This is a genomic window from Allorhodopirellula solitaria, assembly GCF_007859855.1.
In the GTDB taxonomy this organism is placed as follows: Bacteria; Planctomycetota; Planctomycetia; order Pirellulales; family Pirellulaceae; genus Rhodopirellula; species Rhodopirellula solitaria.
The window spans coordinates 1-230,686 of the sequence record NZ_SJPK01000002.1; the positions used below are offsets into that span (position 1 = coordinate 1).

Annotated in this window: 139 protein-coding genes, 2 tRNA genes and 2 pseudogenes (1 of these 143 cut by a window edge); 70 read left to right on the forward strand and 73 right to left on the reverse strand. The window is 57.8% G+C overall.

Features of this window, described 5'->3' with window-relative positions:
* Positions 1–449: 449 nt before the first annotated feature.
* From CA85_RS03540 to rpmB, 10 genes are all read right to left on the reverse strand, one after another.
* Positions 450–1,142, reverse strand: a complete 693-nt coding sequence (locus CA85_RS03540; protein ID WP_146389953.1) for a HipA domain-containing protein — start codon at positions 1,140–1,142, stop codon at positions 450–452.
* On the reverse strand, positions 1,139–1,852 hold the full coding sequence (locus CA85_RS03545) for an Nmad2 family putative nucleotide modification protein (protein ID WP_146389954.1): 714 nt from the start codon (positions 1,850–1,852) through the stop codon (positions 1,139–1,141). Before CA85_RS03545 ends, CA85_RS03540 begins: the two co-directional genes overlap by 4 nt.
* A gap of 30 nt (positions 1,853–1,882) precedes the next feature.
* On the reverse strand, positions 1,883–2,008 hold the full coding sequence (locus CA85_RS25940) for a hypothetical protein (protein WP_261344702.1): 126 nt from the start codon (positions 2,006–2,008) through the stop codon (positions 1,883–1,885).
* On the reverse strand, positions 2,005–3,408 hold the full coding sequence (locus tag CA85_RS25355) for a restriction endonuclease subunit S (protein WP_222435398.1): 1,404 nt from the start codon (positions 3,406–3,408) through the stop codon (positions 2,005–2,007). The genes CA85_RS25940 and CA85_RS25355 overlap by 4 nt, the downstream gene beginning before the upstream one ends.
* Positions 3,401–5,080 carry a class I SAM-dependent DNA methyltransferase gene (locus tag CA85_RS03555; protein ID WP_146389955.1) on the reverse strand — a complete coding sequence of 560 codons (1,680 nt, stop codon included), beginning with the start codon at positions 5,078–5,080 and terminating at the stop codon, positions 3,401–3,403. The genes CA85_RS25355 and CA85_RS03555 overlap by 8 nt, the downstream gene beginning before the upstream one ends.
* Before the next feature lie 321 nt (positions 5,081–5,401).
* Positions 5,402–5,487 (reverse strand) — tRNA-Leu (locus tag CA85_RS03560).
* A gap of 387 nt (positions 5,488–5,874) precedes the next feature.
* Positions 5,875–28,791, reverse strand: coding sequence for a tandem-95 repeat protein (locus CA85_RS03565; protein WP_146389956.1), 22,917 nt, complete (start codon positions 28,789–28,791; stop codon positions 5,875–5,877).
* A 106-nt stretch (positions 28,792–28,897) separates the two neighbouring features.
* Positions 28,898–48,613, reverse strand: a complete 19,716-nt coding sequence (locus CA85_RS03570) for a GEVED domain-containing protein (RefSeq protein WP_246112471.1) — start codon at positions 48,611–48,613, stop codon at positions 28,898–28,900.
* A 917-nt stretch (positions 48,614–49,530) separates the two neighbouring features.
* Positions 49,531–49,839 carry an Asp-tRNA(Asn)/Glu-tRNA(Gln) amidotransferase subunit GatC gene (gatC, locus tag CA85_RS03575; RefSeq protein ID WP_146389957.1) on the reverse strand — a complete coding sequence of 103 codons (309 nt, stop codon included), beginning with the start codon at positions 49,837–49,839 and terminating at the stop codon, positions 49,531–49,533.
* Complete coding sequence (gene rpmB, locus CA85_RS03580; RefSeq protein ID WP_146389958.1) at positions 49,839–50,108, reverse strand: 50S ribosomal protein L28; 270 nt, start codon at positions 50,106–50,108, stop codon at positions 49,839–49,841. Before rpmB ends, gatC begins: the two co-directional genes overlap by 1 nt.
* Positions 50,109–50,530: 422 nt before the next feature.
* Here rpmB and CA85_RS03585 point away from each other — a divergent pair, with 422 nt between their 5' ends.
* The 8 genes from CA85_RS03585 to CA85_RS26080 all read left to right on the forward strand — a co-directional run bounded on the left by CA85_RS03585 (position 50,531) and on the right by CA85_RS26080 (position 57,208).
* Positions 50,531–50,899: an STAS domain-containing protein gene (locus CA85_RS03585; RefSeq protein ID WP_246112472.1), complete on the forward strand. Its 369-nt coding sequence runs from the start codon at positions 50,531–50,533 to the stop codon at positions 50,897–50,899.
* Positions 50,900–50,946: 47 nt separating this feature from the next.
* Positions 50,947–51,708: a sensor histidine kinase gene (locus tag CA85_RS03590; protein ID WP_186774727.1), complete on the forward strand. Its 762-nt coding sequence runs from the start codon at positions 50,947–50,949 to the stop codon at positions 51,706–51,708.
* A complete protein-coding gene (locus CA85_RS03595; protein WP_146389960.1) occupies positions 51,705–52,700 on the forward strand; it encodes an AAA family ATPase in 996 nt (331 codons plus the stop codon). Before CA85_RS03590 ends, CA85_RS03595 begins: the two co-directional genes overlap by 4 nt.
* Before the next feature lie 118 nt (positions 52,701–52,818).
* Entirely contained in the window at positions 52,819–53,439 is a 621-nt protein-coding gene (locus CA85_RS03600) for a MaoC/PaaZ C-terminal domain-containing protein (RefSeq protein ID WP_246112473.1), read from the forward strand.
* The gene (gene lpxK, locus CA85_RS03605) at positions 53,393–54,526 is read left to right on the forward strand and encodes a tetraacyldisaccharide 4'-kinase (RefSeq protein ID WP_146389962.1); all 1,134 of its coding nucleotides are present in this window, start codon (positions 53,393–53,395) and stop codon (positions 54,524–54,526) included. The genes CA85_RS03600 and lpxK overlap by 47 nt, the downstream gene beginning before the upstream one ends.
* Positions 54,527–54,567: 41 nt before the next feature.
* Positions 54,568–55,305, forward strand: coding sequence for a phosphatase PAP2 family protein (locus tag CA85_RS03610; protein ID WP_146389963.1), 738 nt, complete (start codon positions 54,568–54,570; stop codon positions 55,303–55,305).
* Positions 55,302–56,204 carry a diacylglycerol/lipid kinase family protein gene (locus tag CA85_RS03615; protein WP_146389964.1) on the forward strand — a complete coding sequence of 301 codons (903 nt, stop codon included), beginning with the start codon at positions 55,302–55,304 and terminating at the stop codon, positions 56,202–56,204. Before CA85_RS03610 ends, CA85_RS03615 begins: the two co-directional genes overlap by 4 nt.
* A gap of 680 nt (positions 56,205–56,884) precedes the next feature.
* Positions 56,885–57,208, forward strand: a complete 324-nt coding sequence (locus CA85_RS26080; protein WP_146389965.1) for a DUF805 domain-containing protein — start codon at positions 56,885–56,887, stop codon at positions 57,206–57,208.
* A gap of 74 nt (positions 57,209–57,282) precedes the next feature.
* Here the strand turns inward: CA85_RS26080 and CA85_RS24715 are convergent, their stop codons facing one another.
* The 3 genes from CA85_RS24715 to CA85_RS03630 are packed head-to-tail and all read right to left on the reverse strand — an operon-like array spanning position 57,283 to position 59,545.
* A complete protein-coding gene (locus CA85_RS24715; protein WP_186774728.1) occupies positions 57,283–57,423 on the reverse strand; it encodes a hypothetical protein in 141 nt (46 codons plus the stop codon).
* Complete coding sequence (gene pncA / locus CA85_RS03625; RefSeq protein WP_146389966.1) at positions 57,420–58,055, reverse strand: bifunctional nicotinamidase/pyrazinamidase; 636 nt, start codon at positions 58,053–58,055, stop codon at positions 57,420–57,422. Before pncA ends, CA85_RS24715 begins: the two co-directional genes overlap by 4 nt.
* Complete coding sequence (locus CA85_RS03630) at positions 58,052–59,545, reverse strand: nicotinate phosphoribosyltransferase (RefSeq protein WP_146389967.1); 1,494 nt, start codon at positions 59,543–59,545, stop codon at positions 58,052–58,054. Before CA85_RS03630 ends, pncA begins: the two co-directional genes overlap by 4 nt.
* Before the next feature lie 350 nt (positions 59,546–59,895).
* Between CA85_RS03630 and CA85_RS03635 the strand changes: the two genes are divergently transcribed.
* Both CA85_RS03635 and CA85_RS03640 read left to right on the forward strand, forming a co-directional pair.
* Entirely contained in the window at positions 59,896–61,269 is a 1,374-nt protein-coding gene (locus CA85_RS03635) for a sigma-54-dependent transcriptional regulator (RefSeq protein ID WP_146389968.1), read from the forward strand.
* Entirely contained in the window at positions 61,269–62,624 is a 1,356-nt protein-coding gene (locus tag CA85_RS03640; protein ID WP_146389969.1) for a two-component system sensor histidine kinase NtrB, read from the forward strand. Before CA85_RS03635 ends, CA85_RS03640 begins: the two co-directional genes overlap by 1 nt.
* Before the next feature lie 511 nt (positions 62,625–63,135).
* Here the strand turns inward: CA85_RS03640 and CA85_RS03645 are convergent.
* The 5 genes from CA85_RS03645 to CA85_RS03660 all read right to left on the reverse strand — a co-directional run bounded on the left by CA85_RS03645 (position 63,136) and on the right by CA85_RS03660 (position 67,815).
* Positions 63,136–64,092: an ABC transporter ATP-binding protein gene (locus CA85_RS03645; protein ID WP_146389970.1), complete on the reverse strand. Its 957-nt coding sequence runs from the start codon at positions 64,090–64,092 to the stop codon at positions 63,136–63,138.
* A gap of 5 nt (positions 64,093–64,097) precedes the next feature.
* Positions 64,098–65,204, reverse strand: a complete 1,107-nt coding sequence (locus CA85_RS03650) for a protoheme IX farnesyltransferase (RefSeq protein WP_246112475.1) — start codon at positions 65,202–65,204, stop codon at positions 64,098–64,100.
* Positions 65,205–65,279: 75 nt separating this feature from the next.
* A complete protein-coding gene (locus CA85_RS03655) occupies positions 65,280–66,374 on the reverse strand; it encodes a COX15/CtaA family protein (RefSeq protein WP_146389971.1) in 1,095 nt (364 codons plus the stop codon).
* Complete coding sequence (locus CA85_RS24720) at positions 66,371–66,547, reverse strand: hypothetical protein (protein WP_186774729.1); 177 nt, start codon at positions 66,545–66,547, stop codon at positions 66,371–66,373. The genes CA85_RS03655 and CA85_RS24720 overlap by 4 nt, the downstream gene beginning before the upstream one ends.
* Positions 66,548–66,588: 41 nt before the next feature.
* Entirely contained in the window at positions 66,589–67,815 is a 1,227-nt protein-coding gene (locus CA85_RS03660; RefSeq protein WP_246112547.1) for a cytochrome c, read from the reverse strand.
* A 389-nt stretch (positions 67,816–68,204) separates the two neighbouring features.
* On the opposite strand from CA85_RS03660, the gene carB reads away from it, so the two are divergent.
* Positions 68,205–71,462 (forward strand): carbamoyl-phosphate synthase large subunit, encoded by a 3,258-nt coding sequence (gene carB, locus CA85_RS03665; protein ID WP_146389973.1) that lies wholly within the window; start codon positions 68,205–68,207, stop codon positions 71,460–71,462.
* Between the two features lie 47 nt (positions 71,463–71,509).
* On the opposite strand, the gene CA85_RS03670 is transcribed toward carB, so the two are convergent.
* The 3 genes from CA85_RS03670 to CA85_RS03680 all read right to left on the reverse strand — a co-directional run bounded on the left by CA85_RS03670 (position 71,510) and on the right by CA85_RS03680 (position 78,553).
* Positions 71,510–73,393 (reverse strand): TolC family protein, encoded by a 1,884-nt coding sequence (locus CA85_RS03670; RefSeq protein ID WP_186774730.1) that lies wholly within the window; start codon positions 73,391–73,393, stop codon positions 71,510–71,512.
* A 399-nt stretch (positions 73,394–73,792) separates the two neighbouring features.
* Positions 73,793–77,257: an efflux RND transporter permease subunit gene (locus CA85_RS03675; protein WP_146389974.1), complete on the reverse strand. Its 3,465-nt coding sequence runs from the start codon at positions 77,255–77,257 to the stop codon at positions 73,793–73,795.
* Positions 77,258–77,350: 93 nt separating this feature from the next.
* Positions 77,351–78,553: an efflux RND transporter periplasmic adaptor subunit gene (locus CA85_RS03680; RefSeq protein WP_146389975.1), complete on the reverse strand. Its 1,203-nt coding sequence runs from the start codon at positions 78,551–78,553 to the stop codon at positions 77,351–77,353.
* 690 nt (positions 78,554–79,243) lie between these two features.
* On the opposite strand from CA85_RS03680, the gene CA85_RS03685 reads away from it, so the two are divergent.
* Positions 79,244–80,380, forward strand: a complete 1,137-nt coding sequence (locus tag CA85_RS03685; RefSeq protein WP_146389976.1) for a cellulase family glycosylhydrolase — start codon at positions 79,244–79,246, stop codon at positions 80,378–80,380.
* Here CA85_RS03685 and msrA read toward each other — a convergent pair.
* The gene (gene msrA, locus CA85_RS03690; RefSeq protein ID WP_146390400.1) at positions 80,343–80,840 is read right to left on the reverse strand and encodes a peptide-methionine (S)-S-oxide reductase MsrA; all 498 of its coding nucleotides are present in this window, start codon (positions 80,838–80,840) and stop codon (positions 80,343–80,345) included. The two genes, CA85_RS03685 and msrA, sit on opposite strands and share 38 nt — an antisense overlap.
* A 184-nt stretch (positions 80,841–81,024) precedes the next feature.
* Between msrA and CA85_RS03695 the strand changes: the two genes are divergently transcribed.
* Positions 81,025–81,999 (forward strand): alpha/beta hydrolase, encoded by a 975-nt coding sequence (locus tag CA85_RS03695; protein ID WP_246112476.1) that lies wholly within the window; start codon positions 81,025–81,027, stop codon positions 81,997–81,999.
* On the opposite strand, the gene CA85_RS03700 is transcribed toward CA85_RS03695, so the two are convergent.
* Positions 81,996–82,445, reverse strand: coding sequence for a hypothetical protein (locus tag CA85_RS03700; RefSeq protein ID WP_146389977.1), 450 nt, complete (start codon positions 82,443–82,445; stop codon positions 81,996–81,998). The two genes, CA85_RS03695 and CA85_RS03700, sit on opposite strands and share 4 nt — an antisense overlap.
* A 23-nt stretch (positions 82,446–82,468) precedes the next feature.
* Positions 82,469–83,554: a flotillin-like protein FloA gene (floA, locus tag CA85_RS03705; RefSeq protein WP_246112477.1), complete on the reverse strand. Its 1,086-nt coding sequence runs from the start codon at positions 83,552–83,554 to the stop codon at positions 82,469–82,471.
* Between the two features lie 227 nt (positions 83,555–83,781).
* Between floA and CA85_RS03710 the strand changes: the two genes are divergently transcribed.
* The 26 genes from CA85_RS03710 (at position 83,782) to CA85_RS03835 (ending at position 101,029) form a co-directional block, all read left to right on the forward strand.
* Complete coding sequence (locus CA85_RS03710) at positions 83,782–84,957, forward strand: Gfo/Idh/MocA family protein (protein ID WP_146389978.1); 1,176 nt, start codon at positions 83,782–83,784, stop codon at positions 84,955–84,957.
* A gap of 249 nt (positions 84,958–85,206) precedes the next feature.
* A complete protein-coding gene (locus CA85_RS03715) occupies positions 85,207–85,965 on the forward strand; it encodes a (Fe-S)-binding protein (RefSeq protein ID WP_146389979.1) in 759 nt (252 codons plus the stop codon).
* 44 nt (positions 85,966–86,009) lie between these two features.
* Positions 86,010–87,410, forward strand: a complete 1,401-nt coding sequence (locus tag CA85_RS03720) for a lactate utilization protein B (RefSeq protein WP_146389980.1) — start codon at positions 86,010–86,012, stop codon at positions 87,408–87,410.
* Entirely contained in the window at positions 87,407–88,030 is a 624-nt protein-coding gene (locus CA85_RS03725) for a LutC/YkgG family protein (protein ID WP_146389981.1), read from the forward strand. Before CA85_RS03720 ends, CA85_RS03725 begins: the two co-directional genes overlap by 4 nt.
* Positions 88,031–88,414: 384 nt before the next feature.
* A complete protein-coding gene (gene rpsJ, locus CA85_RS03730) occupies positions 88,415–88,741 on the forward strand; it encodes a 30S ribosomal protein S10 (protein WP_146389982.1) in 327 nt (108 codons plus the stop codon).
* Between the two features lie 348 nt (positions 88,742–89,089).
* Positions 89,090–89,773: a 50S ribosomal protein L3 gene (gene rplC, locus CA85_RS03735; RefSeq protein ID WP_146389983.1), complete on the forward strand. Its 684-nt coding sequence runs from the start codon at positions 89,090–89,092 to the stop codon at positions 89,771–89,773.
* A gap of 11 nt (positions 89,774–89,784) precedes the next feature.
* Positions 89,785–90,456, forward strand: coding sequence for a 50S ribosomal protein L4 (rplD, locus tag CA85_RS03740; RefSeq protein ID WP_146389984.1), 672 nt, complete (start codon positions 89,785–89,787; stop codon positions 90,454–90,456).
* Positions 90,457–90,513: 57 nt separating this feature from the next.
* Positions 90,514–90,837: a 50S ribosomal protein L23 gene (rplW, locus tag CA85_RS03745; protein WP_146389985.1), complete on the forward strand. Its 324-nt coding sequence runs from the start codon at positions 90,514–90,516 to the stop codon at positions 90,835–90,837.
* A gap of 111 nt (positions 90,838–90,948) precedes the next feature.
* Positions 90,949–91,809 carry a 50S ribosomal protein L2 gene (gene rplB / locus CA85_RS03750; protein WP_146389986.1) on the forward strand — a complete coding sequence of 287 codons (861 nt, stop codon included), beginning with the start codon at positions 90,949–90,951 and terminating at the stop codon, positions 91,807–91,809.
* A 29-nt stretch (positions 91,810–91,838) separates the two neighbouring features.
* The gene (gene rpsS, locus CA85_RS03755; protein WP_146389987.1) at positions 91,839–92,108 is read left to right on the forward strand and encodes a 30S ribosomal protein S19; all 270 of its coding nucleotides are present in this window, start codon (positions 91,839–91,841) and stop codon (positions 92,106–92,108) included.
* Between the two features lie 18 nt (positions 92,109–92,126).
* Positions 92,127–92,486 carry a 50S ribosomal protein L22 gene (rplV, locus tag CA85_RS03760; protein ID WP_146389988.1) on the forward strand — a complete coding sequence of 120 codons (360 nt, stop codon included), beginning with the start codon at positions 92,127–92,129 and terminating at the stop codon, positions 92,484–92,486.
* An 11-nt stretch (positions 92,487–92,497) separates the two neighbouring features.
* Positions 92,498–93,208: a 30S ribosomal protein S3 gene (gene rpsC, locus CA85_RS03765; RefSeq protein ID WP_146389989.1), complete on the forward strand. Its 711-nt coding sequence runs from the start codon at positions 92,498–92,500 to the stop codon at positions 93,206–93,208.
* The gene (gene rplP / locus CA85_RS03770) at positions 93,156–93,563 is read left to right on the forward strand and encodes a 50S ribosomal protein L16 (RefSeq protein WP_261344703.1); all 408 of its coding nucleotides are present in this window, start codon (positions 93,156–93,158) and stop codon (positions 93,561–93,563) included. The genes rpsC and rplP overlap by 53 nt, the downstream gene beginning before the upstream one ends.
* Before the next feature lie 64 nt (positions 93,564–93,627).
* Entirely contained in the window at positions 93,628–93,834 is a 207-nt protein-coding gene (gene rpmC / locus CA85_RS03775) for a 50S ribosomal protein L29 (protein ID WP_146389991.1), read from the forward strand.
* Positions 93,835–93,921: 87 nt separating this feature from the next.
* Positions 93,922–94,278 carry a 30S ribosomal protein S17 gene (gene rpsQ, locus CA85_RS03780; RefSeq protein WP_146389992.1) on the forward strand — a complete coding sequence of 119 codons (357 nt, stop codon included), beginning with the start codon at positions 93,922–93,924 and terminating at the stop codon, positions 94,276–94,278.
* A gap of 48 nt (positions 94,279–94,326) precedes the next feature.
* A complete protein-coding gene (rplN, locus tag CA85_RS03785) occupies positions 94,327–94,695 on the forward strand; it encodes a 50S ribosomal protein L14 (RefSeq protein ID WP_146389993.1) in 369 nt (122 codons plus the stop codon).
* A gap of 58 nt (positions 94,696–94,753) precedes the next feature.
* Positions 94,754–95,101, forward strand: a complete 348-nt coding sequence (rplX, locus tag CA85_RS03790; RefSeq protein WP_146389994.1) for a 50S ribosomal protein L24 — start codon at positions 94,754–94,756, stop codon at positions 95,099–95,101.
* Between the two features lie 80 nt (positions 95,102–95,181).
* Positions 95,182–95,757: a 50S ribosomal protein L5 gene (gene rplE, locus CA85_RS03795; RefSeq protein ID WP_146389995.1), complete on the forward strand. Its 576-nt coding sequence runs from the start codon at positions 95,182–95,184 to the stop codon at positions 95,755–95,757.
* 93 nt (positions 95,758–95,850) lie between these two features.
* Entirely contained in the window at positions 95,851–96,036 is a 186-nt protein-coding gene (locus CA85_RS03800) for a type Z 30S ribosomal protein S14 (RefSeq protein WP_146389996.1), read from the forward strand.
* Between the two features lie 31 nt (positions 96,037–96,067).
* On the forward strand, positions 96,068–96,463 hold the full coding sequence (gene rpsH, locus CA85_RS03805; protein ID WP_146389997.1) for a 30S ribosomal protein S8: 396 nt from the start codon (positions 96,068–96,070) through the stop codon (positions 96,461–96,463).
* A gap of 81 nt (positions 96,464–96,544) precedes the next feature.
* Complete coding sequence (rplF, locus tag CA85_RS03810) at positions 96,545–97,090, forward strand: 50S ribosomal protein L6 (protein ID WP_146389998.1); 546 nt, start codon at positions 96,545–96,547, stop codon at positions 97,088–97,090.
* 22 nt (positions 97,091–97,112) lie between these two features.
* A complete protein-coding gene (gene rplR, locus CA85_RS03815; protein ID WP_146389999.1) occupies positions 97,113–97,481 on the forward strand; it encodes a 50S ribosomal protein L18 in 369 nt (122 codons plus the stop codon).
* Positions 97,482–97,564: 83 nt separating this feature from the next.
* On the forward strand, positions 97,565–98,095 hold the full coding sequence (gene rpsE / locus CA85_RS03820; protein WP_146390000.1) for a 30S ribosomal protein S5: 531 nt from the start codon (positions 97,565–97,567) through the stop codon (positions 98,093–98,095).
* A gap of 114 nt (positions 98,096–98,209) precedes the next feature.
* Entirely contained in the window at positions 98,210–98,707 is a 498-nt protein-coding gene (gene rplO / locus CA85_RS03825; RefSeq protein WP_146390001.1) for a 50S ribosomal protein L15, read from the forward strand.
* Between the two features lie 350 nt (positions 98,708–99,057).
* Positions 99,058–100,452, forward strand: a complete 1,395-nt coding sequence (gene secY / locus CA85_RS03830; RefSeq protein WP_146390002.1) for a preprotein translocase subunit SecY — start codon at positions 99,058–99,060, stop codon at positions 100,450–100,452.
* A gap of 31 nt (positions 100,453–100,483) precedes the next feature.
* Positions 100,484–101,029 (forward strand): adenylate kinase, encoded by a 546-nt coding sequence (locus CA85_RS03835; protein ID WP_246112550.1) that lies wholly within the window; start codon positions 100,484–100,486, stop codon positions 101,027–101,029.
* Between the two features lie 675 nt (positions 101,030–101,704).
* Here CA85_RS03835 and CA85_RS03840 read toward each other — a convergent pair.
* The 8 genes from CA85_RS03840 to rpoB form a co-directional block, all read right to left on the reverse strand.
* On the reverse strand, positions 101,705–102,937 hold the full coding sequence (locus tag CA85_RS03840; protein ID WP_146390004.1) for a formylglycine-generating enzyme family protein: 1,233 nt from the start codon (positions 102,935–102,937) through the stop codon (positions 101,705–101,707).
* A gap of 358 nt (positions 102,938–103,295) precedes the next feature.
* Complete coding sequence (locus CA85_RS03845; protein WP_146390005.1) at positions 103,296–103,838, reverse strand: hypothetical protein; 543 nt, start codon at positions 103,836–103,838, stop codon at positions 103,296–103,298.
* Positions 103,835–104,884 carry a methyltransferase gene (locus CA85_RS03850; protein ID WP_146390006.1) on the reverse strand — a complete coding sequence of 350 codons (1,050 nt, stop codon included), beginning with the start codon at positions 104,882–104,884 and terminating at the stop codon, positions 103,835–103,837. Before CA85_RS03850 ends, CA85_RS03845 begins: the two co-directional genes overlap by 4 nt.
* A gap of 58 nt (positions 104,885–104,942) precedes the next feature.
* Positions 104,943–106,043, reverse strand: a complete 1,101-nt coding sequence (locus CA85_RS03855) for a CobW-like GTP-binding protein (protein ID WP_246112478.1) — start codon at positions 106,041–106,043, stop codon at positions 104,943–104,945.
* Between the two features lie 134 nt (positions 106,044–106,177).
* Positions 106,178–108,202 (reverse strand): biosynthetic arginine decarboxylase, encoded by a 2,025-nt coding sequence (speA, locus tag CA85_RS03860; protein WP_246112551.1) that lies wholly within the window; start codon positions 108,200–108,202, stop codon positions 106,178–106,180.
* 285 nt (positions 108,203–108,487) lie between these two features.
* Positions 108,488–108,682 (reverse strand): hypothetical protein, encoded by a 195-nt coding sequence (locus tag CA85_RS03865; RefSeq protein ID WP_146390008.1) that lies wholly within the window; start codon positions 108,680–108,682, stop codon positions 108,488–108,490.
* 192 nt (positions 108,683–108,874) lie between these two features.
* Positions 108,875–113,161 carry a DNA-directed RNA polymerase subunit beta' gene (rpoC, locus tag CA85_RS03870; protein WP_146390009.1) on the reverse strand — a complete coding sequence of 1,429 codons (4,287 nt, stop codon included), beginning with the start codon at positions 113,159–113,161 and terminating at the stop codon, positions 108,875–108,877.
* 234 nt (positions 113,162–113,395) lie between these two features.
* Positions 113,396–117,115: a DNA-directed RNA polymerase subunit beta gene (gene rpoB, locus CA85_RS03875; protein WP_146390010.1), complete on the reverse strand. Its 3,720-nt coding sequence runs from the start codon at positions 117,113–117,115 to the stop codon at positions 113,396–113,398.
* Between the two features lie 633 nt (positions 117,116–117,748).
* Here rpoB and malQ point away from each other — a divergent pair.
* Positions 117,749–119,278: a 4-alpha-glucanotransferase gene (malQ, locus tag CA85_RS03880; protein WP_146390011.1), complete on the forward strand. Its 1,530-nt coding sequence runs from the start codon at positions 117,749–117,751 to the stop codon at positions 119,276–119,278.
* Positions 119,279–119,725: 447 nt separating this feature from the next.
* On the opposite strand, the gene CA85_RS03885 is transcribed toward malQ, so the two are convergent.
* The gene (locus CA85_RS03885; protein WP_146390012.1) at positions 119,726–120,196 is read right to left on the reverse strand and encodes a hypothetical protein; all 471 of its coding nucleotides are present in this window, start codon (positions 120,194–120,196) and stop codon (positions 119,726–119,728) included.
* Between the two features lie 344 nt (positions 120,197–120,540).
* On the opposite strand from CA85_RS03885, the gene CA85_RS03890 reads away from it, so the two are divergent.
* Positions 120,541–121,461 (forward strand): DUF1571 domain-containing protein, encoded by a 921-nt coding sequence (locus CA85_RS03890; protein ID WP_146390013.1) that lies wholly within the window; start codon positions 120,541–120,543, stop codon positions 121,459–121,461.
* An 874-nt stretch (positions 121,462–122,335) separates the two neighbouring features.
* On the opposite strand, the gene CA85_RS03895 is transcribed toward CA85_RS03890, so the two are convergent.
* A complete protein-coding gene (locus CA85_RS03895; RefSeq protein WP_146390014.1) occupies positions 122,336–123,670 on the reverse strand; it encodes a hypothetical protein in 1,335 nt (444 codons plus the stop codon).
* A 395-nt stretch (positions 123,671–124,065) separates the two neighbouring features.
* On the opposite strand from CA85_RS03895, the gene CA85_RS03900 reads away from it, so the two are divergent.
* Positions 124,066–125,256 carry a trans-sulfuration enzyme family protein gene (locus tag CA85_RS03900; protein WP_146390015.1) on the forward strand — a complete coding sequence of 397 codons (1,191 nt, stop codon included), beginning with the start codon at positions 124,066–124,068 and terminating at the stop codon, positions 125,254–125,256.
* A gap of 112 nt (positions 125,257–125,368) precedes the next feature.
* Positions 125,369–126,592, forward strand: coding sequence for a trans-sulfuration enzyme family protein (locus tag CA85_RS03905; protein ID WP_146390016.1), 1,224 nt, complete (start codon positions 125,369–125,371; stop codon positions 126,590–126,592).
* Between the two features lie 163 nt (positions 126,593–126,755).
* Here the strand turns inward: CA85_RS03905 and CA85_RS03910 are convergent, their stop codons facing one another.
* From CA85_RS03910 to CA85_RS03920, 3 genes are all read right to left on the reverse strand, one after another.
* The gene (locus CA85_RS03910) at positions 126,756–127,664 is read right to left on the reverse strand and encodes a hypothetical protein (protein WP_146390017.1); all 909 of its coding nucleotides are present in this window, start codon (positions 127,662–127,664) and stop codon (positions 126,756–126,758) included.
* A complete protein-coding gene (locus CA85_RS03915) occupies positions 127,661–128,443 on the reverse strand; it encodes a serine/threonine-protein kinase (protein ID WP_146390018.1) in 783 nt (260 codons plus the stop codon). The genes CA85_RS03910 and CA85_RS03915 overlap by 4 nt, the downstream gene beginning before the upstream one ends.
* Before the next feature lie 127 nt (positions 128,444–128,570).
* A complete protein-coding gene (locus tag CA85_RS03920) occupies positions 128,571–129,320 on the reverse strand; it encodes an ankyrin repeat domain-containing protein (protein WP_146390019.1) in 750 nt (249 codons plus the stop codon).
* A 197-nt stretch (positions 129,321–129,517) separates the two neighbouring features.
* Here CA85_RS03920 and trhO point away from each other — a divergent pair, with 197 nt between their 5' ends.
* The 3 genes from trhO (at position 129,518) to CA85_RS03935 (ending at position 134,888) form a co-directional block, all read left to right on the forward strand.
* The gene (gene trhO, locus CA85_RS03925; protein ID WP_246112479.1) at positions 129,518–130,519 is read left to right on the forward strand and encodes an oxygen-dependent tRNA uridine(34) hydroxylase TrhO; all 1,002 of its coding nucleotides are present in this window, start codon (positions 129,518–129,520) and stop codon (positions 130,517–130,519) included.
* Positions 130,486–132,756, forward strand: coding sequence for an amino acid permease (locus CA85_RS03930; protein ID WP_246112480.1), 2,271 nt, complete (start codon positions 130,486–130,488; stop codon positions 132,754–132,756). The genes trhO and CA85_RS03930 overlap by 34 nt, the downstream gene beginning before the upstream one ends.
* A 266-nt stretch (positions 132,757–133,022) precedes the next feature.
* A complete protein-coding gene (locus CA85_RS03935; protein ID WP_246112481.1) occupies positions 133,023–134,888 on the forward strand; it encodes a hypothetical protein in 1,866 nt (621 codons plus the stop codon).
* 247 nt (positions 134,889–135,135) lie between these two features.
* Here CA85_RS03935 and CA85_RS03940 read toward each other — a convergent pair whose 3' ends face one another.
* Complete coding sequence (locus CA85_RS03940; RefSeq protein ID WP_146390021.1) at positions 135,136–136,560, reverse strand: amidase; 1,425 nt, start codon at positions 136,558–136,560, stop codon at positions 135,136–135,138.
* 491 nt (positions 136,561–137,051) lie between these two features.
* Here CA85_RS03940 and CA85_RS03945 point away from each other — a divergent pair, with 491 nt between their 5' ends.
* The 3 genes from CA85_RS03945 to CA85_RS03955 are packed head-to-tail and all read left to right on the forward strand — an operon-like array spanning position 137,052 to position 140,699.
* A complete protein-coding gene (locus tag CA85_RS03945) occupies positions 137,052–138,968 on the forward strand; it encodes a cation:proton antiporter (protein WP_146390022.1) in 1,917 nt (638 codons plus the stop codon).
* The gene (locus tag CA85_RS03950; protein WP_146390023.1) at positions 138,961–139,620 is read left to right on the forward strand and encodes a hypothetical protein; all 660 of its coding nucleotides are present in this window, start codon (positions 138,961–138,963) and stop codon (positions 139,618–139,620) included. The genes CA85_RS03945 and CA85_RS03950 overlap by 8 nt, the downstream gene beginning before the upstream one ends.
* Positions 139,605–140,699: a lysylphosphatidylglycerol synthase transmembrane domain-containing protein gene (locus tag CA85_RS03955; protein WP_246112482.1), complete on the forward strand. Its 1,095-nt coding sequence runs from the start codon at positions 139,605–139,607 to the stop codon at positions 140,697–140,699. Before CA85_RS03950 ends, CA85_RS03955 begins: the two co-directional genes overlap by 16 nt.
* 272 nt (positions 140,700–140,971) lie before the next feature.
* Here the strand turns inward: CA85_RS03955 and CA85_RS03960 are convergent, their stop codons facing one another.
* From CA85_RS03960 to glgC, 4 genes are all read right to left on the reverse strand, one after another.
* On the reverse strand, positions 140,972–142,927 hold the full coding sequence (locus tag CA85_RS03960) for a WD40/YVTN/BNR-like repeat-containing protein (RefSeq protein WP_146390024.1): 1,956 nt from the start codon (positions 142,925–142,927) through the stop codon (positions 140,972–140,974).
* A 429-nt stretch (positions 142,928–143,356) separates the two neighbouring features.
* Positions 143,357–144,349, reverse strand: coding sequence for a DHH family phosphoesterase (locus tag CA85_RS03965; protein WP_146390025.1), 993 nt, complete (start codon positions 144,347–144,349; stop codon positions 143,357–143,359).
* 50 nt (positions 144,350–144,399) lie between these two features.
* On the reverse strand, positions 144,400–146,106 hold the full coding sequence (locus tag CA85_RS03970; RefSeq protein ID WP_146390026.1) for a bifunctional riboflavin kinase/FAD synthetase: 1,707 nt from the start codon (positions 146,104–146,106) through the stop codon (positions 144,400–144,402).
* Between the two features lie 32 nt (positions 146,107–146,138).
* Positions 146,139–147,395, reverse strand: a complete 1,257-nt coding sequence (gene glgC / locus CA85_RS03975; RefSeq protein WP_246112483.1) for a glucose-1-phosphate adenylyltransferase — start codon at positions 147,393–147,395, stop codon at positions 146,139–146,141.
* A 404-nt stretch (positions 147,396–147,799) separates the two neighbouring features.
* Here glgC and CA85_RS03980 point away from each other — a divergent pair, with 404 nt between their 5' ends.
* A complete protein-coding gene (locus CA85_RS03980) occupies positions 147,800–149,293 on the forward strand; it encodes a Do family serine endopeptidase (RefSeq protein WP_146390028.1) in 1,494 nt (497 codons plus the stop codon).
* Positions 149,294–149,620: 327 nt separating this feature from the next.
* Here the strand turns inward: CA85_RS03980 and CA85_RS03985 are convergent, their stop codons facing one another.
* Entirely contained in the window at positions 149,621–150,181 is a 561-nt protein-coding gene (locus CA85_RS03985; RefSeq protein WP_146390029.1) for a hypothetical protein, read from the reverse strand.
* A 246-nt stretch (positions 150,182–150,427) separates the two neighbouring features.
* Entirely contained in the window at positions 150,428–152,680 is a 2,253-nt protein-coding gene (recG, locus tag CA85_RS03990; protein WP_146390030.1) for an ATP-dependent DNA helicase RecG, read from the reverse strand.
* Positions 152,681–152,838: 158 nt separating this feature from the next.
* Here recG and CA85_RS03995 point away from each other — a divergent pair.
* The 3 genes from CA85_RS03995 to CA85_RS04005 all read left to right on the forward strand — a co-directional run bounded on the left by CA85_RS03995 (position 152,839) and on the right by CA85_RS04005 (position 158,118).
* A tRNA-Leu gene (locus CA85_RS03995) sits at positions 152,839–152,923 on the forward strand.
* A 177-nt stretch (positions 152,924–153,100) separates the two neighbouring features.
* The gene (locus CA85_RS04000) at positions 153,101–153,778 is read left to right on the forward strand and encodes an ion transporter (RefSeq protein ID WP_146390031.1); all 678 of its coding nucleotides are present in this window, start codon (positions 153,101–153,103) and stop codon (positions 153,776–153,778) included.
* 98 nt (positions 153,779–153,876) lie between these two features.
* Entirely contained in the window at positions 153,877–158,118 is a 4,242-nt protein-coding gene (locus CA85_RS04005; protein ID WP_146390032.1) for a DEAD/DEAH box helicase, read from the forward strand.
* Positions 158,119–158,503: 385 nt separating this feature from the next.
* Here CA85_RS04005 and CA85_RS04010 read toward each other — a convergent pair whose 3' ends face one another.
* The 10 genes from CA85_RS04010 to CA85_RS25365 form a co-directional block, all read right to left on the reverse strand.
* On the reverse strand, positions 158,504–159,052 hold the full coding sequence (locus CA85_RS04010) for a cysteine hydrolase family protein (RefSeq protein ID WP_146390033.1): 549 nt from the start codon (positions 159,050–159,052) through the stop codon (positions 158,504–158,506).
* A 339-nt stretch (positions 159,053–159,391) separates the two neighbouring features.
* A complete protein-coding gene (locus CA85_RS04015) occupies positions 159,392–160,891 on the reverse strand; it encodes a sulfatase family protein (RefSeq protein WP_146390034.1) in 1,500 nt (499 codons plus the stop codon).
* A gap of 149 nt (positions 160,892–161,040) precedes the next feature.
* Positions 161,041–162,432, reverse strand: a complete 1,392-nt coding sequence (locus CA85_RS04020) for a DUF2314 domain-containing protein (RefSeq protein ID WP_146390035.1) — start codon at positions 162,430–162,432, stop codon at positions 161,041–161,043.
* A gap of 153 nt (positions 162,433–162,585) precedes the next feature.
* Positions 162,586–163,473 (reverse strand): DUF58 domain-containing protein, encoded by an 888-nt coding sequence (locus CA85_RS04025; RefSeq protein ID WP_146390036.1) that lies wholly within the window; start codon positions 163,471–163,473, stop codon positions 162,586–162,588.
* A gap of 346 nt (positions 163,474–163,819) precedes the next feature.
* Positions 163,820–164,497 (reverse strand): ABC transporter ATP-binding protein, encoded by a 678-nt coding sequence (locus CA85_RS04030; RefSeq protein ID WP_146390037.1) that lies wholly within the window; start codon positions 164,495–164,497, stop codon positions 163,820–163,822.
* Between the two features lie 613 nt (positions 164,498–165,110).
* The gene (locus CA85_RS04035; RefSeq protein ID WP_146390038.1) at positions 165,111–166,631 is read right to left on the reverse strand and encodes a phytoene desaturase; all 1,521 of its coding nucleotides are present in this window, start codon (positions 166,629–166,631) and stop codon (positions 165,111–165,113) included.
* Between the two features lie 204 nt (positions 166,632–166,835).
* Positions 166,836–168,869 (reverse strand): S46 family peptidase, encoded by a 2,034-nt coding sequence (locus tag CA85_RS04040; protein ID WP_391564841.1) that lies wholly within the window; start codon positions 168,867–168,869, stop codon positions 166,836–166,838.
* 138 nt (positions 168,870–169,007) lie between these two features.
* A complete protein-coding gene (locus CA85_RS04045) occupies positions 169,008–171,440 on the reverse strand; it encodes a BamA/TamA family outer membrane protein (protein ID WP_146390039.1) in 2,433 nt (810 codons plus the stop codon).
* Between the two features lie 186 nt (positions 171,441–171,626).
* Positions 171,627–171,848 (reverse strand): hypothetical protein, encoded by a 222-nt coding sequence (locus tag CA85_RS25360; protein ID WP_222435400.1) that lies wholly within the window; start codon positions 171,846–171,848, stop codon positions 171,627–171,629.
* Positions 171,849–171,908: 60 nt separating this feature from the next.
* Positions 171,909–172,289, reverse strand: coding sequence for a DUF1016 N-terminal domain-containing protein (locus CA85_RS25365; protein ID WP_222435401.1), 381 nt, complete (start codon positions 172,287–172,289; stop codon positions 171,909–171,911).
* 326 nt (positions 172,290–172,615) lie between these two features.
* Here CA85_RS25365 and dnaE point away from each other — a divergent pair, with 326 nt between their 5' ends.
* Positions 172,616–176,212: a DNA polymerase III subunit alpha gene (gene dnaE / locus CA85_RS04055; RefSeq protein ID WP_146390040.1), complete on the forward strand. Its 3,597-nt coding sequence runs from the start codon at positions 172,616–172,618 to the stop codon at positions 176,210–176,212.
* Positions 176,213–176,505: 293 nt separating this feature from the next.
* A complete protein-coding gene (locus CA85_RS26005; protein WP_315852697.1) occupies positions 176,506–177,501 on the forward strand; it encodes a hypothetical protein in 996 nt (331 codons plus the stop codon).
* 129 nt (positions 177,502–177,630) lie between these two features.
* Here CA85_RS26005 and CA85_RS26010 read toward each other — a convergent pair.
* The 8 genes and pseudogenes from CA85_RS26010 to CA85_RS04105 form a co-directional block, all read right to left on the reverse strand.
* Positions 177,631–178,032 (reverse strand): annotated as a pseudogene (locus CA85_RS26010) (transposase); the annotation flags it as partial.
* 14 nt (positions 178,033–178,046) lie between these two features.
* A pseudogene (locus CA85_RS25585) lies at positions 178,047–179,492 on the reverse strand (ISL3 family transposase).
* Between the two features lie 53 nt (positions 179,493–179,545).
* Positions 179,546–180,457 carry a PDZ domain-containing protein gene (locus tag CA85_RS04080; RefSeq protein ID WP_146390044.1) on the reverse strand — a complete coding sequence of 304 codons (912 nt, stop codon included), beginning with the start codon at positions 180,455–180,457 and terminating at the stop codon, positions 179,546–179,548.
* A complete protein-coding gene (locus tag CA85_RS04085) occupies positions 180,441–182,420 on the reverse strand; it encodes a patatin-like phospholipase family protein (RefSeq protein WP_146390045.1) in 1,980 nt (659 codons plus the stop codon). Before CA85_RS04085 ends, CA85_RS04080 begins: the two co-directional genes overlap by 17 nt.
* Positions 182,421–183,229: 809 nt before the next feature.
* Positions 183,230–184,327, reverse strand: coding sequence for a tRNA dihydrouridine synthase (locus tag CA85_RS04090; protein WP_146390046.1), 1,098 nt, complete (start codon positions 184,325–184,327; stop codon positions 183,230–183,232).
* Complete coding sequence (locus CA85_RS04095) at positions 184,324–187,368, reverse strand: FG-GAP-like repeat-containing protein (RefSeq protein ID WP_222435402.1); 3,045 nt, start codon at positions 187,366–187,368, stop codon at positions 184,324–184,326. The genes CA85_RS04090 and CA85_RS04095 overlap by 4 nt, the downstream gene beginning before the upstream one ends.
* A complete protein-coding gene (locus CA85_RS04100; RefSeq protein ID WP_186774733.1) occupies positions 187,355–190,387 on the reverse strand; it encodes an FG-GAP-like repeat-containing protein in 3,033 nt (1,010 codons plus the stop codon). Before CA85_RS04100 ends, CA85_RS04095 begins: the two co-directional genes overlap by 14 nt.
* 117 nt (positions 190,388–190,504) lie before the next feature.
* Complete coding sequence (locus tag CA85_RS04105; RefSeq protein ID WP_146390049.1) at positions 190,505–191,062, reverse strand: DUF4416 family protein; 558 nt, start codon at positions 191,060–191,062, stop codon at positions 190,505–190,507.
* A gap of 178 nt (positions 191,063–191,240) precedes the next feature.
* Between CA85_RS04105 and rlmN the strand changes: the two genes are divergently transcribed.
* Entirely contained in the window at positions 191,241–192,350 is a 1,110-nt protein-coding gene (gene rlmN / locus CA85_RS04110) for a 23S rRNA (adenine(2503)-C(2))-methyltransferase RlmN (protein ID WP_146390050.1), read from the forward strand.
* A gap of 84 nt (positions 192,351–192,434) precedes the next feature.
* Here rlmN and CA85_RS04115 read toward each other — a convergent pair whose 3' ends face one another.
* A complete protein-coding gene (locus CA85_RS04115; RefSeq protein WP_246112485.1) occupies positions 192,435–193,400 on the reverse strand; it encodes an endonuclease/exonuclease/phosphatase family protein in 966 nt (321 codons plus the stop codon).
* 152 nt (positions 193,401–193,552) lie between these two features.
* Between CA85_RS04115 and CA85_RS04120 the strand changes: the two genes are divergently transcribed.
* The 3 genes from CA85_RS04120 to CA85_RS04130 all read left to right on the forward strand — a co-directional run bounded on the left by CA85_RS04120 (position 193,553) and on the right by CA85_RS04130 (position 199,099).
* Positions 193,553–193,945 (forward strand): hypothetical protein, encoded by a 393-nt coding sequence (locus CA85_RS04120; protein WP_222435403.1) that lies wholly within the window; start codon positions 193,553–193,555, stop codon positions 193,943–193,945.
* A gap of 344 nt (positions 193,946–194,289) precedes the next feature.
* On the forward strand, positions 194,290–197,214 hold the full coding sequence (locus tag CA85_RS04125; RefSeq protein WP_146390053.1) for a multiheme c-type cytochrome: 2,925 nt from the start codon (positions 194,290–194,292) through the stop codon (positions 197,212–197,214).
* Positions 197,204–199,099, forward strand: coding sequence for a CRTAC1 family protein (locus CA85_RS04130; RefSeq protein ID WP_146390054.1), 1,896 nt, complete (start codon positions 197,204–197,206; stop codon positions 199,097–199,099). The genes CA85_RS04125 and CA85_RS04130 overlap by 11 nt, the downstream gene beginning before the upstream one ends.
* A gap of 24 nt (positions 199,100–199,123) precedes the next feature.
* On the opposite strand, the gene CA85_RS04135 is transcribed toward CA85_RS04130, so the two are convergent.
* Positions 199,124–200,455 (reverse strand): DUF1552 domain-containing protein, encoded by a 1,332-nt coding sequence (locus CA85_RS04135; RefSeq protein ID WP_146390055.1) that lies wholly within the window; start codon positions 200,453–200,455, stop codon positions 199,124–199,126.
* Between the two features lie 44 nt (positions 200,456–200,499).
* Positions 200,500–202,902 carry a DUF1588 domain-containing protein gene (locus tag CA85_RS04140; RefSeq protein WP_146390056.1) on the reverse strand — a complete coding sequence of 801 codons (2,403 nt, stop codon included), beginning with the start codon at positions 202,900–202,902 and terminating at the stop codon, positions 200,500–200,502.
* A 287-nt stretch (positions 202,903–203,189) separates the two neighbouring features.
* On the opposite strand from CA85_RS04140, the gene CA85_RS04145 reads away from it, so the two are divergent.
* The 8 genes from CA85_RS04145 to CA85_RS04180 all read left to right on the forward strand — a co-directional run bounded on the left by CA85_RS04145 (position 203,190) and on the right by CA85_RS04180 (position 215,666).
* Positions 203,190–203,726 (forward strand): RNA polymerase sigma factor, encoded by a 537-nt coding sequence (locus CA85_RS04145; protein WP_186774735.1) that lies wholly within the window; start codon positions 203,190–203,192, stop codon positions 203,724–203,726.
* Positions 203,727–203,848: 122 nt separating this feature from the next.
* On the forward strand, positions 203,849–205,969 hold the full coding sequence (locus CA85_RS04150) for a serine/threonine-protein kinase (protein ID WP_146390058.1): 2,121 nt from the start codon (positions 203,849–203,851) through the stop codon (positions 205,967–205,969).
* Positions 205,970–206,016: 47 nt separating this feature from the next.
* Complete coding sequence (locus tag CA85_RS04155; RefSeq protein WP_146390059.1) at positions 206,017–207,408, forward strand: hypothetical protein; 1,392 nt, start codon at positions 206,017–206,019, stop codon at positions 207,406–207,408.
* Positions 207,409–207,574: 166 nt separating this feature from the next.
* Entirely contained in the window at positions 207,575–208,795 is a 1,221-nt protein-coding gene (locus tag CA85_RS04160; protein WP_146390060.1) for a hypothetical protein, read from the forward strand.
* A 177-nt stretch (positions 208,796–208,972) separates the two neighbouring features.
* Complete coding sequence (locus CA85_RS04165; protein ID WP_186774736.1) at positions 208,973–210,058, forward strand: hypothetical protein; 1,086 nt, start codon at positions 208,973–208,975, stop codon at positions 210,056–210,058.
* 82 nt (positions 210,059–210,140) lie between these two features.
* Positions 210,141–211,700 (forward strand): AAA family ATPase, encoded by a 1,560-nt coding sequence (locus tag CA85_RS04170; protein WP_186774737.1) that lies wholly within the window; start codon positions 210,141–210,143, stop codon positions 211,698–211,700.
* Positions 211,700–212,725 carry a hypothetical protein gene (locus tag CA85_RS04175; protein WP_146390062.1) on the forward strand — a complete coding sequence of 342 codons (1,026 nt, stop codon included), beginning with the start codon at positions 211,700–211,702 and terminating at the stop codon, positions 212,723–212,725. The genes CA85_RS04170 and CA85_RS04175 overlap by 1 nt, the downstream gene beginning before the upstream one ends.
* Before the next feature lie 1,288 nt (positions 212,726–214,013).
* A complete protein-coding gene (locus CA85_RS04180; protein ID WP_146390063.1) occupies positions 214,014–215,666 on the forward strand; it encodes a hypothetical protein in 1,653 nt (550 codons plus the stop codon).
* A gap of 133 nt (positions 215,667–215,799) precedes the next feature.
* Here the strand turns inward: CA85_RS04180 and CA85_RS04185 are convergent, their stop codons facing one another.
* Together CA85_RS04185 and CA85_RS04190 are read right to left on the reverse strand one after the other, a co-directional pair.
* Positions 215,800–216,258 (reverse strand): hypothetical protein, encoded by a 459-nt coding sequence (locus CA85_RS04185; protein ID WP_146390064.1) that lies wholly within the window; start codon positions 216,256–216,258, stop codon positions 215,800–215,802.
* Positions 216,258–217,160, reverse strand: coding sequence for a DUF1559 domain-containing protein (locus CA85_RS04190; protein ID WP_146390065.1), 903 nt, complete (start codon positions 217,158–217,160; stop codon positions 216,258–216,260). The genes CA85_RS04185 and CA85_RS04190 overlap by 1 nt, the downstream gene beginning before the upstream one ends.
* A 427-nt stretch (positions 217,161–217,587) precedes the next feature.
* Here CA85_RS04190 and CA85_RS04195 point away from each other — a divergent pair, with 427 nt between their 5' ends.
* Positions 217,588–218,676, forward strand: coding sequence for a Gfo/Idh/MocA family protein (locus CA85_RS04195; RefSeq protein ID WP_246112487.1), 1,089 nt, complete (start codon positions 217,588–217,590; stop codon positions 218,674–218,676).
* A gap of 95 nt (positions 218,677–218,771) precedes the next feature.
* On the opposite strand, the gene CA85_RS04200 is transcribed toward CA85_RS04195, so the two are convergent.
* The 5 genes from CA85_RS04200 to CA85_RS04220 all read right to left on the reverse strand — a co-directional run bounded on the left by CA85_RS04200 (position 218,772) and on the right by CA85_RS04220 (position 225,800).
* A complete protein-coding gene (locus CA85_RS04200) occupies positions 218,772–219,977 on the reverse strand; it encodes a VWA domain-containing protein (RefSeq protein ID WP_146390066.1) in 1,206 nt (401 codons plus the stop codon).
* Between the two features lie 126 nt (positions 219,978–220,103).
* Positions 220,104–221,633, reverse strand: a complete 1,530-nt coding sequence (locus CA85_RS04205) for a hypothetical protein (RefSeq protein WP_146390067.1) — start codon at positions 221,631–221,633, stop codon at positions 220,104–220,106.
* Positions 221,630–223,768 (reverse strand): hypothetical protein, encoded by a 2,139-nt coding sequence (locus tag CA85_RS04210; RefSeq protein WP_146390068.1) that lies wholly within the window; start codon positions 223,766–223,768, stop codon positions 221,630–221,632. Before CA85_RS04210 ends, CA85_RS04205 begins: the two co-directional genes overlap by 4 nt.
* A gap of 146 nt (positions 223,769–223,914) precedes the next feature.
* A complete protein-coding gene (locus tag CA85_RS04215) occupies positions 223,915–224,892 on the reverse strand; it encodes a triphosphoribosyl-dephospho-CoA synthase (RefSeq protein ID WP_246112488.1) in 978 nt (325 codons plus the stop codon).
* Positions 224,889–225,800, reverse strand: a complete 912-nt coding sequence (locus CA85_RS04220; RefSeq protein WP_146390412.1) for an alpha/beta fold hydrolase — start codon at positions 225,798–225,800, stop codon at positions 224,889–224,891. Before CA85_RS04220 ends, CA85_RS04215 begins: the two co-directional genes overlap by 4 nt.
* A 169-nt stretch (positions 225,801–225,969) precedes the next feature.
* Between CA85_RS04220 and CA85_RS04225 the strand changes: the two genes are divergently transcribed.
* Positions 225,970–226,518, forward strand: a complete 549-nt coding sequence (locus CA85_RS04225; RefSeq protein ID WP_246112490.1) for a hypothetical protein — start codon at positions 225,970–225,972, stop codon at positions 226,516–226,518.
* A 123-nt stretch (positions 226,519–226,641) separates the two neighbouring features.
* Positions 226,642–229,107, forward strand: coding sequence for a sodium-translocating pyrophosphatase (locus CA85_RS04230; RefSeq protein ID WP_146390069.1), 2,466 nt, complete (start codon positions 226,642–226,644; stop codon positions 229,105–229,107).
* An 8-nt stretch (positions 229,108–229,115) separates the two neighbouring features.
* On the opposite strand, the gene CA85_RS04235 is transcribed toward CA85_RS04230, so the two are convergent.
* Positions 229,116–230,686 carry the end of a hypothetical protein gene (locus tag CA85_RS04235; protein ID WP_146390070.1) on the reverse strand. The gene runs 1,993 nt beyond the window's last position, so 1,571 of the gene's 3,564 nt are visible here — the last part of the coding sequence; the start codon falls outside the window, past its right edge; the stop codon is at positions 229,116–229,118.

The window sequence follows — 230,686 nt, forward strand, 5'->3', positions numbered from 1 at the left end:
ACTTGGATCTGCGTTTGGCGCAGTCGACCGAAACGACACCAAAGTGAGAGGGACCGACCGCCTCGACTCGCTGCTGAATCACCCCAGCTGGCTTGCCGATGTAACGGGCCTGATTGGATTTTGACGATTTTGACGAACGTTTCTTGGTGGCGATTGCCATATCGGAGTTCCTTGATTGAAGGGAAAGTGAATTCCTTCAATGAAAGCACTCAGAATGCGCCCCTGGTAGTTTTTTAGGCTAACTTGGGGACATACCAGGCATGGCTCTCGTATCCAATGATCGTTCAAAAATGCGTCCCTGATGAACAAACGCTCGCCAGGGAGCGACAACACCATTGGCGTACCGCTTTTGCAGGGAAACGCTGGCGACCGAGATATCCCTTGCCAAGCCAGCACCTCGGCAGAGCTCGGCTACGTTTCTCCCGGCAGTGCCAGTCTAACATTGATAATCACATCCCACAAATAAATCCTTCGATACGGGAGCCATGCCTTGAAAACCTCGGGCGCACGCTTCCGTCGGATGAGCAAAAAAACTTGCGACCACCCTCGCGAATCGCAGCCCAGTTTTGGTGATGGCGATCTTGATTGGCAATCAACGCATCCAACATTGTGTAGCCAAGGAACACATCTTCCGCAGTCTGAATGCTCTCGGGCAGATTCTCGCAGAAGGCGTCCGGCGGCCTCTGGAGGCTTGCCAGCGTTTCAAGGACCGCGTCGACCGTATGCTCTCGCACCCCGTACTTCAGTTCGTTGTCCGATGGATAGGCCGGGTCTCGCTCCAGCATCAATTGATTTCCGAGAACCAAAATCTGTCGACCGGCCACGATGTTCTGGCAGATCACACCCGGGATTCCCGTGCCTTTTTCAACGGCCATTTCGTATCGGACGTGTGGAATATCCAGAAGGACACAAATCTCGCTCGCAATCTTTTCAGACCAATCTTCGCCAACGCCACCTACGCCCTGTGTTTCGCCAGCCTGTGCACCCGCAAGCCGTTCGTCTGCCTTGAACAACCAACTCGCGTCACCATCGTCTCGGTGGAACCAGTACTTTCGTTTCGCCCTCAATTCTCCCATGCCCTGAGCAAATCCAGGATCCACCTCGATGATCGGAAACGGGGTGTCGCTTTCGGTGTATGTCATCGTGTCACCTGCTCACAACCTGCTTCGGTCACCCTGAACAATTCGTCTTCGTCATAAGAGGCTGAATGACAGACTTTCTTGCACCACCCATGGGCCGGGGTGCCAAGCTTTCTTGTTGAGTGTGCTCGCCAAACTTCGTCCTTCAGGTCGAGCAACTCGTCTCGAAGTTTGGGGCCGTGGTTGACGCGGTGTCCTTGTCCCATGTTTTCAACCAAAGCGGCAACACCGCCGAAATCACGTTTCCAGTCGTTGTTCCCTGTGTCATCGAAATAGCGGAAATCAGAACTCAGAAGGACGCAGGCGTTGGCATACTCTGGATGTTGACCCACGTCTCGCACACGGGCATCCGTGAAATTGTGGTACTTGGCACCGTCACGAAGCACCAAACGATGGTTCCCGGCCCAGTCGTAAATGCAGTCTGGGCGTTTTGCGTACTTGGCATCGTAATAGTAGTCACCATCAACGAGTCTTTCGGTGACCTCGGCGATGTAGACCAAGCGGTTACGCGGGGAGTCAGCGTTTCCGCTGAACCCGAAAATCAGATCACCGGCGTTTGCCGTGCGACGGATGGCCGGTTTGCAGATCGCCAATGACAGGACGTTTCGATACACGCACGGAGCACCACCGTTGTCGACGACCACCTTGTAGACGTAGCATCGACCGGAAAGGGAATCATTTGATGTTTGGTAGTTAGCACTCAATCCGCTCATCGAAATCTTTCGGTAAGTCGTGAAAGGACATCACTTGCTGGCGAGTCGGGCACGTGGCGACACCATCACCTTCCCCGTCCAATTGATGATTTCGGCAGTCAGCACGCCGCTGGCGGCGCCATCAGCAAGAAAAATGCGGATTGTCTTTCCCTTCATGCCTCGGCCCCCGCAGGTTCACCAGCCGGCGATAACATCGCGTCATCGACTTGTTTCATCGCATCGCCGACGCGGAGTTCTCCTGAGAGCAGTTTGGGCAGGAGCATGTCGCGGAGTGATGCTAGGATTGCCGACAACCTGTCGTTCGCGTGAATGCGGTTCCATATCGGTTCAGTGAGATCCTCAAACCTTGATACAAGTTCCTTCGATGGCCAAAGCAATGGGTAGTTGGGAAACTCAGAAAGCGGTACACGGTTTACTGTCGCGCCGTGAATTGCGTGCGCGTCGAGATAAACAAGGAACGGATCACTCGTGAATGAGTGAAACACGAAGTGACGAAGCCGTGTTTCAGGCTTCGGTCGGATTAGGGCTAGTCGGCGTCCCAGGCAGCAACGAAGGTTTGGTGGAATAATTGCAAAATACCCGAGTGTCGCCTCGTAAGTAAAAACGATGTCGCCATGCTTCGGTTCGATCCGCTTAGTCCAACGCGGCCAGTCTTCCTCGCTGATATGTCTGATCTCAGAAAGATCGACCTTTGTGCCCGTCAAATTCTTAATGCCAAGAAATACTGGCCCCGCATCCGACTTTTCTGGCGTTGCGTGGGGCCCGTCGTACAGTCCTTCGGAAATATCGCTAACCGTGATTTTTCGCCATCCGCTCGGCACCAACAGCCCATCCACGTCCTCAAACGAATCGGGAAACAGTGACGCGGTGTCAGCGTCCATGCCGGTGGGCTGGCGACCGTCCATCTTCGCCCGGACCGGGTCGAAATCGACGAACCAACTCTTGAAGATCGCCCGAGCCATCGACTCCAAGGTCTCATTCATCCGACGGTTCAACTCGATCTTCGCGTCCAGCGTGCCCAGGATGTGGGCGATGGCTTTCTGCTCGTTCATCGGAGGCAGGGCAAACGGAATCGCTCGCATGATGCCAGTGTTCAAGTTTGGCATAGTCGCACCGACTGCATGCTGGACGATCCACTCTCGCACTTGTGGATGATCCAGGTAAAACGAAGCGAATTTAGGATTCGCGACTCCACTACCGAGTCGAACCTTCATGCAACCGGTACCGCACAACCATCCACGTTGCTCTTCGCGAACGAGTGCACGACGTTCAACATCGCCACGCCGGCTATAGATGATGTCGCCCGGTACAACGCGATGCTTGCTCAAGCGTTCCGCATCTTCTTCTGTAATTCGCTTTATGTCGTCCTCGACGAGACGATTTTTTCCGATATTAACAGGCATGATCGACGGAATGCCCACCGGAACATAGTCCGATGCGTGCAACTGGCTTCCAAATGGCCCTGTCTGAATGTTGCCCCCACCCCGGTCGCAGATTTCACCGAGCGTTGTTGCCTCCCAGTGATCGGGGAATTCTCCAAGTACGGGATTAGGCATACCCCAGTCCCTCCAGATTTGACCGGATCGCGGATTCCAACTTCGCCGACTCTGCGAACTGCTCGTTCAACTCCCTAACCAGTCGTGACATCTTGTCATCAAACGGCTCGTCGTCTTCCTCAACTGCTTCGGCGCCGACGTAGCGTCCTGGTGTCAGCACGTAGCCGTGCTCGGCAATCTCGTCCTTCGTCGCCGATTTGCAGAATCCAGCAATATCCTCGTAGGCTTCCAGCTTGGAGTTCGGATTGCAGAACTCCAGGTCGCCACGCCAAGCGTGATAGGTGTCGGCCAACCGCCGGACTTCTTCGTCGGTCAATTCCCGGTGGACTCGGTCGATCAGCTTGCCCTGCTTGCGAGCGTCGATGAACAGCGTTTCGCCGCGGCGGTCTCGGAAGGTTGGCCCCTCACCCCCAGCCCCTCTCCCCGAAGCGGGGCGAGGGGAGCCAGATTTGTTGCGTGACAGGAACCACAGGCACACCGGAATTTGAGTGCTGTAGAACAACTGCCCCGGCAACGCGACCATGCAGTCGACCAGATCCGCTTCCACGATCGCCTTGCGGATGTCACCCTCGCCCGACTGATTCGATGACATGCTGCCGTTGGCCAGCACAAACCCGGCAAAGCCGCCCGGTGGAGGTGACACTGTGTCACTTCGTTTGCGTCCGCGTTTCTTCCCCGCGTCCGCGCCGGGTGCCAAATGGTGGATGAAGTGCTGGACCCAAGCAAAGTTGGCGTTGCCTTTCGGCGGAATGCCAAACTTCCAACGCACGTCGTCTTCCTTGCGGTACCAGTCCGAATCGTTGAACGGTGGATTGGCGATCACGAAATCGGCTTTCAGGTCTGGATGCAGATCGCGACGAAAGGTATCGGCGTGCTCTTTGCCGACATCGCCATCGATGCCACGGATGGCCAGGTTCATCATCGCCAATCGCCGCGTGGTCGGATTGGATTCCTGGCCATAGATCGCGATGTCACCGATCCGGCCGCCGTGATGCTCTACGAACTTCTCGCTCTGCACGAACATCCCGCCGGACCCACAAGCCGGGTCATAGATTCGGCCCTGGAAGGGTGCCAGCATCTCGACCAGCGTCCGCACCACGCAGCTGGGCGTGTAGAACTGACCGCCTTTCTTGCCTTCGGCACTGGCGAATTGCGACAGGAAGTACTCGTAGACGCGACCCAAGATGTCCTTGCTGCGGTTCTCGGCGTCGCCGAGGCCGATCGTGCCGACAAGATCGATCAGCTCACCCAGCCGCTGTTTGTCGAGAGCCGGCCGAGCGTAGTTTTTGGTCAGCATCCCCTTGAGCTTGGGATTGTCCCGTTCGATCGCGTCCATCGCGTCGTCGACGAGCTTGCCGATCGTGGGCTGCTTGGCGTTGTCCTGGATGTGCTGCCAGCGGGCTTCCGGAGGCACCCAAAACACGTTCTCGGCGCGGTACTCGTCCGCGTCTTCCGGATCCGCCCCTTCGTACTCGCCTTCACCGGCCAGCAGCTTTTGATGCAATTCCTCAAACGCGTCGGAGATGTATTTCAGAAAGATCAGCCCCAGCACGGTGTGTTTGTACTCGGACGCATCCATGTTCGAGCGCAGCTTGTCTGCCGCCAGCCACAACTTGGCTTCAAACCCAAGGTTAGCGGCCTGCTTTGAACCCGTTTTCGCTTTCTTTGCCATCCGTTTCGGTCCTCTCGATTGCGTCTTGCCCGAAAGAGCGGTGATTCAATCCCGTGATTTCGCCCGTCAGAGCGTGGAAGGAGTATGGCCTAGGTATCACCGCACCACCAGACAGCTGCGGGCGCAGGTCGATCCGGCTGACATGGCAAGTGCGTTTTACACTGACCCTACCACCTCAAGGGCAGTCTGGTGCGGGCCCCAGAAAACCCACGAAACGCGACGAACAGCAATTCCAGGGGCCCGGAAAGAAGGTTGGAGGGACTCTCGACTTCCCTGTGCCACTCCCCTTCACCATGCGACATGGTGCGAGACCATGCCCAATACCCAGAGCGGGACTCGAACCCGCAAGGACGTAACCGTCCGGGGGATTTTAAATCCCCTGTGTCTGCCAATTCCACCACCTGGGCTGGCACCGTCAAGCACGGTGTTTTCGTGGCATTCGGGCCCCAATGGCAAGGGCCAAAACGATTCGCGGTGACAAATTCGGCAATATCTCTGCGCGACGCCAAACAACCACGAACCGGTAAGATAGCCTGTCAGAATGACTCGAAACAGTGGACGAGGTTCAGACGATTCTCTTCCCACCAGAGTTTCTGCGGTCTGGGAATGCGTTGGGACAAAAATACTGCCGTCAGCAGTTCTTAGCGAAGCTGCGTTCTGCAGATGGGTTGTGAGATTGCAGGGTTGACCGGCGGGCTCGACCGTTGTGAGGGTTGGATTTGCTCTCACAGCTCAGACGGGCGGAGCCGTCTGGCTACTTTGTTGACGGGCGGAGGTGGCTGGCTACTTCGAACCTACAAAAGCCGTGACATGGCGATGTCGATAGCGGATGACTGATCCTTCTCTTCATCCTCATCGTCGTCAGTCTGCTGGGCAGCGACAAGCCGATCGAGGACGTCTGTCTCGACTTGCGTCGATGCCGTCGAATCGACCCATTCGTCTTCGCTATCGAAGACTTCGACCGCTACCGTGGCGACAGCGTCTGCCGCCGAGGACTCGGACACAACAGGTGCTGGGACGTTACCAACCGGTGCGGCGGATGCTGCGGCCGGTATCGGTTCGGCCGAACCACCCGTCGTGTCACGGCGGTTGAGCTCATTGATGATCTGCAGAACATCGAGCTCCGAGATAACCCGATTGCCGGACACATCGAAGTAACCCGCACCGTATTCGTGCCCATCGGAGGACAGGTAGGAATCCGGTGGCACGGGGTCATCGATTTCGACTACCAAATTCTCCGCTGGCGGAATCGTGGCTCCCAACGCGACGGCGTCGGAATTGCGATTCAGGAAGTTGATAATCAGTAGTGCATCGAGTGCCGAAACCGCCCCATCATCGTTGACGTCGTATCGCGTATCTGGGTTCTGCAGACGGCTGGCGACGACCTGGATGCTAACCGTTGCCAGACCACTGCGTCGGCCGCGGGTGTCGGCGACCGAGTAGTCGAACGAATCGCGACCGGTGAAGCCAACTGTCGGCGTATACCGCACGGTTCCGTCGGGCAGCGTGGTGACGGTACCAGCAGACGGTCCCGATTCAATCTGCACGCTCGCCAAATCAAAATCATCGTCTGGATCGGTATCCTGGTCGTTGTCGAGAATCCGGATAATGATCGACTCACCGGTGTAGGCGACCCCGGTATCGTCTCGGACGATCGGAGCGGTGTTGGGGCTGATCTCAACCCGCCCCTCTTCGCTAATCGCACCGAAGTCATCTTCGACGGTGTATCGGAATTCATCCTTGCCCGGGAATCCGGTGAACGGCGTGTAGACAATCGCTCCGGTATCGGGATTGACAGTCACGCTACCGAACGCCGGTTGGCTGGTGATGGTGACGGTGCTCGGATCAATCGTACCGTCAATATCTTCATCATTGGCGAGGACGTCGATGGTGGTCGGCCCGGATGGGCTGAGCGTCGGCGTATCATCCTCCACGATGGGTGCATCATTGACACCCGAGACGTTCACAGTCACCAACACGCTGTTGCTGACCCGGTTAGGTGTGACGCTGCGTCCTTCGATATCGGTGACGGCGTAGCTGAACGAATCCGCAAGAGCCGGTGAGTCCGGACGGAGGGCTTGCAGTTCGCGAGACTCCGACGGGTCGTAGGTAACGATACCGGTCGCGGGATCGAATCGGACAATCGCCCCACGCAGACTGCGTTGGACCAATGGCATGGACAGCTGTAGTTCATCGGGCGGGGTATCGCCGAGGTCGGGGTCGACATCGTTGGCGAGCAATTGCGATGCGGGGATCGTCAGCACCGCGTCTTCGGTCGTCGGGTCGAGTTGGTCACCAACAGGAACCGGGAAGTCGTTGACAGGCAGTACAACGATATCGAGCGTTACTGCGGCACTTTGAGCACCCTCGGAATCCGTTGCCACCACTCGGACCTGCGCTGTGCCGTTGGCATTGGGTGCAGGCGTGAAGGCGAGGACTCCTGAACTGGAGATCTGCGGCTGACCGTTACTGCTGAACAACGCCGCGTCGCTCGCTGAAACGGGCGTCACGCTGAAGGACACCCCTTGGCTACTCTCGTCGGCGGGGCCTGGCGAAATACTCGTGGCCCAGGTCGATGAATACGGACCGCGATCTTCGAACACGGTGACCTCGCCACCGGGTACGAACGCAGGCGCGTCGTTGACGGGGGTGACGTTGACGGTGAACGTTCGAACATCCGATTCGTTAATGTCTCCGTTACCGAGGTTGTCGGGGCCACCATCGAAGAGCTGGACCGTGAACGTCGCCGCCCCGTTTGCATTGGGAGCGAGCGTATAGTTCAACGATGCCGTCCCGCCATCTTCGATGATGGCATGGGGTGCGACGGTGAACAGATCCTCGTCCCCACCGATGGCCAGGATTTCGAAATCCAGTGGCTGGCCGGGAGGGCCGATTTCATCGTCGGCACCGGGAGGGCCGGCTTGCACGTTGGTCGCCCAGTTCTCGATCGTCACGACGCCACGACCGGCTCCCGAATTGGCGTCTTCATTGCTCGTCACATCACCGGCACCACTGAACTGCGGTGCGTCGTTGACGGGCAAGACATTGAACGTGACGGTACCCGTCGCGATCTGAGGATCGCTGTTGGCAACTCCGCCGGTACCCAAGGGGACCGTGACGCCGTCATCGGTGACGGTGTAGTTGAAGTTGTCGGGACCGACGTAGTTGTCGCGAGGTGTATAGCGGAAGTACGGGCTGCCCGTCGCTGGGGTCACCAACTCGAGCGTACCGCCCTGCGCCGTCGTGACGGGAATAGGCTGGGTCAAGGACAGCGATTGGTTGCCACCGGGAACAATATCGGCGGCTTCGTTATCGGGTCCGACCACGAACACGTCGAGCAGTCCAGGCGAAGTCCCGTCCCCATTGACGAGAACGTTCATCGAACCGCCCTCGGAGATATCGAAGCTCAGCGGGTTGGTAGCCGGAGTATCGAACTCCGGTGCAATCGCAGGTCGATCGTTGACCGGCCGGACATCGATCGTCAACGTCGCAGGAATCGATGTATTCAGATCGCCACGGCTGGCATCATCGCTGCCGTCGTCCTGAAGCAAGATCGAAAATTCGAACGTACCATAGACATCCGCAGCCGGTTTGTAACGCAGTTGCCCCTGCAAATCGACGGTCGGCATTTGATCGAAGTATTCAGCGGCATCGGCATCGTCGAAGGACAGGCTCGAGATGCTGAAGCTCAGATCCTGGCCACTGCCAGAATTGATCTCATCAAACGCTGACTGTGCAGGACCTGCTGAAATTCCGAACGCGAATCCATTGATAACCTGTTCAGGACCGTCTTCAGCAACCTCGTATTGCAGGTCGAGCGTGGAGAACTCGGGTCGGTCGTTGACCGGATTGAGGTTCAGTTCGACGACCGAGGTCGACGTGAGCCGGTCTTGGATCAGCGATTCGGTTTCCAACGAGTAGGTCTCACCACCGCTAGGATTGTCATCGCGAACGGTGTACTCGAAGGAATCCACTGAACCGTTGAAGTTATTGAAATCGGTTGGAGGTGTGTACAGCAAACCGATCAACAGTGGATTGCCGCTCGCGTCCACTTCGGTGGTCGAGAACTGGCGAGCCAATGTGCCGCCTAACTTCGTTGTGTCAGGGAAATCGAACAGCTCGAGCACCTGAGGTCCACCGGTCGGCTGGTCGTCGGTACCATCGACCGTTTCGTTTGCAGGTCCCACGTTATACACGTCGAGCAAACCAAGGCGGGTGTAGTCACCCACGGTGACCGTTCCCGAGACATCACTTGGCAGGGCAATATTCTTGTCCACGGGGATGAAGTAACTGCCCGTTAAAACCTCACCAGGCTGGCTGGGGTCAGGCCGGGTGTTGTCTTCCCTCAGGGTGTACCGAATGGTTGCCTGATCATTGAACCCGTCGTTGTCTGTATCACTTCCCGTGGTGACGCTGTAGGCCTCATCAGCGTTGGCAGAATCGGTTGTCCCAGCGATGGTCGGATCGATACGTGGCCGATCGTTGACTGGCCGGACATTGATCGTGACCAGCTGCGGCTCGGAGAGTGACGTCGGATCATCGACCTCAAAAGCGACAATCCTGTAGACCAGCTCTCCGACTTGATCCGGTGCGGGGAAGACGGTCAGCGATCCCTCGGTCGATCCTGGGGTGTAGTTGATAACCGGCATGGCGTCCATCACCGACGGGTCGCCCGAGACCAGTTCGGGATCGAGGAAATCAACCTCCTGCGTCTGAACCTCATCAAAAGCATCATCGGGACCCGCAAAGATCTGCGAGACAAAGTCCGGGATGGTGGTGGAGGAGAGGTCGTCTCGTTCGAGCACGTTGACAAACATCTGACCGTCGAACGTCGGCACGTCGTTGGCCGCGGCCACGGTGATCGTCAGTGTGCCTGACTCAGAAACTTCCGGCGGAAGGTTCTGCACGCTCGCCGGACTTGGGATCGTCGTCAGTCCATCGTCGATGATCTTATACGTCAGCAGTTCATTCGGAGCGAATGGCAACTGTTCGTTGTAGTTCAACGGCGGTGTGTAGTAGATATTGCTGAAGTATCGCAGGGTCTCGCCATTGACAACCTCGGTGGAGATTTCGAAGCGGAAGATACCGCCTGAATCGCTTTCGAGACCGGCTTCATTGGGACCGAGCGGCGTGAGCGTACCGATCAAGTTTGGGTCCGCCGAGACGAGATTCGTATCGGTTTGCAGATTGAGCGTACCGGCAGCCGTTCCCACCTCGATGATTCGCAGGCCAGGGGTCTGCTCGCTCTCGTTGAACGGGGCGGGCAATCGGGAATCAAAATCGCCCGGTGCGTCAGGCAACTCGCCCACACCAGCCTGATTGATCACCTGGAGCGAAACCCGAGTGAAATCAGCGGGGACGCCAAACGCTCCCACGTCTGCAATCGCTCCCAATCCGACCAGACGAAGCTGTTCTTGCAGTGCCACCGCGACTTCGGATGCGGAGCTTGCAGAGGAAAACGCCACCGCGAGGTCTGCACCGATCGAGGGCGTCCCGCTGGTGTTGAATTCGACGATCGTAGCGTTCCCGGACGCGTCGGCAATCTCGATCCGTTGGCCGTCGATCAACTCCGTTCCGGCAGGCACCAGCACGTTGGAACCGTCGATTTGGATGCCGCTAGCGGTTTCGTCGAGCGAGATCGTCGTGACATCGGTGAGCGTGACTTCCCACAACTCCATCGTGACCACATTGGCGGAAACCGCAGCCGGGTTGGGTGCGTCGGTCGCGTTGATCGCATCCGCGAGCCGGGCCGACAAGTCGACAGCGGTGTCACTGGTTTGGAAGGGTACGAAGACGTAGGCCGAATCGCTCGCGTCGCTACCGAGCCCGAATTCGACGATCGTCATGTCACCAGCAGCATTCTCGATCTCGAGAAGCTCGCCGTTCTGCAGCATCGATCCGGCTGGCATGATCACATCGCTGCCGATCACACGGATCGCCGATGTGGCCGCTTGTGGATCAATCGACGCAGCGTCATCGAAATGCACCCGAACCTGGGTCTGCGCCGTTGCGGCGGCCACAGCGGTCAGGCCTTCGGTGGTCATCGCCGCTGCCAGTGCCTCGGCAATTTGCTCGGACGTATCGGCCACGGTGATCGCAACAGGGACCGCATCAGCGTCGACATTGCCCGTCGTAGTGAATTCGAAGAGATAGGTATCCCCATTGAGATCAACCACCTCGACTTGCTCGCCATCGCCGAGATCCGCACCCGATGGGATCGCGATCGCTTGCCGCGCCGAATCGACAGTCAGACTGTTCGTCCGCGGGACTTCGGTGATGATATTCGCGTCGCTGAAATCAACTTGGTCGCCCGCGGCGGTGCCACCGAATCCGATCGCTCGCATCGCCTGCTCAAGACTGGTGGCCAAGTCGGCCGCCACATCGCTCGGCGAGTACCGGACCACGCGATCGACTCCCGCAGGAACGACTCCGGTCGTGTTCAACGCGATCGCCGCCCGCCGTCCATTGGCGGCGGTGAAGACCAATGTCTCACCATCGAATAGCTCGTCAGCGTCGGGCAGAATGACTGCGTTGGACGTGACAACGATATTGGAATCCACGCTCGTGGAAGCTGGCAAGTTCGCCGTAATCAGATCATCCGCATCGATCGAGATCGAGGTCGGATTATCGGTCGTCGATTCGGTCATCCGCGCCAAGCGGTCGTAGGCGACTGGTGCATCGTTAACCGGAGCCACGAAAATGGTGGACGTGATGGTCGACGTGCGACCATTGACGTCCCGCGTGCCGCGATCATTGGCATCGAAGACATCGTCCACATCGAGACCTTCATCGATTCCACTGTCCATGACCGTGTACGTGAAGGTGATCTCGCCGTAGATATCGTCCGCAGGCGTGAACGTGATCATGCCCGTGTCGGGATCGAGCGAGATGGAACCACGGCTGAGCGTGTTCGCATTGGCATCATCCAATCCGACCGCGACCACACGAATGTCTCCATCGTTGCCATTCAACGGATCGGTTTCATCGACGGCGCCCGCTGGGCCCGCTGCGTCGTTGTCGAGCAGGTAGGCGGCCGAGAACACCAACGTGGTGTCCTCAGTCGGAGTCGGCCGGGTCGCCGGATCGCTAAAGAAGTTCAAGTAGCGATCATTAGGAGCTCCCGTCGCGTCGGTCAGCCCGACGTAATCGGCAACTGGAACCGGCGCGTCATTGCGTGGGACGACGCGGATGGTCACTGTGGCCGTGGCCTCGCTGGCGGTGACAGCCTTGCGGAGGAACTGATCTCGCTCACCACCGTCGATGTAATACGGGTCTGCACTGAGGTCATCGCTACCGAGCAAACCGTCCGCTTCGAGATCGGCTAGGTTCGTCTCCAGGTCAGAGGGCAGCTGTGAGATGCCGTCGTCGAAGAGCGTGAAGGTGAATTCATCGAGCAGCAGGTCACCGACCGCACCGACATCGCTATTGAAATCATCGGCGGGAGTGTACAGCAATCGCGTGATCCACTGCGGGTTGGCTGCATCGTTGAACTCGGCAACCAACGTGCCGCCCTGTGGCGTCATGATCGTATCGCCACTGCCGCCCGCGGTGATCGAACCGCTCGCGGTCGTGACCGAACGAACCAAGATGGTTTGGTTGGACTCATCCAGCGGAGCGTTGGATTGATTGGGGTCGTAATCCGGAATCGCCGAAGCGACCAAATCATCCGCCGTGATCACCAGTGTCGCGTCGCCGCCGTCACGGGTCGGTTCGAAAGTAACAAAGGTCTCGTCGCTGGCTCCTGGATCGTCGTTATCCGGGAGAACATTGATCGTCACCGTTTCAAAGGTGATCCCGTCCAGGTTTTGGCTGTCCGCATTCTGTTGAGTTGACAAGCGATATCGGAACGTATCGACACCGTTGAAATCCTCCGGTGGCGTGTAGAGGAACGATCCCGTCAGGTCATCGCCTGGGGTGGATCCCTGCATCGTTCGATTGACTTCCAGGATACCACCAGCGGGCGTTTGGTAGACCAGAACGTCGTCACCGGGATAACTGGTTTGGTCCGGTTCAACGAAGATCCGCGGCAGATCCACGAAGTAACGAACCGGCAGAATCTGCGATGCGAAATTATCGTTCGTGAACAGTGTTTTCGCGTTGATATCCAACGGCGGATCGGCTGCCGAAAGCGACGAATCGATACGCAGAGGCGTGTCTTCGACAGCGATGAATTGATCCCCGTCTCCCGATGGCACCGGCAGCGGCACACTTCGCACGCTGACCTGGTAGTCCTCGACTTCGCCACCGATCGTCACGCCGGTAGGACGCGTGTTCCCGGAATCGCTCAAGCGGATTCTCAGCCACGTGTCTTTGTCCGTCACGGTGCTCGGCGTGACAATGCTGAGCGTGTTGATGCCATCAACCACCGGCGTATTCTTGAGCACCTGTTCGGATCCGTCTTCGTCGAAGACGCCGTTGCCGTTGAAGTCGATCCAGGCATCGACCAACCCGCCGCCGGTCACGTAGACCTCGACATTGGTACCGGCCGGGTCGGCAGGGTTGAGGAACCCGAAGACCTGATCGGCCTGCGATGCGTCGAACGTCGCACCGTTATCGGCATAACGTCCGAAGAAGTACGCTGGTGCGACCCCGCCACCTTGATTGAACGTGACGACGGATACACCGTCCTCATCGTCAATAGCCGTCAACAGCACCGATGATCCGTCGGATTCATCGATATCGGCCAGAATACTGCCGCCGAGTGTGCTCAGGTTGGGACGGATCGTGGCCAGCAACGCTTCGGCAACCTGTTCCGTCGTGAATGCCCCCGTGATGAGCACGGGAATACTGCCCGGTCGTGGGTTCGAAGTCGGATTGACGAACTCATAAGTGAGAGTTTGGTCGTCGGTACGCAGATCAATCAGCTGCCCCGGCGACGGCACATCGGTGAACGTGACCGAGAGCGAATGAGGATCGGAATCGTCAACGGTGAACGCTGGCGAGAAGAGACTCGATTGCGAACCAACCATCAGCTCAGGCCCCGGTGCACCACCGGCCGTGGAATCAATCTCGATCTGTTCTGGGTGATCAGGGTCGATGGTCGCCGTGACTCCAGTCACGTTGGCGTTCAATGCAGCCAACAGCGTTGCCGCGACGTCACTGGTTCGATCGCCTGCAGCAATCGGAATCGTGATCCGAGGGGGAACTGCCGTCGTGCCGTCGGAGATGAACTGGAACGCGTAATCCGTTCCCCCCACCGACAAGGTGAGTAGATCGCCCGATCGAGGCACGCGTGTGATGGTGATGCGAGCCAAATTCGGTGTGATCAGATCAGCAGCTGTCGCGGCGGCGCCAACCGACTGAAGCTGATCATCGGAGACACCGACACCGCTATCGACAGGTTGCCCGTCGCTTTCAGTATCGACTTGGAAACCGAGCCGACTGCCTTCGGTGCCACCGGTGATCGCGTGTCGTGCCCCGTTTCCAGGAACGTAGTTCGGATCGGTCGGTTGCAGGTTGGGTGTCGGTGATTGCAGGAAGGTCCCATAGGACGCGGGGGCATCACCGAAGTCGAAACGCACATCCGGCATGATGATCGTGAAGCGTGTTTCATTGTTAGGCCGTGTGGGACTGACGGGGTTCCCCGCGAGGTCGGACACGGCTGCGATCGTTGGAGCGACCGTGCCTGCATCATCAACACCACCTCGGCTCACCACGTTCTGTGTTCCTGCGAACAACAACACACCACCGCCAGGCGAGAACACGTCGACGTTGACACCCGCATCATCGATTGCTTGTTGTAACTTCGTCGCCACGGAGACGGCTGGGAAGGAATCGCTCGGGGTATACTCCACAGCGAACGCACCGCCACTGACACCATCGATCACCAATGCGTCTGCAGCCACCACGGCGGGACCGTCGACCACATCGACAGTCGTGAAGTCCGTCGCGGTTTCACCGAGCGTGATCACTGAGCCATCACGTGTGACATTCTGCAGTGTGCTGCCCAATGCCAATTCGATCGCGGACTCGAGCGCCGTGGCGATCGCCGTCGGATCGGCGTCCGCAGCGACGACGACCGTCACATTGGCCGACGTGAGCTGCGGATCCGTCGTGAACTCGAATGTCTCCGAGGTGCCCGCGACATCGATCGTCACAGTGGAACCATCGATACTCGTGCCGGTTTCCGTGTCAGGAATCGTGATCTGGAGACCACCCGTCACGCCGGGGTTCCCGGTCAGTGAGAGGCTAGAATCATCCAGTTCAACAGTATCGCCGACGAGCCCGCCGACCGAGACCAAACCGTCGCCAATCGCTACCGCGTCACTCAGGTTCAGATTCGAATCACGCAGAGCCGTCGCAATGGAACTGGCGATTTCGTCGGGCGTATCAGTACGGTCAAAACCGACTCGGCGTAGCGTCTGGGTTTGATCGGCCGGATCGAACGATCCATCTGAATCCAGTTCGAAGGTGACCGTTTGAGCCCCCCGCGTGTAAGTGAACTGCTGGCCATCGACAACCGACTCGATCGCGCCGCTTTCAGTCAGACCTGAGGATACGTTGCTGATATCGACGTCGTGCCCGGGCAGAGTCCCGAGTTGGATGGAATCGTTCCCAACGGCTACCGGTGCCAAGCCGAGCAGGTCAGCGTAGTCCACCGCACTGGCAGGACTGCCAGCGAACTGAGTGGGATCGAGGACTCGCAGAATCGCATCACGTATCTCAGTGACCGTTCCAGTCGCCGCGAGCGGAATCGCTACATTGGCACTGGCAACCGCGCCCGTCGTATTGATCTCGAAGGTAACGCTCTGCGAACCGTCCACCGATGTAATCGTGAACGTATCGGTATCTCGGAAACCGGCCTTCGTATCGGTGACCACTAAGGTTTCATTTTGCGGCACACCGAGCGTGTAGCCACTGTCAAACTCGAATACGCTCTCGCGTCCGGTATCATCCGTCACAACCACTTGGTCGCCGTCAGCGATCGAACCGCCCGAAGGCAATTCAACGACGCGGCGCACCTGGTTATTCAGCGTGACTTCATACACGGAGTCTTGGTTCCATACCCCAGCGAGCGGTGTCAGCCGAATCGTGCGACTGTTCTCGCTGTATCCGAATGTGAAGTCCCGACCAGGCAGAAGCTGACGTCCATTCTCAGTGAGCAGAACGGTGTCGGCAGTGATCGTTGACGCATCCAGCCCCGTGCCCGCTTCATCAATCAACTGAATTTCAAAGAAGTTGACGAATTGATCCGAGTTCACCAGACGAACGAATGATTGTTCCGGGTCGGTATCGCCGACGGTGTTTGGATCGGTCGGCGAACCGGCAGCGTCCAGGTTGGGTGCATCGAATGGATTATTGAGCACAGCGTTAGGACGACGAACATCCGCACGGTCGACCGCACCGCGGTCAATGAACACGTTCGAACCGGTACCGCCACCAGGCGTGCCGGCAATTCCATCGACACGACGTTGACCATAGATGTCAACAGACGGCGCCAAGATCGGCGACGGCGGCAAGCCAACAGGCCCTTTGACGGTATTGGCAAAGTCGCTGCGGTCATCGAGTGAATCGATTGAATTATCAATCAGAGAACTACCGGCGGCCGGAATATAGATCGACCGCGAGGCGTCTTGGAAAATGTCTGCCAGATCGACGTTGGTGCCGAGCTCGATCGAGCTATTGGCGATTGGCAACGTGCTGTTGGTACCATTGTTGGCAAACAGATTGCTGCCGGTCCGTGTCCCAGAAGCGGTTTGAGTATCGACATCGATACCATTGCCCGCTCCGACAATGACATTATTGAGCAATGTCGGTGCCGCCCGGCCGCTGACCGAGATCCCCACACCGTTGCCCTCATTAACGATCGTGTTGTTGATCACACGACTGAACAGACTCGGCGTGCCCTGTTCACCATTGCCGTAGTCACCGCCACCGATTTCAATCCCGATGCTCCCGGATCGCTCGACGACATTGTTGACGATCACGGCACCAGGTACCAAACCAAATTGGTTGACGTTTCGCAGCAACTGTGCACTACCTGGCAAACTTGATGAGTTGCCGACCTTGCCCGAATCAGCATCGACAATCGTCGAAATCCCGACGTTGGCTGAATCGCGGATGAAGTTGTCAGCAATGATCAGTTGCCCCTGATCATCGACACTATTTTGATCGGTGATGCCGAAGTGATAATCGACCATCAGAACGTCACGTTCAGGCACGCCGGGATCACCGGTCGGGCGAATGGACATGAAGTAGTCACCGAGCTGCATGTCATTGCCGCTCGGGAAACCGCCACCGGCATAGGCACCAGCACTACTGATGATCACATCGTAGTATCCCGATCGAGTCGGGGTGAACTGCAACGTCGCGCCCTCTTCGGTTTCCCCGACTGCCAGCGTCGGCGAATTGAATCCCGAGAACGCGGGGTTCCCGCTACCGTCTTGAGCGAACGCGAAGTTCAACTCCGTCGACGTGAACTTCGTGCCCTGTTCCACAATCGCAATGAACGGACGCTGCAGACCCGCGCCTACCTTGAACAAACCAGTCGTATCTAGATCGATGTCGATCCCCTCTCCAGCCTCGAGATACACTCGCACGCTATCGAGGTCAAACGTGGGATCACTGGCGAGAACTGCGCCGTCATCGGCATCACTTCCCGAAAGGATACCGATGTTCACAGCATCACCGATCTTGCCCGTCGCGAACAATGTGTCACCGCTAACGTAGCCCGGGACCGCCGATTGAGCGAGCTCATCGTCGTAGATCACGTACTCGGTTGCAGTGGACGTGTTCGCGTTGTCATGATCGACGATCGCGACGCGCCGGCTTGTGTAGCGGCCTTTGAACGTCTCTTCGGCGTTGAGATCGAGCTTCAACGTCCGTTGTGATCCTGGGTTGACCACGATGTCGACCGAAACAGGTCGGCGTTGCAAGTTGTCATCGAGGACGTAGGAGTTACCGAACAACTCGACACGAGACGACGTCGACGTTCCGCTATCGCTGCTATCTCCAGTGGCTGCCGAGATCGCGAGCGTGTCTTGAGCTTGACTCGAATTGATCGCATCGCGAATCGACGCAGCGACCTGAGCCTCGGTATCGGCGGGATCAAATGGCACGGGAACGTGGCCCGAATCCGGTGTCACACCGGTTGCATAGCGGCTGTCGAATTCAAACGTCAGACGATAGGAACCATCATCGAGTACGAACGTGTCGCCATCGAGCAGATTGCGGCCCGCTGGCGCGACAATCGTGACAGCCCCATCGACCAGTCGGTCGTTGCTATCGAAGGATCGGCCGAGGGAACGCTGTTCGTCCAACTCCAGGTTGATGGGATTGTAGTCCTGGGGCACCGCGTATTCGTCGGACATGCGGATCCCGAGTGAATATCCACCGACGAGAATCTCGTCAGCATGTTCGGGCTGCACCGCATCACCGCGGGTGTCAGGCAGGTACGACGGATCGAGGACAAAATCAGAGTTCCCGGGTTGCCCGCTGTAGTTTTCGTACAAGACCGCTTCACCACGCTCGGCCATACCGATGATGATGTCGTCGATATAGACGCCCGCAACCTCGTTATTGCTAGCGCCAGCCGATTGGCTGCTGTTGAAATTATTGGGCGTTCCGAGCCCGAATTCATCGCCAGGCAGTTCCATGTTGAGACCGTAGGGTCCCGGATCGAGAACTGGCGAATCACCCGATTCGGGGAGATAGATTCGGACGCGGTTGCCACCGGAGATCTTGTAGTTGCTCGTATCGGCGGTCGTGCGGTAACCGGCGTTCTGAGCAGCGATCGTGCCCAGCGACGCTACCAGAGCACTCTGCAGCTGCTCGGCGACCTCACTGGCATCCATCACTGCGTTGGTGATCACCGGTACGGCGCGTGGCACATACTGGAAACCAGATTGCCGCGTCGCTTCCCAGGAGACAATTTTTGAAGCACTGTCGGCCACGGAAATGGACGCCGCTTCGACAATGAGAACCTCACGTCCCGAACTGCCGAACATCTGTGGAGCGAGGGCCGGGTCGAGCGCCGCCAGGAATTTCTCAGCGATTTCCTGAGGCGTATCCGTAGCGGAGTAAACGATTTCGTTAGCAGCCCCCGTGGTAGCCGTCCGGAAAGTGTACGTGCTGCCGGTAGCAGCGAGAGGTGCGTCTTTGCGGAAGACGGTGATTGACTCACCATCGGTCAGATCCGACGCGGCTGGAAGCGTTACCGGCACTCCATACGTATCGACAACCTCGCTATCTTGCGAGGTAATCGTGGGCTGGTTCGCTAAGACGTTCGCAACCGGGTTGGCACCGGTGATCTCGAATCCATCGGTCGTGGTTGATTCAACCGCAACGAGCCCGGGAGCGACGCTCTGCAGCTTCGTCACCACGAGAGCTGAGACATCGGCTGCGGTCATCGACTCGGTGAAGTAGACCGAAACATGGTTGCCCGAAGGCAAGTCGCTGCCCTGACGAACAAAGCGGACGGTAACCCCAGGAGCACCGTCGGCATCCAGGAAGATACCCTCACCGCTGCGGAGGTCCGCACCGGCAGGAACCTCAATCAGGGCGGGCGTGTTCGCCGGATCGAGATTGGTAATGACGATCTGCGAAGCAGCAGCCTGCACGTTGATCGCGACACCTGCCTGCAAGAAGTTCAGATTGCCGTCGGCGTTGACGAACGTCGCTCCGGCGGGCAGGGCTGCAGCGATGCGAGTGGCGATCTGTGCTCGGCTCTCGCCCGACAATGCGACAATTTGAACATCGCCGCTGGTGTCGGCGGGATCGATGGTGCGGACATACCGGAGCGTGGCCGCAGGCTCCGAGGGAAGGTTAATGGTAACTCGTTCTCCCACCGCTGCTTCGTCACCACTGGGGACGAGCAGTTGCTGGAAACTCCCTGAGAACTCTACCGGGTTGGCTTGACCACCGGCGAGTTGTCCGTCGACTTGAATATTCGTCGCAGCCAATAGACTCAGTCGTCCATTATCATCGACGCGCGGCCGCATCGGACCGGGGACCGCTGCCGCGACTGCCGTGGCGACTTCGCTCGCCGTGGCGGCTGGGTCGATCAATACCTCAACGTCCGCTGCACCGGGCGTGAGCGTGTCGACGAAGGTCACGTTGACCGTTCTCTGCTGCGGACTTGCGGCGGGATCGAGATAGGTCACCTGGAATGAATCACCAGCGACCAAATCTGCGCCACTAGGCAGCTTCACATCCCGACCGACAACAGTCTGCAATGAAGAAATGCTACCTGCAAAGTTACCGCTGCCGTTCTCAATCTCAGTGATGTCATTGTCAACGAGCTGTTCCCCAGCGACACCCACTAATTCGACCGAACCGAACTGGGTCCGCATCGAACCCGCGGTGCTGAAATCGAAGCGGATGCGAGCGTTGCTACTTCCCGCCAGCGGCGAGAGATCGACCCGAACTTGCCGCCACTGGTCAGCGGCGTTGTCGTCAAAGATGGTCTGTACGGCAATGCCGCTATTCACATACTCGTCGTACTCATCATTGTTGGGCAGTTCACGAAACTCATCGTTCGTCGCGAGCAAATGCCATTCGCCGTCATCCCCGGATGCGAAAACCCGGAAACTATCGTGTTGGGCCCGATTGAGGCGATAATCATCATCGTCTTCGACGTCGATGTTGTAGGTGAAATATAGGGTCGGCTTGTCGCCAGCACTGTATTCGCTGAGGTCAATGAAATCGGAGATTGCCGATCCGTGGCTACCGCCCGGGGCGATCTGGCCGAGGTTGCTACCTTCGGGCCGCGCGATCGTATTGTTGTCGGCATTGTTATCAATCTCGAACCCAAAATACAGACTCGAGCCACCGGTGGTATTGAGGCGGCTGCTGTCGTAAGGAACCACATCGCCGTGACCTGCATCACCAGAGCGATCATTCGTCGTGTGCCAAGGATTGACCTCCAGATTGCTGAACGCCAAACCACTCGTCTGGTAGTTGATTCCGCTGTCGAAACCGGGTTGATCACCGAGGAACCGGAGCTGAACCGCCGATCCACCGTTGTAGAAAACGTTCGCCGGTTCGGTCGTTGGCATGCCCGCTTGGTCGGTTCCGAGCGTGAAGGCATAGAGCCAACCATCCACCGTCGTCGCAAACAGCATGTCCGCGTACGCACGATTTTCAACAACCTGTGGCCCCAGAGACAAACCCGTAAACAGAGGATACTGCTCGCCCGTGCTGGGGTCCGTGCCGAGGTTCGAACCGGGGTCCGCGACGTGATTGGGATCCGCTGTCAAGTATCCGTACTTGGTCGTCGGGATCACCCGGCTATAGCCATCATCGAAGAATCCCTCAGGTGCATCCTCGGTTTGGTCGGGATCGAAAACATGCACGCCACCGAGATCGGTCACAGCGATCAGGTCGCCGTTCAAGTTATTATTGAGTGCAGCCAGACCCGTGATATCACCACCGTCACCGCCATTGGCAGTTTCAATGAACCCCGTATCGACAATCCCGTACTCCCGCTCGTCCGACGCCGGACCCATCGTCGTTTGGTAAGGAACGGTCGCTGAATAATTGTTGTCCGCGTCCCCATTCAAACTACCACGCGAGGTAATCTCGCCCGTACCGCCAGCAGCTTGGTAAAGAATGTTCGTGCGGAGTTCGACGGGAACTCCATTGCGTCCGCCCGAATCACGGTTCCCAACAACCCAGAAACGCTCGTTGTTGTTGTTGATTTCGCTGCGGTTGACCGAACCGTCTTGAGCACTGCTATCACTCCGCTCGAACGTCATCGCGTTAACGATGTACTGCGCGTTCCCATCGACTTCAGTATTGTTTCCAGCTTCGTTCGTTTGACGGAACTCGATGCCGTCATCACCAGCCTGGGTGACGGCTGAATCAGCAGGGCTGACGTTGAGGAAGTTACCCGTGTTGCCGTTCGAGGGATTGTTAGGCGGCAAGTTGTAGGTCATCAGTTCGCCATCACTCCGAATGGCGATATCACGCGTTCGTGGACCGTAGCTACCGATCGACCGTTCGACCGTTCCCGTAAATGGGTTGAAACTCGCCAGCGTGCTATCGTTACTTCCCGTTCCACCGATCAGGTTCACGAATAGTCGGATATCGTCGAGAGTGTAGGCAATGGGTGAATCGTCGCCGAAAGCCGGCTCGATCACCGGACGCTCGGCGGTATAGTCATCCCAACGTGAGCTGAAGAAGCCGGACTCATCCAAATCGTCGCGACTGACACGCCGAACCGAGTTGACCGGCATCAAACGCACGTCCGGATTGACTGGGTTGGCCTCAAAGAACTGGTTCAGCACCGCAGGCACGGCAGCTTCGCTGCTGACGGCGACATAGTAGACGCCTTCAGGCAGTTCCACGGGGCCGATGAACGCATCGAGCGTCCCGGCAGACCCAGCCGCGAGATTGCTCATGTCCACACCCTCGAGCGGACGTCCTTGATCATCGGTCACGTTGCTATCGCGGCCAACCAAAATCAAGCGTCCCTCCGAGTCATACACTGACAACACGGTGTTGGCCCGTGCCAACTGGTCGGCATAATCAATATCGAACGTTGCCGAGACAAAGCGGTTCTCGCTGTCGAACGTATCCGGCTTAAGCTGCTGGGCACGCAGTTCTACCCGGTAAACGTCAACATCTTCGAGCCTGATGTCGAGCGACGTATTGCTCAGGTTTCCGAGTTCCCCCGTGACGGTGAGTGCACCCCGATCGGAGGTCAACAGATTGCCGAGATCCTGCGCATCGGCAGGATCTGCACTCAGTCGCGTGTCGACTGTTTCGCGAGTTGATTCATCACCGCTGTTCTGATCGCCCGGCGTGGGGTCCACGTACACTACCGACTCACCGACATCGCCCACCAAGGGGCTGTGCATCGGCGTGCCGCTGACCGCGATGGCATTGGTCGCGTAGCGAATGTCCGCCCCGCGGACCGTCGAACCAGCAACCTCATCGGCCTCCTGGAGACGGATCCCGAGCTCGTATTGCCCTGACGTCTCGGCGTTGGCGCTGTGCACGCGAACGTAGTAGTCATTCTTGGCATCGAAGTTACCTGGCAAGATGACACGGAAACCGGCGTCGAGCGTATTGGACGATTCCACGTTGCCACTGGTCAGTCCGGTCGACAGCGCACGCACGTCGCTCTCGAGCACACCGTTCTGCAGCGCCGTGTTGACGTAGATGGTCTCGCGTCCATTGGCCTCGGCGAACGAATTGTCGCTGCTGGCGATCACCACACCACTGTCGTTGACCAGCTCCACCACGGTATCGAGTCCGGGCGACGTCTCGTCGATATCAAAATAGACGGCCGTGCCGCCGGCGGCGCTGAACCGATAGGTATCAATGTCGTCTTGGGTAGCGAGCGTCCCTCGAATCGTGAACCCGAGCCGCTCGTTGTCGTCCCCAGTCGTTTCACCGGTGGCGAGTGCACCGAGAATCTGAGCATCGACAGGATCGCGGTTGGTCGTGATCGCACCAGCATCGCCGCGTTCGTTCTCGTACACGTAGGCAACATTTCGATCATTGATATAGGACAGCAACTGCAGCCCTTCCCAATCGCCGGCTGATGCCGTATTGATCTCATTGCCGTTGGCGTCGACGGGCAGGCCGGTATTGTTAGTATCTCGTTGCGAACGCCCATCCGGTGTGAACCCGGCACCGATCGTGCTGTCATTGATGCTGGTCAAGACAACCGGGAATCCAGGGGAACCGAGCACCTGCAGGGTACCACCGATCCGGTCAATGATATCAAGCGGGCGTCCACCGCCGACGAGGGATCCGTCCTCGGTGAATTTCACGACCAGTGATTGGTCGGCATCGCTGCGCAGGCGGATGGCACCATAGTAGTGCTGAGTCATCGAATAAATCGATCCTTCGACGACATGCACAATATCCGTGTCATCCCACACGCTATCCGTGGTGACAATTTCGCTGCGGACGCGCATTCCATTGAGATCATTGCCCGCAAGTTTATTGTCGAGCAGCAGCGGGCCCTGGTTATCAGGACGATCGACAAAGCGGTCGATCATACCGGTGGAGCGGCCGGGGTCGGTGACGGCTTCGAACGTCAAGGCATCCGGGTTAATACTGATCGCCGCACCATCGCCATCGACAATCGTATTGCCGATCAAGATGGGTTGAGCACCTCGGACAAAGATCGTTGCGGCATCATTGAAACCGCGTCCGACGCGAGTGGCAAACGAACCGGAATCGGCACCGATACCGTCGACATCTTTGCCGTCAGCATTAGAAACGAAGCTCGAATTAACGACCCGCACATCGGCTTGCAAGATTTCCAGAGCATTGAACTTCGTCAGCCCGCCCTGCACGGGGGCTTCCCCACCGCCGTAGCGCACGTCCACATGATCGAGGCTCGCCGTGACGCCTTGACGCAGTTCAATTCCACCCCAATCGCCAGCTTCACCTTCGCTGACGCCATCATTGTTAGTGTCAAAAGTGCCACCGACGCCATACTCGTCATCGGATTGAGAGGTGAAGACAATTGGGCTTCCCTCCGTCCCCTCAGCATAGAAATCAGCACCGAAGGTGGCTTCGATTCTCGCTGTGCCGAGCTTGACAATCGTGCCTGGATCGATCGTCAACCGAGCGTCGAAGCGCGCCAGTAGTTTCGATCCACCATCGGCATCGGCGCCGAGTTTCCGGCCCAACAGCGAACCGTCCACGCTCTGATCTCGAGCATCGTCGAGCAGTGACGTTTCACCGTGTCGCAGTTCGGCGACGAGGAAGTAGTCTCCGCTGCTAGGGTCTCGGCGGTACACGTTGGTACCAATGAACCCTTCCGGTGCAACGGGGATATTCGCGATTTCGATGGCCGCATCTTGACCCGTGACGACCGTGGTGGTCGCGTTACTTGCCCGGGTTTCACCACCGTAGGCATCAGCAAAGGTAATGCGATAATCGATCGATTGGTTCTCGTTGAACTCACCTTGCCCGTTGAGCCCCGTGACGGTGATCGCGGTCGCTTCCGGGACCGCCTGGATACTCGGCGAGCCACTCTGCGTCTGGCCCGAATCGACGTAGGTACTGGTGCGGCGATCGAGTTGATCAACGAGTTCATACTCAATCACACCCGCGACGAGTGTGCCACGATACAACTTCCGGCCGATGTACTCCGCTGGTGCCGTGGGGAGATTCCGGAGCGTCACCGACCCGCTGCTATCGACCGCATCGGTGACCGTAACCGAGCTCGTCGGCAAACTGACCAACGACTCGTGTCCTTCCCGAGTGACGAAGGACAGCACATATTCATGCTGTCCGGCCGCCAGGTCTCCGGTCGTCGATGGCGTCAAGGTCACACTGCCCACACTCGGTCGATCTTCGAGTAGAACCGGGCCACCAGGGGCACCGGCAATCGTCAGCGCTTGACTGATCACGTGGACGACATCCGTATCATCAAACCGAGCGCTCTGGGTCAACGTTTCCAATTCGCCACCCGCTGGCGTCGTGACACGAATGAACAGGCCATTAGTCGTGTTTTCGACCAGCACGTTGCCCGAGATTTCAGGACCGACCCGGTCATAATCGCTCGTGAACAGGCCCGCGTTCTGGTAGAGCGAGGTGTTGAAGTTATCTTCACGGAAACTGTTCGGGTCGGCGCTCATTGCAGCACCGGCACTGAAGGAAATCGTGTTATTGATCAGAGTCGGGCGGCTCTCGCTCATCTGAATCGGCGCGACCACATCGGCGCGCAGTCCAGCCCGCCCGCCACCGTATCGCAATTCAGTGTGGGAGACGTAATCGAGGAAGATTCCCTGACGTTCCCAAACCTCGCGACCTTCGGCGTAGTCGACGTCGTTGCGTAAATCGATCCCCGCCCAATCGCCACTGCCGGGCGTGGTGTTGATCGGGTTGGTGTCGATACCAACGTTCTGATCGTTGTAACTCGTGAAGACGACTGACGACGTCGGCGTACCGAGCACCTGAAGGGCCGCGAGTTCTCGGTTCGGGTCGATCGACTCACTGCCGACACCAATCTTCGCATCCTGCAACTTCAGCAATGCCCCGGCATCGATCATCACGGTCACGCCGCGTGGCACATCGAATGTCGCCCCGTCGGCGAGCACGCTGTTGTTGGTGCCGCCCCGCCCGAACTCGTAGGCGCGGTTGTCTTTTTGAGCTTCGAAGGCTTCGTTAACTGCCGTATTGGGATCGTCTACCGCGGTTACCTGGCCGTCGAGTCCGGCCGAGGGCAGCAAGCGCACGATGTCACCGGGCTTCGATTCCGAAAGCGCCTTCGATACGGTGCCATAGGGTGAATCGAGCGAGCCATTGTTGCTGTCGCTACCGTCGCTGTCCTTGGTAACGAAGATGGTACGGACTTCGCTAGCATTGGTCGTCGCGGGCGCCGTACGGAACCAGAAATTGAAATCGCCCCCGGCCGCTCCATCGGCATCCCCATCCAAACGCGTTCCGTTGGCATCCACCAACGCATCACCACTGGCTGCACCGAAGGATGAATCAAACGTCATTCGCAATTCATAATTGCCTTCAGTTCGTCCGCCGTTGCCCGTATCCTCTGAGGTACCACTGTAGGCATCGTTCCCGGTACTCGTCACTCCGACGATGTAATCGCCCGCAGCCAAGTCGACTTGCAGGTGGGAATCGTCACCGAAGGAATCATCGTTCCGGGCAATCAGCTCATAATTCGACGTGCCACCAGGTCCTGGCGTGACGCGGTACAGTTGCACGAGGGTATCGAGCAAGCTGACGTCGTCGAGCCGCTGGGCGAACGTTTCGAGTGACAAGCGACCGAGGACCGCATCATCGGCGATATTGTCGTCGATCGGCGGATCAATCGTGAACGAGTAAAGATCGACATCGCTGCTCTCGGGGCGATGGAGCGATTGGCCGAGCGTGATATCACTCTGGCTGAGGAAATCCGGTTCGCTGGGCAGGGTTGGAAATCCAGCGACACCGCTGGGTCCGCCATCACCATCGTTGCTCTGCGTTTCACTGTTAGGTTCATCCGGGCTGCTGCCACCGGCGGCCACGCCATCGGGCAGTTCAAACAGATCGCCCACACCGAGCAAATTGCCGATCCCGCGCAATCCTTCGACGAACCAACTCGGACGTGAATCGGGCGACAGACCGTAGCCGTCGTACCAACCTTCGTCAGCTTCGAGCACCAAGACCCCGCGTGATGGGTCGCGTTCGTTGACGCGGTAGAGACTGTATGGGGTGCCTTCGCCTGCGCCGGTATCGGCGGTTTCTTGGATTGCCCGCAAATCGCCCGTGACAATTTGCAATCCAGAATCACTCGTCTCCACGAACCGCACGCCGAGATGCTCTTCATAGAGATCGAGGATCTCGCGTGTCCGCTGTTGCTGCGCCGTCGTGATCGCGTTATCGAGCGGGTTTCCGTTGGGGTCTTCCCCGTAGAGTTTGGCAAAGTTGTAAGGGAATATATTGATCCCAGTGTTCGTATCGATCCGACCAACAACACTCGCATCACGTCGCTGATCGCGCGAACCGGGGGCATCATACGCTCCGGGCCACGGCGGCACGTAGGCGCCGGTGTTCTCAATCGAACCACCACGCAGCAACACGCTCTGCAGCCCATCGGACGGCGAAAAGTGAATAGCCTTCTCAGGTGATTGCCCCGCGTTGGCATCGTTGACGAAGATATCCGAGCCCGCGAACGTGTCATTGAAAGGAACGTTGATCGGGTTGCCTGAAGCATCGACAACACTCGCCCCTTCCGCAGCCAGATTGTAGAGAGTGGGCGCATCGGGGAGCGAGTCACCGCTACCCACCCGCAAACGGAAAGTGCCAACACCGTCGGTCCGTCCTGTGAGCACCGACAGATCGTCGGTGAACTGCAACACCGCCATGGATTGCGTTGGATCGTAGATCACGGTTTCTGGTTCGAGGCGCAGGTCGTCGGTGTTGTCGACCGTGTCCTTCGTCATGAAAAGTTGATAGAACTCAGGCCGGACGACAGGCAGCCCGGAGAGAGTTTGTCCCGAAGGCGGGTTCGGGTTATTGGTGATCACACCCGCGTTCGGATTCGATAGCGGATCTTCATTGAAGTAGACGTGGATTTCGTTGCGAGCCTGGACTCGGTTGCCCGCGGTCCCCGAGATCGGTTGCGGCACGACAGCAACGACCTGCGCCCCGACTTCGACCTCAAAATCGATATTCAGAGACGGCGTCGCCGAACTGACTTGGTCGGCCGGCAAGATCGGGTTTCCATCGGTATCACGCAGCGCGGTGATATTGGTATCGACCGAGTCGCCATTGGCGAAAACGTCTTGATTATTGACATCGTCATAACCGGCGATCTGGATCCGGTAGCGATCGTCCGGCAGAGCTTCGACGAAACGCGACACCACCACCCGGTCGCCGACCTCGTCATCCGCAAACCCCAAGAACCCAGGCTGGATCAATACCTCGTTGCCATCATCGAACGTCCCATCACCGCCCGAGCCAATGACCCGGATCCCCTGCAGTGTGTTTCCATCGAGCTGGGAGGTACCGTCGAAGCGGAAGGTCAATTCGCGAGGCGCCGAATCGAGCCGATTCTCCACACTCGTCCCATCCAATCGAATCTGCGACACCGCGCCGGCTTCCACGCTGACCAACCGCGGCCCACTGATGATTTCAGCGGCGAGCAGTTCCCTGCGTTCGAGGGTTTGGTGTTGCAGACGACGCGACGTGTCCGTCGTCGATCGCCGCTGGGCAGATCCGGTTCGAAGGCGGGAATCTCGCCGAGCATTCTTACGGGAAATGCTGCGACCGGCTCGTGATAGTGGGTTTCGTCGGTGGGTCATGGTCGACCGAAGCCTTGAAAGAATAAAATCGGTGGGGGAATAATAAGGCGTGGCACAGGTAAGCTAAGTTACCTGAAGCCCGCCCATGGTGGTGGACACTTCCAGTCTAGTCCGTTTCAGATTCGTCCGAAAAAAGATCCAACAGAGCCGAATCGAACGCTTGGCCGACCGCTGATGGATCGTCCGATTGTGCCGATTCCGAACCCGAGGCCAGCGAATCAACAACCTGCTGTGCCCGGGCATTTCCTCCGGATTGGAGTTCAATGCCACCGGTCAACAGTTCGTCCAACGCAGTGGACGGGTCGTTGATCGTGGTGATCGCTGTTTGCTCAGATCGGTTGGATCGCGGTACCAGGTTCGCCGAACCCAGGTTGGCAGTCGAACCACTCGCGAACGCCTGCGTCGATGCAAACGCACCCTCGATGCCTCGCAGCCCCTCGGCCCCCGCGATCGCCACGCTCTCGCCAGCCAAATCAGACAACGCGCTCGGTGTGGCCAGCGGCTCGCCCGAGACAAGGGCACCGCTCGTGTCACGCCGGTTCAGCTCGTTGATCACCTGCAGGACATCCACAGTCGTGATGAATCCATCTCCGCTGACGTCGTAATAGTCTGGTGGAGGCGTGGTCAGCTCGGACACACTGAACGGTGACGTCGTATCCTCGCGAGCATTGATCAAGTTGAGAATTCGCAGTGCATCGATCGCACTGACGTATCCATCGCCCGTCACGTCGTACTGATCAACCGGGTTCTGGTAGATCGATTGATTGAACGTGATCGTCACGGGGATCGGGCTACTGAGGCGACCGGTATCGTCGATCAGTCGATAGGTAAACTGATCGGTTTGGCCTGGTACCGGTTGATTGTTGACATCCGTGCTCGCAGTGAACGAGAAGGCCCCGTCATCACGGCTGAGTAGATCCACCGTACCCGTGCCACCAGCAGGCTGTGTCAACGATCCGGGTGCAATTCGGATGGTGGAACCTGGATCAGGATCGCTGTCGTTGCGGAGCAAACCGAGCGACGGATCGGTAATCCGCAGCGTGCCACCGATGGGAACGGAGTAGGCATCCGGGCCAGTCACGTTGCCACGTGGAGCATCGGCGACCTCGTTGACGATGAAGTCGAACGAGTACGAATTGACGAAGGTACCATCGAAGGCTTCGATCTCAATTTGAACCTGTCCCGATTGATCTGGCTTCGGTTTCACCTGCAGTGTATCGCCGATGAAGCGAATCGACTCAATCAGCGGATCATTGGCGATATCGGACGCTGTCGGATTATTGATCGAACCGAGCCGCCGAACGCTGTAGGTCAGCGTGTCGTTGTCGGGATCAAAGAACAGACCTTCGGAATCAACCTGCAGTCGACGCAATTGCGCCAATGCGACGCCGTCTTCATCGATCACAGTTGGCTGCAAACTACCCAGCACGATCGGAGCATCCGGTGTTCCAATCACGTTGACATCAATCACTTGACTGACAGTCAACCCCGAAGGGTCCAACGCTTTGACGGTCAACGTCGTGCTACCGAATGCAAACGGCGTGAAGTTCACTGTCAGCATGTTGCCGCTAACCGATGCCTGGATCAGGCCGGTATCGCCCACGTCGGGTTGTGGGAACGTCAGCGTATCTCCATCGGCGTCGGTGAACCACGACGTGAGATCGAACGACGCCGTCTCATCGGGCAGTTTACGTTCTTGGAACTCAAGGGTTGTTTGGCCCTCTTCACCGCGAACGCCCACAAACTCAGGTGGGTTGTTGACGTTGCCGACAACGATCGTTGCTGTGGCGATGGATTCCGCACCGAGCGAATCGCGAACGATGTAATCAAAGCGATCCACACCACTGAAGTTCACACGGGGAGTGTAAACCAAGTTGTTGCCGACCTGAGCGATCTGGCCGCCCCCGCCTTCGGTACGGCGATAGGGCACCACGCTCCCGTTCTCAATGGATGTGAACTGGTCCGGCACCAAACTAATCGTTTGGTTCTGCGGAGGTGCCACTTCGTCGGCTGGCCCCGCCGTGTCATTCTCCAGAATACCGGTGATGGTTTGACCGTCGACGACCACCGACCCCGTAATCGGAATCGTCAGCGCCGGATCGCTTGCTGCAATGCGTTCAGCCGTTTGGTAGGTCTCGCCATTGAGCCGTGGATTGTCGTTGATCGGATCAATGGTGATTTCGACTCGCCCCATGGCCGTCGCCGATTGGCTGACGATCGCACCGGGGATCGTGCTGAGCAGACGATCGGCCACCGTGTAGGTGAACGAATCAGGATTTTGACCGTTGTAGTCGGCCGGCGGCGTGTAGAGGATCGTCCGGCCACCCGCGCCGATCGCCAACGATCCGCCCTGAGCCGTCTGGAACGCGGTCGTCCCCGTCCCCGCACTCTCGAAGAACAGAACCTGCTCTTGAGGTTCATCGCCTGGACCGGCAATGTAGTAGGGATCGATCAGATCGCTCGCATCGAAGACAACTGGCCCGAGGCTCGTTTGATCCTCCTGGCTAACCACGTTGTCTTCGTTGATCGTGGTGGTCGTGAGCACGTCACTCTCATCGACACCGGGTTTGAGTGTCGGTGCGTCGTTGACTGGCGTGACCGTGATCGTTGCTGAAATCCGTTGCGGACTGACCAATTGATTCTCAGGAGCCCCTGGAACGACGTCCGTCACGCGGGCACTGAAAACCACCTCGCCAGCATAATCGTCGTCGGCATCGAAGGTGAACGTGCCGTTGGACATAACCGTGAGTGTGCCAGCGAACTGGCCGGACTCAGAGAAGATGTCCTGAGTCCCCACGTCGTCAGCAAAAATCTGCACACCACCGGGAGTCCCCGTGGTGACACCGACGAGCAAACCGTTGTTGTTGTCGAATGCATCGTCGCCCAAATCGTCGCTAGCCTGCAGGAACCCACCTTCAGGAACACTGTATAGCGGATTCGGATTGCCGATCGCCGGTGGCTCACCACCGACCAACCGGACCAGGTAGTCTTCCACCTCGCCGCTCAGTGCCAATCCAACAGGGGAACCGGTACCCGTGCGAGAAACACGGAAACGAGCATACGTATCAGCCGATTCACCCGCAGCCAGTTTGGGTGCTGTCTCTGGGATCGTGATTTGGAAAGATCGTTCCGTTGTGCCGTCACCAAAGATGGCGGCGTTGGCGCCGCTGCTGTCAGTGGCCAGGTCGGGTGAAATCACCAACTCGCCTGGATCATCCCAATCACCATCGGCGTTGAAGTCAATCCAGCCTTCGAGCATCCCGGCGCCCGTCACCACCACGCTCACCGTTGTCGTGAGGTTCGCGTTGAAGACGCCCTCGGGGTTGCCTTCGCTTGAGAACGTCACACCGTCCTCATCATCACCGCTGACCTCCACGACTACCGCGCCCGTGGCGGGATCGCTTACCGACGCGACGCTCGCTGGATTCAAAGGACTGATTTCAATCGCCCCTTCGATCGCCGTTGCGATCGCTTCTTTCGTTGCGTCGGCGGGGACCGCGACTGCGTAATTGTCCTCGTCGAAGATACCGTCTGTATCCAACTCGAAGGTAGCGATCGCTGAACCGGTATCGATGGTGAAGGTTTCTCCATCGAACTGGGACAGGTCGTCGACGTCGTTCGGATTGATGTCGACGCTCACCACGCCCTCGTCGAGGCTGGTTACGAACACGTTCCCACCGCCACTGACGGAGATCGTCAGATCGTCACCATCGGCCGTTCGGACGCTCAATCCGTCCAACTCGGCATCCACACTCGCACCCAACATCGGACCATTTCCGATGATATGCCGGGCACCGTTCTGGTTCAGTCGAGTCGGATAACGCCCGGCGACCGATCCCACTGGGTCAGGTGCGTCACCATAGTCCAACGCAATATCGGACAGATTGATCGTGAACTGAGTGGTGCGGTCAGTCCGATTGGGCTGCAACGGGTTGCCGACCAAATCCTTGATCGCGGGCAAGTAGTAGTTCTCAACCGGCCCAGCGATGATCGAGGCATTCTCGACGAATAGAGTGTTGCCACCGCGATCTTCGGCCACCAACGTGGTCGTCGGCAGTTCTCCCGGCTTGTTGACACTATTGAGCTGACGCAGCAAGACCTGATTGACCGCTTCGGCATCGAACAGAGGCGAGATCGTGACCGGAATCGCTCCACCGGGAACGCCGATAACATTCAGCGTCGGGGCAGCAGATGTATCCACTTGAGTCCCCGGCAGATCGTTCAAGATCACCGCACCGGTGGGGATACCATTATCATCGAGTTCGGCGATCGGGTAGACCGTGCCGTCCTCGCCTGGGGTGAATCGCAAGCCACCTGTGTTATTGCGGATCGCCGCCGCCAAACTCTCGGCGATGTCGCCGGGGGTGCTGGTCGGCTGGAAGGACACTTGGACATTGCCCGGTTGGACGCCGCCACCATTCTCAACGGAATCGAACTCATAGGAAACCGACACGTCTCCCTGTCGGATGCGTAGAATTTCTCCGTCGCCGACAATGCCACGAACGATCTCGATAGCAGGGGTGCCGCTAATGCCGGGCAGCCCCGTATTGCTAACGCGGCTTCGGTCGGTTCGGCCGAGCGAAATCTGCGTTTCGTTGACGACCGTCGCGTCGAGTCCCACGGTGGAACCATTGATCGCCGCTGCAAATCGGTCCGCCAACACGTCCGCATCATCAGCCGTGCTATAAGGAATAATGACCGCACCGGGGATCCCCTGGCCAACCGGTGGCACACCACCGATGTCGAACTGGAAGATCACATCGTTGCCAACGGGATCCGTGATAATGAACACACTACCGTTGGTAATGCTATTGCCACCAAGGACAGGCATCGTCAACAGCAACGGCCCAAAGACCTGAACCGTACTGCTGCCGCTGACACCAGGCTCACCGCGAACCTCGAGCGAACTATCTGGCGAGACACTGAGCGTGAGTGGGTTGTTGACGTCCACGTTGACGGAGACCTGGCCGGGTGCCACCGTATCGCTGCCAGGCAGCAAACCAGCAATCGCAACGTCACCATCGACGGTGCCATCATCATCGGTATCGCCCGAGAGCACGTTGAGTGCCGCGGCAACCTTGTCAGCCAATTCGGTGGCGGTGTCTGTGAGCGAGTACAACACCTGAACGTTGCCCGCCGTCACACCATCGCCGTTTGGATCGGCATCAGTCACCAAATCGAACTCGATCGTTTGCCGTTCCTCAAACGTGGCCGTATCCGTCAATCCAACCCCGTTGTACTCCGAGAGGATGCGGGCTGTTTGCCCATCGGGGATACTCATGAATACGAATTCATCTTGAGCAACGGGGGCGACATCGATGCCTCGTGAGTCCATTGCCGCCGCAATACGGCGAGCGAGCTCATCGCGAGAAACATAGAACTCGCTAGTCGTCCCGTTCTCATTGACCACCGTCTCGGTGACATCGATCGCGATGTTACCAGCGGAAACTTCGGGTGGATCAACGTCACTGGTGTCAAACTCAAAGTTGTACAGCTCTGGCAGTTCGTCACCATCGCGTAGTTCGAGCGTGAACAGCGTTCCATCGAGAGGCGTGGCAATGGTGCCGACCTCGAATCCAGCCGGATACGTATTGTTGACGACGATCGCCGTCGACGGTGGCTCAGGAGCCCGACTGACTCGAATCGCATCGCCATCGAGGAGCGGACGTGCCAAGCCGACCAGTCGCAATTGACCTGCGGAGACATTGGCGAATCCGATCGCGGGAAGATCGAGATAAACCGACGCTCCATCTACCGTAGGGGTCAATCCCAGGTCCGCGTCCGCGATAGTCTCGCCGATGATCTGGGCGATTTCTGCACCGCCGAGATCGCCCAAGCTTGTGTCGAGGACAACCGGGATGGCACTGCTATTGTTGAGCTGGGCGTCGAGAGTGAACTCGAAGGATTGCTGAGCATTGCCGTTTCCAATGGTGAACGAGTCTCCATCTTCGATACCGTTGGCACCGGTGCCAATCGCAGGGACCTCGAAAGCCAACGTGCGGGCGTCTTGATCGAGACCGCCACCGGATGTGTCGACGACGACACCCGTCGGGGCGCCCAATACGACGCGGCTACCATCCACCTCGACCGCGAAATCAAACGCAGCGGCTCGGCTCGGTGGCAGTTCGCCCGTCTCGTTGTCGTTGCGACGTTCTTGGGTGATTGCCGTTTCAATGCTCACGGCGATCTGTTCGAGATAATCCGCCCGCCCTGCAGCATCCGTCGGCGTGGGGATCGTGGGCAAGCTATCCAGACGTAACGAGACACCCTGCGCCGGTGATGGTGCTGGTCCCGAAACAAACGAATCTGGCTTGTCGGTGATCTCAACAGTCGGTCCACCCGACTGAGAGGTGATGATCAGGTTGCTCAAATCATCATCTGGGACACCGACGAACACGTCATCGATCCCATTGTTGCTCAGAGTGTCCGAGATGACCTGGTTCAAGGCGAAGATGCTACCTTCGATGGGGTCAGCAGGGTTGAACGTGACCGCGATCGCACCACCGGTCGCCACATCGCCTTCGTTGACAAACTGGAAGACAAAGTTGTCGTTGCCGATCTTCAACTCGACATCGTCACCGACCAAAGATTCCGTAGGCAGGGCAATCCGCCGTGAACCCGGCAAGAGCACACCATCGGTATCAAACTCAAACACCGTGGGTTCATTGACACCATCGGAAATCTGGAAAATGTCACCATCGCGAAGTCCACCCGCATCCGTACCGACACTCGGAACGATCAAAGTGGGGGCTTCGGGAAGGAGCAGTTGATAGCCCGATTCAAACTCGAACACCACCGTGCCACCGTCGGAATCCGTGACGCGAATCTGATCGCCATCGGCTACCTGACTTGGATCCGGAGCGATGACCACGCTGCGGTCGCGGTTGTTCAGAGCCACTCGGTACGAGCGATCATCTCGCCACACACCCGCCAACGGAATCAGCGTGATGGTGTTGCTCGTCTCGTCATAGCTGAACGTGTAGTCGACGCCTTCGGTCAGCAGTCGATCGTTTTCGAAGACCGTGATGTTGGCACCGGTCTTACGCAAACCAGGAATCTCGGCCACCATCAATGTGCTGTCATCGATGCCGATCCCGGTAAATGGGTTGGAGGCATCGCCGGTATCTACCAACTGAATCCGGAACTCGCCCAACGTACCGGTACCACGCTGAATGAAGCTGGTAGTGATATCGGTATCGAGGCCCGCCGCATCATTGTCACGCGGGTTCAGAGCGACCGCCACGGGTCCGATGAAGTCAGCGAGTTCTGAGCTGCCGCGGTCCTTGAACACCGATTGCCCCGAACCACCTGGGGTGGAGAAGTTCGGATTGTCAGCTCGCAGGACACCGTTGACATCTCGATCCGGTGCCAAAACATTGCTCGTCGGCAGACCCACGGCAGACTTCACCGCGGAGAACGCGCCTCGCTCATTGAGACTGCTCGTCGCGCTATCGATCAGTTTCGATCCGTCGGCTGGCAAGAAGTTATTGCCGGCGGCGTCCGCAATCAACGGCTCGTCTGGATCGATGAAGAAGTTGAAGTCATCGGATTGCAATGCAACATTGGTAGCACCGACCACATCATCAGTTGAGAGTGATGTGTCGACCACGTCGAATGGAGGCGTAGGATCGATCGGCCAGGTCAAATCAAAGCGAATTTCGCTGTTGCGAGACTCGTCGTTTTGGAAGACGTTGCCGTTGACGATCACCTCTTGAGGCTTGATGAAATCATCCCCCGCAGTCTGCACGCGTTTGCCGAATCCAAAGAAATTGGTTTCGTCGACCACGATGCTTTGATGCAAGTTCGACAACACGTTGTTCATCAACGTTGGCGAGGCGCCTCCAGTCACCCAGATCCCGCTTTCCAGAATCAGTTGGTCACTGTTCTCTGCAAACTCAGGGCGGTTATTGCTCAGCGTCCGGTACTCATTCGTCGTCAGCTTCAAGCCGGCCGCAATCGCTTCAGGACTCAACTCAATCTCCGCGACGTTGTTGAACAACACGTAGAGTTCGGTCGATGCAAAACCATCAGTCAGGGCGTTGCCTGCGGAAATGGTCGATAGCGGACTCTCTGTCCGATCCACCCCGAAACCCAAGGGGAAATCGCTGTCGGATTGGTCAAAGAAGTGCAGTGGGAACAGGCTTCGCGTGATCCCCGGCCGCCGACTCGGATCCGACAGGTTCACGATGCCAGCATTGTCGCCATCCTGGCCTCCCAGCGCGAGGGCCGTGGCGCGAGTGATCGGTCCCGAGCGACCGCCCGGTCCATTGCCGTTCTCATAGTTGGGTAGTGCGGGGATATCCGCACCCGAGAGCTCATCCTGCAATCCGGTGATCGCGTTGGCGATCGAATCCATGATCGTGGGGACCCGGTATCCACCGTCGAGCACACCTGTGTAGAGCGGAATGTTGTAATTGCCGTTGCCTAACACGATTCCATTGGTGGAGGACGTGAATTCGAACGTCAATTGATTGCCCACGGTGTTGGGCACGCCGCCACTGACTGGGAAATTCGGATAGTCGCCGGCGAAGTCCGGAATCTGGGTGATCGTGAAGGTGGTGCCGACTAGATCAGCCGCCCGCGTGCCGGTTTGCACACTCTGACCCTCGTTGGCATCATCCAAACTCATCACGAATTGACGTGGTGTGTAGACCTCGATGCCGATCTCGTACTCACCGGTGGTAGTGCCACCGGTTCGCCCGGAGATGCTATTGGCGTCGTAGGCAGCATTCCCTGCCGAGCTAACACCAATGAAATAGGTGCCCGTCTTCAGTGCCGTGAAATCAACAAACGGATCACGACCGTTGAGCGGGTCGGCGACGACGCCGGGGCGGTTGCTAGCCGGGTCGGCAAATGCGGTCGACAGGGGGTCCAAGTGGCCGGGAGCAGCCCCGTTGTCAGCAACTCTCGTTTCGTTGGCGGCACCCGCATTGAGTACTTGACGTTCGCCAAATTGGTCAAAGATCTGAATGATCGTGTCGGGACCACCTTCATCGGTATCGATATCAACGGCCAATCGATCGCCAACGCCCAACTCCACCTTATAGAAGTCGACGTCATTCTCGTCGGCAACGCCAGCCAGTGCGGCGGGCAGGGTTAGCTCTGGGAATACCAAGCTGATGAATAGTTGGTCGGCCGCCGTGATCGCTTGGCCTCCAGTCAGATTGACGAGCAATTGGGTATCGGTGAAGGAAACATCCACCCCAATGGTCGACGCGTCACTGACCTCGACACTCTGCAGTTCACTGAAATCGCCTTCAAAGATATAGCCATTGAAGGTTCCTTCTTCGACAACGCCAGCCTCCGTATAGTCGACTGTAATGGCGGCATTGCTAATGCCAATGTTGGCATTGACCGTCGTGGTCGGAGCCCCGTCAGTGGCGGCCGAATTGATGTCGGGGAACTCAGTCCCCACACCGACTACCGCGGACTGGGCATTGGTCACATTGGCACCGTCAAAGACCGTGCGGAATGTGATCGTTTGATTGGTCAATCCCTGCGGGATGCTGTAGCCGATCGCACCCGGCTGAACGTAAGGTCCGGTATGAGCGCGTCCCACGTGAGTTACCGTCGCATCGCTGAGGACGTCATTGTCATCAGCACTCGCGTCGCCGGGGTTCAGCGATTCCGTGCCATCGGCACCATAAATGGTGTTGTTGATCACCCGAGCGAACGGCTGGGGTGCTTCGGCAATGGGTGCTTCGCCGACAGTACTGTCATTAATCAACTGCGGAGCGTTGCCCACCGAATAGGCCGACGTGAAGTAAATATTGCTAACACCTTCGAGATAAACCGCTGCCGACGGGAATGATTCCGGTGTCCGAGCAAACTGTTCGAGGAATCCATCTCGATACTCCAAAGACGGGCCCAAGGTTGCCGTGACAAGTTCCGCCATCCCATTGGACACCAGAATACTGCCCTGAATTGCCTGCTGGATGGAGAGCATGAGTTCAAACGAACTGTATCCCTCCGTACGCAAGTTGTTGTAGGGAGGTCCACCTGCAGCATGCCGATAATAGATCGGCACGTGACCATCGACCCAACCGTTACCGCCCAACACACCACTACCACCATCGATCGTCGGTGCGCCAGCGATGTCTTCGAACTCAAAGACGACCCGGGTCCCACCGGCATCAATGGCCATCGCATAGCCATCGGGCAAATCCGATGGATTCGTCAAGACTTCGAGGAGATCGGCGTCGGCACCCGCAAACAGCGTTGTTTCATCGATCACGAATGGTCGAGGCTCGCCCTGGATCTTGATGCCAGACAAACCGGCCTGATCGATCGTGTTATTTCGTACGACGACACCGGTGCTCAGTCCACCTTCGACAGAATTATTGAGCGTTGGTAGGTTTCTCGCGACGCCCAAGGAGGGATTGCCAACAGGTGGCAACTGCAAGAACGGATGGGGATCCGTCACCGTGCGATCGAGACCGTAAACATCGTCTGCATTGCCAAAGAAATTATTTCCGAAGAAGAATCCATCCGGGTTGGCACGGATGTCCTCAGGGTCTGTGGCGCGGTCGCCCGGCTCGGACCAAATACCGATCGCATGGACATCGCTGATCGTATTATTCTCAATGATCACCTGTCCTTGTGTGCGAGTGAAATTCGTATCGCCAACACCGTTGAAGAGTACCGCAGGCATGAAGATCCGACGTTCGTTGTCCTCGGTCATCTCCGATTCGAGGTCCTCGCCGGGGCCGGGTGCGTCGGTGAACGAATCGAGCGGCTCAAACGTGCCCGATACAATCCCGATCAGACTCAAGCGATTGCTAGTCATCGTTTCTGTGTCCAGCCCCGAAGCGGACGCGGCCTCCACATTGAGTCGATTGGAATCGTTGATCGCCGCACGCAGCTTCATCGCAACTTCGGCGGAAGTATCGGTGGGCAAGAACGGCAGCCGTAGGTTGCCGAATCCTGCCGACCCATCGGTATCAAATTCGATCACTTGAGTCGTGATGCCATCGCTCAGCTCAAACGTATCGCCGTCTGCAATCTGCGAACCGGCGGGCACGATCAACGTGACTTCCTGAGCATGACGATCGTTCGTATCAAAGGAAGCGGTTAGCTGCTGCGAATTGAATTCGGGCGTTGCGAAAGTCGTCGCCCGCCGTGCTTCGAGTTGATACTCACCGGCCGGGCCACTGCTGAACCCAGTCGTCTGGAAAGCGGTTTCACCGGGAATAGCGTTGAAGATCGTTTCACCACGTTCAGCAAAGCCGACGATGAAATCATCCAAGAACAGACCGTCAACATCCGGCAGTGGAACCGTGTCACCTTCGTACTCAAATTCGAATCGAATGTCGGTATCGCCCGCAAAGGCACAGAGGTCCACGATCTGCTGGTGCCACTCGCCGTCACCGAGGAAGTCACCGCCGAACTGATTGTTCAACGCCTCCGGACTGTCCGAGAGATTGCTCAACGTGACGCCGGTCGGATTCTCAGCGCTGGTGATCGTCAAGCTGACGTCGTCCGTGGGGCTGTCCCACAGGTAGTTGAAATAGAATCGCGGCAGGTCAGCGGCGACGTAACCGGTCAGGTCAAAGGCGTCGCTCCGCAGCCTCCCGGAGGACTCGTCATTGCGGTTGAGGAACAAACTCTGGTTCGTGCTGAGCCCCGCGTCGACCTCTTGGCCTTCGACCGAGACGTGCAACAAGTAGCGGCCCGAAATCGGAACGTCCTCGGGATCGCTGGTAACGTTGACAACGCCCGCATCGGTAATATCGACGGCGGTATCCGTATTGACGACCCCGATGAAATAGACGCCCGCATCGAGAAAACCATCGAAAAACGGATCCCGACTGCGGCCGATCACATCGCCGTCTTCAAAGACAAATCCTGCGCCGAGACTGCCGAGTTGGCCGGCGTTTGGATTCGAGTCGAGAATCCGACCGGGAGGTGTGAGGACCTCTGGCGTTGCATCAATGATCACCAAGTCCACATCAACACTGTCGAAGTCACGGACAAATCCCTCACCAGGCTCTTGGTCATTGGGATTATCGACGTCCTCACCCTGGAACGGGTTGTATCCCTCATCGACGTCCAAAATGACGCGGGTGCTATTGTTGGGCACAACCAACTGATAGAAGTCCGAGATATCGCCACCCATCCCACCTTCAATCGTGAGGTGGGGAATGGTGTTGGCGGTATAGTCAAAGCTACCGCCAATCTGCGGATTGTTCCCGAGTGAAAAATTGAGGGAATTGAGGTCGAGAGCGCCCACGGGTGACTGTGACCCGTCGGGGATCGCTTGGGCCGAGGTGTACGGCGCTGGAACGAAGAAAGTCGACGTTCCGATCTCGCTGTAGAGCGTTTGATCACGCCCAGTCTGAGCAATGTTGCTGTCATCGAAGTTTCCGTAGACACCATGGCCAAACTCACCACCGCGTTGGACGGTCGTCGTGAACCCGCTGCCGACAATTTCAACCTCGTTGAACAGTTCATCGAAGCGAGGGCCACCAAAAACACTGTCGTTGGACGTCTCGCCGGGTGGAACGAAGGTATCGATGCGGTCCTCAAAGAGTCGTTGAACCGAGTTCACCGGTTCGCGCCGCGTGTCGTTATTGAACAATTCGCTCGGCACCTGGCTGTTGGCCGAAACTGCGACGTAGTAGGAACCTTCGGGTAATGAAACAGGCCCGATCAGTGGATCCGATGTCGAAATCGAACCGCGATCGAGTCGTTCGGCCAAGCTATCACTGTCACCCAAGGGACTCGTTTGATCCTCGGCCACGTTGCTGTCGGCGCCAAACAATACGAGCTGTGGTTGGGCGGGACCAAACTCACCATCGGAATCGTAATAGACACTGATATTCGTATCCGGCCGTGTCAGCCCTGACGCGTAATCGACATCAAATACAGTGGACAGATAGTTCTTGAGTTGCCCGGTCGTGGTCACCGAGGCGGCGAGATCGATCTGGTAGAAGTCGACATCATTATTGCTGCTCAGGGACCCCGCCACACTGATCACGGGATTCTTGCCTTCGAGCAGATTACCGATGTTCTGAGGACGGTTCTGCGGTGCGCCATTGTCCTCACCCAACGGTACCGTTTGCAGCGTGTCATTACTGGCAACAGTAAAGCCATTTTCGTTGACTTGCTCGTTCTCGCCAGCTTCTCCGAGCAAGGGTGATTCCCCTGGCAGGCCGCGGAGATGGATGCCCTGGTTGGCATAACGAATATCGGCGAAACGAACCACGCTGCCTGGATACTCTTGGTCTTCCTGCAATCGGATTTGAACTTGGTAGTTGCCACGACTGCCACCGGCAGTCGGATCCTCTGGATTATTCGAAGCACTGCGGACGCGGACGTAGTACACGCTCCGACTCTCCACACCACTGGCGTCACCGGGCAAGGCCACTCGGAAACCAGCATCTAGCGGATTCACACTGCCGTCATCGACATAATTTCCAAACACATCGAACTCGGTGTACTCGTCAGCGCGAGATTGCAGCGGTCCGACCATCCCCTCCACCGACGCATCGATAGCCATCGTATCGTTGGCACTGGAATTGTCGCTACGAGCCAGTACCGCGCCCGTGGAATCGAGCAGTTCGACGACCGTGTCCAACCCAAATGAGGTGTTATCGATGTCCACCCATACATTCGATCCGGCACTGCCGACGAAGCTATAGGTGTCCACATCATTCGGCTCAGATAGATACCCACTGACCTCGAAACCAAGTCTCCGATTTTCGTCACCGGTATTCAAATCCTGCGCCAAGTCGCCAAGGACTTGGGCTTGCTGAACGGTTCCATTCAAACCCGGTGCGACGTCGGTGGCGAGCTCTTGTTCGAGCACGACATCGACATTGCGGTCATTGCTGTACTGGTCCAACAGAATGCTTCGCCAATCATTTGATTGTGGGCGAGAGCCGTACGAGTCGCCGTTGGTATCGGTGAACTGCGTCCCGTCGACCGCGAGCCCGGCACCAACGGTATCATCCTTGTAGCTCGTCAAGACGACCGGTGCGCCTGGCAGACCGACAATCTGTACTGTCCCGCCGATGCGATCGTCGGCATCGCTCGTTTCACCCGTCGCCGTCAATCCGGTGCCGAGCGTTGGACTGTTGGGAGTACCACTGCCCATGAGTTTGACGACGAGAGACTCATTGGCGCGGCTCTGCAATCGCAATCCACCTGAACTCTGCATGTTGCCAACGGAGACACTCTCATGGAGCACGTGGACAATATCGGTATCGTCCCAAACCGATTCGGTGAGCAATTCGCCGCCGCGAATCACCAGCCCGCTGACCTGCTTGTCGGCATCGTCGTCCGCGGGCACGACATCGAAACGGTTCTGACGAATCAACGGTCCTTGGTTGTCATCAAGTTCCGAAAACGTGTCGACGCTTCCGGTTTGGCGGCCGGTGTCGCGCAAGTAGTCAGCGGTCATCGAATCGACATCGATGCCAATCACGCTCCCACGGTTATCGACAAAATCATTACCGACAATGACCGGTTGGCTACCACGGACAAAGATCACAGACGGATCCGACGCCAGACGCCCGCCGCGACCTGGATCGCCCGAACCACCTTGACCGCTTTCATTGAACTCAAAGCGGGAGTTGGTCACGCGACCATCGGCTTGCTGTAGCTCCAAGGGGGCGAATCCGTGACTCTCACCGCCCTCGACCAAACTGATCCCGCCGCCATAGGCAACGACGGCATGATCCAAACTGACGAGCGCATTGGGACCGGCATAAATCCCGGACCAATCTCCACGCTCGGCCTGTCGGGATCCCGTGATGGTGTCTGCGTCATTGTTGGTATCAAAGGTGCCGCCCGCTCCATAGCGATCATCTTGAGTGCTGGTGAAGACAATCGGCTTTGCCAACGTACCTTCGGCCAATAGCTGCGCACCGTGCCCCAATTCAATGCGAGCGCCAGTCAATTTCACAACCATCCCGGGATCGACAACGAGCGATGCATCGAGACGACCACGTCGGCCAACGTGATCCAGATCCAAGGTGCCCTCCGACGCCGCCCCCGTATCGGTGTAGGTTGACCGGGAACCATCGAGATCCGCAATCAGACGATATCCGTTGAGACTCTTGGAGACATCATCGACGTCGGCTGGATCGGTGAACTCAGCACGATACAACCGCCGCGAAACGTAATCCGTTCCGGCCGGGATCCGCGGTAGACCCGCCAACTGGATACTCGCTCCAGCCAGCGTTTCGCCGCTCGCTGCCGATTGAATCAACGCACTGGAAACGTCCGTCGCAGCGGATTCAAAACCATTGGCGTCGACGTACGTCATCAGATAAGAAACCGTCGAGGTGCCCGCTGGAAGGGAACCGCCGGTGAGCACCTGCGTAGAAGCCTGGGTCAGAGAGGGCTGCACCCCGTCGTCGATCGATCCACCCGGACTCCCCGCAACCACCAAGTTTTCAGCAATGAAGTGCACAATGCTGGTGTCGTCAAAACGCGCCGATGCAGTCAACTGCGTGGGTGGCGAGTTCGGCGTCACGATCGTCCGAATGAACAGTCCATTGATACTGTTATCGACCAGCACATTGTTGTGGATATCAGGACCAACCCGACTGTAGTCAGGCGTGAACGCACCGGCCTGTTGGAAGGCAGGCGTTCCAAAGGTGGTTTCTCGGAAACTATCCGGGGCAGCGCTGATCGCTGCGCTGCTGCTATGCGAAATTTCGTTGAACGTGATGTTTGGACGCAGATTGATCAACTCGATCGGGTTCACCGTCTGCTGCACCGAGTCCACTCGGATATCGCTAGCCCCACCATATCGAATTTCAGCATGGTTGACCGACTGCAGGAAAATACCTTCATCTTCGAGATCCCGTCGGCCGAGAGCCTGGTCGACGTCGCGGCGGAACACCAATCCACCCCAATCACCGGAACTCGGCGCCGGCGAGGTTCCCGCTCCGGCCTGGTCGGCTTCTCGATCGCGTGTACTTGTGAAAATGACGCTGCCATCGTCATACCCGAGGCCCGCGTCGTTGGCGTCACCCACGATTTTCTCAGCGGGGTCGGCCGCATTGAAGTCGACCAAACGCGGTGTTCCGAGCACCTGCAGGGCACCGCCACTGCGGTCGATCAACGCGCTGCTACTGCCAACGCTGATGCGAGCGGCGCGGAGCTTGAAAATGGCTCCGGCATCGATCATCGTCGTCACGCCCGCAGGGATCTCCATGTCGCGACCATCTTCGAGTACCTGGCCGCCAATTTCGCTGATCCCGAACTCATAGGCGAAGTTGTCGTCGGCGGTCGTCAAGTCTTGGTCCGAGCCACCGTTACCGACGACTCGCACGATGTCACCGTACTGCGTCGACTCAAAGGCGTTCACAACCGCGGGGTTATTGATGTTGTTAAACGGTGCATCGAGGCTGCCGTCGGCATTGGTGGCAGCGAGTTTGTCGACAAAAATCGTCCGGCCGAGGGTATCAACGCCCCGAAAATCATCGGAAAAGTCTATCGCTCGCTCACCGGCAAGCACCAAACTGGTGCCGCTAACCGTCGCCGTCACCCCGGTCGCGTCCTGCCGACCATTGATCGCCGTGGCGAGTAACTCAGCCAGATTCCCTGCCGGTGAATCATTGCCAGCGGTATTGCTATAGGAGACCGCGATATTGCCGGGGCGCGGAGAACCACCACCAATCGGAATGAATTCGTAAGTGCGGGTACTGCCGTTGCCACCGGTGACCGTGATCGTCTGCCGTGGCGTGATGGCTTCTCCATCGAGGGTGAAGTTCAACGTCCGCTGCTCGGGGCGGGTTTGGAACCAGAAATTGTTCACGCCACGCGGCACACCATCTCCATCGCCATCGAGCGGAGTCCCCGGGACCCCTTCGCGTGATCCATCGAGATCTCGAATCACATCAACCTCATCGACTTGAGGCTCAAACTTGATCCGCAGCTCGTACTCACCCTGCGTCAAGCCGCCAAAGCCACTGTCCTTGATCATGGGATCGTAGGTGTCGTTGCCACTCGCGGCGACGCCGATGTAATACACCCCTGCGCCGAGTGCCGCATTGAGGAAGGAATCCTCGCTGAAGTAATCGTCGTTGCGGGACAGTTGCTGCACGCCACCGCCCGACAAAACGACCGGGCTCGACTGCAGGTCATAGCCACTGATGTCCGTCGCTGGATCACCCTCGGCAAGACCGACCTGGACCAGACTGCTCGCGAATGCGTCGTTCTGCAGCGCATTGATCAAATCGCTCACCGGAACGCTATCAATGAACCGCCCTCGACGAGGCAAATCGACGAGGATTCCATTGGAAATCGGGTTGCCATTGAGATCCGTCAACTGCGAGATACGCACCTCGTCCTCACCGGCAGCCCGATCGCTCTCAATGAACTCCACGCGGACGCCGTTGCCGACCGCACCGACTTCGACAGCGTCGAATTGCACTTGCAGAGTTGGCCCGACCTTCAAATCCGTCGTAGCGCTAGCACGCACTTCCTGAAACAGCGTGAGGGTGGTGTCAAGCGAACTGGAGTCGGCCAGCCGCTCGGCATAGGTCTCCACACTGAGTTGCCCGATCCGGTCGGCGTCGTCCAAGTCGACTTCGAAGCGATACATATCGACGTCGACGCTATCGGGGCGATTGACGTACTGGCCGTGCAACACGTCTACATTGGACGGGAAAACCGGCTCCCAGTTGGGCAACTGGAAATCGTCGATATTATCGGGCAGGTAGACGATCGACCCTTCCGTCGTCGGCACCTCATCGGGCAGCACGATCGGATCGATCGGATCGTTCAAGAACCCGCGGAACTCTGGAAACTGTTCATCGAAGACCTGATAACTCGGCGAGGCCGGGTTGGTCGTCGGCGGCGTGATTGCTTGACCGAGCGAGCCGTCGCTCGGACGCCGCAACAGCGCCTCTTCATTGAACGCGTTAAGTGACATCAGCACTTGAGGCGACTGATCTGGAGCGGCTAACAACCCCAACAGAAAGCCCAGGCCAGCAGCGGCCTTACGCGTGAAGTCCTCACCATAATCGAGCCCAAAGTTCGCCTGGTTACTGAACACAATCGCGGCATTGGCTGCCGCTGAGGTCGAGTTATCGTTGACCGCCGGATCGACACGCACCGCAGCTTGCAACTGCGGCACCAAGGTAAAGCGCTGATCGTCTGGAAGAAACGCATTCGTCAACACGTCGCTTGTTTCACCCAAGGCAAACGTAATCCCCTGATCGGCCGTTTCGGTGAACTGCACGCCAATTTCATGGCTCCACAAATCCAAGACTTCGCGGATCCGCAGCTTCTGTGTGGGCGTGATTTGATTCAACGAGGAGGTCGAACCACTTTGGAAATAGACACCCTGGAAGTTGTATGGAATCTCCGTGATGCCAGCCTGAGTGTCCGCCCCGAAAGCCTCATTGATGTGCTCAATCAACAGGCGGTGCCCCGCATCACCATCGCCACCGGGCAACTCAATCGGAAGCTGCTTGGAGGAGATCGCATCGCGAATGACAAGACTCGTCAGCGCATCGGAGTCCCCGAAAGTACCGATATCGAGTGAAGTGCCGAACGTATCTCCCAATCCGGTCAACGTGATTGGGACCGCACCGACGAGATTCGACGGCAGCGGCAATCCTGCCGAACTGCTGCTGACTGAGATCGAAATGAGATCGCTGATCACAGGGTCAGCAGCAATCACATCGACCAAATCGCTCACCACCGGCGTGCCGCCGCCATAGTTGAAGACGATCACATCATCGGCATCCTGAGCAACTGACAACCCAGCCGCACCGGTATCAGTGAACCGGATCTGTTGCCCCGATGCGTCTTCACCAACATTGCGCGAAATGAATTGGAACGAGGCGCCATCCGCACCGAGCGATACAGTTGCCGATGGGGCCGTCACGAATTCCGTCGGCGGCACAATGAGATCCGCCCGCGCGTCGACCGCAGTCCCAATCCGCAACCGGAACGTACCACCGCCAACCGGAACACCCGGCAAATTATTGATGTCGGTGTCGAAAATCAGCCGCGCCGTGAAAGTGTCCGCGTCATAGATCACCTCGTTGGGCTGATAGAGCACGTCATCGGTCGTGCGAACCGTCTCCTGCGTCAGCAACAGCTGATAAAACCGCGGGTTCTCTGCAGAACGCTCGGTCGGATTGCCGTTGGCATCGTCCTCGGTGAACAGCGGGTCCTCATTGAAGTAGATCACCACCTCGTCGCGGTTCTGCGTCAGCGTGCCATCGGCGTTACGGACAACCGGCTGGGGGACAACCGACTCCACCAAAGCCCCCAGGTCGAGCTGGAAATCAATCGTTTCGGTGCGTGTGCCAGGCACTGAAGGCTGGATCAACTCTCCCTGCAGATTCCGCAGCCCAACGATAGGCGGCGAAGCGCTGGAATCGTCGTACCCATAGACGTTGATTCGGTAATTGTCATCGGGCAACGATTCCGCGAACCGAACGACAACTTCATTCTCATTCGGATCCCCCAGCGTCACCAAGCCCGGCTCAATCCGCACGTCGTCAGCGGTGCCAAACGCCCCATCGCGCCCGCTCCGCGTGATCTGAACCGCATCGAGCGTATTGGCATCGATTTGCTGATCTTCATCAAAACGGAACGTTAACACCTGCGGCGCCACATCACGCACATCGCCATTGTCGATCAGCTCGCCTTCGTTAGGCTGAACCCCGATCAGTTGGGGGCCAGCGAGCAGCTGCCGAGGCTCGAGCGTCTCAAGCAAATGCTGGCGACGCGATACCCGCGAAGCACCACGGCGTTTGCTCTCACGACGGCGCGAACGATCAGATCGCTCCGACGAAGCCGAGGGGGTCGATGAAACGGGGGAAGACGATGTATTTCGCTGACGCGAGGTCATAGACCGAACCTTCTTGGCAGAGCGGACGGCCGGCCGGCAACAGCCAGCAGAATTTGCTCGCTACGCCGGAGAACCGATGCACTTGTGTATGGATCTTGAAGCTCTCAATGGGTTAACTGCGTCGCACAACCAAGCCGAACACGGGCTTCACCTCCGCATTTCATGCCCCAGTCGACGACGCTAATCTGCCGCTGAGTATAGTTCCGCCATCCGCCGCCGCAAATTTTTACTGCGTCTTGGAATGCCATTACTTTCGACTCAACGGGCGGCCCCGTTCCGGATACCCGGTACGATTCCGCGGTCCTTTGGACGCAAGACATGGAGAAAAGTTCCCCCACAACTCGGCAAACGCCCAGTGTTTAGTTTTCAGCTTTCTCAACTGCGATAGCAAACACCAAAACCGCCATTGGGGGTAAAAAAGCGACCATTTGAGTGTCAGGCGACGAACTATTCGGCACGACCGATATCGCTGAGCACCAAAACCCACCCTCGCCCGAATCCGGTCGAGCCACCGGCGAAAAGCACCAACGCGCCTGCCCCACCCCGCGCCAGCCCAAAAGCACGCCACCCTGCAACAGCCACGCCACCAAGGACTGCACCGCTCACCACCCAGCTGAGCCAAAGGCCGTCAGGCCTCGGGTGACCCCAACCACTTCCAGACGCGGCCTCCACTGCCGCGCAGGCGCACCCGATGCTAGGCAGGCGTACCCGATGCTGCGCAGGCGTACCCGACCAAGAAGGCGGCTGGTCATTACCCACAAAACCGGATCCCCTGTCAGCTTGTGTCGATACCGCGGTTTTCTAATTTGAAAACGTCGCTTCGGCGTGTGACAAACACACGGGGGAGCAAACTCGTGGGTAATCAACAGCAAGAAGGCGGATCGGCTAACAAATCAGCATCGAACGCCGAATAGCCGCTACGAGCCCTTGCCGGTCGCGGCGGTCCCGAGGACGGGCGGGACTAGAAAGAAACCGTCTTGAGCGGCGGGGGCAGACTGCGTGGCAGTCTCAGCAGAAAGACTCTCACCAGGAGCGTCATCACGGAACCGATTCTGCACATCGAGCGCACTCGTCATCGGCTCGACACCTTCGGTGTCAAGCTGAGCGAGTTGTTCGACAAACTCGAGAATCTCACCGATCTGGCGGCCGAAGCTTTCCCGTTCGACCTCCGTGAGATCGAGCTTGGCGAGGTGAGCGAGCTTTTCAATGTCGATGCTCTGGGACACTACTTTTGAGCGCCACTGACGTCAAACGGCTTGGTCTTGACCGTCTTGCGGACCTTCCCACTGCGGATGCACTGAACGCACACACGCACAGTCTTGTTCTCGCCGCTGGGCAATGTGACGTGAACACGCTGCAAGTTGGGAACAAATTTACGGCGGGTGCAGCCGGTGATCTTGGTACCGACGCCGCCGAGATACTTGGCCTTACCGCGAGTTTCGATCCGATTGCCTACCTGAACTGTTTTGCCGCACGTTTCGCATTGTCGTGCCATCGAATTCTCCGCAACCGCTATAAAATTGAGTGTAAATATTGAAAATCCGCGGCGTGCAGCCACACCGCATAGAACCTGTCTGATTTGCAAGCCCGGCAGGATAGCGACTTTCTCGGTTAAGGGAAAGCAGGAATTCGGCCGGATCCCGGTTTCTGCTGGCAAAAAGTTGCTCGTCACAAAATTTGCAGCAGGCTTGTTGCCGCAACCTTCCGACCAGGTACACTCTTTTGCGGACAATTGCGATAGAATGGTTGTTTTGCTGGCAGGAACCGTTCGCCCCCGCTCAATATGAACTTACGTCCACTGCGTTCCCGTTCGATCTGGCGAGCCCCTTCGATCCGATAAGATCAGCCGATCTGGCAAGATCAGCTCTGTCCACTGATTCGCCTCTCCCTTATTGCTAACACCACTGGAAAGCTCTCATGCCTTCATCGATCACCAACCAAATGCAGGGCGATGTTTTGGTCCTGGGTTTCACGGACACGAAGATCCTCGACAGCCAGAAAATTGAAACCGTCGGCAAGGAACTCCAAGACGCCGTCGGCGAAGCAATCCACAAGCGGTTGCTGGTCAACTTCCGTGGTGTCTCCTTCATGTCGTCGGCCATGATCACCAAGCTCGTGATGCTCAACAAGCGCTGCAAGACGCAAGGTGTGACGCTGAAGTTTTGCGAAGTCTCTCCCAACGTGATGGAGGTCTTCAAGATCACCAAACTCAACAAGCTGTTCGATATTCAAGACGGCGAAGAGAAGGCGATCGCAAGCTTCGACAAGAAAGGCTGGTTCAGCTGAGACGGCAAGAGACTCCAGCGAATCGAGATTCCCAGACGATGGTCGAGATGGAACGTGCCGCAATCGCTGCGGAGATCCATGACGGGCTGCTGCCCTACCTCTACGCCGCCGCTGCTAAATTGTCAGCGATCCAGCGAGCCCATCGCGATGTCGCCCCGGACGTCGGGCGAGACGACGATCGCTGCAGCGAGCAACTGGCCGATGCCGCGGAGTGGATCGATCGCTCTCGCGAGGTCGCTCGAGAACTGATGAATGGAATCACCTACCCACCGCTCGCCCTGACCGATCCGCTCTCGGCGGCCAAAGCGTTCCTGGACCAGTTCACCGGCCAGTCCACCGGCAGTGGGACCGCCCCCAGCTCCGATCCACCTTCGAGCCCTCTGATTCACTGGCGTTGGACCGGCAACCGCTCGCCACTGGCCGGTCGCCTTGACGAACCCTCGGCCATCGCGATCTACCGATTGACGACCGAATTCGTGCGCAATGCTGCGAAACATGCCGACGCCGAGACGATCGTGATCTCTGCCGTAATCGATGACGAGTTGGCCACGGTGCGAATCGAGGACGACGGCTGCGGATTCGACCCCGAACAGTTAGATTCATCCACGCCCCATGGGCTCACGCTGGCCAGCCATCGGGCCGAAGCGGGTGGCGTGGAGATCCAACTCGAGTCCCACCAAGCGTCCCAGGGACAGCAACCCTCGGGCACCCAAATCACACTGCAGACCCGCTTGCCCGGAAACGCGGAGAGCCAACAGCACCCATCCTCCGACCATCCCACCCAGGCGCAACAGCAGGCATCACAATGAGCAATATCGCGTCCCCAGCAACGGCATCTAGCGATTCCGCAGCCTCGCCCCTGGAACCGGTCGAAGCGGCCTGGCAGCAACTGCAACAGGTCGCGACGGAGCTTCGAACGGTTATTCGCGGGAAAGATGATGTCATCGAATTCGTGCTTATATCGCTGCTCGCCGAAGGATCGATTCTGCTCGAAGACGTCCCAGGCGTCGGCAAAACCACGCTCGCAAAATCAGTCGCCCGGTTGATCGACCTGGATTATCAACGGATCCAGTGCACCCCCGACCTGTTGCCAGGTGACATTCTCGGTGGATCAATCTACCGACCCGCCGTCGGTGAGTTTGAATTTCGCCCCGGTCCGGTGTTCTGCAATTTACTCGTCGCCGACGAGATCAATCGCGCCTCACCAAGAACCCAGAGCGCCCTGCTCGAGGCGATGGCTGAAACCCAGGTCACGATTGAAGGCAAACGCCATGACCTAAAACACCCGTTCATCGTCATCGCCACACAGAATCCTGCGGGTTTCGAAGGCACATTCCCACTGCCCGAATCACAACTCGACCGCTTTCTCTTCCGCTTGAAAATGGATTACCCCGATCCCGAGAGTGAAGTCGATTTGCTGATCGATCAATCCGATCACGAAGCGGTGCAGGATTTAGAACCGATCATGCACGTCGACGCCCTGGAGATCCTCCAACGCTGGGTACGGGAAATTCGTGTGGACCGCAAGATTGCCAGCTATATCGTTGCCCTGGCCACCGCGACACGGCGTGACGGGCGACTGCGGGTGGGGTGCAGTCCTCGCGGATGCAAGATGCTTTTGCGTGCAGCCCAAGGGCGAGCAGGATTGCTCGGCCGCGACTTCGTCCTGCCTGACGATGTCCAGCACCTCGCGGTGGCAACGCTCGGCCACCGAGTGAGCTCGCGACACGCGTCGAGCGCCATGGACGAAAACCGCCAGACGATCGAATCGATCGTCAAACAGACTGACATACCACTTTAACGCTCTACCTATCTTTCCTGGACCGGCTAAACGGACGCCCATTGCGTCTTTTTTTGCATTGTTGCCCGGGAAAGTTAACCTCTCAAGCTGTCGCTCATGCAAAATGGATTGATCAGCGATGAACTTTTTTACCCGAATGGATGCACCCTCCATGACGACATCGACGTTTCGCCCTGATCCGCCCGAGAAAGTGATCGCTCCGTCCACTCCAGCCGCTGGGACGACGCTTTATTACGAAGACTTGGCCGAGGGCCAATGCTGGCAGAGCCCATCGCGACAGATCACGAAAGAGGATGTCGCCTCATTTTCTTCGCTGACAGGCGACTTTGACCCACTGCACGGCGCCGCCCAGGGCGACACCGCCCCGGGGGGCAGTGACAAGACTCGCATGCAATCTCCCTTCGGAGCTCCGGTTGCCCATGGATTGCTAGGACTGAGTATTCTCGCCGGACTGTCAGCCGAACATCCGCGCGCCGCCACGCTCGCGTTGGTTGGCATCCTCGATTGGCACTTTGAGAACCCGATCTTCTTTGACGAGACTGTCCACGTCGTCACGGAGATCGAGACAATCGCCGCTCACGGCCGCCGCGCAGGCCGGGTCACTTGGCTCCGCAAACTGATTTCGAGCGATGGCCGGCTGTTGCAGCAGGGCAGATTCGTTACCTTGGTCGCCTCCATCAAACGTGACCTCCATGGCAACTCCACCACCCGATCCGCCGCCCCTCGACGACCTCGCTAAGAGCGTTCGGCCCAGCGTCTTCGATCATCGCGCCCTCCTCAGCGGCCAGGCCACCGGACCGCTGGCGTCTTCGGCGCGGCTCGGCCTCCGCTCAGCTGGCCTGCTGTATGGCGTGGGGGCCCGGATCCGGCGGTTTCGATACGACACCCGTCGGGCCACAATCGCCCATGCTGACGTGCCCGTGATCAGCGTGGGCAACCTGACAACTGGTGGTACCGGGAAAACCCCCGTCGTTTGCGATCTGTGCGTTCGGCTGCGAAAACTCGGCCGGCAAGTCGCGATCATCAGCCGTGGCTATGGCGCCGGTGAGAGCGGCATCAACGATGAAGCCATGGAGATGGCGGAGCGGCTGCCAGACGTACCTCATGTCCAGCATGCCGATCGTGTCGAGGCGGCTCGGATCGCAGTGGAGGAACTCGAAGCGGATGTGCTCGTCATGGACGACGGGTTTCAACACCGCCGTTTGCATCGTGATCTCGACCTCGTCGTCGTCGACGCCACCTGCCCGTTCGGGTTTGGTTACCTGCTGCCGCGAGGCTATCTGCGAGAGCCCGTCAGTAGCCTGCGCCGCGCCGACGCAGTCATCCTGACGCGGACCGATCAGGTCGACTCGGAAACGCTGGGGCATCTTCGCCAGGAGATCCGCCATCACCTTGGACAGCGACCGTTACTCGAAACGTCACATGCCCCCTCCAACGTCTTGTTCGAGGGAGGCCGTCGCGAACCCATCGAGTCACTCCAGGACAGACCCGTCGCTCTGATCAGTGCGATTGGCAACCCGGCCGCCTTTGAGAAAACTGCACGCGGCGCTGGGGCCCGGGTCCTCGGCCACTACCAATTGGCAGATCACCATCCGTACGACCGTGAAACCCGCCAAGCCCTGCGTCAGTGGACCCAATCGCTGCGTGAATCTAGCGAGATCGATTGGCTGCTTTGCACCCACAAAGACGCCGTCAAGATCGCCACCGACCAAATCGCAAGCGTGCCGCTGGGCTGCCTGCAAATCGACCTGAAACTGCAAGCGGGAGAGCAGACGCTGCAGTCACTCGTCGAGAGTGTCATTTCCACCCCCGCACCGGGAGCTTAAACGCGAGCCCATTCGGCACATAACTTGCTAAATACAGCAGCATGAATACATCCACCCCACCTCCCCGATCCAACTGGCTTCGCCGCTTTGTCCGGTTTCTGTGGGGACGGGAACCGATCGTGCTGTTCGGCCTGCTGATCGTGCTACTAGGAACGTGGGGATTCGTAGCGATCGCCGACGAGGTACTCGAGGGCGACACGCAGTCCTTTGACCGCTGGGCGGTCCGCAGCCTGCGGCAAGCCGATGATCCGGCGCTACCGATCGGCCCTCTTTGGCTCGCCGAGGTGGGACGGGACCTAACGGCTCTCGGTGGGATCTCCGTTCTGCTACTGGCGATCCTTGCCGCCGCTGGCTTCCTGGCGATCCACCGCGCCTATCGGATGCTCGCTGTGCTACTGGTATCCACACTCGGCGGCATGACAGCCAGCCTCTTGATGAAACAATTTTTCGACCGGCCGCGTCCCGATATCGTGCCGCACCTTTCCCACGTCTACACCAACAGCTTCCCCAGTGGTCACTCGATGATGTCTGCTGTCGTCTACCTGACCCTGGCTGCGTTGGTGGCTCCCGTGCTACGACACTTCTGGGTCCGTTTTTATGTGATTACCGTGGCGGTTGTCTTGACCGTGCTGGTTGGGGTGAGCCGCGTGTACATGGGCGTGCATTACCCGACTGATGTGCTGGCCGGTTGGGCCGCCGGTCTGGTCTGGGCGCTGATCTGTTGGTTGGTAGCGAGGGCAATCCCTCACTCTCAAGCTAAAAAGCAACCCCTACCGTGAAGCAACTCGTTTTCTACAATCAAGGTGCCGGAAAAGCCGCTCAGTTCGAGTCGCTGCGTGAGGGGCTGGACACCCCGGAGACCACCTGGGTAGAGCTCAATCGCCAGGTCGAAGTCGCAACAACGATCGATCAGTTCGTCACCGCTGGCGGCGACACCGTTATCGCAGCGGGCGGGGACGGAACCGTTCACGCGATCGTCAACGGCCTCATGCAGATCAGCCTGCAGCAACGCCCTCGAATGGGCATCGTACCCCTTGGCACAGCGAACGACTTCGCCGGCACACTGCAAATTCCCGATGACATCAATGAGGCGATCGGACTGATCCACGCCGGCATCACCACCGCCATCGATGTTATCCATATTCGCGGAGAGGGTCTGGACCGCTACTTCTCCAACGTCGCCGCGGGCGGCAATTGCGTTCGGGTGTCCGAGGAGCTCACCGACGAAATCAAGTCTCGCTGGGGAGCACTCTGTTACCTGCGTGGAGCCGTTGGCGTCCTAGCTGACATGCAGAGCTTCCGCATCACGGCAGAAATCGATGATCAACGCATTGAGAATCTCGACACGTGGGCCGTCTTGATCGCCAATGGCAAAACGAATGCTGGCCGCATTGAAGTAGCTCCCGAGGCCTCGCCTGCCGACGGCCTGTTCGATGTCATTATCATCCGCGATGGTAATGTGCTGGATATGGTCGACATCGTTGCCAAGAACCTCACCGGCCAGTTCCTTGCGAGCGAGCAAGTGATGTCTTGCAAAGCCAAGCGGATCAAACTGCTTTCAGAACCGCCCATGAGGTTCACCCTCGACGGCGAACTCATCGACGAACAACCCATCGAATTCGAAGTCGTCCCCGCAGCGATTCGAACCTACGTCGGCCAGGTCAATGCGTTGAACTAAATCGCTGCGCAAAATTTTGCTTGCCTCCTGAATCCAGCCCCCTCCTACTCGAATCGGGGAGCATCCGTGAGCGAACCCATTTTCGACCACGATAGACTCCACGTTAATCGCCTCTCGATCGAGCAAGTGTTCCTAGTCTGTCAGGCCTTGGCGAGAAGACGTCCAGTACGTGTAGTTCGCTGGCTTATCGATCATCTTCGCAGGCTTCCTCTCCACGGTCTGTCACCTCGCCACAGTGGCCCTCACCTCGTGCTGTCTTTCGCGTGAGTTACATTTGGTATACTGCCTCGTGGAAAGAAACCGGAGATAAGTACAGGGGACTCTCAGCCCACAAGATCGCGCCCGTGTTGGGCGCATTGCAACGGAGCCGGGCTTGCAAGATTTCACAAATAGGCAGCCAACGCTCCCGCCCCGCTGAACCGTATCGTTCACCGAACTAGAGTACCCTGAATCACCGTGAACATTGTTAGCTGTCCGAATTGTGGGGTACGAGTCATCTCTGAACCAGACGGGTCTTGCCCCGGGTGTAAGCAAGACTTGAACGGCTTGGGCGCGGATAAACCTCGGCCGAGGTTCTCGAGACGGATCCCCCTCTTCGAAAGAACGAACAGACGATCCCATCACACTTCGACGTCCTTTGGATCTTATTCTCATTGCGGGGCCGGCTTTCTCTCGAAGTGATGTGGGTCGCCGCTGGGCTGTCCATCGTTTGTTGGATTGGGCTTCTTTCCCTACTCGCCGCCGCATCGCTCGTCTTCCCGATCTTGCCACTGGCTTTCCTGATCGTTCCAATCGCCATGCTTTGGAATTTCGTGGCTATCGGAGCCAAGAGATTTCACGATATCGGTTGGTCCGGATGGCTGATTTGTCTTGGACTCATTCCCGGTCTCGGTCAAATATTCCTCTTCATGACCATTGGGATTCTCAAAGGAAACCGTGGGAACAACCGATACGGACATGATCCGCGCCGGACTTGGTCGTCAGATATGCTCGACGAACGATGACAATCGGGATAGCAACGGCGTTGTTTTTGGCAATAGTCGTACTCGTACTCAGGCGTCAGCCGGTACTCGTGCTCCTACTCGAATCGGTGACTCCAGTAGCGATGAAATTCGATGGTGTCACAGATTCTGGTGTGGAGCACCATGCTGAGTTCGATTACGAGCACCGCTTCGCTGAGCACGAGCACGATTTCGGTTGGCTTAACGATCAGTTTCACGCTTTGCCCTGAGACCGCACTGGTACCTGCCGGCTCTCGACGCGGTGGACGCCCGATTGCTCCAGCTCACTGATTGCACGCTCGCAATCACCTGGGTGCAGATCGACACCACGGCAACCGTCCTCGATCAGATAGGTGGTCAGGCCCAACCGGACCGCATCGGTCGCGGTGGCGCGTACGCAGAAATCCGTCGCCAGCCCCATCACATAGACTTCGCTCACGCCCGTTCGCTGCAGGTATTCGCCGAGACCGGTCGAGACAATGCCTCCGTTGTCGAAGAAACCGCTGTAGCTATCACGCCGTCGGTCAATCCCTTTGGAAAACACCTTCGTGATCAGCCCAGTGTTCAACTCGCTCGAAAAATCGCTACCGCGCGTCCCTTCGACACAGTGTACCGGCCAGAGGATTTGATCGAGACCATCAACGTTCACACAATCACCGACCGAGCGTCCAGGATGCTCGGAGGCGAAGCTTAAATGGTTCGGGGGATGGTAGTCTCGCGTAGCCACAACCGCATCGAATCTTGGCATCAATCGATTGGCGATCTTGATAACTTCATCACCACGCGATACCGCCAGGGCGCCACCAGGCAAAAAATCATTCTGTAAGTCTACCAGAATCAAGGCGTTCATCTTTGCTCCCGCGCCGACTGAATCATATCGGCTTTCAAGTCATACAGGCCTCGTTCGAGTCCGACAGGGTACTCATGAGGGTTGTCAAATCGTTGGACCGCCGGCGGTATTCGGTGATGCTGCTCCCGCACTCGATCACGGATCGACTGCAGGCTAGGAGATTCGCCGACCTGTTGACCTCCGCGAAAGACCGGCTGCAAGAGGTCGGTATAGTTCGTCCCGGCTATGAATTCTTTTTGGCGATTCCGATCGCTGGGATCCACCATGATCGCGGCGCCGTCTCGATCCCATTCGGAAAGTTCATCATAGATCATGTCGCCTCGGTGCTCCGACGCATGCTCAAACCGACGGACCTGCAGGATCCCCGGATTGCTCACCTTGATGGTCTGTTCGGATAGCTTGATACGACGTTGCCAGTTGCCTTTCTCGTCACGAATGGCGCCGAGTTTATAAACACCACCGAGAGCGGGCTGATCGTAGGCGGTCGCCAGCTTCGTCCCGACGCCCCAGGTATCGATGCGGGCGCCTTGCAGTTTAAGACTCGTGATCAGACGCTCGTCGAGATCATTGCTCGCGACAATGCTCGCGTCAGGAAATCCTCCCTCGTCGAGAATTTTTCTCGCTTCGATACTCAACCACGCTAGGTCCCCCGAGTCCAATCGAATGCCGAGCATCTCATGGCCCGATCGACGCAACCGGCGGCCTACCTCGACAGCGCGGCGGACGCCGTCGAGCGTATCGTAGGTATCGACCAGGAACACACAGTTGTTGGGCATCGCGTCGGCGTACAATTCGAAGGCCTCCTGCTCGCTCGCAAACGTCATCACCCAGCTATGAGCGTGGGTGCCGACAACAGGGATGCCATAGAGCCGTCCCGCCATTACATTGGACGTCGCCGCGCAGCCTCCCAAGAACGCGGCTCGCGAGGCGGACAAGGCACCATCGATTCCCTGCGCTCGCCGCAATCCAAACTCAATCACCCGGTCACGACTGCCCTCCTCGTACACGCCAGCAGCCGCACAAACTCGAGCCGCCTTCGTCGCGATCAGCGTTTGGAAATTGATCAGATTCAGCAGCGGTGTTTCAACGAGCTGACACTGCAAGATCGGACCCTTGACCCGCACGAAAGGCTCGTGCGGATACACCGCCGTCCCCTCTGCGATTGCGTCGACGTCACAGCTCCACCGAAGGTCTCCGAGATAGTCGAGAAATGCGTCCTCCAAGAGTGGGTTGCCATCGCTGCCGGTCAACGTGCCGAGATAACTCAGGTCCTCGCTGTCAAAGGAAAGTCGCTGCAGGTATTCAACCGCCGTCTGCAACCCGCAGGCGATCGAGTATCCACCTGCAAAAGGTGACTTCCTGAAGAAAAGATGAAACACGGACTCACGCTCTGCCAAACCGTGTTTCCAATACCCATACGCCATCGTGAGCTGATACAGATCGGTGAGCAGAGATAGCGTGGGTCGGTAGAGATCGGTGAGTTGATTCATCTCGGCGCTCGATTCGCAGGAGCCATTCGCAGGGGAGGTTTACTCAGAGGACAGTTTACCGCCAATCCCGGTTCGCCTGCTCGGCGGCCCCTCAGTACCTGCAAGTTACTTCACATCAACCTGCAAAAACTTGCACAGATGGCTCAGCGGGGGCTGCTTCAGCTGATATAGTATTGAGCCGGCGGCAGCGCTCCACTCACCAGCCTTTTTCGCAGTCTTTGCCGTTAGGCATGGGAGTATCGTCTCCTCACACAGAGTTGTCTGCGGCACGTTCGGTCCACAACGTGCATAGGTGAGACCGCTCCACGGCCGTCCGCTTGTAGAAAACATCCCGCAGTCCCTTCAACGCTATGCCTCATCCAGATTCATTCGGCGTCTTGATCGTCGACGACGAACCGAATATCCGCTCGGGGCTCGCCCGTGGTTTAGCCGGGGACGCCGATCGGGTCGAGACGGCTGCCGACGCCTCCGAGGCGCTCGCCAAGCTGGAGTCAGAAGATTTTCCGCTGGTGATTGTGGACGTACGGCTGAATTGCGGAATGACGGGCATCGAGCTGCTTCAGAAGATCGTCCATGCGCGTCCGCAGACGGCAGTGATTGTCATCACAGCGCACGGCACCGTGGAAACGGCGGTGGAAGCGATGCGGGCGGGGGCGTTCGATTTCGTGCTCAAACCGCTGGATTTGAATCTCGTCCGTCAACAGGTGCGGCGGGCGCGTGAGCACTTTGATTTGCAAATGGAGAACCATCGACTGCGCAGCCGGCTGGTTGACTCGGGCGAGATGTCCGAGATCGTTGCCGGCGGCGCCGCGATGCAGGATGTCTTTCGCCAGATTCGACAAGTCGCTGCCACCGAAGCCACCGTCATGATCCATGGCGAAAGCGGTACAGGGAAGGAGCTCATCGCGCGAGCGATACACGATCTCAGCGATCGCCAGAATGGCCCGTTCATCGCCGTCAACCTCGGTGCCCTTCCCGAAACGCTACTCGAAAGCGAACTGTTCGGTCACGAGAAAGGATCCTTCAGCGGTGCCACCCGGCAAAAACCTGGTTGTTTTGAACAAGCGACATCGGGTACGTTGTTTTTGGATGAAGTCACCGAGATGTCTGCCAAGAGCCAGGTCGACTTGCTGCGCGTGCTCGAAACCCGCGGCTTCACCCGAGTGGGAGGCGAACAGCTGCTTCAATCCGACGCTCGCGTGGTATCGGCCACCAATCGGCCGGTCCAAGACCTGATCGATGACGGCACCTTTCGAGAAGACCTCTACTATCGACTCAACGTGATCCCGATCGAGCTACCACCGTTGCGTGGGCGGCGAGAAGACATCCCCTTGCTGGTCGAACACTTTCTCGAGCATTTCTGCACCCGACACCGTCGCGAGATGAAACGACTTTCCCCCGAAGCCATGCAAACGATGATCTCTGCCGCTTGGCCCGGAAACGTGCGACAACTTCGGAACGTGATCGAGCGCATGGTCATCACCGCCGCGGGCGAGGTGATTCACGAGAACGAACTGCCGTCGGAACTGCGCCAGAAAACCGAACCGGTCCACGCCTTGAATACCTCGGTCGTCGCGTTGGCCGACGCGGTGGAAGCGTGCGAACGGCAGGCCATTACCGTCGCCCTCGAGGCGTCCGACATGCACCGAGAAAAGACCGCCAAGGCACTCGGCATCAGCGTTCGCACACTGCATTATAAAATGGGCCGTTTTGGACTGCACTGATGATTGATGCCCCCGGCGGACGCGGTGTTCGACGACTCGCCATCGGACTGACCGTGCTCAGTTGCCTATCATTCTTGACCACGGCCTGGATCTTTTCGGTGGTCCGGCGGGAACAGGAGATCGTCAGCCAGATCGTCAAGCACTTGCCCGCGAGCGATCTCGTCGTGGCATCGGAGCTGAAAGGAGAACTCATGCTCCAGCGTAGCCTGTTGTTGCTGCTAGTGATCGATTTTGCCGCCGCTGGCGTGGCTCTCGTCTTTGTTGTCCGCGCCTATCTATCGAGCGAACAGTCCCTCGAGGACGTCAAGGTACTTTCCTCAGACATTCTGGCGAGCATGGATGCGGGGGTGATCACGACGGACACCGAAGGTATTCTCACGAGCATCAACCCTCAAGGCAGAATGCTGATCGGCTTGTCGGGCAATCCTCAACCTCCACTCCCGCCGGGAATCGGCCACAACGTTAGCGATCTCGGCCTCGAGCACGAATCGCTCGCCGAAATCCTTGAAGAAAGCCGCCGTTTTGAAAACCCGATCCGCGACCGCGATTACCGTGTCCTTCGCAGCGGACACACCCAAACCCTGCGTGCCGGATGCACCCGGCTTCATAATCGCTCAGGCGATGAACTGGGATTCGTGCTGCAGGTCCGTGATGTTACTCAAAAATCCCTGATGGAGGATCGACTGCGGCGGATGGAACGATACATGGGACTCGGTTCCCTCGCGGCCGGTCTGCAGCACGAAATCAAAAACCCCCTGGCGGCCCTCGCTCTCCACATCCAGTTGCTCAGCGAACGTTTGGCCGAAGAGACCGACGATGCTGAAATCAACGAATCACTTAGCATCCTCAATGCGGAGGTCAAACGAATTGGCAACGTGCTCGACGGTTTCCGCAATTATGCGTCGATCAATGACATTGGGCGCTCTCCCGTCGACGTCAGCGAATTGATTGAAAAGCTCGTTCGCTTACTCCGCCCTCATGCTGAAAAGCAGAATGTCCGCTTGCTGGTCTCCGGCCCTGAACAACCGCTCGACACCATCGAGGCGGATTCAGCACGACTCGAACAAGTGTTCCTCAATCTTGCCCTCAACGCCATCGCGGCGATGCCCGCTGGCGGCAGCTTGCGTTTTGCGGTCTCCGGAGAAGACGGTGGTATACGTATCGACGTGACCGACTCCGGCAATGGAATCCCGGCCGAAGTGCAACCTAAAATCTTCGACCCTTACTTCACGACTCGTAGCGACGGCACCGGCATGGGACTCGCCCTGTGCGACAAGATCATCCGCCAGCACAATGGAAGTCTCGATTTCGAAACCGGCCCAAATGGCACCACTTTCACGGTCCAGCTCCACTAGCGGGCTGTCGGTTCCAGTGAGCCGAGACACATCAGCGGCCTGGCGATTGGGAACGCGGGAGTAATGAATGTCGTATCGGACGAGGCAATGAGCTGTTGATTCCCCACAAAACCAGATCCCCTGTCAGCTTGTCTGACAGGAATCGCCGTTTTGTGATTAGAACAATGGAGCGTTCACCCCGCTCCCATGCGGGCTTGCCCCGCATGACAGCAAAGTCTGTCGGCTTGGTTTCCTGTCAGACAAGCTGACAGGGGAACGCGTGTCGATGCCGCGGTTTTCTAATTTCAAAACTTAGCTTCCCGTGTGACAAGCACACGGGGGAGCAAACTGGCGGGAATCAACAACTCGTCGCCTCGTCCACTACAGAAAAGATCTCGCAAAATTCGACACTTATTGATCACGTGATGCTTAGTTGAGCCGAGACGCATAAGTGGGCGGCGTTACCCGGGGCCTGAACGGCACTCGTCCCGCTTTGCGGCACCAGCGTCGATTCAATCGCCTGCCCGCTCGCCTAGACCTGGTCCAAGAATGCCTTGCCGGTCTTGGCTACGAAGACGTCTTCCAAACTCGCTCGTCCCAGCGAAATGGACTCGACCGAGTCACCGAGCCGCTCGGCAATCGGGGACAGCAAGTCGGCCAGGTCACGCGATCCGGATTGCTCACTCGTCAATCGCAGCGTCTTGCCGATACGCAGCGGGATCAGATCCATTTCATCTCGCAGATAGGACTCCGCTCCTGAGAGATCCTCGGCGACGATACTCAGCACGCGATCCCCCACGGCTCGCTGCAACTCCGCCGGCGGGGCATCCGCGATCTTTTTCCCGGCGTCGAGCAATACCACCCGCGACGCCTTGGCCGCCTCGTCCATGAGATGGGTCGTCAACATCACCGCCACACCTTCGGCAGCGAGTGACTCCAACGCATCCCACAACGCCAACCGCGCCGCGGGGTCGAGCCCGGTGCTCGGTTCGTCCAGCAGCATCACCGGCGGCCGGTGTAACAGACCTTTGGCCAACTCGACTCGCCGCTTCAGCCCGCCCGACAACGTCTGGCAGAATTCGTCTCGGCGGTCCTCCAGCGAAAACTGTTTCAGCAACTCATCGCAACGATTCCGCAGCCGATCACCCGCCAGACCATACAGGGCACCTTGGCAGCGTAGATTCTCGAGCACAGTAAGCTTGATATCCAAACTCGGCGACTGAAAGATAATGCCGAGCCGACCACGGGCCGCCATCGTCTCGCTGCGGACGTCGGCACCGGCGATCGATACCTGCCCCTGCTGGACCGGCAACAGCGTGCTCAAGAGGCGAAACAGAGTCGTTTTCCCACTGCCGTTCTGACCGAGCACCGCCACGATCTCACCGCCATGGACACTCAGGTCCAATTCATTGACAGCGTATGTCTGGTCATATCGATGGCTCAATCCCGCCACCGAAACCGCGGCAAGAGCTTGCTTCTTGTCTTCCATTGCTATCACAGACCGATCACTCGTAGCGTCATTACCAATAATACCGCAGGCAAGACAACTAACGACCAACGCATCATCTTGCGAGCGTGCTGATCGTCACGCTGGCGGGCAAATCGCACTGCCGCGACGAACAGCGGCCACGTCGCCGCGACCACCAACAACGAGGTTACCAAACTCGCCACCGACAAAATCAAATCGCCCGCCGGAGCCAAGCACATCGTCACACCGCAAGCAGCCAAGGCAATCGAACCAACGATACTTTGCCAGCCAGCGCTTCGGCCGCTCGGTTGAATCGTCGTGGTCATCTGAAAACCTGCCTCGGCGTACTGATGCCGACACAACCACGCGATCGCCATGAAGTGTGGGTACTGCCAACAAGCCAGAACGCCAAACAACATCCATCCTGCCAAATCGGTCATCTGTCCGCCCGCCGCGGTATACCCCATGAACACGGGCAAAGCACCGGCGATCGCGCCCACGGTCGTATTCCAAGCTGTCCGTGTTTTCATCGGGGTATAAACAAGCACATAAACACCCCAGGTGGCCAATCCCACCAATGCCGGGGCAGGACCAAACTGCCACGCCAGAACCACTGTGCCCAGCAAACCCAGGACCGCTGTAAACGCTACCCCTGTGGCCACCGACATTCGCCGTGATGCCAACGGACGTGATGCCGTACGCGGCATCAAGGGATCGATCCAACGCTCCCATACCTGATTAGCCGCACCCGCGCTGCCAGCGACCAACCCCGTTCCCAGGAGCAACGCAAACCACTCCGGCAGCGATAGCATCACGCCGGTCTTAGCAGACATCCCGATCCAAGCTGAGGCCACCGTCGTGACCAAAATCATCGACACAATCCGTGGCTTAGTCAGCTCGATGAAATCCCCGAAACGTGTGGGTTCGCGTTTGCGACGCTCACGCGGCGGTACCCGAGGCTCCGCGTCGGCCGAATCCGCAACACCGCTGCGCGGTCGGTCGAGCGAACGCGCAGTCTCGCTCGGCGTCAGCGGCTCGTCGGGCGTCACAGATTCGTCGGGAATCACGAGTGGTTGATCCAAAAGAGCGGTCGACGATTCGCGGCAGTCGGTCGCCATGAGCGGCCCCGTCATGAGAGAAAATCAGAATAGAAAAAAGTGCGTCAGATGTTGAGGTCGCTCGCCACGATTCAGGCGGCAAACGCCGAGCTACCTCTGCGGCACGTGGGCCAGCACCCAGCGCCGTCGCCGCAACCGCACAGCCAATAAAGTCGATACGGCCAAAATCAAGGAACCTGTCGCCACATGCCCCGTCACAATCCACGCATCGAGCATGTTTTTAGACGCCAGCCGGTAGGAGGAACTGCCAGGAAACGAATCCATGATCGCGGGATAACCGTAGTTCACGATCCACGTCCCCACCCCTAGCAAGAGCTGCAACGCCACAAAGCATACCAAGCCTGCCGCAGGACGCGAGAGCGTCAAATCGCCGCACCCCCGCATCACCCCCCAAACAACCCAGGCCAGCAACCACAGGGCGACCCCCGTCGCAACATGAGTCATCGCGGTGTGTGCGAACATCCCCGGGCTCGATGTCGGCAAGGCGTGCCGCAACTGAGCCCCGAGCAGAATCTGCAGATAAGCGACACCCACCAACAAGATCGGCCATACCATCCGCGGTGAAGTCGTCTCGGGCTGCGCTCGGCCCACAACACGCAGCTCACCGCTCGTCGATTCCGTCTCATTCTCTCGCTCGACCCCAGCGGCATCGAGTACCGCATCCGGCCGCCAGCGACGCCCTGTCACACAAGCAGCCACCACGCACAAGGCAAAGAAGACTGGCCCGGTGCAGCCATGGACCATCGCCAACACACGCGCGCTCATCGTCACCCGCAGCCCACCCAATACTCCCTGACCGATCACCGCCACCAAGACCACAGCGGCCAGCACAGTCACCCAGCGGCGACGGTCACCATGCCATGCTGCGACCAGAAACCCGATCGCAATGAACCCCACCAGAGCTCCCAGCAATCGGTGACCATGCTCGATGAACAAATCAAACGGCCCCAACAACCAGGTCGACAGCGGATACAAAAATAAATTGTATCCATACGTCCCCGGCCAATCGGGAACCGACATGCCTGCGTCATAGGTCGTGACCAGACCACCGACCCAAATCAGCGGCCAGACGAGAATGACCAGCGTGCAGGCCAACCGTCGCGGCCACGGCGAAACTGCTACCGATGAACCAGACAGATCCGCCGCTGGGGCGGTGTAGGCAGTCGTGGAGGCTGGCGTGGTCACTTCAAGCGCCCCCCTCGGTCCGCCAGACGCTCACCGCTCATGCCACCGATCACGGCCCCACCGGCACCGAAAATTGCCGCCGGCACCATGCCGCCCAGTCCCAATAGCCACATCAGGGCCAGACCCAGGGCCAGACCCACAATGGCACCAACGCTTCGATAGGTATCACGCATGCTAGAGAGTTCAAGAAAAACGGGGGCGGACGGACGGGCTCTTAGTTCTTCATCGCTTCTAAGAAATTCACGAGATCCCAGACGTCCCTGGGTGACACTCCCGTTCCTTCCTCGCTGGGCACGACAATCTCGATCCCTGGCATCGGGGTCCCTGCGATGCCGTGATGAATCCGGCGATACAGTGTTTCGGGATCGTCGCCGCCCCGCAACAAACCCTCGGCGAGCACCCGCGGTTCAATCTTCCGCGGTGGCAGGGCCCCGGCTTTGCGAAATGGCTTGACTGCTTCGGTGTCCTCGGGGGTGATCCCAATCCGCGTCGTGAATTCTTTCGTCCAATCGTCATAGTCCAATGACGGCAGACCGCCCACGCCATCCTGGCCATGGCAGCCCGCGCAGGCCACGACAGGCCCGTTAAAGAGTTCGCGGCCACGGGCAACCGATGCCGCCAACGCCTCTCCCTCATCGGAGGGCTGCGGTGGAACCGGTGACGACTCGGCGCTGACCCACCGGCCGACGACATCATGGATCACATCGGCAATCGCCCGCTGCCCATCACTTAGCTCATCGAGCTGCATCGACGCGGTGGAGTCCGCTCCGCTCTGCTGGGCGAGAGCCTCTTCATCTCGCAACTGAATTCGCAACTCGTCCGCCGGCGCCGATTCGTCATAATCGAGCATATCCACGGCGTGAGCGAGCAGTCGGCGTTCGACTTCACCCCGCACCGACAGATAAATCACATAGTCCACCAACGCATCGCGATCGGACGAAGGCAGCGTCCGGAAACTGGGCATGGGCGTCCCCGGGATGCCCGACACCAACGCTCGCTCGAGATCATCACGAGTCGGCTTCTCCGAGCGAGTGGTCGATTTCCATTTGAAAACTCCTGCCCGGAAATCGCGTGGGTAAGGCACTTGCAATCGCGAGGCCGCCCCCGTGCCACTGCCCGCGATCCCGTGACAGATCACGCAGTGCTCCTGGTACAAGCCCGAATGCACGTTGGCCTGATCGCTCCTGACGCCACCAGCTGCAATCTCGAGCCGCTGCAGCGAAACCAGGTTTTGCTCCGCTTCGCTGCGCATCCAACGACGGGGCCAACGTGGCGATTGTGGCGTTCCGAACAACTTATCCACCACCACCGAGACGTCTTGCATGGCCGCCTCGGTTGGCAAATCGCGAGAAATTTCCAAGGACATGGCCCGCACACGGTCGTGGCCAAACTCAGGGGCCGACTCGCGGCATCCCACCATCAAAACACTCGGCGAGACCATCAACGCCGCTAGGATCCAGGCCGCTGGACTCGCGATGGAACAGCGATTGGGCGCCGCCCGAACCGTCCTCTCCGGAACGTCAGAGCAGCCTCCGACGGCGGAAAACCCGACACATCCTGACCGCAGGCGGCAATGCCGACCGATTCGGCGGATCAAAATCGCGAGACAGGACATCAGATGGAGAATAAAAAGCAGAGGCAAATGGAACAGCGAGGTGAAACGTCGCCCCATTGTCCCCAAGCATCTCGTGCTGAACACCACCCAAATCGGCGAAAACCGCGTTCCGCGACAAAACGCTGCAGGCACCGTCCTCTGCGCCAAACCCAAAACGTGTTATCCTCCGCGAAATTTGGTCCCCACTCCTGACTCACTTTCTGGAATCCACGACTGTGCCGCGCCGCGAAGACCTCAAAAAAATTCTCCTGATTGGCAGTGGGCCGATCGTGATCGGCCAAGCCTGCGAGTTCGATTACTCAGGGACGCAAGCCTGCAAGGCGCTCCGCGAGGAGGGATACGAGGTGGTGCTCGTCAACAGCAATCCAGCGACGATCATGACCGACCCCGCGACGGCGGACGCCACCTACATCGAGCCTCTGACGTGGCAGGTCGTTGAGAAAGTAATCGCGAAGGAACGTCCGGACGCCCTCCTGCCAACGCTCGGCGGCCAAACGGCACTGAATATCGCGATGGAACTCGACGCCAATGGCGTGCTCGAGAAATATGGGGTCGAGATGATCGCCGCCAACGCCAAGGTGATCGCCAAAGCCGAAGAGCGAGATCAGTTCAAAGAGGCCATGGAAAAAATCGGGCTCGATGTGTGCACCGGATTCACTGTCAATTCGCTCGCCGAAGCCCGCGCCGCGCTCGCCGAAGTGGGGCTGCCCGCTGTCGTGCGGCCGTCCTTCACCATGGGCGGCTCCGGTTCGGCAATCGCCTACAACAAAGATGACTTCGATGCGCTCGTTCAGAATGGGCTCGACCAATCGCCCGTCACCGAAGTCCTGATCGAGGAATCGATCATCGGTTGGAAAGAGTACGAGATGGAGGTCATGCGCGACCGCGACGATAACGTTGTCGTGATCTGCAGCATCGAGAACTTTGACGCGATGGGCGTGCACACGGGCGACTCGATCACCGTCGCTCCCGCTCAAACGCTCACGGACAAGGAATACCAGCGGATGCGAGACGCTTCGCTGGCAGTGATTCGCGAGATCGGCGTCGAAACTGGCGGCAGCAACATCCAATTCGCGATCCAGCCCGATACCGGACGGATGATCGTGATCGAGATGAACCCGCGGGTCAGTCGCAGCAGCGCCCTGGCCAGCAAAGCGACTGGTTTTCCGATCGCGAAAATTGCCGCTAAGCTGGCAATCGGCTACCGACTGTGGGAACTCCCCAACGATATCACGCAGAAAACGAAAGCCTGCTTCGAACCGACGATCGACTACGTCGTGACGAAAATCCCACGCTTCGCCTTCGAGAAGTTTCCCGAAGCCGATGCGACGTTGACGACCCAGATGAAGAGCGTGGGCGAGACGATGGCCATCGGCCGTACGTTCCAAGAGTCCTTCCAAAAAGCACTCCGCGGGCTCGAGGTCGGCGCCTTCGGGTTCGGCAGTGACCCCAAAGATAAATGGGGCACCGACGAACAACCCGACCGCGACGAAATTCGCGCCAAACTCAGCACCCCTGGTAGCGAACGCGTCTTCTACATCCGCTATGCCATGAAATCGGGCATGAGCGTTGCCGACATCCACGCCCTGACGCACATCGATGAGTGGTTCCTCGAACACCTCATGCACCTGATCGAGCTCGAGAACGAAATCACCGAACTCGGCTCACTCGACAAGATCGATACTGAGAAACTGCGAGATCTCAAACGCCGTGGCTTTTCCGATCGACATATCGCCGCGATGACCGGCACAACCGAACTGCAGGTTCGTAGCCATCGCCTCAGCGAGAACATCCGACCGGTCTTCAAAAGCGTCGACACCTGTGCCGCCGAATTTGAAGCCTTCACGCCGTATTTTTACAGCACCTACGAATCGGAATCGGAAGTCCCTCCTAAAACGGACAAAAAACGCATCATGATCCTCGGCGGCGGACCTAACCGTATCGGCCAAGGAATTGAATTCGACTACTGCTGCTGCCATGCTTCCTTCGCACTGCAGGAACTCGGCATCGAATCGATCATGGTCAATAGCAACCCGGAAACGGTCTCGACCGATTACGACACGTCGGACATGCTGTTCTTTGAACCGCTGACGATCGAGGATGTCTTGAACATCTGCGACGAGATCCAACCCGACGGCGTCATCGTGCAGTTCGGCGGGCAAACGCCACTGAACCTGGCCCGGGGCCTGCAACAATCCGGCGTCCCGATCATCGGCACGAGCGTGGACACGATCGACGCGGCCGAAGACCGTGAACTGTTCCAAAGCTTGATCAATGAACTCGGGCTGCGGCAACCGCCGTCGGGAATCGCTCGCAACATGGAAGAGGCGCGCGTCGAAGCCAAGCGAATCGGCTTTCCCGCCCTGGTCCGTCCCAGTTTCGTGCTCGGCGGACGCGCGATGGAAATCTGCTACGACCGCGCCCAGTTCGAACGGTACGTTGCCGAAGCCTTCATCGTCGCCGATGGACAACCCGTCCTCATCGACCGCTTCCTCGAAGATGCCACCGAAGTGGATGTCGATGCGATCAGCGACGGCACCGATTGTGTCATCATGGGCATCATGGAACATATCGAGGAAGCTGGTGTTCACTCCGGTGATTCGGCCTGTTGCATCCCACCGTTCAGCTTGCCCCAACCGGTGCTCGCCGATATCCGCGACGCCACGCGAAAACTGGCCGCCCGGCTCAACGTGATTGGACTGATGAACATCCAATTCGCGGTCAAGATCGAAGCCGATGGACCTCAGGTCTACATACTCGAGGTCAACCCGCGGGCCAGCCGCACGGTACCCTTCGTTGCCAAAGCCACGGGTGTCCCCGTCGCGGGAATCGCCACCAAAGTCATGGCGGGCAAGACGCTCGCCGAACTCGGGATCACCACTGAACCGATCCCCCGCCACGTTTCCATCAAAGAGAGCGTGTTCCCGTTCCGCAAATTCGCTGGCGTCGACATCGTCCTCGGCCCCGAGATGCGCAGCACTGGTGAAGTGATGGGGATCAGCCAAGTGTTCTCCATGGCATTCGCCAAGAGCCAACTCGCCGCCGGCACTGTCTTGCCCGAATCGGGCAAGATCTTCCTTTCGCTCTCGGCGCGGCATAAAGACGACGTGGTCGAACTCGGTAAATCTCTCAACGAACTCGGGTTTGAACTACTCGCCACCGAAGGCACCGCGCAGCGATTGAGCGAAGCTGGTATCGCGGTCACGCAGGTTAAAAAGATCGCCGAAGGACACCCCAACCTGATCGACTATCTCAAGAACGACGACGTCCAATTGATCCTCAACACGCCCAGCGGTAAAGGAGCACGCACCGACGAAGGTAAAATCCGAGCCGCCGGTGTTCAACATGGCGTTCCCTGCATCACCACTCTGGCCGCAGCCGATGCCGCCGTCCGCGCGATGAGAGCCGTCCGAGAACGAGAGATGGAAGTCGAGTCGCTGCAACAACGCTACGCGCTAAGCAATCAGTCGTAAGCCGCAGGATCCCTGTCGGCTGAGTAGGGCCGTCGGCTAGCGATGGATCACTGGTAACCGGCGAGCACTCCGCCGCCGCCGAGCGCCTGGTAGGCATTCACGACAGCCGACAATTGCTCCTGTTTCGTATCGATCAACACCATCTTGGCTTCGTTCATGTCCCGCTGAGCTAACAAGACATCGAGATACTCACCCTCCGCATTCTGAAAGAGCAGCGTGGCGCTGTCGATCGATGCGACGAGTGCGTCGAGCTGTTCCTTCTTCTCGATGATGCTCTTGCGATAGTTCTCAACCTTGGCCATGTGGTTGGTGACTTCAATGAATGCTTCCAAAATCGTACGCTGGTAGCTGTAGACAGCCTGCAACTGCTCGGCATTGGCATCTTTATAGTCGGCCTGAATCGCCCTTTTATTGATCAGGGGGCCGACGAGGTCGCCTGCGAGACGGTAGATCAGTGCCTCCGGCGTCCAAAACATGTACCGCGGATTGAATGCCTGATAGCCGACACCCGCAGTCAGAGTCAGCGATGGATAGAATCGAGCGCGAGCGACTTTGACATCGAGACCGGCAGCACGCAACTCTCGCTCGGCCTGACGAATGTCCGAACGGTTGCGTAACAATTCAGATGGAACACCGATGTTGAGCGTCTGCATATTGAGATCGATGTAGTCGATCGACGAACGCTTCACAGGTTGAGGGTAACGTCCGAGCAAGAAATTGATGCGGTTCTCTGCCTCGACAATCTGTTGCGAGATGATCAGTTTCTCGCTTTGATTCTTCTGCACCTCCGCCTGGAAACGCTGCACCGCCAACTCGTTGCCGCGCGCCTGTTCCTTCATCGCCTTAGCCGTCTCCAGACTCCTTTCCTGAAGCCTGATGGTGGCATCGAGAGTTGCCATTTGGTTGTCGAGAGCCATCAACTCGTAGTAGTTTTCGGCAACCTCGGAAACCATCCGTGTAACGACATAGTTCCAACCGTCACGCGTGCCTAAGTATCGCATACAGGCAGCGTACTGGGCATTGTGCAGTTTGTTCCAAATGTCGATCTCCCACGAAACATTGGTCGCGAGGAGAAAGTCTGGCAGAGGGTCGGGAAAATTGACTCCCGGCACCGGGCTGAGCTGGTCTTCAACCGTCCCCCGCGCCGAAAACAAACTCGGCTTGTCGACTCCCACTCCCCCACCCAGGGTCACAAACGGCAGATACTCACCACTGCGTTTGTAGACTTCGTTGTGGGCGATTTGTATATCTTCGGCCAGGATTTTGAGTTCCTGGTTGCCGAGCATCGCCTGGCCAATCAAATCGGAAAGGTTTGCGTCGGCAAAAAATTCGTGCCATCCGAGCATCGATGAATTCTGCAGACTCGACGGACCGAAATCCATCGACATCTCGTCAAAGACCAATTCCGTCGCCGCTCCGTCGATGGGAGCTGGATACACCTCGGCCGGCGCCACCGCCACCTCAGTCAGTGTGGGATCCAGACTCGAGGTCGATTCATAAGAATCAATCACCACCTCGTCATAGGAATCAATTACCACCTCGGCCGGGCTCTCGACGGTATCGGTAGTCGGTGCGTCGCGACGAAGGTCGAGCTCATCCCCGTTCTTGAGAAAGCTAGCGAAGCTCACCGAGCTATCGCTGTCTTTCGTCGCCACCACATGTTCGTTGAAGTCTGCGGGCTGGGCACTGGACTGCGTAAGAGGATCTTGAACCTGGATCGGCACATCATAAATCTCTCCACCGTCGTTGTCAGCACTAACGACTCCGTTGTTCCCTGCTGGGTAAGCTTGCGGCAACGGGGCTTGCGTCTGAGGCCGGCGGAGACAGGGAATGTTGCACGATGGTAGGACGACGAGCGAACCAGAAACAATCGCGGTGGTAATTGCGATCCGCCTACGGCGTGTGATCGTGAATCTTAAAAAGGTGTTCATCCTTGTTACTCCTTTAACGTCTTGATCCAGAAACAACCGCTTCTGGTTGCCCGGTCAATGGCAGGCAAAATGAAGTGCGTAACCATCGGCTGGCGAGAACCTCAGGCATCCTTGCCTGAACCGACTGTTCCGAGCGGACCGTTCTGAGGAATCCCTGTGGACTGGTGTCCCACGAGTACTCTCACGTCGACCAAAACTATTGACCATTATCGACTCAATCGGGGTTCCTTCTTTATCAGTCGTGCACATGTTGCGGGTGATATACCTGATTAAAGGCGAGCGAAAAGTTACAACCGGCACAACCGGACCCAGGCTCGCTCGATCCGAAAACGGACCTGATAAATGGGTCAGCCCCCCGGGGAAGACAACAACTCTCAGCTGCCAGCAAACGCTGCGCAGCTACTCCTGCGGTCTCTCGCTGGCGACGTGAGTCTCGCCTTCAAATATCTCGCTCAGAGGCCCATCGTGTTCATCGCGAATCAGCGTCCTGCCATCGGCCAGCTTCGCAAAAATGTAGTAGAGCCCTGGGATCACCAGGACACCCACGAGCGTGCCCATCAACATCCCACCGACTGCCGTCGTCCCGATGGTGCGGTTGCCGATCGCCCCCGCCCCCGTGGCACGAACCAACGGAATCAACCCCGCGATGAAAGCGAAGGACGTCATCAAAATAGGTCGGAATCGCAAGCGACCTCCCTCGATCCCTGCCTCGACCAAACACAAACCCTCCTGACGACGCTGAACTGCAAACTCGATAATCAAAATAGCGTTCTTGCCCAGCAGTCCAACCAGCATAACCAGACCAATTTGACAATAGACATCATTGGCGAGCCCGAGATACTTCAACAACAGAAATGAACCGAACAAACCAACCGGCAACGATGTGATCACCGCCAGCGGCAAAAGAAAACTCTCGTACTGGCCAACCAGCACCATGTACACAAAGATCACCACAATCAAAAAGATATAGACTGCTGTGTTTCCTTTGTCCGCCTCGTCATAGGCTAGGCCACGCCACCCAATATCGAATCCATGGGGCAGCGTTTCAGCCGCCACCTCTTGAATCGCAGCAATCGCCTCGCCACTGCTGTAACCCTTCGCCGGGGCACCCTGGATCGGAGCGGTTGGATACAAGTTGTAGCGACTGATCTCATTGAGCCCCTGTTTTTTGACGATTCGCATGAACGCGGAGTACGGCACCATTTCACCGTCTTCGTTCTTGACGAAAAAGCTCTCGAGATCCTGTGGAAAGCGACGGAACTCGGGTTTGGCCTGAACGTAGACTTTGTAAAACTGTCCAAAGCGTACGAAGCCTTGCTCCCAAGTACTCCCGACGACGATGGAAAGGTTGTCCATCGCCTTGCGAATCGAGACGCCTTTCTGCATCGCCTTGTCGTTATCGATGACGACCTCATACTGGGGATAATCTGCAGCAAAGAACGTAAACAGACCCTTCAATTCCTTACGCTCCGATAACGCCGCCATGAACTTTTCGGTCTGCTCTCCGAGCAACTTGTAGTCACCACTATTTGTCTTATCGAGCAGGTTCACTGAAAAACCACCCGCCGCTCCAAAACCCGGGACCGCCGGCGGCTCAAAGAATTCGAGCTTGACGTTTGCGATCTCTTGGCCCATCTCTTCGAGTTCCTCAATGACCTCCTTCGACGTCAGCTCGCGTTCGGCCCAGGGTTTGAGGTTGATAATGCAAGTGCCGGCATTGGAACCGCGTCCCTCGGTGAGCACCTCATAACCGGCGATCGAGGAGACCGAGACGACCGCATCGAGTTTCTTGCAAATCGCTTGCAACTCATGACACTTGCCGTTGGTGTATTCCAACGTCGATCCCGGTGGTGTCTGCACAATCCCATAGATCATGCCTTGGTCCTCCAATGGAATGAATCCAGTCGGGAGGGTTTGGTTGACATAGAAGATGCCGTAAGCAAACGCGCCGATAACGAGCATTGTCACCACGCGGCGGCGGATGATGCGGCGCAGGATTCCTGCGTACCCGTCCGTGATTTTCTCAACGCCCCGATCAAAGCCATACAGAAACATCCCCAGCGGACTGCGTTTCTTCTCTTCTCCGTCGAAGCCAGAAAACTTCGCTCGGAAAGCAAACACTGCCAACGCGGTAGCGATCCCAACGATCACCCTGACCGTCGTTTCGGTCAACGCAACCTGCTCGGAGATCACCTCATGGACGATTTCAACATGCAAGAGTGCGTACACTGCTGCGCCGACGGCCAAGGCCAGCAGAATGCATAACAGGCCCCGCAATAAAAAGGCATTCCCCCCAGCAATTCGCTGGAAGAGCCGATTGATCCAACCGACAATCCCCGCTTGTCTTGCATGATCAGAATGCGGCTTCAAGATCATCGCACAGAGAACCGGCGTCAGCGTCAATGCCACGACGCCGGAAATTACAATGGACATCGCCATCGTTAAGGCAAACTGACGATAGAAAACGCCCACCGGTCCCGTCATGAAGGTCACGGGAATGAATACCGCGGTCATGACCAACGTGATCGCAATGATCGCACCGCTGATCTCGCGCATCACCTCCTGCGTCGCCTGATACGGCCCGATGTGCTTGGCATGCATTTTTTCGTGAACTGCCTCGACGACCACGATCGCATCATCAACCACCACCCCGATCGCCAACACCAACGCGAACAACGTGATCAGGTTGATCGACATCCCGAACATCAGCATAAAGAAGAACGTCCCGATCAGCGAAACGGGCACGGCCAACGTCGGAATCAACGTACTACGAAAGTCGCCGAGGAATAAATAAACCACCAGTGAAACGAGGATGAACGCCTCGAAAAGCGTATGGAGCACCTTTTCGATCGAAGCATCCAAGAAATTGGAAACGTCGTAGGTGAAGGCGTAATCCATGCCCGGCGGAAAAGACTCCTGTTTGATCTGCTCAACCTTCTCTTTGACCTTCTCGATCACGTCGGCGGCATTGGATCCAGGTGTCTGCTTCAACACGATGGCTGCCGAGGGCAGACGATCGATGTCTGAATAGAGGTCGTAGAATGAGGAACCTAGCTTGATATCCGCGACGTCACCGAGACGCAAGATTTCTCCTTCAGAGTTTGCTTTCAGAATGATTTTCTCATACTCCTCCGGCGTTTTGTAGCGTCCAATCCACGTCAACACGTACTCCAGCGTTTGCGATGTCGACCCAGTCGCTTGACCGAGCCGCCCGGGCGAACCGATCATGCTCTGCTCGTCGAGCGCTTCCATGACCCCCTCGGCATCGAGGTTGTAGGCACGCATCCGCTCGAGATCCAACTCGACACGCATCGCATAGGACCGGTTGCCTAAGATCTGGGCGCTCCCCACGCCCTGAATTCGCTGCAACTCACGCTGCACATTGACACTGGCGTAGTTGTAGAGAAAGTTCTGGTCAACGTTCGGATCGTCACTGAAAATATTGACGTACATCAACATGCTCGTCATGTTTTGACGAACGATGATCCCTTCGCGCTCTACGATCGGTGGTAGGTTGTTCTTCACCGCCTGGACACGGTTATTGACATTCATCACCGCCACATTGGGGTCGGTGCCCGGCTCAAAGATGATCTGGATCGTTCCCTCACCCGCACTGGTCGCGTCGCCCATCATGTAACGCATGTTCTGCACCCCATTGATGGCCTGTTCCAAGAGCACCATCGTTGAATCGATGAGAATCTTGGCACTTGCACCCGGATAGGACACCGAGACCCTTACGCTCGGCGGCGCCACCGAAGGAAACTGCGAGATCGGCAGCGTGTTGATCGCCAACCCACCCATGAACAGGATCAACAGGGAAATGACAATTGCCAGGGCAGGGCGGTGGAGAATTCGTGCGAACATAGAGATGCAATGGCTTCGTAGCTGTCGTCACTTGACGATCGAGAATGCGGAGAAGAACCGGACCGATGGGACACCCCACTCGGGCCGCAGCGTTTATTCGGCGTGGTACTTCAGGTTTTTCAAGACTTCTTCCGGAGCCTGATACTCGTATTCAATCTTGTCGCCGTCACGCACCTGCCTGCTCCCCTCGAGAATGATTTTGTCGTTGACATCGAGGCCATCGGCGATCAAGTAGATATCATCTTTTTCGCTTGCGATCGTGATATCGCGTTGATGGACCACGTTGTCCTCTCCCACGACGAAGGCGTATTTTTTAGCTAGGATCTCATAGGTCGCCCGCTGAGGAATCACAATGGCGTCCTTGACGTCGCGGCTGAGTAGAATCGTGCCGGTTTGACCGTGCCGCAATAAGCGATCGGGGTTTTCGATATCGGCGCGAAATGAAATGTTGCCTGTCTCGTTATTGAAATCGGCTTCAATCGCACCAATTTTTCCGTCATGAGGAAAGATTTGGTGATTGGCGAGTTTCAATTGCACCCGCAATTGATCGCGGTCTGGATCGGTTTGGTATTCGAGATATCGCGTTTCAGGTACGTTGAAATACACCCACATGGTGCTGTTGTCGGACAGTGTCGTCAGCATGTCGCCTTCAGAAATCAGGCTGCCCGGTTGATGGTATTGGCGGTCGACAATACCGTCGAAGGGCGCCTTGATATCAGCGAAATCCATCTCGGCTTGGGCGAGCTTCACCTCTGCCTCAGCCTTGGCCAACTCGGCATTGGCCAAAGCCACCTCGGGCGCCGAAACAATGTTTTGCTCGAATAGTCGTTTCGTGTTGTCACGTCGAATTCGCATCAATTCCGCGTGAGCCGTTTCCGCCGCTAGTTTGGCTTCATATAGCACTGGAAGAATCTTAAATATCCGCTGGCCTTTCTTGACCAACTGCCCCTCCTGCACATCGATCGACTCCAGGTATCCACCCTCAAGGGCGCACACCTCGATATGCCGCCAGGAGTGAATCTGACAAACGTATTCTTGAGTGCTGACAACGTCCTTCTCAACGGGACTGGTTACCACAATCTTATGCTGATGCTCGTGACCGCCGGCGGCATGCTCGCCATCCCCATGCTCGCCCTCCCCATGCTCCGGCCCAGCATGCTCTCCTTCTGCGTCCGTTCCCTCGGCGCTATGCGGCGATCCGGAGTACTGATCCTTGAGCCTGCTGATCTTGTCGCACGCCGGCAGAGACAGCACGAAGAACAACAGCATGAAGACGGCAAAAGGTCGAATTTTCATAGTGCAACGTTTGAAGAATCCCGGCGGCGTCGCCATCCGGATCACTTGGTAGGAAGGAGTTTGTCGGCGCAGAAGATCTGCTCGCCCGCTGGCACCCGACAAGGGCACCCGACAAGGACACCAGCGTGTCTGCAGTCCCCTGACTACATCTGCAAAACACTGCAAGTACCTGCAGAATCTTGCATGCAAGACTTGCAATTCGTGCGACAGGACGCGATCGGCTCGAGGCGGTGTTGGAAGGAAATGACTCCGCAAAAAGCGGTCTTTTCTTATCGATCACGTGTTCGGGCACTCACGAATCAGCGGCCGTCACACGGCGGGGTACTCACAAAAAGCAAACACCGGGCCAAACGCATGCAGAGGGGGCCGTCGACGCACCCACAGAGTGAAGCCGGTCGGGTGAAGTTTTTCGGTGGAATGAGGTGGAATGAGCCGATGGCGCTAGCCGCTGTTACCCGCGGCTAGCGACGTCGGCTCACAAGAATTGTGCGGAAGCATTTCTCCCGATGTGCTCAAGCAAGCCGAGAACATTGAGTGCCGTGTTGGAGGAGGCACCGAGTCTGCTTCTCCTGCCTAATCGATTGACCTTCAGCGACTCGTTGCCCACGTGGCTGACTCGATTCCGTAGAATGCTGGTATCCCCATCTATCGCTGGGCCGAACTCGCGAACGCAAACCAAAGTGAAATCTCATGCGTTGGATCCTGCTAACGATCGTCGGGTGCCTAGCTGCTGCCGCACCGGCGTACTGTCAAAGCTCCGTCGACCCGAGCCTCGCACCTCTTGGTATCTCTGAGGACCAAACACATTTCATTCGTACCGACACCGGTGAACGATTTGTCGTTTGGGGCGTGAACTATGATCACAACGCCGCCGGCGAGCTGCTCGACGAGTACTGGATCGACCGCTGGGACGAAGTCGTCGAAGATTTTGAGGAGATCCGATTGCTCGGGGCGAACTGCGTTCGCATCCATCTCCAGCTTGGTAAATTCTTAGACTCACACGACCGTGCCAATCCAGCCGCGCTCGATCAATTGCGGAAGCTGCTCGAACTCGCCGAGCAGCAGGGTTTCTATCTCGATATCACGGGTTTGGCTTGCTATCACAAGGCCAACATTCCGGAGTGGTATGACCGCCAAAGCGAGCAAGAACGGTGGCGCACGCAAGCCTTCTTTTGGGAATCGGTGGCGTCGGTTTGCCGCGACAGCCCCGCCGTGTTCTGTTACGACCTGATGAACGAACCGATCCTGGCCGGTAAAACGCCCGAATCCGAGTGGCTCGGCGGCGAACTCGATGGCAAGTTCTTCACGCAACGCCTGACACTCGACATGGCTGGACGCTCCCGACAGGAGGTTGCTGGGGCTTGGGTCAGTCGCATGGTCGATGCCATCAAGAAAGAGGACGACCGGCACCTCGTGACTGTCGGAGTGATCCCCTGGGTATTTGTCTTCGGCGGTGGCAAACCGCTGTTCTATTCGCCCGAGGTCGGAGCGCGGCTCGATTTTGTCTCAGTGCATTTCTACCCGAATCAAGGTGAAGTCGCCGAAGCACTCGAGGCCCTGCGGGCATACGACATCGGCAAGCCGCTGGTCGTCGAAGAGATGTTCCCGCTGAAGTGCTCCGAAGACGAGCTGGTTGAGTTCATTGAGAAATCAGCTGAATTTATCGATGGTTGGATCAGCTTCTATTGGGGACAACCGGCTGAACAGCTGCGGCAATCCCCCGACGCTAGCATCGCACACGCCATCACAGCCTCCTGGCTCGACAGGTTCCATGCGTTGGCTGCCGAAGTCAGCCGCGATTGGGAAGCACCCAGTCAGGACGAATGAAATGGCAGGTATAACCTTGCGGGACACGTTCTAAGTAGTCTTGGTGCTCGGGTTCGGCTTCCCAGAAATCGCCGACAGGTTCGACCTCGGTAACTACTTTGCCCGGCCAGATCCCAGCGGCGTCGAGATCGGCAATCGTGTCGACAGCGACCTGTCGCTGCGATTCGTCAACATAGTAAATCGCTGATCGATAGGAGGTGCCGCGATCATTGCCTTGTTGATTGCGGGTGGTGGGATCATGGATCTGGAAGAAGAACTCCAGCAGTTCGCGATAGCTGATTTGCTCAGGGTCGAACTCGATCTCAATCGCCTCGGCATGGGTGCCATGGTTGCGATAGGTCGCATTGGGCACGTCACCACCGCTGTAACCGACCCGGGTTTGATTCACACCGGGCATCTTCCGGATCAGGTCCTGCATCCCCCAGAAACATCCACCGGCGAGTACTGCGCGTTGAGTCATTTCGGCATCTTTCGTTTCAATCAGATTGGTGAAGGCGTCATCCAATATCTTGTCCGAGTCGCCTGTTGGCGGCAATCCCTCCCCGACGAGCCATCCCTCTCTCGGCAACAATTCACCTGCATTCCGCTGCGCCATGGGCTAGAATAGAGCTGCACGCTCCTTTCCCCCAATGCCGTTGATCACCATGTTCGATCGCAAAAGCCCTGATCACATATCTCGCCTGCCTGGCCGCCACTGGATCATGACGGTGGCCGCGTTGTTCACCTTCGCACTGCCTCTGGCTCCGCACGCCGTCTCCGCCCAGCGGCCTGCCAAGCCCAAAGAGAGCAAGCAGGAAAAGGATCCCGCACTCCAACCGCGACCTGAACTCCTGACCACCAAGGACGGCCTCAAGATTACCGCGTACTACTTCCCATCCGCCGAGGGGAAAGAGGGCATCCCCGTGATGATCGTGCACGAATGGAAGGGTCAAGCGGCACCCTATCTGAAACTGTGCACTGCCCTCCGCGATGCGGGCTTCGCTGCGATCGTGGTCGAGTATCGTGGCCACGGCAACAGCAAGACGTACCGTGATCGCACCGGCACCGAACGGGATTTCAACATTTCCACGATGGGAAAGCGGGACACCGACGCGATCGTACGCTATGACCTCGAGGTAGCGAAGCAATTCCTCAAAGAGGAAAACAACGCCGGGCGTCTGAATCTCAATGCGCTGTGCATGCTCGGCGTGGAAGAGGGAGCGATCCTGGCCGGGTATTGGTCGATTCGAGACTGGGAGATCCCCAGTGTCGGACGAATGAAACAGGGACAAGACGTCAAGGCGCTTGTCTACGTTTCACCGGAGAAGAATCTGCATGGGCTCGCGATGAGTGCGCCAGCCACCGACCCAATCTTGATGCGGCTGCCGACGATGATCGTGGCCGGCAAGAGCAGCTCTCAGGGGAGTGAGTCTGAGCGGATGGGCAGTCGGCTGGAGACGATGAAAAAACGCTTCAACCGGGGCACGGCGAGCGGCTTTGAAATGGTTTTGCCAAAGACCAATTTGAGTGGCCCCGCATTGATCAACGACGACGCCACCGTGATCCCAAAAATCGTTAAATTCTTGCAAGAGAACGTCCAGGTTAGCAAAACGCAGAATCCCTGGATCGAACGGCCCTAAAACCGAGGTCGGTTGAGAACTTCGCGGATCAAGAACGCTTGCCGCAAACCATCGGGTCGACGAAACATCTCACGCAGGGCGTCGGCGGGACTGTCTCGCTCCTGCGAGTGCTGGCTCGGGTTACGATCAGGGCTCCGGATTTTAGCCCTCGCCATCGTGCTCAGCGAGCGTTCTCTGGGCATGCCGTCGCGATCCCGATCATCGCTATCTAAATGCACGGCATCGAGAATTTCGATGTCCTGCTCACCGAAGACCTCCTCGTCGAGGTCATCGTAATACCCAGCATCGTCCTCGGCCTCCCGCTCTCGGCGGGCATCGGAATAGGGGCGTGGCCGCGTCCGCGACCGCCGCTCACGTTGCCGATCGGCATCGGCCCGTCGTTGGACCATCTTACGCTGCCGCATCGCAGCGGCTTGTCGCAGGAACTCCTCGAGATCATTGGGCATTGTCGCAATCTCCTTCTAGGCGATTAATGATGTGCTTCGATACTAGCCGACTCGGACCGCTCACCCGAGAGCGAGCGACGCATGTCGGTATCGGCAATGACGTTCTTAATCCGGTAGTAGTCCATGATCATCAGATTCCCGCTGTGGAACGCAGCGGCCATGGCGTGAGGCACAGCAGCTTCTGCTTCGACAACCTCGGCTCGACTCTGCTCAATCCTGGCCTGCATCTCCTGCTCTTCGGCGACCGCTGCGGCACGTTTGCTCTCCGCGTTAGCACGGGCGACCGCCGTGTCCGCCTCGGCTTGATCGGCTTGCAAACGAGCACCAATATTGGCTCCGACATCGATGTCGGCGATGTCAATCGAAACGATTTCGAACGCTGTCTGAGAATCGAGCTTCTTGGCCAAAACCGCCTTGCTGATCACGTCGGGATTCTCCAAGACCGCCTTGTGATTGGCGGCGCTGCCGATCGCGCTAACGATGCCTTCCCCGACACGGGCAATGATCGTCTCCTCGGTCGCACCACCGATCAATTGCTGCAGGTTCGCCCGCACGGTCACCCGCGCCTTGACCTTCAATTGGATGCCGTCTTTGGCCACCGCATCGAGCGAGGGTTTTGCGGCGCCCCGCGGCGGACAATCGATGACCTTGGGGTAGACGCTTGTTTGCACTGACTCGAGCACGTCTCGCCCGGCCAAGTCGATGGCGGTCGCCTCCCGAAACGTCAGTGATATCGTCTTGGCTTTCTTTGCCGCAATCAGCGCCCGTATCACCTGCTGCACATTGCCGCCGGCCAAGTAGTGAGCCTCGAGGGCGCCGCCGGTCAACTCCGGATCGTCCAACCCGGCCTGGGTGGCCATGATTTTGGCACGCACGATGGAACGCGAGTTGACCTTGCGAAACGTCATCGCGATCAAGTCGGAGAAGCCAATATTGGATTTAGTGAGGACCGACTGGATCCACAACCCAAAGTATTTGGCGAAAACGAAGAAGATCAGCAGAATGAGGACAAAGACGACTAGCGCGCCAATCAACACCGCCGTGTTGAAATTGCTCAACCCCGCCCCCAGAAAGGACGCCCCGCTGAGAGTAATCGAGAGAGGATTCATAGTGTTGCTCAAATCGTAGTTGCAGAGAGAGGCCGTCAGATCATCAAACGCTCGTCCGCCTATTGTAGCAGCGGCGAGGTGGCTTTTAAGCAAACGATTGGAAATAATCGGGCACGCGGCGTCGTGGCTGTTCGATGCCTCCCCACCCGCTATACTCCTGAGCTGCGTATCGGGCCGACCGGCTCGATGAATCAGAGCAAACAACTAGAGCCCAGCGAGCAAAGAAAATGGCGAAGCGACCCCTGAATGTTGGTTTGATCGGCGGCGGCGGCGGTGCTTTTATCGTCCAACCTCACCAACGTGCAATTCATTTCGACGGCACTCGCCGGGTGACGGTCGCGGCACTCCATCCCGATGCGAAAATTGCTCAATCCGAAGCTGAACAATGGGATTACCCCATCAAAGGCTACGACAGCTACGACGAAATGATTGAGCAGGAATCCGCTAAGCCCGTCGGCGAGCGGATCGACTACGCACTCATCGTCACGCCCAACCACGTTCACTTTGACCCAGCCATCAAGTGTGTCCGGGCGGGCATCCCGGTGTTCTGCGAGAAACCGCTGACGATCAATCTCGACGAAGCCAAACAGCTCGTTGCAGCAGTCAAGGAAAACAACGTCCCCTTCGCCGTCTCGCACACCTATCTGGGGCACTGGACCAGCCGCTTCTCACGATTTATCGTCACGAGCGGCTTGTTGGGCGACGTCCGCTGGGTCGATTCCTACTACCTGCAGGGCTGGCTGGCCGAACGAACGGAAGATTCCGGCAACGCTCAAGCCGAGTGGCGAGTCGATCCCAAAAAGTCCGGGGCGAGCTTGTGCGGCGGTGATATCGGGACGCACGCTCTGATGCAACTCCGCTACGTCACCGGCCTGAATGTCCAACGCGTGCAAGCCCACCTGGAGACGTACGTGAAGGGCCGCATGCTCGACGATCACTTCACCAGCTACGTGGAACTGTCCAACGGCGGCAAAGGCATGGTCCGAGCTTCGCAAATCGCGATCGGCCACAAGAATGACCTCGGCATCGAGGTCAACGGCACGAAAGGCACCCTTTCGTGGCGTCAGGAATTCCCTGAGGAAGTCAAGATCCAGCTGCCCGGCCAACCCGACCGCACCTATTTCCGCGGTGCTGTCTCGGCAAACGATGGATTTTTAGGCGATCTGCCCGAAGACCTGATGGCCGAACCCAATGTCCCCGCCGGACACCCCGAAGCGTTTCACGACGCATTCGCACGCCTTCACCGCTGTTTCGAACAAGACGTCCGGCTGTACAACGACGGGAAACCATTCGACTGTGATGGCAACCTCTACGCCAACATTGACGATGGGTACACCGGGATGGCCTTCATCGAAGCCGCCGTCAAGAGTTCCCAAGACGGCAACGTCTGGGTCGACATGTAACCAAACCCAGCATCATCGCGCCGGTGGCGATCGCTGAACGGCACTTAGCAACACACGATGAATAAGTGCCGGTTTTAGTAGTGGACGAGGCAGCATGCCTCCCCGCGGGAAAACCCGCGGGGAAATGAACAAGACGCCGGTTCACACCTCCCACGTGGATGCCGCCTGACTTGCAGTTCGCGACCAGCCCGTTCATGCTACCGGGCACAGCACACGCAATTCTCTGGCTCTGATTTCCTGGCTCGCTTCATGAATGTCGCCCTATTCGTCCCCTGCTATATCGACCAATTCTTTCCGGACGTAGCGATTGCGACGCTCGAACTGCTCGAAGCCCAAGGGCTCACCGTTCACTTTCCACCGTCGCAAACCTGCTGTGGCCAACCGATGGCGAACACAGGGTGCTCGGCCGATGCGGCCCCGGTAGCAAAGCAGTACGTGGAGATGTTTTCAGACTACGACGCCATCGTTTGCCCCTCGGGCAGCTGCACGTCGATGATCCGCAACCACTACGCGGATTACTTCGAACCCGACGACGAGAAATACCTGCACGTCCGCGACTCGACCTTCGAACTCTGCGAATTCCTCGTCGATCAGCTGGGCCTGCAACAAATCAAAGGACGATTTCCACACAAAGTCAGCATCCATGCGAGTTGCCACGGGCTGCGGGAACTGCGGCTCGGACCATCCAGCGAGCGCCCGATACCCCGCGTCAATCGCCTCCGCACCCTGCTCGAATCACTCGACGACGTCGAAATCATGCCGATCACCCGCACTGACGAGTGCTGCGGATTCGGCGGCACATTCGCCGTGACTGAACGCGAGACCAGTGTCGCCATGGGCGTCGACCGGGTCCAAGATCACATCGCTGCCGGCAGTGAGGTTATGATTGCAGGTGACATGAGCTGCCTGATGCACATGCAAGGCCTGATCAGTCGCCGAAAAATGCCCCTCCAGGTCATGCATATCGCTCAAGTCCTCGCCGGACGGGAGCTAGCTCCTAGCTCCTAGCTTCCGAACCTCGACCTCTTTCCTTCTGGACCCCACTCTCCCGCATGCTCCCCATCGTCGATCACCCTGAGGCCGCTAAGGACTTCGTTAACAATGTGCCGCGATCGCACTGGCACGACGACGCCCTGTGGTTCGTCCGCGTCAAGCGAGACCGGCAATCCCAGTCGCTGCCTGAGTGGGAGTACCTGCGCGAGCAAGCGGCGACGATCAAGCGGCACACCATCGCGAATCTGGGAGACTACCTGCAAGAGTTCGAAGCCAACGCCGCCCGCCTGGGGGCCGTCGTCCACTGGGCCGCCGACGCTGCTGAGCACAACCGGATCGTGCACCAACTGCTGGTCGAAAACAACGCTCACGAGATCATCAAGAGCAAGTCCATGCTGACCGAGGAGTGCGGCCTCAACGAATACCTGCTTGAGCAGGGTATCGACGTCGTCGACACCGATCTCGGGGAGCGAATCGTGCAACTGCGGGGCGAGCACCCCAGCCATATCGTGCTGCCTGCCATTCACATTAAAAAAGAAGAGGTTGGCGAGACGTTCCACGAACACCTCGGCACGACCGCAGGCGAATCCGACCCCCAGGTACTCACCGAGGCGGCCCGCGGACACCTGCGAAGCAAGTTCCTCGGTGGTGACGTGGGCATCACCGGCGTCAATTTCGCTATCGCGGAGACCGGCGGGATCGTCGTCGTGACCAACGAAGGCAACGCTGACCTCGGCGTTTCCCTGCCTCGCGTCCACATTGCCTGCATGGGTATCGAGAAACTCGTGCCGAGATTCCATGACCTCGGGGTCTTCACCCGGCTACTCGCGCGGAGCGCCACCGGCCAGCCAATCACCACCTATACATCCCATTTCCACGGCCCTCGCGACGAAAACAGCGAACTGCACATCGTCCTCGTCGATAACGGCAGATCACAGATCCGGGACAGCGACACGTTCCGCGATTCGCTCAACTGCATCCGCTGCGGGGCCTGCATGAACACCTGCCCCGTGTACCGTCGCAGCGGCGGACACAGCTACAATGCGACCGTGCCGGGCCCGATCGGCAGCGTGCTCGGACCGTCGCGAGATCCGAAAGCCCATAAGAGTCTGCCCTATGCCTGCAGCCTTTGCGGATCGTGCACCGACGTCTGCCCAGTCAAAATTCCGCTCCACCATCAACTCCTCGCATGGCGAAAAGTGCTCGTCGGCAAACGCCTGCTGAATTGGAGCAAACGCACCGGCATGAAAGCCGCCTCGGTCCTATTCCAACACCCTAAACTCTTCACCCTCGCTGGTTACTCAGGCCGAACTGCGCTGCGTATTCTGCCGAAAGCCCTAACACACAACCGGTTCAACGAATGGGCGATCGACCGCGACCTCCCCAAGCCGCCGAGACAGAGCTTCCGGGCCTGGTACGCAAAGAACCGAACGGAAACACAGCCTGAGGACACAAAATGAACCACTCCGCGACCAGCACCCCCGAGGCCCATAGCCGCCAAGTCGTCCTCGACCGGCTGCGCGGCCGGGCCGTCAAGTCACCTGGATTGCCCGAGATCGATCCAGACCAACTCATCCAATTTGACGACCGCCTGACACAGTTTGAGCAGACGCTCGAACTGGTCGGAGGCCAATCCCACCGAGTTGACTCACCGCAACAAATCGCTGAGATCCTCAGTGAGCTGGAAGAATTCCGATCCGCCACCTGTATCGCTTCAACGGTCCCCGAAGCGGTGGCACCCACGGTCGACCTGAACGCGATCGATGACCCACACGACCTCGCCCCACTGGACTGGACGATCGCCCGCGGCGAGTTCGGCGTCGCCGAGAATGGAGCAATCTGGATCGACGGCGACACTCTGCCACACCGGGTGATGATCTTCATCGCCCAGTACCTCGCGATCGTCATCTCGCGCGAGCAGATCGTGGACCAGATGCACCAGGCATATATGCGGATTGGAACACCCAAGCCCGGTTTTGGAGTTTTTGTGTCTGGGCCGAGCAAAACGGCCGATATCGAACAATCGCTCGTGCTGGGTGCCCACGGCTGCCGCGAATTGCAAGTCTTCTTGTTGCCTTAAGCCCTGGATCAACCGCGAGCCACGATCCACCACCTCGCGGCTGAACCGACCGAAGCGATAAACGATGCCTGGCAGGCGGCGTGATCGTCCGGCCATAGCAACATCGCGGCGGAAGTTTCCAGACAAAACCACCAAAAGCGACTCCGCACCGGCGGCAGCCCACACGCTATTACGCGTGCGTTTCGGGACGATATTCGCCCATTAACGCAAGTCCGTTGGAACATGATGCAAACGACGCTCCGATTCTCGATATAAATTCTGCATCAAATCTTCAAAACCCGTTGACGCTTCGCGCTCTCAACCGTACATTCTCGCCTCCCCGCAGCAAATTGGTTTTGCCACGCAGGGTTCCATGTTCGCCATCAAAGTAGATAGGTCACGATCGTGTCAGCTGGTGCCAGTGAAATCATTCGCATTCGTATGGAAGCATACGACCATGCAGTTCTGGATCAGAGCGCGCGAGACATTGTCGACACAGTCAAGGCGACTGCGAGCATTGTCCACGGGCCTATCCCATTGCCAACTCGCATTGAGCGATACACCGTTCTGTCGAGCCCCTTTGTTAACAAAAAGGCTCGCCAGCAATTCGAAATCCGAACGCACAAGCGTTTGGTAGACATCGTCCAGGCTTCGGCCAAGACAATTGAAGCACTTAATAAACTCAGTCTACCGGCTGGGGTCGACATCAAGATCAAGGCGTCCGCCCGCTGATCTGGTCCTCGCGAACAACGCGGGTCGCTTGAGCTGGATGAGCCACGCTCTCCAATGCACGCCCCTCGTTCTCGTTCGCCCGCCTGTTTTCCACAGGCGAATGTTTAGCCGGTCCTCTCATGGCATCGATTCCACGAGAGCATGTTTGAGTCCACCCATCTCCAGCCGTTGGCGATGGGCTTGTTCATTACTTTTGCAGTCACGGTTTTCCGTATGGTCGGAAGCTGCGGCGATACCGCTTGAGGCAACTCGACCTACCGAGTGCATTCATGCGAGTCGTCGGGCGGTCCCGGAACTCCTAGCGAATCAACAGGTAGCTCGCCGCTGAAACGGCGGGCAGGAATTGTTATGTTACCATCTATTTTAGGCCGCAAAGTGGGGATGACTCAAGTCTTCCTCGAGGACGGCACCGCTGTCCCGGTCACTGTCGTGCAGGCCGGTCCCTGCCACGTGCTGCAAATCCGCAGCAAAGAGCGAGACGGCTACGAAGCGGTTCAGCTAGGATTCGAGGACAAGCCACGTCGCTTGGCCGCTCGCAGTGAGCGAGGGCAAGTCGCCGCACTGGACAGCAAACGATCCAAGAATCGTGCTGCCGCCGGCGTCGAAGTCGCGGCCAAGGCTGATTGCGAGCCACAACGATTCGTCCGCGAGTTCCGCGGCCCCGTCAACGCCACTGTCGGCGATGCACTGACGGTCGAACAATTCACCGACGTCAAGAACGTCGACGTCACCGGCACCAGCAAGGGCCGTGGCTTCTCCGGTGTCATGAAACGACACAACTTCGCTGGCCAGCGTGCTTCTCACGGTGTGAAGAAATGTCACCGTCACGCAGGTGGTACGGGCATGAGCGCCTCGCCGAGCCGCGTCTTCAAAGGTAAGAAGATGCCCGGCCAATACGGCAACTCACGGGTCACCACTCGCAACCTTCAGGTCGTGAGCATCGACACCGAAAACAATCTGCTGCTCGTCCGCGGTGCAGTCCCTGGCCCTAACGGCGGATTCGTTTCGATCCGTCAAACCAACAAAGTCTGAGGGCGAATACAATGGCAACGATCCCAGTTTTAGACGCGTCGGGCAAAGAAGTCGGCACGTACGAAATCGACACCACGCAGATCGCTGATCGCATCAGCAAGCAACTTCTGCATGATGTCGTCGTGATGTACCAGGCGAACAAACGCCAAGGCTCACACAACACCCGCACCCGCGGTCAAGTCAGCGGCACTAACAAAAAGATGTACCGCCAAAAGGGTACCGGTAACGCTCGAGCAGGTTCCAAGCGGACCAACGTTCGCCGCGGTGGTGGCGTCGCTCGCACAGTGAAACCACGCGACTACAGCTATCGTCACCCGAAGAAGGCAATCAAGCTCGCCACTCGCATGGCAATCCGTTCGCGGATTGATGACGGCGAAGTGGTATTGATCGACGGCTTTGGCCTCGACGCACCGAAAACCAGCCAAATGGCAGGTGTCTTGCGTAGCCTCGGCCTCGATGGCGTCAGCACGCTGATCGCTACCTCCGATGACGACTCCGCCGTGTACAAGAGCGGCCGCAACATCCAGGGCGTTACCGTTGAGCCGGTTCGCCAGCTCAACGCACTCTCGTTACTGACGCCGAAGAAGGTATTGTTCACAACTGCGGCTCTCGACAAAGTGAAGGACGGCACCTTCGCAGGTGCTGGCTCGAATAACCGTCAAACCGAGGAGGCCGCCGGCTAGGTTGACAACAGCGAACTCCATGTTCCGCTTGCTCAGCCTCCTGTCGAAAGAAAAATCATGGCACATATCCTACCCCCCAAGCCCGTTGAACGAACCGTCAAGCTCGAGCCACACCAAGTGCTCTTGCGACCACTCGTCACGGAAAAGGGCGTTCACCGCGCCAGCCGAAACAATCAGTACGCGTTCCAGATCCACCGCGACGCGACTAAACTGGACGTACGAGCTGCTGTCGAGACGCTCTTCAACGTCAAAGTCACCGCCGTTCGGACCCAGACCCGCAAAGGCAAATTTCGTCGCTTCCGCAACCGGATGGGACGCACCAGCGATTGGAAGAAGGCAATCGTGCAGCTGCACAACGATGACCGCATCGACTTCTTTTAACAGTTGGCGGTACGTGATTGCCTAATCACCTGACCGCCTCACTCCACCGCATCTATCATTCACGCACCCAAACAGCCAAACGCTAATCGCTAACTGCTAAAGCTAAATTTCATGGGCATTCGAATCTACAAGCCGACGAGCGCCGGCCGACGCAACGCGTCGGTCAGTGACTTCAAGGACCTGACCAAGGGTTACAAACCCGAACGGTCGCTGCTGCGTCCCAAACGCAAGACGGGCGGGCGAAACAACCAAGGCAAGATCACATCACGACACCGTGGTGGCGGACACAAACAGATGTACCGCATCGTCGACTTCCGCCGCGTCAAAGACGGCATGGTCGGAATGGTCGAATCGGTACAGTACGACCCGAACCGCTCCGCTCGCATCGCATTGCTGAAGTACGCCGACGGCGAAAAGCTGTATGTGATCGCACCACAGGGCGTGAAAGCCGGCGATCGGCTCGAGAACGGCCCCGACGCTTCGCCCACCCTTGGCAACTGCCTGCCACTGAAGAACATTCCACTGGGTACTTCGGTCTGCTGCATTGAGATGCGAGCCGGACGGGGTGCGGTCATGTGCCGCTCGGCTGGCACACAAGCCACGCTGCAAGCCCGCGAAGCAGATTGGGCTCAGCTTCTTTTGCCTAGCGGTGAAGTTCGTCGTGTGCCCAGTGCCTGCCGTGCGACGGTTGGCCAAGTCGGCAACAACGATCACATGAAGGTTGTCATCGGCAAGGCCGGTCGAGCTCGTTGGATGGGCCGCCGACCTCACGTTCGCGGTACAGCTATGAACCCGATCGATCACCCGCACGGTGGTGGTGAAGGTCGTACCAAGGGCGGCCGTCATCCGGTCAGCCCACAGGGCAAGAGTGCCAAGGGCGGAGCAACGCGTCAACGACGCAAGCCGAGCAACTCGTCGATCGTTCGTCGTCGCAAGAGTCGTCGATACGGTCAATTGAAACTTCACAAGTAGGCCGGCCAGCAAACGTCTGAGAATCAATCATGAGTCGAAGCAGTAAAAAGGGTCCTTTCGTTGACCCCAAGTTATTTTTCAAGGTCCAAAAGGCGGCTGAGACCGGTTCGAGCGAACCGATCAAGACGTGGTCACGTGCCTGCACCATCGTTCCCGAGTTTGTCAACGTGACATTCATGGTTCACAACGGTCGGCAACACCTCAAGGTGTTGGTAACCGAGGACATGGTCGGTCATAAACTCGGTGAATTTTCACCGACCCGGACTTTCCGGGGCCACGGCGGTAAAGGCAAGCGGTAAGCTTAGGAGTTGGTAAACATGTCTCAGTTCAAAGCACATCACAAGAATGCCCACATCAGCGCCCAAAAGGTGCGTCTGGTGGCCGACATGGTTCGGGGGATGTACGCCGACGAAGCGCTCGATACGCTCAAGTATCAACCGCAACGTGGTGCCCGCATGCTCGAGAAAGTGATCAAGAGTGCCGTCGGCAACGCTCAGGATCCCGACCAAAACAGCGGTCGTGGTTTCCGGATCGAAGAGTTGGTGGTCACCGACGTTCGCGTCGATGGCGGTCCAATGTTCAAGCGAATTCGCCCACGTGCTCGTGGGATGGCATTCATGATTAAGAAGCGTTCCAGTCACATTCATGTCGGTTTGACACACATCGACGAAATTTAGAGAGTTCAAAAATGGGTCAAAAAGTCAATCCGATCGCTTTTCGCGTTGGCGTCACTCGCGGCTGGAGCAGCCGTTGGTACGCTTCCAAACAGGACTATGCAGCCCTGTTGGTCGAAGACAAGAAGATTCGCGACTTCATCACGAAGCACCCCAAGAAGACACAATACAAGGCGGCCGGTATCGATCGTATCGAGATCGAGCGGACGCGTGACGAGGTTCGCGTGCGGCTGTTCGTCGCCCGTCCCGGCCTGATCATCGGCAAGAAGGGCCAGGAGATCGAGATCCTTCAGGCTGAACTGCAAAACCTGGTCGGTCGCCGAATCAATTTGAAAGTCGAAGAAGTCGGCCGCCCCGAGCTCCAAGCTCAGCTGGTTGCCGAAGATATTGCTCAGCAGCTGGCGAAACGATCGAGTTTTCGCCGGACGATGAAACGCTCTTTAGAGCAGACCATGGATGCGGGTGCCAAAGGCATCAAGATCCAAATGGCGGGCCGGCTCGGCGGAGCGGAAATGGCTCGACGAGAGAAACAAAGCGCCGGATCGATTCCGCTTAGCACACTGCAAGCAAAGATCGATTACGGAGTCACTGAAGCGATGACGCCACAGGGGCACATCGGGATTCAGGTGTGGATTAACCAAGGTACTTACGGAGACGACAACGATGGCGTTGATGCCCAAACGGGTCAAGCATCGAAAAAGCCAAAGAGGTCGCATAAAAGGTAACGCGACTCGCGGCAATACGGTCGTTTTTGGCGATTACGGAATTCAGTCACTGGATGCCGGATGGGTCAAAGCAACGACGATCGAGGCCGGCCGGATCGCAGCCCAGCAATACGTCCGCGGCGAAGGCAAGCTCTACATTCGCATCTTCCCAGATAAATCGGTTACCAGCACTCCGCTGGAAACTCGAATGGGTAAGGGCAAAGGGGAGCCAGACTTCTGGGCCGCTGTCGTCAAGCCAGGTACCATTTTATACGAACTCAGCGGCGTGACCGAGCAACAAGCGAAGGTTTGTTTTGCCCGGCTAGCTAGCAAGTTGCCAGTGAAGGTTCGCTTCGTCACTCGACGCTCTGCGTGAGTGGCGACGGAGAGTCGAAACTGGACTGATCCCCCAACCATTTCCCTTATTCGTTTGTTGAACGATGACATCATTGACTGAACTTCACGAAATGAGCGATGAGCAGCTCGATGCGACTGCAAAAGAAGCGGCCGAGACTTTGTTTCGTCTGCGGTTTCAGTCGCAGTCCGAGCGACTCAACACGCCCAGTGAAATCCGCAAGAATCGTCGGCTGATCGCTCGGATCAAAACGATTCAAACCCAGCGAACGACCGCGTCGCAAACCGCCTGAGTGCGGGCCGCGTCGCTACCGAATCAACCACCGAGGCCTGTTCGGCCTCGCCAGTACAATCCTTCCATTTAAATTGTCCGAAACGTCATGCCTAAACGCGTGTTAGCCGGAGTCGTCACCAGCGACAAGATGAACAAGACGCGCCGCGTCGAGATCAATCGCGTGGTCCAACATCCGAAGTATAAGAAATACGTTCGCAGTCGAACTGTGTGTCACGTCCATGACGAAGACAACGAGTCGGGTGTGGGAGATCGCGTCGAGATCATCGAGTCCGAACCGTTGAGCAAGCTCAAACGGTGGCGTCTTGTGCGTGTACTCGAGAAGAGTACCGCCGTGGACGTGGTCGCGCTAAGAGCGGCTCGCAAAGAGGCCATCAATGCTGCCGAAAGCGAGACCATCGAAGCCGCCCATGCGGGCGAGTCCCCCTCAGGCGACGCGTCGTAATTAAGTAAAAGCGTCGGAAACCATCTATTTGTCGTTGAAGTAAATTAAATGATCCAACAAGAAACTCGGCTCGACGTCGCGGACAACACCGGTGCTCGTCAAGTGATGTGCATCAAGGTGCTCGGCGGAAGTCGCCGGCGGTTCGCAACGGTCGGTGACGTGATCGTTTGCAGCGTCAAAAGCGTGATTCCCGGTAGCGAAGTCAAGAAGAAAGCGGTTGTGCGTGCGGTCATCGTGCGTACGAAAACGCCGACTCGTCGCCCCGATGGAAGCTATATCCGATTCGATTCCAACGCCGTCGTGTTGGTCGACAAGGATCGCAACCCCCGTGGTACACGAATTTTTGGTGCCGTCGCTAGAGAGCTTCGGGAGCACAAATTCACCAAGATCGTCAGCTTGGCCAACGAAGTCGTCTGAACGAGCTTTCAACTGAGACCGAAACACAGCTAGTCGCTAATTGCTAGAAGCAAACAAAATGAATTTTCGAATCAATGACGAAGTGATCGTGATTTCCGGAGCCAGCAAAGGGCACCAAGGAAAGATTATCAAGATCGATCGCGACGCCAAAAAGGTGATTGTCGAAGGTGCCGCCAAGGTCTGGAAGCACGTTCGTCAAAGCCAAAAGAACCCGCAGGGTGGTCGTCTCAGCAAAGAGATGCCTATCAGTGCCAGCAACGTGATGATCGTTGACCCGTCGACTGGCAAGCCCAGTCGTATCGGACTGCGGTTCCTCCAAGATGGCAGTAAAGAACGGTTCGCCAAACAGAGTGGCACGAGTTTGGGCCAGGTATCGCCCGCCAAATCGAGTCGAGCAGCGAAGTAAAGTTCTCGGTTGCCGTATCCTCCGGCGACGATCTCCAATTTTAATTTCCACCGCAAATCACACTGGCGCGAACGCCTCCCATGTCCACAAACAAACCACGATTGCAAGCTCGCTACGAGGAATCCGTACGGGAAGCCTTGAAAGCGCAGTTCGGTTATACCAACCCACACCAAGTCCCTCGGCTAGAGAAGATCACGCTGAACATGGGAGTGGGTGCCGCTGTCGCAGACAAAAAAGTCCTCGACATGGCATACGAGTCCATGACCCAGATCACTGGTCAAAAGCCAGTCCTGACTTTGGCTCGCAAATCGGTTGCTACCTTCCGACTGCGTGAAGGCATGCCAATCGGATGCATGGTGACGCTTCGTCGTCAGCGCATGTATGAGTTCCTCGATCGTTTGATCTCCGTGGTGCTGCCTCGGGTTCGTGACTTTCGCGGGATCAATCGCAACGCTTTCGATGGCCGCGGCAACTACACGCTGGGCCTGAACGAGCAACTCGTTTTCCCAGAACTCAACCCCGACAAGTTCGTGCGTCCTCAAGGAATGAACATTAGCATGATCACTTCGGCTCGTACCAACGACGAAGGCCGGGCCTTGCTTGAACAGTTCGGAATGCCGTTCAAGCAGCCCAAAGAGAAATCCGGCGCGGCGTAAAGCTCTGCCTGTGATCGATTCACATTAAACCACCTCACCGTTACGTTTCCCAAATGGGCCTTACCGCCCGCTCCGTTCACCGCAGGTCCTTTCGTGGCAAGCAAATCCAAAATCGCCAAGGCGGCTCGCACGCCAAAGTTTTCCTCACGGAAAGAAAACCGCTGCAACTATTGTGGTCGTCCGCGGTCGGTCTATCGCAAATTCGGCTTGTGCCGGATCTGTTTTCGCCTAAATGCGAACATCGGGTTGATCCCCGGCGTGCGTAAGGCCAGTTGGTGAGATTGGAAACAGTAAAAGGGAACCCACAGCTATGATGACCGACCCCATTGCCGACATGCTCACACGAATCCGTAACGCGGTGCGTGTTGAACGGCCCTATGTTGATATTCCTGCCAGCCGCGTCAAACGCGGATTGGCCGACGTCCTGAAGCGAGAAGGCTTCATCTGGGACTGGAAAGAGGAAGACACTGAACCTGTCAAGACGCTGCGTCTGGAGCTGAAGTACGGCCCCAATGGCGAACGTGTGATTCAGACAATCAAGCGACTCAGCAAACCGGGACGCCGGATGTACTCACGCAGCAAAGAGCTGCGTCCCGTACTCGGCGGCCTCGGAATCCGAATCATCAGCACCAGCAAAGGTGTGGTGAGTGACCGGGAAGCTCGGCGCGATAAAATCGGCGGCGAAGTCCTCTGCGAAGTCTCCTGAGGCTCTGTCGTTCTACTTTTCAACACCTCGATTGATCGGGGTGATTCTCCCACATCCCTAGTTTGATCAAGCGAATCAGCCATGAGCCGCATCGGTAAAAAGCCCATTGCGATCCCTGCCGGCGTCACGATTGCAGTCAACGACCGCACCGTCAATGTAGAAGGCCCTAAAGGTAAGTTGACGTTCACGCATCGTCCTGAAGTCAGCATCAGCGTCGACTCCGATGCCAACGACGTCAGCGTCACGCGAGCTGACGACTCCCGCCCTTCACGAGAATTCCACGGCCTCACACGTGCCATCGTGGCCAACATGGTCGAGGGTGTGACGCAGGGTTACGAGAAGAAACTCGAAATCGTTGGGGTGGGTTACCTGGCGTCCATCAGTGGCGATACACTGCAGCTTCGAGTCGGTTTCGCCAACGAGCTGCACCGCAAGATCCCGGCTGATTTGACCGTGACCTGTCCCGATCAAACGCACGTTGTCGTGCAAGGCTGTGACAAACAGCGGGTAGGCCAGTTCGCTGCCGACATCCGCTCACTGCGCAAACCCGAACCATACAAGGGCAAGGGCGTTCGCTACCAGGGCGAATACGTCAAGATCAAGCCCGGCAAGTCCGCTACCAAATAATCATCACCATCGGTGTATTGTCATGGATAAAAACAAAAAGATTCAGTCGCGGCGACTTCGCCGTCGCCGTCACGTTCGAAACAAATTGCGTGGTGACTCCAACCAACCGCGTCTCTGCATCGAACGCTCCCTGAAGCACTTCGCTTGCCAGGTCGTCGATGACGAGCAGGGCAAGACGCTCGTTAGTGCGAGCACGCGTGACAAAAGCGTCCGTGATCAAGTGAAATCCGGTGGCAACTGTGACGCAGCGGCAATCGTTGGTAAGCTGGTCGCCGAACGGGCCGCCGAAGCCGGTATCAAGATCGCCCAACTCGATCGGGGTCACAACAAGTATCACGGTCGGGTTCGCGCCTTCGCCGATGCCGCTCGTGAAGCCGGACTCCAGTTCTAACCGTCACACCGCCTTTTTCACTCAATAAACCGCAGTCGGCCGCACTCCGCCCCTGCAAACCTTCCAGCAGATTATTTGCCAAAATGAGTAACGCACGCAGCAACAGACGCAAAAACGAAGAGCCAGCTTTGGAAAGCGGTCTGGTCGACCGGATCGTGAAAATCAAACGCTGTGCCGCTGTCGTCAAGGGCGGTCGTCGTTTCAGCTTTGCCGCCATGGTCGTCGTGGGCGATAGCAACGGAAGAGTCGGCTGGGGCTACGGCAAGGCCAATGAGGTCCCGCCAAGCGTTCAGAAAGCGACTAAGCAAGCGTCACGCAGCATGATTGAAGTGCCGCTGGTCGAAGGCAGTATCCCCCACCAAGTCTGGGGCCACTTCGGTGCCGCCAAGGTTGTTCTGATCCCAGCTGGAGCGGGTACCGGTATCATCGCCGGCCAAGCTGTCCGGGCTGTCTGCGAAGCCTGCGGCATCCACGATATCCTGACCAAGTCCTATGGAACGAACAATCCCGTGACCCTGGTCAAGGCCACCCTCGACGCCATGAGCAAACTGCGGACTCGCGAACAGATCGCTGCTCTACGTGGTCTGTCCCCCGAAGAGCTCATCGAGGCCTAAACCGCGAGACGAAAAGAGGCCCGCCTCTTTTCCGGATAGCTTCCATTCAATCAGAAGGATGTTGAGCGAGCGATTGTCTCAGCCCTCAGTCCTCCCCAACTCAGTACCGTTACTATGCAACTCAACGACGTCCATCGCGGAATTACCAAGCACCGCAATCGAAAACGTATCGGCCGCGGCCCCGGTAGCGGCACCGGCAAAACCTCCGGACGTGGACACAAGGGCCACAAGAGCCGTAGTGGTTACAGCCGCAAACCTAACTTCCAAGGCGGGGCGATGCCCATGTTCCGCCGGATTCCAAAACGCGGCTTCCATAACAAGTGGGCGGTTTCCGTCTTTGCTGTCAACGTCGAACGTCTCAATGAGATCTTCAACGACGGCGATACCGTTACCCTCGAGGCAATGGCCGCTAAGAACGTTGCGAAAGGCACGTTCGACGAGGTCAAGATTCTCGGCGATGGTGAGATCACCAAGAAGTTGACAGTGCGAGCGCACCGCTTCAGCAAGTCCGCCGAAGAGAAGATCACCGCTGCTGGCGGAACGATCGACAAGATCCCAGCGAAACGGACTCCCGATGAACGCGTCGCGGATCTGAAGAAGGAAAAGGCCTAAACGGCACCATCCGCGGTTCGCCGTCAGACCCCTGTGACTTCTGCTTGATCGACGTTGATCCATAGTGGGTCGCCTGGAAACTGTCGAACCTATTCAGCGGTTCCTACGTGCCAACCGCATTTTGTCGTGCGGCCCTGGCAGTCCAGGGCCCAGCGGCTGAGACGGATCAGCTCTGACTAACAACAATGCCTGCGTCCCGGCAATTGCCACTCTCAACGGTGGCGAACGCCTTCCCGGCTGATCCCGATTTCGTTTTCCAAAGCGCTCTCGTACTGATCCACGCCGATCGCTAGACTCTCCGGCTTGCTAAGCCCCCACTCACCCTCCAACGCTCGACGACGGACGGATCGATGTTCGAAAAGCTCCGAATCATTTTCTCGATTCCCGAACTCCGCAAGAAGATCTTGCTGACCATCGGGCTGCTTGCTGTTTACCGGATCGGATTTCACATTCCGCTGCCGATGATTGCCGCCAATCTCGAGGATGCCGCTGGTGGTGGCGCCTCCGATTTCCTGCAAAAGGTCAGCGTCTTTGCCGCCAGTGATTTGCGTCAAGCAACAATCTTTGGCCTTGGGATCATGCCATATATCTCGGCATCGATCATCTTCCAACTGCTCGGTAGCGTCTATAAGCCGCTCGAACAGCTGAAGAAGGAAGGTGAGGCCGGCCGTAAGAAGCTCAATGAGTACACCCGGTACCTGACGGTGTTGATCTGTCTCGTGCAGAGCTACATGTATCTCAAGTTCATGTTGATGGCGGGGGCCGACGGACAGAGCAATATCAACCCCAGCTTCATGAATGCAGATCAAGAACTGTATTTCGGTTGGCAGATCGTTGCCGTGCTCACCATGACCACGGGTACCGTGTTCCTGATGTGGTTGGGTGAGCAGATTGATGAGTACGGGATCGGCAACGGTATCAGCTTGCTCATCATGGCAGGCATCCTCGCTCAAATGCCGAAAGCTCTCTACGAGCTCGTCTTGGGAATGAAACCCGAACTGACTGGACTCGCCAAAGGGCAGGTCGGTATCGAAACTCTGATTATCCTCGTCGTGTTGTTCGTTGTGGTTGTTTTTGGGGTCGTGTTCATCACTCTCGGTCAACGCAAAATCCCCACGCAGTCAGCCAAGTTTACCCGCGGACGCCGAGTCTACGGCGGAACCCGCCAGTTCTTGCCACTGCGAATCAACCAAGCGGGCGTGATGCCCATCATTTTCGCCAGCAGCTTGTTGATGATCCCAGGCGTGTTCTTCAGCTTCCTGGCCGGCCGCTTTGACTCCTCGGGAACACTCTTCCGAGCACTCAACACGATGAGTCTGACGCTGAGTGACCAAACGTCATACTTCTTCAACCTGCTGTACGTCGCGTTGATTTTCTTCTTCTGCTACTTCTGGACGGCGATCACGTTCAATCCGAAGGAGATGAGTGATAACCTCAAGGAAAGCGGCACCTTTATCCCCGGCTATCGGCCAGGCCGCCGAACGACCGATTACCTCGAGAAGGTGATGGTCCGGATCACCTACGTCGGTGCAGCATTCCTCGGACTGATCGCCATCGTTCCCACGATCGTCTACGGCTCGCTCGGCGTGCCTTATTCGATCGCTGGCTTCTACGGGGGTACCGGTCTCCTGATTGCCGTCAGTGTGGCATTTGACTTGGTCCAGAAGATCGACAGTCACCTCGTGATGCGAAACTACCGCGGCCTGCTCGAAGGAGCCGGTGGCGGCACCTCCCCGGTAGTCTAGTTCTGCCAGCGGGGAATCCAGAATCGTGAAGATGGTCTTCATCGGTCCTCCCGGATCGGGCAAGGGCACCCAGTGCGAACGCTTGAGTAATCACTTCGGCGTTCCGCACATCAGCACCGGGGAGATGCTCCGCTCGCTCGACAGTGAAACGGGCCATGCGATTCATTCGAGTATTGATCGCGGCCATTTTGCGCCCGACGATTTCATCATGCAGATGATCGCGCAGCGTTTGCTCGCCGATGATTGCCAGCGAGGATACCTACTCGATGGGTTTCCCCGGACGCTCGTCCAGGCGCAAGCCTTCGATGCGATCTTGCATCAATGTTCGCAACAGCTCGACCATGTGATCCATTTGGTGGTCGACGTTGCCGAATTGGTCCAACGGCTCACCAAACGCTCGCAGTGCGGTCATCGCAGTGACGACTCTCCCGAGTTCATCCACGAGCGGTTCGAGCTCTACGAAGAGCGGACGGCACCCCTGCTAGCCCACTACGAGCAGCAAAGCCTAGTCCGGTCTGTCGATGGGATGCGGAGCGAAGACGCCGTGTTCGCCACCATCAACCAGTTCAGCTGCTAAGCAAGCGATGTGCAACGATGGGTAGTAGGGCCGGTTCCCACCGGCCACACCCACCTGGTCGAACTGAACCTCCCTGCGTTCCCGCACCTACCCGAAGCTCTTCACCAATAATGAGTTTAGCCACGAATCTTACGAATCGACACGAATCAAGAAGTGGATTCTATTCGTGTCCATTCGTGAAATTCGTGGCTAGTGGTTTGTGACGCCTTGATTTTAGGGTAGTGGACGAGGCGTCGAGTCCTCTTCATCCAGCAAATTGCGGAGGACTCGTTGCCTTGCCCACTCCAGCCGACCCTAATTCTTAGCGGTCCCAGGCCACTAGCTGATACTGGAACGCGTAGGGCCGGTTCCCACCTGTCGATTACCCACAAGTTTGCTCCCCCGTGTGCTTGTCAAACGCCGAAGCGACGTTTTCAAATTAGAAAACCGCGGTATCGACACACGTTCCCCTGTCAGCTTGTCTGACAGGAAACCAAGTCGATCTGCTGGCGTTTTCAATTCTCTCGAATCATTTCCATTTCATCCCCCGATCACGCCCCGACGTGGTCGCACTCCAGCGGTATCCCACCGATATTCGTTCGGCTGGGACTGGACCGGGCGACTTGGTGCGAGCTGGTGAGCGACTTTGGGGGTCTGTTCTGTTGCGTGGCGGGACATCCTGGACGCCTTGCTGTATCACTCATCGTGAGCTGCCGCAGCATCCGGAAGACCTTCGTCGACCAATCCATATCCAGCCCGACCCTCTGAAACGCGGTATTTCACGTCGTTCATGGTTGGTTGCGAATTGGTTTCCCAGAACTTCACGATCACGTCGTCAGGTAGATCTTTCGCGGACCGAAAAATCCGGAAACCCACACCACGCGACGGATCGTCGGTGTACCACCAGGGACTATTGGGGAAACACGGGTCAGTTTCTTTCCAAAGTTCATCGTCACTGGCAAAGCGTGCGGCACTTCGCAAATCCGGCGAACTCATTTCCCAGCTACCACCACGGACGACGCACCCGGCCGAGTCTTTGGGAAGCCGGACGGTGGTCGTCGCGTTGTGAAGATTTTCATCGACGATCCACTGGTAGCCATTCTCGGTATATTGGTTGACCGTCCATTCGGCAACGTTGCCGTGCATGTCGAACAAGCCGAATGGGTTGGGCTTCTTGGTACCCACGAGTCCTGGACCGTGGGCACTATTCTCGAAGTGCCATGCGTAGTCATCCATGTCGTCGTCGCTATCACCCCAACTGTACGCGGTATCCGTACCGCCACGCGCCGCGTATTCCCATTCCGCCTCAGTCGGAAGTCGGTATTGGATTCCCGATATTCGCGAGAGCCACTTTGTGAATTGTTGGGCTGCGTACTGGGTCATGGTGACGGCAGGTTGTCGCGACTCGTCGCCGAATTCAAACGTGAACGAGATATCGTAAAGCTCGGTAGGTGCGGTGACCGCGTCGGTGGAGTTCTGACCGTTGATTTCGCGCATTCCATTGGCCTCAAAGTTCTTGAAGACTGCGTACATACGCATGTATTCCTTGTACATGTCCCAACGTGTTTCGGTGCGTGCGACCCACATTGGATCCACTTTCAATTCCACAGTGGGACCTTCGGCCTTGCTACGTTCTTCGTTGTCTACGGGCGTTCCCATCGTGAACTCGCCACCGGGAACAGGGATCATCTCAAAGGTGATGTCCGTGCCTGGGATCTTCGCTGTGTAAGGAACCATGAACAGTCCGTTTTCCAGCTCAACACTGGGCCCCACGTCCGGTTTAGCCTCGGCAAGCCCAACGGCGAGCCTAGACGCGGTTTCGGCGCGGGACAGTGACGCTGGCGTCAACACCAGCGATGCGAGTACCAATGCGAACGAACAGTGAAACCCAAGATAGGCGAGACTCAAAAGACGCGAGCAGTTAGGCATCGTTCAACAACGTGGGGTGGGAGGTTGAGGCAAAAGCATCTGTTTTCGAAACGGCAAATCCTCGATGCATTCTAACCGATCGCTTCGCTGGGTTCGTCGCCAAGCCGTTCTTGCGCTCCGCCGTCTCGCATGATGAATAAGCGTCGAACTGGTTGAGGAACATGCGACGAGCTGCCAGTTAAGCACAAGTCTCCCGTGAGGGATGATAGAGAATAGCCGTAGGGTCAGCGCGGCGCCACCTACGGTGGTTCTCAAGACACCAGCTATTTTCTATCACGCTGTCGGCGTGTGACTAACACACGGGGGAGCTGACTTGTGGGGAATCGACAGCACCGGCCTGCGGCGCGATAGCTGAGTTTTACCCACGGTAGAAATCGATCCAGCGTAGCGTGATCTCCAACGGTTGTTCGGCGAGAAAAGCTGCCGGCAACCGAATTTCAATCCAGCCATCCTTCAACGGGATCTCAGCGGCCGGATCTCCCTTGGCATCGAATCGCTTGATCGGCATCCAGTACTCGCTCTCTTTGCCGAGCAAGATCTCTTCTTCGTCATTCTTCCAGCGGCGGATACGCGGTGTCGAGGGATAGCTCGATAGCGAGGCGTGAAGAGTGATATCACCGCCTGAGACTCGGAAGTCTTCGAGGGCCTTCAAGTGCAGTCGCAGGACAACACACTCGGGCCACGATGGACCGATCCGCCGGATCGTGGCGTCGCCGATCCCCTTAGCGCTTCGAATCGATATCTGCACACGATCGTCAGCCACAACGATCTTGGCAGTGTCCCGTTCTGACCTCAACTTCACCTCCACCCCAGGCTTCTCTTGGTCACCTGCGTTGGCGATTCCGCAATTCAAAAGAACGAGAGTGGCTGCCAATGCCGTCACAGTTTTCAATCGGTTCATGGTTGCTTCGTCGCGACGAGGAAACCGCGGTCGCCGATCGTCGGCTCGTAGGGATGAAAATCGAAACCGTGGGGAGCAAGGAAATCTTGATATTCCGTCACGCTGTAACATTTGCCTTGGGTGATGTTCATCAACAGCGACGAATACTCAGCAACGGGCAATGGCCCCGTTTTATCGGCGTTGATAATCGCGCCATGAATGATAATCAGGCCGCCCGGAGAAAGCGAATCTGCGGCACGATCGACAATCGATTGCGCCTCAGCGTTATCCCAATCGTGGAGCAGGTTCGATAGCAAAATCACATCAGCGTTCTCTGGCCAAGGATCCTGGAACATGTCTCCCGCAACGACATTGACCCGGTCACCCAGCCCCAGACGCTCGATCTCGCGGCGGGCAATGGCATCGACCGGCGCCTGTTCGAAAACAGTGGCGTGGAGTTGTTCGTGCCGAGCAACCATCGTGGTACTGTAAATCCCCGAACCACCGCCAATATCGAGAAGATACTTGTGATCCTGCAAATAGGGCGTCACTGCTTCGGCGAGCTTCTGACCGAAGGCGATGCCGCGGCAGTTCATCAATTCGGTGAAGCTATTGGCAAACGATTCGTCCTTCATCGACTCGTGCCAATCGGCCCCGCCCGACTTCGCCTGCCAATTCGCAGGCTTGCCCGTTTTCAAAATGGTGACGAAGTCCTTGAGAACGGGCGAATCTGCGATTGGCCGGTAATACGGACCTAAGAACCAAGGGCTATCGGTTGTTAAAAACTCCCGACCGACGTCGGTCAACCGATTGCCGCCTGCCTCATCGGTAACCACAAATCCGCTGGCCCGACAAAGTGTCATCAACACATCCGCAGGGCGTGTCTTCCACGCGTAGTGTTCGCAGATCTCGGCAAACGAGATCCCCTCGCGCTGCTGAAGAAAACTAAACAGATCGAACTCAAGAATCGCCGCCGCGATCAAGTCGGCAGCGTACTGGCGATCGCGAAAACGCAGGATCGTCGCGGGATCCGTCGTGGGTGACTCAGTCAGCTTGGCAATGGTCAATCGTGATTCTCTCGATAGCAGCGGGACAGACGAAACGTGATCCGCATTCTAGCGGATATCAGAGCGATGTGACCCGGTGGGTGGGCTCGGGGCGTCCTGGACGGAACGCTTCCATCTGCTCCACCTGTAACGCCGCTTCGTGCTGCTCTGCCATTTGCTCGAGCACATTTTCAACGAGCGGGCGAAGTAACTCCGGTGCTATGCAGACCCGTGCATTGACAACCACCTTGATCTCCGAAGCTGCGTTTTGGCTCGACACCGATAACATCGTGTCGGTGTCGCTACTGACCAAATTCGCAACACTGACATCGCGAGCCGAAGAACAGAGGATCTTCAGGTGAGCCGGCTCTGCATCAGCGACCAGCAACTCGCGACGAATCGACTCCACCAAACCAACGGCAAGATCGTCCAGCGAGAGCCCCTTGCCAGCGGCCAACGTCGCCGTCGCGTTGAGCCAGCCCAGTTCAGCTTCGCCGTCGGCGTACACGTCGTAATCGACCTCCATCAAGTGGTTACGTGACGCAGCAGATGCTCGCAATGCCTCAGAAACTCGATCGAGGTTCTCACCCGTGCGGGCGGAGATACCGATTACCTGCCGACCGGGATACTGCTCGTCGATATGATCGCGAAGCGTCTGCACCTGCTCGTCACTGAGTTCGTCGATCCGGTTGATCAGCACGAGTTCGGACTCTTCGAGTTGTTTTCGGAAGATGTACTCCGCCTTGGGTGAAAATCCAGCTTGGCCGCCGGAAAGAATCCGCAGAGCATGGCTGGGCTTGAGCACCACCGCATAGGGGCTGTGGTCAAACTGCGTGCCGAGGCGCTGCATCATCGGCAGAGCGATCGTGGCGACCAAATCGGTGCAACTCCCCACCGGTTCGGCGAGCACGACATCGGGTCGTTGACGCGTTTCGAACTCCGCCATCGCGTCGGTCAGCCCATTGAAATTACAACAGAAACAGGAACCCCCGACCTCGTTGACGTCCAACCCTTCGCTACGAAGCAATTCGGTATCAACCAACCCGGCGGCTTGGTCATTGGTGACGACGCACACGTGCTTCCCATCGGCCTGGAATTGACGCGCCAACTTCGATATCAGCGTGGTCTTCCCCGCACCGAGGAAGCCACCGATCATGATGAATTTCGTGGCATTGGGCATGTGTCGACACCTTAGTAAAGCGGAAAAGTTGAACCGGAACACGCAAATAACGCCCGGCCATCCTAACCATTCATTTCGACATACGCCAGAACGTCCGAATATCGATATTCCCCGGTGATGTTGTCATTCTCGATTCAGGATGAGGCCGCGTTGCCTTGACGCGACGACGTCAGGTACGTGTAACCCGCCAACGCCTGTTCATACGCGGCGACCGTCCGCCCCGCTTGCTGGTGGTTGATACGACCACTGTCGATCGCACTTTCGACGGCTTCCTGGATCGCTTCGACCAGCTCACGATCCTCGTACTGGACGTAGCTTAGAACTTCCGAAACGGTATCGCCTTTGACAATCGACCGGATCTTGGTGACACCGCCGTCGAGCTCCACGTGCACGGCATGGGTATCACCGAAGAGATTATGCAGGTCACCGAGGATTTCTTGGTAGGCTCCCACCATGAAAACAGCGAGTTGGTACGGTTCATCGCTACGCAGCGGATGCAGCATCAGTGTTGGCGTCCGGTGCCCATCCCCGACGAAGGAGTCGATTTTCCCATCGCTATCACAGGTGATATCACCGAGTACCGCGTGCCGGGTCGGCCGCTCGAGCAAGCGGTGGATCGGCATGATCGGAAACAACTGATCGATCGCCCATGAATCCGGCATCGATTGGAACAAAGAAAAGTTAGCGAAGTAGATATCTGACAACATGCGATTGAGATCGCATAGATCCTCGGGAATTTCATCGAGCTGCGCCGCGAGATCGCGAGCGCGATGACAAATCGCGAAGTACAGCGATTCGGCAGCCACGCGCTGCTCTAGCGGCAGGTAGCCACCGCTGAACAGATTCATGCATAGGTCGAGGGCCACCTGAGCATCATGAAATGTCTCCAGCATATTGCTGGGAGTCATCAACCTGTATTGCTCCCAGAGATCATGGACGGGTTTCTCAAAATGCTCCGGCGGACCGTCTGGTTCATCGTTGCGAAGTTGTTGCCGGCGGACTTCTTCGCTCGGTCGGCCATCCCCCAGATTATTATCGTCACCGACAACTGCGGCTTCGGCAACTTTCGCAGCCTGTTCCTGCTCCGCGGGAACGCGTGCCCAACTCGGCAGACTTGCTTGCCCCTGCGAAGTCACCCCGAGAGTCTCCATGACCAACACACTGTGTTGAGCCGCAACCGCGCGGCCACTCTCGGAGATCAGTTGGGGGTGCGGCACGTCTGCCTCATCACAGACACTCTGCACGTGATAAACGACATCGTTGGCGTACTCTTGAATCGTATAGTTCATACTCGACTCATTGTCGGATTGCGAACCATCGTAATCCACGCCGAGCCCGCCTCCGACATCGAGGTACCCCAACGCGGCCCCGCGTTTCTTAAGGTCGGCATAAATACGTGCGGCTTCCAAGATGGCAGACTTCAACTGCCGAATATTGCCGATCTGACTACCAACGTGAAAATGCAGTAACTGAAAACAATCGCCCATCTCCATCTCGATGAGACGATCGAGCTGGGCGAGCACTTCGGCAACAGTCAATCCGAACTTGCTCCGGTACCCACCGCTGGCCTGCCATCGGCCGCTGCCGCGTGTCGCCAACTTCACTCGCATTCCAAAGGTCGGACGCACGCCGACCTCCTCGGCTATCCTGAGAATCAAATCGAGCTCGCTGACTTTCTCGACAACCGGCATCACTGTCCGTCCGAGCCGCTGAGCATGCAATGCCAAGCGAATGAACTCCTCATCCTTGAATCCATTACAGATGATCGGTAGATCGAGCGTTCCCATCGCGACGGCAGCGAGCAACTCCGGTTTACTACCCGCCTCGATCCCAAAACCGAGCTTAGAACCCTCGCTAACAATCTGCTGAACCACCTCTCGCTGTTGATTCACCTTGATCGGAAAGACACATCGATACTGACTGGCATAGTCGTGATCGTCGATCGCCTTCTGGAAACAATCTGCCAAGCGATGCAGCCGGTCTCGGAGAATCCCGTTGAACCGGATCAGAATCGGCAACTCCAGCCCACGGTCGACCAAGCGGTCAACGAGTGATTTCAGATCAATCGCCCCGGTTTGGTTCGGGTCCGGTGACACCCGCACCGTGCCCTCCTCGGAAATTGAAAAATACCCGTCCCCCCATCGCTCGATCCCGTACATCGCCGCAGCATCCTCACGCGTCCAGGCATCGCCTCGCGGAGCATCGTCTCGCTCAGAAGCGTCTCGTACGGAATCTTTCGTCGCCAAGGGTTCGTTCATACGTTTCCAATCCAGGGTGCAAGTTTCCAGCATCTGCCCCCGTTTGGTTCCCCATCGGGCGGCATCTCATTATCCACGAGCCGCCGAGAACCGGCAACGCCGCTACCGGCGTCCTCATGAATCCTCACAAGTTGTCCTACGCCGAAGGCGCTTTTAGAAAAGGTTCTTCTCGGAATTTAGTGGCAATCATTCAGGATGCGGGATTTTTCGAGGATCGGTCTCGGCACTCAGTAGCTTGCCACCGGAATGTTCCAGGGCGACGATGACTCGGTTGGCGTTGAGATCGAGGTCAACGTCGACGACTTTCCATTCGTCGCTGAGCGCAAGAAGTCGTCGGTAGTGTTGGTTGAGATCTTTCATCCCAACAAAATACAGACTCAATGCGTTTCAAGCGATTCAGGCACTAAATTCCCCGAAGACCCTAAAAAATAGCCCGTTGAGCGGAGCGAACACCACCGGATACGACGCCAAGAATCTCTTCACGAGCTCTCAACATCATGCTGGACGAATAAAAAACCTCCCCCGCCGCGATGCAGCAGGGGAGGTTTGGCGTTTTGCAAATCGAGTGGGCGATCAGTTCTCGCTGCTCGTCGCTTCTGCTTCGGCAGTTTCGCCGTCGCCACCGAGCAGCGGGAAGGATTCTTCGAGCGCCGACACGGGGGTCGCGGCCAGTTCTTCCAACGCTTCGCGGCGATAATTGACTTCGGAATCTTGGAAGATTCGGAAACCGGTACCAGCCGGGATCAAGTGACCGAGGATCACGTTCTCCTTCAAACCGACCAGCTTGTCGACCTTGCCGGCCAAAGCGGCTTCGGTCAGCACCTTGGTCGTTTCTTGGAACGATGCCGCACTGATGAAACTGTTCGACTGCACTGCGGCCTTGGTGATCCCAAGCAACTGGGTACTGGCGGTCGCACTCTTGCAGCGTTTGCTCTTGGCGGTCGCACCGCCCATCGCTTCGACTTCGGCGTTGGTCTGCTCGAACGCTTCCTTCGGTACGATCGTGCCCTCGGTGTAATCGGTATCGCCGGGGCTGGCGATCTTCACGCAACCACGCATCTCTTGGTTGGCACGGCGGAAATGGAACCGGTCCATCACGCTGCCGGGCAAGAGGTTCGTATCGCCGGCCGATTCGATCTTCACCTTCCGCAACATGCGGGCGATGATGATCTCACCGTGCTTGTCGTTGATCTCGACGCGTTGACTGCGGTAGACCTGTTGGATTTCATGCAACAGGTATTGCTGTACCGCCTCTTCTCCGGTGACCCGCAAGATATCGTGCGGAACCAAAGCACCATCGACGAGAGCTTGGCCGGCCTTGACGATATCCCCGGTGTGGACGAGGAAGTGCTTGCCGTGAGGCACGAGGTGTTCGCGTTCGATTCCCGAGTCGCTACGGACGATGATCGTCCGCTTGCCACGCTTGCGTTCGCTCAAGATTTCGACTTCACCGTCGACCTCAGCGATCACAGCAGGATCCTTCGGCTTGCGAGCTTCGAAAATCTCGGTAACCCGCGGCAAACCACCGGTGATGTCCGACACACCGCCGGTTTCACGGGGCATTTCGGCGAGCACGGTACCCGGCGTGACCTGGTCGCCCTCTTTGACCGAGATGGTGGCCCGTTCGGGCAGGTACTGAGCGTGCAGTGCCCGGCCATCGCCGTCTTCGATCACGAGCTGTGGGTGCAAATCACCCTTGTGATCGATGATCACCATCCGAATGTTACCGCTGGCTTCGCGGTCGACACGCATCGTCTCACCTTCGACCACGTCTTCGAAGCGGATCTTACCGGTCACTTCGGAGAGAATTGGAATCGAGTACGGGTTCCATTCGCAGAGAACCTGCCCGGCGGTGACCTTGTCACCCTCTTTGACCATCAGCGTCGATCCGGTCGGAATGTCGTACGACTCCACTTCACGGCCGCGTTCATCTACCAACATGACTTGGCCGTTACGGGTCAGCACCACGTCGCGACCTTCGGTATTGGTAACCGCCTTCATGCGAGTGAAGCGAACTTCACCGTCGCGAGCGGACTTGATGTCCGATTCCTCGACTTGCTTGCTCACGCTACCACCGATGTGGAACGTTCGCATCGTCAGCTGAGTACCGGGCTCCCCGATCGACTGGGCGGCGATAATACCGACTGCCATGCCTTCTTCGACCATCGATCCAGTAGCCATGTCCATGCCGTAGCAGGAGCGGCAAACACCCAGAGGTGCGTCGCAGGCCATCGGCGTGCGGACTTGGATCTTCTCCAATCCCATCTGCTCGATCTTGCGGGCGATTTCAGGCGTGATCATCTGAGCGGCGTCCACGATCAGTTCATCGGTGACCGGGTTGACGATCGCCTTCAAGCTGACACGGCCATTGATCGAATCGGACAAGGACACTTCGACCTTTTCACCGCGGTACACGACCCCCTTGGTGATGCCTTGGGTTGTGCCGCAGTCGTGCATGGTGACGACCACGTTCTGCGCGACATCGGCGAGCTTCCGAGTCAGGTAACCGCTGTCGGCCGTCTTCAAGGCCGTATCGGCCAAGCCCTTGCGGGCACCGTGGGTGGACGAGAAGTACTCGAGCACGGATAGGCCTTCACGGAAGTTTGCCTTAATCGGCGTCTCGATAATTTCACCGGTTGGCTTGGCCATCAAACCACGCATACCAGCGAGCTGACGGATCTGTTCAATACCGCCCCGTGCACCCGAGTGCGACATCAAGAACACCGGGTTGATGTACCAACCGCCCTCGCGGATATCGTTCTCCATGGCGCTCATCATGTCCGCCGTGATCGCTTCCCGAGCGTGCGTCCAAGCATCGAGGACTTGGTTGTATCGCTCCTTACCGGTCATCAAACCGCGGTCATAAGCCTTCTTATGCTTCATGACGGTCTTTTCGGCGTCCTTGATGAACTTTTGCTTGGTATCGGGCGTGACCAAGTCATCTGTTGCGAACGACAGACCGCTGCGAGTGGATTCACGGAAACCCATCTGCATCATGTCATCGAGCAGGTGAATGGTTGGCTTGCGGCCGAGACGCTGATAGCAATCGCTAATCGACTTGGCCAAGTCACCGCTACGCATCGCACGGTTGTAGAAATCCATCCCGTCGGGAAGCATTTCGTTGAACCGGACGCGACCGGGCGTGGTGTCGATCACGGCGCCGTAAACGCCTGACTCATCGTCGGTCTTGAGTTTTTGGAACTTAGGCAACCGCATCTTGATCCGAGTATGCAGCTCCACCTTGCCTTGGGCGAGTGCATAGTCGACTTCGTCGTATCCACTGAAAACCATCCCCTCGCCTTTGCGATCGGGCAGGTCCACGGTCATGTAGTAACAACCCATGACGATGTCCTGGGAGGGGCTCATGATCGGCTTCCCGTTGGACGGCGCGAAAACGTTGTTGGTACTGAGCATCAACGTATGCGCTTCGACCTGGGCTTCGATCGAAAGCGGCAAGTGAACGGCCATCTGGTCACCGTCGAAGTCGGCGTTGAAGCCCTTGCAGACGAGCGGGTGCAGATGAATCGCGTTGCCTTCGACCAGCGTGGGCTCGAACGCCTGAATCCCCATCCGGTGCAACGTCGGTGCACGGTTGAGCATCACAGGGTGATTCTTGATGACTTGTTCGAGGATATCCCATACCTCTTCATCTTTTCGCTCGAGCATCTTCTTCGCCGATTTAATCGTGTCGGCGTGCCCGAGCTCTTTGAGACGGCGAATGATGAACGGTTGGTACAATTCCAACGCGATCTTCTTCGGCAGACCGCATTGATGCAGCTTCAACCGCGGCCCCACCACGATCACGCTACGTGCGGAATAATCGACCCGTTTGCCGAGCAGGTTCTCGCGGAATCGACCCTGTTTCCCCTTGATCATGTCCGTCAACGACTTCAGCGGTCGGTTGGACGAACCGAGCACGGGCCGTTTGCAGCGGTTATTGTCAAAGAGTGCGTCGACGGACTGCTGCAACATTCGCTTCTCATTGCGAATAATCACCTCCGGGGCGTTCAGATCGACCAACTTGCGCAAACGGTTGTTGCGGTTGATGATCCGGCGATACAGGTCGTTCAAATCGCTCGTGGCGAAATTGCCACTATCGAGCAGCACGAGCGGACGCAAGTCCGGCGGAATCACAGGGATCACATCGAGCACCATCCACTCGGGACGGTTGTCGCTATCACGGATCGATTCAACAATCTTCAAACGATTGATCAGATCCTTCTTCTTCTGCTTGCTGCCGGTTTCGGCGAGGTCAACACGCAGCTGTTCCGAGAGTGGAACGAGATCGAGCTTATTGAGCAACTTGCGAACCGCTTCGGCGCCCATGTCGGCTTCAAAGGAGCCTGGGCCGTACTGTTGGCGCGCCGCCCGGTACTCCTCTTCGGTGAGCAGTTGCAGCGACTCCAGATCCGTTTCGCCTGGGTCGATGACGACATAATCTTGGAAGTAGATCACCTTCTCCAGCGAACTGGTCTTCATGGCGAGCAAGTTGCCCAACCGCGATGGCATCGCTTTGAAGAACCAGATATGGACCACGGGAGCGGCCAGCTCGATATGGCCCATCCGTTTCCGGCGAACGCGTGAATGAGTGACCTTGACGCCGCAGCGGTCGCAGATCATGCCCTTGTACTTCATGCCCCGATACTTGCCACAGGCGCATTCCCAGTCCTTCTCAGGGCCAAAGATTCGCTCGCAGAACAGACCGTCTTTTTCCGGTCGGTAGGTACGGTAGTTGATCGTTTCCGGTTTCTTGACTTCGCCGAACGACCAACTCTTGATGTCCTGAGGACGGGCCAATGAGATGCGGACCGAAGCGTAATCGTTGATGCGATCGTAGTTACTGGTTTCGCCAACTGACATGGAAGAAGCCTTTAGCTATTAGCTTTTAGCTCGTCGCATTCTCGCCGATGGGTTGCCGGCAAGATGATGCGTTGAGCAATTGGGAGTGGAAGGTTTCAAGCGATTGTTATCGCGATAAAGTCAGGCGATGCCCGACATTCAAATGTCTTTCGAAAGGTGCTATCTCACCCGCCCACCAACGCGCATCACAAGCAGCGAAGCGCGTGGGGCAGGACCGAGTCACCTCGAAGGCCGCTAGATAGGTCTCTTCTCGAGTTGCATGTTGAGTGCCAAACCACGAATTTCGTTGGTCAACACGTCGAAACTAGCCGGTGTGCCGGCTTCGAGAGTGTTCTCACCCTTGACCATCGACTCGTAAATCTTGGTGCGTCCCTCGACGTCGTCACTCTTGACCGTCAGCAGTTCCTGCAGAATGTAGGCAGCCCCATAAGCCTCGAGTGCCCACACTTCCATTTCCCCGAAACGCTGACCGCCGAAGCGAGCCTTGCCGCCGAGCGGTTGTTGGGTAATGAGCGAGTAAGGTCCGGTGCTGCGTGCGTGGACTTTGTCATCGACGAGGTGGTGCAGTTTCAACATGTAGATGTAACCGACCGTCGTTTCCTGCTCCATCGGTTCACCGGTACGACCATCGGTCAAACGGATCTTGCCGTGGGCAGGCAATCCAGCCTCCGCCAAGCAATCGTTGATTTCCTCTTCGACAGCACCATCAAAAATCGGGGTCACGGATTGGAAACCGAGTTTGGCTCCCGCCCATCCCAAGTGCGTTTCGAGAATCTGTCCCACGTTCATCCGCGAGGGCACGCCAAGCGGGTTGAGCATGATCTGGATCGGCGTGCCATCGGGCAGGAACGGCATGTCTTCGATCGGCAGGATCTTCGCGATCACACCCTTGTTCCCGTGACGGCCGGCCATTTTGTCACCGACACTGATTGTTCGCTTCGTCGCAATGTAGATCTTGACCATCTGCAACACGCCGCTGCGAAGCTCATCGCCTCGTTTCATCGCATTGAGTTTCCGATCTCGCTCGTCGATCTCGTTCTCAACGTTCTGCCACTGGGTCGAGTAAACCTTCTCAACGTCGGCCCGTTTCGCATCAGAAACCTGATCGAGAACTTGATCGAATCGGAACGTGGTGGCACGTTCGGCAACGAACTTCGGATCCTGCCCATCGGCGAGCGGGGTGCCGGTGGCATCCTTCAGCTTCGTACCGGCAGCTTCCTCGAGATCCCGCACGAGCGATTCGAACGTGCTAGCGATCGCTTCGTTCCCCTCCGTCTCGTGCTGCTTGAGCTCTTTCTCAAACGCCTTGCGCTCCTCGTCACCGAGGCTCATGCGGCGAGAGAACTTCTGCGTATCGATAACGATCCCTTCGATCCCCGAGGGAACCTCGAGGGAATCGTTCTTGACGTCCTCGCCAGCACGACCGAAGATCGCATGCAGCAACTTCTCTTCCGGCGTCAATTCCGTCTTGCTCTTCGGGCTGACCTTGCCCACGAGAATATCACCCGGTTTGACGTAGGTTCCCATCTGCACGATCCCGCCATCGTCGAGATTGCGGAGCGCCTTTTCCGAGACATTGGGGATATCGCGAGTGAACTCTTCACGGCCGAGCTTGGTCTCGCGAATCTCGACATCAAAGTCCTCGATATGGATCGAGGTATAGGTGTCGTTGCGAACCAGCTCTTCGCTAATGATGATCGCGTCTTCGTAGTTGAATCCGTCGAAGGACATAAATCCAACCAGAACGTTTCGCCCGAGCGCGAGTTCACCCAAGCGAGTGGCCGCACCGTCAGCAATAATCTGCCCTTTTTCTACCTTGTCGCCGACCGTCACGAGTGGCTTCTGGTTCTGGCAGGTACGTTCGTTGAGCCCCTGATATTTCTTCATCGGATAGTGATCGCTACCGACTTCGATGCGGGTGGCATCGGCGTAGGTGACCTTGCCCGACCGACGAGCACGCACGACCATCGCACTGTTCTTAGCGACCTCTCGCTCCATACCGGTCGCGACAATCGGCGGTTCGGCAACGAGCAGCGGCACGGCTTGCCGCTGCATGTTCGAACCCATCAAAGCGCGGTTAGCGTCATCGTGCTCGAGGAACGGAATCAAACCAGCCGAGACGCCGACCATTTGGGCCGGAGCAACGTCCATGTAACTGACCTGGTCAGGCAGCACGATCTCAAAGTCACTACGGAACCGGGCAATCAAGTTCGGTCCGGGAACGAGCGCCCCATCCTTGACCTCGGTATCAGCGGGAGCCACGTACGACTCGCCTTCTTCGTCGGCTCGCAACCAGACGGTCTGCTCACTGATCTTCCCGTCCTGAACCTTGCGGAAAGGTGTGATCAGGAAGCCATAATCGTCCACGCCAGCAAAAATTGCCAACGAGCTGATCAGACCAATGTTCGTACCTTCGGGGGTCTCAATCGGACAAATCCGACCGTAGTGCGAAATGTGAACGTCGCGGACCTCGAACCCGGCTCGCTTACGGTTCAAACCGCCAGGCCCAAGGGCCGACAATCGCCGTTCGTGAGCGAGCTGGCTGAGCGGATTGGTCTGGTCAACGACCTGAGACAGTTCACCACGACCGAAGAAATAATCAATCGCTGCTGAAACGCTCTTAGGATTGATCAAACTACGGGGCGTCATGTCCTGAGCGTCCTTGACACTCATCCGCTCCTGCACCGTCCGACGCAGCTTCAAGAAGCCCTTGCGGAGCTCTTCGCTGGCGAGTTCATCGATCGTTCGCAAACGACGATTCCCCAGGTGATCGATATCATCAATTTCGGCGTCGCTATCGGCGTCAAACAAGTCAATGAGATATCGAATCGCCGAAATCATATCATCCGGACGCAGCGTCATTTCCTGTTCGCTAACGTTCTGTCCCAATTTCCGGTTCAAGCGGAAACGACCGACCTTGCCCAAGCGGTATCGATTCTCGTCATAGAACTTCTCTTGGAACAGCGTGCGTGCTTTCTCCAACTGGGGCGGGTTCCCCGGACGCAGCCGCTGATAGATCCGCAGCAATGCCTCCTCGTGACTCGCTGTCGTATCTTCAGCGAGAGTATGGAAAATCAACGGCACCTTCGGCAGGTCCATCGCCTCGACGCTCTTGACGTCCGCGGCGCAGATCGTCTCAGCCAACTCGGCGCTGATCTTGTGCCCCGGCTCGATGATGATCTCCCCGGCACGTTCGTGACCGGACGGGTACACCACGTCATCGACACAGATCTTATTCTCGATCTTGCCCGCGTCTTGCCCGCCGGAGATCTTGATCGTCTTGGTTTCGTAGAACGCCTCGAGCAACTCGGCGTCGGTGCTGTACTTGGGGTCCATCGCCCGCAGCAGCATCGTGGCGGGGAACTTACCGCTCTGGTCAATCCGAACGGTCAGCGAATCCTTCTTGGTCACGTTGACCTCGATCCAAGAGCCCCGCTCAGGAATCACCCGGCACGAAGGCAACTTGCGGTCAGTCGTCGTGTCCTGTTCGAGCACGAAATCGACACCAGGACTCCGGTGCAACTGACTCACAACGACGCGTTCAGCGCCATTGATCACGAATTCACCGCCACCGAGCATGATCGGCAGGTCCCCGAGGTACACCTCTTCCTCGATCGGCTCCTCCCGATTGAGCTGCAACCAAACCCGCAGCGGACGCCCGTAGGTCAACCGCAACTGGCGGCATTCCTGAACCGTGTAGCGAGGCTTGCCAAGCTCATAGCGCAGGTAATCGAGCGTGGTGTTGCCGTCATAGCTGCTGATCGGGAAAATCTCTTTCAGCACCGACTCCAATCCTTGATCCTTCCGCTCCGTGCTCACCGCATCAGCCTGCAAGAAGGCGGAATACGAGGCTGTCTGCAGGGCGGTAAGATCAGGCAACTCGAACTGGCCAAGGCCGGTTCCAAAGTTACGGACACTGGTGGGCTCGAGTCGACGCTGGGTGGTGGTTGCCATCGAGAGGGAAGCTCCTTCGCGGGGAAGAACAAAATCACCACGCACCCGAGCCAGAATCTGCCACCATTCGGGTGCGGCCAGATTCATTCCACGTCGGAAGCGAGTGAGATGACTAAACTTAAGTTTGGCTATCGAAACCGGCGATAAACTTGTGCAGGACCGCACACCGCGGGGCAATCTCTACAAAAATAGCCCAATCGACTCCACTCCTCACGCTCATGCCTAGGGGCAATCAGCGGGAAATGGAAACGAAAACCTCTCAGGAAACGAATCAGGCTTGCCGTGGAGGGCACAATTCCACGAAAAGTTTGCATCCGAAGAGAAAGACAGCAGAAGTGATGGCGCGCGTTGTGGGATACCGGGTAGCGATAGTCGAAAGTGAAATGTAACCCCATTTTCCGAATCCGCAAAGGGCAACACCTCGATTTTGGTCCTGTTTGTGCTCTAGCTTGCCGACTCGCCCCCCCGTGCAGAGCCAAATTCACGCCATTTCACACAAAATTGCATGTTTTTGGCACGCCAACACTCTCGCCCGAACTCTCTGATTCAATGGGGCCGGAAAACCGCGTCTGCCCCACCCGCCGCCGATCTCGCTAATTTTTCTCAGCCTCTCGCCTTTTTGCTGCTCACGCCATGAAATTCCCTCGATCTTCCGGCGTCCTCCTTCATATTACCAGCCTGCCGGGGGCAGGGGACACAGGGGACCTCGGGGCCGAAGCCTACCGCTTCGTCGACTTCCTGGCCGCCGCGGGACAGCGTCTCTGGCAGATCCTCCCGCTCTCCCCACCGGCCCAAGGCGATTCACCCTATAGCGCCTATTCTGCCTTCGCGGGCAATCCATTGATGATCAGCCTCACAGGACTGGTCGAAGACGGCTTGCTCGAGCAGGCCGATGTGGCCCCCGCCGCCACAGCGAAGGGCTCGGAGCAAACCAACGCACCGAGAACTCCTGACCAATGCGACTTTACGGCAGCTGCCGAACACAAAGAGGCTGCATTGACCAAGGCATTTGACCGGTTCCAGAACACGGCGTCCCACCCTCTCCGCGCCCCGCTACTGGCATTCTGCAAAAAGCAAGCTCGGTGGTTGGACGAGTTCTCTCGCTTCGAAGCCATCATGCGGCATTTCGACGATGCCAATTGGTCTCGTTGGCCCAGCGATCTGGTCACGCGAGAACCCGCCGCCCTGGCGCACTGGGACGAGGAACTCGCCGAACCAATACAGTACTCTCGGTTCAAACAGTTCCTCTTCGATCGCCAGTGGCATGCGTTGAAACAGTACGCGGGAGAACGGGACGTCCAAATTTGTGGCGACATGCCGATCTTCGTCGCGTATGAAAGCGTCGATGTCTGGGCCAACCAACCGCTCTTCGCTGTCGATTCGTCAGGCCAACCCACTCTCGTTGCCGGCGTGCCCCCGGACTACTTCAGCAAAACGGGACAACTCTGGGGCAACCCCCAGTACAACTGGGAAGCCCTCGAGAAAACGCACTTCCGCTGGTGGACCGAGCGTTTCGGCGAAGCTCTGCGGCAATTCGACCTCCTCCGCGTCGACCATTTCCGGGGCTTCGAAGCCTACTGGGCAGTCCCCGCGACCGCGAAAACAGCGGTTTCGGGATCTTGGATCCCTGGACCGGGCGCCAAACCGTTCGACGCCGCCCGCGAGTCACTCGGCGAACTACCCTTCATCGCCGAAGACCTCGGCCTGATTACCGAAGGGGTCCACCAACTCCGACAACAACTCGGATTCCCCGGCATGCGAGTGCTCCAATTCGGGTTCGATCAGTTCGAAGATGACTTCCACCGCCCCAACACCTACCCAGAGGATTCGGTTGCCTACACAGGCACACACGATAACGACACCCTCGTCGGCTGGCTCAACGCTAGAAAACCGGCCGACCCCGATCCACTGGGCCAATGGATCGAGACGCACCAGCGTCCCGATAACGAACCGATCCACTGGCAACTGATCGACGCTGTCGAACAGTCCGCCAGCAGCATCGCGATCATCCCGATGCAGGACCTGCTCGGCCTGGACAACTCAGCCCGCATGAACATTCCCGGCCAAGCAACAGGAAACTGGACCTGGCGATTAACCGCCTCCGCGATCACGGACGAATTGACCGACAAGCTGAAAGAGACGACCGAGCGGGCAGGGCGCTAGAGACCAACGGCTTGGCGTTGGCCGACCGGGCTGTCGATTCAATGAGCCGAGACGCGTAAGCGGCCGGGTAGGCGGCGTTACCCGGGGCCTTACCGGCGAATGGCACTTACTTTAGTTCGCGAGGCGGTCTTGATAACCCGACGCGTGACGTCATGTTGATTACCCACAAGCCTTCGTACGCCGAAGGCGTTTTAGAAAATAGCCGGTGGTTTGAGCGCAAGCGAACACCACCAGAAACACCCGTGCCAACCCCGAATGGGGCTGAAGATCATTCATGACGAGGTCTGCGACCCACTTCGGGGTCGACGCTCCATCTTCAACGAACGAACGTAGGGGGCGCTGCGCTGACCTACGGCTATTTTCTATCATCCCTTTCGGGATACTTGGATTGAGAGGACTACGGGTTTGAGAGGACTCGTCGCCTCGTCCACTACGGGACTGCGTTCGTTAGCCCTCTTGCTTCTTCTCTGCTTTCTTGTAGGCCTTGGCGAAGGCTTTTTCGCTAAAGACGATCTCTGAAGCCTCTTTGTCTTCTGCCCCCTCGACCTTGGCCTTGCAATTCTTGCAGCAGAACCCAACCTTCGTGCCGTCGACCTTGATCATGGTCTCTGGATTCAACTTACCACCACTGATCGGGCAAGCTTTCTGCACGTATTGGTGCGTTTGAACGAGCTGGCGGTTGGCCTGGGTGGTGAATTTCTTGGGCTCCTTCGCAAACTTCCCAGCACATCCGCCGCAACAGAAGTACACCTTGCCTTTCTTGAAGTCCACGGACTTCTCCGCTTTGGCTTCGCCGTCAGCGACGGCGCACTTGACACCTTCCAATTCGACCTTGTCAGACGCCTTCTCCCCCGCAGCAAACACAGAAGCGGAGGCGACCAGAAGCACAGCAAAACTAAAAAACAGACGATTCTTCATTGATTCACTCTCGAGAAAGGGGACTCAGGGGCGGTTCAGACACAGATCGCCTGACCGGAATGATACGGGTTATCCAACATCAGCCTAAGCCAGCGGAGGGGTGAAAGTCAAATTTATTAATCTGGCTAGTCGCCAGCGAAAGCATTCTGCTAGTCTTCCCGCCATTGGCTACGACATCAGTCAAACCTTGAGGCCGTTCCTTCCGCTCGATGGAGTGAACCTGCCTCAAATGCCGATGACAACAAGGAACGTGATAGCAGGATGCGGCGGATTCCTCAAATGAGATTCCGCCGTTTCCGATGGATCGCGAGAACAGCAACGGATTTCGCTGAAGAGGAAATGAGATGAATACGCCACGACGCCAATTTTTGGGCTTGAGCACAGGTCTGCTTACCGGTGGTCTGATTTCCAGCATCGCGTCCCGCGCCGCTGCCCAGTCTCCGGCCGGCCCATCCAACTGGGCCAACCCTGTCCATCGGGTCGCCAACGCGACGATGTCGGCAGCGAAAACAACCGTCCCCAAAGAGGAACCGGGTAAGGAAGCATTGCGACGCGGCCTCGACATGGCGCGACAGGCGTTGGAGATCTCACGCAATGACATCCGCGACTACACCGCGATCCTAGTCAAGCGTGAACAGATCGACGGCACCGTTGGCGATCATGAGTACATGATGATCAAGGTCCGAAACCGCAAAGTATCCGGCGGACAACTGATTCAGCCCTTCAGCGTGTATATCGGCTTCCTCAAACCCGCGGCCGTGAAAGGCCGTGAAGTCATCTACGTCGAGAACCGCAACGATGGCAAAATCGTCGCGCACGAGGGCGGCTTCAAAGGCCGGTTCCTTCCCACGGTGAACCTTCCCGTCGACGGCATGCTCGCAATGCGTGGCCAACGCTACCCACTGACTGAAATCGGCGTCGAAAAGATGATCGTGAAACTCATCGAGCGAGGCGAAAAAGCCTTGCGGCACGAAGATGTGACCTGCGAATTCCGCAAAGGCGCAAAACTGAAAGATCGTGTTTGCACCGTGCTCGAAGTCACCCAGCCCACACAGCGCCCCGATGCGGAATTCTACCAAGCCCAAGTGTTCATGGACGACCAACTGAACATGCCCATCCGCTACGTCGCTTATCACTGGCCCGACCAACCCGGCGGTCAAGGCGAAGTGATCGAGGAGTACAACTACCTCAATCTCAAGGTCAACGTGGGACTGACCGATGCCGACTTTGACCCCGCCAACAAAGAATACAACTTTTATTCGTAGGCGATTGTCGACCGACGGCTCCGACCGTCGCGAGAAGGATACACGCCCGGCCCAGCTCAGACGGGCGGAGCCGTCTGGCTACTTTGTCGACCGACGGCTCCGACCGTCGCGAGAAGGATACACGCCCGGCTCAGCTCTGACGGGCGGAGCCATCTGGCTACCTTGTCGACCGACGGCTCCGACCGTCGCGAGAAGGATACACGCCCGGCTCAGCTCAGACGGGCGGAGCCGTCTGGCTACTTTGTCGACCGACGGCTCCGACCGTCGCGAGAAAGGGCACACGCCCGGCTCAGCTCAGACGGGCGGAGCCGTCTGGCTACCTTGTCGACCGACGGCTCCGACCGTCGCGAGAAGGATACACGCCCGGCTCAGCTCAGACGGGCGGAGCCGTCTGGCTACTTTGTTGACCGACGGCTCCGACCGTCGCGAGAAAGAATACACGCCCGGCTCAGCTCAGACGGGCGGAGCCGTCTGGCTACTTTGTCGACCGACGGCTCCGACCGTCGCGAGAAAGGACACACGCCCGGCTCAGCTCAGACGGGCGGAGCCGTCTGGCTACTTTGTCGACCGACGGCTCCGACCGTCGCGAGAAAGGGCACACGCCCGGCTCAGCTCAGACGGGCGGAGCCGTCTGGCTACTTTGTCGACCGACGGCTCCGACCGTCGCGAGAAAGGACACACGCCCGGCCCAGCTCTGACGGGCGGAGCCGTCTGGCTACTTTGTCGAACGACGGCTCCGACCGTCGCGAGAAAGGACACACGCCCGGCTCAGCTCAGACGGGCGGAGCCGTCTGGCTACTTTGTTGACCGACGGCTCCGACCGTCGCGAGAAGGATACACGCCCGGCCCAGCTCAGACGGGCGGAGCCGTCTGGCTACTTTGTCACCAACTCGCGTTTGACTTTCTCGATCGCTTGCAAGCGCAGCTCGTTGTTCTCGGCGGGAAAGCCGATCGCCTGGACGACAAACCCGAATTTGGGATGGAGAGCGCTCTCGTCCAAGTCGAAATCAGCTAGGGACTGGTCACTCAACAGCACGATCGTGGCCATGGCGGAATCTCTCAGCTGAGGCTCGATCACGTTCCCTGCGAAATACTGCAGATCGCTGGCGGCCCGCTCGTCATCGAGGAACTTGGCGACCGCAGCGACATGACTGACGTCGCCGAATCGCGCGACCGCTTGCATGGCCATGGCAAGTGTTGGAGGATCGGTCGATTTTTGCAGCGTTTCCAAGGCTAGCGGCAGCGATTCAGACAGATCACAATTCAATGCGAACCACAGCATTTTTTGAAGATCTCGAATATCACCGCGAGTCGCCCAGCCACCGAGCAGAGCGCGAAACAATCCTGAGAGCTGAGCATCCTGCAACAAAATCGCAGTAGCCTCTCGCTGCAAGACGCTAAACAAAGCATCCTCTTCGACCTGGCTGACGGGCATGTCCCGGTCGTTGGCGAGCAATAACAACGTGATCACATCGGCCTCGGTCGGCAACCGCTGCTCGACATACATCCCACGCTGGATCTCAATAATCGTGGCTCGGAACGCCGCCGATCGATCTGCGGTCGCCCCCTCGAGGGCCGCCGCAGCGGATTCATGCCGCAGCACGATCTCCACAAACAATTCACGCACGCGGCCCCCGTCACCGAGGATCGTGCGAGCGACGTCCCAGCCTTCCATGGGGACGTCCTGCCCAGCCAAGAACGCATCGATACGCCCCGCATTTTCAGTGCTGGCGATCCCGTCAGCGACATCGCGGGCGCGGACGCGAACCTCGAGGTCCGCATGCTCCTCGGCGGCGAGACGCAAGTCCGGTAACGCCGGCTTGCCGAGCGCTCGCAGTTTGGCGGTCGCCTTTTCACGGACCGCGAACTCCGTCCAACCGAGCTGGTCGACCCACTGCGAGACCTCATTCGGGCCCGCCGACTCTGCCCCACTGGCCGCATCACCCTCCTCATCCGGCCCACCCTCTGCCTGTGGGCCCGGGGCGACATCGCGGGCTTGCTCGCGAAAAACGGCTGCAATTTGATCGCCGGCGAGATGTGGCTGTGAGAACGTCGCGATCCCCTGGGCAGGCTGCGGGGACGCCGCTGGCGATGGGGACACCGCTGGAGTTTCCTGGGCCACCAAGTGCACAGCGGGCGTGAAGGCCAATGCAAACAGAGTGATCGCGAGCCATGATTGTTCGCCCCCTCGTTGGTTTCTACCTACCATCTTTTTGATCCACTACAACTGACGCGTTCCAACCCCTATCCTCACGCAGCCCACCGCTCGGCAGGCCAACGCCACATCGAAGATCCGCTCACCAGAACGGGAACCACCCCAACGACACGCGGGCATTCTACGCCATTGCCGGGTGGAAAATCCACCGCGGGGCGATCGTCCATCGATCCATTCCTACTTCAGCGGCGATTTTTCCGCAGCGGGTCTTCGGCGATGGGAATGTCCACGCACCGGCTGCGAAGACGAAGATCAAGAAAATCAGTTGCCCAAACCGCTGCCGATCGCTAAGCTGCGAACCACTCTAGTCAAGTTTCGCACGGAATTTGGCTCGCAAACTTGTAGGGATTTGCGGCCGCTTGCAGCCTCACTGCTAAAAAGCCATTTCAATGAAAACCAATTCAGAACAATCAATCGGCATCTCCACTCGCAGCGTCCACGGTGACGAGCGACATCAAAACTCCGAAGGTGCCCTGGCCAGCCCGATCTATGGGGCGTCCACCTTTGCTTTCGACTGCACCGATGACCTCATCGAGTTCGTCGAAGGCCGCAGCGACCGGGTCGAGTACGCCCGCTACGGCAACCCCAACGAACGGGTCGTCGAAGCCAAATTGGCGGCCCTCGATGGCGCCGAGGATGCAATCCTCTATTCCAGCGGCATGGCGGCCGTCGTCGGCGTGCTACTGAGCCAATTGTCCTCCGGTGACGAAGTCATCTTCTTCGATGAGTGCTACCACCGCAGCCGCGAGTTCTGCATCGATCACCTCTCCCGCTACGGGATTGTCACCCGCGAAGTTCGCACCGGCGATATCGCTGCCATGGAGGCCGCGATCAATCCCAAGACGAAAATGCTGGTGTCTGAATCGCCCACCAACCCGCACCTGACCTGCGTCGATCTCGAAAAGTTCGCCGCCGTCGGCAAGGCCCATGGCATCGAAACACTCATCGATGCGACCTTGGCCACCCCCTACAACGTCAAGCCGATTGAGTATGGCGTCGATTACGTCCTGCACTCGGCCACCAAGTATTTCGGCGGGCACAACGATTTGCTCGCCGGCGCCATCTGCGGCAGCGGTGAACGGCTCAAGCCTCTTCGAGAGTTTCGTGGCTACCTCGGCAGCGTCTGCTCACCGCACAGTCTCTATCTGCTCGAACGGGGACTCAAGACCTTTGCGTTGCGGATGGCGCGGCACAACGAAAATGGCATGGCCGTGGCCGCGTTCCTGGACAATCACCCCCGCGTCGGCCGCGTCTACTATCCCGGCATCCCATCGCATCCCACCCACGCCGTCGCCAGCGACCAGATGAACGGTTTCGGCGGTCTGATGACGTTCACGATTAAAGACGCCAGCGGCAAGGAGACGTCCCAGGTTGTCGATGCCGTGAAAATTCCTCGGATCGCAGCGAGCCTCGGCGGCGTTGAGTCCCTGATCGAACAACCTCTCGTGATGAGCTACCTGCACTACACGCCCGAACAGCGGCAAGCCGTCGGCATTGACGACAACATGATCCGGCTCTCCTGCGGCATCGAGGATTCCGCAGACCTGATCGCCGATCTCGACCAGGCGCTCAACCGATAAACAGAAGTTGGCTTGGCAGTCTCTCCCCTAGCGGAGAGACAGGTAGCAAACGCCCTGCATCTCGAATCGCTGAGACGATCGCTGACCGCAAACCCTAGAAGGCCAAACCACGATGTACGACTCTCAATCCAACACACCTCCCAACAGCGAATCGCTCGCTGGATTCCGCACCCGTGCGATTCATGTCGGTGGTGAAGTCGATCCAGCGACGGGAGCGGTTGTTCCGCCAGTTCATTTTGCCAGTACTTTCCGTCAACCCGGTGCGGGGCAGTGGGGACAGTACGATTACTCACGCAGCGGCAACCCGACCCGCTCGGCGCTGCAGAGTACCCTCGCGTCGCTCGAGAGTTCAGCGACCACTCCCTGCGCCGGAGCACTTGCGTTTTCCTCTGGGATGGCGGCCATCCACGCCGTGACGATGCTGCTGCGAACGGGCGACCATGTGCTCGCGGGAACGGATATTTATGGCGGTGCCTACCGATTGCTGCATCAAATCTGCGACGCCAACGGGATCTCCGTATCGCTCGTTGACATGACCGACACCGCCGCCGTCGAGGCCGCGATCACGGATCAAACCGCGTTGATTTGGGCCGAGACGATTGGCAACCCACGGATGACGATTCCGGACCTACCGGCGATCACCCGGCTCGCCAAGAAACGGGGTGTGCTCATCGGCGTCGACAATACCTTCGGCACGCCCGTACTCATCCGCCCACTCGACCTGGGCGTTGACATCGTGATGCATTCGGCGACCAAGTACCTCGGCGGGCACAGCGATTGCCTGGGCGGTACCCTCGCCGTCGCCGATCAAGATCTCCACGACCGGCTGTACTTCATTCAAAATGCCACCGGCGCGGTCCTCGATCCGATGACGTGCTTTCTGATCTCACGAGGGCTCAAAACTCTCGACTTGAGAGTCCGCGAGCAGTCCGCCACCGCGATGAAGCTAGCCGAGTGGCTGGAGTCCCACGACCGGGTTCGCTCGGTGCTTTATCCGGGCCTGGCGTCGCATCCCCAAATTTCGCGAGCGCGCGAACTGTTTGATCCCGGCGCCACCACCGATGCCAAGCGATTTGGTGCCATGATCACTTTCGAGCTCGATGGCGATCTCGAAACAGTTCAGAGATTCTGCAGCAACACACGACTGTTTCACCTCGCCGTGAGTCTCGGGGCAGTCGAGTCGCTGATCGAACAACCCGCGACAATGTCCCACGCCTCCTACGCTCCGGAAGCGCGTGCAAAGTATGGCATCACCGACTCGTTAATCCGTTTGTCGGTGGGGCTGGAAAACTTCGACGACTTGCGGGCCGATCTCGAGCAAGCCTTCAAGGCATGACCTCGAGCCACTGGCTGGGGACGTCGATTTTGTTTCGGACGTTTTTCATTGGGGTGTCATGGATCGAGCTCGTTGGGGCTTGATGCGTTCGACTACCTCCAACCTGGGGCTGACGCGCCAGCTACACGCTGCAGTGCCTCCGAAACTCACTCCCGGCCGCTCATCATGACGCGAACTCGCTCGTTGACGATGGCTCGCGTGACGTCGGTTGACTCTCGCCTTTGAATCGCTTCACGTATTTTCTCGAGCTTGGTTTGGAGCTGCCATCGACATCATCAAATGGACTGGAGTTGCGCTGCGTAGCAGAATCAGATTCATTGTCCCTCGCAAACGGATCAACGACGTTCAGTGGCACTCGCTTGACTGATTCATCGGATGCCGTTGGTGTTTGGCCGAATGGGTTGCCTGGGTCATTTGAAGTGTACGGTGAAGCCACATAGTTACTGAATGGATCGCCGTCAGCTGATGGAAGTTCGTAGATATCAATGCGAGCTTGGTGGGTGGAGCTTTCAGCCGAATCGGCGAGAGCGACCGCAATTTTAGCGTATTTGGCTAGGTGTACTTTCATTTCGTCGGTCTTCATGAAGGGAAGTCGCAGCCAAACCGCTGCTTCGGTAGTTCCGTCGCTGGATGACGGTTCACCAGAAATCACCTCCACATGATTGATTCCGTATCGCAGCGAAATCAGTTGGATTTTTTTCTTGAACTTCTCACGCTCCGCCTCATCCATCTCAGGCGGGACTGCCGCGATGACTGTGACGTGATGCTCGTGAGGGAGGGGTGTTTCAACATCCAACTCCACATTCTCAAATCGGGGTGGCGTGAAGGCACCATCCTCCAGTTTGCTGAGATACTCCAGTACGGTGTTCGCATTTAGAAATGGCGGCGTGGAAAAGTCATAGTCTGAGCCCAACATGATCACGACCTTGAGTTGACGGTCGTTGGGTTGAGCAAACGGATCAACTCGTTTCATGTCTTGCTGTGCAGACGTCATTGATATCGGCAAGGCCGCCAAGAGGAGCATGGCCAGGCCAATACGCCTCACAGATTTCCAGACAGATAAATCGATCATCTCGATTCTCCTTCGACTTCAGGAACAGAAAAGGGGACTTCCTCACTCGGTGACGACACCCGCTGCGACAAAGCATCGATCTCGTCGCGGAGAGGCTGCAGCTCGGGCGGCACATTCATTCCAGGTTGTTGAACATGCACGAGACACGACTCCAGGAGAGATTGAACTTGATCGGCATCCGTAAATCGATCGCTGGCCTTCTTGCTGAGCAGCCTATCCACGAGTGTCTCGTACCATGCTGGGATCGACGGCTCAGCCATCCGCAGCGGCCGGTGCGGGTGGTCGGTGATCTTTCGCAGAATTCCATAGCTGGTTTCGCGCCGAAACGGTGCCACGCCGCTCGCCATGGTGTAGAGCACAGTGCCGAGTGAAAACAGATCGCTGCGGACATCGATGGGCTCGCCTCTGGCCTGCTCCGGCGACATGTAGCCGGGTGTGCCTGCGATCACGCCCGATCGTGTGACGGTGACATCATCGGCTGCGCGAGCTAATCCAAAGTCCGTCAGCATGGCGCGTTCGGTCCCGCGTTCGAGCAGACTGTTGGCTGGCTTGACGTCGCGATGAACGAGCCCTTGTTTATGCGCCGCGGCGAGCGCCGAACTGACCTGCAAACCAATTCGCAGACACTCCTCCATCGGCAATCGACCGTCGGCATCGAGTCGTTGCTGCAGCGAGTGACAGGCGACAAACGGCATCACTAGGAACGGCAACCGCGCCGACTGGTCACCGGGATCGCGCAGCCGTACGATCAAACTCGGTCGTGTCTCAGGATCCAGCACGGGTCGAAAAGCACTCGTTCGCGAAAAAAGAGAAGTGTCCTACTCTTTGTAGTCCCTCGCGATCGCCGCTTCTCACGGCCAGGGGCAAAAAAACATCGATTTTTCCACCTGCCCGCTCAACGAGCCGCTACTCCGAGAGCACTTCGACGACTTCGGCGTGGCCATTCTGCTCCGCAAAATTCTTGGCATTGTCCCCGTCGATATCGCGGCGAGTCTTATCGGCATCGTGCTTGAGAAGTTCCTTGACCACCGCGAGTTGCCCCTCAGCGGCGGCGTGCATCAATGCGGTGAACCCTTCACCGGTGTCGGTCGCGTTGACCTCCGCTCCCGCGTCGAGCAACGTCTTGACGGCTTCGGCGTTGTCGCCCGTGGCAGCGAACATCAATGCCGTCCGGCCCATCGTATCTCGCAAGCCGAGCTCAGCACCGTGATCGAGCAGTACCTTCACCGTGCCGCTGTGGCCGTTGAACCCCGCCAGCATCAACGCGGTGCGCTGCCCCTCGTCGATCGCATTGACATCCGCTCCAGCCTCGATGCTTTGCTCGATCGCCTCGGTATTCCCGTTGAGAGCATTGTCCATCCATTGGGCGAGATCGGCAGGTGACTGAGCCGCGGGTGACTCGGTGGCTGGTGACTCTGCAGCGGGCGACTCGGTGCGAGGCTCATCTTCAGCAGCCGAGACTGTCTCCTCGACGATGTTCGCCTGTTCATCGTCTGGTTCATCGACTGACTGCTGAGAATGCTCGGCCCCCAAAGGGTCGGCGGACTCAGCGGTCGAATCGGGAGATTTTCCGCAACCGACCAGGAGCAAGAGAGCGATACAGGGCAGCGCGCGTGACAACGATGTAGCTATTCTGAGCAGGTGTGTTTTGTTCATCGACGCATCGTAACACGGAATTCCCCTCGCCGCCTCACCCCTCCAAAGCCCCCGCTGCGGCGGAAGCGATCCGTCTCCGGACCGCAGGGGACGGGCGAAACCCCCAATCTTGAATTGCCCAAGACAGGATCCCTCGGTAAACTTCTGCCAGTTCTTGTCTCCATCCCGTTTCTCTTCTTACTTGGGCAGGGATTCCCGTGACCAACCACGTCGATCATTCTTGCTCGTCGCAGCCCGAAACGCCGCCAGTGCTCGTGGCGGCGCTGTACCGCTTCACACCGCTGGCCGACCATCCTTCGCTGCAGCAACCTTTGTTCGACCGGATGCAGCGGGACGCAATCTTCGGGACCCTGCTGCTCGCTGGCGAGGGCATCAACGGCACGATCGCCGGCGAACCCACCGAGCTACGGGCATTCGTCGATTGGCTGCGCAACCTCGAACACGACGACCACTTCCCATTCGCAGCGACAGACGTGAAATGGTCCGAATGCGCGCAGATCCCTTTTCGCCGCGCCCGGGTACGATTGAAGAAGGAGATCGTGACCATGGGTGTTGATGGTATCGACCCGCTCGAGAGCGTCGGCACTTACGTCGACCCCGAGGATTGGAACTCGCTCGTCGACGATCCCAGTGTGATCGTGATTGACACCCGCAACGACTACGAAGTCGAGATCGGCACGTTTGCTGGCGCGGTGAACCCCAACACAGATACCTTTCGTGAATTCCCCCGCTACGTCGCTGAGAACCTCGATCCCGAACAGCATCCCAAGGTCGCCATGTTCTGCACCGGCGGGATTCGCTGTGAAAAATCGACCGCGTACTTGAAGGAATGCGGTTTCACAGAGGTCTATCACCTACGCGGCGGCATTCTGAATTATCTCGAACGGGTCTCACCGGAACAGTCTCGCTGGCAGGGTGAGTGCTTTGTCTTCGACAGCCGAGTATCGGTCGACCATCACCTGCAGGCGGGCGAGCATTCGCTGTGTCATGGCTGTGGGTGGCCAGTGACCCGGGAGATGAAAGCGGACGATCGCTATGAACACGGCGTAGCCTGCCCACGCTGCGCCGCCGACATCACCGAAGAACAGCGCCGTCGTCGTCGAGAGCGTCAGCGTCAAATTGACCTCCAGCAATCCGACCGGCAGCCGAACTCGATGCTGGCCCCATGCTCGACACCACCCTCGCAAACCACCCGATGAGCAGTGACGACTCACTCGACAGCGATCAGCCGGTAACCCGGCACTTGGGCTTGATCGGCGCCACCGGCGTGGGTGTTGGCGGGATCGTCGGCGGTGGAATCCTGGCCCTGGCGGGAGTGGCTTTCGCAACCACAGGTCCAGGAGCGATCGTCGCGTTTGCCCTCAATGGCGTCATCGCAATCTTGACGGCAATGAGCTTTGCCGAGATGTCGTCCAAGTTCCCGGAATCGGGTGGCACCTATCTATTCAGCCGCAAGGTGCTCTCGGTCGAAGCGGCCTTCACCGTCGGCTGGGTCGTCTGGTTCGCATCCATCGTCGCTGCCGTACTCTACGCAATTGGCTTCGGCAGCTTTGCCGTGCTGATGACCGAGGAGATTCTGGAGCTCTACGGGGGCGCACCCGCTTGGCTGGGTGACGAACGCCTCGTTCCGGCCACCGCACTGGTAACGACGCTGCTACTGGGCCTGATCATGATGCTCCGCAGCGGAGGCGGCGGCCCTTGGATCAACATCACCAAGGTGGCTGTATTCTGCATCGTGATTGTTGGCGGATTGTGGGCCGTGGGCGGACAACCGGCAGCCGAAACTCAACGGGCCTTGCACCCATTCCTGATTGCAGGGGTGGGTGGTCTCATCCAGGCCATGGGGTACAGCTTCATCGCCATGCAGGGATTCGATTTGATCGCAGCTGTCGGCGGCGAGGTCCGCAACCCGGCCAAGAACATCCCCCGGGCGATGATCCTATCGCTAGTCATCGCGTTACTGATCTACATGCCTCTGCTGTTCGTGATCGTCGTCGTCGGCACGCCGTCGGGCACCACGATCGCCCAACTCGCAGCGGAGGATCCCGAAGCGGTAGTGGCCGTTGCCGCCGAGCAGTTCCTCGGCCCGACCGGCTATTGGTTGGTGATCATCGCTGCGGTGTTGTCGATGTTCACCGCCTTGCAGGCCAACCTGTTTGCTGCCTCCCGCATCGCCTTGGCGATGTCGCGCGATCACACGTTGCCATCCTGGATGTCACGGGTGGGCACGCACAGCCAAACCCCTTGGGTCGCGGTATTGGTCACGATGCTGCTGATCGGCGGCCTGATTATCGCCTTGCCCGACGTCGCAGCAGCGGGTGCGGCATCGAGCTTGATTTTCCTCGTCACGTTCGCGATTGCCCATGGGCTCGCGATGCTGGTCCGTCGCCGCAGTCTCTCGCGACCGCCGTTCCAATCTCCGGCGTATCCACTGGTCCCGATCGTCGGTGGGCTGGCGTGCTTGGCCTTGGCCACGTTTCAAGGGATCGCCGTCCCGGCAGCGGGATACATCACCGTGACCTGGCTGACGGTCGGTGGGGTGCTGTTTCTTACGCTCTTTGCCCGCCGCGCCCGATTGACCGACGTGTCCAATCTCGCCGCCAACCCGGAACTGGCGAGGCTGCGTGGCCGCACACCGTTGATGCTCGTGCCGATTGCCAATCCACACAACGCTGGCCCGATGGTGGCGCTCGCCGAAACGCTCGTCCCCTGGAATGTGGGACGGGTCTTGGTCCAGACCGTCGTGGAGGCCCCGGTGGACTGGGACCCGGTTGCCGACCCGCGACCACTGCAACGTTTATCTCATGTGCAATCGCGGATCCTGCAAGCATCCGTGCGGCTGGGCATCCGCTGCGAGACGCTCACCACCGTCTCCGCCAAACCGCTGGAGGAGATTTCACGTGTAGCCCAGCTACACCGCTGCGAATCGGTACTGCTGGGATTGAATGAGATCACGCTGGACAGCACCGGCTCGCCGCTGGAGAAACTGCTCGGCGAGCTCTCCTGTGATGTCGTCGTACTGCGTGCTCCCAAGGACTGGGAACTCGCTCATGCCGAACGCATTCTCGTTCCCGTCGGCGGTGACGGCGGGCATGATTACCTACTGACTCGACTGCTCAGCAGCCTTTCTCGCGATCAAAAGAGACAGGTACAGTTCCTGCGGGTTGTTTCCCCGTACATGCCCGAGCAAGACCGCGAGCGGGTTGCCCGTGATCTCCAGCGCACTGCGGACGAAAACTTCAATCGCGGCGGTGACGTCGAGGTGATCGAGCACGGCGACCCCGTCGGCACCATTGTCGACCAAGCCGGTGAAAATGGACTGATCGTGCTCGGCGTGCAGCGGATCGGCCCGCGAGAGAAACTCTTCGGGGACTTCACCCGGCAGATCGCACAGCGAACTCAATGTCCGATCATCATCATCAGCCGCCGTGGCTAGCTGTCTATCTGGCCCGCCCCCCGCACCTCGATATTCGGCACAGCCGTTTCAAACGGAATCTGGTTTATAGGAACTCTTCCCAAGATCTTGAATTAAACTCAAGAACCATTGACCGAGACGGTCCTACGGCGTTCACTGAGAACGGAACTTCATCGCAAGCGTCTGAATTTGGTGACGCTGCGCCCGTGTTTCATACCGATCGCTGATGCACCGATCGTTTTCGCACCGACCGATATTGCTTTGTACGCTAACCGCTGGAATGGCCCATGCCTGCCCGCCTCTCTCGAATGACACCTGCTCGCCACGCACTCTATGCGTTGGTGGCCTGCGCGACGTCGGCTGCCCCTGCATCGGCGTGTTGCTTGACCGATTGGTTGTACGGTCGCCCTGCAGCCTACGCGGTGGCCCCCGCAGCTCCCGTCACCCCCGGCTATGCGGCAGCATGCCCCACCACACCGTACGCTGCGGGATACACGCCTTATACAGCCGGCTACACGCCCATCGTGACGGCGGGGTCCAATACCACCACGATGCCCCTGGCCGGTACGAGCATCTATTCGCAACAGCAAAACTACGCAGCACAGCAGCCCGCCTATGGTGCGGTACCACTGAACAACCCATCGGTCTATTCGGATCTACCGGTCACCTCGGGGTACCGAGGCGCCGTGCCTGCGGGCGGCTCACCCTACGGGACTGGCAATGTCTACCCCAATAGCTATACCGGGGCAACAACAACTGCGGCTTCGCCCGTCTATCAAGCCAACTACAGTTCCTCGGTGCAACTACCGGTCACGCCAACCAACGTGGCGCCCCAGCAAGGTGGATTGTCGCGCTTCTTCAATTCGATGCTCGGAACGGGATACCGGACATCGTATTACACCGCGCCGATCACTTACTATCGACCTGCAACGACAGTCGATCCGGTTACCGGCACCACCGTGACGGTCCAACAGTCCTGTGCATCGACCGTCCAACAGGTCCAGCGTACACCCTACACAACCTTCGCCCCCTCACCGTCGGCGACCCCCTCGCTGCCACCGAATGCATCCTGCGGCGTCGCCCCGAGCGGAGGGATTGCACCCTGCAACGCCACCTCGCCCTATGCTCCGTCGGTCGGCTCAACGTATGGCTCGACCAGCCCCAGCACGGTCTCCCCCTATGCCAGCCCAGGCAGCTCAGTGAGCAACGGTGACCTGCAACCACTTTCCCCCCCCACACTGCCTCCGCCTCCAACTTCCGGATCGAACTACTCCAGTCGCTTGAGCTATCCCGAACCGGATACCGTTGACACCTATTCGAACCTGGCTCCCCTGACCCGCAGTTCGTTCGATAGCGTCCCCAGCTACCAACGAGAGATGAGCTCGGATCTCGAACCGCTAACCGCACCGAGTTTGAACTCGGCTCAGCCTGCCTACTCCAGTCAACAAGAGGCCTCGAAAGCGGCCGACGATGCTTACCGACAAGGCTACGAAGCTGGCCGGGCTGCGCTGCAAAAGCAAGCCGATGAGGAATCATCGGCCGCATCGCAACCACCGAGCACGGCGGAAAAACCCACAACGGATCCATACGGCAGCAATCGTCCTACCGAACCAACATCGCCTCCGAATCAGTCCCACTACCAACTCAATCCTCCCGAATCCAATCCACCATCGAGCGATGCATCACGGCCTCGCACGCAGTCAGAGGTGCAGCGTGATGAGCGCGACCTCCAGGAGCTGACCACCGGACTACCGAGCACGCAGGGGACCAACCAGCTGGCATATGGATCTTCCGATTCGGCACCGCGTGTCCGCCCGATCCCTGCGCCCGAGGACTACCGCAACCCGTTTGACACGACCGAGCAGTCGCGAGCACCGAATCCGCTGCCAGCCTTGCCGCCACCAGCGGCGCCCTACTATCGCCCACTCCCGCAAACGTCGAGTCATTCGCAACCTCCGCAGCGGGTCAGTGTCCCCGTTCGGGAAGCCTCGATCCAGGGTTCACGCGGTCGCATAGCAGCCCGCCCTCGACAAGAAACGTCGTCCCAGCGAACGACCGGTCAGCCACAATCGCCCGCACCCCGGGCCAACGCCTGGCAAACCGAGGTTCGCCAACCGCCTCAAGAGAGCGGCTGGTACGCGACGGACCGGTAGGAACGGCCCTGTCGTGGACGGGACGACGAATCTGCCAGTTACCCACGAGTGTCGCTACGCCGATGGCGTTGTCGGAAATAGGGTTCATCCGACGGAAATAGCCGGTCGCTTGAGCGCAAGGGATCACCACCGGATACGTTGCGAAACGCAAATGCCAACCTCAAATGGGATGGAAGATCACTCATGACGGGATCTGCGACCCACTTCGGGATACCTGTGGGCAATCAGCAGGAGGCAACGGCTTTTGTCATTCCCGCGTCCCTTCCCCCAGCGACCGGAATGGACGAGCAGCTTCTAACTGCAACGCCAACTCCAACAGCAATCGCTCCTGCTGTAAATTGGCACTGAACATGATCCCAATGGGTAGGTTGGTCTCGACGTCAAAGCCGAGCGGGAGACTGATCGCGGGTGCCCCGGTGGCGTTTGCAATCGGAGTGAAGCATGCCCATTGCCTCATCCGCTGCATCAGGACATCCATCGACAGGTCCATCCCGAGATGCCCGATCTGTGGCGGTCGCTGACCCACGGTGGGACTGACGAGAACATCGCACTGTGCATATAAACGAGCGCACCGCCGCGACGATCGCCGCAGCCGAATGAGGGCTCCCGGCAACTTGTGAAGCCGACTGGGAATCTGACTTGCCAGCCCTTTGACAAAATCGCTCAAGCGATCTCGATCGAAACTCGAGTCGATCCGCCCCTTGGACGTCGACGCAGCAGTCCACGCCAACAAAAACCAGAAATTGCGAAAGTCCTCAGCAAACTGCTCCGTACTGGGCAACTCGATCGGCTCGACGCGATGGCCGAGCGACTCGAGTAGCTGCAATGTGGACTCAAACTCTCGCTTGACCGCCGGGTCGACCGAGCCATCGAGCAGTTCCCCCGAGACCGAAGCGATCCGCAGTGGGCGATCGAGCGGCCGCTCCGCGTGGCCGATGGGTGTGAACCCAGGCCGCGGGGCGAGCCGCTCCGCGGCGGCCATGAACTGCGCCGTGTCCCGGACACTCCGAGTGAGCACGCCGTCGGTCACGATCCCTAGGAAGGGCTCACCTCCCTGCGAGGCGGGCAAACGACCGCGCGTCGGCTTCAGACCCACGAGACCACAGCACGCCGCCGGGATCCGAATCGAACCGCCACCGTCACTGCCATGAGCGATGGGGATCACACCGGCAGCAACCAAAGCGGCCGAACCACCGGACGACCCGCCCGGCGTGTGATCGAGATTCCAAGGATTTCGCGTGGGCGGATGGTCGGGAAACTCAGTCGATGCAGTGAACCCAAATTCAGGCATCGCACTCTTACCCAAGCAAATCATCCCCATGTCGAACAGCTGTTGGGCAGTCGGATGGTTGCGCTGGACCGAGGCGGAATTCGCTAGAGCTGCCGACCCGTATCGCGTCGGCAGACCAGCGACGTCGGTCATGTCCTTGATCACCGTCGGGACACCAGAAAACACGCCTGGCCGAGCACCACTCGCGCGCTGGCGGGCTGCGTCAAAACATTCGGCTACGATCGCAACGAGGGAGGGATCGACGCGTTTCGCCCGCTCAATCGACGCATCGATTACCTCGCTGGCCGATACCTCGCCCTCACGCACCCTACTCGCGATCGCCACCCCATCGTGGCGAGCCAGCACATCATCGGTGAATGCGGAAGCAGTGGGAATGGTCATCAGCAGAAGTGGTATTACCGCCTTGCTCGGCGTGGGAAGTCCCGGACACGAGAACGCGTCGCAGAATAGATCAAACCGACAACATTGCAACCTCCGTCACGCCGACGGTACACTCCGTGACAGCCTAGCTTGGACAATGCTTCCATGGAGCATACCTTAACAACTCATCCCAGACGCTAGGTTCCGAGCAAATGACGCCGCGACAGTGCGAATTCTTCGGACATGAGCGGGGGACCGAACCGCATTGCCGCTCGCCTTACGGGACGTGCCCCCCCATTGAGATACATGCTTTTCCCATGGAGCCCGAATGGGGCAATCGGCGGGTTACAATCACGAACCAGTTCAGACGGTCGGAGCCGTCTGACTACACTGATAATCCGATACGGGCGGAGCCGTCTGGCTACACTGAGACGCTCGGACGGGCGGAGCCGTCTGACTACAATGCGGCAGGTCGAAACTACTCTCTTTCCTTGTTGAACTGATTCAGCGCCATGGACTTTCTGCTTTACCTGGCCTTGGTGCCCGCCCTGGGTGTGACGGCTCAGTGGCTGGCTTGGCGAACCGGGGCCCCGAGCATTCTGGTGCTTCTGCTCTTCGGCATCCTGCTGGGGTGGTTCGTTCAGCCTGACGCGTTCCTGGCCGACTTGACTGACGGCAACCAAGCCGCAGGGCCCAACCTGCTCTTTCCCCTGGTCGCCCTTTCGGTGGGCGTGGTCATGTTCGAAGGTGGGTTGACGCTCAAACTCGGCGAACTCGGTGAATCGGGTTCCTCATCGCTGCGATTGGTGACCATCGGCGCGCTGCTGTCCTTCATCGGCAATTCCGTCGCGGCGCACCTCCTCCTGGATTGGGGCTGGCAACTCAGCGCCTTGCTCGGCGCGATCTTGGTGGTCACCGGACCGACAGTGATTGGGCCGCTGCTGCGCCAGGTCCGGCCGAGCCGACGTGTCGCGTCCACGTTGAAATGGGAGGGGATCGTCATCGACCCGATCGGAGCGGTGCTCGCCGTACTGGTTTACGAAGAGGTCCTCCTGCAGCATTCCTCGCCTGAATGGACGAGCGTGATCCGGTCACTGACCTGGACACTCTCGGTCGGCCTCATACTCGGCTGCGTCGGTGGCGCGGTGTTGACCCAGGCGCTGCGGCGGTTTTGGGTCCCCGATCACTTGCAAGGCGTGGCGGCATTGACCCTCGCCCTGCTGCTCTTTGCGATCAGCAACGAACTCGCCCACGAGTCCGGATTGATCACCGTCACCGTCCTCGGTATCTGGTTAACGAACCAGAAGCATTTCGATATCGAACATATCGTTGAACTCAAAGAGAACCTGCGCACACTCCTGATCGGGTGCCTTTTCATTGTGCTCGGTTCTCGTGTTAATTTAGCCGACATCGGTGCGGTGGGACTGCCGGGCCTGGCTCTGCTCGCGGCCCTCGTCTTGATTGTCCGCCCGGTCTCGGTCTACCTCTCGCTGCTGGGCAGCCCGCTGAATTATCGCGAACGGACCTTCATCGCGGGACTGGCCCCACGCGGGATTGTCGCCGCGGCGGTCAGCAGCGTGTTTGCCCTGGGAATGGAAAGCCACAGCGACTTGGACATCCCCGGCTCCGATCAACTCGCCACGGTCACCTTTCTCGTCATCATCGGGACGGTCTCTATCTACGGAATCGCTGCGGGGCCGTTGGCGAGGTTCTTGAAGCTCGCGGAGGAAGTATCCAGTGGCATCCTGATCGTCGGTGCCGACCCCTGGGTGCGGGAATTCGCCGAAGAACTCAGCCAAGCGAAGGTCCCCTTGCTGTTAGTCGACACGAACTACAACAAGGTCACCCAAGCCCGCATGGCTGGGATTCGCGCCGAATGTGCCAACATTCTCAACGAACACGTTCGCGACGACCTGGACCTTACCGGAATCAGTCGGTTCATGGCCGTCACGCCCAACGATGAAGTCAACTCGCTGGCCCTGCGGGAGTGCCGCACCCGTTTTGATTCGTCGCAGCAGTATCAGTTGACCTACAAAAGCAAAACCATGCCTGGCAGGCGGGAACTCACCAAGAGCCTGTTGGGCCGGGAACTCTTTGGCGAGGGTGTCACGTACAGCCGACTGCGCGATATGCATGACGCCGGTGCCATGATGAAGTCCACCAAACTGTCGGCCGAGTTCACCTACGAAGACTTCACGGCCAAATATGGTGAACAGGCGATCGTGATGTGCTCGATCGATCACGAGGGCGTGCTGAAGATCAATACGATCGACGATCCACTCGTCCCGGTTCCAGGGCAAACCATTGTCGCGTTTGTCACCGTCACGCCCGTCCCTACTCAGCATGCAGCGCGGGACAACGGCAACTCCGAACGCAGCGTCCCAGAAAGCGACGCGTCCCACACCGGAGACAAATCCCACCATGTTTGATCCGTTCCCAGCGACGATCGCTTTAGCGCCCTTGATCGTCTATCTGATTGCCTTGTCAGCGATTCGGTTAAGTGGTTCCGCCTGCGTTGTCTCAGGCGCCAGTGACCTCGCGGCCGTGCTGGTCGCGGTCTCGGGACTGATCGTGATCGGCCCCATGGAACTGTTCTTTCCCAACGCCACAGCCTCCCTGCTCGGCGTTTGGGTGTGGCTACCCCTGCTACTGCTGTATTTTCTGTTCGCCTGCCTATTAGTACTCAACGGCCGGCCGCGGTTGGTCGTTTATGGCCGGATGGTGGAAGAGGTCTACCCCGCTTTGATCCGGGCGGCGCAAACCCTCGACTCGGGTGCGACTGAAAACGAAGAGCAGCTGCAGGTCTATCTGCCGTCTGCCTCCGCTCACCTGCGGATCGATCTGGTCCGCGGCAATGATTGCTGCAGCGTGATGGCGTTCGAGCCCGCCCTGCCGCCGGACTTCTGGAACGCCTTCGCCAAACAGTTCCGCGAGGAGCTGCGTCAAACCGCGCCGCCATATCCCCGCCGCGGCTGGGCGATGCTGATCGTCGCCTCGATGATGGCATTCCTGCTGATCCGCTACGTTGCGGCTCAGCCCGCCGTGCTCGTCGAAGGATTTCGTGAGTGGTTGATTCGGTGAACTCGGAGACAACGCAGCGTCCAGGGCGAACCTCGCGAGAGATCGCCACGACAATCCTCAAGCTGGTTGCGCCGGTACTGATCATTGGTTTCCTGCTGTGGCGGATGCCTGCGTCGGCATGGCAGCAACTCTCCGAGCGGGCCATTAACTTTCCCCTGCTCGCCGCCGCCTTAGGCGTCGCCATGACGGCCCTGATCGTATCGTTCGTGCGTTGGTGGGTGCTCGTCCGGTGCCAGGGCATTCCGCTGCGATTGCTCGAATCACTGCGCCTGAGCTCGATTTGCTTTCTCCTGAGCTTCGTCTCCGCGGGCAGCGTCGGAGGGGACCTCTTCAAAGCCGTCTTTCTCGCCCGCCGCAGCCCCGGAAAACGAGTCGCCGCTGTCGCCTCCGTCTTCGTCGATCGAGGATCTGGGATGTACGGGCTGCTCCTGCTCGTCTCCTTCGGGCTCCTGATTCGCAACGCCAACGACCCGTTCGTGTTCAACGGGATCAGCGTTGAGAACATCAAGTGGATTGTCGGCGGGATGCTGGCCACCGGTACCGCCATCCTGCTGGTACTTGTCTTGGGTGGCAAGTTCGTCGATCGTGTGATCCGGAAACTCTCCGGCATCGCCGTCATCGGGCCCGCGATCGCAAAAATTGGCCCACCCCTGCGAGCGTTCCACGATCACCCCTGGGCATTTGCCCTCTCACTCCTGATGAGCGTCTGCGTCCAAGGCTTGTTTGTTCTCAGCATGTACTTGATCGCGACATCGATGTATGCCTCTCCGCCCACCCTGGCCGAACATTTTGTCATCGTTCCGATCGGCATGCTCGCCTCGGCACTGCCGATCACGCCAGCGGGGATTGGTGTGCTCGAAGTGACTATCGAGACGCTCTACCACCTCGTCCCCGCACGAGCGACGGACGCGTCGGGCACCCTCGTGGCACTCGTGTTCGAACTCGTCAAACTCGTCATCGCTGGATTCGGTATGATCTTCTACTGGACCGCCGGTAAAGATGTCCAAGAAAGTCTCGAATACGTCGAAGAACACCCCGACGAATTCGACACAGAGTCACTCGGTGAAGTTCATCAGTGAATCCCAGGGATTAGAAATGGTCCGACCACGGAGCAAGTAGGACCGCATACGTTGGGCAACGCTGTGAAGCATTTTCAGTGATTTTCAGGTGTATGCGGGCGGGGACGCCCACTTAGGAACGGGGGAGGAATAAGTGTCGTGTTGGACGAACCAACGAGCCGCTCAATATCCAGAAGTATCCCGTCAGGGATGACAGAAAATAGCCGGTGGTTTGAGCGCAAGCGAACACCAACGGATACGACTAAAACCGACACTTATTCATCGTGTGTTGCTTAGGGACGGTAGACTGTCTCGGTTCTCGCCTGGTTACCGAACATATGATAGATGACGCTTCCTGGCTTGCCCCCGTAGGTAAATCCACGTGCTGTATAGCTAGGCGCATCAGCGTGAAAGTCGTGCCAAGTTTGACCTGCGTCGGTACTACGTAGGATGCCTCTGCCACCGTGCAATGTGCTCATCAACATAACACTCGGTTTCACTGGGTCAACGTATAACGGGCCGCTGTCGAGCGCAGCCAGCTCGCTCCAGCTTTTTCCCGCATCGGTGCTCTTAAGAAGCTTGGCGGGTCGGGTTCCCTTGTAGCTCCAGTAGTTCGTGTGCTGGCCATCAGATACATAGAGGGTATTTTCTTCATGAGGGTGATGAGCGATGCCGTCTACACCATCAGCGGCATGAGCAATCTCCCACGATTCACCTCGGTCGTGGCTCGCGTAGAGACCGGTTCGTTTAAGGCACTGCACATAGACATGTTGTCCACTAGGACTTGTCATTAGGTTGAGAGCGTTTTTCGTTTGAAGCGTGTGCTTCCAGCTGGCACCACCATCCGCACTCTTGAAGACACCAAGCTGGTAGTTGCTTAAATGCATGACATTCGGGTTGGATGGATCAAAGCAGAGATCCGTCATCTCGTTGTCATCGAGCCATCTGCCCCACTGGCCACCGAACTCCTGTTTCAAATCGAGCAAAAGCACCCAGCTTTCGCCTCCGTCGTCGCTACGGTGCAGACGTGGGTGCCGCGTTCCTCCGTAACCATGAATGACGGCAAACCAAGTCCCAGGCTTGGTGGGATGGGCTTTGACGACGCTGCCGTCATGGTTCCGCCAGTCATCGTTCCACCATTCGGATTGAATACGCATCGGCCTCCACGTCCCACCACCATCGTCGGTCTTGAAGACGCCTTGATCGAGCGCAGCCACCATCGCTTGTTTCGGATCGTGCGGGCTGACGGCCGGCCCCTGGAAGTAACACAGCACCTGCAGCCCCGTTGTGCAGCCGGTCCAAGTCATCCCATCGTCCGTGCTTCGGCACATCAGTGAGCTATCACACTTCAGCCATGTCTTTCCATCGGAAGTGACCGTCAGCGCGCTGCATTTTCCTTCGGGTGAAGCGTAACGATTCATGCCTGGATAGGAGCCGCGATCCCAATTTTCTTCGATGGAGCGATGTGTCCAGTTTTCACCCCAGTCTGAACTCACGCTCAGCTCACCCAACGCCCAGAGCATGACGTTGCCTTTGCCGGTGACCGCAATGCCGCCCGCAAATCGCTGCCCCGGCTTCCAGCTGTGTGGAGATGACTTGATGATCTCGAACGTGGCTGCACTATCTGTGCTGCGATGCAGATTCCCGTTCGAGTCGAAAGCAAACAGACCGCTGCCGCTCGAAGTGTTTACTGACGTTGCCTCCCGCAATGTTGCCTTGGCACTGAGTATGACACTGTCCTTCAGAGCCAGGTTCCATGTCAAACCGCCATCTCGCGACACGGCAAGCCCTTTTGATGGCCGGCAGGCAACACACAGAGTTCCATCAGAAAGCGTGATCGGAAACGCAGGCGTGTCGGAGGAATTTTTCGCAATCGGAGGCGAAGTCAGCTCGTCCCAGGATGCCCCATGATCGTGCGAGACACGCAGGACATTCATGGAATCCAACGCGTACACACTACCGTCGGGAGCAACGTCGATGGCGTGCCCAATGCCCGGCGTTCTGTCATCGCCTACCGACGGTGGTTGCCCAAGGACTGGCACCCATTTGACGCCGCCATCATGACTGCCCCAAATCATGCCACAGGTTCCCCAGTACATCCGTTGAGGTTCCTTGGGGTCAATTGCAAACTGACGATTGTGTGAAACAATTTGTTTCCTCGCCATCACGCCGCGTTCGACATCAGCGGACATCTTACGCCAAGTGATCCCAGCATCCTGCGAGCGGAACAGACCCGACAAATCGGTCATTGCCCAGACTTCGTTAGGATTGGTCGGATGCGCGACAACATCTTCGATCCACCCACCACCGCCAGGACCAAAAGGAGTCCAGACTGAATCTGCGAAGGCATCTGTTGAAACGCAAGCACTTGATGAAACAATGCTCATCACCAATAAGACAAGAGAGGGCAGGGTTGCTTGCACGATGACGAATTCCAGTTTGCTAGAGGATCCCCAGCCAATGCCTGGGGCTGTCATAGAATTGCCCCGTTGAGACAATAACGATCCTAGCGGGGATCGATCAAACGGGGAGGACTGATCAAACGCGGCGACGGGGGTGCTATCGCAGTCCAGCGGTAAATCAAGCGAGCACGCCTTTTGATTGGTCAGGGCGGTGAAGAGAACTCCACCGCCTCGCTCGACTCTCTGGGTCGTTGCTCGGCAGATACCCGGGCATGCTCAGGCGAGTGCGCGTTGGAGTGCTTCGCGGACGACGGGCAATACTTTGTCCTGAACATCAGCCAGCGCTCCTTCTTGGAAGGCGCCTGCAGCGGCCTTGTGGCCACCCCCATTGAACTGCCTTGCGATCTCGTTGCAATCCATCGCACATCGGCTGCGGAAGGATAGCTTGAATCCGCCGCGGAGCTGTTCAACGAAGATCACAGCCGCCTGGGTCCCCCGCACAGACAATGTCAAATTGATGGCGTCTTCGGTATCACTGGCTTCTGCTCCGCAGGCTGCAAAGTCTTCCTTCTTGACATACGTATAGACCAGCGCGCCGTCCAATTCCGCTGTCGTGCGAGAGAGAATCAAGCCACGGAGTTTCAAGCGGCCGAGCGTGTCACGTTCGTACAGGTCGCCATACACTTCGCTGGGCACGACACCGACTTCCATCAACCGCGCGATCACCTGGTAGGTTTCCGGCGTGACTGAGGGGAAACGGAACCAACCGGTGTCCGTGGCGATCGCAGCGAAAACAGGAACCGCCATGGCGCGAGTGAGCGGCACGCCGAACGCATCAGCGGCCTGGACGACGAGCTGCCCAGTGGCTTCCGCCTGGTAGTCCTTGTACATCGTCGCACCGAGTTCATCTTCGCCCACATGGTGATCGAGCACCATCTTGTCGGCGCGCGAGGCCCGGATGACGTCGCCCATGTCGCCGAGCTGCGCCCAGGCACTCGTGTCGAGAATCATGATGCAGTCGGCCTTCACGTCCTCCGCTTCGACGCTGTCACCGAGCACATCGATATTGCCTGCGGGATCGAGAAACGAGAGTGCGGGCGGGGTGCGGTGCGCATTGATGATCCGGACGTCCTTGCCGATCGCTCGGAGCACTTCGGCCATGCCGAGTTCGCTGCCCAACGCATCACAGTCCGGACGGATGTGACTGACCAATACGAAGGACTGGTAATGACTAACCTGATCGACGAAGGCTTTCCAATTGACTCCCACGGAGACTCTTTCTTTTTAAAGATGAACAAACGGTAATAAAAATCGGGTGGCTACGGGGTGAATTGGCGAACCGCGGCGACGTCGCGACGAATCTGCTCCGCGAGGGCGTCGGCACTGTCGAATTTCTCAACACCGCGGATCTGCTCGAGCCAATGGACAGTGACCATCTGATCATACAGGTCGCCATCATAGTCCAAACAGTGGACTTCGACCTTGGTGCGTTGATCATCGTCGAAGGTGGGATTGGGACCGACGTGCACCGCAGCGAGCAGTGGTGAGCCGTCCTCGCCTGACCCCACTGCCCCAGCCCCGGCGCTGCTCTCTGCCGTAACGACTTCACCTGTAGCGTCTCGCGTAACGAGCGCGGCGTAGACGCCATGGCCGGGAACGAGTGTCGCGATATCAACGAGATTGGCGGTCGGGAAGCCCAGAGTGCGGCCGCGACCTTCGCCCCGAGCGACCTGCCCTCGAACTTGATAGACCGATTGCAACATCGCGTTGGCTGACGCGATCTCGCCCGCCGCAATCGCTTCGCGGATGCGAGAACTGCTGACCATTCGCTGCCCCTTGAGTCTCGGCTCGACCACCTCGAGCGATTTTCCCGTCTGTTGACACAGAGTCCGTAATCGGTTGACGTCGCCGCCGCGGTCCCGGCCAAAAAAGAAGTTCGGCCCCTCGACGATCGCCTCCGCCTGCAACCGATCGGAGATCAACAAATCAAAAAAGTCGTCAGCGGTGCGATTGAGGAACTCCTGCGTGGCCGGACAGACGACGAGCGCGTCAATTCCGAGTCCGCCCATCAGTTCCGCACGCCGAGCGATCGTGGTCAGACGGGCCGGTGCACTGTGCGGCCGCAGCACCGTGGCCGGATGTGGGTCGAGCACCACCACGACGGCCGGGCCGCCGACTCGCTCGGCCGCCGCCGCGACGCGGCCGAGCAGTTCTCGATGCCCCACGTGCACCCCGTCAAAATTACCGATGCTGACCGCCCCCTGCTTGACCCGATCTCGCACCGCCGCGTTGGTTTCCAACTCGTCGAGCGTGCAGGTCAGAATGGGGGCAGGGCAGGGTGATGTCATTTCCAGGTGGGTATCGTTCTCGAAATCGGAGCGGATGAGCCCGCCAGTATGCCTGATCGATCCCGATTCTGTTAGGGCAGCGTCGAAACAGACGCGATTTCTCCCCTCATTCTTGGCTCGGTAGAGTCTTTCGTCAGCCCGCCGAACAAGGGCGCCGCCCTCCTCGTCGCCCCGGAATTCGCTCACTCCCACGCTGATCGAAACCTCGATCTGAACGGGGCCCACCTCGACCGAGGTCGCGGCAACACGGCGGCGCAGTTGATCGATGGGACCGGCAACCTCCTGCGTGGGGGCCGGCATCACCACGGCAAACTCATCACCGCCGAATCGAGCCACAACAGTCGCCCCCGGCAAACCGCTCGCCAATATGGCGGCGACTCGCTGCAACACGACGTCGCCCGCAGGATGACCATGGGTGTCGTTGATCGCCTTGAAATGATCAATATCGATCAGAGCCAGCGTAAACCACGATCCCCGATCACCACCGGGCCGGCACATCGAGTCGAGCTGTTTGTCGAAGGCGCGGCGGTTGGCCAGGCCCGTCATGGCATCCGTATGCGCCTCGACGCGATAGGATTCGAGCCGCCGATTCCGCCGGCCAGCCCAATATCCAACGCCCAGAAGCGCGCATCCCAGCAACACGCCAGCGATCAGCAAAACGAAATCGGGAGGCGACATAAGCAGCAAGGATTGGGGCCGACCCGACTCGATCAGGCCAACGATGAAGCGGAATCTTGAGTGGGGATCAGCTCACCGCGTGCGATAACGACCAACCCCGTCTCGGTCACCCGCAACCCACGCTCAGCATCCGCGACCGGATCGTAGCCGATCTCCATCTCCGGTGGGATCCGAACACCCTTATCGATGATCGCCCGGCGAATGCGACTGTGCCGCCCCACCTCGACATCATCGAACAGGATACTGTCTTCGATCTGGGAGTAACTACGAATCCGGCAGCCTGCTCCGATGATCGATCGCATCACACTGCCACCGCTGATGATCGCACCCTGGCAGATGATCGAATCCATCGCCACGCCTTGACGCGTTGATCCTCCATCACTGCCAAAGACGAACTTGGGCGGTGGCAACTGGGGACGAAACGAGCGAATCGGCCACTGGGAATCATACAGGTTGAGTTGTGGGTCGACGCGAACGAGATCCATGTTGGCTTCGTAGTAAGCCTCGATCGTCCCCACGTCACGCCAATACGCATCCGACTTGCGATTCTCGTCCGTGAAGGGAAATGCGAAGACATTGCTGTCGGTGATCGCTGCGGGAATGATGTCTTTGCCAAAGTCATGGCTGCTGTTGGGGTCGGTAGCGTCGTCGCACAAGCGTTCGAACAGGTACCGCGTGCTGAAGACGTAAATTCCCATCGATGCCAAACAGACATCGGGATTGCCCAACGTCCCCTGGGGGTCCTCCGGCTTCTCTTGAAACTCGACCAACCGATCGTTCTCGTCGACCTGCATCACACCGAACTGATGCGCTTCCCTGCGGTCCACCGACAAGGCGCCCACGGTAATATCGGCCCCTTTGCAACGGTGAAAGTCGACCATCGATCGATAGTTCATCTTGTACAGATGGTCGCCGGCGAGCACGACCACGTACTCGGGCAGTTCTCGCTCGATGGCATAAATATTCTGGTACACCGCGTCGGCGGTACCCTGGTACCAGTTGTCATCGATCCGCTGCTGAGGGGGGACGACATCGATGAATTCGCCGAGTTCGCGGCAAAAGTAGTTCGTCCATGCAAGCTGGATATGCCGATCGAGCGACTGGGCTTTGTACTGCGTCAACATCAGCACCCGGCGCATCCCGCTGTTGAGACAATTGCTCAACACGAAGTCGATAATCCGGTAGCAGCCACCGATGGGCACGGCGGGTTTCGCCCGATCCCGCGTCAGCGGCTCGAGCCGCGAGCCACGACCTCCCGCCAAAATGACCGTCAGGGTTTGTTGCATCATGTTCAGATCCATCGTTTCCCAAGGCGCACTGCGAACCAGCTCCACGGCAAAAGTTCGACTCCGCTGGACTGCCAACGTCGGCTAATCAGGAGCATTGCCCCCTTCCTACAGCGAATAAGGGTGTTCGTCGACACGGCGATTCCGAAACCCAGGCAATAATCTAGCAAATGGGTGCGCTGTTTGCTTCGGCAATTTTGTCGCAGTCGAGCGATCTGCCAAATTTGACGCGCGGGCATCGGGCGTCGATGATCAACCAAAATGGATTTGGCCGCGTAGGAGGTTCACGTGCATTCGTCACAGAAACTTCACTGCAATCCAAATACCCGCGAACCGCAGGCGTGACCCGCAGTTTTTCACAGGTTTGCGACTATCCCTCCCCTTTCCCCGTCACGGAGAATCCAATCATGCAACTGCCTTGGAAGCGAATCAGTATCGTCTTGGCGTCCGCCTGGGCCGCCACCCTTCTCTTCGGCTTGATGATGAGCCTACCGCGTGCGGCGAACTCAGAGGCCCACGCTGATCAGCAAATCCGCGACCGGACCTCCGCCGAAAGCCTCAATACCGCCCAAGACATCTCGTCGGCATTTCGTAGCGTCTCCGAAGTCATGCGTCCAAGCGTCGTGAGCATCAGCACGCAAACCGATCTCAATGCCCGTGTGCGTCAATTGCCGCCGAACCTCCGCCAGCAATTGCCACGCGGCTTTGAACAGTACTTTGGCAACGGAAACCGTCGTGGCGGAGCCGAGCCACAACCGCAACAACAAGGCCAGGGCAGCGGAGTGATCGTTCGCCAAGACGGTTATATCCTGACAAACAATCACGTCGTCGCGGGTGCAGATATCGTCACCGTCGAACTCAATAGCGGTACCAAACTGGAGGCCGAAGTCGTGGGCACCGACCCCGAAACGGATCTCGCGGTCCTGAAGATTGACCGCACCGATCTACAACCTGTGCCCTTTGGCGACAGTGAAGCGATCGGCGTCGGCGACTGGGTGCTCGCCATCGGCAGCCCCTTCGGCCTCGACCAAACCGTCACCGCGGGCATCATCAGCGGTAAAAACCGCGTCCAAGGCATCGTCGATGGCGGACAAGGATTCGAAGACTTTCTGCAAACCGATGCCGCGATCAATCCCGGAAACTCGGGCGGCCCGTTGGTCAACCTGCACGGTGAACTCGTCGGCATCAATACCGCGATCCTCTCCCGCTCAGGCACCAGCGCTGGCATCGGCTTTGCCATCCCCGTCGCATTGGCCCGGCCTGTCCTGGATTCCATTATTGAAAACGGTGAGGTTCGGCGCGGTTTCCTCGGCGCTCAAGTCGCTGATGTGACCCCGGAAGTCGTCACGGAATTCGGACTGAAAGTCAACAAGGGAGCCCTCATCCGCGGCGTCCTCGAAGGTCAACCCGCAGCCAATGCCGACCTGCAGCCGGGCGACGTGGTCCTGGAAACCGATGGACGCCCCGTCACCACCAGCGCTCGATTGGTGAACTACATCGCCAGCCGCTCGCCAGGTGAAAGTGTGCAGATGAAAATCAACCGTCACGGCCAGGAAATGGAAGTGACCGTGAACCTGCAATTGCGCACCGACAAAGCGATGGCGATGTTCAACATGGGGTCGCCCTGGGGCGCCGAGCTCGAACCCGTCACCCCAGACTCGGCTCGCCAGTACGGCTACTCGGATCTCGAAAGCGGCTTGATCGTGACCAGCGTGAGCGACCAAGGGATCGCAGCCCAAGCGGGACTGCAGGCCGGTGACGTGATCGAGACCGCCGGCGGACGCCCGGTGAAATCAGTCCAACAGCTGACCAAAGCCCTGGCGACGGCGAAACAACAGGAAGTGCCCCTGCAAGTTGTCGTCCGCCGGGGCAACACGAAGATGCTCCTGGTTATCCGTTAAGCGATGCAGGAACGCTGAGTGGTGCACTCGGCGAATTTTGCTGTTCTGTAGTGGACGAGGCGACGAGTCCGTCATTACTCGCAAAACCGGATCCCCTGTCAGCTTGTCTGACAGGAATCTCCGTTTTGTGATTAGATCAAGATGGAGCATTCACCCCGCTCCCGTGCGGGATTGCCCCGCCTGACAGCAAAGTTGATCGACATGGTTTCCTGTCAGACAAGCTGACCGGGGAACGCGTGTCGATACCGCGGTTCTCTAATTGGAAAACGTCGCTTCGGCGTGTGACAAGCACACGCCGAAGCGACAATGTGCAAATTAGAAAACTGCTCAATCTCCTTGCGTTTCCGCAGCTTCTTGAGGTTCGTCGAGCAGCAGCACGCCCTCGTCAATCCGCATGATGGCGACGGCGCGTTTACCGTCATCGGCATCAATCGCTTGTCCCGCTCGCGAGTCTGCACTGCCGACCAAGAACCAACGGCCCTTGGGAACCCGCGCGGTGGTCTCGAGGCTCGTCGGCGACCGATCCTTCGTCAGCATGTTGATCTTGATTTCGAATTGGTTGCGATCGCTTGTGTTGAGCAGTGAGAGGGTCGTCGTCATCTGGCCATAGCGGGACGTGCCCATCACGCTGCTCCGCTGCCCCACGGCGACCATCGCCGTCGCCGACCCCGCCACGACCAGCCGCCCATAACCTGCCGAGGACAGACCCTCGCGAGCGGGCCCCTGGTAGGACCGCCGGTTCTCATCGTCGGACTCGATCAACCATAACAGCCGATAGGTCACATCCTTGTTCGGCCCCGAAAACTTCGTTTCATCCGAAGACTTCTGAGCCATCGCGCCGCTGGCGACGAGCACCGACACGACAAGGGGCAGTACCAAGCGTTTCATTATTCAATCCTCATGAAGTTTCGCATCACAGACCCGCGGTCCCTCCGCAATCTGCCTGGGACGGACAATATTCTACCATCGCCCAACAACTTTTGACGCCCTAACACCGGCTTTGGTTCCGACCTCCATCCCAACTCGCCACTCACCCCCACCCGCCGAAACGCCTAGCCCGTAGCGCAGATACGAGAAATCGCGTCGGTGAATCCGCCATGCAGTCGGCGTATCCACCGTGAGATCGGAAACCCATCACGCCCCGTCGCCCAGATCGAGCCTCTCTCCGTAGCGTCTCAAGACCTGATCACGCAGCGCCGCCGATTCCGGCTCCTCCATCGCCGGGTCTTCATCGATCAGGTCCTGGGCCATCGCCCGGGCAACCTGCAGCGTCTCGACGTCGCGGTTCAAGTCCGCGATCCGCAGCGGGGCGAGGCCACTCTGTTTTTTCCCCAGCAGGTCACCGGGGCCGCGGAGTCGAAAGTCTGCTTCGGCGATCTCAAAGCCGTCCGACGTCTGCTCGAACACCTGCAAACGTTCGCTCTCCTCAGGCGACCGCTCGCCGTCGGTAAACACGCACACGTGCGCCGCGTGCCTGCCTCGCGAAATCCGGCCGCGGAGCTGGTGCAACTGGGCCAGACCGAAGCGATTGGCCCCCAGGATCGTCATCACGGTCGCGTTGGCCACGTCCACGCCCACTTCGATCACGGTCGTGCTGACGAGAACATCGATCTCCCCGCCCGCGAACCGCAACATGACAGCCTGCTTGGCCTCCGGCTTCATCCGCCCATGCAGCAATTCAACGCGATGCTCAGGGAAAACGTCGTCGCGTAAACGCTCAAACGTGCGGCTGACCGAGGTCACGTCTTCAGTCTCCTCCTCCGGCCCGTTCTCTCCGCCGAGCGAATCAGCGTCGCCGGTCGCGTCCTCTCCGACACGGGGCGCCACCACGTAGGCTTGGCGGCCTTCGGCGAGCCGCTGCCGCACGAAATCCCACCAGCGATCGCGCCATTTGTCGCCCGCAAGATAAGTGTGCACTTCCCCCCGCCCAGCAGGCTTCTCGCGCAGCGTGCTGAGGTCGACATCCCCGAACTGCGTCATCGCCACACTTCGCGGGATCGGCGTGGCCGACATGACGAGGTAGTGCGGATCGATGCCTCCCGAACGCAGCTGCACTCGCTGCCGCACGCCGAATTTGTGCTGTTCATCGATCACGCACAAACCGAGTGAGTGAAACTCGATGTCATAGACGAGCGCCTGCGTGCCGACGATCAAATCGAGTTCTCCCGCTGCGATCTGGGCGAGGGTTTGACGCCGCTCAGCCGCCGTCAACGAACCGCACAACAATCCGATTCGCACCCGGCTATCGGCGAGTATTTTGGTGAGGGTTTGGTAGTGCTGACGGGCCAGCACTTCGGTGGGTGCCATCAGCGTGGCTTGATGGCCATTGGCAACGGCCAACATCATGGCAAAGATCGCCACCACGGTTTTGCCGCTGCCCACATCGCCCTGCAGCAACCGATTCATGGGAAACTGCCGTCCCATCTCGCGAGCAATCTCGCTGATCACCCGGTCTTGGTCGGCGGTCAGCTCGAAGGGAAATCGTCGCAGGATGCGCTGCCGAATCTGGGCCGTGCAGGGCATCTCCGGAGCTTGCAATCGCCCTGTCAACGAGGTGCGCCGCATTGCCAGAGCCAACTGCATCACCAAGAGTTCCTGAAAGACCAATCGGGAGCGCGCGGCATTCAATTTTTCCGCTGACGGTGGCGCATGGATATCTCGCAACGTCGTGCCGATATCCGGCAGGTCGCCGACTAGATCGATGCCCGCTTCCCGTAACCGCGTAGCAGCCTGGCGGCGCAGCGAACCCGGCATCACCTCGGTAATTTCCTCAGCGAGCACGTCGGCCACCCGCCGCGTTAGCCGCCGCAGCTCGTAATCCTTGATCCCCTCGGTGAGCGGATAGACCGGCAGAATCTCGCCATTCTGCGGAGCCGTTTCCTGCCCCTCGTCACCGCCCAGCTCAGCCTCGTCGAGCAAGTCGTACTTGGGATGCGAGAACTCCCACCGCAAACCGACGAGTTTCGGTGTGCCGCTGATCCTGACATGGCGATAGAACGTCAGCTGCTCGGCGCGAAAAGGTTGGTTAAAAAAGACGATCCGGACCGCCCCCGAGTCATTTTCCACGATGGCCGCAAACAGCGATTTGCCGGGCGTCCGCGAGACCAATTCGGCATCGGTAATCTTCCCCACAAAAGTTGCTGCGACGCCTTCACGCAGGTCATCCACTCGGGTCGGCGGTGGCGGAAACTGATGCTCTCGCGGGAAAAAGAACAGCACATCCTGAGCCTTGCGAAGCCCGAGTTTTCGCAACCGATCAGCCCGCGCGGGCCCCATTCCAGGGAGATACTGCAGCGGCGTGCTGAGCTCAAATTCAGCCGTCCGAGCCGTCGCTGACTGCGATGGCGGCACGGCAATCGGCGGCGTGGGGTTCGCTGGATCGGTCACAACAGCAGGCTTCGGGATGAAACGGCACGGGTAGTCGGTATTCTACCACCTTATCCTAACGCTCGGCCGTGGGCGGCCAAAGACCGAAAGAGCTCGCAGCTTCGCAAAGCAATGGCTTGCCGAAAATCCTGCGAGACGATATTCTGGGCCGCTCACATGCGGATGTGGCGGAATTGGCAGACGCGCTAGACTCAGGATCTAGTGTCCGATAAGGACGTGGAGGTTCGAATCCTCTCATCCGTACTGGTGGAGACGGCAGTGCTTTTGCATCGCGAGCCGGCGCGTTCTTCTGGGATCCGCTCGGCTCAGGCAGTCGCCGATCCACCCGCCCATGGCGATCGTCCTACGGGCCTTTCTTCGAAATGGTTTCGCCGACATCGTGCGTTCGTCCAGCAACGAAAAATCGCTTTTTCTACCGTGATGGATCTGCATCGCGCACGGCTGACCAGGGCGGTTTCCATTGGGTTGCAGGGGCTGATTATCGCCTCCTTGCTCGCCTTCGCCCTCGAGACGTTGCCCGATCTCTCAGAGAAACAGAGACGGTGGCTGCGATGGTTCGAGGTGTTCACCGTTGCTGTTTTTACCGTCGAATACGTGGCTCGGATTGCGATGGCTGAGAAACCGCTGCGATTTGCCTTCAGTTTCTTTGGCATCGTCGACCTATTGGCCATTCTGCCCTTCTACTTGCAGCTCGGCTTTGACCTCCGCTCACTACGGGCTCTGCGATTGTTACGGCTCTTTCGGATACTCAAGCTGGGAAGATACAACAAGGCAATCCAGCGATTTCACCGCGCAGCGGTGATTGCTCATGAGGAATTGGTGTTGTTTTTGAGCGCTGCTGGCATCGTGTTGTATTTGGCCGCCGTGGGAATTTACCAGTTCGAGAACGAAGCGCAGCCCGAGGCATTTGCATCTGTATTCCACAGCTTGTGGTGGGCAGTCTGCACCCTCACCACGGTGGGCTATGGCGACGTGTACCCGGTAACCAACGGCGGCAAGTGTTTCACCTTTGTGATCCTATTGGTTGGCTTGGGGATCGTGGCAGTTCCAGCCGGGTTGGTCGCCTCGGCGCTCTCGCAGGCCCGCGACATGGAATAGCTGGGGGCTTCTTGCGTTTCAGGCAAATTCGGGGCAAGCTACGTCAGCGAGTCACCTGCCGGCCGCAACCGTAAGCAATCACACCGAGATCAAGCGTCATGCCCGCTACCGCGAAACCTCTTGCCTCCCAATCGCTCACACGGACTCAAACCTGCATCTGCCAAATTCTGGCGATCGCCGGCGAGGCGATCGATCGATCCAACCTAAACAAACTGCTCAAATCGATCGATTGGCCAGGGCGGGCTCCCAAGGTCACAACCATCGCGGCGTTAGGTCCCGGCCTCGATAAACTCATGAAAGCAGGTCAAATCGAGAAGGGGTCTTACCAAAGCGTCATCATGCATCCTGCCAACCGATCGCGTTGGATCATGGCAGCCTGGAAGGACGGCAGCTTTGATGGGATCAGCGAAACGATTCAGAAAAAATGGCCTCTGGAGAGTGAAAGCTACCGCCGCCTCAACCCCAAACACATCGCTCGCGACTTAAAGATCGCATTCTTCCGGGGTGATCGAGAATCACTCGATACGCTCGCTGAGCAAGTCCACCCACCGACTAATTTCAGCACCTTCGTCAATCCCTTTGACGCCACGTTTTTCGCCAAGCTACCGCTCGTTTCCCAACAGCGATACCTCGCCGATGCGATACCCCAGTCGATCATGAGCGGTAAAGGCAGTGCCGATCTCGCGTCGCTCGCAGCCGACGTGCTGGCTGAATCGGAACAGCTTGATGAAGACTTTGTGATGGCGATCGCCGACGCGTACCTCGCTGCGGGCAACTTCGCCGCCTTGCAGGAACTCGACGATCGTCTCGGCAATTTAGTGCCTTCGATCTCCGGCTACGGAGAGCTCCTGCGAGGAAACTTCGATGAGGCCCGCAAGGCCTTCCAAAACGTCATCCTGAAATACAAAGATGCCGGTCGGATATCTGACGCCGCTGTCAACTCACTAGCGGGTGTCTACTTCCTCCTGTTGTCGATCGGATCGGACGCCTCGGCATCAAAATCGCAAATCAGCTCCACGATCAAACGCATCCGCGCTAGCGGGGATCACTATGCGTCCCTGGTGCCCCTCTTCGAGTGCGCGAAAAAATTCCACGACAATCCCCATTCGCCCCCTCAGTTTGTCGAGGATCTCGGCACGCTAGCCCAAGCACCGCTGGGTCGATTGGTTGCGGGGTACCTCTGGGTTTGGAAGGTCGCCCCGGCCGATGCACCGCTGGCGTTGCCCGGTTTCCCCAACGGCTGTCTCGACTACGCGCCCCTCGGGTATCGATACTTGGCGGCGGAACTGGCCGCCTTGGCGGGCGAAACACCTCTCGATCTTCACGCCGAACTCAGCGATGTCGCTGAGCAACTGCATCAACACGTAGGATCGCGTAGCCTCGTCAACTGGCAGCGTCCGATTCCGCAGTGGCAGACAGCACTCGATGCGATCCGCGGTTTGACCACGACCCAGACCAGCAGTGGCGAGGTGGGTACCGAAGAGGTCTTCACCGACGAGCGCATGATCTGGGAACTGAATTGTCGAAAAGGGGAGTCCTGGGTCGATGTTCGCCCGTTCATTCAAAAACGATCCGGCAAGGCGTGGACCAAGGGCAGACCCGTGGCGCTGGAGCGAATCTATACCAAGCACCAGGATGCCGAGTTCCATTTCCTTACGGACCAGGACCAATTGATCTGCAAATCGTTGGATAGCGAATCCTATCGAGGCCATTACGGATACCTGGAAACGTCGTACAACTTTGACGACGCGAAACTGGCCGCTGCCCTCGTTAACCATCCCCGTTTGTTCGCCGTCGGTGAGCGGCAACGAACGGTGGAAGTGAGCGAGTCCAGTCCTGAACTGAAGATCGACCGCTCCGAAGCGGGCAGGATCTCCATTTCGCTCCAACCACCGCCGACACGGGCCGCGATCGAGAATGGGTTTCAGTTTGCCAAGGTCGACTCGCACCACTATGCCGTCGTACGATACACGCCCCAGCAATTGAAATTGCACAAGGTTCTCGATGGCACGCTGTCGCTGCCTGCTGCCGCGGAATCGGCCGCCATGGCAGCGATCAGCCCGCTAGCTTCCATGGTCACGATCCACTCGGAAGTGGAACTCGAAATGCAGGCAGACCAAAACGTCGCTCCCCACTCCGATTCGCATCTCCACGCCATCCCCTATGAAGCTGGCCTGCAGCTCGATTTTCGCGTTCGCCCCTTCGGCGACGACGGGCCTTTCTTCGCACCCGGCGTCGGTCCCGAAACCGTAGTTGCCAAAATCGGCAACGAAACATTTGCCACCAAGCGGCAAATCCATACCGAACGTGAACAGCTGGCCTCGGTCTTGATGGACTGCCCCTCCCTGTTAGCCGAACTCGGCCGCAAGCCGGGGGATTCGGCAGAGGATCTCGGTGCCGAAACGATCTACCTGTCCACGTCCACCCAAGCTCTCGAGGCGCTGTTGGAACTCGAAGCCGCTGTGTCGCGTGGGCAGTTAACAATGCACTGGCCGCGTGGCCAGTCGCTGCAATTGATAGCCGAATCATCGGGCCGCGACTTCCGGGTCGACATTCGCCGCGACCGTGATTGGTTCGCCGCATCGGGAACACTCCAAGTCAACGATTCTCTCTCCTTGGACATGATGCAGTTGCTCGACATGGTCGACGCCAGCCCCAACCGTTTTGTGCAGCTCGATGACGGTCGCTTCTTGGCCTTGACCAACCAGTTTCGCCAACATCTCGAAGCGATGTCCGCTTATGGCGACCACAATCAAGACCGGCTTCGCATCCCACCTATCCGCGCCCTCGCGATCCAAGACGTCGATGAGACCTGCCAAGTCAAATCGGATAAGCATTGGAAAGATTGTCTGCGACGGATTCGTGACGCCGATGAGATCGATTACACCATCCCCTCAACACTGACCACCGACCTGCGCGACTACCAACGCGAAGGCTTTGAATGGATGGCGAGACTATCCCAGTGGGGAGCCGGCGCGTGCCTGGCCGATGACATGGGGTTGGGCAAGACGATCCAAACACTCGCTTTGCTACTGCACCGCGCCAACGGACCGACCGGTTCGAGCAAAACACGCGGCCGCAAATCCAACCGTGCGGCCACCCATTCCATCGGCCCCGCGCTCGTGGTCGCACCGACATCGGTCGGGTTCAACTGGGCCAGCGAAATCAACCGCTACGCACCGACCCTGACCCCGCACCTGTTCGGCCCCGGCGATCGCGCCGAGATGCTCCACGGTCTCGGACCTCGCGACGTGGTGATCTGCAGCTACGGGCTGCTTCACCAAGAAGCTGAAAAACTGCATGCTCAAAACTGGCATACGATCGTGCTCGACGAAGCACAAGCGATCAAGAACGCCGACACCCGGCGGTCCGAAGCCGCGATGAAGCTGACCAGTGACTTCCGGCTGATCCTGACCGGAACGCCGATGGAAAACCATCTCGGCGAGCTCTGGAATCTATTCCAATTCATCAACCCTGGCTTGCTGGGTTCACGCGACAGCTTCAATCAGAAGTTTGCCATCCCAATCGAACGCGACAACGATAACGAGGCCCGGCGTTACCTCAAGAAGTTGATCCAACCCTTCATCTTGCGACGCACCAAGTCGCAGGTTCTCGATGAACTTCCCTCACGCACTGAGATCACACTGCAGGTCGAACTGAGCGACGAAGAAACGGCGATGTACGAAGCTCTTCGGCGAAAAGCGGTCAAGAATCTCGAGGACACCAACGACGACGATCGCCCCACCCACATCAAAATCCTCGCCGAACTGATGCGACTGCGGCGGTTCTGCTGCCACCCCGATCTGGTCACGCCCAATGCAGGGATCCCCGCGACCAAACTCGCGTTGTTCAACGAAACCATTTCCGAACTGCTGGAAGGTAATCACAAAGTGCTGGTCTTCAGCCAGTTCGTCGATCATCTTTCGATCCTGAAAGCGGAACTTGATCAGCGCGGGATCTCGTATCAGTACCTCGACGGCTCGACACCGGCCGCCCAACGCAAGAAACGCGTCGAAGCGTTTCAAGCTGGCGAGGGAGATGTGTTCTTGATCAGCCTCAAGGCCGGGGGTGTTGGTTTGAACCTGACCGCCGCCGACTACGTCATGCACATGGACCCATGGTGGAATCCTGCGGTCGAGGACCAAGCCAGCGACCGGGCCCACCGCCTCGGCCAACAACGCCCCGTCACGATCTACCGCTTCATCACCACGGATACGGTCGAGGAGCGCATCCTCCAACTGCACTCGCAAAAACGAGACCTCGCCGACAGCCTCCTGGAAGGCACCGACCGCCCAGGCAAGTTGTCGACCGAAGAGCTCCTCAAACTCATCCAAAGCTAAGGAACGCGGGCGGAATCAATATCGTCGTGGACGAAGCAAGGCGTTCCGCGTTGCCCACAAGTTTGCTCCCCCGTGTGCTTGTCACACGGGAAGCTAAGTTTTGCAATCAGAAAACCGCAGCATCGACACGCGTTCCCCTGTCAGCTTGTCTGACAGGAAACCGAGCCGACAAACGTTGCTGTCATGCGGGGCAAGCCCACATGGGGGCGGAGCGAACCCTCCATTTTTCTAATCACAAAACGGAGATTCCTGTCAGACAAGCTGACAGGGGATCTGATATGTGTGGATGATGACAGACTCGTCGCCTCGTCCACTACCGAAAGGGTTTCGCAGAACACGCTATTGATTGATCACGTGATGCTGGCAGCTAGCTCCTGCCGACGGTTCAACCGATCCTGCCGAGCCAAGTCCCCTGGTCGATGACATCGCTGATAAACATCTGCTGAGCAACCAGGATCGACTCTTGGAGCTGTTCCGCGGTGACTGACCCAGCCTTGTTCTCAACATCCAGCGTTCCCGTTGCATCTCGCAGGAACTCAACCTGGTATCCGCGATGAAAGGCTTGACGGGCCGTCGTATCGCAGCACACCTGAGTCATGTAACCCGCGATGCAAACCGTGTCGATGTTTCTCTCCTTCAGAAAACCATCCAAGGGTGTATCGGTGAAAGACCCCGGCAATTGCTTGTCGACCAACAGATCACGTGGTCGGGAGTCGACTTCGTCGAGCAACTGCCACATGTCGCTGCCCTTGCGAAAGACAGGCGACTCGGGGTCCGCTTGATGATGGCGTATCACCACCGTGGGAATCTTCGCTTGCTCGGCGGCGTCCATTGATTCCAAAATCGCCTCGAGATGACCGACCGGATATCGAATGGGAAACGCGCCGTCGAAATACTCACGCTGCACGTCAATCACTAAGAGGGCTCTGTTCATCTGAAAACCTGGCGATGTCGGGGATACGAATCGAAGGATGAGTATAAACCCAGGCTCCACATTTCGTGTAGGTCGTGCAGTTTTTTGGGTTCATCCGACGGAGGCGTGGGCTGGAGATCTTGGAGACATGGCTCCAGTATCCAATGATTGATTTGTCGGAGATGAGAGTGAATTTTAGCCTGGATCTGCCGAGAGAAACGCAGCCGAACTCGAATGGCGTGGACTCAGTGAGCCGACGGCGCGTAAGCGGACGGGTGGGCGGCGTTACCCGGGTCCTCACGGCACTCGGGTCAACACTGCGAGGCCAACGTCGATTCAATCGACAGCTCGTTGCGGCACCTAATTCGCATGCATTGCCCGGTCGCCGATCTCGTCCATTCGGATCAACATCCGCTGGTGCATATCCTCGATCACTTGCCGGAGCACGGGATCATCAGTCTCAATCAGGTTCTCGTTCTCTTCGGGATCGTTGCGGAGATCATAAAACTCATCTCGCTGATCATTCTGAAAATCACGAATCAGCTTGTACTCGGGCGTGCGTAGACAGCGCATCGTTGCCTCGGCGTAGTGAATCATGCTGTATTGGCCGAAGTACTCTTCGTTCCAACTATCGGCCGCCTCTCCCTGCAGCAGTGGCATGAGGCTGCGTCCGCGCAGAGGCAAGTCAACCGGTGCGTCAACGTCCGCCATCGCCAGTAACGTGGGGAAGAGATCGAGATGTGTCGCCGTCTCGTCAATCACTTGTCCCGACTGGATCTCGCCCGGCCACCGGACGATAGCAGGCACGCGGAGCGATAAATCGTATAGGTTTGGCCGGTACTTATCCGAGATCACTCGCGTGCCACGATGAAACTCCCCCGGCGGACGCTTGTTCGTTGCCCAAATCCCGTTGCCCTTATGCACGATCCCATTGTGCCCCATGTTGTAGCCATGATCGGAAGTGAAAATCACGACTGTGTTGTCACTCAGGTCGAGCCGGTCGAGTTCAGCGAGCAGGCGTCCCAAATTGCGGTCCACCCCCGATGTGCTGGCGAGGTACTCACGCATGCTCTTTTTGACCTTGGCAATATTCAACCCCGGATAGCTGGGAACGGCCGGATCCATTTCTGCATAGGGCTGCCAGTCCTCCGGTGCAACGGGAAGCCATTTTCCGTGGGGGGCACGGGTATGGAAGCTTAATAGAAACGGCTCCTCCCGAGCGGCGGCAGTCTGGAGAAATCCTAAGGCATCGTCGGTGAGCAGATCTGTGGTCAAGCCGCTGCGTTCTTGCTCGACACCGTCCTTTTCGAGCATCGGATCGGAAGGCGACGTGCCACCGGAGGTGAGCCCCATGAAGTAATCATACCCTTGATTGGTCGGATGATACTTCTCCTGGCCGGGGAGTGTCCAATCGCCCAAATGCCACTTGCCGACCAACCCGGTGTAGTAGCCCGCGTCATGCAGCAGCTCGGCAAACGTCACACTGGCTTCGGGATCGAGCGAACTTTGTTCATCGGGGTCAAACAGTTTATGGCCGGGACTGGGAATGAAGTCCTTGATGCCAAACTCGCTGGCGTACCGCCCAGTCGCAAGTGCAACCCGGGCGGGGCTGCAAACCGGGGTGGCGCAAAGGAAATTGCGAAAACGAGCCCCCTCCCGAGCCAAGCGATCCATATTGGGTGTCGCTGGCATCGGCACCGAATCGTGACCACGGTCACCGGCCGCACACCCCATCGCCCAGGGAGCCTGATCGTCAGTGACGACATACAGGATATTGGGGCGTTCATCGGCCTCGGCAGCGGTCGATAAAATCACACCGCCGAGCAGCATGATGGCGACGTGTAAGTAGAAAGCATTCATAATCAATCAACTGCAACAAATTTTCGAGAATGCAGTGGCGCGGACGCCCGCTGCGGTAGTAAACGTCGGCTCAATCGCCAACAGCATAAAGCGTGACGCGTGCTCTGCGCAAGCGAAAGTGGGAAAGCGAAGTTTGAATGGCACTTCATTCATTCGCCCGATTCTTCTACGCCCTCTTGGCTTTGTCGAATCGCTTCGAGACTGAACAGTCCCACGGGTTGACCATCGTCAAAGTAACACCAATCCCAAACATCTTCGATCGGGAACTCCACCTGGCTGCCAAGTTTAAGGTCCCCCAAATCGACAGGATCATTGGCGAGGTTGCCGTGGACATAGCGCGGTTCCAGTCCGATCACGTCGACCCAGATGTACTCAGTTGAATCGCCCGCAGTGATCCGTGCTTTGACCACAAATCCGGAGTCTTCATCGGGACTGGGCGATCCTTCTCTTTGCTCAAAAGCGGCGACGAACTCGGGCCACCGCTCCCGAGCGGTGGCCACGGCGGCTTGCATCGCTGGATCGTCGTCGGCAATGGGGATCACGGGAGCATCGTCGAACTGCGCCAGCTCTTTATACGCACCTGGCGTCAGCAATTGCTCAGCCACCTCATCGGACCAAACATGGATATCCATCGATTCCGGCCGGACGACGGCCAAGGTGTCTTCGTCAGCTAGCGCCACAAGCAACTGAGCCACCTTCCAATACGCTTCCTGCATGTCAGGGCGTTCCTCGTCCGGGGTGAGCATATCGACGGCTAACCAGGCGTGGTGATCCTCTACTGCTTTTCGCAGTCGTAGCTCCCCGATCGCATCGACGACCTCTGCTTTGTCCTCCCAGTATTCGGTATCCATGTTGTGAACCAGATACATACCCGCCGGGGACTTGATGACGAACAATGGGCTTTCACCAACCACAAACCCATCACCGGTTGGCGTTCCCTCGTCGTCGGCCTCCTCGGATTCACCCTCGTTTCCCTCCGCATCAGAGGTACTGGAGTAATCACCTCCCCAGGAAGCTTCCACAAGCTTGGTCACGATAAAGTCTTCCAGGTACTTTTGCTTTCGCTGCAAGAGCACGAGCGAGATCATCGGTCGATCGCCATCAGCCTCGTCGCCAGCAGCGCCGCTGGCACTCGAGTCTTTGGCACGATCGCCCGCGTTGGGCGAATTCAGTTGCATACTCCTGTTCAATGGCTGATTGAACATTTCAGCATCATCGAGCTGCCTGAGCCCTTGAAAACACTCGTAGCAAAGCTGAGCGAAGGCGATGCAGTAAATCAGGTAGCGCCAGTGAAAATCGCCCACCATGCGGACGGTATGCAGTACGGTCATCGCTCCAAAGGCGAACACACCCACCCACAAACCAGCTCGCGATTCCTGCCAAATTAGGATCCCAATCAGCAGGAAGACACTACCAAAGACCACAATCGTCGGGTTGGGCCAGTTCATCAGCCCTACCGCAAGCAGCAGCCCTCCGATTACTGCGGCCCAGATGCTGGTCCAAGCCAGTCCAAACCGAGGTTTTTGTAGTAGAGGCTTCAATGATCCAACCTTCTTGAGAACTGGCCCTGTTTCGTTCGCCAGAGCCACCTGGACAGACAGACGAATAGCGAGAAAAACGCTACGCGAATTGTACACCAGCAGACAGGCGATCGTGACACGCAGTTGGGGTTGCCAAGATCGAAACCGCCCTGCTTAAAACCGAGCCTGTCGCTGTTGCAAGTACTCAGTGAGGGCTTTGTCAAAGGGCATACTCGTGTCCAACGGGACATAGTCGATCCGCAGCTTGCTACAGCCCTCCCGGTACGTTTCACGGAAGCTCTCGAGACCGCTGAGGTATTCCTCACGGAAGCCGGTGGCATCGACGGTCACCACTTCGCCGGTTTCCGGGTCCTCGAACTCGACGGGACCTTCGTATGGGAAATGCACTTCGGCTTCGTCCATGACATGGAAGACGATCACATCATGCCCACTGTGCCGGATCTTTCCCAAGGCCGATAACACTTCGGCCGGATCACCGAGCAGGTCGGAGAACAACATCACGAGACTATGCTGCCGCAACATCGCGGCTACCTGCACGAGGCTGGCCGAAAGATCCGTGGTGCCGTCGGGCGTCATCGCGGACAGAGCAGCCATCACATCAGCGAGATGCCCCCGGCGACTGCGGGCCGGTAGCACGGCTCGCAATTTATCGCGAAAGGTCAGCAAGCCCACTGGGTCCTTCTGCATCGTCATCAGGTAGGTCAGCGAGGCGGCCAAGCAAGTCGCGTATTCAAACTTCGTCATCGATTGACGTTCGCTGAATCCCATCGACTTCGAAAGATCCATGACGAGATAGCCCGTCAGGTTCGTTTCGGCCTCAAACCGCTTGATGTAGTGCTTGTCCGTCTTCGCATAGACCAACCAATCGATGAGCTTGGGATCGTCGCCGCGATTGTACCGCCGGTGCTCACTAAACTGAACGGAAAAACCTTGCAGCGGGCTCGTGTGCAACCCCTGGAGAAACCCGCGCACGACCATCCTCGCCCGCAAATCGAGCCGTTTGATGTTCTGCAGCGCTTCGGGAGAGAGAGTTTTAGACATAAGCGTGAGTAAGAGCAAATTGCTTGAAGCATGAGCCGCCAAAACGCTTCGCGTTTGACATGTTAAAGTCATTGTAGCCAGACGGCTCCGCCCGTCTGAGCTGAACCTACTGCATGAGCCGGCAGACGCTAGCCCCAATTACCAAAACGCTTCCCGTTTAACGTGCCAAAGTCAATGTAGCCAGACGGCTCCGCCCGTCTGAGCTGAACCTACTGCATGAGCCGGCAGACGCTAGCCCCAGTTACCAAAACGCTTCCCGTTTAACGTGCCAAAGTCATTGTAGCCAGACGGCTCCGCCCGTCTGTGCTGAACCGCGTCCACCCCAGCGGCCTCGAAAAATCGACAATCACACAGCTGCACGTTCGACGAGCTGCCCTTCGACGAGTTCAAATTGACTTTGCATCGCCTCAGCGAGCGACTCCGAATGGGTGACCGCGACCAACACCGCATTCTCATCGGCTTGCAATCGCAACAGGACCTCGGTGATCCCCGCAGCTGTTTTCGCGTCGAGATTCCCCGTCGGTTCGTCGGCGAGAATCAGCGTCGGACGCATTAGCAGCGATCGCGCGATCGCCACCCGCTCACGCTCCCCGCCGGACAACTCTCCCGGCAAGTGGGTACTGCGATCCTTCAGCCCAACTGCCTCGATCAGCGTCTCGGCTCGTTCTAGATGTGCGTCCGTGGCTGTCCCGACGGCTAAGGCAGGGATCAATACGTTTTCCACCACCGACAATTGCGGCAGCAGATGATGGTCTTGAAAAACAAATCCGATCGTTTGATTGCGAAACACCGCGCGTTGCTTTTCATCCATCGCAAACGGATCGGTATCGTTGATCTGAACACTGCCGCTATCGGGCGAATCCAGCGTGCCGAGAATCTGCAGCAAGGTAGTCTTGCCACTACCACTCGGCCCGACGATCGCCGCCGACTGGCCCGGTTGCAACGTAAGCGACAGACCGTCGAGAACTCGCAGAGGTTGCCCGCCGCTCTGATAGGTTTTGCTCAGATCTTGGACTTCTAGCATGGCTTGTTTCTCGGGGGATCGTAGTCAGCGTCGCGACACGCTGTCAGTTGCTCACAAAATCGGATTCCATGCCAGCTTGCCCGACGCCGGCGCCGACAGACATGAAATGACGAATCGGTAATGATACGCCGAAAAAGGTAAATCACCAAACGAGGCGACGAGCTGCTAATCACCCACAAATGTTCCTACGCCGAAGGCGTTGAAGAGAATAGCCGGTGGTTTGAGCGGAGCGAACACCACCGGAAACGTCATTGCATGTCGGCATGGTCTCGCCAGCAATGATGCAAAGTCCCGACAGGGACGGCAGCCCAATGCCGGTGACGCCAGTCACCGGTCCAGCCTGCAACCTCTGCTCCAGCCCCGGCAGGGGCGTCAGCAGAGACCAGTTAACGCGCCCGTCTGCGCCGCTGTCGTCCCTTTCGGGACTTTGCCTCGTGGTTCCCGTTTTTCCGGGGACTTTCGTCCCCGGCAGAGAGCTTACGTCCCTTGCGGGACTCGGGACATCCGGCACGGTCCTGAGGAACTGACAATAAATCATCAGCAATAGAATCGGCGTCCCTTGGAAAACTTGTCTAACAGGAACCCCCGTTTTGTGACTAGAAAAATGGGGCGTTCACCCCGCTGCCTCCTCGATGAAATCGGTTGACATGCCGAGGTCTTGTAGCAGCAGACGCGAACTGATTCGGCTGGATTCGTAGATCACCGGCAATCCGCTACCGGGGTGCGTCCCGCCGCCTACCAAGTACACTCCGTCGAGCTCGTCGAATCGGTTCTGCGGACGCTGATGCAGCATCTGGCCCAGGTTATGTGCCAGGTTGAAGGTGGCGCCGCGGTGAATGGCGTAGTCGCTGACCCAATCGTCGGGGGTGATGCGGTGCTCGACGCGAATACGGTCGCGAATGTCATCCAGCCCCATGGCGGCGAGCTGGTCGAGTGCCTTTTCACGAAATCCATCAGCCTGGGTCGACCAATCAATGTTCTCGGTTTGGTGCGAGACGGGGACCAATACATACAAAGTCGAGCATCCCTCGGGCGCCAAACTGGGATCGGTCACACACGCGTTCTGCAAATAGATCGAAGGATCCTCGCTGAGCACATGATCCAGCTCAATCTCGCGGAGATTGCGGTCGTAGGTTTCGCTGATGTGAATGTTGTGGTGCGGAAGATCGTCGTATCGGCCTTCGATACCGAGATACAGCATGAACGTGCTGCAGGAGAATTTCTTTTTCTCGATCTTCTCATCCGTCCACCGCCGACGCAGCTCATTGGGGACGGTCTTGGTCATCCAATCAGCGAAATCAGCGTTGACGACGAAGGCATCGGCTTCGTAGCGGTTCTCCCCGCAGCGCAGGGCCGTCACACGTTTCCCCTCCAACTCGATCGACTCGACGGGCTCATTCAAGCGAATATCGACACCCATCTGACGAGCGATTTCAGCCATCCGCTCGCTCACGCGGGCGCAGCCACCGATCGGATGCCAGACGCCGTATTCGTATTCGAGAAACGAAAGAATGCTGAAGAGGCTCGGGCAATTGAAGGGCGACATTCCTAGATACTTCGCCTGAAACGCAAAGGCGACGACCAAGCGAGGATCGCTGAAGTATCGCCCGAGTTCCTTGCCGAGACTGCGCAGCGGGTGCAGCTTAGACGCCGCCGCGAGTAGCGAAGGACGCAACAAATCCAGTGGAGAGCTGAACGGGGATTCGAGGATCGGCCGGAACTTGGCGAGTTTGACTCGATTGTCATCCATGTAGCGTTGCAGTTGCCCGACATCACGCGGAGCAAACTCCGCGATCTGGCGATCCATTTCAGCCATGTCGGCGGTGCAGTCGAGCACGCCACCGGCGGGACCGCCAAAGGTCAACCGGTACTGGGGTTCGAGGCGTTTCATCGGCACCTCCTCCATCAGATCCCGCCCAGTCGACTGGAAAATCTCCGCGAGCACGCGGGGATACAGAAAGAACGTGGGGCCACAATCGAAGCGAAATCCGTCGATCTCGATGGCCGACGTCCGTCCGCCCACACGATCACGCCGCTCGAGCACCGTCACGTCGCAACCGGCTTGAGCGAGCTGCATGGCAGCGGCCAGCCCGCCAGGCCCCGCACCAACAATGACGACTTTCCTCGGGGGCACGGATTCTGTACTTGGCATCGATTCCCATCTCAGGCCATTTCGGAGGCCCAGTATTGCTTAACCAGCTATCGAATTTCTCATGTCGACCCGGCGAGCATTTCTCAGGCCGCAAGAAAACTGCGAGGATTATTGCCGTGCGTTCGCTTCAGCGACACCCCATATTCTGGACCGCCTCAACGCTGCCACTCCAATCCCGGAAGAACGCTACCGGCCCAGCTGATCAGCGAGATCCTTGGCATTGTAAATCGCCCGCAGGGCTTCCTGGATACCGACTCCCGAAACACTCACAGCCCGGGCCTGCTGATCGGTGTAGAGATAATCGCTGGTGAGACTTTGGATGTTGCCGTCGAAAATCAATCCGACCAATGCCCCATCACGATTGACGACCGGCGAGCCGCTGTTGCCGCCGATGATGTCTGCCGTGCAGACGAAGTTGAGTTGGGTCGAGAGATCGATCTTGTTTTCCTCTTTCGCCTCCATCCAGCTGGCCGGTAGATCAAAATCCTCTTGCCCGGCATGCTCGGCCGCGTGCTGGAACGCGCCCGCAAAATCGGTGGTCGGCTCGATATCCGAACCGTTTTCGCGGTACCCTTTGACAGCGCCGAAGGCCAGCCTCAAGGTGAACGTGGCGTCGGGGTATCCCGTTGTCCCTTCCACCGCCGTTGTCACGCGGGCAACCTCTGCATAGGCCTGCTTCTCGCGTTCGCTGAGTTGATCGTCGATCGAACGCAAGCGTCGGTATTCCGGCTCGATGATCCGCGCCAGCTTGATGGCGGGATCGTCGCTGCTGAGCACGGCATCCAACCCGCCTTCGATCAGTTCCCGACGCGTCTCGGAATCGTCCAGGCGGGTGCCGTCAATGATTTCAGCGGCGACTTCATGTGGCGAACGGCCGGCCAAAATTTCGACCACGAGTGGATCGCTCATTCCTCGGTGTTCGAGTAACAATGCAATCTCGTCTGCCAACTTCACACGCTGCACATCGTCGTAAAGCGGTGCGGTACTCGTCAAACGCGTCAGCAACGAATCGCGGCCGGCGTCGGAGTACTCCGCCAACCGATCGGCATTAGGCTTTTGATCCTCTTGGGCGAGCAGCAGAATGGACAATGCGTATTGAAACACGTCACTGCGGAGTGAAACCGATCTCGGCAACTGCTCCGCCTTTTCGCTCTGTATTTCCGCGATCTCATCCCATGCCTTCACCAGTGGTTTGAGGTCCGGATTGGCTGATGCCTCGGCCGTCAGGCGATCCTGTTGTTCACGCCGTCCTGCGATCGTTTGCGGATCCTGGAGCCCCGCCAGCATCCCCGTGTAGGCTTTGCGAGCGTTTTGAAGACCAAACAACTCGTCTCGCCCTCGCCGTGCCGCCTCTTCACTTTCGAGCCGGTATTGCTGAAAGAGAATTTCTTTGCGTCGCAAGAAATCCAACACGAAGGGCAAGCGGTGATCGCGTAAGTACTCGAGTGCCTCGACGGTGAAAATTCGTTGTGTGCGGCCCGGGTGTCCACTGACGAAAACCAAATCGCCGGCAGCGACCGGGGTCGGACTCCAACGCAAGAAATGATCGATCTTGGCAGGCTCACCGTCTTCGTAGACCCGCATCAAAGTGGCGTCCAAGTTGTAGCGGGGGTACTCGAAATTATCCGCGTCACCGCCGAAGAAGGCCGCCGCGGTTTCCGGTGCCCAAACTAAGCGCACATCGGTGTACTTTTTATAGCGATAGAGGTGATAGCGGGCTCCGCCAAACAACGTCACCACATCACTGCGGAGTCCTGTGGCATCGAACGATTGACTTTCAATCGCATTGAACTCCGCCTGACGCTGCTTCGCGGCCGCCTCAGCGTCATCGGGGGTCGTCACGGCCTTCTCGACACGCTCGGTGACGTCAACGATCTCGATCAAAACGTTGAGCTCGAGATCGGGCGCCTTGATCTCATCATCGATCGACTCCGCAAGAAACCCATCCTCGATCAGGTTCTGCTCCTTGGAACTGATCTTCTGCAACGTGTCACTGGCCACGTGATGATTGGTCAATACCAATCCGTTGGAGGAGACGAACGAGCCCGATCCACCTGAATTGAATCGCACCGAGGAGAGCTGCAGGTCATGAGCCCATTGCTGGGACGGTTCGAAGTCGTAGCGTTCCTTGAGCACCTCCCGCGGCAAGTCGTTGAACAGGTACATGCCTTCATCGCCTCGGACGTGGGAGACGGATGAGTTGAGAAAGGTAGGTGCCATCACTGTAAACGCCAGGGACAGGGTTGCGAACAAGCGGCTGCGCATTTCGAACGACTCACTCTTTGGGATCAAGACATCATCATCAAACCAACGTCCCAAAATACCGCTTCGTTCTCGACCTTGAACAGCCCCAAGAAGCTAATAGCTAATCCGATCATTCAGCCTTGACTGTATCGGTCCGTGAAAGACGAGGTACCAGAACCCGGCTTCCCCCGGCCCTGGATGTTCGACTTGCCCGATCGCGTGCAGTCGCAGAACGCCTTGTTTCCAGTGTTCATTGTCAACGAGTCCTGCCAAGGCGTCACGTTCCGCTGGCGTGAGCGACTGGAAACTCTCGCGCAATCGGCTGAGTGTGTCGACGTTGATCTTACGCGTGAGGATTTCAATATCGGCGGCGAACGCTTCGGGCGTCAGTCGACTCAGTGCCCGCTGGGATACTGCCTCCACTCTCTCGGGCGGCGAGTTGCCGAATTCTAACAGCAGCGCAATCGCCGTCAGACCAATCGGACCGGTATCCTCGTCATTGACGAGCTGTTGCAAAACCTTGCCCGACTGCTTCGTCCCGCCAATGACCAGCAAGGCGACTTCCCGCGTCAAGATCAGCGGCCATGTTTCTTCCTCGAAGAACTGGTGAGCGTGCTTCAACGTGAGCCGCGCAGCGATCTCTCGCATGATTCCGTTGGACGATTTCGCCTTCAGCCCTCCGCTCGGGATCTGGAACGTCTCCGTACCATCATCTTCGACGGCCCAGTCGCGGACGACATCGAGGGGTGAGAACAATCCACCACTGGCAAGCTTGCGGAGGGCGGACGCCGTGGGCTTATCGAGCGGTTGAGCTGAATCGGCTTCGGACGCCTTGCCCCACTGCGTGGCTGAGTCAAGCACCGGTTCGGTGAGCAGATACTGAACGAGCGATGAGAGCGGTTCCCCCTTCCCATCAACGACGGGCTTCTCGGCGATCTTGGCACTCAGTGAGCCCCGCGCTGCGGCCAGCAATCCAGTTCCGAAACGATTCGTGCCATCCTCGGTCACCCACTCGTCGATCCGTCCCGTGTTGGCATCGACGTGAATATGCTCCTGATCATGCGTGACGATCAATTCGTCGCCACTGCGAGTGAAATAGACGTTGTCCTGGTACGCCAGCGGAATCCAGTCGCTCGGAGTCGACAGGAATTGGAACTCCAGCGGAGTTCTCCCGCGTTTGAGCGGCACGTTTCCATGGAAGTTGAACCGCGACGCCAAAAACTTATCCGGTTTCGGGGAAGCCGAAATGCGATGACTGAATAGGATCTGCCCCTCGTCGTGCAATTCGACCCGAAGTTTCTCGTCGAGCCGAGAGTGATCGACCATCACTTGACGGCGATCGATCATCGCGGCCAAGTCGCCATGGACGCCGGGCGTATCGGCCGCTTCGGCGATTTCAAAGAACACGCCTCGGGCGCTGAAGATCGTTCGCATCCGCATACCATCGCGAATCGATTCGCTTTCGAAATCATCACCCCGGGATCCAATACCACTCAACCAGCGACTCACCTTGAGAAGTATTTTCGCGTTCTCATTGAGCGGCTCATCGAGACGGGGCAATCCACCGATCTCATCCAACACGATCTGCAATGTTTGAGACTTGGCATCGAACTTCACCGTTTGCTTTTCAAAACGCCCGCTCTCGAACAATCGCTGCGAGATATCCTGCACGCTCCTGCGGTCCACCGGGTCGCCGGTCGCGATGCCGAGATACGCGAGCACCTGTTGCCGTCGATTGATTTTTAGGCCCGTGATCTCGATCGATTCAGCCCGGTCATGTTCACCCAGTTCGATCACATCGATGACGAGATCACCGCGCCGTCCCGATTCATCGATCTGATAGCCCTCGACCACCAGCGGGTTGGAGTACCCCAGATCCGATAGGGCTTCGCCGACCGCCCCATGCATGGCGGTGGGGTTATCGAAAGGTACGCCCTTCTCAACATCCCAGACGGGTTTCTCCCATTTGGCCTGCTTCCCTTTCTCGTCCACCCACTTAGTGATGACCTCATCATTGACATAGACCGACGTGGCAATCGCGTCGCTCGGTGGAAAACGTTTGGTCAACCGCTCGGTCAACCGATCGGTATCGATTTCGGTCGTCCCGAGCAGACGCACGCCTCCCCGCAAAACACGCGGTCCCTCCACGATCTGAATCAACCACTTTGCGGGCGATGGCGGGTGGGGGGCTGCTGTTTGCGTCACTTCGATTTGAACTTCGCGAAAGCCTTCATGCTGGTACCCCGTGACCAACCGATCTTGCACGACCTCGTCAAAGTCCTCGTGGTTTTCGAAGGGATGGTTAGCGCCGAGGAACTCCGGATCCGCAAACAGCTCGTTCTTGATCCTTTCATCGGTGAAAGTCTCGTTGCCGGTGATCTCGATCCCGTCCCATCGTGCCGCGGCAACCGGCCGCCGCTCAGCTGCGCCGCCTGGATCCTCGGCCCTGGCCATCGCGACGAAAACCAGGCTCAGCAGCACGACTCCACCGCGTACCAAAACCGAAGGAAAACCTGGAAAGAGGGAGAGCGGCGGTAAGTGGAGCATCCAAGCAATTCCATTAATGGGGGGTGAGCAATTCAGCCTTGGACGCGAATATTAGCAGAGTCTGGCCAGAGAGAGCCATTTGGAAACAGCCCATATGTGACAGATATCCAGCGTTTTTTGGGAGCTCGAAGCGATGGCTTGCAATTTGGCCATTCCAATCCTAACGAGATGACTTGCTCGGCCTAATCAATCTTGCTCGTCAGGGACTTCTGTTTCAAGCAATCCGTTCGCTCGAGCACGCGCGATGGATTCGTGAAGCTTCTGTTGCAGAAGTTCGCGACTGGGTAACTGGGTCATGTATTCGGCGACCCGAATGTTGGCGTCGTTTAAACGCAACAACTCAACGTGTTCTTCGTTCTTACCCGTGCACAAGATCAAACCGACAGGAAGGTTCTCGCCTTGAACCATCTCGTGCTTCTCCAGATAGCGGAGATTGTCTGGTCCGGCTTCTTCGAGATCGCAGTTCGTTCAAATAGCATGGAGCGGATTCTCGATGAAAATCAATGCACGAAAATGGGTCCAACTCAAATGTGTACGCAGTGCGTACACAATCTCTCGATCAGGAAATGCCTCGACGGTCCGCAGGCAGTGCCGCAGTTGTGTCTGGGTCCAGCCTTTGCCGTAGAGTTTGGTAAGCCGCTCGGCGAGTCTTTCGATTACCCGCTTTCCATATTTTGCTCGTTTACCCGCCATCACCACGTCCCGCACAGTCGCTCCGACGTCCCAATAGAGCATGGTGAGTTCGGCGTTGACCACCACCGCCGCCCTCCTTCGCGACTCGTCGATCAGTCTTCGGACTTCGGGAAGCAAGTCACTGTCAATGATTGCTAATTCTGATTCGTCTTTCATCTCGTTCGCGTCTATCCGGTACTGAGTTTCAGCTTCACGCTGTGAGTGACGCCAGTCACAGTGTAACCAATAGTCACTGCTGAGAGAGCAATCTGGTATGTGAGCAAGTACCAGACCTGACGATCTAAAACGCTGAGGAACAACCGACGAGACACCCCCCCCGTGTGCCTATCGCGGCATATTCCGGCGAGAACGCCAGGGTTTCACGTCGCTTTGAAATTTCTGCGGCCCTGCCTCTGAACAGACTTCGGCCGAGGCGTTAGGTTGGATGAGCTGACCCCGACGCGATTCGCTTCGGCGAGATCCCCCCAGAAAAACACTCTGCCATGAACGCCATCATTCCCGCTGCTGCATCCGATTTGGCGGCCGATGGGACGATCAAACCGCCCCGTCCGTTCGTCCACCTACACTGTCACAGCCACTACAGCCTGCTCGATGGGGCGGGCGATATCGGCAAACTGGTCAATCGCGCCGTCGATCACGGCATGAACTCGCTCGCCCTGACCGATCACGGCAACTTGCACGGGGCTCTCGAATTCTACCGCAAAGCCAAAGATGCCGGCATCAATCCGATCATCGGCTACGAGGCCTACATCGCCCCGGGCAGCCGGTTCGACAAGGGCGGCGCCAGCAGCAGCAAGGCGGCGAGCTACCACCTGACCCTGCTCGCTCAGAACCGCACGGGCTTCAAAAACCTGATCAAACTGGCCTCGGCCGCATCGCTCGAAGGTTTTTACTTCAAACCGCGGATCGACAAGGAGATCCTCGAAAAGCACAGCGAGGGCATCATCTGTCTGTCAGGTTGCGTCAGCAGTGAGTTCAGCCGCGCGATCCTCAAAGGCATCGCGACGGAAGAACACGAACGGGAAGCGAAGAAAATCGCGGGCTGGTTCCACAACGTCTTCGATGATCGGTACTTCATCGAAATCATGAACAACGAAGTCGACATCCAACGGCAACAACTCGAAGGCGCTGTCACGATCGCCAATCAAATGGGATTGCCACTCGTCGCGACCAGCGATTGCCACTATGTCGATCCCGAAGACGCCGAGGCACAGGACATCATGCTGTGCATCAATACGGGGCGGTTTCGTACCGATCAAACGCGAATGAAGATGGAGAACGACCAGTTCTTCCTGCGCAGCCCCGAGCAGATGTATGAAAAATTCCCGGGACTCGATGATGCGGTCGCCCGCAGCCAACAGATCGCCGACACCGTCGATATCGAGATCGAATTCAACAAGTACTTCTTCCCCGGCTTCGAATGCCCCGACGAGAAAACACCGCTGCAATATCTCCGTGACCTGTGCGAACAGGGATTGATGGAGCGGTATGAAGGTGATGACGAACGGATCGTCGATGGCAAGCTGTCCGACGAGGTGATGGCGAGGCTCGACCGGGAACTCGACGTGATCGAGAAACTCGGCTACCCGACTTACTTCCTGATCGTCTGGGACTTTGTCAATCACGCCCGCAGCGTCGGTATTTCGGCAACGGCTCGGGGCAGCGGCGTGGGCGCGATCGTGTGCTACGCCCTGTACATGTCCCACGTCTGCCCGCTGCGATATGACTTGCTCTTCGAGCGGTTTCTCGACGAAAGCCGGACCGAGCCGCCTGATATCGATATCGACTTTGAAAAAGAACGTCGGATCGAAGTCATCGACTACGTCAAAGAACGCTACGGCAACGAAATGGTGTGCCAGATCGGCACGTTCGGTACGCTCGCGGCCAAGGCAGCGATCAAGGACACCGGTCGCGCGCTCGGGATCCCGCTCTCACGCGTCAATCAGATCACCGAGATGGTGCCCGATGAGCTGAAGATCACGATCAGCAAAGCGCTCGATAAAAGCGCCGATTTGAAGATGGTCTACGACGGGGACCCCGAAATCCGCGAGCTGCTCAATCTCGCGATGAAGATCGAAGGCTTGGCAAGGAACGTGGGCACTCACGCCGCCGCCGTCGTGATCGCGGACAAACCGCTGACCGAGTACGTGCCGCTCGGCCGCGTCCCCGGCAAGCAGGACGTCATCACGCAGTGGGCGATGGTCGACGTGGAAGCCTCCGGGCTGCTGAAGATGGATTTTCTCGGCCTGCGGAACCTGACCATCCTCAGCCGCACGGTCAAGCTGGTCGAAGAAACGACGGGCCAAACGATTGATCCTTTGAAATTCCCGCTCGATGACAAACCCAGCTACGCGCTGCTGCAACGCGGCGAGACCAAGGGTGTCTTCCAGCTCGAATCGGGCGGTATCCGCGACCTGCTGCAGCGGATGAAACCCGACACGTTCAACGACATCATCGCCACCGCGGCACTCTATCGCCCCGGGCCGCTCGAAGGCGGGATGGTCGACGATTACGTCAATATTAAACACGGTCGGCAACAACCCGAATACAAACACCCTGTGCTCAAGGAGATCCTGGAAGAGACCAACTCGATCATGGTCTACCAAGAGCAGGTGATGCGGATTCTCAATCGGCTCGGTGACGTGCCGTTGGCCAAAGCGTACACGTGCATTAAGGCAATCTCGAAAAAGAAACAAGCCTTGATCGATGCCAATCACGACGTCTTCATCGCCGGGAGCGTTAGGAATGGACTCGCCGAAAAAGATGCCGAAGACATCTGGAATCTCATCGTCAAGTTCGCAGGCTATGGCTTTAACAAGAGTCACAGTACCGCCTACGCGCTCGTCGCCTACCAAACCGCGTACCTCAAGGCGCACTACCCGACCGAGTTCATGGCCGCGCTGCTCTCGAGCGATATTTCGGGGCGAAACTTCAAACGCAAGGATGCCCTCGTCGAGCACATGGAGGACTGCGATCGAATGGAGATCGAAGTCATCCCGCCCGACGTCAATAGCTCCGCTGCTGACTTCAGCGTCACCGACAACAAGATCCCCTTCGCCCTCTCGGCGATCAAAGCCTGTGGCGGTTCGACGGCGGTTTCCATCGAAGCCGAACGGGTAAAGAACGGACCGTTCCGCGACATCTTTGACTTCTGCGAACGCGTCGATCCTCACGACTGCAACCGCAGTGCGATCGAAACGCTGATCAAAGCCGGAGCCATGGACAGCTTCGGTGCCAAACGCAGCCAGCTCGCCGCCGTCGTCGAGCGAGCACTGCAAGCCGGTGCGGCCGTCCAAGCGGACAAAAAACACGGTCAAGCGAGTTTGTTCGGTGCCTTTGATGAGGAAGAGGAATCTTCCGAAGACGACGCGACCGCTGGCGTGCCGCTGCCCGATATCGAAGAATGGCCCGACCGCGAAAAACTGCTCGCCGAAAAAGAGGTGCTCGGGTACTACCTGCACAGCCACCCGCTGGCGGAGTTCGAACCCAAACTCGCAACCTTCCGCACGCACACCACCGAAGCACTGGTCCAGTGCGGTGATCGCGATGAAGTCATCCTCGGCGGCATGCTCAGTTCGATCAAAATCGCCCACACAAAGAACCCCAAACCGGGCCAACCGAGTAAGTACGCGAACTTTGATCTCGAAGACATGCAGGGCAATGTACGCTGCATCCTCTGGCCACGCGGCTTCGCGGTGTGTGGCGAGCGGGTCCAGCCCGATGCGGTCGTGCTGCTCAAAGGCAAAGTCGATCGGCGCGGCGGCGGTGACGAAGTCAACTTGATCGTCGACGAAATCACACCGCTGGAGGAACTCGATAACAAGTTCACCCACGGCATGCGAATCCGGCTCGACGAAGCCGACCACGATGAGACCACGGTCTCGAAAGTCCGCGAGATTATTCGCGGCTATCCCGGACCGAAAGAGCTGCATCTCTCGATGGCGTTGCAAGAAGGCGAGACAGTGCACTTCCGCGCCGACAAGTTCAAAGTCGACATCTCCCCCCAGCTCCGCGAGCGACTCGATGACCTCCTCGGCCACGGCCACTACAAACTTCTAATGAGCAAACCGCAGAGGTAAGCTAGCGTGAAGTCGTTGATTCCGCCGGGACAAGCCCGGAGCGGAGATCGGAGAATGAAAGAATGGAGGATTGATCTTCATTCTAGCGATAGTAGCTGGCAGTTGGTGCTCCGCCGGGACAAGCCCGGACGGAAGCAATGATGCTCGTCATTCGCGTCTGCTGGGCTGGCCCCGGTCGGAACGCACAAATAGCAGCTACCAAGTGATTTTTCGTTGTGCGGGATCCTGCGTTTGTTTCTTGATATAATGGAGAGTCCAACTCGGTCCCTTCCAACTGCGTGGCCGGATTCTTGATGGCTGCTGATTTTGACATGCCCCCAAAACACGAGACGTCAGTGCACGAGACGCCAGAACACGAGAGCCCTGACTACCTCGCTCAGCGAAATGCGGCGATGGCTGCCGTGACGGCTGGGTTTGTGGGCGTCGACCAAAGCGATCCCAAGGGACCCTCGGGGCACGCCTACGGGCTGCGGACCAGCACTCGGCTGACGTCCGACTACCGACAGCGAACAGGGAGAGGATGCGTGGATGTTACCCCCCGAGAAGTCGTCGATTGCCTGCGTGGCGCCGGCGTCAAGAAATGGATGTTGATGGGACTGCATGGCTTGGTCGGCTACTTGCCGATGCCTCGCGCCACCCAAGACGTTAATGTCATGGTGCCCGACAGCGAAAAGGCGAAAGCCGCCAAAGCGATCGCCTCAGCCTGGCCGATGTTGACTCGTGTCGAGCTCTCTCAAGTCATCCGGTTTCTCGATCCCGCCGATCTCGATCCGCAAGGCAACCCGAAACCCGTCATCGATCTGATGCTGCCTTGGGGTGAGTTTCAACGCATGATTTTGGATCAGCACGTCATCATCGATGCGGAAACCGGCAACCGATTGCCAACATTGGAAGCCGTGCTCGCGTCCAAGTACGCCGCCCTGGTGTCGCCCCATCGCTCGCGAGATAAAAAGGAGCAGGACGTGGTTGATTTTCGCCGGGTGATCTTGGCAAACTCAGCGGACATTGACAGCGAAGCGCTGAGCGGAAAAGAAAAGGTGACGGAGGTAATAATTGGAAAAGAAAAGGTGACGGAGGTAATAATTGGGCGATGTTGCTCATTTCGATTGCGTGAGCTTCTTCCGAGGACGTCCGACCGACCGCATGGTGTACCACAGCCCGTGCCTTTCCGCAATTTCGTCAGTCCAGGTCTCGTCACCAAAGGGCCGACCGCGATTGACCGACGTGCGCATTGCTTCGAGTTCCGTTTTCGTGAGCGCTGCATTAACACGCTTGAGCCAGTCTCGTAAACGCGGAATCGGCCACGGCGAGAGGATCTTAGGAGTTGGCTCAGGACGTGTGCACCAACGGTGGAGTGATCCATGTCGCCAGTCCTCTGCTTTATCGACCAGACACGCACGTAGAGGGTTTCGCTCGACGTACCGGCAGACCACGTAAAAATGCTCATCGCTCTGAACTGGGAAGCTCTTGAACCTCGACTGGTAAAGGTGGCCGTATCCGTGACGGTGGTAATGTCCATGATAACGCAAAGTGTGAGTCGCTGAGACCCAACGCAGCAATCGTCCTATTTGTCCGTCTTTCCTTGGTCGCAGAACAAGGTGCCAATGATTGGGCATCAGACTGAATGAGAACAATTCGACGGGGTACTTCTGCAATCCTTCATCGACGATGCGAATGAACGCATCGTAGTCCTCAGGCTTCTTGAAAATTTCATTCCGATCATTTCCACGATTCAGGGCATGATAAATGATCCCCGCTTCGTCAGATCGCTTTTGCCGGGGCATGGCTCGCCTCAAGGATGATTGCGTAGAAAGGCTCATTCTGAACGGCTGAATCAGCCAAAACTACCCCCGTCACCTTTTTCTTCCCCACCTTTTTCTTCCCTGTTGTTCATGCCCTCCACGCTGCCGTTTGAGATCTCTCCCCGGGCCCGAAACCAATTCAACATTTGCTCACGGTGGCGACGCAGTGTGCCTGCCATCTCTTTCATCGGCTCAATCTTCGACCGCATGGCCCGAGTACACCATTGGTCCAAAAACTTTCCCGCCCACGTCGCACTCTCGTAAGTCCAGAATCGTTAGAAGTCTTCTCGCATCAGATAGGCTTTCACACTGCGAAGATTGTACTGAAGCAGTTCATTGAGCTTCACTGTCTGTTTGGCTGTTAAGTTCTCAGGACGTTTCAGCAGGCATCATCGTGAGTTCTTGAGCACCGGCTCGTAGCCATCGGCTTTCATCTGCCGAGCCTCTTCGGCGCGAACTTGATTTAACTTGTCACCGAACTTCTTCATCACGTGGTAACGATCGAGGATATGAACGGCGCCGGATGCTTGCTCCGCGATCACATTCATGTACTGCTTCCACATGTCCGTGCAAACGAAACGCAGGCTCTCAATCGAGGAGGCTGAAACTGCGCTGAAGAAGCCACGCAGACTTTGTTCGGTTCGATCTCGGGCGACATAGAGCAGACGGCGACAATCGGAGTCGATTTGGTAAACCAAAGTGATGTACTTGTGCCCGCGTCGATACGCGATCTCGTCGACTCCGATTGCTTCGATTCCCCCAATTTCACGGTGAACCAAGCCCCAGCGTACCACCCAGTCTACGGCTCGATAAACCGTGTCCCAGCTCGTCCCAAAGATCGCGGCGGTTTCTTTCCAGTTGAGCCGCTTAGCCCATGATGCCAGGAAGATTCGGTAGCTGTGTGTGGATTGATGTTTGCCGTCAGCCCAGGGAAGCCATTCGACCTTCACGCCGCAATCAGGACAGTTCACCCGACGCATCGTGTAGAGAAAGATCACTGGGATGGCCCAGAGCGGAACAAACTCGAAGCGTCGTACTGGGCGAGTATCGTAACCGGGGCGTTTCTTGCGACAGCCGCTGCAAACAGGACGACTGCGGGCATGTGGTTTCAGCGTGACCAGGATCAGGGACTGGTCGTCGCTGAAACGTGCATCGGTGTAGACGAAGCCCTTTTGCTTTTCGACGTGGTTCAGGATAGTCTTTAGCTGCATCGAGTCGGTGTGTTGGTTGCGTTCGTGTTCGATTTCAGACTCAACACTAACACTACCTTCCCCGGCGCGGTGCTTTTCATTTTCTTCGAGAGAGAGAGAGTTTTTTTGCCTCGCAATCTGATCGGCCTGCGCAAGCAGTTGAGGCCGATCAGATTGCGAGGTAAAAAAACGGCCCGTTTGTGAGCGTGTGCTTTCTCCGCCCTCCCGAGTCGCCGTCAACCGCTCGTTTCTATCGATTTTCACCCACCGATTTGGCTGAAGAGCCATCTAATGACGCAAACGACGAAGAGCGTTTTTGACGCTGAAAAACAACGATCACTTCAAAAATCTGGTGACATTGTCGGATAGACTACGCGCTCAGTTATCACCGGCGACGTAGACAAAAGTGGATCACCGTCAGGGTTGACATTAACCGTACGCTCCCGACCACTTGAGCGAACGGTGAGTTCGATACCTAGAGACTGTGAGTTGGCGATAAGCCAAGCAAAAGAGTTTTCGCACTCTCGCAAACTGATGTTATCCACATGGGTCACGACATCTCCAGGCTGCAAGCCTGCCTTCTGTGCGGGACCACCTCCATCAACCTCTGTCAGCCTGACGCCGCTTGAGTTGCTTTCATAGGTCGCCCTCATCCTTCTTGGTGGTGCAAGTAGTGAGTCAATTCTAGAAACGAAGAATTTCCGGTAGCGTGCATCACGAGCTCGTATCCAATCCTCTTGGTTGGGCAGAGGCTGGGTTGCTTCGATGATTTCTCGTCGCAATGACTGCACGAACTCACGCGTTTTAGCATTCATGAGTCTGCCGCCTGCTCTGTTCTCAATATCAATCAAAATACCCTTTATGCTATCCAATTCTCCGGCGCTGGTCGATGCGGGATAAAACGCCTGATCGCGCGTACGTCTCTTGTCGTCGATATAGGAGGTGTTCTGCGAAATCCTACCTGACAAAGGTTGCAATCGAACACTTTGCGTGGTTTTTCCCACCCGGAAAACTACGGACTCAGTCGGCTCGAATTCGAACTCGATTTTCCCGTTTATATTTGTGTACCCTGACATTACACCTTGATCCTTGGGGATAATTATTACCATCTTGCCAACAGCCGGCCGCTCACCATTTTCATCAATCTCAACGACACTAAGGTTGATGGCAATATGCTCCTGAGCGATCGTTTGAGATATCAGACCAATGGCCGCCAAAGCGAACACGCAAAACTGTTCAATGGCTCGTAACATCGATGTCCTCAATTTTAAGTAAAAGGTCAGAAGTAGTCAGCTCTCTCGCCTGCTTGGCGTCAGAAATAACACCTAGAAGCACAAGCAACCTTGCTTCGCCTGTCGCTTCGTCCACTTCAAACCGAGCCGGCTTCCTGCTCTGCTCGATTAGCGACCGAACGGACTTTGTCCGCTCAAAATAGAGGAATGCTGCCTGATAAAAAATCTCGTCCGTCGTTTTGAGGTCTAGTTGGAAACCAAAGCGTGAAGGAGTGAGCGAGAAGCATGAATCCTCCAATTCCGCGCTGGTAACAAAATAGAAGTTTAAGGGTTTATTTGGTGGAACTTGTTGTGTCATGCCTTCTTGAGCGAAGGCAATGAGCATCTCAAACTCTGATGGAATCTCATCAGAAAGCGATAGTATCTGTTCGACCTTCAAGTTAGTCGGTCGAATCGACAGCTTGCGAATAAGCGAAATCGATAGTGGATTTAGCATTAACACTCCAGCAGCTAGTGCGAACACAACCCATGTTCCTGCAGACTTTAGATTCCATTGGTTGCCCCAGCTAGTGCGTTCACCCACCTCCAAAAGCGCCGCTGTTTCATCTTCGTCATACGCTTGCAGCTTCTTAATAGGAAGCCATCTGGTTTTCGCATGTCCGCTCGGTATTCCCCCCGTGGCTGTCATTCCATCTCCAAGATCAGGAATTCCGTCGAGAACGGCCCTGGCGGCCAATAGTCCTGCACAATAAAGCAACTGCACTTCTACGGGAGAAAATGCATCGAGGTCCGTCCTAATCCTCCTAACGCGGCGATACAGGTCGGGCGACAAAGAAATGTTTTTGCTGGAATCGTCACTTCTAATGTCATTCTGCAGACGGACAAAATCGATCGGTCGCGCTGAAAGTGAATTTCGAATTGAGCTATCTGATTGGCAACGGAGCAAATCGAATTCAAGACCGTTGACGCGATGCATGAGAATGTCGGTCGCGCGAGATGCTCGCCTCGTCAGAAACCTAAAAGAAGATCCTACAACCTTGTCAAATTTTCTCTCTGCGTCGCTAACTAAAACGGCACCGCCGCCACTAGACAACTGGTGGCAAGCATGTACGGCTAAATTGTCAAAGACGCCACCATCTGCCAGGAACTGAGTGTGGCTAAATACCGATCCGTCGACTTTTAGTCGTCGCGGACTTAAACGGTAAGGAGAGAATAGGGGAGGAAAAGCAGACGATGCAGCGACGCATTCACTCAACCGCAAGGAATCCGACGGTATAAACGTCGATTCTGCAAGGGGGGTTTCTTCTTGAATGTCTGGGTAGACCCCTTTATTAGTAAAGCAGCAAACCGTTCCGTTTGTAAGATTTGTTGAAAGGAAATGAAACTGCGGAGCACTACTGTCAATGTCACTCAGTGTATTGCGTCCAAGGATCTTTCTATACCCTGTCTCTAGAAACGAAATTGGACGTAGCCTTCTTTCTAAACACAGAACGAATGGCACAAATATGCAAGCGGCAAACACGACTCCGATCGCTGCTGTGGAGAACTCGAATTGATGCCACAGAAATGTTATTGTGACGACGAGAGTCGCGAGTGCGGAAAGCCAAAACAAGACAGCCTTGTATACTATCTGCTCACGCAATCCGATCTGTGTGAAAGCGACGAGTTCCGAAGCGGCGCGGTCAAACTGCGTTTCGCTGCCGGTGTAGTCCGACCAGTGCAGGGCCATGTGTGCCGCAATGATGCTGCCTCCAGATACCGAATAGACAGCGCTGACACTACTTAGCTTCCCACTTTCCCTTAAATAGCGAATAACTCCAAGGTGAAATAATGTCGCCCTAAATCCGCCGCCCGAAAGCAGAAGCGTGAATTTCGTATCAGTACTGTCGGAATGCTGCTCAGTGTCGGCTTCTTTGAAGGGCAGTTCGCCAGTCTCGCTCTGACTTAAATTTCCTTGCAGTTGTTTTTCCGCATCATCTGGCATCAGCTTGTCCTTCGGCGAAATCTTAACTCTATCTTACTAAAGCACGGAATGAAGTGCCGGGTGAATCTTTGGCATGTTACTAGTGGTTTGTCAGCGTTAAAGATTAGGGTTGGCACTGTGAGCCGTTTGGGCGCTAGCCCCGGTTATTACGACAGAACGGCTCACCCTAAAGGTCAAGACTGTCAAACCACTAGCTTGCTCGAGACCAGAAGTATCGCTCTTAACCGACTCGCTGAGAATCGCATTCGGGTGGGCGTATTCTGGCCATTCAGAATCGAATAAAGATTTATAGGATAAATTGTCACGGAGCTATCTTACCAAACTGCGGGGGCCGCCGCAACCCCCCCCCCCCCTCAGAATCATCGACGGCATCCTTGCTTGTGTTGAGATTTTTGTGAAGAAAAACCACGATGCAACAAGGATGCCGTTCTTCGCTAGCTCAAAATTGTTTCACGCCAGATTCGCCCTAAGTCCACGCCATTCGAGCCGAGCTCTGCAGAGGTGCTGGCTTGGCAAGGGATATCTCGGTCGCCAGCGTTTCCCTGCAAAAGCGGTACGCCCATGGTGTTGTCGGTCCCTGGCGAGCGTTTGTTCGTCAGGGACGCATTTTTGAACGATCATTGGATACGAGAGCCATGCCTCAAAAAAACTTCCGCTGTGCTCTGCGCACGCTTCCGTCGGATGAACCTGTTTTAACGGCCTCGCCGGAGAGCGGCAGACCCCTTTTCGCTTGAACCCCGAGCAGACTGCTGGCAATGGCAGCGGTCTCGGCGTCGGGACAACCATGTTTGGCTGACCCTCCGCTGGGTTCAGCCTTCCTCTTGCGAACCGTGCAGTTGCCGGGGGATGTAGCGTCCGGGACGGTCTTCCGCGTAGTGCGTCGCCAATGCGCTCTCAAAATCCTCGCGGGTCTTGAGTTTCGGAAACGCCAGCCTCACGTTTTCATAGTCGGGGTGGTTTTGCGAGTACTTAATGCAAAACTTCCTCATCAATAGCGGGGCTCGCTCGACCGTGTAGGTCTGCTCACAGAGTTTGAAATGTTCTCGCATCACAGCAGCTTGCTCGGCCAAAGTTGGTGGGGGTGGTAAAGATTCACCCTTTGCCAACCGACGAGCTTGCTCGAAGATCCATGGGTTGCCGATCGCACCCCGCGCCACCGTCACGCCATCGACCCCGGTTTGGCGAATCATCGCCAGGCAATCCTCGGCACTGAAGAGATCCCCACTACCGAGGATTTTAAAACCGCTGTGAACGTGCTGCGTGACCTCTCGCAGAAACTCCCATCGGCTGGGGCCGATGTAACGTTGGGCCACCGTCCGGCCATGTACGGTTGCCGCCGAGAGACCGGCGGCCATCGCACCATCAAGAATTTCAAAGAACTGATCGCGCGCCTCGGGGCTGTCGTCGATCCCACGCCGCATCTTGACCGTGACAGGAATCTCCGGCGGTACGATGTCACGGGTTCGTTTCAAAATATCGATTGCCACGGACGGTTGAGACAAGTGAAACCCGCCGCGGCAGCGTCCCAGCACCTTCTTCACCGGGCAACCAAAATTCACATCGATGATGTCGAATCCAGCTTCAACGAGCTTCATCGCGCCGAGTGAAAACTGCTCCGGTTCGGCTCCCATTAACTGACCACCGACCGGGTGCTCCTCGTCAGCAATGTCGAGGAAATGCTTCGTTTTTTGGCGTTTGGTTAGCGACAGCAGGAACTGGTCGAGCATCACCTCGCAGACGCTGTAGGTAGCACCGTGTCGCCGCGCGATCACACGCATCGGCAAGTCGCTGTAGCCAGACAACGCCGCTTGCACGACGGGAAATCCGATCTCCACATTGCCAATCTTCAGCGGCTTGCAGTCGGTTTGCTGTTCGCAGTCGGTATCGAGCGGGGGTGCTTGGTTCATGAACCTGGTGTGGATGACTGAAAGCGAAACGGAGCGTCATCGCCCTCGACGAGCAAGTATTCCTCGCTGCCCGAGAGCGGCTGGTCGGGATCCAAAGTGAAGGTTTGCGTGTCTCCCGAGGGCCAGCGTACACGCAAGGCGTCGATTTTTTCACCAGGGGCAATTCCGAATGACACGCACCTCTGTGACGCCGCCTGATACCCGCTGCCGGTGGTCAACTGCTGCGACCGCTCCCGCCCGCCCGATTCGATCGTAACCATCGCCCCAATGGCGCTGGCGTGACCCCGGGTTCCCACGAGGAAAAATGTGATCGCGCGGGCCTCCGTTTTGCTGCGGTTGAGCAGCAGCGATACCGGGTCGAAGAGGTGCGTTACCAAGGCGTCGACACGACCATCGCGATTCGCATCCAGCGTAATCAAGCTGCGTCCGAGTCTTGCGGTTTCAAAGTATTCACCGACCGACGCGGGATCGGGTGAGAACCAAGTCCCGTCCGGGTGACGGCTGAATAGCTGCATCGGCATGCGGTAGGGACGCTCGGGCTCTGGATTGTCGTTGAGGTGTCCGTTGGCGACTAACAACTCGGGGCTGCCATCGTTGTCTGCGTCCAGCCAAGCCGTCCCGAACGCCAATAGATCGTTGGTCGGCGCCGCCAACTGAACCTGGGAGGTGAGGTCAGCCCACATCCCCGGGCGGATCTGTTCGTAATACGTGTTGTACTCGCCTTCGAAATGCGTCAGATAGAAGTCGGTGTCGCCATCGGCATCCGGGTCACCCACAGCAATCCCCATCGACGCTTGCGGTAGCGAGCGATTGTCCACAGAGAGCCCCCGCATCTTCGCTTGCTCGTCGAACTGGAAATCGCCCTCTGCGTCTTGGCTGCCCGACCAGAAGTGGTTGCCCGACATATCGTTGGCAACATACAGATCGAGCCCGTCGTTCTGGTCGAAGTAGCCCGCCACGATTCCCAGGCCGTGGGCGATCGAATGCGATCCCAACCAGGCATCGGTTTGCTCGGTGAAACGTCCGTCGGGCAACCCCTGCCAAACCTGATCCGGTTGCGCTGCGAAGGATTTCGGCAGGCAGGCCATCGCCTCACCATCCTTCTCGCATAGCATCGTGAGCACGCGATCTCCGGCGCAGTACCCCACATCGAACAGATCGAGGACGCCGTCTTGGTTCATGTCCACCATCGCGACCGAGCTCGTCCAGCCATCAGCCTGGATCCCCACAGCATCCGTGACATCGGTGAAGGTGCCATCGCCGTTGTTGCGATAGAGACGATTGCCACCGATGTTGGCGATATAGAGATCGTCAAAGCCGTCGCTGTTGAAATCTCCGACAGCGAGTCCTTGGGAGAACCCGGTTTCGCCCACTCCCGACAGCGCCGTGACATCGTGGAACTTCCCGGCATGATTCTGAAATAGCGCGTTGGGTGCCGAATCTCGTTTCTTGGGCATGCCATCGAGCACGGTCAAATAGACATCCGGCCAACCATCGTGATCGTAATCCAGTGTGGCCGCGCCACCAGCGCCAGATTGATAGATCCACAACCCCGACTCCCCACCGCCCACGGGAGGCTGGACTCGGCAGACATGATTCAACCCGCGATCAGCGGCTTCATCGACAAAGTGAATCGTTTGCGTTTGATCGGCCATGGATGCAGGCGTTGGTGTGGTCGACCTCGGCTCAGCGGATGGGCGTGTCCAATCGAAACCAGGTAGATCGGTGAAATCCATCGACGCAGTCAGTAGATCTGTCTGCACCTGCCACGGCGTGCTCGCGGAAAGTTCATCGCGAATCGCCAAGTAGAGATCCTTCAGCCCGGGGTCTTTGTTCTCCGGCATTGTCGCACCCACACGCAACCACGAAGCCGCTTCCCATAGTCGACCGAGACCGCGGAGGGTTTGGGCTACACGGACGGCATCGCGTTGGGACCGGTTGTGGTTGGTCCGCAGTTGGTCGACACGTTCGATCAATTGCCCCACCTTCCCCGCTTGAACCGTCACGACCCGCGACTGGTCAACGTAGCCAGCCTGGATCAGACTCGTGGCGAGTTTGCCGAGCACTTCCCCATCATTCGGGTCAATTTGATAAGCCTGCCAATAGGCCGCGACAGCCTGCTCGTGCTGCCGCTTGCGACTGGCCATTGCCGCTGTCGCGAGCCAGTACTGAGGTTGCTGCTCAATGTTGTCGGGCAATTGACTCGCCCAATCCGTAGCGGCATCGACCTCCCCCAGTTCCACCAGCGCGCGACCGTAGTAGGCGGACGCAGGTACAAATGCAGGGTACTTCGCGACGACGGGACCGAGCGTCTCAGCCACAGATTCCCAGAGTCCCTTGTAGGCGGCCTCACGGGCCGATGGAAAATGTGACCGTAGATCCTCAGGTGCGTGCTTGATCGCATAGTCAGCAATCGCGCGGTCGTTCTGCGGACGTGTCAAATCCGACAACATCACCAATTCGTTCAAACCACCCAATCCACGCATCACCAACCAACGCAGATGCGTACCCGCTTCCTGTTCAAGACCCAACGCCGCCAACAGTCCGGCCACGTCGGTGCGAATTTTGCGGTCGTCGGGATACTGCTCCACGGCAGTCCGCAATACCGCCACGGCCTCAAAGGGACGCCCGATCCGCATCCATGCTTGCCCTGCCTTATTGAACAACGCCACCGAGGGAGGTGACGAATGCTCGATCGCAGATTCGTACAGCTCGATCATCTGCTGCGGTCGGTTCAAAGCCGCCTCCACGTCGCCAGCCAATTCCAGCGTGGCTGGGTCCTCGGGGGTAGCGATCAAGGCCTGTTGGATCAACGTCGATGCGGCCGCGGGATCGCCCCGTCGAAGCAGACGTTCGGCTGCGGCAAATTCATCAATGTTGCCACCGCCGGCAGTGTCAACTGAATCAGAAGAGGCAGCGGAACGCGGGGTTGGCTTGGTGAAATCACAACCCACCCCAAAAATCACCAGCATCGCGATCCACATCAATCTCAGTGCACGAGGACGGAGAGGCATCGTTTCCTCAAGTTCATTTCGGAACATGCAAACGCTCGTCATTTTCTATCACCAAATAATGCATGTCCGCTGCCACATCCGCGAACGATTGTATGTTACCCGAAGGCCAATGAATTTCCATGTTATCAACTCGGTCAGACGCGCCCAAGCCGATGTCGATGACCGGATCATTGGCACCCATGTACCCACCGGCCAACCGCCATTGGTGAAACGTTTGATCGCCGCACGTGACGACGACCTCGGCGCCCACCGCATCGCGTTCACTCGCGGTACCGACGAGTTCGAGCCTCAGCCAATGTCCCGTATCGGTGAGATTCGCCAGTACCGCGACGGATGAATCGAGCGAATTGGCTACCAAATCTGGTTTGCCGTCTCGGTTGAAATCCGTGCGTACCAAAGTCCGACCAAGCGTCGGGGTCGTCCAAAAAGATGCTGTCGGATCGTCGGATTCGTGGTCTGGCTCGACCAGGGTGAAACCACGGGGGCCTCCCTGGAAGAGTTGCGGCAGCATGCGAAAAGGCACTTCGGGCGTCCCATTCTCCGCAGGATCGAAAACGTGTCCGTTTAAAACGCTCAGGTCGAGCCAGCCATCGCGGTCGAGATCAACCGCTTGAATCCCAAATCCCACCGTCTCCCGACTTGGCGCGGCGATGCCGAACTGAGCCGCACTGTCGGTAAAGAAACCTCGTTGGCCTTGGATGTAGAGGTTCGAAGGTTCATTCCAATAGTTCGAAACGCAGAAGTCGAGCTTGCCATCTCGATTGAAGTCCCCGCCTGTCACTCCCATGCATCCCTGAGGCTGGGCGAGATCACCGGTGGCGCAGCCTCGCAGTTCGGCCTGGTTGTCGATGACGTAAGGAGTGGTTTCATCTCTCGTCCGACTCACCCAAAAAAAATTGTCTTTCGTGTCATTGCTGACAAAGACGTCGTTTCCATGCTCGCGATCAAAGTTTGCGATGATCCCTGCGAACCCATAGTTCGGCTTCAACGCACTGGGAGCCACGCTGTCCATCGCCACCCAATCGCCCTGCCCGTTTCGCTTGAGCAATCGATCCTGACAGGCGCCAAAAATTCGAGGAGAGCAATCGAAACCGTCACCCCAGCACTCGGTCGTGAATGCGGATTCATCGTCGATGTAGTTGATCTCTACGATTTCCGGCAACGCATCACCGTCGAGATCGCCACAAACACAACCGCTCGTCCAGGCCTCCGAACCATCGATCACGGTACGGGTGAACGTACCATCGCCATTGTTGATGTACAAAAGGTTTTCGCCAATGTTCGCGACCACCAGGTCTGTGAATCCATCTTGGTTGAGGTCCGCTGCGGTCACACCTTGCCCGTAGCTGCGATCATCCGACTGCGACGCCAAGGCAACCTCCGCTGTCGCGGTGCCGTTGAGATTTCGATACAAACGGTTCGGATAAGAGTCGTGAGCGTCATTCGGACGCCCGCCCGCGTCGCAAAAATAGAAATCCATCCAACCGTCCCGGTCGTAATCCAGCACCGCGATCCCGCCACCATTGACCTGGAACATCCGCAGACGTTTGGCCTCCGGTTCGCGATTGTTGTGGTAGCGAAAATCAATCCCGATCTGCGCCGCGACGTCGACCAAGCGAATGGACCGCTGCTGCGATGGTGGAATACCGATCTCGCGGGAGGCGACCATCGTTGCTGAATCCCCTGCTAAGGAAGCCCGATCTGGCATCCTCCAATTCGATGGATCGACGCCGCATAGTCGATCCGACTTCGCTGCCTCGGTGTCCGATTGCAACAGCGCTTCTCGCGCCGCGATCAGTTCTGGCATCGCGTCTTCGAGCCGGCCTGATTCATGAGCCAGCACCATCCGCCAGGAGAGGGCCTCCCAGGGACGACCGAGCTGGTCGAGGGTCTCTGCCAGCAACCGCATGTCGCCCGAGCGACTCTCCCGGTGGAGCCCCACGTTGAGTGCTAACTGCCAAGCGTCAGCGAGCAACGTCTTTCGCGCTGCGACTCGCTCGGCGGCATCGATCTCACCGACTGCGGCGAGCGCCTCGGACAGTCGCAAATACGCCACGCGGTCGGTCGGATCCAGCTGAACCGCTTCACAAAAGGCTCGGATCGCTGGCTCGGGTTCTCCCGATCTCAGCATCCAAGTTCCCAGCGTGGTCCAGTACTCCGGCTCTCGCTCAATGCCTGCAGGCAAGGACGCGATCCAACCTCGCAGCGCATCGTCTCGCTGCAATGCTTCGTAGACACGCCCCTCCAACGCTGCGACAGCGGTGGATTGGGGGAACTGCTCTCGCAGTCGCTGCGCGAGCACACTCGCCGGTTCGAGGTTTCTTTGAATGAGCATCTCCTTGGCGCGGGCCAGATCCCGCATATCGATCGATGACGGGGCATTCTGGCTAGCGGGTGTTGGTTCATTCTCGTCGCTCAGTTGATCGTGATAGGGCACGCTCAGAGTGGTCAGACTGAGCAGTTCTTTTTCAGTCACGTCTCCTAATCGAATGAGAGCTCGAACATGCTCGGCCGATTCGATCCGACGTGCCTGTGAATTGAAGAGATCTGCCAAACGTCGATGCACGGGAGCGAGATCCCCATACTGATCCAGCATCGCTTCCAAAGCGACCTCCGCCTCCGCCAAGCGATCCGCGTCGAGCAGCCAGTCTGCCGCCTGCCCCATCGCGGGAAAGCCCGCTTCGGGATGCTCGGGAGGTATCAACTTCAACGACTCGATCGCCTCATCAAGCTTCCCTTGGCCATGTGCTGATCGCGCCGCCATGAACAGTACCGGGGCGTTGGACGGGTCACCCGACAACATCGAACGAATCACCGTGTCCGCTCGCTGGAAATCTCCCTGGGCAATCAAATCACTGATCTCCTGCAGCGAGAACTCGCCCCGCGACGGCGCCTCCACCGCCGACGAAGCAGACGCACCCACCTCGGCAGGTCTGGCGTGGCCACTCTCCGTCCCCCGTCCTTCCTCAGGCGTCCTATCGCAGCCCGCAATCGCCAACCCAGAAACCAGCAGCAGGGAAATGTAGGGTGCCTTGAAAGCCATCATTGGACGATCGTTTAACGATGGTATCATTCAATAATGCCTGAAAAGATCGACTTGCCTGTCAGCCGCAGAGAAACCATTTCAGTGTAACGGCGAACGATCGATTTGTGTTCGGCTGGCTCACACGCGGCGGAAGCCCCCGGTACTCAACAGATGCGTGCGGAGTCGTTCGCGACACGTCATCGCAAACTCAGCGACGTGGGGTGTACGGAAATCCGGATAGGTCCAACGATGGTGAATCCACCGGCCACCCATGTAGTTGAGTGTGACTTCCGCGAAAATACCATCATGCAGATAGAGCCGGTGATCGCGGTCCTTGATCGTCGCCAGCACCAATTTTGCCTGCGTGATGTAGCCGGGATCCAAGTTGAGCGGTCGCGTCTCGGCGTGATCGCTCGATTGAGCATACTCACGCTCCCAGGCGTTGGTTAGCCGCTTCCAATCGGCCAGCCCGGCGGGGTCGGCAAAATCGTCGAACGCGACGAGTATTTTGGTCAGACCCTCGCCCATTTCAGCAGCGTAGAATCCACCGGCGGTGAAGGGTGCTGGTGAGGAGACCTCTGCGGCGGCCCCCCAGTGCTCACAAAGTCGTTGCCGGGCCCAATGGCGAGCCTCGGCATGCCGCGAAATCACGGCGCAGAATCGGACAACGGGTTCAATCAAACGAGGTTTAGCCATACGCCTGATCTTAATACCTAGCCGAAAATCGGTCTGCCCCTCGCTCCGCCGTGCCAGCTCTCAGATCGGCCAGCCCCCAGTTCAGATTTTGGCTGGTGCATCCGGCTCGGCTCGCTTATCGTTAACGGCATCTATCCGACGGACCTATCGACCGTCCTCCGCCACTCGACCCGCTGCCATGCCCTCACTGCCCGTCCTCTCGCAAAATCAGTCCGCACCCGAGGAGGAGGGTTCGGCCCAGCCCCGAAAACGGCACTTGCTCGATACCTCCGACGAAGCCCTCGCCGAATGGCTGGCCGAGCGGGGCTACCCCGCCTTCCGTGCTAAGCAAATTCGTCGTTGGCTCTATACCGGCCGGGCGGATTCGTTCGACACCATGTCGGACCTCCCTGCCAAACTGCGTCTGGAACTCGCCGAGGCGTTTGACGTATTTAATGCTTCCGAAGCACATGTGTCGACTTCACGCGACGGCACCGAGAAAATCCTGGTGCGGCTGATCGACGGTGGCGAGGTCGAGTGCGTTCTGCTGCGTGACGGTGACCGGCGAAGCATCTGTGTCAGCAGCCAGGTCGGTTGTGCCATGGGCTGCGTGTTCTGCGCCAGCGGATTGGATGGTGTCGATCGCAACTTGACCCGTGGCGAGATCCTCGAACAGATGCTACGTCTGCAGCACCGGTTGCCGGAATCCGAGCGGCTCAGCCATATCGTGATGATGGGCATGGGCGAGCCACTGGCCAATCTCCCGGGAGTTTTGGCGGCGCTCGATGTCGCCCGCAACCCTGAGGGACTCGGTATCAGCCCCCGGCGGATCACGATCAGCACCGTGGGTCTGCCACCAGCGATCGAGAAGTTGGCAGCGGGCGGGGTGCCCTACAATCTCGCTGTCAGCCTGCATGCCCCCAATGACGAACTGCGCAGCGAACTCGTGCCGGTCAACAAAAAGATTGGCATCGAGCCAGTGCTCACCGCTGCCGATCGCTACTTCGCCAGCTCCGGTCGCCGGCTCACCTTTGAGTACGTTCTGCTGGGCGGCATCAACGACTCCGAAGCCTGCGCTCACGAACTCACCCGGCTACTGCGTGGCCGTTCGGTGATGATGAATGTCATCCCCTACAACCCCGTCGAAGGATTGCCGTACGTGACGCCGAACAAGGAATCGATTGCACGATTCCGGCAAATTCTCGAGACTGCAGGAGTCAACGTGATGTTCCGCCAGCGGAAAGGTGATGAGATCGACGCCGCCTGCGGCCAACTCCGCCGTCACCGAGGAAAACAAAAGGCCTCCTGATCCAGCGGCGCAGATCCTCGGCGTGCGAACGTCCCGATAGACATCGTCAGGGTAACCAGCGGGCAATGCACGCAGGCGACACGCTCAGTTGTCCCGCGACGTTTCGCTACCCCCAGCGTCGGCACTCCCGTCGTCGGTGAAACGCAGCGTCGCCGTGATCGGATAGTGATCCGACGGAGTTCGCCCATCGTATTCGGTTCGATCAATCTCTGCCGACTCGATCGTCCAGTCGGGCGTGACCGCGATCCAGTCGATCCGGGCTCCTTTCGTAACGTTGGGACGAAACCCTGAGAACGTGGCCTCGGCGTCAGTCGCGTCCGGGTGAGCGGCGGCGAACGTGTCCACCAACGTGATGCCGCCCGAGTTGTCTGGGGACGACTCGGCAAAAAGAATCTGATGCGGTTGACTACCGGCGCCGGCATTGAAGTCACCGGTTAAAACGCAGCGACACCCCTCGCCGAGATCGCTGATCTTCTCGCCCAATAATCGTGCCGATTCCTTTCTCGCGTCCGGGCCGCGGTGATCAAAGTGGGTATTGACGAACAGGATAGCCGGACCATCCGAGCGACGGTCTCGAAGCTTCACCCACGAGCACATTCGTGGCAGGCTGCTGTCCCAGGACTTGCTGCCGACCACCTCCGGCGTTTCACTGAGCCAGAAGTGGCCCTCATCGAGCCGCTCGAAACGATCACTGCGATAGAAAATGGCGGTCATCTCGCCTTGCTGGCCCCCGTCCTGACGCCCGATCCCGATGCTCGCGTACTCGGGCAGTTTCCCCTCGAGAAACTGTTTTTGAAAACCGAGGGTTTCCTGCGTCCCCAATAGATCCGGCGAAAACGCTTGGATCGTTTGAGCCACCAGCAGTTTCCGTTTCTCCCAATGGTTCTCTCCATCCTTCGCCTTTCCGTAGCGAATGTTGAAGCTCATTACTTTCACCTCCTCGGCGGAGGCTGAACCGGGACAAATCGACACTGCGGAGCAGGCGAACAGCAGACCGCAAAGGATCGAGAAAGCAGGGAACCGTTCGATGGCGAATCGTGTAGTGTTCAAGAGGACGTAACTCGTTTTGAAAGTTGCAAGAAAACCGAAATGGCGGGCGACCGATCGAAGCAATCCGTCTCGTCAGGCTGACGTTTGTCTCATCGTACACGATGAAACGATGAGGAACATTGACTCGAACTTTGAAACGAAGTAGTCTTTGGGTGCCCTCCGTCGTCCCTGGTCGTGTGTTGATGTTGCGTATTTTTCCTCTCGCCGTTTTCTTCGTGATTTTGCTGGGTGTCTGTGCGCCCCGCTCAGTCCAGGCGAGTTGCGGCGATTGGCTGCAGCACGCCGATTCGATGCAAGACACCGAGGAAGCCGCTACGGCCCCAGCACCGGCCGAGCCCTGCCATGGTCCCGCCTGCGGGCAATCGCCCACGGGAAAGGATCCGCTGCCCGCGATTCCTGGGATCGAGCGGCACCATCATGATGCGGCGCTGCTCTGCCAGGAACGTGTGATGCAGGCATCGCTGGATGCGCAGTCTCGCTGCGGTGACCGTCTGCTCTTGCCGAGCGGCTATCGCATGGCAATCGAGCGGCCTCCGCAATCCTAGTGACCAGGAAGCACTGCGGTCCTGCCGCGCCTCTCGCCCCACCGATGATTTCGCAGCCACTCTCGACCGAGCGTGGACCGAATGCGGTGGTGACTTCTCCTGAATGTGGATCAAGGTTTCGCGCCACACCTCTTCGCGACACATCGCGAGGTTCCGTGTCTGCGATCCCATCATCAGCGTGGCTGACACGCCCGTGTGATGGGCAATCCCTGATTTGCCGTTAGCGGACGCGAGCGATTTGCTTCCTAATTTGAAAACGCATGGGTGATCGAGCTCGTGCATGTTCCGGAGTCGCTGCGCAGCGCTCCGTTCGGATTTCAATTTATCTCACTAGGATTCTCTCCATGTCGTCTGTCCCCCAGGGGGGTGCCGCCGCGGCGGTGCCTCGTAAGAAGTACGTTCGCGCTGTTGGCCCTCGGCTGCGCAAACTGCTCTATCTCATCTTCGTGCTCGTTGCCCTTCTGTTCGCCAACGCGGGCTACCTTTCCATCTTCACCTTCTTGGAGTGGTTTCAGGGCGAAACGTACCAGGACTTTTTCTATCAATACATGTTCCTCGCCCACTTGGTGCTGGGGTTGGTTCTCATTCTGCCGCTGATTCTGTTCGGATTGGTCCATATCTGGAACACCAAAAATCGTCGCAACCGCCGGGCGATCAAGATCGGGTACGCTCTGTTCGCAATCAGCATCGCCATTCTCATTACCGGCATCCTGCTGGTTCGGATCGGTGGCTTCGACCTCAAACAGCCCTTGGCTCGTAACACCGTGTATTGGTTGCATGTGGTTTGTCCGCTGGCAGCGGTGTGGCTTTATTGGCTGCACCGCTTGGCTGGTCCACGGATCAAGTGGCGGATTGGGATGAGCTTTGCTGGCGTTGCCGTCGCGGCGATTGCCGTGATGGTGGTGCTGCAGATGCAAGACCCGCGGCAATGGAATGCGATCGGCCCCGATTCTGGTGTGCAGTACTTTGAGCCATCACTGGCCCGTACCTCCAGCGGGAATTTTATCCCCGCCGATGCCATGATGAACGATGAATACTGCCTAAAATGCCACGCCGACATCCATAAGGATTGGTCCGACAGCGTCCACCGCTTTAGCTCCTTCAACAATGCGCCGTACCTAGCCAGTGTGAATGCGACGCGGGCGATGTCCCTCGAACGGGATGGTTCCGTACAAGCTTCACGTTGGTGTGCCGGGTGTCACGACCCCGTCCCCTTTTTCTCCGGTGCATTTGACGATCCTAATTTTGACATGCTCGATCACCCGACCGCCAACGCTGGGATCACCTGTACGGTTTGTCACACGATCACCAACGTCAACAGCGTCCGGGGCAACGCCGACTACACGATTGAGGAACCGCTGCACTATCCGTTCGCCTCGAGCGAGAACGCCGCATTGCAGTGGATCAACAACCAGCTCGTCAAAGCGAAACCATCTTTCCACAAGAAAACGTTTCTCAAGCCCTTCCACAAAACGGCTGAGTTCTGTTCGACCTGTCACAAGGTGCATCTACCCAAAGCACTCAATGGATACAAAGACTTCTTGCGTGGCCAGAACCACTATGATCCGTACCTGTTCAGTGGCGTTTCGGGGCATGGTGCCCGCAGTTTCTACTACCCACCGCAGGCTGTCGATAACTGCAATGAATGCCATATGCCCCTGGTCGCCTCGGACGACTTTGGTGCAAAACACTTTGACGGCGCCGATGAACTGAGTGTTCACAACCACCTGTTCCCCTCGGCCAATACCGGCATCGCTTGGCTGCGCGACCGCGACGATCTTATTTCCATTCACCAGGAGTATCTACAAGACATCGTCCGTGTAGATATCTTTGGAATCCGCGAGGATGCAGAGATCGATGGAGAGCTGACCGCGCCCCTCCGGCCCCAGGTCCCTGCGTTGAAACCGGGTAGCAAGTACTTGCTCGAAACCGTGATCCGTACCCTCAAACTGGGACACCTGTTTACTCAGGGAACCGTCGACAGCAACGAGGTCTGGCTGGAGGTGAAAGTCACCAGCGGTGGTCGCTTGATCGGACAAAGCGGTTTGGTCGACGCTGATAACGAAAACGAGGTCGACCCTTGGTCGCACTTTGTCAACGTGTTCATGTTGGACAAGGATGGTAATCGGATCAACCGCCGAAATCCTGAGGACATCTTCACACCACTGTACAACCATCAGATCCCCCCGGGGGCCGGGCAAACCGTGCACTATGAGCTGCAGATCCCCGACGATGTGACAGAGCCGGTCCAAGTGGAATTGAAACTCCAGTACCGGAAGTTTGATACCGAATTCATGGATTTTGTCGCCGAAGAGAACGCGAAATTGGGCCGGTCCATCCGCGGCTATGAAGCGGGCGAGCGATACGTCAACGAACTGCCGATCACCACGATGGCGGTCGATACGATCGAGTTTCCCATCGAAGGGTTCGAACAAACTGTCGACAATCCAGATCGTGAAATCCCGGCCTGGCAGCGTTGGAACGACTACGGCATCGGTTTACTGCTCAAGGGCAAAGCCGAACTGCGTCAGGCCGAAGAAGCCTTCCTGCAGGTAGAGAAGCTCGATCGCTGGGATGGGCCATTGAACCTGGCCCGGGTGCTTAACACGGAGGGCCGGCTCGATGAAGCCGTCGACGCTCTCCAACGAGCGGGGCGATTCAGCGATACCGAAGGCTTCCCTCGCTGGACCTGGGCATGGCTCTCTGGCGCCGTCAATGCTCAACAAGGCCGTCTCGAGGAAGCAGAGCAGAATCTACGCAGCGTTCTCGAGGATAGCGCCCCCGCGATGCAGAAGCGTGGATTCGACTTCAGCCTCGATATCGAAGTCATCAATCTGCTCGGCAGGACCCTTTTTGACTTGGGGAACGTCCGCGAGCGCCAACAGCGAACTGAGGAAAGCGACCAGTACTTCCAGGAAGCCGTGGTGCAGTTCGAGAAAACGCTGACGATCGATCCCGAGAACGTCTCGGCGCACCACAATCTGCAGTTGCTCTATGACAAACTCGGCGATCCCGAGCGAGCCGCGATTCAGCAGCAATTGCACCTTCGGTATAAACCCGACGACAACGCCGCTGGCCGAGCAATCCGCTTGGCTCGAGAAAAATACCCAGCCGCTGATCACGCTGCCGAAGCTGTCGTGAAGTACTCGCTGCATCGCGAGAAGTCAGCGAGCTTGGAAACGGATCCAGAAATCGACACGGACAGGAAACCGAATGACACGCAAACCATCACGACCGAATCCCAAGAGGAGGCCAACGATGTCCAGTAAGCGAAAGGCAAACCCGTCTCGGGAACATCGTGATCCAACGCGACACAATGCGGCCGATCACGACGAGGTCGACGACGAGCTGCGGGATGACGCGGCGATCAGCCGCGCTCTGCGAGGGTCCTTCATCGCGTTGGTGTGCCTTGCCGTAGTGGGGGCTGCGGTCGCGTACGCCCTTTCACGCCCCGATGCTGCCCCGCCCGTTCGTGAATCCGAACTCGCCACTGTCGAAGTCCGTGAACTGCCCTCGGTGGAAATACCGGCCGTGCCTTTTGCCGATATCACTGACGAGGCCGGTATCGACTTCGTTCACAACAATGGTGCCGTCGGTGATAAGCTGCTTCCCGAAACGATGGGCGGTGGTGTTGCCTTCCTCGACTTCGACGACGATGGCGACCAAGACCTGCTATTGGTCAATTCCAAAGACTGGTCTTGGGATGAACCGAGTGAACGATCCAATACATCGGTGCTCTACCGCAACGATGACGGTGAGTTCGTCGATGTGACAGCCGGTTCTGGGATTGATATTCCCATCTACGCCATGGGCGCCGCCGTGGGCGACTACGACAACGACGGGCGTGTGGATATCTTCATCACCGCCGTCGGCGCAAACCACTTGTTCCACAATCAAGGCGACGGGACTTTCGTCGATGTGTCGGAATCTGCCGGTGTCGCTGGCGACGAGGATCGTTGGAGCAGCAGCGCGGGATGGTTCGACTACGACAATGATGGCGATCTCGATCTCTTTGTTTGCAACTACGTGATGTGGAGCCGTGAGTACGACCAATCGCAAGGGTTCCAACTCGTCGGAGGCGGCCGTGCCTATGGGCGTCCCCAAAACTTCGAGGGCTCGTTCCCCTATCTCTATCGAAACGACGGTGATGGTCAGTTTACCGATGTGTCCGAATCGTCGGGGGTCCAGGTCCGCAATCCCGCCACAGGCGTGCCGCTCTCCAAATCCTTGGGACTGGCGATCTGTGACTTTGACAACAATGGAACACTCGATCTGATCGTTGCCAACGATACCGTGCAAAACCTGCTGCTACGAAACGACGGCGACGGTCACTTCACCGAGATCGGGGCGTTGGCAGGGATCGCCTTCGACTCCAGCGGCGCCGCTCGCGGGGCGATGGGCATCGATGTGACTTCGTTTCGCGACCGCAAGGCGATGGCGGTGGCTATCGGTAACTTTTCCAATGAGATGACGGCTCTCTATGTGACCAAAGCGGGCCGGATGCAGTTTTTTGATGAAGCGATCTCGACGGGATTGGGGCCGAGCACCCGGCTCCTGCTGACCTTCGGGCTGATGTACCTCGATTACGATCTCGACGGGCGGCTCGACCTGTTCTGTGCCAATGGGCACCTCGAAGAAGACATCAATCGAGTGCAACCCAGCCAACACTATGAGCAGCCGCCCCAGCTATTTTGGAACGCGGGGCCGGAGTTCGGTACGGAATTCCTCGCAGTCGGCGAACAGCAAACTGGCCCCGATCTGCTCAAACCGATGGTCGGTCGCGGCGCCACTTATGCTGACATCGATAGCGATGGCGATATCGACATCCTGATCACCGCGAGCGGGCGCAAACCACGACTGCTCCGCAATGAACAACAGCTTGGCCATCATTGGCTGCGTGTAAAACTCGTCGGTGACTCGGAGCGATGCAACCGCGACGCGATCGGGGCCTGGGTGGACGTGACCGTGGGCGATGAAGTGTTATCCAAACAAGTCATGCCGACCCGCAGCTACCTTTCGCAAGTCGAATTGCCATTGACGTTCGGGCTCGGCGATGCCGATGCCGTCCAAGACGTGACGGTGCGGTGGCCCGACGGCGAGAGCGTCTCACTCGGACCGCTCGCAGTGGATCAAGGCCACGTGATCGAGCGGTGAGGGGGCCGAGACTATCCCGTGCAACTACACGCCGGTAAGAACACCGTCGCCACAGAAATCGGGGTTGCCGAATGTTTCCTGCGGGAATCCCATCCGTTCGGCGAGCGTCATCAGGAACCGATTGTGAGGCGTCCGTTTAAAATCGATCGCCCGGTTCCCACGGATGCCCAGCCCCCCGCCGACCAAGACGAAGGGGATGTTGTTGCGGGTGTGTGAGTTGCCTTTGCCGAGTTCGTTCGTCCACACGATAGTGGTGTGATCGAGCATCGATCCCTCACCGCCCGGTTCCGGGGTCTCCTGCAACCGCTTGGCCAAATGCGCGACCTGCTCGCAGTACCAGGTATTGATCTTGATCAGCTTCTCGTAGGAATCCTCATTGCTATCGGGCTCATGCGACAGGGCGTGGTGGCCCTCGTCGATATCGAGCCAACGCAGCTTCGCATTGCCCACGCTATTGGTGATCTGGAAACTGGCGATGCGAGCAAAATCGGCAGCAAAAGAATTGACCAATAGTTCGGTCTGCATCCGCGTGATCTGCGGCATGTTGTCGTTCTGGTCTTCCACGTTCGGCGGCAGTTCTGGAACGGCATGACCGATCGCGTCGGATTTAGCCGCCAGTTCGACCTGCAGATCCTTTTCAACCTTTCGCACGAGCGCCTGGTGCTGCTGCAAGAGATGCCGATCTTCGACACTGACCATCTTCTCGAGCGTGCGGAAGTCATCCGACAGGTCATCGAGGACACTGGCGAGCAATTCGCGGTTCTTCGCTTGACCGTAGAGCTTGTCAAACATCTTGTAGGGATTGTCGATCGGTGCGACCGGTTGGTTCGGCCCGCTGTAGGACATCCGCGTCCAGGTGTCGGCGCGATCGGGAACCATCACACCGAACTCCAGCGAGCCGAAACGTGTTCGCGTTCTCGGGTCCGCTTGCAGTTGGTTCTTGAGAAACTGGTCGATGCTGATCCCCTGAGACCAACCCGCTGGCGTGTCGCTGCCGCCTTGAATGTCGCCGGGGAATAGTTCGACGCCGGTTAGCAAACAACCGATCCCACGCATGTGGCCGTCTCCGTCGCCCTGGATCTGGTTGCACAACCCGTGCATCGTCACGGTCTGATCGCGGAACGGCTTGAGCGGCTTGAGAATCCGCTTAAACTCCATTTCCGACTCGCCCTGCTTCTTGTCCACTTCTGGCCAGAAGTGATCTGGGATGACCCCGTTGGGGCTGAACACAAACACCAGTCGCTGGCGATTGGTCGATTCCGCACCCAGGGCGAGACTGGGCAGATTCGTGGCAAAGTGGGCTGCGGCAGCACTGATACCAGTCTGCTGAAGAAAACGTCGACGTGAGGTAGGCATGGCAGGAGAGGTGGGCTGAGGGGGAGGGGGGTGGGAGCTAGAAGCTAGTGGCTTTCTTGCCGGGAACTGATAACCGCGATCTCGATTAGCAACTCTCGGATATTAAAGCCAGACTGCGCGAACCGCTCAGTGAGCGTTTCTAACTGATCGGCACCGAACGCAGCAATCGGCTGTTTGACAAAATACTGGAACATTCGTTCAACAAACGCCGATTGTGCCTCCGGACTAGTCGCGACGTAGTCGCCGAGGTCACGAGCGGATTGGAATGCAACCTCTTCGTCTTGGCGCGAGGAGTAACCACCGGTGGCATCGATCGGGCGATCGCCTTCCATTATACGGTAATGTCCCACGGCGTCAAAATTTTCCAATGCGAAGCCGAGCGGATTGATCTTGGAGTGACAGATTTGGCAGCTCTCAGGACTGGTCTGGAGCTCAACCCGCTGGCGGGTGGTGAGGTCGGGGTGCAAGTCCGGACTGAGTGGCGTGAATGCCTCATTGGGCGGCCGGAGCACTCGCCCCATCACGTGCCGGACCAAAAAGACCCCTCGGTGGATGGGGGATGTCGTGCGGTGATGAGCGAACTTGGCCATCACGAGCGGATGGGTCAGCACGCCGACGTGAACCTGCTCATCGGCCACACTGCGAGCCATCCCATTGGCCCAGTCCACAGTGATGCTAGCCTCGGACGTCTGTTCCGGATCTGCTGCCTGCCAAGGTTCACCATAGAAATCAGCGAGCCGCGGCGTGGTGAGTGTCCAGTCGGCGGCAACCAACTGACGGTAGTCACTGGCCTCACTCCAGACGACCGAATCGATGAAGCCGTCGAGCGACTGACGCAGGTCGGCGACAACGGCAGCATCGAAACCAGGAAACAGTTCCTCGTCTTTGCGTAAATCGTCCGCTGGCGAGACTTCTAACCAATGGTGAAACATCTCCCGCAGCTTCGCTCGGGTGCGCGCATCATCGACGAGCTTGCGGGCCAACGCCCGACGCCCGTCCTCATCGGCGATCGAGTCCTCTTCAATCCGTCGCAGCATCCAATCATCACCAGGCAGGGAGTCATGCAACGTCAGCGAGATACGGTTGGCCGCTCGTTGGGAGGCAGTTCGATCGACGTCCAGCGTCGGGTAGAGAAACCGTGGCGATTTGAGTGTTAACAGAATCGCATGCCGAATCTGTTCTGTTTCATCTTCATGGGCAGCCGTTGCGGTATCAATGATCCCTTTCGACGCAGCGGGATCAGGCGCCCGGCGATGGGCTACCGCGATCAACTCATCTAGAAATTGAAGCAGCAACTTTTTGCGGCCGATTTTGTCTTTCTTATGCTGCTTGAGATAATCCGGCCACAGTTCGACACTGGCGAGGTCCGCAAATTCAATCGCAGCCGAAGTGACCGCTTCATCCCAGACCGGATCGACTGAGATCCCACGTGGGAATCCGTAGGTGCGGTCATCGGGCGGCATTTGCGTCTCCAACCGCAGCGCGGGAGGTACCCATCCTGGCATCAAGTGGTGAGCGGGCAGGATCTCTTCGACGCCGCCCGGCGGTACCCACGAAAGTGAGATGCTCGAAGGCGGCGTCTCTCCTTTTCGCTTTCGCTGATTCATATCGATCTTGATCGGGTACATTCGTCCGCCTGTCAGCATCAATGAGCGGCGAAACTCATTGCGTCCTTCCGACTGGACGTGGTTGTCGATCAATTGATCGTCATTGTGCCCGAATGCACAGGTGAACGAGGTCGTGCTACGTACGATCAGTTCGTACCGTCCTGTCTCTTCAATCCGCACGCCGCCGTGCCAGTGAGCATGAAACTCCTCACCATCGATCCCCGCGTCGCTGCCATCGGCTTTCTGAGGACCATGCAGCTCAAAGTCGAAGTCCACGACAGGGTCCGTACGAGCGATCTTTTGTGCCTCTTCGTCCCACTTCTTGCCCGTGTAGTACCTTGCTTCCAATCCCTGATTGGCTTTCAGGTCTTCCCAGCGGTCGCGATGGATCTGAGCAAAATGGCTGTACAAATCTGACAGACTACTGCGGAGCTGGTCACCGGTCAGACGCTGCAACGCCAATTGCGGCGGCCGATTCCGCAGCTGGGCCGCTTCGCTATAGAACGCATGATGGATGTAGGCAGCGACAGCTTCGGCATCAGGCCCCACACAGGCATCCGGATCCTCTTCCGGCATGGTGTCCGTGATGAGCTCGGCCAGTTCGCCAATGGACGCGTCCCCCGTCAACGGATCGGGGAAATAGTCCTCAGTCCCCTGTCCAGATTCGCCATGACAGCTCGCACACTGAGCATCGAAAATCACCGCTCCAGCAGCCCGCATCGCCTCCGGATCGCCGCTACCGCGACTAGCAGGCTCCGCCCCAATGACCGCGTGATGGGCGAGCGAACAGATCGCGAACGCCAAAACGAACGCATGGAGCAGGAATAGATTGAGTTTCATGACGCATTTTCCGCAGCAGCCATCATCACAAACGACGCTACGAACTTTTCTCAAGCGGGGGAGAAAGGCAGGATAGGTAGCATCACCCATTGTACGTGATCTCCAGCCAAACACCAAATGACACTTGGGTTTTGGCCATCGTCCTCCCGTAAAATGTTCTCGGCTGGGGTCTGATTCGATCCTACTATTCGAGGCGTAAAATCGGACTAAAATTGGAACTTTCAATTCTCCAGGATTCAGGGCAGAAACCCATTTCAGCACGTTTAAACGACACTTCTCGAACATTTGTGGAACAACTAATCGGCGACCAAGCAGACGCGTGGGGCGTATTTGAACGCGTCTACGCTGGGTTCATCCGGGCAAACCTGAGCCGATCTGGCATCCGCGACTCAGACATCGACGACGTTGCACAGGAGGTCCTGGTCACCGTCGCGCGCGGGGTGAAGCGATTTGAATTTCGGCCGCAAGCGGCGTCGTTTCGCTCGTGGTTGAAATCGGTGGCCCGTAGCCGGGCAATGGATCATCTACGCAGGCAACATCGTCAGCAACCTGAGATCGAGCTCGATGCGATGGCCTACATTCCGTCGCTCGAATGCGAATCAGATGCAACTGGCGAGCACCAGACGGATTTAAAAGAACTCTACGCTCGTGCCACTCTCGAACTATCAAACTATTTTCGTCCAGAATCGGTCAAAATCTTTTTGGCACTGGTCCAAGGTGGCTCTGTGGCCCAATTAGCCAGTGAAACCGGTAAATCTGAGGCCGCCATCCGGCAAACGAAGGTACGCGTTCTCCAGCGACTGCGGGAAATTGCTGGGGAATAGCCACAAAAGAATGGAAAAATTCTAGCCAAATGTTGCGCCGATACGTTCGTATCTGTGGGGAGAGAGAATTCATACCCGTCTTCCCCTGAAATGATCGAACTCCGACGTAGTAGTTTCTCACAATGAACGCCGCACAACCGCAGCACGAGTGCTTTTCGATTGATGCACTGACGAACTATCAGCTTGGCAAGCTGTCCTACGGTGCGATCGCGCAAATTGAACGAGAGGCCTACGACTGCAGCAAGTGTCGGTCACAAATTGCTTCTCTCGATGACGTGGCCGATGAAACGGTACGTCTACTGGCCGGACTGGATCATTCAACGCTTCGATCCGATGCATCGGCGACGCCATTTCGCAGTTCTGCCCAAGACTCGTACCAACCACAGCGTTTCGGAAACTACGATTTGATCCGCCCGATTGGTCGCGGTGGTATGGGAGAAGTGTGGCGTGCCACTCACCGCAGCCTACACCGCGACGTGGCGGTCAAGCTGATGCCGCTCGACAAGTTGATCTGCGACACGTCGCGCATGCGATTTGAAAGAGAATCCACTCACCATGGCGAATTGATTCACGACAACCTGGTGCATGCTTACGATGCTGGTGAAATCGACGGAATTCCTTACCTGGCAATGGAATTGCTCGATGGTTGTGATGCCATCGATTGGTGCGATCCATCGAGGTTATTGCCCTTCGAGGCCGCATGTGAAGTTGCTCGACAGGCAGCACTCGGGCTCGCACACGCGCACTCCAAGGGATTCATCCATCGAGATATCAAGCCCTCAAATCTCCGAATCACATCGATTGGGTGCGTTAAAATTTTGGATATGGGATTGGCCCGTCTCGTTCAACAACAAGGAGTGGCAGAAGCGACAACGTCGAAGAATCAAGTCCTAGGAACCATCGCGTACATGGCACCGGAACAGTTTCGTGACCCAAGTTCCGTCACAGCCTCGGCTGACCTGTATTCGCTCGGGTGCACACTGTTCCACCTACTTTGCGGGCATCCTCCTCATCCAAACGATGACGAAGAAGGGCTCATCGCCACGGCGGTGCGGCGGCACAACCAAGCCGCTCCCGACGTACATTCCCTGCGTCCAGAGATCCCCAAGACACTGAGTCAGCTAGTGGGCAGGCTCATTTCCCAAGATCCAGTGAAGCGAGTCGCATCGGCAGAGGATCTGGTCAAGGAATTATCCGTACTGAGCTCACACACCAAACTGCTGTCGACGATTCAGGGGAACGGCTCCCTGCAGTCGCAAGATATCGTGCCAAAGCGAGTGGCTAGAAAAACCAAGTGGTTTCTGTCCGTCGCAGCGATCGCTGCGACGGTAGTAGGAACTGCCATGTTGATGTCGCGGTCGGCGCACGACAGTCAGGGACGTGGGATTCACTCTCAGAACGCTAGCCAGTTAGGCGTAGGCGACAAGGATGTCGCTGGTCTCCCAGAAATCAACGAGTCCACCCGTCTCGCCGTTCTGAAACTTGCCGTGGACGAGCCCATTCAGAACAAGCTGCTTGTCGCAATCAATGCTCGACCAGAACAAAAGAGCTGGATTGTCTCATTGGGCAATGGACTCATCTCTGCCGTGACTCTCGAAGACTTCCCTAATGATACAACCCTTGTCCACTTGCCAGGTCGAACCCGGATGGCCAAAAACCGAGCGTTGGATGAGTTAGTGCGTTCCGAGGCATCCCACGAACTGCTCGCCAAAATCGGACTGGATGATCATCGCGCGACGACCGCTACTATCGAAATGGCATGTCGCGAAGGAACGGTTGCCGGGCAGGTTCATCTAAAACACCTTGTAGCCGCGCGTGATGAAGAAAGCATTATTGGCGTCGCGATCGCCCGCCGAGACAAGCTTCATGCCGCATGGATCAGTACACCGTGCCTGCCGAAATTGCATCAGTACTATCGAAACGCAATCGTCAAGCGATATCAGGCTGCGATGGAGTCAGGTTCCTGCCAAGCTGCATTGCGAGATATCGAACACCTGATGTCGAAACCGTTCGTCGCTGCTGAGGACTATCTGGCCGCCGCGAATTGCTATGACGCCCTTGGAGATACGAGCGAAGCAGTTTCGACGTTGGATGAAGCCCTTTCATTGGCCCCCAGCCTCACATCCATCGATTTTCTCGTCGCCGTTGGTGACCGCTGTTTAGAAATCGACACCGGTGCTAGCGAAAAGGTTGCCGAACGTGCATTCACCAAAGCGCTCTATCGACTTCAGACCAATCCATAGTTCTTTCTAGTTCCCCTTTTCCCGCTTCAACTACCCGGAGTTTCCAAATGAACCGTGCTCACCTACTCCCTCTCGCGGCAATCATGATTGCCGTCTCCTGCGTCAACGCACAACCGCCATCGATTAGCGAACTGCAGCCCCCAGTCGACGGTGGTCCCACGGAGGTCACGTCTCCAAGCGATGTTGTCGTAACAGGAAATTTGGTTGCAGCAGCGTCGGCGCAGGACGCCGTCAATGCAGCGTCAGAAGCACTCGATAAATCGATTGCCAAGAATCGAGCAGCGGGCTCGAGCAGCGACCAAGACTCCTTCCATGACTTCAAATGGGTGCAGTTTGGAAGCGGCTATGGCATCGTTTCTAAAGGTATCGCCGTCTACAAAGAGCAGCCAAATCCGACCGCTGGGCTCATCGCCCAACGCAATGCCTACGTTGTCGCCTACACGGCTGCGAAAATGGCCATGACCCGTGGCCTGGAGGGGGTAGCCAGCGAGGGTTCAACGGAAAACAAAGAGTTCAGCAAACTGATCGCTGATGCCAATGAGGGAACGACCACATCTGGGGTGACCACCACAGAGACGATCTCGCAAACGGCGAACGGACTGTTGAAAGGCTACGTTGTTTACTCCGTACACGAGGCCGCCGATCCCGATGATGCACAATACCGCATGGTTTCTGTCCAGATCGCGAGCACGCCAAAGACGCTGCAGAGCGTGAGCCGAGTGGGGGCCATCCAAGATGTTGCCACAATCAACGACGGCCTAAGAGCCGCGATGACTGAGATTTCCGAGGGACTCGTTCCACCCGTGGGCGGGCGAGTCATTCAAGTGAAATCAAATGGTGAGATGGCTCTTGTCGGTTTTGGATCCGCCATCGTCGCCAAGTCGACCAACAAGGCACTGAGCATGCGAAACAAGATCGATGCTCAAGGAATTGCCGATGCTCGAGCTCGTGACGCCCTCGTCGGCATCCTGAGTGGCGACGAAGCGGTCTGGTCGTCGGGCGTCAGCTCCAGCGTCAGCCAGGAGTTCTCCGAATCGACCCAGTACGCAGTGGATACGGAACGAGAACGCACTTCCAACGAAACAATCGAATCCGCGCTGGAAACGTTTACCTCCGAGCGAAGCAATGAAGACATTGCTATGTCGGTTCGCAAAGGAGTACTGCCACCCGGAATCGTCCGCAAAGCATGGATATCCGAAGACGGCAACTGGGCAAAGACGATTTGCATCTGTTACCCTGGTTCAACTACACGGGCACAGCAATTCTCGGAGCGAATGACATCCGCTGGACTAGTTAAAGAGCGCAATGACTCAACGGTCGCCCCACCCACGATGAAAGACAATGCAGACGACTCAACGTCAAAGACGAGCAGCGGTCGAAGCGTCGACACGAGTGTTCCCGTCCTCCCCAGCGGACAACTCGACAACGAAGATCTATAACAGGCCAACGCCAGACGATCGTTACTACGGCAAAACGACACCTTCCGCCACAGGTCACGATTTTCGACAAAGCTGAAAGCCTATTGGCAGGTGCTCAAGAATGAACAAATCGGCATTAGCCATGCAGGACCAACCGAAAACCCGATGTCCACGTTGCCGTATTGTGATGAGACCGCGCAAACAGGCATCCGGTGCCAAGTGCACTAACTGTCATTCGTTGCTTCCCCCAGCGCCTCCACCGATCGCTCCCACCGAGCAGTCAGGCGAAACGCTGCGGGAAGAAACACCGCCACCCGACGCGTCTCTCATTCGAACGCAGCCTCGCGAAACAACATTCGCCCCGCGAGTGCGTTCTCGGTTGGGACTGTTCTCCTTCATCGGTCGATACTTCAAAGCCACCCGATGGCCGGTTTGGTTCTGGACGCCTGTGGGCCTACTGATCGCCGCACTGATCAGCATTCTCAAGCCAGCAGTCGCCGGTGTAAACCTTTACCAGATCGCATTCGCATCATTCGCGTTCGGGTGCGTTGCCTTTGCCGTTTTCGCATTAGCACGCAGCTACGACTTTGTATTTCGCAAAGTTCGCACAATTCCCCGCCGTCCACGCAGCAAGATTGCAAAGCTGGCCTACGGAGGCGTCATTGTTTCTTTCTACTTGGCAGGACTTGCCGTGATCGAATCGTATGCTGGACCGCGAGGATTCCTTGCGTCACGCTTCCCAAAGCTGGGTGCGTTTCAGTCCCAGATGCTCGGAGAATCCCAGAGCTTACCAGCCGACCCGGTTTCGTCCCCCTCAATCCCAAGCAATGAAGTAACTGTAAAGTCGCCGACACGCACCACTCCCGAGAACGCCGCACTGCGTTCAAAACCACGAATACAGGAGCAGGCGACGGAACGTGCTAACGCGGTCGATGCCAATCGAACCACCACTGCCAGTCCTGTGACGACCGTCACCTCGACGCCCGCACCACCATCGAAGGCACCACTCAACCCCAAACCGGTTCGGTCATGGATGAACTCCACAGGAAACAGCGACGAGATGGTTGCTGCCGACACCCCACGAGAAATTCCCGAACCCGGTGGTGGCTACTCGGCGAAATTTTCACCAAATGATCGAGGCGCCGTGATTTCCAGCGGCAGCAGTATCGATGACGAGCCAGATGCCAACGGCGGCCGTTCTGCAGGGCCGCAACTCACCCATGCCAGCGAGATCGAAGCTGCCATTGGCTTGGACGGTGAATCAATCGCTAGCAAACTCACCTCTCACGAAGGACAACCAATTTCGTTCGAGCCAGGTGGGACATTTTCTGAACCTCTGATCGTGCCGCTGGGAACGAAGATTCACGGTGGCGCCAAAGCTGTCGTGCAACCAGGCGGAGCTTTTTGACAGATGAAAAACCATCGAAACATCACCATGAAGCGACCATTTGCACCTTTCTTCGCATTGCTCTGCATGCTGACAACTGCTCTATCAGCGACCGGGCAAGACGACATCTTGACCGTCACATCACGAGGCGTGGGCGTTTCGGAAAATGAAGCCAAGAAAGACGCCCTGATCAACGCGATGCAACAAGCGGTGGGTGCCTACCTGGACAGTGAAACGCTGATTGAAAACGATCAAATCATTCATGACAGAGTACTTGCGGTCAGCGATGGGTTCGTGAAAGAATACGACGTCACCGACGGTCCCAATCAACGCCCCGACGGTCTGTACGAAGTCGCGATCAAAGCTGATGTGCAACGCGGCAAAGTACAAGAACGTCTCGAAGCGATTCGTGTCATTGAAAGCACGGTGGCAGGAAAAGACGCCGCTGCGGAAGTATTCACCAAGATCGCGAACGCTGAACAGGGCCAAGAACTCTTGGAAAAGCACCTCGACGGCCTGCTGGAAAAGCTGTTGGTCGCGAGACTGGTCGGCGAAGACGGAAAACCCAGTGAGCAGGTACGCCCGATCGTCGAGATCCAAGAAGATCACCGGATCAAGTGCACATGGAACATCGAAGTGTACTTCGATATGAAAGCCTTCTACGAGCAGGTCGTTCCCCAGCTCGACAAAGTCTTCCGAGCCGTATCTGAAGGGCAACCGGGATCGTGTGTTTTCATGGGACGCCAACTCCCAGTTAAAATGCCAACCGGCTATCCGGTTCTACGTTTAGCCAAAATCCTTGGGTCAATCCCCAACTCCGAGATTAAAGTTTCAGGAAAGCCACTCCCAATCCTTCTGAGCGTTGGGCGCGACAAGTTCGGAACAAACGAACGCTTCCGAGTCTATCTCCTTTCCAGCCTTTTTTACAAAAATGTGCTGCAGGACATTCGCAAGTGCATACTCACAACCGAGCTACACCTCTACGTCCTAGACGAAGACGATAGAATTGTCCGGCAAGATTTATTACCACTGAACGAGGAGTCAACGGCACGCTATTCCAATTATGCGCCGCAACGATTCTATCCCGAGTTTTTACTCCGATTTGGTGGGTCCCGTTATGAGGATGAAGGCATGATCTTAGCACCTCGATTTGTATCGTCCTCAAATGGCACCAGCGGGCGAGCTGGAGTCTATACCGACACACTTCTGATTCCCTACTCCTTCATGATCGAACAATCCGACCTTGAAAGCATATCAAGTGTTCGCTTTCGGTTCGCACAGTAACTCCGCGGCACCTTCATGGTTCACCCATGAAGCCGGCTAGACCGCACCTGCCACATCCACCACCTGACTCCAGAGTATTAGAGTGATTACCGGTATCTCAATCGAGAATTTCAAAGGTGTTCGAGACAGGATTCACTTGGGGCTTCGGCCCATCACGCTACTGTTTGGAGCCAACTCCGCAGGAAAAAGCACAGTCACGGATGCATTGAATTTCTTTGAATCCGTACTCACTGCCGGCTCCGCCACCTTCCGCGATCTCACGGCAGCGGAGAACGGCGATGCTAGAAACGAACTCTCGTTCGAACGATTGGTACACAATCACGATTTGAGTCAAGTCATGAGGCTGGGGGTGGAATGCGAATTAACTCAGGGCGACCGTAATGTTTCGGTTAACAGCATGGAAGACACTGCCAGCTCTTCCGACTGGGGTGGGCCAACAAGCTACGAGATTTCTCTACCAGACGAATTTCGAAGCATATCGATCGAATTTGAGATAAGCAGTATCTTAGATGGGCGTGACCATGCGACCTCGCGAACAGGGTTCTTGCGAGGCTTCACGGTTAGCTACAACGATGAACCAATGGTTCATGTTGTGGATCGTCGACAAAAGCATGGGCATTTGAATGGATACGAATGGACCGCAGATCTCAACCATCCACTTTTGAGTGAAATCGACCAATCTGGAGAAATTCAGTTTTCAAACATCCATCACAGAATCATCGCCGACGACCACGACCCGCCGCTCAAGGATGGTTTTTATCAGGCATTTTCGGAGCAAGAAGAGATACCAAGCGACCCCGCCGCTACCTTTCTCAACGCATTTGTTTTGAAAGCGTTTCGAACCCTAAAACTGCGTTTGTCTCAGCGAAGAACAATCGGAGGAATCCGCGACATCCCTCATCGTGATTCGATACCGATGCCATGCAACACCTCAATGAGGTGGAGCAATGGTTTGGCTGCATGGGATTACCTGGCGCACTGCGATAGAAGATCCTTGGACAAAGTCAATTATTGGCTAGGGAGCGAGCGACTGGGGGCCCGTTATCAACTGAAGCAACGTGTGCTCGTCGATTTTCAAGACTGTGTCGATCATGTTCGTGCGTTTGAGCAACACGAAGATCCTGCGAGAATGCAATCGCACTTTGAACTGCAGCATCGATCTGAAAGACGAATTGGATTGGTCCCAGAATATGACCAATTTCATGACGAATCCCCTTTCCTGCATCCTTCTGAGGTTGGCACTGGGTTGTCGCAGATCATCCCTGTCATCGTTGCCTGCATCCACCCAGATCCTTGCTTTAGCTCAATTGCACAGCCCGATCTGCATTTGCATCCTCGGCTACAATCTGAACTGGGGGATCTTTTCATTCACTCGTTCAACACAGACCAACGAAATCGATTCCTTCTTGAAACGCACAGCGAACACTTGATTCTGCGAATTCTTCGCCGGATCCGAGAGACACATGCAGGAACGGTTCGGGAAGAATTGAAAATCGCCACTGATGATCTCGCCATCTACTACATTAGTCAGGACAAAGGCTTCACGCAGATTCAAATGATTGAAGCGGACGTTCGAGGCGAGTTCATCCAGCCTTGGCCCGATGATTTCTTCGAACTCGATTTTTACGAAAGGTTTGGATAATGCTCACCGAATTCGCTTTCACTCCAGGAGTTTTCGAGCGTGAGTCCTACGAGTCAGACAAAGTCTGGTCCGATACTCTGAGAGCGTTGGCGGCGGAAATGTTCCCACGCACTGGACCAAGCCCGGTTGTTGCCTCCGATCTTTTCAGCGGGAGCCTGCTACCAGAGATTAGGAAACAGGTTCGACGAATTGAGAATGACAATGTGCGATTTTTGGCGGATGGCTTGCTGACTAAGATACAACAAGTTGCAGTGCAGCGTCCTGGAATGCGCAATTGGCCTGAAAGCGACCTGGATTGGTTCCAAGAGTCGCTCGCCTCGCATCGCGACGAACCAATCGGCCGTATTGTCTCGACACGGTCAACGATTGAGAGCGGCGAGATCAGTGATCCGTCGGTCTATCCAGTTGAAGATACAAACGAGGACAAGTTCTGGAATGGAATCGGGATGTCGTCATCCCCGCATCTGATCGCTGACGAGCAAATGAATCTTCTGCGTACGATGCTTCTGCATGCCGACTGGATTGCAATCATCAACCCATACTCGGTGGACAACGAACGCGCATTTGTGCGGGCGATCTACGCGAATGCTACTACGAGAAAACCAGGATATGATGTCCCCGATTTTGAAATCCATGGCCAATTGGATGGCCGTTTTGAGGCCTCGAGTCAACAGAGCAATGCGGAGGATTTGAAAAAAAGCCTCGCCATAATCCACTCTATCGAATCAAATATCAGTATATTCTTTTGGCCAAAGTTTCTCGATCGCTACGTGGTTGCCGGAACTTACACCTCCACATCGTCCGAAGTGAAGCGAAAAAAGATACGCTGGGGTGTGAGCATGAGTCATGTGGCGCGAGACAACGATCAACCTGATGTTCGTACCTCCTGGCATCTCATGCAAAAAGATGGCCTCCGCCACGTCGAAAGCAAGTTTCTGTCGGCAGAAAGTCGTGAGAGTATTCAGTCGATTGAAATTGGTTCATCCGACGGAAGCGTGCGCAGAGCACAGCGGAAGGTTTTTTGAGGCATGGCTCTCGTATCCAATGATCGTTCAAAAATGCGTCCCTGACGAACAAACGCTCGCCAGGGACCGACAACACCATTGGCGTACCGCTTTTGCAGGGAAACGCTGGCGACCGAGATATCCCTTGCCAAGCCAGCACCTCTTCAGAGCTCGGCTCCGTTTCTCCCGGCAGCTCCAGTCTAACATTCACTATCACCTCCGACAAATCAATCATTGGATACTGGAGCCATGGAGTGCCGGGATAAAACCGGTTTGGAATAGAGAATGAAAGTTTCTTACGAAGAAGGTTTAGCCAATCACTTCGGCCTCCGGCGGAGGGACGAATGCGGTAACGCGTGCGTTCTAAGCGTCCGTGCAGGGGGAAGCGTAGGCCAGCTAATTGAGCTCCGAAATCAAGTCTTCCATGTGCCGACCGTGTCATGTGCGTCGGGAAGGCAACACTGGGATACACGATATGGCAAGTGTGCCCTGGACATGGCGGAGTCGAAGAACCTGTGCATGCGTGGAAAATTCCAAACGCGAGAACCGGGAGAGCCTATCGGCTCCTGGGGTCAAGCCGTGATGGCTCACCACCAGGACGATCAGCGAACCTTAATAAGGGCAATGCTGGTATGAACGCGGATAGGAAGTCAGATGGGTCCGTAGTACCGTCGACGCGGGTGAACAAAGCTGCGACCGCAGTGGCGGAGTCCGTCGAGGAAAGGGACCTCACTGAAGGGAAGTATTGCCGAATTGGCGTCGATGCTCCGGACTCTGTGCCGGATCAAGTATCAATTAGAGCGTCACGGGAAATCACGACAGGTAGCGACACGATGTGTCGCGATCGTTTGACCCGACGGAGGAGCCGTATGAGTCAAGGCTCACGTACGGATCTGTGCGGGGGGCGGCTGGCAACAGCCGTCCCTACCGCGATCCTTGAAAACCTCGGGCGCACGTTTCCGTCGGATGAGTCATTAAAATTGGGTCTGCGGAGCGTGAAGGGGCCATTTGAAATCCACCGCACCGGAACAAGCACTGAATAACCGTGCGCCAACAAGGTTCTTTTTTGCATCAAACCAGCTACGCATCCGCCGGATGAGCCGTTATCCTGGCGACGCAGAGCCCGGGGGACCTGGACGACAAATGCCGAGACAACATCGACACCTGGATGCTCGGCAAAATCGCGGAGGACAACGCGGTGAAGAAGATGAAATTCTGCAACTCGCCCGCCAGTCATTCTGTCACGGTCAGTCACTCTGTCACTGAAAAGGTGCCTGCCCAATCATTCGCTCTTACTCGGTGGATCTCTATGAAGATTCGATTCTCTTGGTTCGCTCAATGTTATGCCTTTGCGAGCGTGTTTCTGGGGACCGGTTCCCTCCTCTTGGCGCAGTCCCCGATGATGATTGCAACGGGGTGGGACTCTCCCACACCGTCGCGTTTTCACAGCGAACTCGCTGCTTTCGAAGCGTTGAACGTTTTTGACGGGACCACGATTTCACCGACCCGAACACTGTCAAACGGGCGAACGGTTCCATGCCGGAATGCGTTTGTCGATGAGCCTTGGCAATGGGATGACTTTCAAGCGGAGCTCGCCGATCTGCTAGCGGCGACCCCCAGTACGGCGACCGAGAACTTCGTTTTCCTCTACGCCAACCCCGGCGACGTGGATTGGTTCGATGATGCCGCGTGGGAGAACGTTACTGAACACTGGCGACTGTTGGCGAGGCTTGCCAAACAGGGCAATCTACGTGGCATCCTGTTTGACGCCGAGCCTTACCACCCACCTCATTCTCAGTTTCGCTACACCGCCCAGCCCAACGCCGGCGAGTATTCTTTTGAGGAGTTCGTTGCCCAATCGCGGAAACGCGGCCAGCAGGTCATGCGGGCGGTGACCGAGGAGTACCCCGACATCACGATCATGAGCTATCGACTGTTTTGTGACATGATTCCGACGGTCCAAACGGGTGACCTTGAGCAGTCGATCCAGACGCATACCTACGGTTTGCTGCCGGGATTTCTCGACGGGTGGTTGGACGTGGCCCCCGACACGATTTCGATCTGCGAAGGCGATGAAGATGCGTATCGATTCAATAGTGAAGCCGAGTTCAACCATGCCTACACTTCGATCAAGCTGCAGGCGCCACGTTATCTTTCCCCGGAGAACCAAGCGATATTTCGACAGATTTTTACGGTTGGGCACGGGTTGTACCTCGACGCGCACGTCAATCCGCCAGAGTCGTCCTGGTACATCGACCGCGACGGCAGTACCTCCGCTGGACGTCTGCGAGCCAACGCCAGCGCCGCGTTAGCTGCGTCGGATGGCTACGTGTGGCTCTATGGGGAGCGGGCCCGATGGTGGCCTGGGGGAAAGCAGACCGATCCGACTTGGGAAGAGAAGATGCCCGGCGCGATACAGGCACTTCGGCTCGCCCGTGATCCAGTGGGCGTTGCGACCGAACGCCTGGGCTCGATTGAACGCGACGCAAACCTGCTCGCTAACGGCGACATGAAAAATGGTGCGGTTGAGGGATTGCCGGCCCAGTGGTGGGCTTGGCAAGAGGAGACCTCTCATGGCAAGTTTGCCCATCAGCCCTCTCAGGCCACTGCCAACGGCGTGCTGTCGGGGGTGCTGGGCCAAACCCTCGATGTCCAACCAGGGGAATGCTACCTCGCCAGCACGCAGGTTCGTTCATCAGGCAACGGGTTCGCGTGCTTGACAATTGGTTGGAAGTCAGCCGAGGGGAAGTGGCTGCATCGTTCCCCTCACCAACGATTCGGTCCGACCGTTGATAACGGACCAGGCGGTTCTCATCCGTCCGACTGGGCAACCGCAGTCGGTTGGATTCAAGTGCCCGAGGATGCAGGCCAGTTGGTCTTCATGCTCAGCGTCTCAGGGCAGCTCTCAGAGCAAGATGAAGCCGCGTTTCGCGATTGCCTGTTGGTGAAACAACCCAATTGACGTGGTGACCCCTCAGGGTTCTGGTTCATCGGACGTTCGCCACAGGCACTTTTCGAAAACATCACGGACACTTGAGTCATGGTTCAATCAACTGACTTCCAGTGACTGCTTTCGCCGCAGTCGGAGGAGCCATCTATCTCGCATCGATCACATCGGCCATTTCAAAGTCCTGTTGGACGTCTTCATTCTCGGAGAAGTCAAAGGCCTTGATGTAGCTCTTCCCTTCGCCGATTGGCGTTCCATAGGGTGCATACTCTGGATTGACGTTCTCTCCACTGAAGCCTTGAATGCTGACGATTTGAGGCCCGCCACTGAATCCGGTGCCGTCTTGTGCAGAATCAAATTTCCCATCGACGATGGCCGCCGATCCGGCGGCCCCCGAGTTCCCTTTGGAGGTATCGGGTTCAAACATGATCGTGCCATGCTGAACCGGATCACCTTGATAGGTAACATTGCCAGAAATTTGGTAGCGACCGGGTTCTGATGGACCGCACCCGGCGATCACTAACGTGAACCCCGCGAACGCGACGATTCGCAACGAACGGGCAACAACCGACAGGCTGCTGAAACAAAAAGGCTGCCAAGTTCTCATCAATTCAACCCTTCCATTTCCGTCGACGCGCGGCTGGCGGCGGCCCGGTAGGCTGTCATGCCAATGGATTCCGTTACAAACCGAACCGAGCCATCCATCATCCCCATTAAGCATCCGCCTGGATGCTCGGATCCATAGCCGCCGTTGTTAAAAGTCATTGTGAAATTGCCGCTTTTGGCAGCATTGATAGGCCACTTGTGATTCTTGTTCGAGAGCAGGGCAACTCCATTGTACCAATACAGCCCGCGCGTCCAGGCGCGATAGAAGGGATACTTCTGGTAGGATAGTTCGCCGATTCCGATTGTATGGGTTGTGCCATCGAGGATATCAGCGAAGCGAAGTTGACTACGCAAATGAAAGACGCCATCGATGGCATACTCTCCGAACGAGGCGCTCTCACGTGATGTATCCCGCGCATAGGGCTGATTGGACTGTCCATTGGTTCCGATCGGCCCTGAGTTGCCATAGTAGTGATTCGTATAAGTGTTCGCTTCGTTGGATGCGGTGCTAACCGAGTTGACTTGCGGGCCGCTGGGACACAGCAGCGACGCGACTCGGGTGCGTGCCATTGGCATGTTCTGCACATAGTTCCCATCGTAGCGGACTTGGTCAAAGAGGGCCTGCTGTTCGATGAATGGGAGCAGCCGCACAAAAACCCCTATCTTCCCAGAGCCGTCAACGCTCATAGGCGGGAACTGTTTGTTGACGTCGTGATAACTGTGCAGTGCCAGTCCCAGCTGTTTCATGTTGTTGGAACACTGCATCCGTCGAGCGGCTTCGCGGGCTGCTTGGACAGCCGGCAATAGCAAGCCCACTAGAATACCGATGATGGCGATCACCACCAACAATTCCACCAAGGTGAACCCTCGGCGGGGCATCGGACGAGAAGGAAAGTAATTCACTTTTAGACCTCGTTAAAACAGAAATGCGGTGCTCGACAACGGGAGGAGCTGTGGTTGATTGAGGAGACTGGAGGTGAAGGAGGACACCGCTCTCCCCAAAATGGATCCATGCTTTCTCGATGAACGTGCACAAGTTGAAATGGAATGGCGTCATTCGGTTCTGACCTCGTCGCATCTTCACTCTGTGATGAGGCAGCCTAAGGAGAACTCGAGCTCGCGCTAAGAATGTGGTAATGGTAGCATACCTCACGTTCTGGGGTTCGACAGTGAGAATTTCTTTCTTCCTGTGGGTGCGCACCGGCCTCGGTTGCGAGCAGAGACGTCGGCTTGAGGCGACTCGCGACGACGCTGAAGTGAAACACGCGACACCCGGGGAGATCGGTTAGACTGGAAAGTGTTTCACTTCCTATCCGCTCGGAGAGTCACCATGATGCCGTTTAACCGCAGGGATTTTCTTTCGACCGCCGCGACCATCGGTGCGGCCAGCACGTTCGGTGTGCATACGTCGTTGGCTGCAGAGTCGAAGTCGACTGTCAACTTCGCACTGGTGGGTTTAGGAAGTCTCAGCACCAACCAACTGGCGCCAGCTCTTCAGAAAACGAAGCATGCGAAGTTGGTGGGAATCGTGACGGGGACGCCCAAGAAGGAAAAGACATGGGCGGACAAGTACGGGATCCAGAAACAAAACATCTATAATTACGAAACCTACGATAAGATTCGCGATAACGAAGACATCGATGTCGTCTACATCGTGCTACCCAACGGCATGCATGCGGAGTACACGGTCCGTGCCGCTGAGGCGGGCAAGCATGTGTTGTGCGAAAAACCGATGGCGAATTCGAGCGAAGAATGTCGGCAAATGATCGCGGCCTGCGACCAGAACAACCGCAAACTGGCGATCGGATATCGCTGTCAATTTGAACCTCACCATCAGCAATGCATTGAGCTGGCCCGCAGCGAGAAGTTCGGCTCGCTCAAGGCGGTCGAAGCAGGGTTTGGGTTCACGATCGGCGATCCCAACCAGTGGCGACTCGATGCCAAGCTCGCCGGCGGGGGCGCCCTGATGGATGTCGGCGTGTATGCCTTGCAGGCTTGCCGGTATCTCACCGGTGAAGAGCCTCAGTCGATCACGGCCCAGGAAACGAAAACCGATCCGAAGAAGTTTGCGGAGGTTGATGAGACGATCACGTGGACGATGAAGATGCCCAGCGGCGTGAATTGTTTTTGCGCGACGTCCTATGCGTTTCGTGGGGTCAATCGGTACCACGCTTACGCCGACAAGGGCTGGTTCGGTCTCGATCCAGCGTTCAGTTATGGCGGGCTGCGCGGTCAGACCAGCGAGGGTGCAATCGAAGCCCCTGAGGTTGACCAGTTTGCCGCCGAGATCGATGCCTTTGCCAAGTGCATTCTCGAGGACCGTGAGAGTAGCGTCGCCGGTGAGGAAGGGCTGCGAGATCTCCTCGCTGTCGAGGCGATCTACGAAAGCATCCAGAGTGGCCGCCGCGTGGATCTGTAGCCGATGGGGGCGAACTGCCACCGGCTGGGTCTCAAACGGGCGGCCCTGGGTCGCGTTACCGCATCGGGCGAGACGTGGAGGTGACCAGAACTCACTCAGTTCTCGACTTGGAAACCGGATGCTTGCAATTGTACTTCCACCGCTTCGGTGATTGCGTCACCGAGCGTTGCCGGGCCGGGCGTCGCCGCGGACGCTGCTTCCTGGGCGTCGATGTACTGTTGCCGTTCGCGGCTGAGTTCGGCCAGTTTCTTTTTGATTTCAGCACGTTTTTTCGACATCGCTTCGATCCGCTCCACTCGCTCTTCGGGCGTGAGTTTTTGCAGTTCGACAGGAAGTTCTTCCGATTCGAGCTTGGTAATCGCGTCGGCGTCTTCGGCGTAGGTGTCGACGAGATCGCGACCGACGTTGCTGTACAGCGAGCTAGATTTAATCGCCGCTCGACTGCTCAATCCGCTGCCCGCATTGGCATCCTGAGCGGCTTGGTTCGTAGCGTAACCCCGGCGTCGGTCGGCGGCTCCGAACCAGAGGTAGGTCTTGTTGAGCTCGGCATTGAGCTGGATGATGATCTTGTCTTGCGGTGTCTTTCGATGCACGACCTTTTCGTCCTGATTGATATTCAGGAATTTTCCCTCGGCGAGCGCGGCACCGGCTTGCCACTGGCCACGGACGCCCTGGTCGTAGTTGCCACAGTGAATCGTATTGACGATGACGCCCTCGCCAATCGCGTTTTTGCAGGCATCGTCATAGTTCACGGGGCCTTGAGTGAACGGCTCGTTACCGGCGATGAAGATGGCCTGATAGGCGTTCGGTTCACTGCTCCAGTCGAGACGTTTGATGGCTTCGTTGATCACGGCGCCGCAGTACTCATCGCCACCGGACGTCGTCAGGGCGAAGAGTGCTTCGGAGACCTTGTCGAGGTTGTCAGTCAGTGGCACGACTTGGCGAATGTAGTCTTCGGAGGCGGGCAATCCGGAGTTGCCGTACTCAAAGATGGAAACCCTCAGTTGCGGTGTTTTGCCAGCTTTTCTAGCTTTAGCAAATCGCTGCACAATATTCCAAAGCTGGTTCTTGGCTTGATGAATCAACCCATCCATGGAATTGGACGTGTCGAGCAGGATCGCGACGTCGACGGCGGGGCGGTCACCCGTGAAGGGGGCCTGATCGCTCTGGCCGGTTTCGCCACTCGACCCGGGATTGATCGTGATCGTCACGTCTTGAGCGGATGCGGAGAGCGGTGGGGCAAATAGGTTGCAAGCGAAGGCCAGGCTGAGCAGTACCGGCAGGGCGCGAGAACGGATCATGGGACGAGTTCCTGAGAGCGAAAAGAATCGAAGGCGAAGGCACCTTCTATTATTGACGATCGAGGGAATCGTTTATTGGGATATTTTTGCAGGATTTTTCGATTGGACCCGCATTCGACTCGGCATTCAGCGGGCTAGCTCCACGCGATAGCCGTCGCGATTGTCGTCTCGTTGGTAGCGGCCGGTTGTTCCGGGCACGTCGTGGATCCGAAATAGCAGCCAGGAAGGGCTGTCGATTTCAATGGTCTGGACACCTGGGGTGGGCTCGCTGGCATCGAGTTGGGCTAGGGTGATGCGATGTTCAAAGGGAGCTTGGATCGTCAGCCCGGCCACTTTCTCGCTGGCGGCCGGCGGGATGGGCAGAACACAGATTTGCAGCTGTCCGATGGGGTAGCCACGGTGATGGTGAGCGGTGATCCCGGCGGGCGTGCTGACCCAGTCCCGGGCGACGACTGCATCCTCGTCGCTGGGGTGAAGATTCTCTTTCGCGACGATCACACATTCCCCTCGAGCTCGCAATTGCAACCGGCCGCGGGGAAACCAAACGCCCGCCGACTGCCAACCACGGTTCGCGGCAACGTCGACCGAGTGATTTCGGCCGTCATATCGAGGGTCATCGGTCGAGATCGCTACCTGGTCTCGCTGAGGGTCGAATCCAAATTCCATGTCGTGCAACCAGACCTGCCATCGTGCGCGGACGGCGGGCCACTGGCCACTAATTTCGCGAAAAAACTGAGTCGTGAAGGCAGGCGAGGTATCCCCCCCATTCTGTGCCGCCTCAATGAAGGCGGGACGGGTGTCGTCATACGAGGTCAATAGCATCGCGGCGGCCCAGCACCACGTGTAGGTTTCGACGTCACCGTGCAGGTCTGTCGGAAGCTTCAAGACACTCGCGAGGGTCGGCAGTTCCCCCGACTCGCGACGCTCCTCAATGACCCGGTAACGGCCCCAAACCGGTGCATCGTCTGGAGTTTGTGGCAGCTCGTTGATGCGAAACGAGTTCGCCGCTTGGGCAAGCAACCCGGGGCCGCCCTGGAGGCTAGCACCGCGTCCCCCTCGGTGAGTTGCGAGCAAGTCCGCTGTGCCTTCGCTATACCAACTCGGCCCACCGCCGCCAAAGAGCGTGAAGGCAAGGGAGTGAACGCCCTCGTGCAGGATCAAGTGACGATTATAATAGGGCGTCGTTTGATAATGCACCCAGATCGTCGAAGGGGTGGCGAACCCATTTTCAAACGCGGGCAGGGTCGCGGGCAAAACGCCTCGTTGGCGAAACGCGTCGGCGTCTCGCATCAAATACCCGTCGATCTTCCAATGGTCGGCCGCATTGGCGGGAAGCCCCCAAAACGCCAGCCACTGGGGCACGGCAGCGTCAAAGGAGGCAACAACGTCCTCGAGCAAGTTCGCGTCGTCGACGTCGCTCGTTAACCGTAGATGGACGCCCTCGCGCACGACCGGTTCAGCCGCGAAGAGAGATGCGGCAAATGATGAGACCAGGAGCAAGCAAAAGACGCCCCCGATCCGCAGACAACGCGATTGCCGCAGTCGCCGATCTCGGTCGATGGCAGGATCGCGGGCAAGCGGCAATCGGTTTCGTTGGGAGCGAAGCATTCCGAGCGTCTGGGGGCGTGTCGCGTCGCTACCGAGCGGCGTGATCATAGAGCGAGTGCTTCTTCGGCGAGTTGACGATAGTGTGTGCGGTCGATCGGACTGAGCGGTGGCAGGTGCCGACGGCTGCGACTTTCCCGCAGGACATCGTACAACCCGGCGACCGTGCGGGGGCGAACCATCTCGCGAATGATCCCCGCTCGCAGCGACTCGTCACTCCAGCGTCGTTGCCCGGCCCAGCCCAAGTCGATAGTTTCGCGACCGCTGTGGTCAACATCGAGATCTCCATAGAGCAGCTCGCGATGAACCACGCCCTCGATGTTATCGATACCACCGATCACGCCATATCGATCAGGCTTGATCGCGGCTTCGTCGGCCCTCGCCTGCAGTTCGGCTTCGTTGAGCCCCGAAAGGTCCTCCTCCGGTTCGCTGGGCATGACCGCTTCGGCCACTCGCGGCTGCGGATCGGTATAGATCACCATCGGAACGTCTTGGGCGACACGAATGCGGCGAACCAAATCGATCATTTCCACACCCGAAGCGTCGACGGGTCTGCGTTTGCAGAGAATCAACCGCATGTCCTCACCGAGGGCGGCGACGTCCTGCAAGCCAACGGCCGTGGAAACGAATTGGGCCTCCACACCGGCCTGGTTGGCCAGGGCCTCGAGTTCCGCTCTGACGTCGGGGCGATTTTCGAGCACGATCGCGATGGGGCGATCGCTCAGCTCGCTCATCTGTTGCCAGCGCTGTCGGACCCGGTGACTACCCGCATAAGGCTCGGTCGGTGCCAGTCGCGCGATCGCAGCAGCCGCTTCATAGCGAACGCGTGTGTTGGCGTCATCGATGGCCTGAACCAGCGGGGAGACTTCGTCGCCAACAGGAAGCAACCAGGCGGCTGCGGGGACATTGGGCTGGGGTGAGATCAGCCGCAGCCATGCCAGGGCCGCGGGTTCATCGCCCGCTTGGGTTGCTGTGTTCAAAGCATCGAGAATAAAATCGATGTCAGACACCCCCGGCAAGGTATCAAGTGCGGGCGCTAGCACATCGCGGCGAAACGCCGCCACCTGTTTTTCGTCTCCCCAGTCGGGATCCGCCACAACGTCATAAGAGACCATCGCAGCGAGCTGGGCCGCGACGCTGCGATGCTCATTGTCGCCAATGGCGACGAGTCGTGCTGCGGCGTCCGACGCATCTCGGAACTTCAATACCCAATCGGGAATCCGTTGTGCCTTGACACCATCGCGTTGGGGATTCATCACCCAAACATCGGCACGACCGAGTTCACGGACGCTGAGCCGAGCCTCCTGTGCAGCCTCGGCGAGTTCGGAACGCAGCATTTCAACCACATCTTGGCGAGAAGGGCTGGTCACGGATCGATTGGCCAAGGCATCGGCGACGAGCGTGGCGGCGGGATCGGCAGTCGCCTCGTTATCGGCAGGGGGCGTGCGGTACAGGGTCATCAAGAGATCGTGGAGGAACGGACTCTTTTCAATTTGACCATTGGGTGCCATCCGAATGAGTGCTGAGGTCGCGCCGGTACGTGATTCGGTGGTTCCATACAACGCGATACGCCGCAGCGCCTCCGGTCCCGAGTGGTCGTCAATCTGCAGCATGGCCCGCAGCCAGGCGTCTCGTTTGCTGGAGTCATCCGTGGAAACGATCGCATGCACCAAGGCAGCGACGGAGGCGTCGCCACCAGCGAAGAGTGTTCGGATCGCCGGTAGCTTTTGGTCTGCGTTCGGCTGCGCCAGGGCATCAATTGCCTGGCTCAGTCGGTCGGGAGCGACAAGGCTCTGGCGACGCAGCGTGAACAGTTCATCGAGCGTCTCCACGGAGGCCGGTGTCATCTCGGGGCGATTCGCAATCTGCAGTCGCTCGGTCGCGGTGATCTGTTCGGCGACCGCCGTTTTCTGCTGTTCATTGAATCTGCGAGCAGAGATTGAGCTGAGCAATTCCTCGACAGCCTCCCACTCCCCCATCCGGGCCAATGCTGAAACGGATTGGCCGAAGTCCGTGGGACTGCGTTGGGCGCGGAGGATCGTCTGTTCGACGGCGGGATCTCTCGGTTGGATCATGCGTTCGACGACGCTCAAGGTCAACGGCGACTGCGCCTGCGCGCCCGCGTTGGCCAGGGCGGCGGCCAACACGATGGCGGTGAGGGATATCCGGACGATGACGCGAATCATGAAAGACTCGTGGTATGAGAAGGAGGATCGATCTCCTCCAGTCTAGTCTCTTGTCGGCACAAGGAGAACAATTGATCGACAAAGTGAGGCAGGCCCGCCAGCCTGATCGTTACAATCGGTGGGGTTATGCTGGTTCGGGATAGCGATCAGCTCACTCGGTCGGTGACCTCACGATGCGGCTGTGTGCGGATCAGCACATAGATTGCGGCGGCAATCAGGTCGGCGGTCGTGCCTGGATTGAGGCGGTTGCCGTCCGCTCGCAGTACCTTATCGAAACGGCGGATGCTCTCGACACGCTGCCGTTCACCCTGCCTCGCCATCGTATCCAAACACTCCTTGGCGAGGCGGGCCACGCGGTCTGATTCGGCTTGACCACATTTCCTGGCGATCAAACTATCGCCCGAGTCAGCGATCAAGTTGATGTGAGCCAATACGATCCCGCTGAGTAAATCGCCGCTGGAGGCCACGCTGTGCTGGAGTGCGGGCACGACGTGTTGAAACAGATCGCGAAAACCGCCTGCGTACTGAGCAGCGATTCGATCACGAGACGCGGCGAGTCTCATCGCGGCGAGGATGTCGTAGGAATCCCGATGGTTTCCGTTAACATCGAGGGGGTGGTCGTTCCCGAGCGACGCGTCGGTCAGGCCGCCCGCCCCCGCACCTGAAATCGCACTGGCGATCAAAGCGCCTTGGTGAGGGTCGATGCGAGCGACCTGTTCCGCGGTCTGCGATTGCCACATCGTCAACCGCTCGCTGTGCGTATGGGTTCGGTCGCGCTGCCAATCCGGTTCACTGCTGAGCAGCGGCCCGAGCAACAGCAGGATACCGAGGTTCACGTTCGTGCCGGTGGCAACCACGGAGGCGGTGACAGCGGAATGAATGACGGCCCCGACTCGATCGACGTCGGACAGGTCCGCGAGCATGCTGGCCGTCGCGTCGGCAGCACTCACAAAATGGGTGTAGTTTAAATCGTGGAAATGGGCGGCAGGGTGTACGTTGCCAACCTTGGGGGCGGTCGCTTCCAAGACGCACGCCATTCGGACCGCGTCGACTCGGCGCGCTGCCGAGGCTGCCAGTAAACACCAGATAGGAACTCCGTCCGCGACCGACTTGGGCTCATTCACGCCGCGGCCTGCTCGGGAAGTCCCAGCGACGACAAGAACGTCTCCATCGTCGCAAGAGTTTCCTCTGGGGCATCCTCCATCACGTAGTGACCGGTTGTTTCCAGCTCCTGCACTTGAGCGTGAGGCCAAGCCTGTTCAAAACGACGCAAACATTCTGGGCGGAAGCACCAATCCCTCATCCCCCAAATCAGTTGGATCGGGATGTTCGCAAAATCAGGCAATCCGGCTTCGAGTTTTTCCAGTTCCGAATAGGTGGGATGGCTCCGGTGCATCGGGATGTCACGAACAAAGCGATCAATGGCGACACGGTTCGCCCAGTTGTCATACGGCGCCAGCAAGCCGTGGGTGGCATCGGCCGATAGTTTCGTTCGCGACATGGCCATCGTGACCGCCGCGCGTGCGAATAGGTTCAGACCGCGGACTGCGGGCGTGCCGACGAGTGGCCAACGACAGGCCGCGATCCGTTGGGGCATGTAAGGTGGCGGAAACGCGGCGGTGTTGAGCAGGGCGATGCCGGAGAGTTTCTCTCGACGCTGATGGACAGCGGACAGCCCGATCGCGCCGCCCCAGTCATGGGCGAGCAGCACGATGTTCTGTAGGTCGAGCTCATCGATCAGACGCACCAGGTTGTCACGATGCGCCGCCATGGTATATGGAAACTCGTCCGCGGTCGGTTTGTCACTGCGGCCGCAGCCGAGATGATCGACAGCCACGACCCGGCAGCGGGATGAGAAACGCTCGATCACGCGGCGATAGTAGAAACTCCAGGTGGGATTGCCGTGCACGCAAAGCAACGTGGGGAGAGAATCACCCGACCCTTCGCCGCTCGAGGGAGGCGCCTGGTCGATGTACCGCAAAGTATGGCCACCGAGAGACAGTTCCTTCGAGCGATACGGGAACAAATCCATCGCGAGCGACGAGAACTCTTGCTCGTGTGTTTCCGTTTTCAAGGCTTTGGCATCAAAGAGGTCGTGGAAATGGGAGGCTGCGTGAGCGAAAACCTACCTGCCCGCCTCCCCATCTGCAATAATACAGGAACGATTCACCACCTCCCCACCCCCGCAACGGAACCGACGGATGTCCAATCGACCTGTGAAAATCATCTCCGCGATCCACTGGCGCCGCCGTGCGGTGCTCGCCCTCTTGTTGGCGGTGTTCGCCTGCGGTCCTGCTCTAGCACAACCGCCGGGAGAATCGACTCCACCAGAGAGCTCCGAAGCGGCCGATCGGTCGGAGCGAGACAAGCAGGACGCACGTGGCAAGCGGATCTCTCGTTACTTGACTGGCGCGACCTTCACCGGGGCGTTCACAATGGGGCAGCAAGAAGACGTCGCTCCCAAGGAAGAATCCTACACGATCACGTCCTGTGAACCGCTGGCGGAAAAAAATCGGTATCGTCTGAAAGTGAAGATTCGCTACGGCGACGTCGATGGTGAGTTCCCCATGGATCTCGACATTCTGTGGGCTGGGCGGACGCCCGTGATCACGTTGGACGCGATCGCGATCCCGGGTCTTGGCACGTTCTCCGCTCGCGTTTTGGTTCACCAAGGTCGTTATGCGGGCACATGGCAACACGGTGAGAAGGGCGGCCATTTGTTTGGGAAAGTCACACCAGCGGCGAAGTAGTTCGCTGCATCAATTTCGCCTCGTCCACGGCGATGCGAGCAAGGTTTCATCTACCGCTTGCCTCGTTTCGGACTCAGGCGGGGCCATGACCCGTCACAATCATTTTTTCTGAGAGAGAGCGTCATGGACGTGATTTTAGTTTGGTTAATCGCGACGTCCGCTTCGATCTTGGCATTGGTGTGGGCGTGGCGGTTTCATCATCAGATGATGTTGGCCGATGAGGGGACCGAGCCGATGCGGGCGATCGCCCAGAGCGTTCGGGAGGGTGCCGCCGCCTATCTTCACCAGCAGAACAAGGTCGTCACGGTCGTGTTCTTGGTCGTGACGGTTTTGTTGAGCGTAGCGGCGCTGTGGCTCAACGTGCTGTCGGTGTTCACACCGATCGCATTTCTGACCGGCGGGCTTTTCAGTGGTCTGTGCGGCTGGTTCGGAATGAAGACAGCGACTCAGGCGAGTAGTCGCACCGCAGCGGCGGCCAAGGACTCACTCGACTCAGGGCTGCAGATCGCCTTTCGCAGTGGCGCCGTCATGGGGCTGACCGTGGTCGGCATGGGGCTTCTGTATCTCTGTGTGTGGTTCGCCATCCTGTATTACTTTGTGCCGCTGATTGGTGGTGAGGAGGCGCGGCTGAGCCTGCGTCAAATTTCGATCACGATGCTGACCTTTGGAATGGGGGCGAGTGCCCAGGCATTGTTTGCCCGGGTGGGCGGCGGGATCTTCACCAAAGCCGCCGATGTCGGTGCGGATCTCGTCGGAAAAGTGGAGCAGAGTCTCGCCGAAGATTCACCGCGCAACCCGGCAACGATTGCTGACAACGTGGGCGACAATGTGGGTGACGTTGCCGGCATGGGCGCGGATCTGTACGAGTCCTACACCGGCTCGATCCTCGCTGCATCGGCCCTCGGTGTGGCTGCCATGAGCCAACAGGGTGTGTTGGGCGAAGGCGGTGACGCGGAGGCGGCCCAGTTGCAGGCGATGCTGCTGCCGATGGCCATTGCTGCAATCGGCATTGCCTGCTCGATCGCGGGCATCTACGCGGTCAAGACAGACGAATCGCTGTCGCAGAAGTCGTTGCTGAAGGCGTTGGCTCGCGGTATCAATCGCTCGTGCCTGTGGGTCATGATCGGGTCGGTGGGAGTCGCGATGTGGTTGATGCCGCGGGTGCCCGGCACGCTGCTCTTGGGCGTCGTTCCCGGGATTGCCGTTAGTGTGATCGTGGGATTGATGGCGGGATGGCTGATCGGATGGTGGACGCAGCGGGTGACGAGCGACGAGTACGCGACGACGCAGCACCTTGCCGCTCAGGCGGAAACCGGTCCGGCTACGATCATCATCGGCGGCGTCGCCGATGGGATGATGAGCGTTTGGCTGCCGATCGTGATCATCTCATCGGCCATGTTGTTGGCATTCGGATTTGCCAATGGTGGCCACTTCAACGACGTCACCCGTTTTTCATTGGGTTTGTATGGTGTGGGGATTGCCGCGGTCGGCATGCTCAGCACGCTCGGGATCACCTTGGCGACGGACGCCTACGGTCCCATCGCCGACAATGCCGGGGGAAACGCCGAGATGGCAGGGCTCGACCCCGTCGTCCGTCAACGCACCGATGCACTGGACAGCCTCGGCAATACCACTGCGGCAACCGGAAAAGGGTTCGCGATCGGCTCGGCCGCTTTGACGGCATTGGCGTTGCTAGCGGCCTACGTCGAGGGTGTCCGTGATGGTTTCGATCGCTGGGGGCGGGATGTCGCGTCCCAGGTCACGGGCGAGGGAAGTTACAAGATCAACGAGAATTTGCTGGTGGAGAAGACCCCCGAGGGGACGCAGACCTATTTGATCCTACCGAGTCGGCCACAGACAACCGAGCAGACGGCAGAGCAGGCAGCGACGTGGCGACAGCTCGACGCCCTCGAGCCGATTGCTGATGGCGTGCTGGCCTCTTCGGTCGCCGGCCAGCGAGTCGATATCGCGCATGCTACTCTGCAGGACTTTCTGCATTACTTCGATACCACTTTGATGAATCCGCGTGTGCTCGTTGGAATTTTCTTGGGGGCGATGAGTTCGTTTGTGTTTTGTGCGATGACCATGCGTTCGGTCGGCCGCGCCGCCGAGGGGATGGTTCTGGAGGTTCGTCGGCAGTTCACTGAGAACCCCGGTATTCTCGACGGGTCGGTCACCCCCGATTACCAGCGTCCGATTGAGATCAGTACCAAATCGGCCCAGCATGAAATGATCCTCCCGAGCCTGTTGGGATTGCTGCTGCCGATCGCGGTCGGGCTGTTGCTTGGCGTGGGCGGCGTGCTCGGGTTGCTGACGGGGTGTTTGACCAGCGGCTTCTGTCTCGCCGTGTTCATGGCCAACAGTGGCGGGATGTGGGACAACGCGAAGAAATACGTCGAGGCGGGACACCATGGCGGTAAAGGCAGCCCCGCTCACAAAGCCGCAGTGGTGGGTGACACTGTCGGCGACCCGTTCAAAGACACCAGTGGTCCGAGTTTGAACATTCTGATCAAGCTGATGAGCATGGTCAGTGTGGTCGTCGCGGGACTGATCGTCAGATACTCGCTGGTAGCCTACGAGATCTTCTAGCCGTTCGACTAGCGTTTGCTAGGCAGGTCCGACGGCCGCAACCCGGTGCTCATGCTCTCGAGCTGAGAGGACACGACCGTCAACGGGTCAAGCCGCAGTGTCAGACTGCGAATGGCCGCATTGGCAACTGGTTTACCGTTGAGATCCGTTTGCCGGAATCGGGCGGGGCGTCCAGGGACGCCAACGATGGTCACGAGGTCTTTGGCGATCGCGTATCCACACTGGTCCGCGGTCGCCTCGGACAATCCCTTCTCGGTCCGCGTGCGAAAGACGATTCCACCGGATGCTTGCACCTCGATCGCCATTTTCGACTGGGAACTTCGCGCGGTCTCTGCAAAGCGTGATTGCCGAACCGCCACGGTTGGATCGACCGCCAAGCGAAGTTGATCACAATCGAGAGTCAATTCGTCTTCGTCGAGCAAATCCATGTTCGAGGCATGAAAGCGACTGTCGAAATCCGGAACAATCTTGCGTCCGATTCGCACGCCACGATCGAAGGTCAGCGACCGTGCAATCAGGTCACCACGCATGCCATCCTGATACACCAAGTGCACACCGGTGATTGTGGGTTCGGGCATTGGGCCCGGTGGTGTGAGACTGGCAGAACGCATGCCCGCGTACTCCGCCTCGATCATCCCCTCGGTATGAACAGCTGCGCGGGAAGCTCCACCGCTGACGGTCGCGACGTCCGCGCTGCGAGGCGGTTTGGGAGGAGTCCGGAACCATCCGCGGTACGATCCAGCCCCCGGCGCAATGACTTGTCCTTGAAGCGGCGAAGCGTCCGAAGGATGAGCTGATCCACCCGTTGGAGCTTGGCCGGGAATCCAGCTCAATTGGGAGACGACCATTTCGTGCCGAGATTCACGAACGCCATCGGCCGCGAATCGATTGACATGAAGTTCAACAGGTTGATCCGATGTCTGCCGCAGCGATACCTGTGAAAGACGGGTGGCTTTGAAGGTGCCTGGCGACCGCAGATCAACCGGGGTTTCCAGTGTGAACGTCAATTCGTCGCCTTGCATGGTCAACTCGCTCGGTTCTTGTCCCTGAGCGATCGCGGCTTGTAGCAGCACGCCTCCACCGAGCGTGGCGACACGTCCGTCGAATGTCATCGATCCTCCGAAACGACCCCGAGGACTCTGCGTCCAACGCGTCTGTTTGCCGGGATCATTCATGCCGCGAGCCGCGCCCGTGGTGCCTCCGGCTAATCCGTTACCCAGCGCGTCATTACCCAGGGCGGGTAGGAATGCCGTGGGAACGACGAATTCACCCGCCGAAGGGATCCAGATATAGTTGTCGTCGGGACGAACTTGGATTTCAGGGCCCACGAAATAGCCATCGCCGAGCTCGAGTCGAGCGGGCACCTGCGACTGGCTGCCCAATTGCAAAACGTCACCGCTGCCACCGCTATCGCGTAGCCGCAGTTGATCTCCTGTCATTACCGCTGTCATCGTCTTGGCGGTCGTGGCTGGATTCGCGGCCACGCTGGCAGCCCGTTTTTCATGCAGTTGCAGAGAATGAGTGACTTCCACATTCCCCACGACACTCAGGTCGGTAGCGGTCAGCTCACCGTCACCGA

Bases quoted from the DNA above. Each gene is read 5' to 3' on its own strand.
- CA85_RS03555 (WP_146389955.1), bottom strand. From the start codon at position 5,080: ATGGCAAAGAAAGCGAAAACGGGTTCAAAGCAGGCCGCTAACCTTGGG.
- CA85_RS04105 (WP_146390049.1), bottom strand. From the start codon at position 191,062: ATGGCTAAACCTCGTTTGATTGAACCCGTTGTCCGATTCTGCGCCGTG.
- rpsC (WP_146389989.1), top strand. From the start codon at position 92,498: ATGGGTCAAAAAGTCAATCCGATCGCTTTTCGCGTTGGCGTCACTCGC.
- CA85_RS04085 (WP_146390045.1), bottom strand. From the start codon at position 182,420: ATGCCAGATGATGCGGAAAAACAACTGCAAGGAAATTTAAGTCAGAGC.
- CA85_RS03950 (WP_146390023.1), top strand. From the start codon at position 138,961: ATGTTTGATCCGTTCCCAGCGACGATCGCTTTAGCGCCCTTGATCGTC.
- rplN (WP_146389993.1), top strand. From the start codon at position 94,327: ATGATCCAACAAGAAACTCGGCTCGACGTCGCGGACAACACCGGTGCT.
- CA85_RS03985 (WP_146390029.1), bottom strand. From the start codon at position 150,181: ATGAAACGCTTGGTACTGCCCCTTGTCGTGTCGGTGCTCGTCGCCAGC.
- CA85_RS03585 (WP_246112472.1), top strand. From the start codon at position 50,531: ATGCCTTCATCGATCACCAACCAAATGCAGGGCGATGTTTTGGTCCTG.
- rplE (WP_146389995.1), top strand. From the start codon at position 95,182: ATGTCCACAAACAAACCACGATTGCAAGCTCGCTACGAGGAATCCGTA.
- CA85_RS04195 (WP_246112487.1), top strand. From the start codon at position 217,588: ATGATGCCGTTTAACCGCAGGGATTTTCTTTCGACCGCCGCGACCATC.
- CA85_RS04000 (WP_146390031.1), top strand. From the start codon at position 153,101: ATGGATCTGCATCGCGCACGGCTGACCAGGGCGGTTTCCATTGGGTTG.
- CA85_RS03945 (WP_146390022.1), top strand. From the start codon at position 137,052: ATGGACTTTCTGCTTTACCTGGCCTTGGTGCCCGCCCTGGGTGTGACG.
- rpsS (WP_146389987.1), top strand. From the start codon at position 91,839: ATGAGTCGAAGCAGTAAAAAGGGTCCTTTCGTTGACCCCAAGTTATTT.
- CA85_RS04210 (WP_146390068.1), bottom strand. From the start codon at position 223,768: ATGATTCGCGTCATCGTCCGGATATCCCTCACCGCCATCGTGTTGGCC.
- CA85_RS04150 (WP_146390058.1), top strand. From the start codon at position 203,849: ATGAACGCCGCACAACCGCAGCACGAGTGCTTTTCGATTGATGCACTG.
- rpsQ (WP_146389992.1), top strand. From the start codon at position 93,922: ATGCCTAAACGCGTGTTAGCCGGAGTCGTCACCAGCGACAAGATGAAC.
- CA85_RS03970 (WP_146390026.1), bottom strand. From the start codon at position 146,106: ATGTCGCCTCCCGATTTCGTTTTGCTGATCGCTGGCGTGTTGCTGGGA.
- CA85_RS03940 (WP_146390021.1), bottom strand. From the start codon at position 136,560: ATGACCATTCCCACTGCTTCCGCATTCACCGATGATGTGCTGGCTCGC.
- CA85_RS04155 (WP_146390059.1), top strand. From the start codon at position 206,017: ATGAACCGTGCTCACCTACTCCCTCTCGCGGCAATCATGATTGCCGTC.
- CA85_RS04080 (WP_146390044.1), bottom strand. From the start codon at position 180,457: ATGTTACGAGCCATTGAACAGTTTTGCGTGTTCGCTTTGGCGGCCATT.
- CA85_RS03630 (WP_146389967.1), bottom strand. From the start codon at position 59,545: ATGAATCAACTCACCGATCTCTACCGACCCACGCTATCTCTGCTCACC.
- CA85_RS25360 (WP_222435400.1), bottom strand. From the start codon at position 171,848: ATGGTTCAAGGCGAGAACCTTCCTGTCGGTTTGATCTTGTGCACGGGT.
- CA85_RS04040 (WP_391564841.1), bottom strand. From the start codon at position 168,869: ATGGCACCTACCTTTCTCAACTCATCCGTCTCCCACGTCCGAGGCGAT.
- CA85_RS25940 (WP_261344702.1), bottom strand. From the start codon at position 2,008: ATGAAGGGAAAGACAATCCGCATTTTTCTTGCTGATGGCGCCGCCAGC.
- dnaE (WP_146390040.1), top strand. From the start codon at position 172,616: ATGAACGCCATCATTCCCGCTGCTGCATCCGATTTGGCGGCCGATGGG.
- CA85_RS04100 (WP_186774733.1), bottom strand. From the start codon at position 190,387: ATGATGGCTTTCAAGGCACCCTACATTTCCCTGCTGCTGGTTTCTGGG.
- CA85_RS03590 (WP_186774727.1), top strand. From the start codon at position 50,947: ATGGAACGTGCCGCAATCGCTGCGGAGATCCATGACGGGCTGCTGCCC.
- speA (WP_246112551.1), bottom strand. From the start codon at position 108,202: ATGTACGGGATCGAGCGATGGGGGGACGGGTATTTTTCAATTTCCGAG.
- secY (WP_146390002.1), top strand. From the start codon at position 99,058: ATGTTCGAAAAGCTCCGAATCATTTTCTCGATTCCCGAACTCCGCAAG.
- rpoB (WP_146390010.1), bottom strand. From the start codon at position 117,115: ATGGCAACCACCACCCAGCGTCGACTCGAGCCCACCAGTGTCCGTAAC.
- CA85_RS04205 (WP_146390067.1), bottom strand. From the start codon at position 221,633: ATGATCACGCCGCTCGGTAGCGACGCGACACGCCCCCAGACGCTCGGA.
- rplO (WP_146390001.1), top strand. From the start codon at position 98,210: ATGCAACTCAACGACGTCCATCGCGGAATTACCAAGCACCGCAATCGA.
- CA85_RS03635 (WP_146389968.1), top strand. From the start codon at position 59,896: ATGCCTCATCCAGATTCATTCGGCGTCTTGATCGTCGACGACGAACCG.
- CA85_RS03920 (WP_146390019.1), bottom strand. From the start codon at position 129,320: ATGAACAAAACACACCTGCTCAGAATAGCTACATCGTTGTCACGCGCG.
- CA85_RS03700 (WP_146389977.1), bottom strand. From the start codon at position 82,445: ATGCCCAATGATCTCGAGGAGTTCCTGCGACAAGCCGCTGCGATGCGG.
- rplD (WP_146389984.1), top strand. From the start codon at position 89,785: ATGGCAACGATCCCAGTTTTAGACGCGTCGGGCAAAGAAGTCGGCACG.
- rpmB (WP_146389958.1), bottom strand. From the start codon at position 50,108: ATGGCACGACAATGCGAAACGTGCGGCAAAACAGTTCAGGTAGGCAAT.
- rpoC (WP_146390009.1), bottom strand. From the start codon at position 113,161: ATGTCAGTTGGCGAAACCAGTAACTACGATCGCATCAACGATTACGCT.
- CA85_RS04175 (WP_146390062.1), top strand. From the start codon at position 211,700: ATGCTCACCGAATTCGCTTTCACTCCAGGAGTTTTCGAGCGTGAGTCC.
- CA85_RS03715 (WP_146389979.1), top strand. From the start codon at position 85,207: ATGAATGTCGCCCTATTCGTCCCCTGCTATATCGACCAATTCTTTCCG.
- CA85_RS04045 (WP_146390039.1), bottom strand. From the start codon at position 171,440: ATGCTCCACTTACCGCCGCTCTCCCTCTTTCCAGGTTTTCCTTCGGTT.
- CA85_RS03930 (WP_246112480.1), top strand. From the start codon at position 130,486: ATGCTCGACACCACCCTCGCAAACCACCCGATGAGCAGTGACGACTCA.
- CA85_RS03720 (WP_146389980.1), top strand. From the start codon at position 86,010: ATGCTCCCCATCGTCGATCACCCTGAGGCCGCTAAGGACTTCGTTAAC.
- CA85_RS04230 (WP_146390069.1), top strand. From the start codon at position 226,642: ATGGACGTGATTTTAGTTTGGTTAATCGCGACGTCCGCTTCGATCTTG.
- CA85_RS04015 (WP_146390034.1), bottom strand. From the start codon at position 160,891: ATGAATGCTTTCTACTTACACGTCGCCATCATGCTGCTCGGCGGTGTG.
- CA85_RS04165 (WP_186774736.1), top strand. From the start codon at position 208,973: ATGCAACAAGCGGTGGGTGCCTACCTGGACAGTGAAACGCTGATTGAA.
- CA85_RS03650 (WP_246112475.1), bottom strand. From the start codon at position 65,204: ATGACGGGGCCGCTCATGGCGACCGACTGCCGCGAATCGTCGACCGCT.
- rplR (WP_146389999.1), top strand. From the start codon at position 97,113: ATGGATAAAAACAAAAAGATTCAGTCGCGGCGACTTCGCCGTCGCCGT.
- rplV (WP_146389988.1), top strand. From the start codon at position 92,127: ATGTCTCAGTTCAAAGCACATCACAAGAATGCCCACATCAGCGCCCAA.
- CA85_RS03645 (WP_146389970.1), bottom strand. From the start codon at position 64,092: ATGGAAGACAAGAAGCAAGCTCTTGCCGCGGTTTCGGTGGCGGGATTG.
- rplC (WP_146389983.1), top strand. From the start codon at position 89,090: ATGTTACCATCTATTTTAGGCCGCAAAGTGGGGATGACTCAAGTCTTC.
- CA85_RS04225 (WP_246112490.1), top strand. From the start codon at position 225,970: ATGTCCAATCGACCTGTGAAAATCATCTCCGCGATCCACTGGCGCCGC.
- rpsH (WP_146389997.1), top strand. From the start codon at position 96,068: ATGATGACCGACCCCATTGCCGACATGCTCACACGAATCCGTAACGCG.
- CA85_RS03725 (WP_146389981.1), top strand. From the start codon at position 87,407: ATGAACCACTCCGCGACCAGCACCCCCGAGGCCCATAGCCGCCAAGTC.
- CA85_RS04125 (WP_146390053.1), top strand. From the start codon at position 194,290: ATGTCGTCTGTCCCCCAGGGGGGTGCCGCCGCGGCGGTGCCTCGTAAG.
- rplW (WP_146389985.1), top strand. From the start codon at position 90,514: ATGGCACATATCCTACCCCCCAAGCCCGTTGAACGAACCGTCAAGCTC.
- CA85_RS04025 (WP_146390036.1), bottom strand. From the start codon at position 163,473: ATGTCTAAAACTCTCTCTCCCGAAGCGCTGCAGAACATCAAACGGCTC.
- CA85_RS03600 (WP_246112473.1), top strand. From the start codon at position 52,819: ATGAACTTTTTTACCCGAATGGATGCACCCTCCATGACGACATCGACG.
- CA85_RS03670 (WP_186774730.1), bottom strand. From the start codon at position 73,393: ATGAACACCTTTTTAAGATTCACGATCACACGCCGTAGGCGGATCGCA.
- rplX (WP_146389994.1), top strand. From the start codon at position 94,754: ATGAATTTTCGAATCAATGACGAAGTGATCGTGATTTCCGGAGCCAGC.
- CA85_RS03610 (WP_146389963.1), top strand. From the start codon at position 54,568: ATGAATACATCCACCCCACCTCCCCGATCCAACTGGCTTCGCCGCTTT.
- CA85_RS03685 (WP_146389976.1), top strand. From the start codon at position 79,244: ATGCGTTGGATCCTGCTAACGATCGTCGGGTGCCTAGCTGCTGCCGCA.
- CA85_RS03695 (WP_246112476.1), top strand. From the start codon at position 81,025: ATGTTCGATCGCAAAAGCCCTGATCACATATCTCGCCTGCCTGGCCGC.
- lpxK (WP_146389962.1), top strand. From the start codon at position 53,393: ATGGCAACTCCACCACCCGATCCGCCGCCCCTCGACGACCTCGCTAAG.
- CA85_RS03935 (WP_246112481.1), top strand. From the start codon at position 133,023: ATGCCTGCCCGCCTCTCTCGAATGACACCTGCTCGCCACGCACTCTAT.
- CA85_RS04220 (WP_146390412.1), bottom strand. From the start codon at position 225,800: ATGGATTTGTTCCCGTATCGCTCGAAGGAACTGTCTCTCGGTGGCCAT.
- CA85_RS04090 (WP_146390046.1), bottom strand. From the start codon at position 184,327: ATGAACCAAGCACCCCCGCTCGATACCGACTGCGAACAGCAAACCGAC.
- CA85_RS04130 (WP_146390054.1), top strand. From the start codon at position 197,204: ATGTCCAGTAAGCGAAAGGCAAACCCGTCTCGGGAACATCGTGATCCA.
- CA85_RS04005 (WP_146390032.1), top strand. From the start codon at position 153,877: ATGCCCGCTACCGCGAAACCTCTTGCCTCCCAATCGCTCACACGGACT.
- malQ (WP_146390011.1), top strand. From the start codon at position 117,749: ATGAAATTCCCTCGATCTTCCGGCGTCCTCCTTCATATTACCAGCCTG.
- CA85_RS03710 (WP_146389978.1), top strand. From the start codon at position 83,782: ATGGCGAAGCGACCCCTGAATGTTGGTTTGATCGGCGGCGGCGGCGGT.
- CA85_RS04180 (WP_146390063.1), top strand. From the start codon at position 214,014: ATGAAGATTCGATTCTCTTGGTTCGCTCAATGTTATGCCTTTGCGAGC.
- CA85_RS04030 (WP_146390037.1), bottom strand. From the start codon at position 164,497: ATGCTAGAAGTCCAAGATCTGAGCAAAACCTATCAGAGCGGCGGGCAA.
- CA85_RS03900 (WP_146390015.1), top strand. From the start codon at position 124,066: ATGAAAACCAATTCAGAACAATCAATCGGCATCTCCACTCGCAGCGTC.
- CA85_RS03885 (WP_146390012.1), bottom strand. From the start codon at position 120,196: ATGAAGAATCGTCTGTTTTTTAGTTTTGCTGTGCTTCTGGTCGCCTCC.
- CA85_RS03640 (WP_146389969.1), top strand. From the start codon at position 61,269: ATGATTGATGCCCCCGGCGGACGCGGTGTTCGACGACTCGCCATCGGA.
- CA85_RS03845 (WP_146390005.1), bottom strand. From the start codon at position 103,838: ATGAACCGATTGAAAACTGTGACGGCATTGGCAGCCACTCTCGTTCTT.
- rlmN (WP_146390050.1), top strand. From the start codon at position 191,241: ATGCCCTCACTGCCCGTCCTCTCGCAAAATCAGTCCGCACCCGAGGAG.
- rplB (WP_146389986.1), top strand. From the start codon at position 90,949: ATGGGCATTCGAATCTACAAGCCGACGAGCGCCGGCCGACGCAACGCG.
- rplF (WP_146389998.1), top strand. From the start codon at position 96,545: ATGAGCCGCATCGGTAAAAAGCCCATTGCGATCCCTGCCGGCGTCACG.
- pncA (WP_146389966.1), bottom strand. From the start codon at position 58,055: ATGAACGCCTTGATTCTGGTAGACTTACAGAATGATTTTTTGCCTGGT.
- CA85_RS03680 (WP_146389975.1), bottom strand. From the start codon at position 78,553: ATGAAAATTCGACCTTTTGCCGTCTTCATGCTGTTGTTCTTCGTGCTG.
- CA85_RS26080 (WP_146389965.1), top strand. From the start codon at position 56,885: ATGTGGGTCGCCGCTGGGCTGTCCATCGTTTGTTGGATTGGGCTTCTT.
- CA85_RS03835 (WP_246112550.1), top strand. From the start codon at position 100,484: ATGGTCTTCATCGGTCCTCCCGGATCGGGCAAGGGCACCCAGTGCGAA.
- CA85_RS03540 (WP_146389953.1), bottom strand. From the start codon at position 1,142: ATGACATACACCGAAAGCGACACCCCGTTTCCGATCATCGAGGTGGAT.
- CA85_RS03840 (WP_146390004.1), bottom strand. From the start codon at position 102,937: ATGCCTAACTGCTCGCGTCTTTTGAGTCTCGCCTATCTTGGGTTTCAC.
- glgC (WP_246112483.1), bottom strand. From the start codon at position 147,395: ATGATGCAACAAACCCTGACGGTCATTTTGGCGGGAGGTCGTGGCTCG.
- CA85_RS03980 (WP_146390028.1), top strand. From the start codon at position 147,800: ATGCAACTGCCTTGGAAGCGAATCAGTATCGTCTTGGCGTCCGCCTGG.
- CA85_RS03905 (WP_146390016.1), top strand. From the start codon at position 125,369: ATGTACGACTCTCAATCCAACACACCTCCCAACAGCGAATCGCTCGCT.
- CA85_RS03890 (WP_146390013.1), top strand. From the start codon at position 120,541: ATGAATACGCCACGACGCCAATTTTTGGGCTTGAGCACAGGTCTGCTT.
- CA85_RS24720 (WP_186774729.1), bottom strand. From the start codon at position 66,547: ATGCGTGATACCTATCGAAGCGTTGGTGCCATTGTGGGTCTGGCCCTG.
- rpsE (WP_146390000.1), top strand. From the start codon at position 97,565: ATGAGTAACGCACGCAGCAACAGACGCAAAAACGAAGAGCCAGCTTTG.
- CA85_RS04135 (WP_146390055.1), bottom strand. From the start codon at position 200,455: ATGCCTACCTCACGTCGACGTTTTCTTCAGCAGACTGGTATCAGTGCT.
- CA85_RS03895 (WP_146390014.1), bottom strand. From the start codon at position 123,670: ATGGTAGGTAGAAACCAACGAGGGGGCGAACAATCATGGCTCGCGATC.
- CA85_RS03565 (WP_146389956.1), bottom strand. From the start codon at position 28,791: ATGACCCACCGACGAAACCCACTATCACGAGCCGGTCGCAGCATTTCC.
- CA85_RS04140 (WP_146390056.1), bottom strand. From the start codon at position 202,902: ATGAAACTCAATCTATTCCTGCTCCATGCGTTCGTTTTGGCGTTCGCG.
- CA85_RS25365 (WP_222435401.1), bottom strand. From the start codon at position 172,289: ATGAAAGACGAATCAGAATTAGCAATCATTGACAGTGACTTGCTTCCC.
- CA85_RS04095 (WP_222435402.1), bottom strand. From the start codon at position 187,368: ATGTTCCGAAATGAACTTGAGGAAACGATGCCTCTCCGTCCTCGTGCA.
- CA85_RS03675 (WP_146389974.1), bottom strand. From the start codon at position 77,257: ATGTTCGCACGAATTCTCCACCGCCCTGCCCTGGCAATTGTCATTTCC.
- CA85_RS04010 (WP_146390033.1), bottom strand. From the start codon at position 159,052: ATGAACAGAGCCCTCTTAGTGATTGACGTGCAGCGTGAGTATTTCGAC.
- CA85_RS03855 (WP_246112478.1), bottom strand. From the start codon at position 106,043: ATGCCCAATGCCACGAAATTCATCATGATCGGTGGCTTCCTCGGTGCG.
- rpmC (WP_146389991.1), top strand. From the start codon at position 93,628: ATGACATCATTGACTGAACTTCACGAAATGAGCGATGAGCAGCTCGAT.
- CA85_RS03570 (WP_246112471.1), bottom strand. From the start codon at position 48,613: ATGACCTCGCGTCAGCGAAATACATCGTCTTCCCCCGTTTCATCGACC.
- CA85_RS25355 (WP_222435398.1), bottom strand. From the start codon at position 3,408: ATGCCTAATCCCGTACTTGGAGAATTCCCCGATCACTGGGAGGCAACA.
- CA85_RS03960 (WP_146390024.1), bottom strand. From the start codon at position 142,927: ATGACCGATTTGTCGGGTCTGTTCCGCTCGCAGGATGCTGGGATCACT.
- CA85_RS03660 (WP_246112547.1), bottom strand. From the start codon at position 67,815: ATGGTCTCGCCGAGTGTTTTGATGGTGGGATGCCGCGAGTCGGCCCCT.
- CA85_RS03595 (WP_146389960.1), top strand. From the start codon at position 51,705: ATGAGCAATATCGCGTCCCCAGCAACGGCATCTAGCGATTCCGCAGCC.
- CA85_RS04160 (WP_146390060.1), top strand. From the start codon at position 207,575: ATGAGACCGCGCAAACAGGCATCCGGTGCCAAGTGCACTAACTGTCAT.
- CA85_RS03545 (WP_146389954.1), bottom strand. From the start codon at position 1,852: ATGAGCGGATTGAGTGCTAACTACCAAACATCAAATGATTCCCTTTCC.
- CA85_RS04185 (WP_146390064.1), bottom strand. From the start codon at position 216,258: ATGAGAACTTGGCAGCCTTTTTGTTTCAGCAGCCTGTCGGTTGTTGCC.
- msrA (WP_146390400.1), bottom strand. From the start codon at position 80,840: ATGACTCAACGCGCAGTACTCGCCGGTGGATGTTTCTGGGGGATGCAG.
- floA (WP_246112477.1), bottom strand. From the start codon at position 83,554: ATGAATCCTCTCTCGATTACTCTCAGCGGGGCGTCCTTTCTGGGGGCG.
- CA85_RS26005 (WP_315852697.1), top strand. From the start codon at position 176,506: ATGGCTGCTGATTTTGACATGCCCCCAAAACACGAGACGTCAGTGCAC.
- CA85_RS04200 (WP_146390066.1), bottom strand. From the start codon at position 219,977: ATGATCCGTTCTCGCGCCCTGCCGGTACTGCTCAGCCTGGCCTTCGCT.
- rplP (WP_261344703.1), top strand. From the start codon at position 93,156: ATGCCCAAACGGGTCAAGCATCGAAAAAGCCAAAGAGGTCGCATAAAA.
- CA85_RS03910 (WP_146390017.1), bottom strand. From the start codon at position 127,664: ATGATCGATTTATCTGTCTGGAAATCTGTGAGGCGTATTGGCCTGGCC.